This window comes from Enterobacter sp. Taxon_2 (assembly GCF_058355295.1).
On the sequence record NZ_CM178024.1, the window covers coordinates 3,088,969 to 3,319,654 of the forward strand.

The window sequence follows — 230,686 nt, forward strand, 5'->3', positions numbered from 1 at the left end:
GCACGTAAATTCTATTGCGAGGACCATCATGAGCATCAACAGCAGCCAGACCACCGCGCCGATCGCGAAGATCGCCCCGACACAGGATCTGCGCACCCGCACGCAGCCTCAGGAGAACGAGGTGGCGACCGCGCGCAGCGAAAAGCGTGACAACACTAACGTCACCCTGAGCGAACTGACCAAAAAGATCCAGACCGACGACAGCCGTGACGTGGACTACGCCCGCGTCGCCGAACTGCGCGCCGCGCTGTCGGCCGGAACCCTGCGCATCGAGCCGGAGAAAATTGCTCAGGCGATGGTACAGGACATGTTTTCGTTTTAACCGTTTACAGGCCCCCTATGGACAAGCTTTACCCGATACTGACGCAAATGAAGACCTCTCTGGACGAGCTGGAAGCGATCATGATTGAAGAGGTCAATCAGCTTAACCGTACCCAGATCAACCCGGTGTCGCTGCAGGTACTGGCGGATAACAAAAACCAGCTGCTGACGACCCTGCAGTACTACGACGATATGCGCCGCCAACAGGAGCAAACCTCCGGCACCGAAGCCCCCTACCCGGGGCTCGGCAAGCTGTTCGCCAGCTGGCAGCAGGTACATGAAAAAGTGCGCAGCACCAAAGCGCTGAATCAGCAGGTGGAATCCCTGCTGCAAAGCCATATGAAGAAAAACCAGCATATTCAGAAGGCGATCGACCACGTGGGCCACGCCAGCGCCCTGTACGGCCCGGCGGGCGAATCCAGCCAGCTGCCTTCAGGCCGTAAATACAACTTCAGCATCTGACCTTATCTGTCTGCGTTGTCCTCTTTTGCCCGCCTCTGGTGGGCTTTTTTTTGCCCGGCGGCGCTTCGCTTGCGCGGGCCTACGAAGGGTTTTGTAGGCCGGGTAAGCGCAGCGCCACCCGGCAATTTTTAGACGGCGGAGTAAGCTTTCGCCATCGTACGGCTTTTACGCATGCCGGAGAGCTCGGAGCTGATGGCGGTGAGACGCCCCTGAATGGCGCGCGTGAGAAGGGCATCGTGCTCCAGCAGGGTCGCCAGCCGGGCGCTGACCTGCGGCTTGTTGTGCTGCGCCAGCTGGGTTAAATCGATGTCACACAGTGTTTTCATCCCCATGGTGTAGGCCACGGACTCGTCAAAAAACGCCTCCCATTCGCCGTCGTCGGCGAGCTGCAGCAGCTTCGCGTTGCTGATATGCAGCTGTTCAATCAGTTCCAGCACGTCGTTATCCATGCTTCACCTGCTTCAGCTGTGGCGCGATGGCCTGCCAGGTTTCCAGCATCCCCGTCATCAGGGCGATGAGGTGCGGCAGTTTCTCGCCGGATTTGGTGAGATTGGCTTCCAGCAGCGTGCGCGAAATGTATTCGTACAGGCTCTCCAGCTCTTCGGCGATTTTCCCGCCCTTCTCGTGGTCAAGACCGGCGCGCAGGCCGTTGTCGATAATGTTGATGGCGCGGGAGATCATCTCCCCGCGACGGGCGACATTCCCGGACTGGAAGTAAATCTCCGCCCGCTTCATGGCGTTAATCGCCCCGTCGTACAGCAGGACGATCAGCTGGTGCGGCGTCGCGCCGCTAATCTGGCTGTCGAGTGAGACAGCGGTGTAGGCACTGTTGCCCGTTTTGGTGTACATCATCAAATCCTGCCGGGCAGCGGCCTGCCCGGAGTGGTAAAAATTAAATTAACCCTGCCAGCGACTGCTGCAGCCGGGAGCTCATGCTGTTCATATCGCTCATCGCTTTATCCAGACGCTGATACTCCTTTTCACTGCGCAGCAGGGCTTCGTCGATACGCTTTTGCACCGCCGTGATCTGCTTGCCAACGCGTTTTTCCTGCTCGCGCAGGGACTCAAGCGTGGTTTCAATCACGCCGTCCTTTTTCGCCACGGCGTCCTTATCGCCGAGGTAGGTGTTAAAGATGCCCTCCATGCGATCTTTAATCCCCTCTTTGCCCCCTTTGCCGAGGAACAGCGCCTCGACCTCTTTCGGGTTGTCCTTCAGGGCGGCATCGAGCTTTTTGCTGTCGATGGTCAGCGTACCCAGTGCGCCGGAGCGGTCATCGCCGGTTTTGCCGTCGAAGGTGACGGTGATGCCGAGCCGGCCAAGGGAGGTGATCACATCCCCGGCATCACGGTACTCGCCGCCCACGGTAGCCTTCAGCTGGCTGGTCAGGCGGCGCAGGTTGCCGTCGCTGAACAGCGCGCCGTTGCCGGAGTCAGGCAGCGGGATTTCGCCCTCTGCGAGCTTGTCGTGATCGGGGGCTGTGTATTTGGTGGCGCTGGCAACGGTGCTGAGGTAGCTGTTGTAGTTTTTGACAAACTCCTCGATAAGGGATTTCACCTTTGAGGTGTCTTCGGTGATGGTGAGCGATTCGGGTTTGTAGCTCTTTGGATCGGCTGGATCGAGTCCTGGTTCCTTCATTTCCGATACTTCGCGCAGCTCAAGCGTGACGCCGGTGATCAAATCTTTAATGGTATTTGAGCTGCGGGAAATGGTTTTTCCGTTCAGGATAACCTCCGCATTTTGCGGTGGTGTGTCATCCGTCGGTGTTGCAAGCTTACTCTGCAGATCGGTGTTTCCGCTCACCGTGATGTCCATTTTTCCCGCTTCACCCGTCTTTTTCGAGGTCAGCACCAGCCTGTGCTTATCGTCTTCAAGGGTGATGACCTCCGCAACCACATCTCCATTCTGGGCATTGATCTTTTTGGCAATCTGCTCGAGTGACGTTTCACTTTTATCTAAATCCACCTCCAGCGGTTTTTCCCCCTCTTCCAGGGTGATGGTGATCTTTGCTCCGCTATTACCGATGAGTTGATCGCGCTTTGTGTGTTCATATTCAAGCTGGTGCGCTTTCGCCAGCTGTTTGACCGAAACCGAATAGCTGTTCGGGATCGCCCCTTTCCCCGCCGTGGCCTTAAAGGTTTTGTTATCGCTGACGCTGACGCCATTAAACCCCTCATCCTCCAGCTTGCCGAGGTTATCCTTCAGGGTGCTCAGCGCGCTGGAAATAGAACCCCACGCGGAAATTTGTCCGTTATAAGTTTTCTGCTTCTGTAGATAGGGGTTGAGCTTAACCGAGCTGAGCTTACGCTCCTTTGCCAGCAGTTCGTCAAACGGCAGGCCCGAGCCCATGCCTAAAAAGTTGGTTGATACCATATGAATGCTTCCTGTTGTAAGGGAATGACCTTTATTGTTCTATCGGGGAATAAAGAAGGAAGTTTAATTTTTCATATATGCGCGAACAACGCGCAGGCGTGCGGATAACAGAGATGTGCGGTTATTGATTAATTGTTTTTTGTTATCCGGGTAATTAACGTCAAATTTGTAGCCATTTTCATTAATGACAAAAAAATCGAAAAAAATAATTTAGTGATTTTCATTCCCCCCGATGAATTCAGTATGCGATGCAATTAACGCATATCTCACATTTCGTTATTACTCAGAAGGATATAACAATGGCACAGGTCATTAATACCAACGCACTGAGCCTGATGGCGCAGAACAACCTGAACAAATCCCAGACCTCTCTCGGCACCGCCATTCAGCGTCTCTCTTCCGGTATGCGTATCAACAGCGCCAAGGACGATGCGGCAGGCCTGGCGATTTCCAACCGTTTCACCTCTTCTATCCGCGGTATGACCCAGGCGGCGCGTAACGCCAACGACGGTATCTCGCTGGCGCAGACCACCGAAGGCGCGCTGGAAGAAGTGACCGAAAACATGCAGCGTATCCGCGAGCTGACCGTACAGGCAAAAAACGGCACCAACTCCGCCAGCGACCTCGACTCCATCAAGAAAGAGATCGGTACCCGTCTGGAGGAAATCCAGCGTGTGGCGGAAACCACCAACTTCAACGGCGTGAAGGTCTTCGACGGCTCGAAAGATAAAATCACCATTCAGATTGGCGATAAAGACGACGACACCATCGACATCACCCTGAATAAGCTGGATATGCAGACCCTGGGTCTGGATAAGTTTATGGATGATTTCGCGGATATCGGGATTACAGTGAATGGCGCGGGAATTGCGAAAAGCAATTACGATGAAAAAGCCGTTAAGGCGGCCAATGATGCAGACACAGGTATTACATCTCCTGCTAATGGTGAATGGAAATATAGCACAGCAGAAGCCGCACTCTTCAAAACGGCGATTAAGGAGAAAACAGGTGCTGATCCGACAGGCAATGTTGAGGTTTACACGCTTAACGGAGAGGTATTCGCCCACGATGTCGCTGCTGATAAAATGTATAAAGTTGACGTTGCTAAAATAACGTTTGCTGAGCATGCCACTGAGACCACCCAAGCAAAAGTAACTGCTGTGGACAAAGATGGTCTGGAAGCACTCAGTGCTGAAGATACAGACATGCTGGTGAAAGGGCCAAGTGATCTGAAAGATCCAAAGGCACTGGCTGTGGGAGAGACACTGAATAAAACAGGTGGCACTTTCACCCTGGCTGACACTCACCTTGACGCTGTTGCGGCAAGCATGTTCGGCCCCGGTGCAAATGCGAAAGATTCGAAGCTTCAGATGTTCTCCGTGGATAACGGCGGTGTTACTGAATACTACGCTTATGGTAAAGATGCGACCACAAATGAAGTTAAAGTCAGTAAAATCGAGTTTGATAATGCTGAAGCCGTTACTCAAACTCCTGCACGTCCTGCTGACATGGAATTCATCCGTGAAGCAGCGGGTGATGCAACAGCCGACGGTCTGCTGGCCAAACTGTCCAGTGCAATTGATACCATCGCCGACTTCCGCGCCGACCTCGGTGCCGTTCAGAACCGCTTCAGCTCCATCATTGCGAACCTGAACACCAACATCATCAACACCACCGAAGCGCGCTCCCGTATTCAGGATGCCGACTTCTCCGTGGAAGTGTCTGCCATGAGCCGCGCGAACATCCTGCAGCAGGCCGGTGTCTCCGTACTGGCCCAGGCCAACCAGGTTCCGCAGAACGTGCTGTCCCTGCTGCGTTAATCTGCGTTACCACCTCAACTTATATTACGCGCGAGTTTCACGCGCGGTTGCCCTCCTCCCCGGAGGGCTTTTTTTATTATTTCGGGGTGGGGATTAAGACAAAAAGCCCCATTCGTGGCGCTATTTTTACCGATAACTAAAAAAACAGAAATAACCCTTCTGCGATTTTTATTTTCCCCGATGAAATAAGTATGCGCAGCAACTCACGCATATTTTCTTTTTAACTAGCAGAAGGATTTAACAATGGCCCAGGTCATTAATACCAACGCACTGAGCCTGATGGCGCAGAACAACCTGAACAAATCCCAGACCTCTCTCGGCACCGCCATTCAGCGTCTCTCTTCCGGTATGCGTATCAACAGCGCCAAGGACGATGCGGCAGGCCTGGCGATTTCTAACCGCTTCACCTCTTCCATCCGCGGCATGACCCAGGCGGCGCGTAACGCCAACGACGGTATCTCGCTGGCGCAGACCACCGAAGGCGCGCTGGAAGAAGTCACCGAAAACATGCAGCGTATCCGCGAGCTGACCGTACAGGCGAAAAACGGCACCAACTCCGCCAGCGACCTCGACTCCATCAAGAAAGAGATCGGCACCCGTCTGGAAGAGATCCAGCGCGTGGCGGAGACCACCAACTTCAACGGCGTGAAGGTCTTCGACGGCTCGAAAGATAAAATCACCATTCAGATTGGCGATAAAGACGACGATACCATTGACATCACCCTGAACAAGCTGGATATGCAGACCCTGGGTCTGGATAAGTTTATGGATGATTTCGCGGATATCGGGATTTTGGTTAATGGGGCGGGTACGCTTGAAAGCCAGTTTGACGACAAGGGTGTAGAGCTTAAAAAAGATGCGGTGCTTGTTGGCGAAAAGATTGGTCTCGCAAAAGGGCAAGATTTTACCGTAACGGATGCAGATCTTACTAAAATTAAAAATGCCGCAACGGATGTCGGCACAGCCGCTAAAGTACACACTTATGATGACGGTAACTCGATTCGCTTCTTTGTTGAAGGTGATGCCGGGAAGGTACAGGAAGTTAACGTAGAGTTCGAAATAGCGGGTGGCAATGCTGCCATTAAAGGAAATCCAACCAAAGGTGATCTGCTAAGCGCCCTGGACGCAGATGTACTCCTCTCCGGTAAAAATGAACTGACCGATCCAAAGCTCATCAAGCTGGGTGATAAAATGCACACAGGGGGTGCAGGGTTCGCCGGGGAAGTCGAACTGACGCAAGCTCGACTTGACGACATAAGTCAAACCTTATTTGCTGGTGATGATGCGGCCACTTCCGGTATCCAGATTTTCTATCCTGATAACAATCCAGGAGAGTTTTTCTATGCAATCGATAAAAACGGTACCGTTAAGACATTTGATTTAGATGACCCTGATGGTAAGCCAATCAATGTGGATGATGCCCGCCCAGCGGAAGCCGAATTTATCAAAAATGCCGCAAGCGGCGCGCTGGCCGACGGCCTGCTGGCCAAACTGTCCGGTGCAATTGATACCATCGCCGACTTCCGTGCCGACCTGGGTGCCGTTCAGAACCGCTTTAGCTCCATCATTGCGAACCTGAACACCAACATCATCAACACCACCGAAGCGCGCTCACGTATTCAGGATGCCGACTTCTCCGTGGAAGTGTCCGCCATGAGCCGCGCGAACATCCTCCAGCAGGCAGGTGTTTCCGTACTGGCCCAGGCCAACCAGGTTCCGCAGAACGTGCTGTCCCTGCTGCGTTAATCTGCGTTACCACCTCAACTTATTTCGCGCGTGCCTCACGCGCGGTTGCCCTCCTCCCCGGAGGGCTTTTTTATTTCACTTTCTGGCACTTAAAGGCCTGCCGCTGCCCACCCTTCACCTTCAGCAGCGACGTGTAACCGGGTTTGCCCATGTCGAACCGCAGTTGCCCCTCTGCTTCATTGCTAAAGGTCATCTGCGCAGGGTTATACGTCTCTCCCGTCGGCTCAACAAAATGATACGTTTTCCCGTCGAGCGTCACCGTTTCGGTTTTGGCAAACATTTTTGCCTGATAGCTTTCGCCGCGCTCATCCGTACAGGCCATGGTCAGAACGGAAAAATCCGCCTCTGATGGGGATGTATTCACCGTAGCATGTTCAGCACAACCCCCCAGCGCGAGCGCAGCCACTGTTCCATATAGCGCTTTCATATTGATTATCTTCTTCTTTAACGTTGTCTGTTTGAGGGTAGCATGAAAACAAAAACCCTCCACTCGGGAGGGTTCACCGTCTTGCCTGCCCGGAGGCGCTGCGCTTGCACGGGGCTGGGGGTTTCACCGCAAACGTAGGCCGGGTCAGGCGAAGCCGCCACCCGGCTTTTTTTTAAGCGCGCAGATAAGGTTCTTTCACAAACTCCGCCAGCAGAAACACCATGTCGTGCAGCAATCCGGTCAGCACCTCATTCATCCCCTGCGGCAGCGTATTCCCCAGCATCGCCTGCGCCAGCGTCCGGGCATAGGTGACCGGAACGATCGTCTCCTGCCAGCAGTGCGGCATGCACGACGGCGCGGCGTTACCGACAATCAGTTGCTCAATCAGATGCGGCGGCAGATCGTCGTCACACAGACGTTCCAGCGCCTCCAGCGCATGCAGCAAGCGCCCGCAGAGTGCATGGCGATCGCTTACGCTTTGTGTTTCGACCAGCGCGCTGGCAAACGCGGCGCAGAGTTCTGCCACCTCAAAAAGGTCGGCAGAGGCCGGAAGCGGTAAGGCGATGAGTTGTTCGGTAAAGCTAACGTGGGATGCGTCAGAGAGTGTGGACAGAAGAGTCATATGAAAGCCTCCGGGGAGATGAGAAATGAATCACAAAGGAGCCAACCCGCAGGTCGCTCCGGTATCGCCTTGTATCTTCAGGTTCTCACGCCCGGTTGCGGTGGTTGCCGCAACGCAGGCACTTTACGATGTGATGAAAACAAACAACAGGGTAAATCACGGATTACATAAGGTTACTTGTGGGATTGCGAGGCGCCTTCCAGATTTGCGCCGGGGTAGCTTCCCCTCACCCTGGCCCTCTCCCCAAAGGGGCGAACAAATTAATGCCTGCACAGACTACTCCCTCTCCCTTGAGGGAGAGGGCTGGGGTGAGGGGGAACATACGGCACTGGTGGTCATTCCGTTCACTTTATGTTCCTTGCTACTCTTTAACGACATGGCCTGTGAACGTGCCAGGGTGGCTCAGTCTGCACTGAACCCCATATCCTGGACACCAGATCATAAAATCTGGAGGTTCAGATGAGATATCCTTTTCACATTCGTCTTGCGGCTGTACAGCATTACATGACTGGTGAGTCGAGCATTAAAGAAACAGCACATCTGTTCAGTGTTGGCCGGACGCCTCTTACCCGCTGGATACGGGCTTACAGGCGTCAGGGAAAGGCCGGGCTGGAGGACCGTCCTGCACGGGCCTATACTTCAGCTTTCAGGCTCCGCGTAATCCGTTATGTTACTGAACACGGTTGCAGCTATGCGGAAGCTTCAGCGCGCTTTGCCATTCCAAATGAATCGCTCATTCTCGACTGGACAAGACGTTACCGGAAAGGAGGCGCACAGGCGCTTAATACAGCCAAACCCGGGCCCGCTATGTCACAGAAAAAGTTTATACCTGACTCCAGACCGCTCAGTGAGATGACTCCCTCAGAACTTCTGAGAGAGCTGGAATATCTGCGGGCGGAAAATGCATATTTAAAAAAGCTCAAAGCCCTGAGGGAGGAAAACGCTCTCAGGGAACAGCAGAAAAAACGCGAGTGATACAGAGTTTGCTTGCAGACCACCGACTTGTTTACCTGTTATGTGCCGCAGGGCTGGCGCGTAGCACGTATTATTACCAGCTCTCCAGACCTGTCACTCAGTCGGAGCGGTATGCATCTGCTGTCAGTGCTATGTCCACCATCAGTCAGAGAAATGCACAACGCTACGGCTACCGAAGAATGACGGTGGCGCTGCGTAATGAAGCCTTCATCCTGAACCATAAAACGGTTCGCATATTGATGAAAAAGTATGGCCTGACATGTCAGTTACGCCGAAGGAAATACCGTTCCTGTATGGCTGGAGGCGGACTGGCTTCAGATAATCTGCTTGCCCGTAACTTCACTGCTGCATGCAGTGGAATAAAGTGGTGCACAGACGTGACGGAGTTCCGTGCCGGTGGTCAAAAACTGTTCCTGTCAGCCCTTCAGGACCTGTTCAATAATGAAATAGTGGCCTGGCAAACATCAACCAGTCAGTCACAACCTCTGGTCTGCAGGATGCTAAAAAAAGCGCTTAAAGCATGCAGAAACAAAGAAGGCGCGATGCTACACAGCGATCAGGGCTGGGCTTACCGAACACCTGTATGGCGCAGAATGCTGGCTGAAGCGGGCATCACACAAAGTATGTCGCGTAAGGGTAACTGTCTGGATAATGCAGTGATGGAAAACTTCTTCAGTCATCTGAAAGTAGAGATGTATTACAGGAAAAAGTACAGTTCAGTGAAAGAACTGGAAAGCGATATTGGCAGATATATTCGCTATTACAACACCGAACGAATCAGTTTAAAAACGGGCGGGATGAGTCCGGTACAATACCGGACGCTGGCAGAGCAACAATGAAATCGCAGTGTCCAGGTTTAGGGGTTCAGTGCAGTCGCCACCACCCTGGCGACCCGGGCTCCCGGCGGTAAATCGCCGCTTCGCGGTACCCTCGGCTTATTCCTTCCGGCTTATCGGGGACGGGCGGAGGTAACGTCCCTGTAAAGCCCGCCCTCTCGGCGCATCCATGCGCCTCGCCCCGGCCTGCAGGAAACGCCTCAGCGATTTACAGCCGGACCAGGGCGTCGCTGTAAGTTATTCATTTCTCTGAAACAACGTTCATCGCTTCGGGTAATAAAATCAAACCTTAAACCGATTCACCACACTTTCCAGCTGTTGCGCCTGCTCCTCCATCGCCTTCGCCGCCGACGAGACTTCCGCCACCAGCGATGCATTTTGCTGGGTGGCGCCTTCCAGCTGGCACACCGCCACGTTCACCTGGGCGATACCGACGCTCTGCTCGCGGCTGGCGGTTTTCACCTCCTCCATCAGCGCAGACACCTCGCCCACGGCGGTCACCAGCGCGTTCATGGTCTCTCCCGCTTCCTGCACCAGGCTACTGCCTTCCTGCACGCCCGCGACCGCGTCGTTAATCAGCTCGCGGATTTCCCTTGCAGAGCTGGAGGCCCGCAGCGCCAGATTACGCACTTCCGTCGCCACCACGGCGAACCCGCGCCCCTGCTCGCCCGCGCGCGCCGCTTCCACCGCCGCGTTCAGCGCCAGAATGTTGGTCTGATAGGCAATCCCGTCGATCACGCCCACGATATCCGCCACCCGCAGGGAAGAGGATTCAATATGGCGCATTTTGTCCACCGCCGACGTCATCAGCCCGGCGCCGCGCTGCGCCACCGCCGCGGCGTCGGTCGCCAGCCGGTCAGCGTGTTCCGCGTTATCGGCGTTGTTCGCCACAATGCCCGCAATCTCCTCCATCGAGGCCGCCGTCTGGGTCAGGGAGGCTGACTGCTCTTCGGTCCTGGACGACAGCGACACGTTCCCCTCCGCAATCTGGTGCGAGGCGGCGGCAATGGTGCGGGTGCTGGCTGCCACCTGCTGTAACAGCCCCTGCAGATACCCCATAAAGGCGTTAACGTTGCGGGCGATGGCGTTCAGCTCCTGGCTGCTGTTCTCCGGCAACCGACGGGTCAAATCCGCGCCGCCAGCCGACAGGGTGGCCAGGCGATCGCTCACGGTATGCAGGTTACGCATCACCGCGCGGATGGTCAGCACCAGCACCACGCCCAGCAGCAGTAACAGCGGGATCTGCACCATCCCCAGACGCGTCAGGATATCGCGGGTCTGCTGGCTCAGCAGGCTGCTGCGGGTATCTGTCGCCACAAACCACGGGCTGCCCTTGATGGGATAAACAAAAATGGTGTGTTCCCCATCCTGTGCCTGATAGGTTCGCTCCAGCGGCGTCTCTTTCGCCTGCGCCAGCATCGCCTGAAGGATAGCGATTTCATGCCCCGGCAGTTCGCTGATATTTTTCAGCGGCGGCGTTTCGTCGGATGCCCGGCTGTAGCCGACAATTTTGCCATTGGCCTCCACAATCAACACGCCGCCTTCAATAGGTTCCGCCATCTTGCGGGCCAGCGTGTTAAAGAACCCCAGCGTCACGTCAAGCGTTGCCACGCCCCACAGCTGGCCGTGGCGATAAACCGGCATCGCGCAGTTGGTCCGCGGCTGCGGGCTGGCCGCGTCGATATAGGCCTCGGCCCACGCGCACTGGCCTTTTGCCGCGCGCGAACCGGCTTTGAACCACGGCTGCTCCCAGTAGGCCGGGGCACCGGGGTCGTTCCAGGTGGTGTTCAGGCGCAGCCGGTTCTCACGGTCCCGGGCAAAGAAGGTGCTGTGACGGTCGATACCCGCCGCGCGCATGCCGGGAAGCGGCCAGACGCCGCCGCCGAAAAGCGTGCTGTCGCCGTTCTGGTTAATCAGGGCTGGCAGCAGGTTGTCTATCTGCGCGCTATCCAGCAGGGAGACGGTCTCGGTGAGGCTTCGCTGCTGGGCCTGCACGCGCGACATTTGCGTGGTGATGGCCGCCGCCTGCTCGCCAATCTGAGAATGGACGCGCTGATACTCTGTTTTCAGCAGGGCCGGTGCCACCCGCCCCAGCACCACCCACACGGTGATGCCCGTCAGCAATAAAAAGAAAGCAGAAACCAGCAGAATGATTCTGCTCTGGGTTGATTTAAACATAATGATAAGCTCGAAAATGAGGGTTAACGTCGCGGCAAGGAAGTTAGCTCCGTACCCGCTGCATAAGGGTATTGGCTACGGTGTAGACCTCCTCAATCAGCACGCTGTTGTTTTGTGTCACCGACACAGCGCCGCTTTGCCCCTGCATCATCGCATCGTCGATCAGCGCCCGTAGCTCCTTCGAGGAGCGCGCGCAGCGGCTCGCCAGGTTGCGCGACTCCACGGCAAAAACCCCCTCTTCGTGATGCAGGGAGTAGCTGTAGGCACGGCTCGCCAGCTGAACCAGCGCCCCACTGCTGTCGGCTATCTGCAGGGCGGCGTCATGCAGCGACTTCATGGCCAGAATAGCCCCCGTGGCGCTGTCGCTCAGCGTCGCCAGCAGGTTGGCGCTGGCGTCCGGGACCTGCAGCAGCCGTTCGTTCTCCTGGGCAATGACGGTGGCCGCCCGGGCGATGGCGTTCACCTGCTCGCCCACCTCATGCATCAGCGGCGGCAGATGCGCCCCCTGCCCGGTTTGCAGTTGCGAGGGCAGCTCTTCATTGAGTCGGGAAAGGTGCAGGTTCAGGCTGCGGAGCAGCGTCAGGGTCGAGACCAGCAGCAGCGCGGCCAGCGGCCATGGCTTGTGCAGCAGAATGCCAGGGCGCTCGCCCATGCGGCGGGTAGGAACATCAATGGCCAGCAGCCACGGCGTGTCGGCGAGGGGAACCACCATCAGGGTGTGCTCGCCACTGGCGCTGCGAAAACGGGTGTGGCGCAGCCCTTCCCCGGACTGGGCCAGCAGGGCGCGCAGCGGGACCGCCATGGGGAGATCGGCATCGTTGAGCGATTGCACCGTGGGCGCACCGGCGGCATCGGCAATGATGCGCCCGGTGTTTTCCACAATCCAGGCCCGGCCGCCCAGCCGTTCTCCCGTCTCTTTCACCAGGGCATTGAAAAACTGACGGCTGTTGCCGGTCTCCTCCGGGAGATCGGTCTCCCCCGGCGCCGCTTTGTCGAGGGCAAAGCTTTTCAGGGTGACCACGCTTTCGGTCATCGAACGCTGCTGCGCTTCTACACGGTCGAGCTGTTCACGCAGCTGAATGGCCAGAGCATCCACCTGCGAGCGCAGGCGCTGCCCCTCCGTGCGGATAAACCACGGCATGACGCCCGCCTGCACCAGAATAATTAAGGTAATAAAAATAACGACCAGTATGACAATAAAAACCATGACAGCGCCTGTTCTTTTACATGGCAGCACAATGCTGCCTCTACAGGGCTATTTTATTATGCGGGGGGCTGGAAATATGCTCTTCAAACCGTTGATAACCGCGCACTTCTGTTATCGCTCAATAAAAACAATTCGCCGGACGTTATCCCAGCGCCGGACCAGCCAGCCGTCAAGGCTGCAGAAGGTTCCCCCCCATGTGATGGGCAGCAGGCAGAGCACGATATACAGCGTCTCGGGCAGATAAAACAGCCAGCTGAGCCATGCGATCAGGTTCAGCCCGCGTGGGATGGTATAGATGCCGATGGTGACCAGCGCCACGGTGCTGATGACCATCAGTACCAGCGCGCTCACGCGGCTGAATAACCCCAGCGTCAGCAGCAGGCCCATGCTGCATTCAAGAAAGGCCACCACCACGGCCATGACCTCCGGAAACGGGATCCCCGCGTCATACATGGTGTCCACCATCAGCAGCTGGTTCTCGGTGACAAATAACTTATTAAACCCTGCGGTAAAGAAAAATACCCCCAGCACCAGACGGCAAAGAAACACCGGAAACATGGCCGGCATATCGGTGGTATGCAATAAACGCTTCAGAGAGAACATCGATCATCCTTGTAAAGAAAATAAATACTGCGTAATAAATTCAATAACATCTGTTTACGCAGTATAAATTCGCCGGTCTCGTTCGCAACCGCTCCCGCCCCCTTCCCGACACAATTAATAAAAATATACAGATTAAAAAAGATTAATTCTGAATGATGACAGCGTCTCATTATCAACGCCCTGCAGCTGCCTCTTTCGGCAGAAAAAATGTAACCGATTGGTTTTAATATGATTAAAGTAAAATGCCATTAAACACCATGTTTAATGTGGTTAATCACATCCCGATTAATAACCTTAATCCCGTTAAGGCTGTTATTACGCGGTGGTTGCAAAAATATGACGTAAGACATAAAAAGCATGTCGCTCTGGCCTGCGGCTCGCAATAACATGCATTCATTACTATTAATTACAATAGCCAGAAGCGATACCCAATACACCAGAAGAATCAAATAACTATGCTAAATCCTATCGCGATTGGAGCGTCAGTGACGCTGGATTTACAGACCCGCACGCTTGCCAGGACGGATACGCAAGAGACGGTCACCCTTCCGCAAAGCGCGTGCCTGTGCCTTGCCGCCCTGGCTGAAGCCGGGGGTGAGGTGCTCTCTCAGGAACAGCTGATGGAGATCGGCTGGCGCAGCGCGGGCGTGGAAGTGACCGACAACAGCGTCCGGGTGATGATCACCAAGCTGCGTCGCGCGTTCGCCCAGTTGGATCTCCAGGAAGCCATCACGCTTATCGCCGTGACGCGCAGCGGCTATCGTCTGCTGGTACGGGAGGCCAGCAGCGAACTGCCGCCGCTGGCACAAACCGCCCCGCAGGATGATCCGCCAGCGCCCGCCGCCCCTGACGTGCCGCCAGCGGTCACGCCCGTACCTCTGCGTGCCCGCCACGCCGTCAAGCAGAAGATCTGCGCCATCCTGAGCGGCCTGCTGGTGGGGCTGGTGATTGCCCTGCTCCTGCGCGGGATCGTCGATTTCAGCCCGCAGCCGGTCCACTTTGTACGCTGGAATGGCCCCGGCGTGCCGCCCGGCACCCAGGTGATGGTGCAGCAGGACAAACAGACGCAGCGCGCCCTGATTGAGTCCACGCTGCAAACCTATACCCGCCACGTGCTGGATCGTCGACCAAACGAGAAACCGGCTGCGGTGCTTTACGTCACCACCGGCTCAGAAAAAATGAGTCAGTTCCAGGGACTGATTGCCTGCCAACAACCCTTTAAGGATTCAGGGAATGACTGCGAATCGTTCTATTTTCGCCTTTATTAAATCTCCGCTCACCCTGCTGTTTGTGGGCGGGATGGTTGTCGGACTGGGCGGCATGGCGCTGTACGGGCTTAAGACCTCACCGTATGCGACGCAGTGTATTGCCCCAACGTCCTACTACGTGATTGAGGATGACCACAACGCGACGCTGGCACGGGGTATCTACCGTTCCTACCGCGACGGCCTGTTCAGCGGGCATACGACCTATATCGGCAGCATCAGCCACTTTAAAGACGGCAAACGCGACGGGCTGCCGAAAGCCGTGAACCGGGAAGTGCGCTACGATGTGGAGCTGTCGGGCAAACGGATCCATCTGACCGTGACCAGCCAGCACCGCAAGCTCGGCGGTCAGACCACGGATGAGGATGTGACCGACTATATCTTCCCGCAAATTAAGCCGGGTGACGTGGCGACCAGCACCGTCTACCTGCTGGACGACAAAGTGCTGGCCTCCGGCACAGAAACCGTCGCCCGCATCGCCTGCATGAACTGACGGTTACACCAGCGCCTGAATCAACCCGGCCAGCAGGTCAAAGCCGGTGGCCATCAGGCGCTCAAAGAACGGGGCCAGCGTTTCGGCAATCAGGAACAGGGCCAGCATGCCGAACGTCAGCGTCAGCGGGAAGCCAATGACGAAGATGGAGAGCTGGGGCGTCAGGCGGTTTAACAGCCCGAGGATAAAGTTGATGCAGAGCAGCAGCGCAATGATCGGCAGCCCCAGCATCAGCCCCTGACTGAAGATGAGCCCGGTGTGGCTGACCAGATAGATAAACCCGCCCGCATGCAGCGGCGTGGCATCAACCGGCAGCGTCTGAAAGGTGTCGGCCAGCAGCGCCAGCAGCCAAAGATGACCATTAAAGACGAGGAACAGCAGGGTTACCAGCAGGTTGAGAAAACGCGAGATCACCGGGCTGTTTCCGGCCCCCGGATCAAAGAAGGTGGCAAACGACAGCCCCATCTGCATGCCGATGATTTCGCCGGACATGCGCACGGCGGCAAACAGCAGCTGCAGCGTCAGCCCCATCGCCGCACCGATAATCACCTGTTTGCCCAGCACCCATACCCCTTCCCAGGTGTAGAGTCCTACCTGAGCATCGGGCAGCGTACCGCCGATGAGGATTGCCGTCAGCAACGCCAGACCGGCGCGCAGACGGGCACTGACGGCCTTTTCGCTGAAGATCGGCGCGACCTGCAGCAGCGCCGCAATGCGTACCATAATGAAAACGTAGTGGCTGACCAGCCCGTAGAGCTGGTCGAGGGGAAGTCCAAAGGCCATCAGCCGATCACAAACGGGATGCTGGCGAACACCGCGCGGGTATATTCAATAAATATTTTCATCATCCACGGGCCCAGCGCCACCGCGACGCCGACAATCATCAGGATTTTCGGGATGAAGGTCATGGTCATCTCGTTGACCTGGGTGGCGGCCTGCAAAATACTGATGATAAGACCGGTGACCAGCGCAGCCACCAGCAGCGGGGCGGAGATCATCAGCCCGACCTTGATCGCCTGCATGCCGATTACCATTACGCTTTCAGGGGTCATCAACCTCTCCTAACTGTAAAAGCTCTGGGCCAGCGAACCCACCAGCAGTTGCCAGCCATCGACCAGGACAAACAGCATCAGCTTGAATGGCAGGGCAATGGTTGTCGGCGGCACCATCATCATCCCCAGCGCCATCAGAATGCTCGCCACCACCAGATCGATAATCAGGAACGGGATAAAAATGGTAAAACCGATCTGGAACGCGGTTTTCAGCTCGCTGGTAATAAATGCCGGGATCAGAATGCTGAGCGGCACCTCCTGCGGTGAGGCGACGTCCGGCGTTTTCGCGATGCGGGCAAACATGGCCAGATCGCTTTCACGGGTCTGGTCGAGCATGAACGCGCGCAGCGGCTTCACCCCTTCCGTCAGGGCCACTTCCATGGTGATTTTGTTTTCCTGCAGCGGCTGCCAGGCTTTTTCGTAGATCTGGCTGAACACCGGCGACATCACAAAGAAGGTCAAAAACAGCGACAGCCCCACCAGCACCTGGTTCGGCGGCGCGGTGGGCGTGCCCAGCGCGTTACGCATCAGTCCCAGCACAATGATGATGCGGGTAAACCCGGTCATCATCAGCAGTACTGCGGGAATGAAGGTAAACCCGCTCAGCAGCAGCAGGGTTTGCACCGGCAGCGTCCAGCCGCCTTCTCCCGAAGGCTGGCCCAGCGTGATATCGCCGTTGGCCGCCAGCGCACCGGCGGCCGGCAGCATCAGGCCCAGCGCCAGCAGCAGACGACGGCTCACTGTTCACCTCCCGGACGGTATTTCTGGCGCAGCTTCTCCAGCATCAGCGGGAACGTCGCCGCGGGCGCACTGGCCTGCGGGGCGTTTTCCGGGCGCGGCTGGGTGGTGAGGCAGGTAATCTGCGAGGCGGTGACGCCGAGCACCAGACGCTGCTCGCCGACGTCAACCAGCACCAGGCGCTCGCGCGGCCCCAGCGACTGCGTCGCCACCAGGGTCATCGTGCCCTGGGCGTCGTTAAGCCGACGGGCCAGGCCGCTGCGGCGGGCGGCCCAGGCCAGCACAACCAGCAGCAGGACGATCAGCGCCAGCGCGCCGCTGACCGTCATCAGTACGGACCCGGTAGCCGGAAGGGAATCGGTGGCGTTCATTAGCGGCTCAGACGATGCATGCGCTCGGACGGGGTAATGATGTCCGTAATGCGGATGCCGAACTTATCGGACACCACCACCACTTCTCCCTGCGCAATCAGGTAACCGTTAATCAGGATATCCAGCGGCTCTCCCGCCAGCCCGTCCAGCGACACCACCGAGCCCTGGCTTAAGCGCAGCAGCTCCTTGATGGTCATTTTGGTGCGACCCAGCTCCACGGTCATTTTTACCGGGATATCGAGGATCAGGTTCATCTCGTCAGAAAATTGTGGTGCAGCCATGGTGTCGGTAATTCCCGCCGCGTGCTGTTCGGTCATGGCCTCACCCCAAAGATTATCGATGGACTGATCGTCAGAACCCGATGAGGTGTTGATGTCGCTCATGGGGAAATTACTCCTTGTTTAATGAAAGTAATGAAGGCTGAATCATCTGCTCGACCTTCAGGGCATATTGATTGTTAACTGCGCCGTAGCGGGCCGTGAAGACCGGCACGCCGCCGACGCTGGCCTCGATAAACTCCTGTTTATCCAGCGCGATGATGTCGCCTTTTTTCATCTGCATCACGCGGGAGAGACGGGTACCGATATCCGCAAAGCGCGCCGTGAGCTCCAGCTCGGTTTCCCGCATCTGGCTTGCCAGCAGGCCGCGCCAGTGGGAGTCCTCGTGCCGGGAATTGTCCATCGGCGGGTTGCTCAGCAGCTCGCGCAGCGGCTCGATGGTGCTGAAGGGAATACAGATGTTGAACTCCCCGCGGTGCGAACCGATCTCCACTGAAAACGGCGTAGTCACCACTACGTCGTTTGGCGACGAGGTAATGTTGGTGAACTTCACCTGAATTTCAGAACGGATGTACTCCGTTTTGATTTTATATATCGAGCTCCAGGCGAATTCGTACGCCTCGCGCGCCATCGACAGCATGCGGTGGATCACGCGCTGCTCGGTGGGCGTGAACTCGCGGCCGTCGGCTTTGGTCGGGAAACGCCCGTCGCCGCCGAACAGGTTATCCACGGCCATAAACACCAGCCCCGGCGAGAACGCCATCAGCGAGGTGCCGCGCAGCGGGTTAAGGTGCAGCAGGTTCAGGTTTGTCGGCACCGGCAGGTTGCGGGCAAACTCGTGATACGGCTGGATCTTAATGTTCCCCGCCGTAATATCCGGGCTACGGCGCAGCAGGTTAAACAGCCCCATGCGGAACTGACGGGCAAAACGTTCGTTAATGATCTCCAGCGAATGCAGACGTTCGCGGATCACCCGACGCTGGGTATGCGGGTCGTAGGGTTTGATCCCCGGATCTGCCCCATTGTTCTGACGATCGCTGCTGCTCTCCACATCGGCATTGAGCAAACGGTCGATCTCATCCTGAGATAAAAAGCTGTCAGCCATAATAATTACCGCAGAATAAATTCGTTAATAAGCACGTCAGTGACGCGAATGGACTGGTTAAATGCCAGCGGTTTCGTCAGCTCGCGCTGAATATTACTCATCAGGCGACGTTTCCCTTCATCCGAGGATAATTCCTCATAGGTCTGATGAGTGAGCAACATAAATAAGCGGCTGCGATATTCCGGCAAATATTTTTCCAGGACGTTGAGCGACGGCTGATCGGCAAGACGAATAGAAAGCCCCAGATAGAGCACCCGATCTGATTCATTCGCCGTCGGCTTCAGGCTGACGGTGAAGGTATTCATCGAGGCGTACAGCGGCTCCACCGCGACCACCGCAGGCTCTACGTGGACGCCCTCTTGCGCGACGGCAACAGCCGGTTTGGCGAATTTCATTTCCCAGAACAGGTAGCCGGAAACTCCGCAGGCCGCAACGGCAGTCAAAAACATGAACATCATCAGAAGCGAGCGAGACCCTCCGCCACTGGCGACCTTTTTATTTTTATTACTCATTGAACGTACACCTGATAAATAAGAGAGGGCAGCGTGCTACCCTCGTGTCAATATGGCGGACATTGTAGTCCATTTAATCATCCTGATAATCAGGCGATAAAATTTCATTCCTGAAGCTAATTCGCCACTTCAGGCAAAGGTATTAATTCCGTAGATATTTCCGGGGGTGGTGGTTAATAACGTGGGCACACTCTCCTCCTCTGTGGCGTGCTCCTCCCCCTCCTGCGCGGCATGCTCGTCGCCCGCCGCGTGTTCGCCCTGCTCACCGGCGGCAAACGGCTGCCCTTCCGCGCTGACGCTGGACTGACCAAGCTGAATCCCCGATTCCGCCATCGCGGCGCGCAGCTGCGGCATCGCCTGCTCCATGACGTGGCGAATATGCGCATGCTCGCTGACGATATGGATCTGCGCCTGATCCTGCTGCACGCGCAGGGAAATCTGCAGCGACCCCAGCTCTTCCGGGTGCAGACGGATCTCCGCGCTGTGCAGCCCGTTGCGGCTAAAGACCGCAATATGCTGGCTGACCGACTGCTTCCACTCCGGCGTTTCCGGCGGATGGTTAACGGTGACCACCTGCTGCGGGGCATGGGCGACGCTGGTGCGTACGGCGGCAGGCAGCGCCACGGCGTTCACCGATGGCGTCGCGGAAACCTCGGTTGCGACCAGCGCCTCGCTGCTGACCGGTGCGGGCTGCGCCGTCAGCGGCGCGGCAGCGGCCGCCGGGGTTTTATCCCCGTTCATCATCAACGGTGCTGCGGTTTTGCCCTCCGGCGCCGCGTTTTTTTCGCCCGGTACGCCTTTCACCGGCACTTCCCCGGTGACGCTGCGTGTCACCAGCTGCTGCAGCTGCCACTGGGGGCTCTCGTCCCCTTCACCGTCGGTCAGCGCGATGCCCTGCAACGCCTCTGCCAGCGCGGGCATCGCCGTCAGCGGCCTCCCCTCGTCATCAAGGAGAGGTGCATCGTCAGCCAGCTTGCCCGGCAGTAACCCGGCGGGTAAGGCGGCCTCCGGCAGCGCGGCCAGCATCTGCGGGTCAAGACCCGGGAAAAGCTGCGCCAGCTCAGCCAGCTTGTCGTCCAGCGCCAGGCTGAAGGGTTCGTCAGCGAGCCCCCCGGCCTTCGGTTTGCCCGGAGCCCCGCTGCCCAACAGCAGGGCGGCAATATCAATGTTCATAGTCTTTCTCTCTTTTGTCCGGCACGCTGAGCAAATTCATCCATCAGCTTCTGTTCATGTCGGCTTTGAACCAGCGCCTGCGCCGTCTCCCGGCGGGCAATCAGGGTTTCAAAGGCGTTCAGGCGTTGCTTGTTCTGCACCCAGTTTTGCTTCACCGTGTCGACCGCCTGTTCGCAGGCGTTAACGTGGCCTTCCTGCTGCTTCACCACCTGCTTCAGTGACAAAATAAACGACTGATGATTAACCAGGTCCGCCACCGACATACCGTTCGCCATCATTCCCTGACGCAGGGACTGCTGGTACTCCTGCTCGTAGTGCTGCAGCTGTTCGTGCTGGGTCATCGCCTGCTGAAGCTGCTGCTGTGCGCCGCCCAGCGCGCGGGTGGTCTCCGTCAGCGTCTCTTGCGCCATATCGCGCAGCAGCGTCATGGGATTTTTTACCTTCATCGCGCCTCCGGATTAGTCCCTGATGTCCGGGAAGAGCCCGGACAGGGCGCTAACGGCGTCGTCGTAGCCGCTGCGTTCGTGGATAGCCTGGTGGAGAAACGCCTCCAGCGACGGGTATTTGTCGATAGCCTGGTCCAGCATCGCGTCGCTCCCTTTGACGTACGCCCCCACGCTGACCAGATCCCGGTTGCGCTGATACGCGGAGAGCAGCTGCTTAAAACGCTGCACCTTGCGGTACTGGGGATGCGGGATAAGTTCGGTCATGGCGCGGCTAATCGAAGCTTCGATATCGATAGCCGGATAATGCCCCGCCTCGGCCAGACGACGCGACAGCACGATGTGGCCGTCGAGGATCGCGCGCGCGGAGTCGGCTATCGGATCCTGCTGGTCGTCTCCTTCCGTCAGCACCGTATAGAAGGCGGTGATCGAGCCGCCCCCTTGCACGCCGTTACCGGTGCGCTCAACCAGAGCGGGCAGGCGGGCAAAGACCGACGGCGGATAGCCTTTGGTCGCGGGCGGTTCGCCAATCGCCAGCGCCACTTCACGCTGCGCCATGGCGTAGCGCGTCAGGGAGTCCATGATCAGCAGCACGTTGAGGCCACGCTCGCGAAAATCCTCCGCGATACGGGTGGCGTAAACGGCCCCCTGCATACGCAATATCGGCGAGACGTCTGCCGGGGCGGCAACCACCACCGCCCGGGCCAGCCCCTCCTCGCCGAGGATATTCTCGATAAAATCCTTCACCTCGCGACCGCGCTCGCCAATCAGCCCCACCACGATCACATCAGCGGTGGTAAAGCGAGCCATCATGCCGAGCAGCACGCTTTTCCCGACGCCGGAGCCGGCGAACAGCCCCATACGCTGCCCGCGACCTACCGTCAGCAGGCCGTTAATGGCGCGTACGCCCACGTCGAGGACGGTTTTGATCGGGTCGCGGTGCAGCGGATTAAGCGTTGGGGTGAAGAGGCCTGCGGCCGGTTTCCCTAGTGCAGGACGACCATCCAGCGGACGCCCCTGCGCATCCAGCACGCGTCCCAGCAGATGGGGGCCAACGGGAAGCTGTTTACCGGCGTGGCTGTAGCGTTGCAGGGCGTAGATGCGTGCCCCCGGCAGGATGCCGTCGACATGCTCCAGCGGCATCAGGAACAGCGTCTGGCCGTTGAAGCCCACCACCTCGCTCTCGACGGGGAGTATTCCCTGCTCCGTCTGGCGCTCTACGATACACAGCGCGCCGATCGGCAGCTTTAGCCCCACGGCCTCCATCACCAGCCCGGTGGCGCGCGTCAGTTTGCCGTACTGGCGGAAATCGGGCACCTGAGCGAGTTTTTCCTCCACCCGGTCGAGGGCGGAGAGCCATTTTTTTAACTGCTGGCTCATTGCGAGAGCTCCTCGCGCGCCAGCTGGCAGAGCGCCTGCCAGCGGGTTTCCATGCTGGCGTCCACCTCCACGTCCGGGGAGACAATCCGGCAGCCCCCGGCGGCCAGGCTGGCGTCGCGGTGCAACTCCCAGCCCATCGCGATAAGCGTTTCGCCCAGCGCCGCCTGCACTGGCGCAAACGCGTCCGGGCTGACATACAGCTGGATAGTGCCGTGCAGCAGCGTATCCTGCTGCATCAGGTTGCGGATCTGCGCGTTAAGCGCCTGGTTGTCCGTCACGCGGGCGGTGCCGTAAAGCTGCTGGACCGCGGTGAGCGACAGCTGCACCAGACGCGCGGGGACCAGCCCTTCGAGGTTTTCCAGCGCCAGCTTAAAGTTGCTGACCCAGACTTCGGCCTCGCGCAGCAGCGTCTGCTGTTCTACCCGCGCCTGCTCGACGCCCTGGGCAAATCCAGCCTCGCGGCCCTCTTTCAGCCCGGCCTCGTAGCCCTGCTTGCGCCCCTCTTCCTGGCCCTGCTGCTGCCCCTGGGCAAAGCCCTGCTGCTCCGCCTGCTTGCGAAGGCGCGCCAGTTCGGCTTTTAGCTGCGCCTCTGACTGGGCGTTATCCAGCGTCGGCAGCGGGGTTTCCTGCGGCTCACCCAGCAGGTTTTCAGGCTGCCAGGCTCGCCACTCACGAGCGTTGTTATCATCAAACGTAGGCATCGTCGCTGCCTCCAATCAGGATCTCGCCAGACTCCGCCAGGCGACGCACCACGTTGAGAATGGTCTTCTGTTCGGCTTCGACCTGCGACAAACGCACCGGGCCACGGGAGGCCAGATCGTCGGTCATCAGCTCGGCCTGACGACGGGACATGTTGCGGAAGAATTTCATGCGCAGCGGCTCGTCGGCCCCTTTCAGCGCTACGATCAGCGTATCGCTCTCGATCTCCTGCAACAGACGCTGGATGCTGCGGTCTTCCACATCCACCAGGTTTTCGAACAGGAACATCTCGTCGATAATCTTCTGCGCCAGTTCGCCGTCGAATTCGCGCACCGCCTCGATGGCCGCCTCCTCCTGCTGGGATTTCATCAGGTTGAGGATCTCGGCCGCCGGACGGACGCCGCCCATCTTGCTGCGCTTGAGGTTCTGACCGTGCAGCAGGTTGTTCAGCACTTCCGTCAGCTCCTGCAGCGCGGCAGGCTGTACGCCACCGAAAGTGGCGATACGTAGCATAATGTCGTTACGTTCACGGTCGTCGAATTTGCCCAGCACGTCCGCCGCCTGGTTACGTTTGAGGTGAACCAGGATGGTGGCGATGATCTGCGGATGCTCTTCGCGGATCAGATCAAACACCGCCTGCGGATCCATAAAGTTGAGCGTTTCGATGCCGTTGGTGCCCTGATGGGTGTCCAGCAGATCTTCCAGCAGCGAGGAGGCACGCTCTTCGCCCAGCGCCTTGACCAGCACGCTGCGCAGGTAGTCGTTGGTGTTGAGGCTGAGCGCCGCATATTCGCTGGAATCTTTCTTAAACTCCTCCAGCACCATGGCCATCTGGTCGTGAGTAAAGCCCGCCATGTTGACCATCGAGGCACTGATCTGCTTAACCTCGTGGGCGTTAAGGTGCTTGAACACCTCCGCCGCCAGGACATCTCCCAGCGTCAGCATGACGATGGCGCTTTTTTCTGAGGCATTCATTATTTCGGCTCCTTACTCATCCACTGGCGGATCACCAGGGCGATAACGCGCGGTTCCTGCTCTGCCAGTTCACGCAACTGTTGACCATTGAGTTCCGTATCCACCCGCTGCTGCGCTCGGTCGCGGTTGTTTTTCTCCGCTGCACGTTTTTTCGCGGCAATCTCTTCTTCCCGGGCCTCTTTTTCCATCTCCAGGCGACGAATCGTGGTCTCCTGGTGGCGGTTCCAGGCCGGCTGCACCAGCTTGCGCCACATGATCCAGGCGATAATGGCAATGACCAGATAACGGGCGATAGCCATCAGCAGCGCGTAGAAGCGATCCTGCTTCCAGAACGGCGGTACCGGTGTCTCCACCACGCCGTTAAACGCGGAGTTAAGTATGTTGACGCTGTCGCCGCGCGTAGCGTTGTAGCCGATGGCCTCTTTCACCAGGGCGTTAATGCGCGCCAGTTCGGCCTCGCTAATCGGCCCCGGCTTGCCCTCTTCCCCCTGCGGCAGGTGGTTAATCACCACCGCGACCGACAGGCGCTGGATGCGTCCGGCATTGGATTTGGTATGGGTCAGGGTGCGATCCACCTCGAAGTTGGTGGTCTCATCGCTGCGATTGTTATACGGCTGCGTCGTTTCACGGCCGGTGCTGCTGCCGGTGGTTTTCTCTTTTTTGTCATCCACGGGCGTGTTAAGCGGCTGGGTCAGCGGCGCGGTGGCCGGTGCCGGTGGGGTGTTGCTCAACGCACCGGGTACGCCGCTGGCGCCACGACGGTTGCCCTGCTCCGAGAGGCTGGCCTGACGGCTACGGATCGCCATTTTTTCCGGGTCGCTGTTCGGCTGGTACTGCTCCAGGGTCTGCTCCTGCTCGGTGAAATCCATCTGCGCGGTCACCTGGGCGCGGATGTTTTCATCCCCCACCAGCGGAGCCAGAATGCGCTGGATGCGCTGCTGGTAGTCGCTCTCAATTTCATTGGTGTACTTCAGGTGCGCCGTCTGCAAGCCGCGTAGCCCGCTCTGGGTGAGGAGGTTGCCGCGCTGATCGACAATGGTCACGCTCTCTGCCGCCAGCCCGGTTACCGCACTGGAGATCAGATGGGTGATCGCCACCACCTGGCTGTCGTCGAGGGTCCGGCCCTGCAACAGGTTAACGGTGACCGAAGCGGTCGGTTTTTTCTGTTCGCGGACAAACATCGACGGTTTCGGCGTGGCCAGATGCACGCGCGCGCTCTGGATCGGGCCGAGATTCTCAATGGTGCGCGCCAGCTCGCCTTCCAGCGCGCGCTGGTAGTTCACCTGCTCGGTGAACTGGCTGACGCCAAACTTCTCCTGATCGAGCAATTCAAAGCCCACCGAGCCGCCCTTCGGCAGCCCCTGCTGGGCGAGCTTCATGCGCACTTCATGCACCTGCGCTGCGGGTACCATGATGACGCCACCCGGCGTGTCGATACGATAAGGAACATTGAGCTGCGACAGCTGGGCAACAATCGCGCCCCCTTCTTCATCACTGATATTGCTGAACAGGACCCGGTAATCCGGCTCCTTTGCCCAGAACATCAGCGCGATGATGACGGATAGCGCCGCAGCGCCGCAAATCACCAGCAAAAGCTTCGGGCTGCCGCGAAGTGAGGACAGCATCGATTTAATTCGCTCAGCCGGATTGTTGGTTAACTCATTTAGTGTGGCACTCATGCCGGATTCCTGTATGAAATAGCACGCATCAGCGATGCGCGTCAGCTCACGAAATTCGCGAGAGTGATGTCGACGATTTCAAAAATATAAGAATTTTTCAGGCGGGCATTATCGTCTGAAAGGCGTTTTTTTTAAGGATAAATAAGCTCAAAGTTCTGTCGGCTTATTGGATTTTCTGAGGTTTTTAAACGCGTGTTAAGCTGTCGACGTTTAAAAGATGTGCAATAAGCAGTGGTTTTTATCCCATTTATCAGGAACTGAAAAATGTCAGCGACATTAATGCGTGGCGTACTCGATCAAATTCAGACCCAGGCGCAGCAGGTCAGCGGCCCATCTAACCGGCTACAGACCTCGCGCGGCGACGCCCCCTCTTTTTCTGACGTTTTATTTAACAGCATTAACGAAATAAATAAAACGCAGGTTGAGGCAAAGAGCAAAACCCAGCAGTGGATGTCAGGCAGTAGCGATATTGCCCTGAATGACGTGATGCTGGCGATGCAGAAATCCTCTATTTCATTCAGCTTTGGTATGCAGGCGCGAAATAAGATGATCAGCGCGTATCAGGAAATAATGAATACCCCGGTGTAAGGTCTGATCCCATTCTATGAGTGAAATTAACAGCACGCCTGCACGCTTATCCCTGAATACGCTTTCTCTGACTGACGGCGAATTACAGCGTGTCGGGAAATTAATCTATAAGCGCGCCGGCATTGTCGTCAACGCGCAAAAGCGAGAGATGATTTTCAATCGTCTCTCTCGTCGCGTGCGCACGCTGGGACTGGCCACGTTCAGCGAGTATATCGCCCTTCTGGAGTCGCACGCAGAGCACCCGGAATGGCAGAACTTTATCAACGCGCTGACCACCAACCTGACCTCCTTTTTCCGCGAGGCCTATCACTTCCCGATCCTCGCGGAACATGCCCGGCAGCGCGCGAATGGCTATCGCGTCTGGTGTACCGCCGCCTCAACGGGGGAAGAGCCCTGCTCTATCGCCATGACGCTGAACGAGCAACTGGGCCCGTCGGTGGCCGGGCCGCGCATCTGGGCGTCGGATATTGACACCGAGGTGCTGGCAAAAGCAGAAGCGGGCGTGTACCGGCTGAGCGATCTGGACGCCCTGACGCTGGCGCAGAAACGTCACTACTTTCTGCGGGGCGCAGGCGATAACAGCGAATGGGTGAAAGCCAGACGGGAACTGCTGTCGGCCATCCACTATCAGCAGTTGAATTTACTCGATGAAAAGTGGTCCGTTCCCGGGCCGTTCGATGCCATTTTCTGCCGCAACGTGATGATCTATTTCGATGCGCCAACGCAGCAGCGCCTGCTGCAGCGCTTTGCGCGTCTGCTTAAGCCGGGTGGCCTGCTGTTTGTTGGCCATTCGGAACACTTTAACCACGCACATATTCCGCTGCGCCTGCGGGGGCAGTCGGTGTATGAACTGACGGAGGCCACACGGTGAAGGCGATTCGTGTGCTGGCGGTCGATGATTCCGCGCTGATGCGAAACATGCTCAGTGCGGTGGTCAATCAGCAGCCTGATATGGAAATGGTTGGGACGGCGCCGGACGCGTTTATTGCGCGCGAGCTGATCAAACAGCTCAACCCGGACGTGCTGACGCTGGATATCGACATGCCACGTATGGATGGGCTGGAGTTTCTCTCCCGCCTGATGCGCCTGCGCCCGATGCCGGTGATTATGGTCTCCTCCCTGACCACCCGGGGGTCGAAAGCCACCCTCACAGCGCTGGAACACGGCGCGGTTGATTTTCTGCCCAAGCCGGAGCACCGCGGTGCAGAGAACATCGACAGCTGGAGCCAGCTGGTGGTGGAGAAGATCCGCGTCGCGGCCCGCGCGAAGCTGGCCCAGCACGCCCCCGAGGCAAGGCCGGTGCTCGCCGGTATTCCCGTGCGCCAGCAGAGCATCATCGCCATTGGCGCGTCCACGGGCGGCACGGAGGCGCTGCGCCGGGTGCTGATGCCGCTGCCGGTCAGCACGCCGGGGATTGTGATCGCCCAGCACATGCCTGCCGGTTTTACCCACTCTTTCGCCCAGCGACTCGATTCGCTGTGCCAGATTGCCGTGCGTGAAGCCCAGGATGGCGAACCGGTGCGGCCGGGTACCGCCCTGATTGCCCCGGGCGATCGCCACATGGAGGTCATCTGCCAGGACAACGGCTACCGGATCAGGCTCAGCGACGCCCCACCGGTTAACCGTCACCGGCCGTCGGTGGATGTGCTGTTTGACTCCGTGGCGCGCCAGGCCAGCAAACACGCCAGCGCCGCCCTGCTGACCGGCATGGGCGCGGACGGCGCGCGCGGTCTGCTGCACCTGCGCCAGACCGGTGCCTTTACCCTCGCGCAGAGCGAAGCCAGCTGCGTGGTATTCGGTATGCCGCGTGAAGCCATCGCGCTGGGCGCCGCGAAAAAGGTCGCCGACCTTGACGACATCAGCCAGTGCTTACTGGACAGTTTTCATAAACATCATTCATCCAAAACCGACTCACGACGTTCAGGAGATACCCCCCATGTCGGATAAAAATTTGCGTTTTCTGGTGGTGGACGACTTCGCCACCATGCGACGCATCGTACGAAACCTGCTGCAGGATCTGGGCTACAAGCACATTGACGAGGCCGAAGACGGTCAGGACGCGCTCAACAAGCTGCGCGCCAGCGACTTCGATTTCGTGGTCAGCGACTGGAACATGCCGAATGTCGACGGACTGGAGCTGCTGAAAACCATCCGCAGCGATGCGGCGATGGCAAAACTGCCGGTCCTGATGGTGACCGCAGAAGCGAAGAAAGAGAACATCATCGCCGCGGCTCAGGCGGGCGCCAATGGTTACATCGTTAAACCGTTCACCGCTGCCACGCTGGAAGAGAAGCTCGGCAAAATCTTTGAAAAACTCGGGTAACCCTTATGAACTCCCCGTTAAACATGCAGGCGGATAACGCCACTGAGATTTTCGTTCGCATCGGACAGTTGACCCGTCTGCTGCGCGACAGCATGGCCAACCTCGGTCTGGAACAGGCGATTATGGAAGTCGCGGACGCGTTTCCGAACACCCGCGACCGCCTGAACTATGTGGTGGGTAAGACCTCCCAGGCGGCTGACCGGGCGCTGACCAGCGTTGAGGTGGCGCGCCCCCTGCAGGAAGGGCTGAGCGATAGCGCCACCGCGCTGAGCGCCCGCTGGGATGCGTGGTTTGACAATCCGCAGCCGCTGGACGATGCCCGCGAGCTGGTCAAAGCCACCCGCGCCTTCCTGCACGACGTGCCGGAAAAGACCCAGCAGACCAACCGCCAGCTGACCGAAATCATGATGGCGCAGGACTTCCAGGATCTCACCGGCCAGGTGCTGCAAAGCCTGATGCACGTTATCGAGACCGTGGAGAAAGAGCTTATCAGCGTGCTGGTAGAGAACATGAACGAACGCGACGCCAGCGCCGCTGCCGGTGACGCGCACCTGAAGAACGGTCCGCAGATAGATACCCGCGCCGAGGGCATTGTGGCGTCTCAGGAGCAGGTGGACGATCTGCTGGAGTCACTCGGCTTCTAATCCCGCCGGGCGAATGTCATGTCAGAACAAAACGACAGCGAAAAAACAGAAGACCCCACCCCCCACCGAAAGCAAAAAGCGCGTGAAGAGGGACAGGTTCCCCGATCGCGCGAGTTAACGAGCGTCCTGATGCTGCTGGCAGGCTGGGGATTGCTGCTGGGAGCGGGCGGCTGGCTGGCAAAACAGCTGCAGCACCTGCTGCATAACGGTTTAACGTTTGACCGGCTGTTAGTCAGCGACCCGCAGCAGATGCTGCATCACGCCGGAGCGCTGCTGGGGATGGCGTTTCTGGCCCTGCTGCCGTTTGTCGGCGGCCTGTTTCTTACGGCCGTTGCCACCCCGTCACTGATTGGCGGACTGAATATGAGCGCCAAGGCCCTCAAATTTAACGCCAAAAAGCTTAATCCGATCAGCGGCATCAAGCGCCTGTTTTCCGCGCAGATGGTGTCGGAAATGGTCAAGAGCATTCTCAAGGTGACGCTGGCGGGCATCGGGGGTGGGCTGTTTTTATGGTTCAACAAAGGGAAGTTTATCAGCCTGATGTATGAACCGCTGCGCATGGCGCTGGGTGATATCAGCGCCCTGCTGATGGGCTGCATGCTGGTCATTATTTTATCGCTGATCCCGATGGTGGCATTCGACGTGGTTTACCAGCTCTGGAGCAACTTTAAAAAGCTGCGCATGAGCCTGAAGGAAATTAAGGACGAATTCAAAAATCAGGAAGGTGACCCGCTGATTAAAAGTAAGGTTCGCCAGCTGCAGCGTCAGATGGCGCAGCAGCGAATGATGACCGATGTTCCCACCGCCGACGTGGTGGTCAATAACCCGACTCACTATTCGGTGGCCCTGAAGTACCAGGAAGGCGCTATGGGTGCCCCGATGGTGGTCGCCAGCGGTAGCGGGCTGATTGCCCTGCGCATCCGCGAGCTGGCTGAAGAGAACCGGGTTCCCATGCTTGAGGCGCCGCCGCTGGCGCGCGCCCTGTATCGCCATTGTGACCCCGGCTCGCCGGTGCCCGCCGAGCTGTATAGCGCGGTCGCGGAAGTCCTGGCCTGGGTCTATGGCCTTAAGCGCTGGCGTAAGGGCTACGGCTTACGTCCGCTGACACCTAAAGATCTTCCCGTTCCGGCGGAGATGGATTTTGCACAAGAGAGTAGAGAGTGATGGCCAATATCGCCACCAAATTACGATTACCCAACATGCAGGAAACCCAGTGGCAGGTGCTGGCCGGTCCGGTGCTGATCATGACCATCCTGGCGATGATGATTCTGCCGCTGCCCACCTTTGTGCTGGACCTGCTGTTTACCTTCAATATCGTGCTGTCGATCATGATCCTGCTGGTCGCCATGTTTACCCAGAACACGCTGGAGTTTTCCGCGTTTCCGACAGTGCTGCTGTTCTCCACCCTGCTGCGTCTGGCGCTTAACGTCGCCTCCACGCGCGTGATCCTGATGAACGGTCATACCGGCTCGGAAGCGGCGGGTCAGGTGGTGGAAGCCTTCGGCCACTTCCTGGTAGGTGGGAATTTCGCCATCGGTATCATCGTGTTCATCATCCTGATCATCATTAACTTTATGGTTATCACCAAGGGTGCCGGACGTATTGCAGAAGTCGGCGCCCGCTTCTCTCTCGACGGGATGCCAGGCAAGCAGATGGCAATTGACGCGGATCTGAATGCTGGCCTGATCGGCGAAGAGGAAGCCAAGCGCCGCCGTAAAGAGGTGACGCAGGAGGCAGACTTCTACGGCTCGATGGACGGAGCGAGCAAGTTTGTGCGCGGCGATGCCATCGCCGGACTGCTGATTATGGCGATCAACATTATTGGCGGTCTGGTGATTGGCGTGATGCAGCACGACATGTCCGCGAGCGTGGCCGGTGAAACCTATACCCTGCTGACCATCGGTGATGGTCTGGTGGCGCAGATCCCGGGCCTGGTGATTTCCACCGCGGCCGGTGTGGTCGTGACCCGCGTGGCGAACGATCAGGATGTGGGTGAGCAGATGGTGGGTCAGCTGTTTACCTCTCCGCGCGTGATTGTGCTGGCGGCGGGCGTGATTGGTCTGCTGGGGCTGATCCCCGGCATGCCTAACTTTGTCTTCCTGCTGTTTACCGCCACGCTGCTGGGCGTCGCCTGGTGGCTGCGCGGCCGCGAAGGTGACGAGAAAAAAACGGGTGGCATACAGGCTGATGCCGACGCGGCGGATGCAGAAGTTGCACAGGTCAACGAAGCGACCTGGTCCGATGTGCAAATGGAAGATACCCTGGGTCTGGAGGTGGGCTATCGCCTGATCCCGATGGTGGATCACGAGCAGCAGGGCCAGTTATTGACCCGCGTGCGCGGCATTCGCAAGAAGTTTGCTCAGCAGATGGGCTTCCTCCCGCCCGCCGTTCATATTCGTGACAATCTGGACCTGGCTCCGACGCACTATCGCATCCTGCTCAAAGGGGTCATCATCGGTTCAGGTGACGTTCAGCCGGACCGCTGGATGGCGATCAACCCCGGTTGCGCAGAGGGTGAGGTTCCCGGTACGCCGTGCACCGAGCCCACCTTTGGTTTGCCAGCCCTGTGGATTGACGAAGTGCATCGCGAACTGGCGCAAACGCTGGGCTACACGGTGGTTGACCCGAGTTCGGTGGTCGCTACGCACCTCAACCATCTGATCGCCACCCATACCGAGGAGTTGTTTGGCCGCCAGGAGGCACAGCAGTTGCTCGACCAGATAACCAAACAGTCGCCTAAGCTGGTGGAAGATTTGATCCCGGCGGTCATCAGCCTGACCACGCTGCACAAGGTGCTGCAGAACCTGCTTGCCGAGCGCGTACCGATCCGCGATATGCGCACCATCATCGACACGCTGGCGGAGTTTGCCACCGCCCAAAGCGATGCCGATGAGCTGACCACTCGCGTGCGGGCCCGTCTTTCCAGAGCGATTACCCAGCAGTGGTTCCCGGGTGAGGACGATATTCAGCTGATTGGTCTGGATCTTTCTCTGGAGCAACTGCTTGTGCAGGCGACCCAGAGCGGGAGCGCAATTGAACCGGGCATTGCCGAAAATCTGATGAAGCAGACTGAACTGGCGCTGCAGCATCAGGAAGGCTTAGGTGCGCCGCCGGTGCTGCTGGTCAACCCGGCCCTGCGTCTGATGCTGTCGCGCTATCTTCGCCGCATCTTCCCGCAGCTGGCGGTGCTGTCCAGCCAGGAGATCAACACCCAGCGCAACGTGCGGATGACCTATCTGATTGGAGGTAAAGGATGAAACGGTGGGTGTCAGGCCTGCTTCTGATCTCGCCGCTTGCCATGGCGGCGGACGGTTCCTGGAGCAGCAGCAGCTTTGGCGGCACGCTGAGCCAGGGTCAGCAGGTGCTGAAGAGCAAACCAGTGCAAAGCCCCTCTCCCCTGCCCACAGGGGCCGCAGCGTCACGCGTACACTGGAAGATCGCGACGCATGGACTGACCCCGCCGGGGTTTCGCATCCGCCTGTGCAGCGCTACGCGCTGCATAATACTGCCCGGCTTTGCCGGAGAGCTGCCTCTGCCTGCCGGGATGCCGGCAGGCGGGCCGTTTCGTTTCGAGTATTATTCCGCGGCGGGCGGACGTCTTGATGCCCCGTTAACCGTGCTGAGCAATCAGCTCACGGTAAGCTACTGTTATCGCTAAGGCTTGCTGTCCACTGAAAATTAAAGCGCTGCGACGTTCAAATCCGATTGCGCCTGTAGCGATTTCCAGCGTAAAGGCGTAAACGCGGCGGCGCTGACTATCTTAACGACTTTATGTTCGTTCTTATTGATCAGGTATTTTGCATCCCGAACGGGATAGAGAATGTCGCCCGCAGAAAGCGATGCTGGGGTGGTGACGACGGCCACCAGCGTTAACTGGTCGGCACACAGAATAAGCGCGTAGCGTTGTAAGGTCGATAACTCAACGGCATCCGTAATCTGCCATTCCATAGCCTCTCCTGTAGTCCATGCTGACGCCTGTAAAAGAGATTACAGCGTGTAATCCTGTTATTTATTCAGAAGGCTGAATTGCGCTTTATCATGATATCAGTGAGTACATAATTCTTATCGGGTAATAACCTTAAATACCTTTCTATTATTTTCGCCTTCATCGACGGACATCCATGATTTATCACCCTATCATCTAAAATGCTTACAAATGTCATCGTTTATTAACGCCATAAACAATTGCATGTCAAAAACAGGCTGCCATAATAACGTTCCGGATAATATTAGTGGGAGAATAAACGTGCGCTATTTCGCTGTCGTGGTTTCATCAATTTTAATGTGTGGCTCTTCCATGGCCGCATCCGTGAATGCCGCCACCCTACCTGAGCTGGCGGAAGCACTAAACACACGATTCGAGGTAATGAAGGATGTGGCGGGCTATAAGGCTGCGAACCACCTTCCCGTTGAGGATCTCCCCCGAGAAAAAAACGTTCTCCTGAAGGCGCAGAGCGCTGCCCGTGACGCCATGCTGGATCCGCAGAGCATTGACGCGTTTGTCCAGACGCAGATGGCCGTCAGTAAAAGTATCCAGTATCGCTATCTCGATCGCTGGCGTTTACAGCCTGAAAAAGAGTGGCAGCCCCGCCCACTGGCAGACGTGAGAGCGCAAATTCTTGCACTGGATAATACGATCCTGAATCTGATTAGCCGTCAAATTCTGACGGGCGGTGGATTTGGCGACGCGCAGGACCGCACGCTGGGCCGATTACTGGACGATAAGCAGATATCAGCGCTGGAGAAGGCGCAACTGATCGATGCGCTCGGGAAGATTAAACGTCAGTGAACATCCGCCTGAGCCCATCACGTTCGCGACGGGCTCAGGGTTAAATTACTTATTTTTCAATGCACATTGTGCAACATCAGCCTTTAAGGCTTTAATTTCATTCTGCTGTTCACGTACGGCTTCAATCAGCGGGGCCACCAGCTTTTGATAATCGACCTGCTTTTTCCCGTCTTTCGTTTTAACCAGTTCCGGATAGACCTTTTCAACATTCTGCGCGATTAATCCGACATCCTGACTTTTATTCTCTTTCCAGGTATAAGAGACCCCTTCCAGCTTGAGAATTTTATCCAGGGAGCCCTCAAGAGGGCGAATATCTTCTTTCAGGCTTTCATCGCTGAAAGGACAGCATCTTGAGCCGACATCGGCCAGGGCAGAGGCGGAAAACATCAGAGGGATAATTATAAACGCGGATTTTTTTAACAACATAAACGCTCCATATATATGAGATACTGGATATTCAGGGTTGTGTATTTATAGATAGTATTATCAGCAATATATTCCCGCGCTGATGATTAAACGGTAGCAATAATTTCTTTTTCGCACCATAGGCGCTAACGGGCAATAAACGCGTATTATTGACAGCAATTATCGCTAATAATCCCCCGACTTTGTCTGCTCATTACCGTTCCCGGAGTGGGCCTGTTCCTGACGGGATTTACGCAGAATTTTGTCAATGGGATTGTTGTCACTGAAAGGAAACGGGATAAGTGCTTGAATAGCGACGGAGAGAGAAGGACTTACCCCTTCAACACCTTACCCCTGTTCCGTTTTTCGGCATCTCTCCGTTTTGTTATTGCCATCATGCCGGGTTGTTTGGCATGTTAACCCCCTGACCTTTCAATTTTGTTCAAGTGACGAGTTTGCGAGCAAAGCGATGATTAAGTGGCCCTGGAAATCAAATGACGCTGGTCAAAATGTGGCGCTGCCATGGGATGACGCACTGACGATCCCTGTTCTGGCTAATCTTAAACCGGATGAACAATCGAAACTGGTTCAGCTGGCGGATCGTTTTTTACAGCAAAAACGCCTGGTCCCACTGCAGGGTTTCGAACTCGATCCCCTGAAAAACGCCCGCATCGCCCTGCTTTTCTGTCTGCCGGTGCTTGAGCTCGGCATTGAGTGGCTGGACGGTTTCCACGAAGTGCTTATCTACCCCGCGCCGTTCGTGGTGGATGACGAATGGCAGGACGATATCGGGCTGGTGCACAACCAGCGCGTGGTGCAGTCCGGACAAAGCTGGCAGCAAGGGCCGATAATCCTCAACTGGCTCGACATTCAGGACTCGTTCGACGCCTCCGGTTTTAATCTGGTTATCCATGAGGTGGCGCACAAGCTGGATACCCGCAACGGCGATCGCGCCAGCGGCGTCCCGCTGATCCCGCTTCGCGAGGTGGCGGGCTGGGAGCACGACCTGCATGCGGCGATGGATAACATCCAGGATGAAATAGACCTGGTCGGCGAAAGCGCGGCCAGCATTGACGCCTATGCGGCAACCGACCCGGCCGAATGCTTCGCGGTGCTCTCGGAGTATTTCTTCAGCGCGCCCGAGCTTTTCGCGCCCCGTTTCCCGGCGCTGTGGCAGCGTTTCTGCCAGTTTTATCAGCAGGATCCCCTGCAGCGTCTGCGGCAACATGAGGAGTCTGGCGGCCATTCCTCCCGCCAGATCCATTAAGGTTTTTCAGCAGGGGGACGCTCGATTGACCGTACCCCTATGCTCAGGGCTAAAAACAGCACCGCCATTCCCCATGCGGCCACCGTTAAAGAGTGCTCCCCGTAAAAACGCGTCACCACAGGCACCAGCAGCGCGCTGACGCCGTAACCTAACGTGTGGCTTGTGGCGATGACGCCCGCCCCTTTCCCGGTGGTCAGCCTGTCGTTCAGCAGCAGCTGGTAGCCCGGCGTGGCCATCGCCGCCCCGAGTGACGTGATAACAATCCCTACGTAGAACAACGCTAAACCGGAGACAGACATCAGCCCAAGCCCGGCCACCATTAACACCGCCGCGATACAGAGCAACGTCACCGGGCTGAAATGCTGCGGGCGGACCACCAGAAACTGTGCCGCGAGCGTGGCCAGCGCGGCCAGGCTCAGCAGGAGCGCGACATGATGGCTGATCTCCCGGGCGTTACCGTCCAGCAACGGGCTAAGATGCGGTGACAGGCCAATCTGCATAAGGCTCACCAGCGCCGCCAGCAGCAGCGCCAGCAGCAGGAACGGCAGCATGGAGGCCTGCAGGCGGGTTGCCTGGTGGGCTACCGGCGGCAGCGGCGGGTCAGCGACTTCGCGAAGCACCAGCAGCAGAGCGATAAGCGGCGCAACCGCCATCAGCCAGAGCGGCGCAACCGGATTAACGCTGAGCATCAGCGCCGCCAGCGGTGGGCCGAGCAAACGCCCGCAGCTGAGGCCGGAGCTTATCGTCGCCAGCGCCGCCATTCTTTTCTCCAGTCCCGCACGCTGAATCGCCCACGTCTGGGCCGCAGGCACCAGCCCCGAGACCGTCAGTCCGTAGAGCAGGCGCGAGAAAATAAGCCCCGCCAGCCCCCAGACCGTATCCAGCCTTCCGGCCGCCATCGCCCAGACCACCAGCGCCATCACAACAAAACTGGCCAGATAGCCGCTTAGTGAGGCCAGCATGACAGACTTACACCCCTTCCGCTCACTCTGACGCCCCCACCAGGGTGATGCCGGTAAAAAGAGCATGGATCCAAACATCAACAGCCCGGCCCAGACCGAGAGTGACAGCCCGGTCAGGGTGACCAGCTGCGGGAGCATCACCAGCAAACCGTTTTGCCCGATGCCCAGTAAACCCGCAGATAGCGCCAGGGGCCAGTTAGCTTTTGAGGTGACGTTTTCGGTCAATATTTCAGAGTCAGTGCGCATGAGAATGTGAACATAGTGTCAATAAATGTGTGGAAATTATGAAATTTATGAAAACAAATATTGCAAAAATGGTTGCGACTGTAAACAGAATGAATATCATAACGAGAATTATTATCAATCATGGAATGAGGTACATCTATGCGTGCTCTGCTCCGCACCGCCGGTACAGACGTTGCAGCCCAGTGTTTTTTAAACGCCCTGTTGCGCGAAACGAAGGACTGGCGCTATCTCCCCGCTACCGCTGCGGATGCGCTATCTGAGATTCATATCCCGCTTTCCCAAACCCAGGCGCTTCGGGTGCCGGTACGCTATTTCTCTCCTACCCAGCATCATCAGTACCATTTCCCGGCAACGCTTATTCAGAGCAACAATGATAACGGTGACGCCGTCACATTCAGTCAACTGGTTGATTTAATTCTTGAAAAACCGTCCGTAAAAGGCTCGCTGGATGCCGATACGCTGGCGCGTTTTAAGCAGCGCGTTCTCGAAAGCCATGTCCACACCTGGCAGGCGATTGATTTACGCCACCGCTGGGCAACCCTGCGCGATAAGCCTCTGACGTTTGCCGACGCGGAACAGGCGCTGCTGGTCGGCCATGCGTTTCACCCGGCACCGAAATCGCACGAGCCGTTCAACGAAACCGAAGCGCGTCGCTATCTGCCCGATTTCGCCTCCCGCTTCCCGCTGCGCTGGTTTGCCGTTGAGAGCACGCTCGTTGCCGGCGACAGCCTGAACGTCTCCCTGCGTGAGCGTCTGCTGCGCTTCGCGGCCCAGAGCGCGCCCGAACTGCTCGGCCACTTCACGGACACCCGCTGGCTGCTGCCGATGCACCCGTGGCAGGCCGACTATCTGCTGGAGCAGGAGTGGTGCCAGCGTCTGGCGGAAAACGGTTCACTGCAGGACCTGGGTGAGGCGGGCGCACAGTGGCTGCCCACCAGCTCGTCACGCTCGCTTTACAGCGAGACCAACAGCGACATGATTAAGTTTTCCCTCAGCGTGCGTCTGACCAACTCCGTGCGCACGCTGTCGGTGAAAGAAGTTAAGCGCGGCATGCGCCTGGCGCGCCTGGCGAAAACGGAACGCTGGCAAAATTTGCAGGCGCGCTACCCGACCATGCGCGTGATGCAGGAAGACGGCTGGGCGGGACTGCGCGATGACAGTGGCGTCATTCAGGAAGAGAGCCTGATGGCCCTGCGCGTTAATCTGCTGTTCGATACGCCAGACACCCAGACCAACGTGCTGGTGAGCCTGACGCAGGCCGCGCCGGACGGCGGTGACAGCTTGCTTGCCGCGGCAGTGCGCCGTCTGAGTCAGCGTCTTGATTTACCGCTCGCCCAGGCCGCCCGCTGCTGGCTGGACGCCTACTGCGACCGCGTATTGCTTCCGCTGTTCAGCGCCGAGGCGGACTACGGTCTGGTCCTGCTGGCGCACCAGCAAAATATCCTTGTTGAGATGCAGCAGGATTTCCCGGTCGGGCTGATCTACCGCGACTGTCAGGGCAGCGCGTGGACCGAAGGGGCCGACGCGTGGCTACAGGAGGCGGGCGAAACTGAGGTGGAAAACCGCTTCGGTGAGAGCCAGCTGCTGCGCTACTTCCCTTACTACCTGCTGCTGAACTCTACCCTTGCCGTTACCGCCGCCCTTGCTGCCACCGGTTTTGACAGCGAGGAGAGCCTGATGTCCCGGGTGCGCGACGCGCTGGCGGAACTGCGCCGCACGGCGAAGCAGACCCGCTGCCTCGACTACGTGCTCGACAGCCCGACCTGGAACTGCAAAGGCAACTTCTTCTGCTATCTGCACGATCGCAATGAAAACACCATCGCCGATCCGGCGGTGATCTATTTCGACTTTAGCAACCCGTTCTACAAGGAGAAGGCGTGATGGCTATCGCGAATATCGTCCATTCCGGCTACGGCTTTCACTGCACCGCCACGGATCGCGCCCTGCCGCTGGCGTTGGGTCTCGACGGCAGCGCGGTGCTGGAGCGTTTGAAGGGGATCCCGGACGGCTGGCTGGTGGAAGCCCTTGATCAGCTGTTTGTGGCCGCCCCCGCGCTGACCGGCATTACGTTACCCTGGGCGGACTGGCAGGATGAACCCCAGGCGCAGGCGCTGTTTGGCCTGGCAAGCGGGGATTATCTGGCGCGTGAAACCTTCTGGCAGCTGCCGCTGTGGCTGAAAGGCGAACGGCATCAGGCCAGCAGCGGCATGCAGTTTGACGAGAGCCGTCAGCTGTACTTCCCGCTGCGCCCTTGCCGTCCGCAGGGCGAAGTGTACCGCCGTTACGATCCGCAAATTAAGCGCACCCTCAGCTTCCGCGTCGCCGACGTGGCGCTGGACAGCGAACGTTTTACCCGCTGGATGAACAACCCGCGAGTGAACGCCTTCTGGGAGATGGCGGGCCCGCAGGCCGAGCAGGAAAGCTACCTGCGTCGTCAGCTTGACTCGACCTACTGTTACCCGGTTATCGGCTGCTTCGACGACCAGCCGTTCGGCTATTTTGAGCTCTACTGGGCGGCGGAAGACCGCATTGGCCGCCACTACCGCTGGCAGCCGTTTGACCGCGGCCTGCACATGCTGGTGGGCGAAGAGAACTGGCGCGGCGCGCAGTATATCCGCAGCTGGCTGCGCGGCCTGAGCCACTACCTGTATCTCGATGAACCGCGCACCACGCGGATTGTCGCCGAGCCGCGCTTCGACAACCAGCGCCTGTTCCGCCATCTGGCCTCCGCCGGTTTCGACACGGTGAAAGAGTTCGACTTCCCGCATAAACGCTCGCGTCTCATTATGAGCCAGCGTCACCGCTTCTTCAGCGAGGTGGGCCTGTGAACACGCTCTGGGAAAAAGTGAACCGCGAGATGGTGGCGAAGATCCTCGCCGAGCTGGAATACGAACGCACCCTGCGCGCCGAGCCGCTTGCGTCTGACGGCTGGCGCATCACCATGGGCAACGAGTCCTGGCAGTTTCGCGCCGCGCGCGGGATCTGGGGCTGGCTGCATATCGACCCGGACAGCCTGACCACCGCCAGCGGTGCCGCCGTAGAGGCGGAAAGCGCGCTCCTGCAACTCGCAAAAGTGCTGGAGATGAGCGACGCGCAAACGGCAGAGCACATGGAAGATCTCTACGCCACGCTGCGCGGCGACATGCAGCTGCTGCATGCGCGTGAAGGGCAGGACGCGGACGCGCTGATCCACCTCGACCCGGACGAATTACAGTGTCTGATGCGCGGTCACCCGAAGTTTATTTTCAACAAAGGTCGCCGCGGCTGGGGCCTGGACGCGCTGCGTCAGTACGCGCCTGAGTATCGCGGACGTTTTCGTCTGCACTGGATTGCCGTTCAGCGGAAGCATCTGGTCTGGAGCAGCGACGGCGATTGCGATATCAGCACCCTGCTGGCTAGCGCCATGGACAACGTCGAGCGCGCCCGCTTTGACGCCCGCTGGCAGGCGCTGGGTCTCGACGACAGCTGGCTGCCCGTGCCGCTGCACCCGTGGCAGTGGCAGCAGAAGATCGCCATTCATTTCCTGGCGCAGCTGGCGCGCGGTGAGATGGTTGAGCTGGGCGAGTTTGGCGATGAGTACCTGGCGCAGCAGTCTCTGCGCACGCTCACCAACGCCAGCCGTCGCGCGCCGTTTGACATCAAGCTCCCGCTGACGATCTACAACACCTCCTGCTATCGCGGCATTCCGGGCAAATACATTGCCGCCGGACCGCTGGCCTCGCGCTGGCTGCAGCAGCAGTTCGCCAGCGACGCCACGCTTGCCCGCTCTGGCGCGCAGGTGCTTGGCGAACCCGCTGCCGGATACCTGTCGCATCCGGGCTATGCGGCGCTGCCGAAAGCGCCCTACCGCTACCAGGAGATGCTGGGCGTGATCTGGCGGGAAAACCCGTCCTGCTATCTGCAGGACGGCGAACAGGCGGTGCTGCTGGCGGCGCTAATGGAAACCGACAACGCCGGGTGTGCGCTGATCGACGCGTGGATCAACCGTTCCGGGTTAAGCGCCGACGCATGGCTGGAAAAACTGTTTGAGGCATCGGTCATCCCGTTCTATCACCTGCTCTGCCGCTACGGCGTGGCGCTGATCGCCCACGGCCAGAACGTGACGCTGGTGATGAAGGACTACGTCCCGCAGCGCATCCTGCTGAAAGATTTCCAGGGCGATATGCGCCTGGTGGATGAGGATTTCCCGCAGGCGCAGAGCCTGCCGGAGCAGGTGAAGGCCGTCACGGCGCGCCTGAGCGCGGATTACATTATTCACGACCTGCAAACCGGCAACTTTGTGACGGTGCTGCGCTTTATCTCGCGCCTCACGCTGCAAAGCGGCATCAGCGAAACGCGTTTCTATCAGATCCTCGCCGGAGTGCTGCACCGCTATATGGCCGCGCACCCCGAGCTTGCTGAGCGCTTCGCGACGTTCGACCTGTTTAAGCCGCAAATTATTCGCGTGATCCTCAACCCGGTCAAACTGACCTTCTCCGAACACGACGGCGGCAGCCGCATGCTGCCGAACTACGTCACCGACCTTGATAACCCTCTTTTTCTCGCCTCCCGGGAGTCAGCGCAATGAAAACCTATGATTTCATCGGCATTGGTATTGGCCCGTTTAACCTCAGCATCGCCGCGCTGGCGGAAGGGCTGGACGGCTTTAGTTCGCTGTTTCTTGAGCGTAAACCGCACTTCTCCTGGCACCCCGGCATGATGGTGCCGGACTGCCACATGCAGACCAGCTTCCTGAAGGATCTGGTCAGCGCCGTGGAGCCGACCAACCGCCACAGCTTCCTGAACTACCTGGTGCAGCGCAAAAAGTTCTATCGCTTCCTGACCACCGAGCAGCGCACCGTTTCCCGCGAGGAGTTTGCGGACTATCTGTGCTGGGCGGCGGAAAACCTCACTAACCTGTCCTTTAGCCAGCAGGTGCAGCAGGTGAGCTTTGATGAGAAAAACGGCCTGTTTGAGGTGGTGACCCAGCGCGACCGCTTCCTGGCGCGCCACGTCTGCGTGGGGATTGGCAAACAGATCAACCTGCCTGACTGCGTCACCGTGCAGGACGATACCTGCTTCCACGCCAGCGAGATGATGCTGCGCACGCCGGATCTTACGGGCAAGCGCGTCACCGTCGTCGGCGGCGGCCAGAGTGGCGCCGACCTGTTCCTGAATATTTTCCGCGGTGAATGGGGCCAGCCGCTGAGCCTGAACTGGGTCTCACGCCGCAACAACTACAACGCGCTGGATGAAGCCGCATTTGCCAACGAGTATTTCACGCCGGAGTACGTGGACAGCTTCTCCACGCTGGGGGAAGAGGCCCGTCGTCAGATGCTGCACGAGCAGAAGATGACCTCCGACGGCATCACCACCGAGTCCCTGCTGGCGATTTACCGCGCCATGTATCACCGCTTCGAAGTGCTGCGTGAAAAACCCTGGGCGCATCTCCTGCCGTCCCGCTCGGTGACGTCCCTGACGCGCCAGGAAAACGGGCATCGTCTGAGCATTCAGCACCACCTCGACGGCGGCCGCGAGCAGCTGGAGAGCGACGTGGCGATCTTCGCCACCGGCTACCGCGCCGTGCAGCCCGCGTTCCTGGCGCCGCTGTCTCACCGCCTGCATCTGGATTCGGACGAAGCCTTCTGCATCAACAACGATTTCACCCTCGAATGGGACGGTCCGCAGAGCAACCGCCTGTTCGCCGTGAATGCCGGGATGCACCGTCTCGGCATTGCCGAACCCCAGCTCAGCCTGATGGCCTGGCGCGCGGCGCGAATTCTGAATCGCGCGCACGCCGACGAGCCGTTTGAGCTGGCCACCACTCCTGGCGTTATCCACTGGCGAAGCACCACCAGCCCGGAGAACAGTCAGGTTTTTAAATCATTAGCAAAAACCACCGAGTACTGACACACACAATCAGGGTCAATATAACAATGAAACGTTCTCATCTTTGGGTTTTAAATCCTTGTTTGCTTGCAATGCTTTCTACCTCTGCGTGGGCGGAAGAACAAAAGGAAGAAAATATCGTTGTCTCCGCCAGCCGCGCGCACCGCAGCGTGGCGGAGATGGCGCAGACCACCTGGGTCATTGAGCGGGCTGAAATTGAGCAGCAGGTTCAGGGCGGGAAAGAGATTAAAGAAGTGCTGGCGCAGCTGATCCCGGGCATGGACGTCAGCAGCCAGGGACGTACCAATTACGGCATGAATCTGCGCGGCCGCTCCATGATGGTGATGGTGGACGGCGTGCGCCTGAACTCGTCCCGCAGCGACAGCCGCCAGCTCGACTCTATCGATCCGTTCAACATTGACCGTATCGAAGTCATCTCCGGTGCCACCTCACTCTACGGCGGCGGCAGCACCGGCGGCCTGGTGAACATCGTCACCAAAAAAGGCCAGCCGGAAACCGAAGTTGAGTTCCAGACCGGGACAAAGAGCGGGTTTAACAGCCACAACGACCACGATGAGAACGTGTCGGCAGCGGTCAGCGGCGGCAACGACAACGCTTCCGGTCGTCTGTCGGTGTCGTATCAGCGCTACGGCGGCTGGTATGACGGCAACGGCGACGAGGTGATCATTGATAACACCCAGACCGGCCTCCAGTATTCCGACCGTATCGATGTGATGGGCACAGGCACCATCAACATTGACGATCATCAGCAGCTGCAGCTGACGACGCAGTACTACAAGAGCGAGTCCGACGGCAAGCATGGGTTGTATCTCGGGAAGAACTTCTCGGCGGTAACGGGGGATGCGACCGCCTACAACAAAGGTAACCTCGATTCTGACCGCGTGCCGGGTACCGAGCGCCATCTGATTAACCTGCAGTACTCCAATACCGACTTCTGGGGCCAGGATCTGGTCGCGCAGATTTACTATCGTGACGAGAGCCTGACCTACTATCCGTTCCCGACCCTGACCAAAGGCGTGGTGAGCAGCATCGGCGCGTCGCAGCAGAAAACCGATTTCTACGGCGGCAAGCTGACGCTGAACAGCAAGCCGGTGGACGATTTAACGCTGACCTGGGGTATGGATGCCGACCACGAAACCTTCGACGCCAACCAGCAGTTCTTTAACCTGAGCAAAGCCGCGGCGAGCGGCGGCATGGAGCTGGATAACGCCTACAACGTGGGCCGCTACCCGGGCTACAGCATCACCAACCTCGCCCCGTTCCTGCAGGCCAGCTACGACATTGACGCCATCACCCTGAGCGGCGGCGTGCGCTACCAGTACACCGAGAACAAGGTGGACGACTTTGTCGGTTACACCCAGCAGCAGGCCATCGCCACCGGGAAAGCGACCTCCGCCGACGCGGTGCCGGGCGGGAAAACCGATTACAACAACTTCCTGTTTAACGCCGGGATCCTCGGTCGCCTGACCGAACAGCAGCAGGTGTGGTTTAACTTCTCCCAGGGCTTCGAAATTCCGGACCTGGCGAAGTACTACGGCTCGGGCACCTATCAACTCAGCAACGGTCACTACCGCCTGCTGAACAGCGTCAACGTGAACGACTCGAAGCTGGACGGTATCAAGGTCAACGCTTATGAGCTGGGCTGGCGCTACACCGGGGATAACCTACGCACGCAGGTTGCGGCGTATTATTCGCTCTCGGATAAGACCATCACCATCAACAAGACGGACATGACCATTAACCTGGAGGACGACAAGCGTCGTATCTACGGGGTGGAAGGTCAGGTGGACTATTTCTTCACCGACAGCGACTGGAGCACCGGGGCGAACTTTAACGCCATTAAGTCGGAAACCCGCGAAAACGGGAAATGGGAGAAGCTGACGGTCGACAGCGCCAGCCCGTCGAAAGCCAGCGCGTGGGTCAACTGGGCGCCGGGCGACTGGACCCTGCGCGTGCAGAGCACGCAGACCTTTGACGTGTCAGACTCCGACGGCAAGAAGATCGATGGCTATAACACGGTCGACTTCCTGGGCAGCTACGCCCTGCCGGTGGGTAAAGTCAGCTTCAGCGTGGAAAACCTGCTGGACAAAGACTACACCACCGCCTGGGGCCAGCGCGCGCCGGGGCTGTATAGCCCAACCTACGGTGCACCGGGTCTGTATACCTACAAAGGCCGTGGACGGACGTTTGGTCTGAACTACTCCGTTCTGTTCTGATCCTGCGCGCCGCCTGCGGGCGGCGCATTTTGTTGTGTAATTTCAACGCGAATTTGCTATAAAATCAGCGATTTGCTGAAATTGTCGGCAAACGAACGAAAAGTGCGTTTTCACCCTTTGACAAGGCGTACCGAGGTCGCTACTATGCGCCTCGTTCACACGATTCCTCTGTAGTTCAGTCGGTAGAACGGCGGACTGTTAATCCGTATGTCACTGGTTCGAGTCCAGTCAGAGGAGCCAAATTTGAAAAGCCTGCTTTTAAAGCAGGCTTTTTGCTTTTCTGCGCTCGGAAAATTTGCCGGGTGGCGGCTTCGCCTTACCCGGCCTACGGGACTGTAGGTACGGTAAGCGCAGCGCCACCGGACAATAAACCGCTGCTTTCATCAATTTACCTCTGTCTTATCATGACTCGTGGGCAGCCGGGCAATCACCTTAATCTCAAACTGGAATCCGTACAGCCACGTCACGCCGATCCCGGTCAGCGTCGGGTAAGGCGCTTCCCCCCAATATTCTGGCAGGATACTCCAGATAGCGTCGAGGTTTGACTCGGGATCGACGACAAAGAGGGTCACGTCAACCACGTCACTGAACGTGCAGCCCGCAGCCGTCAGAACAGCATTAAGGTTATCGAATGCCAGCCGGACCTGCGCGTTGAGATCCTCTTCAGGCGAACCATCCTCCCGGCTACCCACCTGCCCCGAAACAAACAGGAAGCCGTTAGATTTGATGGCGGGTGAATACCGATTGCGCTCATAGAGCGCCTGGCGTCCGAAGGGAAAAACGGCTTCGCGTGTTGTCATGTCTGTACCTTTGCAATGGGGCGAAATCTGCCCGGTGAATATAAAGCCACTTTACAGGTGCTGGATCGGGCGGATAAACAAGCGACTTTGTCCATCATTGTTTGTAATATCCAAACAATCGGTGAAAAGAGAGGACAAGGGATGGATCGTTTCGATGCGATGCGCGCCTTTGCTCGCGTGGTGGAAGCAGGCAGTTTCACAAAGGCTGCCCAAACGCTTCATATGAGCAAAACCACGGTGACGCAGCTTATTCAGCAACTGGAAGCGCGCCTGCGCGTCAAGCTGCTCCATCGCACCACCCGCAGGCTCGGCGTCACTCCTGATGGCGCGGTCTACTATGAGCGCGTCATCCGTCTGCTGGCGGACATGGAAGATGCTGAAAACAGCCTCTCCAGTGCGACGATGACCCCCAGGGGACGCCTGCGGATAGATGTGCCCACTCCTCTCGCCCGCTTTGTTCTGGTGCCCGCGCTACCGGCTTTTCATACACGCTACCCTGATATCCAGTTCGACATGGGCGTGAGCGACCGGGTGGTGGATCTAATCGGCGACAATGTGGATTGCGTCCTGCGGGGTGGCGAAATCAACGACCAGTCCCTGATCGCACGCCATGTTGGCGATTTGCAAATCGGTGTTTACGTCGCACCGAGTTATGTGGAACGCCTCGGCGCCCCTGCGCACCCGCGAGAGCTGGAAAACACCGACCATCGCATTGTGGGATTCTTATCTTCACGCACCGGTAAGGTTGATCCTCTGGTACTGCACGGTGCGAGTGAACATATTGAAATCACGGGCAACTATGTACTTGCCGTGGATGATGGCAATGCTTACCTCGAAGCTGGGTTAGCCGGGTTAGGCGTGATTGCGCTACCCGTCTATATGGCGGCAGCACATCAGGCTTGTGGCGCCTTGATTCCGCTATTCGAACAATGGCGGATTAACCCAATGCCCCTGTACCTGGCGTTTCCGCCGAACCGCCATGTCAACGCCAGACTGCGCGTTTTTATTGATTGGATCGTTGAATTGATGCAGCAGCATGTCCCTACATCCACCAGTAAGTAACGACATCTATTCGCTCATCACCGCCGATTGATGGTTATTTTTGCGGTTTTGAAGCTGCTTTTCGCTTTTCTGCCCTACAGCACAAACTCATAGTGCGAGCCATCTGGCAGCTCAACATCAAGCCGCAGCTTTCCGCCCGCAGCCTCAACGTAACGCTTGAGTGAAGAGAGTTTCAAATCGCGCCCGGGCTTTTCCATTACCGCAACGGTAGGCTGCCTGATACCCAGAGCCTGTGCCATCTCTACTTGCGTTTTTTGTACTTTCTCACGTAACTCAGCCAGATGAATATTGAGCAAAATATCCGTTGCTATTGCCTGAGCGCTGGCGACAACTTCAGGCTTTTCATCCGCTATAAGCTGCTCAAGGGTTCTTCCCATCGCGCTATTCCCTCTCTTTTAATGTATTCAGCCAGTGAGTGAATTCCCGATCAGCAACGAGAAGCATCTCATCGTAAAATCGCCTTTCATTACCGACCTTATTGCCAGCACAAAGCATGATGTCAGTACGGTTTGGGTCGAAGGCGAAAAACGCCCGCAATGGATCACCCTTACTTTGAATACGTAGTTCTTTCATGTTGCTGTGACGAGAGCCTTTAAGCGTATCAGCGTAGGGTCTCGATAAACCCGGCCCCTTCACTCGCAAAACAAGCAGTGCTGCAAGTACGCTGGCGCGATCCGTATCGTCAAGCGAAGTGAACCAGCGATCAAACCTGTCCGTCATGTTAATTGCCCACACAAGGCCTCCCATCAAATATAGATCAAAGACTATATACATGCAAAGCTATAGCAATGATTATGCAGAGATGGAAAAGAAGATTCTTGTGGGTTACGGGAATACTGAATGTGTGTAGGAGTAATTCTGTGTATCTCTTATCGGATATTCATTTTGTTACGAGCAGCATCGAAAAAACTCAGGATCCGGTCAACTGCTTCCAGGCCGCCACTTCCTCCTCCAGCCATGCCTTAAAGAGTGTCACCTCCGGCTTCGCCTCCGTTGGCTGCGCCGTTACCAACCAGTAAGGCCAGGGATATGGTGCGGTGATGGAGGTTAGCTGGACCAGCTCGCCCCGGGTGATGGCATCCTGAACCAGAGAGCGACGCTCCAGCGCGATACCTTTCCCGAGCCGAACGGCTTCGATAATGATATTGGAGTCGTTAATGCATAAACCGTCAGGCACGATCTCTTTCTCAAGACCCGCATTCATGCACCACGTTTTCCACGACTCCATAGAGAAAATAATATGACTCTTTGCAATCTCCTCTGGCGTAGCGGGCAGCACACCGTCGTTATAGCCCGGCGCGGCCACCACAATGAGTTCGTCGGAAAAAAGGTAATGGCTTTCACTCCCTTCCCAGTTCCCCTGCCCCATCCGTATCGCGATATCTATCCCTTCCTGCTGCAGGCTGGTGACCGTCAGGCTGGCCTGGATCCGCAGGGTGATAAGCGGATATTTCGACCGAAAACGAGCCAGACGCGGTAGTAACCAGTGGCATCCAAATGACGGCACCATCGCCAGCGTCAGCTCCTGCTTTCTCGGCTTCACCTGTACGAGTCGGGTAGCATCCGCGATGTGGTTCAATGCCTCGCGTACCTGTAAGGCATAGAGCCGCCCTTCTTCGTTGATCTGCACTCCTCGCCCCTGACGGATAAACAGCTTTACGCCCACCATCTCCTCCAGCACTTTGATCTGCTGACTGATAGCGGAATGGGTAACGTGGAGTTCTTTCGCCGCCAGCGTCACGCTGCCAAGACGGGCGACGGCTTCAAAGCTTCGCAAACTGGCAATGGGTGGAAAATCCGACATGAAAGCACTTCCTTCTCTGCGCTGGATATACAGCGGCAACCTGACCATATGTCAGTAATACTAACCCTTACGGTAAGATACTGAAGATATTCGCCATGCAAATTGTATTGTAATGTCTGGTCATCCTCTTCAATGACGCGTTATTTCACAAAGACAGGAAAACGGGAACGATGATTAAGCTTGTTGGCATGATGGATTCACCTTATGTACGGCGCGTGGCGATTTCCCTTGAGCTTTATGGCGTTGAGTTTGAAAGCCAGCCGCTGTCAGTCTTTAGCACCTTCGACGCGTTCTCCCGGATCAACCCCGCGGTAAAAGCCCCGACGCTGGTTCTGGATAACGGAATACGGCTGATGGACTCCTCGCTGATACTGAACTATTTTGATGCTCAGGCCGCCCCCGAGCGGAAACTCCTGCCCGTCGCGCCGGATGCGCTGGTAAAGGATCTTCAGGCGCTGGGCTTTATCCTCGCCGCCGCTGAAAAAGCGGTGCAAAATGTGTATGAACACAACCAGCGCCCGGTGGAAAAGCAGCACGCTATATGGGTCGAGCGCATTACAATTCAGCTGCTGGCGGCCTGCAGGGAATGGAATGCCTTACTGGAGACGCGTCCGGCAACCGCAACTCCCGATCAGGTTGCCGTCACGAGCACGGTTGTCTGGACGTTTATTCAGTCGATGATCCCGCACGTCGTTAACGCAGCGGATTTTAGAGAGATTCAGGCGTTTGCCGAATCATTCGAATCACAGGCAGTTTTTAAAAAATATCCGTTCAACTAAATGACGAGCCCGGTCAGCGCAGCGCTACCGGGCAAGCCAGCAGCTATATCTGATAATCAATCGCCACTTCTTCCGGCTCCATCACCTGGCGTTTAATCTCATCCACCGACAGCCCGGCATTGCACAGCTCGATAAAGCGCCACACATAGTTGCGCTGCAGCTGCCCGCGCTTCAGGCCAAGCCATACGGTATTGGCGTCAAACAGATGACGCGTATCAAGACGCACCAGGTTCCCGTCCTCGCGTTCTCCGCTGGACTGTTCCGCCACCAGGCCAATGCCCAGACCCAGCTCGACGTAGGTTTTAATCACATCAGAATCCTGCGCGCTCAGCACCACGTCCGGCGTTAGCCCTTTGCGGTTGAAGGCCTCGTCTATGCGCGAACGTCCCGTAATTCCCTGGCGGTATGTGATCAACGGCCATTTGGCAACGTCTTCCAGCGTCAGGGGAGAGACCTGATTCAGCGGATGATCGACCGGAAGTAATAAGCTGTGGTACCAGCGGAACCAGGGGAAAGCCACCAGCAGCGGGTCGTTGCTCAGGCGTTCGCTGGCGATGCCAATATCCGCCCCACCGTTTTGCAGCAGCACTTCGATTTCCTGCGGTGTGCCCTGGATGAGCTCCAGACGGACGTCAGGGAAAAGTTCGCGGAACGCTTTGATCACCGGCGGCAGGCTGTAGCGCGCCTGGGTGTGGGTGGTGGCGATGGTGAGTACGCCTGAGGCGTCATTGGTGAAGAGATCCGCCAGACGACGCACGTTGCTGGCCTCGTTGAGGATCCGCTCTGCAATAGTGAGCAAAGCCTTACCCGGCTCCGTCATGCCGAGCAGCCGCTTGCCGCGACGGATAAAGATCTCTATGCCCAGTTCCTCTTCCAGCTCGCGGATATGGCGGCTGACGCCGGACTGAGAGGTATAAAGCATATTGGCGACCTCGGTCAGGTTGTAGTCCCGCCTGGCCGCCTCACGGATAATTTTAAGTTGCTGGAAATTCACGATTCACTCCGGAGCATCTGACATAGCTCTATTGTTAGAGTCAGCCGAGCTGCAGAACAAATAATAAAAACCAGCATCTTATTCTTTTATGGAATATCAGCTCACGAGCTGGAGTTCACGGTTCTCAAGCGATGGCTTGCTGACCAGCGACATCAAAATCTCTTTTACCGCCTGCGCCTGTGGCGACAGCGAACCGCGTGCGGACATGTTCAGCGACAGCGGCAGGCTCATCGAAGGCGTGGTGATCCGCGCCATCCAGCCGTTTGCCGCACTGCACAGCGAGCGGGCTGCGGATTCCGGCAGAACGGTCACCCCCATGCCGCTGGCAATGGCTGCGGTCAGCGTGGAGATCGAGTCGATTTCGCCGATGATTTTGGCCGTCAGACGGCGCAGGGAGAACGCTTCATCCACGCGTACGCGCACGGCGCTGTAGTCGCGCGGCAGATAGAGGTTCATCTCTGCCACGGCGGCAAGGTCTACACTCTGGCCCGGACAGTCACGGGTCCCCACGAGGTAGAGATCTTCTTTCAGCAGCGGCTGGCTGGTGATGCCGGCGACCGGGGAGCGATCGTAAAGGACCGCCATATCCAGCTGGCCGCTGAGCAGTTTGTCATTCAGTACGGAACCGCTGTTTTCATGCAGGTATACCAGCACTTCAGGCAGCTCAGCGCGAACGGCCTGCAGCAACGGCATGGTAATTGAGGACGCGGCCGTTCCCGGCGCCAGGCCGATAGAAACGTGTCCGCTCAGGGTCTGACCCACGTTATTCACCGCCAGCTGCGCCTGTTCACACTGGCGAAGAATGGTGCGCGCATGGGTATACAGGATCTTACCGGCTTCCGTTGGCGTGACGCCGCGTTTGGTGCGGATCAACAATTGCTGATCCATCTCGCCTTCCAGAGTAGCCACCTGCTGGCTCAGCGCAGGCTGCGCGATATGCAGCACTTCTGCCGCTTGAGTCAGGCTGCCGATATCGACGATTTTTACGAAGTATTTCAGTCGTCTTAAGTTCATTTTGCCCCCTGTTCGAAATGCTGTGCCGGAACCGGCTGTCGTTGTTGAACAGGTTTTGCAATATGAATGCCACTTTTACCAGGCGGTCTGAATTGTTCGCTAAGCGTCTGAAAATAAGGAATCCTAATTACAGAGGGGGATTTAATTACCGAAACAGCAGTTTATGATCTGCCCCATTAGGGGTATACCCGCACCATGACGGTGCATTCCGCTGCCAAAAACATCACTTTGCCGATTTTGTCAGCAAACGATCGAAAGGCGGCGATCCACCCTTTGACAAGGTGAACGCAGGTCGATAATATGCGCCCCGTTCACACGATTCCTCTGTAGTTCAGTCGGTAGAACGGCGGACTGTTAATCCGTATGTCACTGGTTCGAGTCCAGTCAGAGGAGCCAAATTTGGAAAGCCTGCTTTTAAAGCAGGCTTTTTGCTTTTCTGCGCCGGGTAAAATTGTCGCCTTACCCGACCTACGGGACAGTAGGCCCGGTAAGCGCAGCGCCACCGGGCAACACAGTCTCAATAAGCAAGTTTCACCGGCATCCCTGACCGCCGTTCCAGTTCGGCTCCCGCCCCCTCGTTTATCAACTGCGTCCGCTGCGCAGCTGACATTGGCAGAGGCACTTTCCGGGTCGATTCAAATTCCGCACGGTTACGTGATAATGGCTCGTGAACCTCCACCCAGCGGCTGCCGTCCGGCTCCGTGGTCATTTTTACGGGCCGATCGATAAGCTGCACGCGGGTTCCTACGGGAACGTTATCGAAAAGGTATTTGATGTCGTTATTACGCAGACGAATACAGCCCTGGCTCACCCGCAGCCCGATGCCAAAATTCGAGTTTGTGCCGTGAATGGCATAGAGCCTGCCGATATAGATGGCATACAGCCCCATCGGGTTATCCGGCCCGGCGGGCACGAATGCCGGGAGCGTTTTCCCTTCTGCCGCATAGGCACGGCGCGTATTCGGCGTCGGAGACCAGGTTGGCCCCACCTGCTTACGCTCAACGGCCGTCACCCAGTTACGCGGGGTTTCTCGCCCGGCCTGGCCGATGCCGATGGGCAGCACTTCAACGGTATTGCTGCCGGGTGGATAATAGTAGAGGCGCATTTCCGCCACGTTAACGACAATCCCCTCGCGAACGGTGTCGGGCAAAATGAGCTGCTGGGGGATCACCAGCCGGGTGCCGGATTTGGGTAAAAAAGGATCCACCCCCGGGTTCGCTTCCAGCATATTGCTTAGCCCCTGCCCGTGCTGTGCGGCAAAGGCCTCAAGCGGTAATGTATTGTGCTCGGGAACGGTGATGATAATCGGGGTTCCCACCAGCCGACTGCCTTCCGGCGGTAGGGTATAGGTTACGGCAAACGCGCCGGGAACAGCGGCACACAGCGTAAGGACGAACCAGGTCAGTCGAATCATAGTTTCCTGTGCTCAAAAAAGAGAAAGCCTGGACTCAGGCAGGCTTTCTCAGTTTACGCTATCACGCCTCGGTTTTGCGCCATCTGCGCGTCAGCACTTTTTCCGCCTCGACAATCAGGAACATCACAAAACCAATCAGGAAGGTGATGACCCAGTAGCGGAACGGCAGCGCTTCGGTGCCGAACAGCATCTGCATGAAGGGGGCGTAAATGATAAGAAGCTGTAGCGCCAGCAGTACGCCGCTCACGATCCAAATCCCTTTGTTCGCCAGCAGGCCTTTGCTCAGCGAGAAGCCGTCATTCACGCGGCAGTTGAGCATGTAGAACCACTGCGCGGTCACCAGGGTTTGCAGCAGCACGGTGCGGATAAATTCCGCCGAATAACCGCGCGGCTGGAGCCAGGCTTCCAGCACGAAGGCGCTGATGGCAATCATCAGACCGACAAACACCACGCGCCAGATGGCATAGCCGTCCATCACATGGAGATTCGCCTTGCGCGGTGGCCGGTTCATGATGTCCTTCTCACCCGCTTCAAACGCCAGGCCAAACGACAGCGTTGCTGACGTCGCCATGTTCATCCACAGGATCAGGACCGGCGTCAGCGGGATCAGGTTCCCCGCCAGCAGCGCGATGATGATCAGCAGGGCCTGCGCGATGTTGCTGGGGATAACGAACAGAATGGTCTTTTTCAGGTTATCGTAAACCCGACGTCCCTCGTGTACCGCACTGGCAATGGTGGCAAAGTTATCATCCGTTAACACCATATCGGCGGCTTCCTTGGTGACTTCCGTCCCCTTAATCCCCATGGCGATACCCACATCCGCCCGCTTGAGCGCCGGGGCATCATTTACGCCATCCCCGGTCATGCCCACCACTTCCTGTTTACTTTGCAGGGCCTGCACAAGGCGGAATTTATCCTCCGGGCTGGTACGGGCGAAAATATCGTACTGCTGCGCGGCGTCGCTCAGCTGACGATCGTCCATCGCCTCCAGCTCACGTCCGGTGATAGCGCTTGCGGCGTTACCAATCCCCAACATTTGCCCAATGCTCATGGCCGTTTGCGGATGGTCGCCGGTGATCATTTTCACGCGGATCCCGGCCTGCAGACAGTCGGCAATGGCGGTAATGGCCTCCGGACGCGGCGGATCCATCATTCCGGCAATACCCAGCAGGATCACGCCATCATGGAGGTCCGGGTGGTCCAGCTCGCGTTGTCCCTCGCGGGCAGGTTTCCAGGCCGCAGCCACCATACGTAGCCCTTCCCGGGCATATTCTTCAATTTTACCTTCCCAGTATGGCTGATCGAATGGCTGCAGTCCGTCATTCGTCTGCTGGTACTGGCACAGGCGGAACAGGACGTCCGGCGCGCCGGTGATTAAAATCACCTCTTCATCGCCCAGCCGGTACAGCGTGGACATGTATTTATACTGCGAATCAAACGGGATTTTACTGCGCATCTCGGTATCGAGCGGTGGGAGCGGAATTTTCGCCGCCAGCACCTTCAGCGCGCCCTCGGTTGGACCGCCGGTGATTTTCCACAGCCCCTGCTCGTCTTTGATCAGCTGGCTGTCATTACAGAGGTCAATGGTGCGCAGGTAGCGTTCCAGCAGGGAGCCCTGCGTCACGCTGACGGGCGTCGGGTCATCTACGGGGTGAATATTCCCCACCGGTTCGTAGCTGTCGCCCTCCACGCGATAGGTCGTCTCAGCGGTAATCACCGCTTTGACCGTCATTTCATTCATCGTCAGGGTGCCGGTTTTATCCGAGCAGATGACCGTCATTGCGCCCAGGGTTTCCACCGTGGGCAACTTACGAATGATGGCCTTGCGACGCGCCATGGCCTGTACGCCAAGCGAAAGGATGATGGAAATGATGGCCGGCAGGCCTTCCGGCACGGCGGCAACGGCGAGGCTGATAAGCGACAGCACCAGTTCAGAAACCGGCATATCCCGGAACAAGAGGCTGAAAACAAACAGCGCCACCATCATGACCAGGATAGTAATGAAGATGGTTTTACCGAGCTTATCCATCTGCACCATCAGCGGCGTGCGGTGCTTTTCAATGTCGGACATCATCTGATTGATGTGGCCCAGCTCGGTCTCGCCCCCGGTAGCCACCACCACGCCTTTACCGCCGCCGGAGCTGACGGTGGTGCCTGAGTAGAGCAGATTATACCGGTCACCTAAAGGCAGTTCCCCGCTTAACGCATCGCTGTTTTTCTCAACAACGGTGGATTCGCCGGTCAGGATGGCCTCCTCCACGCGAAGATTATGCGCTTCAATCACGCGCAGGTCCGCAGGGATACGGTCCCCGGCACGGATCACCACGATATCGCCCGGGACCAGCGCCGTGGTGGGGATCGTTTCATGATTTCCCTGTCGTACCACCACGGCCTCGCTGGAGAGCATATTGCGAATACTCTGCAACGATTTTTCAGCATTGCTCTCCTGAACATGGCCAATCAGCGCGTTTATGATGGCAACGCCGAGGATCACAAACATGTCTACCCAGTGGCCCATAAAGAGCTTAAGCAACGCGGCCACCAGCAGAACGTAAATCAACACATCGTTAAAATGCGCCAGGAAGCGCAGCCAGGCGGGTTTACCCTTTTTTTGCGGCAAAGCATTCTCACCATGCTGCTGAAGTCGGGCTGATGCCTCAGTGCCGCTAAGTCCTTCCAGGGTGGAGTGGATATTCGACAGGGTTTCGTCAACGGTTTGTTGATAATACGGACGTTCAGGTTTTCCTGTTTTCATCGTTCCTTCCTCAGGTTCTATTCAGAAATCACCTTGCTTTCATGTAATTAACGAATAACGAAAACAGGAACATGGGCGTAACGGACAATACTTGCCGCCTCCGATCCTAACAAATGGGTTTGAATATTTGGATTTCGAGAGCCGACAATAATCGCGCCAGCAGCAAGTTCATCCGCCAGCTTAATAACCTCATCACGAACATTTCCGCTACGAACATGGAGATGAACCCGCTCTTCTGGCAGATTCAATTTTTTGACCAGGTCAGACAGTTTTTCTTTCGAATTATTAATCATATATTCATCCATCTTGCGCGCATCTGAAATAAAACCGCGCGTCAGTTCGGCTGAAAATTTGGGCATGACGTGCAGCAAATGAATGTCACCCGATGCGCTTTTCGCCAGAAACTGTGCATGTTGCAACGCTTTATCCGCCAGGCTTGTCTCGTAGACGTCCACCGGAACGAGAATGTTTTTATACATATCGAGCATCCTTTTTATAACCAACATGAGAGTGAATGAAGCATAAAAACGCATTAAATGCAGGGGGTTGCCCTTAATGCCAGTTACGATAAAAAGAGATGAATAATATTAAACGTAGCACAGGAATATCAGGTTTAGCGCTTCCCCACTGCTAATGGTTATTTAACATTTATCTTTTCGCCGACTATGCTCATAGTTAGCCACCGCTTCCGGCTCATGGAGGAATGTATGTATGGTATAAGCCTGATCCGACTGGGTATGTTTATTGCGCTTGCCATTATCGCCAGCACGGCGATTGGTTTATTTACCTATATGGTCGTCACTGTTCTGGCAGAATAGTGTCACCCCTGTCCAGGTTATGGAATAAATAAAACAGTTATTTATTAGGGGAATACAGTGAACCGCTACCTCTCTCTTTTATCGTTCGTTTTGTTAACGCTCACAGCGTGCGACCCGAAACCCAAAGACGTCTCCCCCCTGCCCAGAATGGTAAAAGTAGCGGAGGTGACGGTTCCCGGTAACGCCCAGCAGCGCGTTTTTCCCGCCCGCATTGAATCGGGCGATGCCACAGACCTTTCCTTCAAGCGCGCAGGTCAAATTGAAGCGCTCGATGTGCGTCAGGGCGCAGTCATCAAGCAGGGTCAACAGCTTGCAAGATTGAATGCCCGTGAAGCCCAGCAGCGGGTTAATGACAGACAAACGGCGGCGACGCTGGCCCAGAGGCAATTCGATCGCTTCCAGACGCTGGCGGGCCGCCAGGCGATTTCGAAAGCCGAAATGGACGTGCAGCGTGCGAACCGCGATTCGGCGAATGCGGCGCTACAAATAGCCCGAGAAGAGTTGAATCAAATGACGCTTGTCGCCCCCTTCAGCGGGACGGTGGCCAGCGTACATGTCCGAAACCATCAGGTGGTGTCTGCCGGTCAGCCCATCGCGACGTTAACCCGCACCGATCTGCTTGACGTGGTGTTCAGCATCCCTGAAAACCTGTTTAAGACCTTTGATATTCGCAACGCGCAGTATCGCCCGGTAGTGAGAATTAACGCCATTCCGGATCGGGAATTTACCGCCGTTTATAAAGAACACTCGGGCAGCAGCGACAGTAATACCCTGACCTGGCAGGTAATACTAACCATGCCGCGGCCAGATGATTTTCCCGCCGTCGGTGGCGTAAGCGGTACGGTGACCATTAATTTAACTAACCTCCCGGCTGGCGCGGGCACTCTGGCGCTGGTCGTACCGGTTGAGGCAGTCTTTAACCCGGACAACAGCCCGCGCAATGAGCCGCACGTCTGGGTTGTGGCAGGAGAAGGCGACACGCTCCATCTTGAAGACCGCAAGGTCAGCGTGGGGCAAGTGATTACCGAAGGGGTGGTGATCACCAGCGGGCTTAAGGCGGGCGAGCGCGTGGTAGCCGCAGGCGTTGGGGAGCTGCATGCTAACCAGCCGGTGCGTATCTGGACGCGTGAACGGGGACTGTAATGGATATCTCTCGTCAATTTATTAATAACCCTGTTCGCGTCTGGCTAACGATTCTGCTGCTGGGCATCGGGGGTATTTTCGCGCTGTTGAATATCGGCAGGCTGGAAGATCCCGCTTTTACCATCAAAACCGCAGTGGTGGTCACCCACTACCCCGGCGCATCCGCTCAGCAGGTCGAAGAAGAGGTGACGCTGCCGCTGGAGAATGCCCTTCAGCAGCTGCCTTATCTGAACAACGTGAGCTCCATCTCTTCAAACGGTTTGTCGCAAATCACCGTTAACATCGCTTCACGCTATCACTCAAATGAACTGCCGCAGATTTGGGATGAACTGCGCCGCCGCGTGGGCGACGCCTCGCGTCAGTTCCCGCCCGGCGTCGTTACGCCCTTTGTGAATGACGATTTCGGCGACGTGTTCGGCTTCTTCTTCGCCATTTCCGGGGATGAATTCAGTAATCCTGAACTGGTGAGATACGCGGAGCAGCTGCGCCGCGAGTTGATTCTGGTCCCCGGGGTCGCGAAGGTTGCCATCGGCGGAGCGATTAGCCAACAGGTCAATATCGATATTTCCCTGACCAAAATGGCCGCGCGCGGCATTACCCTGAACCAGCTTTCCGCCCTGCTCAGCAGGCTTAACGTCGTTTCCAGCGCCGGAGAAATCACCTCTGGCAGCGAATCCATTCGTCTGCACCCGACCGGTGAATTCGAGAATCTTGATGAACTGGCGGATCTCATCATCACGCCTTCCGGCACGGGGGCGGCGACGCGTCTGCGGGATATCGCCACGCTGTCGCGCGGGCTGAACGAATCGCCAGCCAGTATCTACCATGCCAACGGCAAAAAAGCCGTCACCATGGGCGTCTCGTTTATTCCCGGCGTGAACGTGATCGACGTGGGCCACGCGCTGGAGGCGAAGCTAAACCAGATGTCGGCGGAAAAACCGGCAGGCATACAGATAGACCTGTTTTACGATCAGGCAGCCGAAGTGGGCCATTCTGTTAACGGTTTTATTATTAACTTCCTGATGGCGCTGGCGATTGTCATCGGCGTGCTGCTGATCTTTATGGGCGTACGCAGCGGGATCATCATCGCGTTTTCCCTCGCGCTTAACGTGCTGGGCACGCTGCTGATTATGTATCTCTGGGGCATTGAGCTACAGCGCATCTCGCTTGGGGCGCTGATTATCGCCCTTAGCATGCTGGTGGATAACGCCATCGTCATTGTCGAAGGGGTGTTGATTGCCCGACAGCAGGGCGCCCCGCTATTAACCGCCGTTAACACTATCATCCGTCGCTCCGCCCTGCCGCTGCTGGGGGCGACGGTGATCGCTATCCTTGCGTTTGCGCCTATCGGACTGTCGCAGGATTCCACCGGGGAATACTGTAAATCCCTCTTCCAGGTGCTGCTGATTTCCCTGATGCTGAGCTGGTTCTCGGCGCTCACCCTCACCCCGGTGATGATTAAGTGGTGGTTGTTTAAAAACGACAACGCGCCGGAGACCACTGACGAGTCAGATCCTTACGACAAACGTCTCTACCGCCTCTATCAGCGCCTGCTTAACACGCTGCTGCACCATAAGGCACCGACGCTGGTAGTGATGGCCGCACTGCTGGCCGCTTCTGTCTGGGGGTTCGGCGCGGTGCGGCAAAACTTTTTCCCGTCGTCCAATACGCCGATTTTCTTTGTCGACCTGTGGTTACCCTACGGGACCGATATCAAATGGACCGAGAAAATGACCGGTGATATTGAGAAAACCATCAAGGACCAGCCCGGCGTGGAAACCACCGTCTCCACCATCGGTCAGGGGAGCATGCGGTTTATTCTGACCTACAGCGGACAGCGGCAGTACAGCAACTATGCGCAGATCATGGTGCGCATGGATGACCAGCGTAACATTTCCCCCTTGACCCGCCACGTTGACGAGTACATCGCGCGAAACTACCCGCAGGTGAACGCCAGCACGAAACGGGTGATGTTTGGCCCTTCCGGCGACAGCGCCATTGAAGTGCGCATTAAAGGCCCGGATCCTGACAGGCTGCGTCTGATTGCCAGCCAGGTGGACGATATTCTGGCGCGCGATCCGGCTACGGGGAGCGTCCGAAACGACTGGCAAAACCGCAGCAAAGTGATCCGCCCGCAGTACGTTGCCGCGCTGGGACGCGAGCTTGGCGTGGATAAACAGGACGTCGACAACGCGCTGGAGATAAATTTCTCCGGCAGCCGGGCGGGGTTGTATCGGGAAGGCAGCGACCTGCTGCCCGTGGTGGTGAGGCCCCCGGAAAGCGAAAGGCTGGATGCCAGCCACCTGAACAACGTGCTGGTGTGGAGCCAGGCGCGGCAGCAGTATATCCCGCTGAGTAACGTCGTCAGTCGCTTCTCTCTGGAATGGGAAGATCCGCTCATACTTCGACGCGACCGCTCGCGGGTATTGACGGTTCAGACGGACCCGGACCCGCTGACCCAGCAAACCTCCGGCGATATTCTCGCCCGCGTGAAGCCGCAGGTAGATGCCCTTCCCCTGCCACACGGCTACAGCATCGAGTGGGGGGGCGATGCGGAAAACTCCAGTGAAGCGCAGCAAGGGCTGTTCACAACGCTGCCTCTCGGGTATCTGGTGATGTTTGTCATTACGGTGCTGATGTTCAGCTCGGTAAAAAATGCCGTCGCAATCTGGCTGACCGTACCGCTGGCGTTGATTGGCGTCACACCAGGATTTTTAATTACCGGCATACCCTTTGGCTTTATGGCGCTGATTGGTCTGCTGAGCCTGAGCGGAATGCTCATCCGCAACGGCATCGTGCTGGTGGAAGAGATCGAACAGCAGAAAACGCAAAAGGATCAGCACAGCGCGATCGTTTATGCCGCCACCTCGCGCCTGCGCCCTATCCTGCTCACCGCGTTCACGACCGTACTTGGCCTGGCTCCGCTACTGCTGGATGTTTTCTTCCAGAGCATGGCCGTTGTGATTATGTTTGGACTGGGGTTTGCTACAATCCTGACGCTACTGGTACTCCCCGTGATCTATGCGTGTTTCCATCGTAAGGACGAAGCCAAACAACAATGAATGCGACAGGGCTGAACATTATCAAGACGCTGGGCTGTATGACGGCGGTGACCTTCTTCACCATCTACAATACCTGGGATCATTATGATTATGACTATCACTGGATCCTGGGGTTTTTAACCTTTATCTCGACGATCGCTACACCGCTGTTTTTTGTGGTGTCGGGCTATCTCGACGGACAATCCCGGCACGGCACGCGCTGGCAGCTGGGTAAAATTAAAAGTCTTGTGATTGTTTTTCTGTTCTGGATAACGATCTACTACCTGTGGGAGCCTTATCAGCGCGGATATTTAATCCAGCCCTGGTTCGTGTTCGCCTTTGTCGTGATTTACACCTTCCACCCGGCGGTAGAGTGGCTTAGCCAGCGGAGATCGCTGTTCTGCGGTGCGATTGCTGCCCTGCTGTTCTTTTCCTACGGATACGATCTGTTATCGGCGCTTTATCCTGAAACGCACGTCCTTTCTCTTTCACCGCAGTATCGGCTTTGGACGTGGCTGCTGTTTTATCTGACGGGGCAACTCTTCTGCGATCCTAAAATCGCCGAGTGGATAAGCCGCAAAAATGTAGTCCGGGCGGCGGTTATCGCCATCCCGTTTATCTATCTCTTCACCTGGTTTTACGAGCGCCACTTCTTTTTTGCCCTGTTTAAGGCCGACAGAAACGCCTTTATCCTCACCGGCTCGCAGATCTACATCCTGATTATTGCCCTGGTGATTGCGGCGAACGGCGTGCGCTTTCGCCGCAATGCTGAGTTTAAGGAGTCCATACTGGCCGCCATCAGCAAAACGATGACTGGCGTATATATTGTGCACTACTCGGTGTTTCATCTGCTGACGGCGCTGATACCGGTGACGTCACTCGGCATGAAGCTGGCGTTGATTGTACTTACGTTCGTCACCTCTGTTCTCTTCTCCATGCTGGTATTGTCTAACGCCGTGGCAAAAAAGGTGATCACCCTTTAAAAGCCTAAGCGCAGCCAGGCAAAGAGCACGTTGCCGTTGTTATAAGTCCCGGGAATATAGGTGAACTGGACGGTAACGCGCTGATAGCTGGCCGAAAAAAGCGGGAAGATGAACGGTAGCGGGACATAGTTCGCAAAATCATCTCGCGCCGTGATGCCTGCGGCGGCACCGAGCCCAAGGCGGAAATCTCTGGCATTATCCAGATACCAGCCCTTCTCCCAGCCATAGCCCATCGCGGGCTGCCATTCGTTGTGCGAGTCCTTGAACATCATCGCGAAAAGCGCGCTCCAGTTACCCTCTTCGTTATAGCGGGAAACGCCCAGCCCGCCTCCCCACGGCATTTCGTTGTACTTGTCGGTTTTTTCTTTGTCGTACATAAAGCGAGCGTGCCAGCTCAGAAACGGCAGGTACAGATCATAACGCTGAGGCTGCGCCCAGGTTTGCGAAATGTCTTCCGTCAACGCATTCCACCAGCCGCTGATGCGTTGCTCGCCATAGACGTTGGGCTCCGCCTGAAGCGGTGCGACGAATAAAAACAGAATCATCCAGAATGCCGAAAAGGTGCGTTGCATCGTTATTCCCTCAGCTTAACTCACGCGACGGTCACTATTACTGTAAACCATTCAGCACTTAACGAAGCCAGAAGAGGCAATTATCTCGCCGCAGGTGTGGATGAAATTTATTTATTCAGCACCTTCCGGAAAGATAAAAACGTTTTCTCAGGCGTTTTGTCGCGGTAGTCTCATAGGTTCCGTTTATATGACGGGCGCAATGTGAGTGACCTTTTCTTATACCAATAATTAAAAAATCAGTACGGACAGGACAACTATGGACTCCACCCTCATCTCCGATCGTCCCAACGAGGAGACCCCTTCGCTCAATCGTGCCCGCCGCGCCGCACTCAGCAGCTTCGCGGGTGCCGTCGTCGACTGGTATGATTTTCTGCTTTACGGCATTACCGCCGCGCTGGTGTTCAACCGCGAGTTTTTTCCCCAGGTCAGCCCCGCGATGGGCACGCTCGCCGCGTTTGCCACCTTCGGCGTCGGCTTTCTGTTTCGCCCGCTGGGCGGGGTGATCTTCGGCCACTTCGGCGACCGTCTTGGCCGCAAGCGCATGCTGATGCTCACCGTCTGGATGATGGGGATCGCCACCGCATTGATTGGCATTCTCCCGTCGTTTTCCGCCATTGGCTGGTGGGCCCCAGTGTTGCTGGTGACATTACGCGCCATTCAGGGCTTCGCCGTGGGTGGCGAATGGGGCGGCGCGGCGCTGTTATCCGTTGAGAGCGCGCCAAAAAACAAGAAAGCGTTTTACAGCAGCGGCGTGCAGGTCGGGTACGGCGTAGGGCTGCTGCTTTCCACAGGGCTGGTATCGTTAATTAGCCAGCTCACCACCGACGAGCAGTTCCTGAGCTGGGGCTGGCGCATTCCGTTCATCTTCAGCATCGTGCTGGTCATCGCCGCGCTGTGGATCCGTAACGGAATGGAGGAGTCGGCAGAGTTCGAAAAGCAGCAGGAAAAACCGGCCGTCAAAAAGCGACTGCCGGTGATGGAAGCCCTGATTCGGCACCCTGGCGCTTTTCTGAAAATTATCGCCCTGCGCCTGTGCGAGCTGCTGACGATGTATATCGTCACCGCCTTTGCCCTGAACTATTCGACGCAGAATCTCGGCCTGCCGCGCGAGCTGTTCCTGAATATCGGCCTGCTGGTCGGCGGGATCAGCTGCCTGACGATACCCTGCTTCGCCTGGCTGGCGGACCGGTTTGGCCGCCGTCGCGTCTACATCACCGGCGCGCTGATTGGGTGCCTCAGCGCCTGGCCATTCTTTATGGCGCTGGAGGCGCAGTCGATCTTCTGGATTGTCTTCTTTGCTATCATGCTCGCGAACATCGCTCACGATATGGTGGTCTGCGTACAGCAGCCGATGTTTACCGAACTGTTCGGCGCCAGCTACCGCTACAGCGGCGCGGGCGTGGGTTACCAGGTCGCAAGCGTGGTCGGCGGCGGGTTTACGCCGTTTATTGCCGCCGCGCTGGTAACCTTCTCGGGCGGCAACTGGCACAGCGTGGCGATTTATCTGCTGGCCGGCTGCCTGCTGTCGGCGGCAACGGCGCTACTGATGAAAGAGACGAGCCACCGCTGATCTCACTTTTGTTTCACAGGCGTGTGACATACTATCGGGTAGAGTCGCACACCTGTGGAACAAGGAGACAGAGATGAATAATAAGGGCTCCAGCCTGACCCCGGCTCAGGCGCTGGAAAAACTCGACGCGCTGTACGAACAGTCCGTCAACGCGCTGCGCAGCGCCATCAGCGAATATATTGAAACAGGGAAACTTCCCGACGAAAAGGCCAGAACCGAGGGCCTTTTTGTTTATCCATCGCTCTCTGTGACCTGGGACGGCCGCGCCAGCACGACACCGAAAACCCGCGCCTACGCCCGTTTTACCCACTCCGGCTGCTACAGTACCACCGTTACCCGCCCGGCACTGTTCCGCCCGTACCTCGAAGAACAACTTACGCTGCTGTATCAGGATTACGGCGCGCACATTCACGTTGAACCCTCGCAGCATGAAATCCCTTATCCGTACGTGATAGACGGCTCGGCGCTAACGCTGGATCGCTCAATGAGCGCGGGGCTGACCCGCCACTTCCCGACGACGGAGCTTTCACAGATTGGCGATGAGACGGCCGATGGGATCTATCACCCGGCAGAATTTTCTCCCCTGTCGCACTTTGATGCCCGTCGGGTCGATTTCTCCCTGGCGCGCCTGCGCCACTACACCGGCACGCCCGTCGAACATTTCCAGCCGTTCGTCCTCTTTACCAACTACACCCGCTACGTTGACGAGTTTGTCCGCTGGGGCTGCAGCCAGATCCTCGACCCGGAAAGCCCGTATATCGCGCTGTCCTGCGCGGGCGGGATCTGGATCACCGCGGAGACCGAAGCGCCCGAGCAGGCTATCTCCGACCTGGCATGGAAAAAGCACCAGATGCCCGCCTGGCACCTGATCACCGCCGACGGTCAGGGCATCACGCTGATTAACATTGGCGTGGGCCCGTCAAATGCCAAGACCATCTGCGACCATCTGGCGGTGCTGCGTCCGGACGTGTGGCTGATGATCGGCCACTGCGGCGGCCTGCGTGAAAGCCAGCTGATTGGCGACTACGTGCTCGCCCACGCCTATCTGCGTGATGACCACGTGCTGGATGCGGTGCTGCCGCCGGATATCCCAATCCCGAGCATCGCCGAAGTGCAGCGTGCGCTGTATGACGCGACCAAAGAGGTCAGCGGCATGCCGGGTGAAGAAGTTAAGCAGCGCCTGCGCACCGGTACGGTCGTCACGACAGATGATCGGAACTGGGAGCTGCGTTACTCCGCCTCCGCGCTGCGGTTCAACCTGAGCCGCGCGGTGGCCATTGATATGGAGAGCGCCACCATCGCCGCACAGGGGTATCGCTTCCGCGTCCCGTACGGCACGCTGCTGTGCGTCTCCGATAAGCCGCTGCACGGCGAAATTAAGCTGCCGGGGCAGGCCAACCGCTTCTATGAGGGGGCTATCTCAGAGCATCTGCAGATTGGTATTCGCGCCATTGACCTGCTGCGGGCGGAAGGTGACAGGCTCCATTCCCGCAAGCTGCGCACCTTCAACGAGCCGCCGTTCCGCTAATAACGATAAGGAATAACCATGTCCAGCACATCTCCGCTCTCTGCCCTGCGCCGCTGGCTCGAGGCCAGCCGTCTCGACGGGATGATCGTCCCGCGTGCGGATGCCTGGCAGAGCGAATACTGCGCGCCATACGACGAAAAGCTGGCCTGGCTGACGGGCTTTGACGGTTCGGCCGGCGTGGCGCTGGTGCTGAAAAACAAAGCGCTGCTGTTCGTCGACGGGCGCTATCAGGTTCAGGCTCGCGTTCAGGTCAATACGGATGAGGTTGAGATCCACCATCTGCACAACGAGCCGCTGGCAGAATGGCTGGCGGAAAACGTGGAGGCCGGGACGCGCATCGGTTTTGATCCGCTGCTGATGACCAACTCGGAGTTTGAGCAACTGTCTGCCACGCCGTGCGAGCTGGTTCCTCTGAAGGCCTCGCCGTTTGACGCCCTATGGACTGACCGCCCTGCCGCACCGGCGGGGCTTATCCGGGAAATGCCGGTTGAACACAGCGGTGAAAGCAGCGAGGACAAACGTCTGCGCGTCGCCGCCGTGCTGGCCGCAAACAATGCCGATTATCTCGCCGTTACGCTGCCGGATAACATTGCCTGGCTGCTGAACGTGCGTGGCGCGGATATCCCTTACAGCCCGGTACCGCTCTCCTTTGCTCTTCTGGGTCGTGACGGTCGCGTTGAGTGGTTTGTTAACGACAATAAGCTCAGCGCCCTGCCAGCAGAGGTGCGCAATGCGTTTACCATTGCGCCGCAGGACGCTTTTATCGAACGCTGTCAGCAGATTGCTGCGGGCAAACGGGTGATGATTGATGCCGATTCCGCGCCGGTGGCTCTGCGCTTCGCCATTGAGCCACGGGGAGAAATTGTCTGGCGGACTGACCCCATCACCCTGATAAAGGCCACCAAAAACCCGGTCGAGCTGGCAGGTTATCGCGAGTGTCATCACCAGGACGGTGCCGCCTGGGTCAACTTCCTGGCCTGGCTGAGCCGCGAAGTGCCGCTGCGCGAGGCGGCAGGGAATCCGCTAACAGAGCTGGAAGTTCAGGCGCAGCAGCTTGCGTTCCGTCAACAGCAGCCTGGGTTCATCGAGCAGAGTTTTGCAACCATCTCCGCCTCTTCGAGCAATGCAGCGATGTGCCACTATCATTCGAGCGAGGCCAGCAACAAGCCCATCGGCCACGATCATTTTTACCTGAATGATTCTGGCGGCCAGTATGTGAATGGCACCACCGACGCCACGCGCACGCTGGCATGGGGTAAGGTCGATCCGCAGCAGCGCCCTCACTACACCGCCGTGCTGAGAGGCTTCCTGTCGTTGATTACCCTGCAGTTCCCTTCCGGGACTCAGGGGCATCATTTGGATGCCTTCGCACGTCGCCCGCTGTGGGAAATGGGGCTGGATTACGATCACGGCACGGGACATGGCGTGGGACACCAGTTGCTGATCCATGAGAACCCGCATCGCATCGCCAAAAAGGTCAACCCGTGGCCGCTGGTGGCGGGCAATATCATGACGATTGAACCGGGCTACTATCTGGGCGACAGCCACGGTATTCGTATTGAAAACCAGGTGGAGATTGTGGAGAGCCGTCCGGGGTTCTGTAGATTTGCCTCGCTGACGCTGATCCCGATCGACTTAAGTCAGGTTGAGCTGCATCTGTTGAGCGATCAGGAAAAGCAGTGGCTGGATGCGTATCACCAGCAGGTACGCGAGGCGCTGTCACCTCTGGTGAACAGCGATGCGCGTCCGTGGCTGATTGAGGCGACGGCGCCGGTTAGTTTGTAATTTCGTGCGGTCTGGTGCCCTCACCCCAACCCTCTCCCACGGGAGAGGGTGCACACACTAAAAACGGCAACAAGGTTGCCGTTTTGCATTTACCCGGCGCAGAAAAGCAAAAAGCCTGCTTTAAAAGCAGGCTTTTCAAATTTGGCTCCTCTGACTGGACTCGAACCAGTGACATACGGATTAACAGTCCGCCGTTCTACCGACTGAACTACAGAGGAATCGTGTGAACGGGGCGCATATTATCGATGCCTCCCCGGGATGTCAAAGGCAGAATGCATATTTCCGATCGTTTGCCGAATTATTCTCCATTTCGCGCAATTGTCAGGCATTTTTTCGCGGATATTTCCACAGCCAGCGCCCGCTGACCATCCGCCAGTAGAACAGCGCGCCCCGCACGGCCCAGTCGAGGAACATCCCCAGCCAGACGCCGACCACTCCCCATCCGAGCATCACCCCGAGCGTATACCCCGCCACGACGCGACATCCCCACATGCCTAGCATCGACACCCACATCGCAAAGCGGGCGTCGCGCGCGCCCTTTAGCCCGGCGGGCAATACCCATGAGGCCGCCCAGATGGGCATAAAGGCCGCATTGAGCCAGATGAGGATCTTAACGACCTCTTTAACGTCGTCTTCGTGGGTATAGAACGAGGCCATCAGCCCGGCAAACGGGGCGGTTCCCCAGGCAATCACGGTCAGTCCAATGGTCGACAGCCAGAAGACGTGCCGCAGCTGTCGCTCCGCCTGGCCTATCTGCCCTTTCCCGAGCCGTTTCCCGGTGATGATGGTTGATGCAGAGCCCAGCGCGTTACCCGGCAGGTTAATCAGCGAGGCGATGGAGAAGGCGATGAAGTTACCGGCGATCACGTCGGTGCCCATCCCGGCGACAAACATCTGCGTCAGCAATTTCCCGCCGTTAAACAACACCGACTCAATGCTTGCAGGAATGCCGATCCCCATCACTTCCCAGATAATGGCGAAATTAAAGGGGCGGAAATAACTTTTCAGCGTCAGACGTAGCGAGGGAGTGATCCCCGCCATCAGCACCCCGACGATGGCAGCCGCACCGATATAGCGTGAAATGGTCAGCCCCAGTCCGGCGCCGACGAACCCCAGCCCGTCCCACGAGAACACACCGTAGATCAGCACGCTGCTGATAATGATATTCAGGATATTCATTCCGCCGTTGATCAGCAGCGGAATTTTGGTGTTGCCCGCCCCGCGCAGCGCACCGCTACCAATCAGGGCGATGGCCGCCGCCGGATAGCTGATGACGGTCATCTCAAGATAGGTCAGCGCCAGGTCTTTAACCTCATTCGTGGCCTCCCCGGCGACAAAGTCGATAATCTCTTTGCCGAAATAGTGGATTACCGCCGCCAGAACAATCGAAAAAATGGTCATGATCATCAGCGACTGGCGGGCCGCCTCGCGTGCACGTTTGGGGTCAAGCTTGCCGAGGCTAAAGGCCACCACCACCGTCGTCCCGAGGTCTATGGCGGCAAAGAACGAGATCACCACCATGTTAAAGCTGTCCGCCAGCCCCACCCCGGCCATCGCCTCTTTCCCCAGCCAGCTCACCAGGAAAGTGCTCAGGACCCCCATCAGCAAAACGCAGGTATTTTCCAGGAAGATAGGCACGGCAAGAGGGGTGATTTCACGCCAGAAGAGAACCCGATAGCTTTTACGTTTTGCATACCATGGCGTGCGCACGATCGCCTGGCGTAAGGAGGCAGTAACGTTCAAAATGGACCTTAGCGAGAAAAGTTGAAACTCCATTTCAAATGATGGGGGAGAAATGCTCATCCTGCAAAGTATTTTCCGGAAAAAGATGTGTGGAATTACAACAAACTGACGACAGAATCAGCAATCAGTCGATTTTCCCTAAGATCAGGTTTGACAAAACTTTTTTCGCCGCTAAGATAAGCCTCCACAACGATTCCTCTGTAGTTCAGTCGGTAGAACGGCGGACTGTTAATCCGTATGTCACTGGTTCGAGTCCAGTCAGAGGAGCCAAATTTGAAAAGCCTGCTTTTAAAGCAGGCTTTTTGCTTTGCGGATGAGGGAAAATGAACGCTCTGTTTGTCTACGGCACGCTGCGCCCGGGCCACTCAAATGCGCATATTCTTGAAAACATTGGCGGCGAATGGCTGACCGGTTCCGTATCCGGTACGTTTTACGAACGCGGCTGGGGCGCTGCGGCAGACTTCCCGGGGATCGTGCTCCACCCCGATGGCCCCCGCGTCGAAGGTTATCTGTTTATCTCTGATAGCCTTGCCGCACACTGGCCAATGCTGGATGAGTTTGAAGACGGCTACGATCGGGTTGAGGTCACGGTGACCACTGCTGAAGGCAAGCAGGTCCAGGCCTGGATTTATCAGCTACAGCCCCATTCTGCGTCATAAAAAAAGGCTCTCTGTCACCAGAGAGCCTTTTTCACTATTTGCTGCGATTACTCGCTTTTTGCTTCGCCGTTTTTGATTTCGCCCATCACTTTCAGCTTCTTGGAGATGTCGCGACGCTCTTTGGACAGCTCAGCGTTTTTGATGATGTAGTCATCAACACGGTCTTCATAGTCGCTCTTCATGCTGGCGATGATGCCCTGAATAGCTTCAACGCTCATGCCTGGCTTGATGTAGTCGCTCAGGTTGTCGAGCAGCAGAACACGTTTCTGGTTGTCACGGATCTTCTTCTCAACGTCCTGGATTTCACGCTGCAGTTTGTTTTTGCGGCGGAACAGGCGGACGAATTCCAGAACATCCTGGAACGAAGGCTTGGTAGTTTCCATTTTTACACCCCTGATAATGTGAGATTCGGATTCGTTAAGGCAACCGTTGTAACAATAACCTTACTGACAGCGGCTGCGAATGACAATGAGTATATCGTTTAAAGCTATCATAACCCCAATTGCTGCTGAATCGAAGCAGCAGCCGTCACATACGTCTTTTATTTGCGCAGCGCCCGGCAAATCAGGTGCGATAACAGCTCAAGCTGCCGCGCCAGTTCCATACTCAGCCAGACGTAGCCATGAATAGGCGTTTCCGCCACGTTATCGCTCTGGCGTTCATTGATTAACTGCTTCAGCTCCGCGACGATCTCGTTCAGTCGCTCGCTGTTGGCCAGTATCGGCTGCGGGTTCCCTTCATAGAGCGCATGAGCGATGGTCAACAGCGTTTGCTGCGTCATCTGCTGGGTCTCTTTGAGGGTCTGCGCGTTAAGCATCAACAGATGGCTGGGGCGCGTGGCCCAGTGGGCGTTGATTTGCAGCTCAAGCATGCAGACCAGATTGCGGCTTACCGTCTGGATAGCTTCGAAAATTGATTTCTGAATATGGGTTTCTTTGCTGGCGGGCGTGATCAGGCCTCGCATTTTGACCACGTCGTTAAGGATGGTCTGCAGGTGCTTTTCCAGGCGCGGGCGTTCAACCAGATTCGGGGAAAAACCGGCTTGATAGACGCGGTTAAACGCGGTGACGTAGCTGGCCATCTGAATACGCCAGTGCAGAAAAGCACGCTGCGGCCAGATACCGGTGAAGAGCATCGCCAGCAGTGAACCCAGGATGACATCCCCGCTTCGCCACAGCGCCGTGGTCATATCCCCGGCGGGCGCACCGACCACCACCGCGAGCGTAATACCGATCAGCAGCGCCTGATACGGCTTTTTACCCAACGCCAGCCAGCCGCACAGGAACATGGCGGCACCGCACCATGCCAGCATCACCGGAAACGAGATAAGCTCCAGCTTGAGGGCGATAAGCCCCAGAGCCGAACCTAACACGGTCCCGCCAATGCGCTCCAGGGCGCGCGGAACAACGTTCCCCCAAAACGAGATGGGCCCCATCACCACCACTAGCGTGATCAGCGGCCACGTCCCTTCCGGAACATCCAATAAACGCACCAGTACAAACGTCAGCACGAAAGCCAGCGCGATGCGGCATCCATGCACCACGCGGTAGTGTTTGTACAACCGAATTTCAAAAGGGGTTAATGATTTGTCGGGACGCACACCCGCTCTCCAGCTACACGGCAAATCACAATTGTACTGTGTTTTCAGCCGGGCGGATCGCTCCCGGCTGAAAAACCCTTCACTTAGCAGGCTTAAACCGTTTTATGCTCTACCGCGATATACATTTCGATATCCCAGTAACCGTCCGCATTGCCGTCATTGAGATAGCGTTCGAAGCAAGGTTTGAGCGCCATCTGGTACTTATTGTCCTGCAGCAGGGAATTGAAGAACTGATACCACGGCGTGGCGAAGTCGTAGTTTTCCACGCGCGCCGTCGCCACGGCATAATCCCCGGCCGCGATTTCCGTCATCATGACGCCTTCGCTGTTTTCCGGGATAACGAAATCATCCGGTACCGTAACGGCCGTATCACAGCGCAGTTTTTCTGGCGGGACTTCATCCGGGTTATCGTAGTAAACTGCAACCCACTCCAGCGGCTCAATGTGACGCCCATCGACCCACATCACCAGCTGTTCAAAGCCTTGTTTTACCGTTTGTTCCCACGGTCCGACCAAATGAAAACCGGCAATCTTACGTTTCTGTTGCTGCTTAATGCTGTAGTCCATGCTGCCTCCGCTTATTGCTGTATATTTATACACTATAAAACCGGATTACTATTATCAGCAAACGAGGAGTGTTTATTATGTGAGCAGACTCGCAACCCTGCCAGTCTGCTCATCTGCCGTTAGAGCGTGTGGTGCAGATAATCGCTCAGCCGAGAGAACAGGCCGCCTTTATCAACGGCTTCCAGCGTCACCAGCGGCCAGTGCGCCACCACTTTGTCGCGGTCGTAGAGCTGGATCTCCCCGACCCGCTGGTGCGCGGCGATCGGCGCTTCCAGCTCTTTTTTATCCAGTACGTATTTGGCTTTGATGTTAGGCACTTCCGCTTTCGGCAGGGCCAGCCAGAAGTCCTGGTCGGTGCCCAGTTTCACCTGCTCCTTATCGCCGTACCAGATCCGCTCTGTCCCCACTTTTTTACCGCTATGCAGGATCTGCACCGTATCGAAATTCTGCTGCCCCCAGTGCAGCAGTTTCCGGGCCTGGTCTTCGCGCCCTTTCGGACTGTCCGCCCCCATCACTACCGCGATTAACCGGCGCTGGCCGTCAACGGCAGACGCAATCAGGTTAAAACCCGCCCCCGAGGTATGCCCTGTTTTCAGCCCGTCCACGTTCATGGTTTTATCCCACAGCAGGCCGTTACGGTTTTGCTGGGTGATCCCGTTCCAGGTCAGGCTCTTTTCGCTGTACATATGATAAAACTCGGGCTCACCGTGGATGATGGCGCGGGAGAGTACGGCCAGGTCATAGGCCGAGCTGTGCTGGCCCGGCGCATCCAGCCCGTGGACGGTTTCAAAATGCGTATCGCGCAGGTTCAGCTTCTGCACGTAGTCGTTCATCATCTTCACAAACTGCGGCTGACCGCCCGCCACGTGATCGGCCAGCGCCACGCAGGCGTCGTTGCCAGAGTCGACAATCAGGCCGCGGCTTAAGTCGCGCACGGAGACGCGATCGCCTTCTTTCAGGAACATCAGCGATGAACCGTCAAACACCGGGTTCCCTTTTGCCCAGGCATCGCGCCCTACGGTGACGATGTCGTCCGGGGTAATGCGGTGGCTATCAATGGCCCGATCAACCACATACCCCGTCATCAGCTTGGTCAGGCTCGCCGGATTGCGTTGTTGATGTTCGTTGCCCGCCGTTAAGATCTGACCAGTCGTGTAATCCATCAGCACCCAGGAGCCAGCCTGAATGGCCGGAGGCTGCGGCGAAAAATCCAGTGGTTCGGCCGCAAAAGCAGATGAGACACTCGAAGCGAGTAAAGAAACAGCAATAAACAGACGGCGTTTCAACGGTATATCCTCAGGTCATTAAAAATCGATGACCTTTTTACGGGAGTTCTGATGTCGTTACCTGGCTTAATTGCAAAAAAATGTGACAGAACGCAGATTTTTCTCTGAAGCTGGCGCGCAAATCTGCAACGTGGAGGTGCTTTTTATTCGGTCTCGACCGCACGATCGTTTACCATAGTGACGTCATTTTTTAACAGGATGGTATTACTGGTGTCTGACTCTGCCGCTCGCCCGACTTTTTTATTTCATGACTATGAAACCTTTGGCACTCACCCGGCGCTGGACCGACCGGCGCAGTTTGCCGCCATCCGTACCGACGACGAATTCAACATCATTGGCGAGCCAGAGGTCTTTTACTGCAAGCCTGCGGATGACTACCTGCCGCAGCCCGGCGCGGTGATGGTCACCGGGATCACTCCTCAGGAAGCGCGGGAAAAAGGCGTTAACGAGGCAGAATTCGCCCGACGCATCCACGACCTGTTTACCGTCCCCAATACCTGCGTGGTCGGTTACAACAACATCCGCTTCGATGACGAAGTGACGCGCAATATCTTCTATCGTAACTTCTACGATCCCTATGCCTGGAGCTGGCAGAACCGCAATTCGCGCTGGGATTTGCTCGACATCATGCGCGCCTGCTACGCCCTGCGTCCCGAAGGCATTAACTGGCCGGAAAATGAGGAAGGGCTGACCAGCTTCCGGCTGGAACACCTGACCCGCGCCAACGGTATTGAGCACAGCAATGCCCACGACGCGATGGCGGACGTCTATGCCACCATTGCCATGGCGAAGCTGGTGAAAAGCGCGCAGCCACGACTGTTCGAGTATCTGCTGAGCCACCGCAGTAAACAGAAGTTGACCACGCTGATTGATGTGCCGCAGATGAAGCCGCTGGTGCATATTTCCGGCATGTTTGGCGCCTGGCGCGGTAATACCAGCTGGGTCGCCCCGCTGGCCTGGCATCCGGACAACCGCAATGCGGTGATCATGGTGGATTTGGCCGGCGATATTTCGCCGCTGCTGGAGCTTGACAGCGATACCCTGCGCGAACGGCTGTACACGCCGAAGAATGAACTCGGCGATCTGCCTGCGGTGCCGGTCAAACTGGTGCATATCAATAAATGTCCGGTCCTGGCGCAGGCCAATACGCTGCGCCCGGAAGATGCTGACAGGCTGGGCATTAACCGTCAGCACTGCCTGGATAATCTGAAAGTACTACGTGATAACCCGCAGGTACGAGAGAAGGTGGTCGCCATCTTTGCCGAGGCGGAGCCGTTCGTACCGTCAGAAAACGTAGATGCCCAGCTCTATAACGGTTTCTTCAGCGATGCCGATCGCGCGGCGATGAATATCGTTCTGCAAACCGAGCCGCGCAACTTGCCTGCGCTGGATATTACCTTCGCCGATAAACGCATCGAAAGGCTGATGTTTAATTACCGCGCGCGTAACTACCCGGGAACCCTGGATGAAGCAGAGCAGGAACGCTGGCTGCAGCACCGTCGCAACGTGTTTACGCCAGAGTATCTGCACAGCTACGCCCAGGAGCTGGAAATGCTTTATGGCCAGTATGAAGGGAATGCTGAGAAACAGGCACTGCTGAAATCCCTGTTCCAGTACGCGCAAGAGATAGTTTGATCGATGGGTATAAAAAAGCCGGAGGCGATGTCTCCGGCTTTTTTTTGCCCGGTGGCGCTTCGCTTACGCGGGCCTACGGGGTATGTAGGTCGGGTAAGGCGTAGCCGCCACCCGACACAGTCTTACGCGACGTCTTCGTACTGAGGAACCGGGTTACGGAAGCTCTTCGTGACGCAGGCCAGGTAAACCAGGCCGATACCCGCCCAAATCAGGCCAAGCACCATCGAGCTCTCTTCCAGGTTAACCCACAGCGCGCCCACGGTCAGGGCACCACACATCGGCAGGAACAGATACTGGAAGTGATCTTTCAGCGTCTTGTTACGCTTTTCACGGATCCAGAACTGAGAGATAACCGACAGGTTAACAAAGGTAAACGCCACCAGCGCACCGAAGTTAATCAGCGCCGTTGCCATCACCAGGTCAAAGTTAATAGCCAGAAGCGCGATCGCACCGACCAGGATAATGTTCATCGCCGGGGTACGCCATGTTGGATGCACGTAGCCGAAGAAGCTTTTCGGGAATACGCCATCGCGGCCCATCACGTACATAAGACGCGCAACGCCTGCATGCGCTGCCATACCGGACGCCAGTACGGTGATGGTGGAGAAGATCAGCGCGCCGACCTGGAACGCTTTACCCGCCACATACAACATGATTTCCGGCTGAGATGCATCCGGATCCTTGAAGCGAGAGATATCCGGGAAGTACAGCTGCAGGAAATAGGTCGAGAAAATAAAGATCAGACCGCCAATCAGCGCCGTCAGGAAGATGGCGCGCGGGATCACGCGCTCTGCATCTTTCGTTTCTTCAGACAGGTTGCTGATCCCGTCAAAACCGGTAAAGGAGAAGCACAGAATGGTTGCCCCGGTAATCATCGGGATCACATGCGCATCACCAGACCAGAACGGTTTGCTGCTCGCCAGCGTGCCAGCGCCTTCACCGTGGAACACGCCATAGATCACCATGCCAAGAATAACGGCAATCAGGACAACCTGAAGCACAACGATAACGGAGTTAAAGTTGGCAACGGACTTGATGCTGCGCAGGTTAAAGGCCGTCATAAAGGCCACCAGCGCCACGACGAACATCCAGGATGGAATCGACGGCACCAGCGCTTCAAAATAGATTTTTGCCAGCAGAATGTTGATCATCGGCGCGAACAGGTAGTCGAGCAGCGAAGACCAGCCCACCATAAAGCCAACCGTCGGGCTGATGGATTTCTGGGCATAGGTGTAGGCGGAACCCGCAGACGGATAGCGACGCACCAGCTTACCGTAGCTCAGCGCGGTAAAGAGGATCGCAATCAGCGCGAAGCCGTAAGCCGTCGGCACATGACCGTCGGTGAGGCCCGATACGATACCGAATGTATCGAACAGCGTCATTGGTTGCATATAGGCCAGGCCCATCATAACAACCGGAATCAACGTAAGTGTTTTACGTAATTCCACGCGAGAGGTGTTTGGAGTTGCATTATGCGACATAGTTATTCTCCTTTACGGTAATAACCGCCACGTAAGCGAAAAATTGCCCCATTTCTTTCTTCCTCAGCGACAACAACTGTCGGATTTTAGTAAATATCTATCCGGTACGAAGCCCGGCCTCTTGGTTTTTAGTTTCGTTTCGTACATGCAAAAAAAAATAACCGACGCCTTTTATATCGTCGATTATTCATTTGGTTGCAGCGGCCGCATTTTGCCCCACATCGGATACAAAAGGCAATACTTTGCAACGCAGCGAGTAATTTTCTTTTTCCTAACTGGCTGATTTCTCGACACTGCCCTGAGCATATACAGCGGCGATAGCACTATTTGCTAAAATTTCGTCCCGCCACCAGGCGCTGGCCAGCCCGGAGGTCTGTTCATTCCAGCCCACCCATACCGATTCATGGCTGTTTTGAGCAAGTACCTGTTTTTCAACAAGCGCACCGCTGTCAATGTACCGCTGTGCCAGATAGCGGGGTAAATAGCCGCAGCCCAGGCCGCTGATTTGCAGCTCCAGCTTGGTTTTAAAGTCGAAAACGGTGATGGCCTCCTGCTCGTCAAGCAGCTGCGAGGAAACCGCACATTCCGGACGAGAGCTGTCCCCCACCACAATCGCGCGGTAGCCTTTAATCACGCGGCGGTTAAGCGGCTCAGGCTCCTGAGCCAGCGGATGATGGGGCGCTACGGCGAACACCTGCTCCAGCACGCCCAGACGCGCAAAACCAAACTCGCTCAACTGGGGAGGCTCGTGGAGTGCACCGACAAAAATATCCGCCCTGCCCTGAGTTAAGGCATCCCAGGAGCCTCCCAGCACGCCGTTTATAAAAATGAGTCGGGTCACGCTGTGGTGTTGATAAAAGGCTTCAATCAGCGGCGTCAGGAGAGAAAAGGGAAAGGTATCATCCACGCCAATCACCAGCTCGTTTTCCCAGCCCTGGTGGAGTTTTACGGCCTGTTTTTCGAGTTCACGAACGGTGTGGAGGACTTCGCGTCCCTTTTCCAACAGCATTTGCCCGGTACGGGTAAAACGGGCTCGATGCCCGGAACGATCGAGGATCTGGATATTGAGATCGCTTTCCAGTTTTTGGACGGTATAGCTCAGGGCCGAAGGGGTTTTGTAGAGCTTTGCCGACGCAGCGGCAAAGCTCCCCTCTTTTTCCAGTGCATCCAGAATAATAAGAACATCCAGCAGCGGTTTCATGCTCGCCCCCTTCTGGTGTGCGATCGTCTCCGCTGCGGGACTTATTCCATGGGCATCACCAGCGGATCGGGATACTGATACTCAAACCCCAGCTCATGACAAATGCGATTGCCATCAACAATTTTGCCTTTACTGTCATCCTTTGCCTCACCAAAGACCGGCGGCGCCAGGCCCAGCTGACGTGCCATCAGCGGGTAAAACGTGCTGCGCGCCGGATGAGACGGTGCACATATATTATAGATGTGTCCACCTTTCGGAGCCTGTAAGAGTAGCTCAATCGCGGCAACAACATCGTCAAGATGCACAAGATTGACAACATGCTGGCCATCTGGCGCAGACTTCCCGGCGAAAAAGCGTCCCGGATGACGGCCAGGGCCCACCAGCCCCGCCAGACGTACGATATCAACCTGCGTGCCGGGAAGATTATGCAGCCAGTCTTCCAGCTCTTTCAGAACCTGACCGCTGGCCGTAACGGGACGGCGCTCGGAATTTTCTTTCACCACGCCCTCAACCTCACCATAGACCGAGGTCGAGCTGGTAAAAATGATGCGCGGAACATGATGCGCCAGCGCGCTGTCGACAATCTCCTGCATCGCCTGCAGATAAAACGACTCGCCCGGGCCACTGCGCCGTGCGGGGAGAGTGATCACCAGCGCATCGACGTTCATCAGCGTGTCCAGGTCGTCAGCATCACACACCAGTTCCGGTTCAAGACGCAGTTCAACGCCATCAATACCGCACATGCGCGCTGCCTCTACCCCATCCGCCGTGGTTTTGCTCCCGGTCACCTGCCAGCCTTTCGCGGCTAATGACATCGCCAGCGGCATTCCCAGCCATCCTAAACCGACAATCGCGACCTTTTTCATGCGAATTCTCCTGACTCTCACTCGTCTTTTATAAGGCTACGCCAGCCCGGCAGAACACACAATTCATAGCATCAATATGAAATGAATTAATGATCAAAAAAAGCCCTTGCAATATGTCGTACAACTGGTTTACGTTAAAAGACATCAAATGAATAAGCATTCATCGAGAATTTATATGACACGCGTTCAATTTAAACACCACCATCATCACCATCATCCTGACTAGTCTTTCAGGCGATGTGTGCTGGAAGACGTTTGGATCTTCCAGTGGTGCATGAACGCATGAGAAAGCCCCCGGAAGATCTTCTTCCGGGGGCTTTTTTTTGGACCGAATTCAGACAGGTTAAAACAGGTTAACGAGGAATAAAGAATGTTAGATAACTCACGTTTACGCATAGCTATTCAAAAATCAGGCCGTTTAAGTGATGATTCACGCGAACTGCTGGCCCGCTGCGGGATTAAAATTAACCTGCACACCCAGCGCCTGATTGCTCTGGCTGAAAACATGCCCATCGACATTCTGCGCGTGCGTGATGACGATATTCCCGGCCTGGTCATGGATGGCGTCGTTGACCTCGGCATCATCGGGGAAAACGTGCTGGAAGAAGAGCTGCTGACCCGCCGCGCGCAGGGCGAAGACCCGCGTTACTTCACCCTGCGTCGTCTGGACTTCGGCGGCTGCCGCCTGTCGCTGGCGACGCCGGTTGATGAAGCCTGGGACGGCCCGGCCGCGCTGAACGGCAAACGTATCGCCACCTCCTACCCTCACCTGTTAAAGCGTTATCTGGATCAGAAAGGCGTGCAGTTTAAATCCTGTCTGCTGAACGGCTCTGTTGAAGTGGCCCCGCGAGCGGGTCTGGCGGACGCCATCTGTGACCTCGTGTCTACCGGCGCGACGCTGGAAGCGAACGGTCTGCGCGAAGTGGAGGTGATCTACCGCTCCAAAGCGTGCCTGATTCAGCGTGACGGCGAGATGGCCGACGCTAAGCAGCAGCTGATCGACAAACTGCTGACCCGTATTCAGGGCGTGATTCAGGCGCGTGAATCCAAGTACATCATGATGCACGCCCCGACCGAACGTCTGGATGAAGTGATTGCTCTGCTGCCTGGCGCCGAGCGCCCAACCATCCTGCCGCTGGCGGGCGATCAGCAGCGCGTGGCGATGCACATGGTGAGCAGCGAAACCCTGTTCTGGGAAACCATGGAGAAACTGAAGGCGCTGGGCGCAAGCTCCATCCTGGTGCTGCCGATTGAGAAGATGATGGAGTAATGGCCATGAGCTTTAACACAATCATCGACTGGAATACCTGTAGCGACGCACAGCAGCGCGAGCTGCTGATGCGCCCGGCGATTTCCGCCTCAGAGAGCATCTCACGCACCGTGGCGGAGATCCTGGATAACGTCAAAGCCCGTGGCGATGACGCACTGCGGGAATACAGCGCAAAGTTTGATAAGACGGAAGTCGGCGCATTACGGGTAACCGAGCAGGAAATCATTGATGCCAGCAATCGTCTGGGCGACGACATCAAGCAGGCGATGGCCGTTGCGGTGAAAAATATTGATACCTTCCACACCGCGCAAAAGCTGCAGACCGTGGATGTCGAAACCCTGCCCGGCGTGCGTTGCCAGCAGGTAACCCGCCCGGTTGCGTCCGTCGGCCTCTATATTCCTGGCGGTTCTGCCCCGCTTTTCTCCACCGTACTGATGCTGGCGACTCCCGCACGCATTGCCGGGTGTCAGAAAGTGGTGCTTTGCTCACCGCCACCGATTGCCGACGAGATCCTGTACGCGGCGAAGCTGTGCGGCGTGCAGGCGGTCTATAAAGTGGGCGGCGCGCAGGCGATTTCCGCCCTGGCGTTCGGCACAGAATCCATTCCCAAGGTCGACAAAATCTTTGGCCCTGGCAATGCGTATGTGACCGAAGCTAAGCGCCAGGTCAGCCAGCGTCTGGACGGTGCGGCCATCGATATGCCTGCCGGCCCGTCTGAGGTACTGGTGATTGCCGACAGCGGCGCCACGCCGGACTTCGTGGCGTCCGACCTGCTTTCCCAGGCGGAACACGGCCCGGACTCGCAGGTCATCCTGCTGACGCCAGATGCCGATATGGCAAAACGCGTAGGCGAAGCCGTGGAGCGTCAGCTTGCCGATCTGCCCCGCGCCGACACGGCACGCCAGGCGTTAGCGGCCAGCCGCCTGATTGTGGCGCGCGACCTGGACCAGTGCATTGCCATTTCTAACCAGTACGGCCCGGAGCACCTGATTATTCAGACCCGCAATGCGCGCGATCTGGTCGACAGCATTACCAGCGCGGGCTCGGTGTTCCTCGGCGACTGGTCACCGGAGTCTGCGGGCGATTACGCCTCCGGCACCAACCACGTGCTGCCAACGTATGGCTATACCTCAACCTGTTCCAGCCTGGGCCTGGCGGATTTCCAGAAACGCATGACCGTGCAGGAACTCTCCCGCGAAGGGTTTGCGTCACTGGCGTCTACTATTGAAACCCTGGCCGCCGCCGAGCGCCTGACCGCCCACAAAAATGCCGTTACGCTGCGCGTTGCAGCCCTGAAGGAGCAAGCATGAACATTGAAGAATTAGCCCGCGAAAATGTCCGTCGCCTGACGCCCTATCAGTCTGCGCGTCGTCTGGGCGGTAAAGGGGATGTCTGGCTCAACGCCAACGAATATCCAACGGCGGTACAGTTTGAGCTGTCGCAGCAAACGCTGAACCGCTATCCGGAGTGTCAGCCAAAAGCGGTGATTGAAAACTACGCGCAGTACGCGGGCGTGAAGCCGGAGCAGGTGCTGGTCAGCCGCGGCGCGGATGAAGGCATTGAACTGCTGATCCGCGCCTTCTGCGAGCCGGGCAAAGATGCGGTGATGTACTGCCAGCCAACCTACGGCATGTACAGCGTCAGCGCGGAAACCTTCGGGGTGGCGTGCCGCAACGTGCTCTCACTGGAGAACTGGCAGCTGGATCTGCAGGGCATTGCCGACAATCTTGACGGCGTAAAGGTCGTGTTTGTCTGTAGCCCGAACAACCCCACCGGACAGATTATCAACCCGCAGGATATCCGAACCCTGCTGGAGATGACGCGCGGTAAAGCGCTGGTGGTGGCCGACGAAGCCTACATCGAGTTCTGCCCGCAGGCGACGCTGGCAGGCTGGCTGGAAGAGTATCCGCACCTGGTGGTGCTGCGTACACTGTCGAAGGCTTTCGCCCTCGCGGGCCTGCGCTGCGGCTTTACGCTGGCCAATAAAGAGGTCATCGACCTGCTGCTTAAAGTCATTGCCCCTTACCCGCTCTCCACGCCGGTTGCCGACATTGCCGCACAGGCGCTGGCGCCGCAGGGCATCAACGCCATGCGCGAGCGCGTGGCGCAAATTCTGGAAGAGCGTCAGTACCTGGTGACGGCCCTGAAAGATATCCCGTGCGTGGAGCAGGTGTTCGACTCAGAAACCAACTACATCCTGGTGCGCTTTACCGCTTCCAGCGCCGTATTTAAATCTTTATGGGATCAGGGCATTATCTTACGAGACCAGAATAAACAACCTTCTCTGAGCGGATGCCTGCGCATTACCGTCGGCACCCGTGCAGAGAGCCAGCGCGTGATTGACGCCCTGAAAGCGGAGAAAGTATGACCCAGAAGATCCTTTTCATCGATCGTGACGGCACCCTTATTTCGGAGCCACCAGCTGATTTTCAGGTCGACCGATTCGACAAGCTGGCGTTCGAACCTGACGTAATCCCGGTGCTGCTTAAGCTGCAAAAAGCCGGATACAAGCTGGTGATGATCACCAACCAGGACGGTCTGGGTACCGACAGCTTCCCGCAGGCAGACTTTGACGGCCCGCATAATCTGATGATGCAGGTTCTGACCTCTCAGGGTGTGGTTTTTGATGAGGTATTGATTTGCCCTCACATGCCGGCCGACGAGTGCGACTGCCGTAAGCCAAAGGTGAAGCTGGTCGAGCGCTATCTGGCGGCGGATGTGCTGGATAAGGCCAACAGCTATGTCATCGGCGATCGTATTACCGATATTACGCTCGCGGAAAACATGGGCATCGCGGGGCTTCGCTACGACCGCAACAACCTTAACTGGGCGATGATTGGCGAACAGCTGACAAAACGTGACCGCTTCTCGCACGTTGAACGCAACACCAAAGAGACGCAGATTGATGTGAAGGTCTGGCTGGACCGCGAAGGCGGCAGCAAGATCCACACCGGCGTCGGTTTCTTCGACCACATGCTGGACCAGATTGCCACCCACGGCGGTTTCCGCATGGAGATCACGGTAAAAGGCGACCTTTATATTGACGATCACCACACCGTGGAAGATACCGGCCTGGCGCTGGGCGAAGCTCTCAAGCTGGCACTCGGCGACAAGCGCGGTATAAACCGTTTTGGCTTTGTCCTGCCGATGGACGAGTGTCTGGCGCGCTGTGCAATGGATATTTCAGGTCGTCCGCACCTGGAATATAAAGCAGACTTCAATTACCAGCGCGTGGGCGATCTGAGCACCGAAATGGTGGAGCACTTCTTCCGTTCATTGTCCTACACCATGGGCCTGACGCTACACCTGAAGACCAAAGGCAAGAACGACCACCACCGCGTAGAGAGTCTCTTCAAGGCCTTCGGCCGCACGCTGCGTCAGGCAATTCGCGTGGAAGGTGACGCCCTGCCCTCATCAAAAGGAGTGCTGTAATGAACGTGGTGATTCTGGATACCGGATGCGCCAACCTGAACTCCGTAAAATCGGCCATTGCTCGCCACGGCTATGAGCCGGTGGTGAGCCGTGACCCGGACGTGGTGCTGCGCGCAGACAAACTCTTTTTACCGGGCGTTGGAACCGCGCAGGCCGCGATGGATCAGATTCGCGAACGCGAGCTGGTCGATCTGATCAAGGCCTGTACCCAGCCGGTGCTGGGCATTTGCCTGGGCATGCAGATCCTGGGCCGCCGCAGCGAAGAGAGCAACGGCGTTGACCTGCTGGGCATCATCGACGAAGACGTGCCGAAGATGACCGACCACGGTCTGCCTCTGCCGCATATGGGCTGGAACCGCGTGTACGCCAAAGCGGGCGACAGGCTTTTTCGCGGCATTGAAGACGGCGCGTATTTTTACTTCGTACACAGCTACGCCATGCCGGTGAACGTGAATACGATCGCCCAGTGCACTTACGGCGAAGCGTTTACGGCGGCCGTACAGAAAGACAATTTCTTCGGCGTGCAGTTTCACCCGGAGCGCTCTGGCGCCGCAGGCGCGCAGCTGCTGAAAAACTTCCTGGAGATGTGATGATTATTCCCGCTTTAGATTTAATTGATGGCACGGTTGTTCGTCTCCACCAGGGCGATTATGGCCAGCAGCGCGACTACGGAAACGACCCGCTGCCGCGTCTGCAGGATTATGCCGCCCAGGGTGCGCAGGTGCTGCATCTGGTGGATTTGACGGGCGCGAAAGACCCGGCGAAGCGCCAGATCCCCCTGCTGAAAAATCTGGTCGCCGGTGTTGATGTGCCGGTACAGGTCGGCGGCGGCGTGCGTACGGAAGATGACGTTGCGGCGCTGCTGGACGCGGGCGTAGCACGCGTGGTGGTCGGTTCAACCGCCGTGAAAGAGCCTGAGATCGTAAAAGGCTGGTTCCGCCGCTTTGGCGCCGACGCGCTGGTACTGGCGCTGGACGTGCGCATTGATGAACAGGGTAATAAGCAGGTGGCAGTCAGCGGCTGGCAGGAAAACTCCGGCGTGACGCTGGAAGCGCTGGTCGAGATGTATCTCCCCGTCGGCCTGAAGCACGTGTTATGCACGGACATCTCTCGCGACGGTACGCTGGCGGGCTCCAACGTCTCGCTGTATGAAGAGGTCTGCGCGCGTTATCCGCAGGTAGCCTTCCAGTCTTCGGGCGGAATTGGTGATTTAAACGATATTGCCGCGCTGCGCGGAACGGGCGTACAGGGCGTGATTGTAGGCCGAGCCCTGCTGGAAGGTAAATTTACTGTGACGGAGGCGATTCAATGCTGGCAAAACGGATAATCCCTTGCCTGGACGTACGCGATGGTCAGGTCGTGAAAGGCGTGCAGTTCCGCAACCACGAGATCATTGGCGACATCGTCCCGCTGGCAAAACGCTATGCCGATGAAGGCGCAGACGAGCTGGTATTTTATGATATCACCGCTTCCAGCGATGGCCGCGTGGTCGACAAAAGCTGGGTGGCTCGCGTGGCGGAAGTGATCGATATTCCGTTCTGCGTGGCGGGCGGGATTAAATCCGCAGACGACGCCGCCAAAATTCTCTCGTTTGGTGCCGACAAGATTTCCATCAATTCCCCTGCCCTGGCCGACCCGGAGCTGATCACCCGCCTGGCCGATCGTTTTGGCGTGCAGTGTATTGTGGTTGGGATCGACACCTGGTATGACGCCGCAACGGGTAAATATCACGTCAACCAGTACACGGGGGATGAAAGCCGCACCCGCGTGACGCAATGGGAAACGCTCGACTGGGTGCAGGAAGTGCAGAAGCGTGGCGCAGGTGAAATTGTCCTCAACATGATGAACCAGGATGGCGTGCGTAACGGGTATGACCTCGAGCAGCTGAAAAAAGTCCGTGCGGTCTGCCACGTTCCGCTGATCGCCTCCGGCGGCGCGGGCACCATGGAACACTTCCTCGAAGCCTTCCGCGATGCCAACGTGGACGGTGCGCTGGCCGCGTCCGTTTTCCACAAACAGATTATTAATATTGGTGAGTTAAAAACGTACCTGGCCGACCAGGGCGTGGAGATCAGGGTATGTTAACAGAGCAACAACAGGCGCAGCTGGACTGGAAAAAAACGGACGGATTACTGCCGGTAGTTGTCCAGCATGCCGTCTCAGGCGAAGTGCTGATGCTGGGGTATATGAACCGGGACGCGCTGGCAAAAACGATCGACAGCGGCAAAGTCACGTTTTTCTCGCGCACGAAACAACGTTTGTGGACCAAAGGGGAAACCTCGGGTCATTTCCTGAATGTGGTCAGCATAACGCCTGACTGCGATAACGATACCCTGCTGGTGCTGGCAAACCCAATCGGACCGACCTGCCATAAGGGCACCAGCAGCTGCTTCGGTGAGACGAGCCACCAGTGGCTGTTCCTGTATCAACTGGAACAGCTGCTGGCAGAGCGTAAAACGGCGGATCCCGAGAGTTCCTATACCGCGAAGCTGTACGCCAGCGGAACCAAGCGTATCGCACAGAAGGTAGGAGAAGAAGGCGTTGAGACCGCGCTGGCCGCGACGGTGCATGACCGCGAGGAACTGACGAATGAAGCGTCTGATTTGATGTATCACCTGCTGGTGCTGCTGCAGGATCAGGAGCTGGATTTGACAGCGGTGATTGAAAATCTTCGCAAACGTCATAAATAAAAAAACCGGGGATATTCCCCGGTTTTTTTAATCTGCAAATCAGGCTTTTGGTTTGTAGTTTCGTAAGGCGTTACGGCCAAGTACCACACCTGAACCAATCATTCCACCCAGCAGAACGGCAAGAACCAGAATCACGGCTTTTTTCGGGCTGTCACGGCGAACAGGAAGATCCGGCTTCATGACGTAACGGTAAACGTGGATTGTGTCCGGGTTTACGTTCAGATTCTGGATGTCCAGCAGGTTTCGTTTGGTCTGGTAATAGGCCGATGAGAAGACCAACGGACGAGAAGCCTCATTGTCAATCATCGACTTCAGACCTTCGCTTCCCAGCAGGAACAATGTTTCCTGCGTGACATCCTGGGTTTGCTGGAGCTGTGGAGAGGTAATTTTCGCGGCCTCAGCGTTCTTCAGCGCCTCAGCAATCTGTTTGATACGAAGATCTTTTTGTTCCTGCGCGACCTTCTCCTGGTTTTGCAGAGAATCATTCAGCGCCTTGATCTGCTCCTTGATGTTGTCTTTCAGGTCAACAGCAAGTTCTTTTGCCGTTTGCTCATCAACCTGCTGGATATACTGCGCCAATTGCTTTTGTGCGGCTTCTGCTGATGTGCTGGTATAGGAGACACTTAAGGGCAACGTTTCGCCTTTGACAGTAGGTCCAATCGTGAGTTTTTCTGGCACTTCCTGATTCTCTAATGCCTGCGATAACGCTGAAAAAGAGGAATTGAAACGACCAATCGCCCGCGTTTGAATGTCCAGCATGGAGGAAGCCGCGCTACCGTACAGAATGTTCAATGCATTTGAATAGGTCGCTATCTGGGCAGCATCAGGCTGCGCAATGATCGCACTGGAGGTCCATTTCTCCTTCGCGACAGAGAGATACCCAATTGCCAGGACGATAAAAGCAACAACAAAGGTTGCTATCATCCACTTCCCACGCCACAGCTGCAGCACTAAATCAAGTAAATCAATTTGCTCAGGGTCATTGCTTCGGCTGACCTGGCTATTGTTGTTTTGTGTCATACAATCCCTAACAGATGAAAAAGGGCAAACATAATGATGTCTGCATAGTTTATCTGTTACTGGCGATTTTTCTATAAGAATCCGATGAGTTAAATCGGAAAGATGGGTTATGTAACTTCACCCCTTCGCGCTATCATAGACACCATGTGATGCACTATGGCATCTGTAAGAAGATAGGTTTATGAGGGAAGAGATGAAATTTCTGGTAACGGGTGCAGCAGGTTTTATCGGTGCAAATGTCAGTAAACGCCTCCTTGAGGCTGGTCATCAAGTTGTCGGTATTGATAATCTGAATGACTACTACGATGTCAATCTGAAGCTGGCACGCCTGGAACTGTTAAATTCCGAGAGCTTCACCTTCCACAAGCTGGAGTTAGCCGACCGCGAAGGTATGGCCACGCTTTTCGCCGGTGAGAAGTTTGATCGTGTGATTCATCTGGCCGCTCAAGCGGGTGTGCGCTACTCCCTTGAAAACCCTCACGCGTACGCGGACGCCAACCTTATCGGCCATCTCAACGTGCTGGAAGGCTGCCGCCATAACAACGTTCAGCATCTGCTGTATGCTTCATCCAGCTCCGTATATGGCCTCAACCGCAAGCTGCCTTTCTCCACTGACGATTCCGTGGACCACCCGGTTTCACTCTATGCCGCGACCAAAAAAGCCAATGAACTGATGTCGCATACCTATTCGCATCTCTACAATCTGCCGACGACCGGCCTGCGCTTCTTCACAGTTTACGGTCCGTGGGGACGCCCGGACATGGCCCTGTTTAAGTTTACAAAGGCGATGATTGAGGGCAAAAGCATTGATGTCTATAACTACGGTAAGATGAAGCGCGACTTCACGTATATTGATGACATCGCTGAAGCGATTATTCGCCTGCAGGATGTTATTCCCCAGCCTGACTCAAACTGGACCGTTGAGACCGGGTCACCTGCAAGCAGCTCAGCGCCTTACCGGGTTTACAACATCGGTAACAGTTCACCGGTAGAACTGATGGATTACATCACCGCGCTGGAAGATGCTCTGGGTAAAAAAGCCGAGAAAAATATGCTGCCTCTTCAGCCAGGAGATGTTCTGGAAACCAGCGCCGATACCCGGCCACTTTATGATGCGATCGGATTTAAACCGCAAACCTCGGTTAAGGATGGGGTGAAGAACTTCGTTGACTGGTACCGCGATTTCTATAAGGTCTGAAAATAAAAAACCCGGCAAATCAGCCGGGTTTTTTACAGGGTAAAGCTGAGAATCAGTCGCTACCGAACAGATCGCGGGTATAAACCTTATCCGCCACGTCAGCCAGCTCTTCCGCCATGCGGTTTGAAATGATGACATCGGCTTCTTTCTTAAAGGCGTCCAGATCGCGGATCACCCGTGAATTGAAGAACTGATCGTCCGGCATGGCAGGTTCATAGATAATAACCTCAACGCCTTTAGCCTTGATACGCTTCATGATCCCCTGAATGGAAGAAGCACGGAAGTTATCGGAGCCACTCTTCATGATAAGACGGTATACGCCGACGACTTTCGGTTGACGCGCAAGGATGGAATCGGAGATGAAATCTTTACGTGTACGGTTAGCATCAACAATCGCTGAAATCAGGTTATTTGGCACAGCCTGATAGTTTGCCAGCAGTTGCTTAGTGTCTTTTGGCAGACAATAGCCACCGTAGCCAAATGAAGGGTTGTTGTAGTGATTACCAATACGCGGATCGAGACACACTCCTTCAATAATCTGACGGGTATTCAGTCCAAGACTCTCTGCGTAGCTGTCGAGCTCATTGAAATAAGCCACTCGCATTGCCAGATAGGTATTCGCGAAGAGCTTAATCGCCTCAGCTTCGGTGGAGTCGGTGAACAGCACCTGAATATCTTTCTTCACTGCGCCTTCCTGCAGCAGTGCGGCAAAACGTTCAGCGCGCTCAGAACGTTCGCCAATAACGATACGCGAAGGATGAAGGTTATCGTAAAGCGCTCTCCCCTCACGCAGGAATTCCGGCGAGAAGAAGATATTATCAATACCGAACTTTTCTTTAATGGATTTGGTAAAACCGACAGGAATGGTCGATTTAATGACCATTACCGCATCAGGGTTGATCGCGATAACGTCTTTGATCACCGCCTCTACCGTTGAGGTGTTGAAGTAGTTGGTTTTAGGATCGTAGTCAGTAGGCGTCGCAATGATGACGTAATCCGCATCGCGGTATGCATCTTCTTTATCTGTCGTGGCGCGGAAATTCAGCGGTTTATTGCTGAGATAGTCCTGGATTTCTTTATCCACAATCGGCGATTTTTTCTGATTAAGCATGTCCACTTTGGCCTGCACGATATCCAGCGCAACCACTTCATGATTTTGAGCAATCAGAATGCCGTTAGAGAGACCGACATACCCTGTTCCGGAAATTGTTATTTTCATTCGCTAATGACTTCTGTGAGTTAACTGTACTGATGGCCACCTGACCATCGCGATAAACATAACTGTTGGGCTTTGTACCTCCTGGCAAACAGAACTGTCAAGGCAAACCAGGAGTAATCACGACGAGCGGGGCGAGATTCAGACTACTTCGAATAACACGCGACATTTTTTGCATAAAAAAACCCGGAGACAAGCTCCGGGTTGCGATGACAGCGAGTGCGTTAACTCATTCCATCCATTCGGTATGGAATACGCCTTCTTTATCAGTACGCTTGTAGGTATGCGCGCCGAAGTAGTCACGCTGGGCCTGAATCAGGTTAGCAGGCAGAACGGCAGCACGGTAGCTGTCGTAGTAGGCTACTGCGGCAGAGAAGGTCGGAACCGGGATCCCGTTCTGGACAGCGTAGGCAACCACGTCACGCAGCGCCTGCTGATATTCATCCGCAATCTTTTTGAAGTACGGTGCCAGCAGCAGGTTGGCGATACCAGCGTTTTCAGCATAGGCATCGGTGATTTTCTGCAGGAACTGCGCGCGAATGATGCAACCCGCACGGAAGATCTTCGCGATTTCACCGTAGTTCAGATCCCAGTTGTTCTCGTCTGACGCCGCACGCAGCTGAGAGAAGCCCTGCGCGTAAGAAACGATTTTACCCAGATACAGGGCACGACGCACTTTTTCAACGAATTCGGCTTTATCACCTGCTGGTTTAGCCTGTGGGCCAGACAGCACTTTAGACGCCGCAACTCGCTGCTCTTTCAGAGAAGAGATGTAACGCGCGAAGACAGATTCGGTGATCAGAGACAGCGGTTCGCCCAGATCCAGAGAGCTCTGGCTGGTCCATTTACCGGTACCTTTGTTCGCTGCTTCATCCAAAATCACATCAACCAGGTATTTACCCTCTTCATCTTTTTTCGTGAAGATATCTTTGGTGATGTCAATCAGGTAGCTGTTAAGCTCGCCTTTGTTCCACTCGGTAAAGGTTTCAGCCAGCTCTTCGTTAGAGAGGTTCAGACCGCCTTTCAGCAATGAATAAGCTTCAGCGATCAGCTGCATGTCGCCGTATTCGATACCGTTGTGTACCATTTTCACATAGTGACCTGCGCCGTCCGCACCGATATAGGTTACGCAAGGCTCACCATCTTCAGCCACGGCTGCGATTTTGGTCAGGATAGGCGCAACCAGTTCGTATGCATCTTTCTGACCGCCAGGCATGATAGATGGGCCTTTCAGCGCGCCCTCTTCACCTCCGGAAACACCGGTACCGATGAAGTTGAAGCCTTCTGCGGACAGCTCACGGTTACGACGAATGGTGTCCTGGAAGAAGGTGTTACCGCCATCAATGATGATGTCACCTTTTTCGAGGTAAGGTTTCAGGGAGTCGATAGCTGCATCGGTACCTGCGCCCGCTTTCACCATTAACAGGATACGACGAGGCGTTTCCAGAGACTCAACGAACTCTTTCACCGTATAGAAAGGAACCAGTTTTTTGCCTGGGTTCTCGGCAATCACTTCTTCGGTCTTATCACGGGAGCGGTTGAAAACGGAGACGGTATAACCACGGCTTTCGATGTTGAGCGCCAGGTTGCGCCCCATCACTGCCATACCGACAACGCCGATCTGTTGCTTGGACATTACATACTCCTGTCAGGTGTGGTCACCGCGCGACGTATGCGCGGCTTGAATGTATTGAAGATGTTAACCCAACTTCTAGCCTTCAGGAAAGGTATATTCTATCTATACAATTAATTTCATCATATTCAACTTGAACTACCCACTAACATTATAAAACTCACTAACGTTTGAGTTAGTAGATGCTTTTCTCACGCCGTAGTCAGGGTAAACCGCTGGGTAGGTGTTATAATATTCATCACCAATAGCAGAAATGTTTGAAAATTTACTTTTACAAAAATAATCCAAAAGAGAACAACCTAAAAAATAGTTTGGCTCATTATTAATCTGCAACATCTGCAAAATAGTAGGGGCTAATGACAGACTATTCTTCCCTTGAGCATCTTTTTCGATGGGGGTGTTACCAGAATTATAGATAATTAAAGGTATCTGATCGACAAAGTAGTCTGCATTGATGCCAAATGACTTTTTAAATTCAGGGGTCGGTAATGTTGAATGATCTGCAGTAATAATAATTGTTGTGTTCTTTGAGAAGCTGCTCATATCAAAATAACGAATAAAATCACCCAACTGAGCATCATAATTGTAGAATTTATTATAGTAAATATTGCTTCCATCTTTATACTTTAAATCAGGGCTTTCACGCCCATGATGAGTACCCGAAGGATAGACGCCAATAAAGAAAGGCTCATCATTGCTTTTACGCTTTTCCAATATTTGCTTAAGGGCTGAAAACGTCTGTTTATCAGTCATTCTATCCTCTTGATAAGACTGAAAATCCCCCATTCCGTATACTTCCTTGAAGGACATACCTTTAAGCATGGCATTCAATGTACTATTTCTCTCTGTTGATGACAGAAAAATTGTTTCATATCCATGATTATTTAAAATTTCAGGTAACGAAACCAAACGGCTACTATAGGTTGAGGCTATAACTTCTGGTGCCATTTGCGCAAAGCCATCATTGTTAGAATTCCATCCATCTTTATATTGATATGCTGATGTTAACTGCCCTCTAAGTCCTCGGAAGGTTGCGGCTGTATGATTATAATAGTTAGAATAACTGACTGATCTTTTTTTAAGAAGTTCTAAATTTTGAGTTAAGTTTAAATTTTTGTTATTTACAAAATCCAGAACTCCGGAAGACATTCCTTCAGTAAAAATAACAATGATGTTTTTATTTTTTAATGTCAACTCCTTTTCACTTCTCTCATTGTCCCATAACGAAACTTTAAAATATTTATTGGCTATTTCTGGGTAATTATATGCTGGCTTGTAAGTAACCTGCTTATAGTATGATTTCAACGTTATAGCTAAAAAATGCAGTGGAAGCGGTAGAGAATAAATACAACCACCAATTATTATTAAAGAAATAACTCGTTTATTATTATTTTTATCTTGAGAGTGACTATTTTTTGTACTCAAAATCAAAAGAGATGCTAAAACATATAAAAGTACAATAATAACTAACTTTAGTACTCCACTTAAACCTAAAGCAGCAAATTCAGCAGCATTTGTTAAAGTCAACGGAATAATAAAAGACCCACTTGAAAAAATTGATGAGATCTGACCACCTAAAATTAGGCAATATAAAACCCAAAATATTAACCTTGTTTTCCAGTTAAATTGTAGTATCAGTATATAAACACATATGATTTCAGTACAGATCCAGACAAGCGCATCTGCTCGGTTAGAAGCCAAAACAAAAGAAACGGTTAATAATATGACAACCAACAATGAGAAAGAATATTTTAATATTGAAATTTTCATTATGTATATAATTAATAAATCACCAAATGAAATGAGAAATTAAATCTCAACTAAGAGTAAGAAATTAAATGTGTTTTAGATAGAGACTTTGGATTTTTTCTATCCTGACATCTATATCATGTGACAATAATATATTCTCTCTTGCAGCAGATCCCATGCTTTTTCTTATATCAGGATTATTAATTAATAGTTTTATCTTATTGTATAGCTCTTCAGCTCCACTTTCCAAATTAAATAACAACCCATCATGGTGATCATTTATAATATTATTATTACCAGATATGTCTGAAGCGACGCACGGGAGTGCACAACTTTTTGCCTCAAGTATAGCTAAAGGCATTCCTTCCCATAATGAAGGCAGAACAAAAATATCGAATACATTTAAAACATTGGGAGTATCATATCGCCAACCGAGTAACTTCACGCTATTATCTAATTTTTTGCGTCTAATAAAAGTCATCATTTCGTCATGTAGCTCACCATCACCGACGAAAAGGCATTTTACGTTATTATTTTCAGAAATTATTTTTTCTACTGCGTATAATAGACACATCGGATTTTTTTGAGGCCAAAGCCTACCAATCATACCAATGATAAGAGAATCGTCATCCGATTCAACAATTTTCTTTCGCAGCGATTTCTTTTTATCGGAGTCATATGGTGAAAATTTTTTAACATCAACGCCATTACCGATGATAAGTATATTATCATTACTGACCTTAACTATTTCCTTCGCAATCTTTGCATCATTTTCATGAAGACAGATTATTTTATCTCCACACAGAGAGCCAATTTTTTCCATACTCCAAAAGAGAAGATATTGCATTTTATTCTTAGCAATAGGAAATGAAAAGCCATGAACCGTATGAACAATAAATTTTGTTCGGTTCAACCAAGCGGCAACTCGACCTAATACGCCAGTCTTTGATGAATGCGTGTGAATAATATCAAAACGATTAAGACGAATTATTTTCCAAAGGTTGAATAATGCCTTCATATCATTTTTTAAGGATACGTTTCTAACCAGGCTTGGTATATAAAAGCACTTTATGCCATATTTCTGAGCTTCCTCTGTTAGAGGCCCTGGCTCCTTACAAATGAGATACTTTTCAAATTTACTATTATCCAAACGAATTAATTCATCCAAACAAACCCTTTGAACACCGCTTAGAAGTGGTAGCAACTGAATATGTGCAATTTTAATCATTTCAAATTTTTATATTTACAAGGGCCAAAGTTGCCTGCGACACCGTCTTTAAAAGCAAGAACGGTATATTTCAGGAATTTTTTCTTTTCAGAACTTGTTATAAAACCAATTACAGTTCTTAAACAGTTAAAAGTTATCTCACGTAGCTTATAACCAAGTGGCACGTATGTTAACCTTAACATTTTAAAACTATTCCTGATAAGGAAATAGCGTCTGAAAGGGCTATGGCACGATATCGTCCGTCCCATTATTGATATTCTCTTATCCCCAATGGTATGGGCCATTAAAGCTTTAGGTGTTATGAAAACTTTATATCCCAGTCTCTTTGCTCTTAAGGACCACTCAACATCTATATAGTCTATAAATAACTCATCAAGCATTTTTCCAACATTGTCTAATACTTCAAGTCGAATTAAACAACCAGATGCTATTAAAAAGGTAGCCTCAACTGCAGAGTTATGTACTTTTACACGTTTTATAAATGGTCCACAATAAATAGTCGCAGGATACATTTTGTTATTTTCTGGGTCATAAAAACTCGGGCCAATTGCACCGACTTTAACACCGTCACGAAGTAGTCGCTCTTCTTCCAGTATTAAATTACTCGTAAAATTTTGATTTATAATACTATCCTGATCAAACAATATAATATGATCAACAACCAAATTATCCTTTACGTATTTAATACCAAGATTTTGAGCCGACGCTAAGCCTATATTCTCGGTTTGTTTTATAAATATCAAATTTGTAGCAGAATGCGTAGCAATGTCATGGATATCTTCTGCATTTTTAGAACCATTATCAATTATTATGATTTTATTAACTTGTTCAGAAATACTATTAATAACTTTATTAAAGGTAGTCAAGTCTGGATTGAATGAAACAAGTATAGCTGCTATTGATGATATACCAGGTGTCACTGTTATTTCCTTTATTTCAGAATTTAAAAATTAATAATGGGGTTTACAAAGTAATATGCAATAAAACGATGTAAAGACATAATCATAAGAGTCAATAACAGCAATATTCTAAGATTAGCCAATTTCGTGTCTCTATATAATAGAATCATATTGTTAACTTGCCTCGAGTACAAACATGCTATAACTGCAAATGGGCTTAGCGACAAAAGTTCATATAGTCGGATAGATAAGACAGGCGAAAAAGACAAAGCTGATAATAAGACCAAACTAGATATAAATAAAAATGAAAATAAATTATATTTTTGAAATGTACTATTAATTTCGTTACGATACCGACTTAAAACGCTTCCAACAAAAAAATTAACCAGAAAAAAAATAAAAGCTAAAATTAATGTAAACGAGTATTTGTTGACCTCAGTCATGTCAGAGTTTTCAAGGTATAAATTAAATAGTGGATTCACACTCATCAAAAGCCCCGAGAACTTCTCCAGCAAAACTGGAAATACTGTAGCTATACCAGTAACAATTGCCAACCAAAAAATTTTATATGTCCTAATAATATTACCTACAAAATAAAGTGGTATGAATATTGCCGAAGAATAGTGAAAAGCAATAGCAACAGTAAAGCAAAGTAAACTGCCCACAATACTTCTAGCACGGAAACCGCAAAATCCGAGAGCTATAGCCATAGCAGCTCGAATTTGGGTTCCTTCATGTAACGCTAACAATGAAATGCTATATAATACATACAGCATAAACAATATTTTACAGTCTGGATTAAATGATTTTAAAACATGAAATTTTAATGCTAAAGAAATAATTGCAAAACAAAACCAATAATCACTAAGACTATTACTTAGGGATTTAAATAAGGTTACTGAGCTACGAAATCCAATCTCCATTCTCTCAAAGGAGGGATCATTAAAAGTATATTTAAAGAGATCTGTATATGCTTCATAATCATTAGAATATGGCATTATTTTAACAGCGAAAATGGTAGCAATGACGACCATTATGATATAAATAAAATCACTATTTCTTATTGACATTTTAGTCACTTATAAAAAGTCGAATATGTTAGATTGATTTCTTATAATGTCCCAAGATTAAATCTAAGAATTATAAATATTGCTATTCCCAAAATAATCAAAAACTCAATATATAACTATAAATAGACATTAAGATTCTCAGGGATATTACTTAGCTTACAGTAGACCTTGTTGGTTTTCATCTTGTTGAAATAGGTAGGATATTTTTATTTGAGTTAATTTACATTCCAACATTCTTGGTAATATTGGTTCTAATAGTTGCAAGTGTTTTATCATTAAATTCATAACACTCACTATCTTAATACTGTCTATGCAAGATTAGCATGAATGTATGGATATGTTACTCATCTAGAAAATGGGGCTAACTTCTACGTTTACTTTATACTATCAAAGTTCAAATTTTATTGAGGGAAAGAGATACTCCCTCTTTTCCCCAATAAAAAAACCCCAAACTAATAAACAAGCTACCATCATCCTCAGAAATGAAACAGCCTAAGCGGTAAATTTCAGAGTTATTATTTCATAATAAGGTAGGATAAGTTTAATTATTGATAGAACATACATCTACAGGCTCGCAAAGACTATGGTTTTACCATGCAATAAGACTAAAACTTAGATCCCTTTAGAGCGTAACTAAGTTTAGTAGAACTTATACAAGTTATATATCAACATAAAGAGCCAAAATATGATATTGCTGTTTTGCCGGTAAAAACCACATTGAGTTTAACATGCTTAACAAGACCATTTCCACAAGCAGTTATCAATATTAGTAGCGCTAATAAAACCTCAGTTAAGGAACTCATTAATTCATATAGTTACAATCGGAATTTTTAAAAATTTCCATCAAAAATGATTTAGATTGCTCAGTTAATGTTTGAAAATGAGCTAATACTTTATAATTATTCTCAACTTTCTCATGCAACTCAACAACACTTAATGGATTTTCTAATTGTTCAACTTTAATAAAAGAGTAACCAAGTGTATTAAAATCACCAATGTCTGGAGATTTGACAATAGGAACAACTCCACATTCTAGATATTCAATTAATTTCGTAGGACAAGCTACTTTATTTACTGCAATATCATCTCTTAGAACAAATCCTAAATGGCACCTTGACATTACACTAATTACTTCTTCTTTTGGTAAAGAATCAATTAAAATATCTTTTTCATCAAGTCGGGTGCCACATTTGTTCTTAAAGTTTGATATCAAATTTTGAGGGAAGAAGAAATTTAATTTTATATTTTCTGTATGTATAGCTTCACTTGCTTTGATCATTAAATCAATGTTTTGCCATGCTTGCATACCACCAGCATAAATAAATTCAAAAACCTCAGAATCCCACTTTTTGTTATTATGGCTAATTTCTGTTTTCTCGAAAATAGGCAATATAATTGATCTAGCATCTAAATTTAAATTATATTTTGTTTCATAAAAAGCCTTCATTGACGATGTAACATGTATTAGTTTATAACAGCCCTGGATTGCTTTTTTTTCGATTTTATTAAACACAAATGCTCTAAATTTCTTTCCTAGATACATCATCTCTTCAGGAACAATCCCATGTATATCAAGGATAACTTTTTCGTATGATGCAATAGGAAAAATTTTCAGCATATTATAAACTGAGTGAACATATATAATTGAAGCCTGATTTAGATAACTTCTAATTATTTTGTTGTGTATGAAATAATTCAAGTGTTCAACAGTACAATTATTGGAAACAGATACTTCCCTTCTAGTATTTTTCCTAAAAGATATATCCAGATAGACTCTATTCTCACTTTTAGCCAATGAGTCAATTGCAGAAATTCGTTGATACATGCCATCACGGATATTATCGACTGTAGGATAATCTGCTATAAACAAAATCATATGACACCATAAGTTATTTTTTAGTAAATTGATTTACGCTTGATAAGGAATTCATTTATATTACTGGATTAACATCAATTGTTAACTTTAGCTAAAATATCTACGATTCGCTCCGATGTTTTCCCATCCCCATATGGATTAGAAGCATTCGACATTTTGTCATACTCTTTTTTATCAGTAAGTAATAAGTTCAATTCACTAAATATTTTATTCTTATCGGTACCAACTAATCTAACAGTACCAGCCGCAACTGCTTCTGGGCGCTCCGTTGTGTCCCTTGTAACCAAAACGGGTTTACCTAAAGATGGAGCCTCTTCTTGTATCCCTCCAGAATCAGTTACAATGACGTATGCCTTATCCATTAAGTAAACAAATGGCAAGTATTCTAGTGGTTCGATTAAATATACATTGTTTATCCCACTTAAAATATCCTTGACAGGTTTTTGAACCAGAGGGTTTAGGTGTACCGGATATACAAATATATGATCTTTAAATTTTATTGCTGCATCACGAATAGCGGAACATATATTTTCAAAGCCACTGCCAAAATTTTCTCGTCGATGTCCTGTTATTAATATTATCTTACCCGCATCAACGTTGAATGGTAGGCTTCTCGCTATCTGTGTTTGCAATTCTGGTTGAACTCGAATTTTCCTAACTATTGTTAAGAGCGCATCGATAACGGTGTTCCCTACTGTATAAATACTTCCTTTTGATATATTTTCTTTTAACAGATTAGACTCCGAAGTCGCAGTCGGAGCAAAATGCATATTGGCGATACTTGCGGTAAGTTTACGGTTACCCTCTTCCGGCCAGGGTGAATATAAGTTTCCAGTGCGCAATCCGGCCTCAACATGCCCTACTTTAACTTGATTATAATATGCAGCAAGTGATGCTGCTAAAGTAGTTGTTGTATCACCATGAACAAGAATGATGTCAGGTTTGTCTATTGCAAAGATCTCATTCAATTTAAGTAAAATTGTGCTAGTGAGAGAAACAAGGGTCTGACCTGGCTTCATTACGTTTAGATCATAGTCAGGTTCAATTTGAAAAAGTTTCAGTACCTGATCCAGCATTTCACGGTGCTGACCCGTTACACATACTTTGTAGCAAAATCTTTTATCGCTCTTTAATTTGTCAATTAAAGGCGCCATTTTTATGGCTTCTGGGCGAGTCCCGAAGATCAAAAATATTTTTTTCATGTCAAATTTCTTTGTAAAAATGTTTATTTTTAACTTCTCTTATATTTTTTAGCAGTAATAGGCATAAGAGAAATTCTCCACTTGAAACTGCTATTGCAGCACCATATCCCTTAAAAATACCTGCCAGCAATAAAAGAAAAATCACTGTTGATATAGCAGAAAAAATGAAACTGCGGCTATACATTTTAGCATGACCAGACGCACTCAAGATTTGAATACCTAAAACATTATTCAGGACCCCAAGGCAAAGCCATGGTACAAGTAAAAAGGCATAAATTAGAGTTTCTTGTGCTAGATTTATTCTTGGGTATGCCAACCACCATGTGACAAGAAGGAGCAAACTTACAATTAGACTTAATATTACTAACGGACGTCCAGTACGAATCGCTGTCGACATACCGAGCTCAAATGATTCCTTAAATTTCCTACAATTATATGGATAAAGTGACTGGGTTATAGGTGAAAACAAGGAAACAATAGCTTTGACTATCCGCTCCACAATAGCATAAACACCTACAGTTGCGGGCGTATAGTATATCCCTAAAATAAAAACAGCACTATTAGTAAGCAATGTTGATGAAAGAGTTGCTAAAAAATAATCCCAACCATCCTTGATTGACTTCAGAATAAATATGACAGTAGGAAATTCCAGTCTTATATATTTTTTAATAAAAATAAATGCATTTGCATAGATAGCGCCTATAAGAACAGGAATTGCCTGTGCCAAGATAGCAATATTGATATCACCTTCACTGCGTACGAAATATATCACGCAAATGCATGCAAGCAATCGCGATACAATGTTAATTACTGCAACTACCTTTAGCCGCTCAATACCTTGAAAGAACCATAATGGGTACATTGAATTGGACAATGCCCATAAGAAGGAACTCAACAGTAGCGTAATGTATGCATTGTCCTTCGCAAGGACAATACAAACCAGATAGATCAGTATGAATAATATAACAGCTAGAGCAAGCTTTACGATATTAGTAGAAAAATATATTTGCGAGATTTTGCATATATCATCTCTACTTTGAGATATCGACCGACTGGAACTGAAAGCAAATCCATAATCAATGATTACCTGAAAGTAAGCCATCAGCACCAATGCAAAAGCATATTTACCAAACCCACTAATACCAAGAGTAGTTATAAGATGTCCCAATACAATAATTGGCGCTATATATGCAACACCTTGAGTACAGAGTAAATAGCCCGCATTATATATTACATTTTTATGTTCTTTATTTATCAACAAAAACCCCTTAAACAGCTTCTCTCATCTAAGCAAGAGTGGTTGCTTCAAATCTTTATCTGATAAAATGGGTCTGCCTGATAATGGCCAATTGATTCCTATATCTGGGTCATTCCAGGCCAATCCACGATCATAATTTGGAGCGTAGTAATTGGTTGTCTTATATAAGAACTCAGCCTCATCACTTAGCACCATAAACCCATGTGCAAATCCTTCAGGAATCCATAGCTGGCGTTTATTTTCAGCTGAAAGGTTTACACCAACCCATTTTCCAAAGGTTTCAGAATCTTTGCGAATATCAACTGCAACATCATATACCTCACCAACAACACAACGAACTAATTTTGCCTGAGCAAAGGGAGGCAATTGATAATGCAGCCCACGTAGCACACCTTTAGTTGATTTTGAGTGATTATCTTGCACAAACTCAACCTTACGTCCTACTGCCTTTTCAAATATCTGCTGGTTAAAACTTTCCATGAAAAAACCACGTTCATCACCGAAAACTTTTGGTTCGAAAATTAATACATCTGGTATATCTGTCTTGATTACATTCATTATTAGTAACCTTTAATCATTTTATTTAAATACTGCCCGTACGCATTTTTTGATAATGGGATAGCTAGCTTTTTAACTTGTTCTGCATTGATAAATCCCTTTCTAAATGCTATTTCTTCGGGGCAGGAAACTTTTAAACCCTGACGCTCTTCAATTGTCGCAATAAAATTACTTGCTTCTATCAGACTCTGATGAGTCCCCGTATCCAGCCAAGCGTAGCCACGCCCCATCATCGCAACAGACAGACGCCCCTGCTCAAGATAAATACGGTTAATATCTGTAATTTCTAACTCACCACGTGCAGATGGCTTCAGATTTTTTGCCATTTCTACCACGTCATTATCATAGAAATACAGCCCTGTAACGGCGTAATTACTCTTAGGTTCTAACGGCTTCTCTTCCAAACTAATTGCGGTGCCGCTCTTATCAAACTCCACCACACCATAGCGCTCAGGATCATTAACATGATAGGCAAATACTGTAGCACCATCATCTTTATTTACTGCAGCTTCGAGTTGCTTCGGCAGGTCATGTCCGTAGAAAATATTGTCACCCAGTACCAAAGCGCAGCTGTCATCGCCGATAAATTCTTCACCGATGATAAATGCCTGTGCCAGGCCATCTGGACTTGGCTGTACTTTATATTGCAGATTCAGTCCCCACTGGCTTCCATCACCCAGCAATTGTTCAAAACGTGGTGTGTCTTGTGGAGTGCTGATAATAAGAATATCTTTTATCCCTGCCAGCATGAGTGTTGACAGCGGGTAGTAAATCATTGGTTTGTCATAAATTGGCAGTAGTTGTTTACTCACCGCCATGGTCACAGGGTACAGACGAGTGCCAGAACCACCGGCCAGAATAATACCTTTACGCGTAGCCATCATTTTTCTCTATAAAAACCAAATGCCCATATAAGGGCATTTATCTCATTAAATTGATTGAGTCGTAAAAAGCTCAGTGAGCATCCGTTTTACGCCCATATCCCAGGAAGGCAGTACAAGACCAAAATTCGCCTGAAACTTCTCTGTGTTCAAGCGTGAATTATGCGGTCGACGGGCAGGAGTCGGGTAAGCCGATGTTGGAACAGCATTGAGTTTTTCAATAGCCAACTCAACACCCGCTTTTCTGGCCTCATCAAACACCAGGGCCGCATAGTCATACCAGGTTGTCGTATTCGACGCGACCAGATGGTAGAGACCAGCAACTTCAGGCTTCATCATTGCGACACGAATAGCATGCGCTGTACAGTCTGCTAACAACTCAGCGCCCGTTGGGGCACCAAATTGATCGTTGATTACGGAGAGTTCCTGACGCTCTTTTGCGAGCCGCAACATTGTTTTAGCGAAATTGTTGCCCTTCCCCGCATATACCCAACTGGTACGGAAAATAAGATGCTTAGGACAATGCGCCTGCAATGCTTTTTCGCCTTCGAGCTTTGTCTGACCGTATACATTCAGCGGAGCAGTCGAATCCGTTTCACGCCATGCCGTTTCGCCATCACCAGGGAAAACGTAGTCGGTAGAGTAGTGAATAACCCATGCGTCTATTTTTGCGGCTTCTTTGGCTATCGCTTCAACGCTTGTTGCATTGAGGAGTCTGGCAAAATCCGGCTCAGATTCAGCCTTATCGACTGCTGTATGTGCCGCCGCATTAACAATGACATCGGGTTTAATTGCACGAACGGTTTCAGCGATCCCTTCCGGATTGCTAAAGTCCCCGCAATACTGTTCTGAATGAACATCTACCGCAATCAAATTACCTAATGGAGCAAGCGCACGCTGGAGTTCCCACCCCACCTGCCCTGTTTTACCGAACAGAAGAATATTCATTATGAACGTTCCCCGTAGTTCTGTTCGATCCAACTTTTATAAGCACCACTTTTCACGTTGTTAACCCAGTTCTGATTGCTCAGATACCATTCCACCGTCTTACGAATTCCGCTTTCAAACGTCTCCTCAGGCTTCCAGCCCAGTTCAACGCCAATTTTATGCGCATCAATCGCATAGCGACGGTCATGCCCCGGACGGTCAGCCACATACGTAATCTGGTCGCGATAAGACCCCTCTTTAGGCACAATCTCATCAAGCAGATCGCAAATCGTATGCACTACGTCCAGGTTCTGCTTCTCGTTATGGCCGCCAATGTTGTACGTTTCACCCGGTTTCCCTTGAGTGACAACGGTGTAGAGTGCACGGGCATGATCTTCTACATACAGCCAGTCGCGGATTTGGTCGCCCTTCCCGTAAATAGGCAGAGCTTTACCGTCCAGCGCATTAAGGATGACCAGCGGGATCAGTTTTTCCGGGAAATGGTACGGGCCGTAGTTATTTGAACAGTTGGTGACAATGGTCGGGAAACCGTAGGTACGCAACCAGGCACGCACGAGATGGTCACTGGAGGCTTTCGACGCTGAATACGGGCTGCTTGGTGCATACGCGGTAGTTTCAGTGAAGAGTGGCAGCTCAGTTGATGCCGGATGCTCATCCGGATGCGGTAAATCACCATACACTTCGTCGGTAGAGATGTGATGGAAACGGAAGGCTTTCTTCGCCTGCTCATCCAACGTTGACCAGTACGCACGAGCGGCTTCCAGAAGCACATAAGTGCCGACGATATTAGTTTCGATAAACGCAGCCGGGCCGGTAATGGAACGATCAACGTGACTTTCAGCGGCCAGGTGCATCACTGCGTCAGGCTTATGCTTTGCGAAAATGCGATCCATGGCATCTTTGTCACAAATATCCGCATGTTCAAAAACATAGCGGTCGCTGTAGCTGACTTCACTAAGCGACTCAAGGTTGCCGGCATAGGTCAGCTTGTCCACGTTGACGACGTCGTCCTGGGTATTTTTAATAATATGTCGTACAACCGCTGAGCCGATAAAGCCGGCCCCGCCCGTCACAAGAATTTTCACGTTATCTGTTCCGTCTAGTGTATATGTCTGGATACTGGCGCTCTGAAAACTGAGAATTTATAACCAGTTTCAGAAATTGAGCACGCTACCGCCCCTGGCTTAACAGCTACCAGTGCACTGAGCGATATTTGGTTAAATGATTTTTCTTGTCTGGATACAGACAAAAAACTGGCGTTAATTGTCGTCCTAAACGACCTCAGAAACAAGCACAAATCGCTACAAAGCGGTCGAGATTTAAATCAGATAACCCTATGTAATCATTACATTAATAACAAAAAACGGCAGCCATCATTTTGGTTATAGATCAATACACCAAAATAATGACTGCCGCTTGTTCAATTTGTGGCAGGAATATCAGTCGTTAGCCAGCAATTTCTCAATCCGGTTTCTAAACTTCGCCCCTTCCTTCAGGTTACGCAGTCCATAGTTTACGAACGCCTGCATATAGCCCATTTTCTTACCGCAGTCATAGCTGTCGCCGGTCATCAGCATCGCGTCAACAGACTGTTTTTTCGCAAGTTCGGCAATCGCGTCGGTCAACTGAATACGGTCCCAGGCGCCTGGCTCGGTTTTTTCCAGTTCCGCCCAGATGTCGGCGTTCAGAACATAACGACCAACCGCCATCAGGTCTGAGTCCAGCGTCTGTGGCTGATCCGGTTTTTCGATGAACTCAACGATGCGGCTCACCTGCCCTTCCGTCTCCAGCGGCTCTTTCGTCTGAATTACGGAATACTCAGAGAGATCGCCTTTCATGCGTTTTGCCAGCACCTGGCTACGACCCGTTTCATTGAAACGTGCCACCATTGCCGCCAGGTTGTAACGCAGCGGATCGGCAGAAGCGGTATCGATAATAATGTCCGGAAGAACAACGATAAACGGATTGTCACCCACAACCGGACGGGCACACAGAATAGAGTGACCCAGACCCAGCGGCTGCGCCTGACGCACGTTCATGATGGTCACGCCAGGCGGACAAATAGACTGTACTTCCGCCAGCAGTTGGCGTTTGACGCGCTGCTCCAGCAACGCTTCGAGTTCGTAAGAGGTGTCGAAGTGGTTTTCTACCGCATTCTTAGAGGAGTGCGTAACCAGTACGATTTCTTTGATCCCTGCAGCAACAATCTCGTCAACAATGTATTGAATCATTGGCTTGTCGACGATCGGCAGCATCTCTTTAGGAATGGCTTTTGTGGCTGGCAGCATATGCATGCCCAGGCCTGCTACCGGAATGACTGCTTTCAAATTAATCATTATTTCTTCCACCTTAAAATGGTTGACGAATTATAGCTCTTAAACCTGTTTTCGCCAGCATGATTTGCCGTAATCCAGAGGCAATGTTACGCCTTCGCATCACCAATTTCTGTAGTTGTACTCTGATTCGATCACGTTTTTATGCCAGGAATAGTCTCAAAACTGACGATTGTCTATTATCTGTGCGGAAGCGCAAAGTTCAGCCTTTCCGCATTCACCACCTGCTGGTCGACTCGGTCAATATCCACCGAGCTCTGCCCCTTCTCATTGACTGCTTTAATGTTCGCCAGCGACAGCAGCGTCTCGTCTTTCGCCATAAATTTACCCCGCACATCCTTGCGCAGGTCGAAGTTGATCTTCAGGGCGGGCCCCACAGCGGCTTCCTGCATCACATTGATGTTGCGTAAAAAAAGATGTTGCGGCTTGTTGTGTAATTCAAGCGTAGCACGCTGCATATCCACGTTGGTTATCGCCACAAACGAGGTCGCGTTACCGGATGAAATCTGTATTCCGCGCAATTTATAGGCAAGCTGGCGGTTATCGAGGTGAATATTATTGAGCTTGAAGTTCTGCGGGATGGACAAATAATCACCTTTTATCACCCCATAGCCAATTAACATTCCGGCACTGTTCACCATATCGACATTATCAATAATGAAATTATCACAGCCATAAATGGCCACTGTGGCGTTGTCTATTCCTGCCTTTTTACTGAAGTCGGGAGTAATATTTTTGGCCTTAATATTGCGGATAACAAAGTGTTTCCCGTTTTCCACGTGCACCAGCTGGCGACAGTTGCTGCCGGTAATGTTGGCCACCACGAAGTTCTTGACGGTTTGCTTCTCCGGATAGTCATTATCGTAGGTGCTGCCGGCGAGGCCAATGCCAATGCCCCAGTTGATCTTGCCGTTGGTGCAGTTGATGTTGTCGATGACATGATCGGAGATCAGGATATTGCGATCGTTGATGGCGACGTTCCACTCGATCGCATCGCCCTGCAGGTGACTAAATTTGCTGTTGGTGATGCGCGCTCCGTCCACCTGGTTATGGAAACCCTGACGCAGGATGGCGTAGTTGGCCTGACTCACGCTGATGTTATCAATCAGCAAATTGCGCATCACGCTGGGTTTCTTGCCGCCGATGTAGATCTGCGTCACTGGGCCAAACCCGCTCATGGCCAGCCCTTTGATAACGCAGTCAGAGCCGCGAACGTCGAGCGTAATGTTCTCCGTGCGGCCCGCACCTTCACCTATCACTTTGCTGCCTTCCTGCAGCACAAAGCGGCCGCGCCCGTTACCGGTTAACGCCCCGCGGATCAGCAGCGTTTTACCGTCGGGAATGAAAATACCCGTGTTGATGTTTTCGCAGGTGAGCCCGGCAGGGACCACAACCGTGTCGCCGTCATTAAACGCCTGCTTAAAGGCGGCGATCCAGTCGTTGTTATTGTACTGATTAACAGAGACCGTTTTTCCAGCAGCCGCTCGCGCAATGCGTGACGACAGCAGCGGCGTGGCCGCCAGAACGGACAGAGAAGAGACAAAGGTGCGTCGGGTAATCTTTTTCAGCATACATCCTCGGCGTTACAACGTTTGCAACAGGCTCGCTAACTGGCGATTAATCACCTGCTGGTTAAAATCGGTTTCAACTTTTTCTCGGGCATTCTGGAGCACCGGCTCCAGCGCCTGCTGGTCGATGTCGCTGAAGGCAGCTAATCGGTCCGCAAGGGCCATGGCGTTATTCTCCGGCACCAGCCAGCCGGAATGGTCCGACTTAATCAGCTCCGGGATCCCGCTGTGCAGGGTCGATACCACCGGTATACCCACGGCCATCGCCTCCATCAGCGCCACCGGAATGCCTTCCATATCACCATCGGCACCCGTTACGGAGGGCAGCAGGAACACATCTGCCTCATCGAGCATGGCCTTGACCTCGTGGCTCGGCTTGAAGCCGGGCATCTCTACGACATCTTCCAGCTGATACTGTTCGATAAGCGTGCGCAGACGACGCTCCCACGGCCCAATGCCGAGAATGCGGTAGTGGAAATCCACCCCGCGCGCTTTCAGCTGGCGGCAGGCTTCAATCGCCACATGCAGCCCTTTCTTCTCGGTCAGACGCGCGACGGAGATGATCTGCAGCGGTGTTCCCGGCACCTTTACAGGACGACGCGTGAAGCGCGTTAAATCCACGCCCATTCGCGAAACGGCAATTTTCTCTCCCGGACAGCCCATGTTTTTCAGCCGTCCGGCCCACAGGTCGCTGATAGGCAGCATCATGTCGCCGCGTCGGAAAAGCTGCTGGTATTCCGGCGTGTAGTGGTTCAGCACTTCACGGCTGGAGATGTCGATACCGTGGAAGATGGTCGCAATTTTACCGTCAATCACCCCCAGTTCGCGCAGCTTCGCGGCGGTGACGCCCGCCGGGCCAAAGTGAGCGATAAACACGTCGGCACGATACGGCTGCGCCGTTTGCCCGCAGATGGCCGACAGGATCAGATTGCGTGACTCCGCCCCATAGCGGGAAACATTCAGCGCCCGCCACGTCGACGCGCGGTGGATCCCGCGTAATGTCTGGCTGGCCCGGTGGCGCAGCTTGCTCAGCTTCCCGGACGGCTCATCCTGCAGCCAGCGGGTTTTCGCCTCCAGCCCATACTGGGTATACGCCGCATGGGTGTTTTGGGTATCGCCCTTTTGCAGGGCGATAATCTCCACGTCATATCCCATATCGATAAACGCGGTGATTTGGTTCAGAACAAACGTTTCGGACGACAGTGGAAATTTCAGTAAGAAGAAACCAACCTTCATTTCCCCTCCCGTACGCGATCGAGTACCGATTTCACCATCCCAATGCCCTTCTCGCGCTCGGCTTTCACCGCCACCGCCAGACGTTCATTGATAGCAGGCAGTTGGCCGAGCGTGTCCCCGACCATCGCACCGAGCGATCCGTCCAGCAGATGACGAATATCCACCGCCATTTCCGGCATACCGAGCTGCTGCATAATCCCGGCGGACTTGTGCTCATAGTTAATGGCAATGGCCGGCGTGCCGAAGTTCATGGAGATAATGGCCGAGTGCAGACGGGTGCCCACCGTCAGGTCGCAGGCGGAGAGCAGCTTGCCCATCTCCAGGTCGTTCAGTTCATCCATCACCACGTGATAGCGGGACGGATCGTTCACCAGATTGCGCAGGTTCAGCGCCACCATACGGTCGTCTTTGTTGTAACTGTCGATACCGGTGCAGGTTGAGAGCGCCAGCACCTGGTATCCGCTGTCCAGCACGCGGTTCACCACGTCGGCGAAGGCTTTCTCGTACGCCGCCTGCGTCGTGCCTAAACGTTTATCGAATGGCGCCAGCTCGCGCAAGGTGATCGCGACGGTTTTCTGTTTCGCCGCCACGTCGAGCCAGTGCTGCACCGCGTAGCTCGGCTGGAAGCTGTCGTCCTGGTGATCCACCAGCCAGGCGGTGTCCACGCCGTGCTCAACTTTCGACGTGTCAATTTCGCTGCGCTTCATCATGTCGAGGCTGACCGACTCGCGCAGGATCAGCGCGTCGCAGTGGCCAAACACATAGTTCGCCAGCTGGTTAAACTGCGGATCCTGGAATGGCCCGACGCTGTGGCCGATCATAAACAGCGGCTTTTTCGCCATGAACGTGCACAGCGCATGCTCAAACTGCGGCACGCCGTAGAGATCGACGAAGAACGAACCGCCGACCTGGATAATGGCGTCATAGCCGGACAGCAGGCGAACAAAGTCGGTAAAGCCCTGCGCGATCGCGATGTTGCGTAGCTTGCCGGTATCGGTCACACGAGAGAGCAGCACCTGATGCTGATAGCGACGACGCAGCACTTTCTTCACGCGGCCCATCACTCCCGCGGCGTTGTTATGCTGTTTCATCTGGCTGTAGAGCGGGTCGCCCATCACCGGGCGATTCAGTAACCAGGATGAGCTGACCGGATAACGGCTCATCACGTCCACTTCGGTCTCAGGCTTAAGGGTGTTAATTGCATCCAGTAAACCGCGCAGGATGGCGCTGTCGCCACGGTTGCCGCAGGTGTGGTTGCCAAGAATTAATAATTTCATAATGGCCTCTTAAATAACTAGCCTGCGCGAAGCAGCGTTTTCATTTTTTCGTTACGGCAAAACTGGCGCTTCATCTCTACCACCAGCGCATTGCGAGAAAGTACGATCATCACGACGAAGGCCAGCGCCCCCGCGGCAACCTGCACCGCCAGCAGCGCGGCCAGCGGCAGATGGCCGCTGAGGATAATGCCCAGGCCGTAGCTCACCGCCAGGGTCGGCAATGAGAGATAGAACGGCAGCCACAGGCTCAGGATGTACTGACGGTAGCTGGAACCCAGCACCGGCTTGATCATGATGAAGTAGCTCAGAACGGTATTGACGATCTGCACCAGCAGGAAGCCCAGCGTCACGCCGATGGCGCCCGCCATATGCCCGCCAACGATAATCGCCGGAATAAACAGGAAGGTTTTGAACACGTTGAACTTAAAGCTGATGTCCACGCGCGCTTTTGCCATCAGCAGGGACCCAATCGGATTCCCCACGGAGCGCAGCAGCCCTACTACGCACAGCAGCTGCAGGATCGGAATGATGCCGTTCCACTTTTCACCAAACGCCAGCGGCACGAAATTGCTGGAAACCACCATCAGCCCCAGCAGCACCGGGAAGTTAATAATCCCCACCACGGAAAGCAGCTTGTAGAAGTTGACGCGCAGCTTCTCGGTGTCGTCCTGGATCTTGGCAAACGCCGGGAACAGGACGCGGGTGATAATCGGGTTCAGCTTCATCGGCGGCACCACCGCGACGTTGTAAGCCAGGTTGTAGCCCCCCGCCACGCTTGCGCCAAGAATACGCGCCAGCACCAGCGTCGAGAGGTTGGTGTTCACGTAGTTGATAATGCTGTCCGCCGTCAGCCATGCGCCAAAGCGCAAGTTGGACGAGACGGACGCCAGCGAGAAATGCAGTCCCGGACGGTAAATTTTACGTCCAAAGTAGCCGAACAGCAGCGTACGCACGGCCGAGTTAACCAGGTATCCCAGAATAGCGGTCATCGCCAGCGGCCAGAAATGGGCGCTCACCACGGTGAAGGTAAAGCCCGCCAGAACGGCGCTGGTCTCAATCATGCCGATCTTGTTGAACTCCAGCTCTTTCTGCATCAGCGCGCGAAACTGCTGTCCGTGCGGGATCACCACGAAAGCAAACGACAGCGTACGCATCAGCGGAGCGAGATCCGGGTTGTGCAGCACGCTGGCGATGGTATCGCTCAGCAGGAACACCAGCACAAACACGAAAATCCCCAGCCCCACGTTCAGCCAGTAGAGCGTGGTCAGCTCCAGATGGCTAATCTCTTTGCGCTGGATAATCGAGTTGGCGATACCAAAATCAGACAGCGTATCGGCCAGCGCGATAATCACCAGCGAGACGGTCAGCAGGCCGAACTGGTGATTATCAATAATGCGCGCCAGCACGGTCATCTGCACCAGACCGAGGCCAATGATGACGATGGTCGCCATCGCTGACCACTTCGCCCCGCTGATGGTTTTTTCACGTAAGCTCATCTTAGTACGCCGCTTTGTTCACGAAACCTTTGAAGATGGTCAGAAAAACGATCTTGATATCGAACCAGATACTCCATTCGCGGATGTACTCCAGATCGAATTCGATACGTTTTTCCATTTTTTCCAGCGTGTCGGTTTCGCCGCGCCAGCCGTTGATCTGCGCCCAACCGGTGATGCCCGGCTTCACCTTATGGCGCAGCATGTAGCCCTCAATCAGCGAGCGGTACTGCTCGTTGTGCGCCACCGCGTGCGGACGCGGGCCAACAATCGACATGCCGCCGGTAAAGACGTTGATAAACTGCGGCAGTTCATCCAGCGAGGTGCGGCGCAGGAAATTCCCCACGCGGGTGACGCGCGGATCGTTCTGCGTTGCCTGGGTCACCACCTTGTCGTTTTCCATCACCTTCATGGAGCGGAATTTCCACACCATAATCGGCTTACCATCCATACCGTAGCGGGTCTGGCGGAAGATAACCGGGCCGGGAGAGCTCAGCTTCACCGCCAGCGCAATGCAGCACAGAACAGGCGAAATCAGCAGCAGGATCAGTGAAGAGAGCACGATATCTTCCACACGCTTCAGCACGCGGTTAATGCCCGACAGCGGCGTGTCGTATAGCGGTACTACCGGCACGCCGTTCACCTCTTCAATACGGGAGTGAAGAATGTTGAAGGTAAACACGTCCGGGATCAGGATCACGGAGCAGGTGGTGTCCGCCAGCTCGCGCATCAGTTGCTTAATGCGGGATTCGTCTCTCATCTGCATGGCAATGTAGACGTTGTGAATTTTGCCGGCTTTCGCGTCTTCAATAAGCTGGTCGTAATTACCCGCCCAGTCCGCAGGGACACCGCCCGGCTTCGCGTCGTGATAAATCCCCACCACTTCAAATCCTAACCACGGCTCTTTGCGGAAGCTGTCGAGCAGCACCTTCCCGACCGGCAGATCGCCCGCCACGGCAACGAAGCGACGGTTATAACCCCGGTTACGCAGCCAGCCCGCACCAAAGCGGATCAGGGAACGGCACACCACCATGCCGACGCTGGTTAACAGATACCAGCAGAGATAGGTGACGAGGCGATTGTCAAAATCATGGCTGAATGCCACCAGGCCTGCGCTGAAGATCAGGCTCAAGGTCCAGTTCTGCAGCAGCAGCATCAGTTCGGTGGTCATTTTGACGCCGCGCCACGAGCGGTAGAAATCGGTCATTCCGCCGATCATTTGAAACACGACCAGCGCAATCAGGGCCATCAGCAGATGCATATATAAGAACGGCAGCCCGCTGATCCGACACACCGCCCACAATCCACCGACCATGATGGTGATATCAGAAAAACGCTGCACCATAGAGATTAACGATGCATTCGTTCTCGCTCGTTCGCGTTTTTTTAGATTCGTCATCGTTGTTCCTGTATTCGGTTCCCCCTCCCACCGGGAGGGGCAATTATTACTGATTCAACAGCGCCAGAATGTCCTTCGTTCGGGCTTCCATCAGCGCAGTGTCAGCACGGGACTCCACGTTCAGGCGCACCACCGGCTCGGTGTTGGACGAGCGCAGGTTAAAGCGCCACTGCGGGAACGCCATGCTGATGCCGTCCGTACGGTCAATTTCCAGCGCGTGAATCGCAAAGTGCTGCTCCACGCGGGCAATGGCCTCGGCCGGCTGCGCCAGCTTGCTGTTGATCTCCCCGCTCGCCGGGAACGCCGCCATGCGGTCGCGCACCAGCTCGCCCAGCGTCTGCCCCTTCAGGCACAGCAGCTCGGTGACCAGCAGCCACGGGATCATCCCGCTGTCGCAGTAGGCAAAGTCACGGAAGTAGTGGTGGGCGCTCATCTCGCCGCCGTAAATGGCGTCTTCTTCGCGCATGCGCTCTTTGATGAAGGCGTGGCCGGTTTTGGACATCACCGGCGTGCCGCCTGCCGCTGACACCACGTCGACGGTGTTCCATGACAGACGCGGGTCATGAATGATTTTCGCGCCCGGGTTTTTCTCAAGGAACGCTTCCGCCAGCAGGCCGACAATGTAGTAGCCCTCGATGAACTGCCCTTTCTCGTCGAACAGGAAGCAGCGGTCGAAATCACCGTCAAAGGCGATACCCATGTCCGCACCGTGCTCAATCACCGCGTTGCGGGTGTCGTCGCGGCACTCCGGCAGCAGCGGGTTAGGAATACCGTTCGGGAAGTTGCCGTCCGGGGTGTTATGCACTTTGACGAAGGTCACCGGCACGTTCAGTGCCTTAAAGCGCGCTTCCAGCGCATCCACCACCGGGCCAGCTGCGCCGTTACCGGAGTTGATCACCAGCTTCAGCGGCTTGAGGTTCGCCACGTTGATGTAGCCGAGCAGGTGGTCAATGTACTCTTTCTGCAGGTTGATTTTTTTGTAGCTGCCGCGCTTCGCCTCGTTCACCGGCGGGAAGTCATTGGCTTCCGCCAGACGCTGCACGTCGCGCAGGCCGGTGTCGCCGCTGATAGGGCGTGCGCCCTTGCGCACCAGCTTCATGCCGTTGTAGTCCATCGGGTTGTGGCTGGCCGTCACTTCGATACCGCCGTCCACGCCCAGGTGGAAGGTGGCAAAGTAAATCTCTTCGGTGCCGGAAAGACCGATGTCCAGCACGTCCACGCCCGCGTCCTGCAGCCCTTTCGCCAGGGCCAGCTTCAGGGATTCACTGGTCAGGCGCACGTCGCCGCCCAGCACGATGGTCTGCGGTTTTAAGTATTCGCCGTACGCGCGGCCAATGCGCCACGCAATGTCTTCATTCAGCTCTTCGCCCAGCTTGCCGCGAATATCGTAGGCTTTAAAACAGGTTAATTTTTCCATGATGACCCCTTTTTCAGGCAACAGTCGGCCCTGACCACTAAATGGCCAAATTAATTTTTTTGTCATTCGTAGGCCCGGTAAGCGCAGCGCCACCGGGCATAATGCAGAGTGCTACACCCGCCCGTAGCGGTCCTGGAAGCGCACGATATCGTCCTCTTCCAGATACGAGCCGGAACGCACCTCAATTAAGTCGAGAGGAATTTTCCCCGGGTTCTCCAGACAGTGCGTCGCCCCCAGCGGAATATAAATGGACTCGTTTTCACCCAGCAGTTTGATTTCACCGTCGATAGTGACTTTGGCGGTACCCGCCACCACCACCCAGTGCTCGGCGCGGTGATGGTGCATCTGCACCGACAGCCCCTCGCCCGGCTTCACGGTGATGCGTTTCACCTGATAGCGGTCACCGGAGTCAATGGAGTCATATTTCCCCCACGGACGGTACACTTCGCGGTGAATATGGTGCTCGTGGCGACCATCCGCCTTGATCTTCTCCACCACTTTTTTAACGTCCTGCACGGCGTTACGGTTGGCAATCAGCACGGCGTCCTTAGTCTGGACAACCACCAGATCTTTCACCCCGACCGTGGTGACCAGGCCGGACTCGGCGTAGACGTAGCTGTTTTCCGTTTTGTGGCTAATGACATCGCCATGATGGACGTTACCCTCCGGGGTATGGGCGCTGATCTCCCACAGGGAGGACCAGGAGCCCACATCGCTCCAGCCCGCATCCATCGGCACCACAACGGCATCTGCCGTGCGCTCCATCACTGCGTAGTCAATGGACTCTTCCGGGCAGGCGAGGAACGCCTCTTCATCCACGCGGATAAAGTCGAGATCCGGGTCCACCACCGCCATCGCTTTCTCGCAGGCGTTCAGAATATCCGGGCGGTATTTGCGCAGTTCTTCCAGATAGCGTCCGGCGCGGAACAGGAACATCCCGCTGTTCCAGTAATACTCACCGCTGGCAACGTAGGCCTGCGCGGTTTCCAGATTCGGTTTTTCGACAAACTGCGCCACGTCAAACGCCACGCTGTCGCCTTCACCCGGCGCCACGCTGCCGCGACGGATGTAGCCGTAGCCGGTTTCCGGCAGATCCGGCACGATGCCGAAGGTCACCAGCTTGCCGCTTTCGGCGTAAGGAATGGCCGCACGCACCGCGTCGCGGAATGCGTCTTCCTGCTGGATAACGTGGTCTGCCGCCAGAACCAGCATCAGCGGGTCACAGTCCGGGCTGCTGCGTTTTGCCGCCAGCGCCGCCAGGGCGATCGCAGGCGCGGTGTTACGACCGGCAGGCTCCAGAATGATGTTTTCAGTAAGTTTGTTCAGCTGGCGCAGCTGCTCAGCAACAATAAAGCGGTGCTGTTCGTTACAAATCACCACCGGGCTTTCACACTCCACGCCGTGCAGACGGTTTACCGTCGTCTGCAGCATGGTGAGATCCCCTTTCAGACAGAGGAACTGTTTTGGATAGAGCACGCGGGACAGCGGCCACAACCGGCTACCAGAGCCACCAGCCATCACAACCGGATACAAAGTGGTTTGACTCATGATTTATCCCCGTATATCTGCAATAAATTGGCTCAGCACGTTCTCTTTCTCGAGCATGCGTTCGGCATATTCACGTGCCACCGTGTTCACTTTTGGCATGGCAAGTGCCTGCTCAATTCCGGTGACCAGCGCCGGGACCGATTCCGGCTCCACGCACACGGCAATGCCCGGATAGCTGTCACACAGCTGGCCTAATTCTGTTTCGGCTTCTGCCGTAATCACCGCGTTGCCGCCCACTGCCAGAATGTTGGTCAGCTTGGACGGCAGCACCGCATCCGCGGCACCGCGTTTTTGCACCACCAGATGGCAGTCGCCCATCTTCAGCAGCGCAGGCAGTGCCTCGTAAGACTGAAGCGGGAAAAATTTCACGTTGGTCAGGCCGCGTTCGCCGACCATTTTTTCCAGCCGCGCTTTTCCACCACCCTGCCCGACAATCACAAACGTCCACGGATGTTGGTTCAGCCGTTGGGCTGCTTCAATCACGCTCTCCAGCCCCTGCTTTTCGCCGATGTTGCCTGAGTAAAGAATGATTTTTTGATCTTCAGGCAAACCAAGCTGCGCGCGCAGCGCCTGAGCGTCTTGCTCAGTCACGTCGCGAAAACGCGCCACTTCGGACCAGTTCGGGAAGAAGATCACCTTCTCCGCCGGGACGCCCTTCTCCTGCGCCTTGTTCATCATCGAGCGCGAAATCGTTGAGACGTAATCCACGTTGTGTAAGCCACTGCGCTCAAACGCGCTGGCGAGCTTAGCCACCTTGCCGCCTTTGCCTTTGCCTGCCATCCCCAGGCCCAGCATGGCGTCAACTTCATAATCCTGAATGTGCAGCAGGGTGCGCGCGCCGGAGAGTTTGCCCAGCAGGCGCATGCCCGGCGTGCAAAACAGCGTCGGCACCACGCCGATGATGCGATCCGGCTTCCAGCGACGCTGCGCCATCAGCGGGAAGAAACTACTCAGAGCAAAGCTGCCGAGATGAATCAACCGTTTAAGCGTTGAGGGCTGCTTAGGCACATACAGCGGGCAGCGCCAGACGGTCGCTGCACCCTCTTCGCGACGGTAGCGCCAGCTTGAGTAGCGCTCCCCCACTTTCCATTCCGGGTAGTACGGCGGCGCGGTAATGACCCGCACGTCATGTCCCTGGCTCGCCATCCACTCGACCATCTCGCCGGTGTACTTCCCGATGCCGGTTAGCTCCGGCGAGTAGTTGATTCCGTACACTAAAATTTTCATAAGCCCGGCACTCCGGACTGACGATCGGCCAGGAAATAGGCACGGCTGTTGTCGTGCACATTGTCGCTGGCCAGCAGCGCCTCTGGCGTCTGCCAGCGGTAGTCGTCATGCTGAGAATCAGGCAGACGCAGGTCTGCCTCACTCACCTTCAGGCGGAACCCCAGCACGATGTAGTGCGTGGTGAACCCGGTGCCTGAAAAGTTATCGTCATAGAAGTGCTGCCAGACCCCGTAAAACTGGCCCGCCGCCATCGGCAGCTGCAGGCCCAGTTCCGCCAGAGTGAGACGCTTAAACGCATCGCTCAACGTCTCATCCTTCTGCACGCGCCCGCCGGGCACGAACCAGAAGCCCTGTGCAGGACGGTTGGTTCGTTTCCCCAGCAAGAACTCGCCGCGTTCGTTCTCCACAATCAAATCAATTGAGATGAGCGGAGTGGAACGCACTACCGTGGCAAAATCTTCCTGACTTAAAAACATCGTTACCCCCGGAAGCGGTGCTGGTTTTCCAGGAACCACTGGTAGGTACTGGCCAGTCCCTGCTCCAGTGACACCTCGTGATACCAGCCCAGCTGATGCAGACGGGTCACGTCCAGCAGCTTGCGCGGCGTACCGTCCGGCTTGGTGGCGTCAAACACCACGCGACCTTTGTAACCCACTACCTGCGCGATGGTTTGCGCCAGCTCGCGAATGGTGCAGTCCACGCCGGTACCGACGTTGATATGCGACAGCATCGGCTCGGTGTTCTCCTGCCACACTTCGCGATCCAGCTCCATCACGTGAATGCTCGCGGCAGCCATGTCGTCCACGTGCAGGAATTCACGCATCGGCGTACCGCTGCCCCACACCACCACGTCCGGTGCGTTCTCGGCGGTCGCCTCGTGGAAGCGGCGCAGCAGCGCCGGGATCACGTGCGAGTTGCTCGGGTGGAAATTGTCGTGCGGTCCGTACAGGTTGGTCGGCATCACCGAACGATAGTCGCGGTTGTACTGACGGTTATAGGACTCGCACAGCTTGATCCCGGCAATTTTGGCAATCGCGTACGGCTCGTTGGTGGCTTCCAGCGTGCCCTGCAGCAGCTCGCTTTCGGCGATCGGCTGTTTCGCCATTTTCGGGTAAATACAGGATGAGCCGAGGAACAGCAGCTTGTTCACGTTGTGCAGATGCGCCGCGTGAATGATGTTGCTCTCGATCATCATGTTCTCGTAGATGAAATCCGCCGGGTAAGTGTTGTTGGCAACAATGCCGCCCACTTTCGCCGCCGCCAGATACACCTGGTCAATGCGTTCGTTAGCAAAGAAGTCCTGTACCGCACGGCTGTCGAGCAGGTTCAGCTCGTCGCGGGTGCGGACAATCACTTCTACGTCACCGCGCTGCTCGAGCTGGCGCACAATCGCGGAACCCACCATTCCGCGATGACCGGCGACAAAAATACGTTGTTTTGTCATTCTCAGGACTCCAGCGCGATGGCAACCTCGTAGCCATGAGACTTGAGCAGGGAGTGTTTTTTCGCTGCTTCAAGATCTTTGGCAACCATCTCGGAAACCATCTCCTGCAGAGTGATTTCTGGTTTCCAGCCCAGCTTCTCGTGCGCTTTGGTTGGGTCACCCAGCAGGGTTTCTACTTCAGCAGGACGGAAGTAGCGCGGGTCAACCTGCACAATCACGTCGCCTGGCTTCACGCCCGGTGCGTCGTGGCCGGTCACGGACACAACGATACCTTTCTCTTCCACGCCGGTACCTTCAAAGCGCAGTTTGATGCCCAGCTGTGCCGCGGCCATTTCAACGAACTGACGTACGGAGTACTGCACGCCGGTCGCAATTACGAAGTCTTCCGGCTGTTCCTGCTGCAGCATCATCCACTGCATTTTCACGTAGTCTTTGGCATGGCCCCAGTCACGCAGGGAATCCATGTTGCCGAGGTGCAGGCAAGACTCCAGACCCTGCGCGATGTTGGCGATAGCGCGGGTGATTTTGCGGGTCACGAAGGTTTCGCCACGACGTGGAGATTCGTGGTTGAACAGGATGCCGTTACAGGCGTACATGCCGTAGGATTCACGGTAGTTCACGGTGATCCAGTAGGCGTACAGTTTTGCTACCGCATACGGAGAGCGTGGGTAGAACGGCGTGGTCTCTTTCTGTGGGATTTCCTGCACCAGACCGTACAGCTCAGAGGTGGATGCCTGGTAGAAGCGAGTTTTCTTCTCAAGGCCGAGGAAGCGGATCGCTTCCAGCAGACGCAGCGTACCCATGGCATCAACGTCAGCGGTGTATTCCGGAGACTCGAAGGAGACCGCTACGTGGCTCATCGCGCCCAGGTTGTACACTTCATCCGGCTGCACTTCCTGCAGGATACGGGTCAGGTTGGAGGTATCGGTCAGGTCGCCGTAGTGCAGGTGGAATTTCGGGTTCGCCGCGTGAGGATCCTGATAGATATGATCCACACGTTCGGTGTTGAAAGAAGACGCACGACGTTTAATACCGTGCACTTCATAACCTTTTTCCAGCAGGAACTCTGCCAGGTAAGAACCATCCTGCCCGGTAACGCCGGTGATGAGAGCGACTTTAGACATGTTTATATTCCTCTACTTATGAATTTAATCAGTTTCAACGCGTTCGCGTATCACCACTGCGGGGTTGCCACGGCAAACTTTATTTGCCGGTAGCGATTTAAAAACGCTGCTGCGGGCACCGACTACCGTGCCATCGCCAACAGAAACACCTGGTGCAACAAAAACATCCGTTGCCAGCCAGCATTTTTCGCCAATCACAATAGGCGAAGCGGTAATATCAAAATGCTGACTCATAAAATCGTGGCTGCCGGTGCACAAATAACATTTCTGTGAAACCACCGAATTTGCGCCAATCGTAATCTCGCCCAGGGTATATAACACCGCGTCATCCCCTACCCAGGCGTAATCCCCAAGCGTTAATTTCCACGGATAGGTAATTTTTACCGAAGGTCGGATGACTACGTTTTTTCCTATTTTTGCGCCAAACAGGCGCAATAAAAATGCTCGCCAGCGGTAAAGTATTTGCGGTGACCAGGCAAACAAGGTGGCCTGAACGGCCCACCACAGCTGCACTTTAATACCGCCCGCGCCCCGAAAACCTTTCGGTACGGAGAAACCTTTCAGATCCTGCATTACGTTTCCTTATATTCAGGCTTTGTTATATAAGGCTTTCGTTTTACCCGTGGTGCGCACGCGTAATAAATAAGACAATTCCGCCCAGAATGCCGGCACGCGTAATATTTTACGCTGTACTTTTTTGGCATCCTGGCACAATTCCAGATTATTAGACGTTGACACGCCGCCCATTGAGAATTCAGATACCAGCCCTTTAATTCGACGGAACGGGTAACCTGATTTATACAGGCTGGCAGCCAGTGCATAATCCGAAGACACTTTATACTGCAAATCGTAAGGCTGTTTTTTCAGACCTTTTACCGGGAAGAAAATGGCCTGATGGCTGGCCGGTAAGCTGTGATAGATATACCAGCCTGGCTTCGCGCTGCGGCACACTTTATGTCCGTCGCCAAAATCGAGCAGCGCATCGCCAATATACATGGCATCCTCTTTCTGGCGCGCCAGTTGACGGGCAAAAAGCGCCACGTCATCATGGAAAATGTCGCCCGAATTCAGGAAGATGGCATAACGGCCTTGTGCCATGTTGATGCCTTTATTCATCGCATCGTAGATGCCTTTATCTTTCTCGCTGATGTAGCGTAAGTTGAACTCACCGTTGAGTTTTTCCAGAAACTCCGCCGTGCCATCGTTCGAGCCGCCGTCGACCACAATCCACTCAAAGGTGAGGCTTGGATCGCGCGCCAGGTTGCGCAGCGAGCGCCAGGTTTTTACCACCCCTTCGTAATTACGAAAAGCGACAGTAATGACGCTAAGAAACATAAATCACCTCATTTCGTCATACGCTCGTAATATTAAGCGCCTTGCGCAGAATAAACGGACAGACAATCAAGAAAGCATATTCCGGGCTAAATATTGACCCGGTAAAAAACAGCGACACCGGAGTAAAAAGATAAAGCTGAACGCGAAAGTTCTGGTTATCACCAAACGCGTTAATCATCATTTTGAAAACTTTAAACAGATACCACAGGGTCAACAGTACGGCGAACCACGAAAAATAAATAATTAACAGATACAGACCATTGTCTATGGTTTTACCAACATCCGCACCGTTAAAGATTCCGAATGATGCAACATATTCGTAAAGTGAGCCGAATCTTACTACCCCATCAATATGGGTTAAGGAATAACCCACCATCACCAGTGGCCCAATGATGCGATAATATGACGATGACCCTTCCGTTCCCAAATCACCCAGACGTTCTGAGATGTACGGGAAGGCAAATATCACGCCTACCATAAATACCGTCAGAGAGATAATCGCCAGCGGCAGTTTTTTCTTAATCGCATCTTTGTTCAGGTACTGGAACGCCCACTCCAGCAGGTAAAACAGGATAAATGTCATTACCCCTGAGAACGATCCAGACAGAACAATTCCTGCAAGAATCATAGCATCGGTCTTAGGCGTTTTGATACCAAACTGTTTGATGCTGAGCCAAATTGAGATTAACGCCAGAGCGAAAAACGCCGGTTCAAAATAGAGGGCTGTAGTACGCTTCCCGCCAAACTTGATGAAGTTCAATACATAGCTGTTACTGTAAATGAGATATTTCGAAATTATCTCCATCAGGCTGCTGCCACCGGTCAGAATAATTTGCGCCATCTCCAGTGCGGCAAGCATAACAATTAACGCAACGGCAATATAAAAGAACCTAAGGATTTTCCGATAATTGTGCGGAGAAATAGTTTTAAACCGAATACTCCAGACCATACCGATAATAATGACGATATAAACAAACAGCATGGTTGACGTGACGTATTTACTGGCATCCAGCGACTGGCCAAAGATGTAGTTAAACAGCGTCAGTCCCGTGCCCAGCCCTAAGGCAATCATCAGCTTCTTCAGGTTGATTTTATCGACATACAGCAGAAGCAGAACGGGCAAGAAGGTCACGATGGTTATCGGGAAGCTTTCGCCGAGCTGGGCAATTTTGACGTTGACCAGCAGGTAGATCAGCGGCAGCAGCAGATAACTACAGACTCTGATAGAACGAGACATATTCCTCCAGCATCTGTTGTCCACTGTAGGCCTTGCGGCTGCGGTTGCGGAACGATTCCAGATCAGTGCCAAAAACGATCTCAGCAATCTGCGCCTTCGGCAGCTGTACCAGGGGCAGGACCTCCTGCTCCGTGAAGGTTTTCCCGCCGGATTTTTCCAGCACTTCACGTGCCGCATCGCTGTGGGTGGCAATCACCGGCACGCCGATTGAGAGCGCTTCGCAGAGGATCAGCGGGTAGTTATCCACGCGGGAGCTGAACACCAGCGCGTCCATTTCATTCAGCGCGCTCATCAGCTTGCGCTTGTCGGTCTCAAACCCGTGGTTCACCACGTTGGCCCCTTCGAACGGTGAAAACTTGCCGAAGGTATGAAGCTCTATCTTGTCCCCCAGCGCCATCATGTCGCGCACCAGCTGCTGGTTGGTTTTACCGTCGTAGCGCAGGTCATGCGCAACGATAGCGATTTTCGGTTTGCCTGCGGTTTCCGCCACCGGGGTCAGCTCCGCAAGAATGGCTTCCGTCGCCACGTCGATGCCGTTGTTGATAATCTGACAGCGCCCTGCCCCGTACAGGCTGTTGAAGGCATCGGCCACGTGCTGGCTTGGAGAGATAAACGTACAGCCGAGCGAGAGCATGTCGCGGAACAGCTGACGCTTTCCGGCCACCAGCTGATGCGCGCGATCCACCTTCACCGGCGGATAGTTGCTTAACGTCGGGCACTTCTGGCAGTTATCTTTCCAGCCTTCGCAACCGTCGGTAAACGCGCAGCGCCCGGTTACGCTCCAGTGATCGTGCAGCGTCCAGACGAAACGGGTGTCAGGCTTGTGGGCCTGCACCTTCTGACAAAACGCCACCACCTCTTCCAGATTCAGCCAGTAGCTGTGCAGCACGTGAAAATGCAGCACAACCGGGCCGGTAGTGCGGGTCACCGTGCGGTAAAGCGTGTTCAGGTTGCCAAACAGATCGCGGTTAAACAGGCGGAACAGCGCGATGTTGGCAATCGAGGTCAGACGCGGCGTGTGCTTGTGCACCTGCGGGAAGTTATCGTGGCTGACGCTTTTCTTGCCGCCTTTGCCGTAGCCATAAATAAAACGCGACTGAAGTCCTTTTTGCAGCGCGCGCTGGTGTAGATCCAGGGCTACGCCTGCCGCTCCGCCTTCTGCGAGGCGTACGTTAAATTGCAGAATGTTCATTTAATCACCTTCACGCGGGCTTTTTCTCCCACCACCAGCGCGTTATCCGGAATGCTGTCCAGCACCACGCTGCCAGCACCAATCGTGACGTTATTACCAATCGTGATATCACCGATGATCACCACGTTCGCCCCCAGCTCGACGTTATTGCCGATGACCGGGCAGGCCAGGCTGTCAGGCCCACGGTTGCCAATGGTGACCGCATGACGAATGGTGAAATCATCCCCGGCGACCACGAACTTGTTGATCACCACCGCATAGCCGTGGTGGATGGTAAAGCGGCGGCCTATGGTGGCAGCGGCCTGGATTTCATAGCCAAAAAAGCATTCGGTGATGATGCGGTACAGCACCAGCACAGGTGCCGCCCAGATATTGTTCAGTACGTTTTTCTTACGCCACACCGAGCAAAAGTGCGCGATGCGGTACGCCAGAACCATGCAGCACGGACGCAGGCTCCAGCTGTTAGCGCGGCAATCTTCCAGAAACATTATTTCCCCCGAAGCCCGTCAGCCAGACGCTTGCCGTTACGCACGGAAAGCAGCGTCAGCAGCGTGCGCCAGTTCATGCGCTTATTGCGGATCTGATAGAGGGTAAAGAGCTGATATTTACGGCTGGCACGGTCAAACTTGTCCTTGTGCTTGCGGTAAAAATGGAAGTAGCCGGAGAACTTTTTCGGCGAGGAGGTGATTTGCATCTCCCCGTGGTTGATGTGCAGGATCTGCGTGGCCTCTTCCACTTTCCACGGTTCACCGTATTCCACCACCATGCGCAGGAAGATATCGTAATCCTGCGCGGCCTTGAGTTCGGTATCGAACAGGCACTCTTTGAAACGCCACGCCCAGGTGAAGACCTGGTTACCAATAATGTTGCGCTTGTAGAACAGGCGGCGAGAATAAGGTGATTTCGGATACAGCGGCAGACTGGCGGGCTGCGAATAAACTTCGCCCTGGCAGACATAGTCGTTGGCATACAGGAAAGCGTGCGTAACCAGCTGTTCTTTATGCGACAGGAAGATAGACAGGCGGTTCGGCGTCCATTCGTCATCGTCGTCGATACCGGTCAGATACTGCCCTTTGGCCTGCATAATCGCCTGATTACGCACCGCACATGCGCCGGAGTTAATGGCGTTATGCGTATAGACCACCCGCGGGTCGTTGAGGTCAGTGACAAACTTTTGCAGCTGCTCATACGAGGAAGAGCAGTCATCCACGATGATCAGCTCCCAGTTATCGTAGTCCTGACGTAACACCGACTTGATTGCGCGGATCGCCAGCTGCTGACGATTCCATGTCGGCATATAGATTGAAACTAAAGGGCGTTGTGTGGTCATTTTTTCCCCTCACCCCGGCCCTCTCCCAAAAGGGGAGAGGGTGAAAGGCAGCCAGTGGTTATCATTACGTTCGTCCCCCAAATCCAGCACCGAACAGTCCCCTCTCCCCTTTGGGGAGAGGGTTAGGGTGAGGGGTGTGGGGTGTGTTTTTTTATTTACTGTCAGACTTATATTCGTACTCGTAATACCCGTAATCCTGGTACCCGGTCGCGCGGCGGAAGATGGAGTTCAGGATCACCCCTTTCACCTCAATGCCGTTCTGCTCGAAGCGGCTCAGGCTGGTTTCCACCTCTTTCAGGGTGTTCACCGCGTAACGCGCTACCATCAGCGTGGTGCCCGCATGGCGGCCAACAACGGCCGCGTCGGTCACGGCCAGAATTGGCGGCGTATCGATCAGCACCAGGTCGTAGTTTTTGCTCGCCCACTCCACCAGCTCTGTGAAGCGTTCGCTCATCAGCAGCTCGGACGGGTTCGGCGGCACCTGACCACGCGGGATCAGGTCAAATTTCGGGATAGAGGTCGGTTTCGCGCTCTCGCTAATCTCCCCTTTGCCGAGCAGGATTTCCGACAGGCCGTTAACGTTGTTGGTGCCCAGCAGCTCGTGGGTGTAGCCCTTACGCATATCGCAGTCGATCAGCAGCACGCGCTTGTTGGTCTGGCTTACCACCGCCGCCAGGTTGGCACAGACGAAGGTTTTACCGATTGACGGGCTAACGCCGGTTAACATCAGGACGTTATTTTTGGCCTGCATCATGGCGAAGTGCAGACTGGTACGCAGGCTACGGATCGCTTCGATAGCGAGGTCGGTCGGGTTACCCACCGCCAGCAGCTGGCTCTGTTTGTAACGCTTAACGCCCTTGATGGTTTTGACGCTGTCACGGGATTTTTGCCACTCAGACAGCGGAATGCTGGCATAGACGTTGATACCGCTCTCTTCCAGCACCTGCGGGCTTTCGATACCTCGGTTGAACAGGGAACGCAACAGCACGCCCACGATGGAGAGCATCAGGCCGAGGATAATGCTGCCGAGAATGATCAGCGCTTTCTTCGGCTTCAGTACGCCAGGCTGGGTAATAGCCGGGTCGACGATGCGCACGTCACCCACGGTACTGGCTTCGGTGATTTTCAGCTCCTGCTGCTTGTTCAGCAGCTGCATGTAAACCTGCTGTCCGGACTCCACGTCGCGGGTCAGACGCACGATCTCCTGCTGCGTTTTCGGCATCGCGGTCACGCGGTCATTGAGCTTCGCTTTCTCTTCTTCCAGCGTACGGCGTTTCTCCAGCAGCGTGCGGTAGGCCGGGTGACGTTTGGTATAAAGCTTGGAAATCTCCGCCTCTTTGAAGGTCAGCTCGTTGAGCTGCGCATCAATGTTAACCATCGAATCGAGGACCGATTTCGCCTCCAGCGGCAGGTCAACGGAGTCTTTATCCTGACGGTAGGCGTTCAGCTTGTTCTCGGCATCATCCAGACGGCCGCGAACTTCCGGGAGCTGTTTCGCGAGGAAGGCCAGGCTTTTCGCCGCTTCAGCCGACTTACGCTCAACGTTCTGCTCAAGATAGTTGCGGGTAATGCTGTTCAGGATGTCGCGGATTTGATCCTTATCTTCACCGGTAAAGGTCATGCTCAGCACGCCGGTGTCCTTACCGTTTTCGGTGACGGTCAGGTTATTCTGCAGATTGTTGATCATCCCCAGCGTGGAGAATTTGGTGACGGTGAATTCACCGCCCTCCTGGGCGTTAATCGCGCTGACCATCATGCTGATGCCGTCTTTGGTCAGCATCTGCCCCACTTCACCGCGCGCGCTAAAGCCCGCGTCGCTGGTTAGCTGGTACTGTTTCGGACCAAGCACCGTCAGGGTAAACGTCTGATCGGCAGCCCCTTTCGGCAGCACGAAGTCAGTCACTTTCACCGTGTCGTTGCTTCGCCCCATCAGACGATCCCAGCCGGCACCAAAGACCGGGAAGGTATTTTTGGTGACGGAGATATCGAGCCCGAGGTCGTGAACCGTTTTACCCAGCACCAGACGTGACTGGATGAGCTGAATTTCGGCGTCGGATGCCGGCGGCTTGTTCGCCAGCGCGGAACCGATGTCCTGCACCAGCGAGTTGCCGGTATTCTGCTCGATCTGCACCAGCGCGTCGGCGCTGTAGATAGGGGTGGCGAACAGCGTGTAGACGACGGCCGCCGCGGCAAATACGGCGGTAATGCCAAGCACCCACCACTTTGCCTCTACAACAGTGCCGACCAGGCGCCCAATATCAATTTCATCACTGCCCGAAATCGGGGCGGCAGAAGGTCTTGTTTTTTCTGTCATTGTTATCCCTGCTGAACTTTCAGTGCCTGCGCCCACTGTTGGGCAGACTGGTCAAGTAAGGTGTAAACCGCCTCAAAGGCCTCATGGCTTTTGCGATACGGATCGGGGATTTCACGTTCATTGTCCCAGTGACCAAACAGCATCACCTTGCCGCGCATCTCCGGAGCGATATCGCACAGCGCATGAATATGGCGTTTTTCCATCGTCAGGATCAGGTCATACTCCCGGCACATGCGGCCAGTGACCTGGCGGGCCACGTGGCCATCGAGAGAGAGGTGATGATCCCGCGCCACGCTCGTAGCGCGCTCATCGGCACCTTTACCGACCAGTGCACCCAGCCCTGCCGAATCAACGGTCAGTTCGGGCTGGTAGTGTTTCAACAGCCGTTCAGCCGTGGGGGAACGGCAAATGTTCCCCACGCATACCACCAGAATTTTGTTAAACATCGCGGATTACCAGGTATGAATGTCGCGCGCCGTATCCGTCATGTAGCGAACGCCACTGATGGTTGGCAGCAACTGGTTGATCAGACGGTTCCAGCGGGCAACCGGCGCGGTGGTGACGTACACCACATCGTATGGCTGGAGACGGAACTCCGTCGCCATCACCAGAGAGGTCGCATCGGACATATCCAGCTGGTAGATGTTGGCAATCTTGCCTTTCGCACTGCCCTCACCTTTCAGCGGACGGATCACGAAGATACCGGTCGCGTTAGAGGTCGTCAGATCGATACCTTCAGCATTGCCCAGCGCTTCGGTCAGGGTCATACCGCTGAAGTCCATTTTGAGGGTGCTCTGTTTCTTCACTTCACCCATCACGAAGACTTTCAGATCGTCGTTGCGCGGCACGTAGAGAATGTCGCCCGGATAGAGCAGACGGTTCTGGGTCAGATCGCCGTTTTGCATCAGCGCCTGCAGCGAAATGCGCTGCTCCTTCCCATTGTGGGTGAGCACCACGTTGCGCCAGTCGGCGCCGTCGGTTAACCCGCCCGCGGCGTTAATGGCATCCAGTACGGTCAGGGGAACGTTGGTGATGGCCTGCTGGCCGGATTTGTTCACCTGGCCGGAGATATAGGCTTTTTGCGAGCGGAATGCGGCGATATTAACGTCCACCTGCGGATCGGCGATGTACTGCGCTAAGCGGCCGGTAATATCACTACGGATCTCGGCAAGCGTTTTCCCTGCAACATGGACTTTACCAATGTAGGGATAGAACATGGTGCCATCTGACTGCACCCAGTTACCGGTGTCGCTTGAGCTGCGGTACTGGCCCGCTGGGGTGGTCAGTTCCGGGTGGTCCCAGACGGTCACGTTGATCACGTCACCCGGCCCCACGCGGTACTGGTAGGATGCAATTTCCTGGTCCAGCGACATATTCGGCTGGGCAACATTCGGACGTGGACGTAATTGTTCGACCAGACGAGGCGTAAGTGGATAAACATTCACCATTTTGTCGAGATCAAAATCGGCATCCTGTTGCTTGATCACATCCTTACCCATTGTTGACATATTGCTGCCGGGAAAGACCGTGCAACCACTCATCAAGGTCACAGACACCAATAATGGCATCAATTTCATTTTGGATTTCATCATTGATTATTTATCACTTTGGCAGAGTAATTACCCTGTGCAATTTAAATAAGCTCGAGTCGTATTGGGTTTCAGCATGCAGTTAATCAAATAGAAATATAACTGGCATCAGTCCTAAAAAAAGCTTATTCATCCATTGGCTATTGACAGAATAATCGGGGCTGATTCACACGCTTTCAGGCACGCTACCGCCCTTGGCTTTCAGTTACCAATCCACTGACTAAACAATGTGTTATGGATAGACACCCTCTTGAGCAAGGTCTTCTGGAAATATATCAACCGCTTGAGAAACACGACGGATAATGAATAACCATCCCTGAAGACCGAACATTAATAGCAACACCGAGATTTAACATTTGATGCTGGGAGAATTGTTGCAGCTAACCTAATAGCAGGCAAGGAGACAACTGTCCTAATATCAGTTTTTAAGATTAATATTAAGAGCAAATTTTTGACCTTTTAGGAATTTCTTTATATTGACAACAAGAGACTAAAAACCATTATCTGCGATATATCCTAAAATGCTTTCTTTGTAATTAAATATACGTATTTCGCTTATTTACACCCTGTTGAGAATGCTCTCTTTTTTATCCCTCGTATTAAGAGAAATCTCAGCCCGGCATTGCAATTTCCCCCAGCTTTATCCATGATCGAAGTGTGACATTCGTCATATAACAGAAGGTATTGCTATTACTATGGAATGGATTGCCGATCCCTCAATCTGGGCCGGGCTGGTTACGCTGGTCGTCATCGAGTTAGTGCTCGGGATTGATAATCTGGTCTTTATCGCCATCCTCGCTGAAAAACTGCCCCCTTCCCAGCGCGACCGCGCGCGCGTGACGGGTCTGCTGCTGGCGATGGTGATGCGGTTGCTGCTGCTGGCCTCTATCTCCTGGCTGGTCACGCTCACTCAGCCACTGTTCTCCATTCACGGTCTGAGTTTTAGCGCCCGCGATCTGATCATGCTCTTCGGTGGGTTGTTCCTGCTGTTCAAAGCCACCGTGGAACTCAACGAGCGACTGGAAGGCAAAGACAGCGAGAACCCAACCCAGCGCCGCGGGGCGAAATTCTGGCCGGTGGTAGCGCAGATCGTGGTGCTGGATGCGGTCTTCTCCCTGGACTCGGTGATCACCGCCGTCGGGATGGTGGACCACCTTGCGGTGATGATGGCCGCGGTGATTATCGCCATCACCCTGATGGTGATGGCCAGCAAGGCGCTCACACGGTTTGTGAACAGTCACCCGACAATCGTCATCCTCTGTCTGAGCTTCCTGCTGATGATTGGCTTTAGCCTGGTGGCCGACGGTTTTGGCTTCCATATTCCGAAAGGCTACCTGTATGCCGCCATCGGGTTCTCCGTCATGATTGAAGCGCTTAACCAGCTGGCGATATTTAACCGCCGCCGCTTCCTGTCCGCGAATCAGACCCTGCGTCAGCGTACGGCCGACACGGTTATGCGCCTGTTAAGCGGTAAGAAAGAGGATGCGGAGCTGGACGCCGAATCCTCCGCCATGCTGGCCGACCACAGCGACGGGCTGATCTTTGATCCGCAGGAACGGCGGATGATCGAGCGGGTGCTCAATCTGAATCAGCGGACGGTCAGCAGCATCATGACCTCACGACATGACATTGAACATATCGACCTGACGGCACCCGAAGAGCACATTCGCGCCCTGCTGGATAAAAACCAGCACACCCGCGTGGTGGTGACCGGCGGTGAAGAGGAAGAGGAGCTGCTGGGCGTGGTGCACGTTATTGACCTGCTCCAGCAGCAGCTGCACGGCGAGGCGCTCAATCTGCGCGTGCTGGTACGCCAGCCGCTGGTTTTCCCTGAGGGGCTACCGCTGCTCTCCGCCCTTGAGCAATTCCGTAACGCGCGCACGCACTTTGCCTTTGTGGTGGATGAGTTTGGTTCGGTGGAAGGACTGGTCACGCTCAGCGACGTGATGGAAACCATCGCCGGTAATTTGCCTAACGAGGTGGATGAGATTGACGCCCGCCATGACATTCAGAAAAACGCAGACGGTTCGTGGACGGCTAACGGCCATATGCCGCTGGAAGACCTGGTGCAATATGTGCCGCTGCCGCTGGATGAAAAGCGGGAATATCACACCATTGCCGGTCTGCTGATGGAGTATTTGCAGCGTATCCCACAGCCGGGGGAAGAGGTTCAGGTGGGTGACTATCTGCTGAAAACCCTGCAGATTGAAAACCATCGCGTGCAGAAGGTTCAGCTCATTCCGCTGCGGGAGGAGGAAGAACTGGATTTTGAGGTATAAAAAAGCCGGGTGGCGCTTCGCTTACCCGGCCTACGATGTTCGGTTTTTGTAGGCCGGGTAAGGCGAAGCCGCCACCCGGCGCAACAGGCATCACAGCTTATCCAGCAGCTTTTTCACATCCTTGCCGTCCTGTGAATCTTTATTACGATCCGCCCAGCCGCTAAGCCGACGTTTCGCTTCATCCTGCAGATGCTTACGCAGGATCTGATCCACCTGCAGGCTGTAATTCAGGGCCTGCCATTTGCCATATACGGTCAGCGGGACCGGCGTCTCTTTCAGGAAGTCGATGAGCTTGCTCTCACCCTGCCAGCCGGAAAGTACCCGCACGTTAAAGCGCGTGTCCGCCGTCTCTTTCACCAGATCCAGCTTACCGTCACCCGTCATTGATAACAGTGAAGAGGTGCCCTGCATTCCGTCGAGAGAAAGTTGTCCGTTGTCCAGCGTCAGGTCCGCGGTGAAGCTGTCGAAGCGCGTGGCGCTGTCATAGTTATCCTGCGCTTTCACATCGCTGCTGCGCTCAACCGCCTGCTGCACCAACTGCTGGAAGTTAAGCCCTTCCATACGGGAGTTTTTCAGATCAAGATGCGCCTGCCCCTGCCACTCGCGGCGGAAAGCATCGGCATCAATTTTCGTGCCTGAGAAGTCACCTGCTAGCGTCAACTGACCCGTCAGGGATATCGGGTAGTTAAACGCTTTCAGGATGGTACCTATCTCAACGTTGTCGAGACGCGGCTGGAATTCGGCGCTGGCAACGTCTTTACGGACATCCAGCGTGCCGGGCAGCGAGAGGTTCCCTGCGCCCATCTTACCGCTCAGTTCGGAGATCACCAGCAAACCGTTATGGTTAAACATCTGGCTGCTCACGTCGGTAAAATCAATACCGCGCCAGCGCAGGCTATTGGCTTTCAGCAGAATATCCGCCGTGAATCCGCGCAGGGCGTTATAGTCAGGTTGATCAAGATTAGACGAGATAACCGGACGCGATACCGGTGCCTGGCTTTGCCCCGTCTGCGTGTCATCGCTGTCGGTGGCGCTGGCTGGCAGCGGCGGCAGCAGGTTTTCCAGATTGAGCTTGTCAAACTGCAGATTCAGCACCCACTTCGGCTTCTCTTCGAGCGTAACGCTCGCCTGCCCCTTCAGGCTACTGTCATTTGCCTGCAGGTTGAGATTATCCAGCTCCAGCTGCTTTTGTTCTTCGCGCCAGATGGCCTGCAGCGTTCCCTGCCCGGTGATCCCCTGGGTGGGAAGATCGGCCCCTGTCAGCTGCCAGTCCAGTTGCTGAATGTCGGCGGTGAGCTGGTGCGGATAGTCTGAGGCATTGACGCTGGCATTCAGCGAGAGGATCAAATCGCGCTGATCGCGATTCACGCGCCCGCTAAACGCCACCGACGCAAGATGGTGCGCATCCTGTTCCATCTGCAGGTTAATGTTGCGAACGGTCACCTGCTCCTGGTGCTCATGCTGGAAAACCAACACGCTATCGGCCACTTTCAGCTTGCCGATATCAAAGGACCAGCCTGTATCAGACGGCTCATCAGGCAGGGTATTTTCGCGCGGTGCAACCGGCGCATTTGCATCGCGCACGGCTTCGGATTGCGGGGTGAGCTGAATCACCGCGCCTTTCAGCATCACCTGTTTAACCTGCAGCTGATGGGAAATGAGCGGGAACAGCGCCACATCAAGGCGCATGTTGTCTGCGGACACCAGCGGCTGGGACGCCCCCGGTGCCGTAAGCGACATGCGGCCAGAGAGAATGCTGAGCTGCGGCCAGACGTGCCAGCGCAACGGCCCGTCAAGCTTCAGTTGATAACCACTGCGTGCCTCGACCTGCCGCACCATGTAAGCGCGGAAATCGTTGGGGTTAACCAGCAGAACCAACGCCGAAAGGCCGGCCACCAGCACCACCAGCAAAATCATCAGCGTTGTCAGAACTCTTCTCATGGCATCCTCAATGGGCTAACGATCAGTCTTTATCAATACGGCTGGCAACCGCGCCCTGCTGGTCGCGATATTTTGCGTCCTGCCGACGGTTATAAGGACGATCTGCCGGGCCTGACAGCGGTTCAAAGCTCAACGCGCCGATCATCATCCCCGGGCGCAGCGCCAGCGGCAATTTACCGGCATTGAAGAACTCCAGTACGATACGCCCCGACCAGCCTGGATCGATACGGTGCGCGGTCACGTGGACCATCAGTCCCAGTCGTGCCAGCGAAGAACGGCCATCAAGCCAGCCGACCAGGTCAGAAGGCAGGGTGACGGATTCAAACGTCACCGCCAGGGCCAGTTCACCAGGGTGCAGATAAAAGGCTTCGCCCTCGTCGATAACGATTTCGTCACTCATCACGCGATCGAGCGCGGCGCTGACTTCGTCCTTCGGCCCGCTAAGGTCAATGAACGGTGCGGTATGGCCGCTAAAGGTGCGGAATTTATTACCTAACCGTACATCAACGGTCACGCCATTGATACGCTCAACAGGTGGACGTGGGGTAATAGACAAACGGCCTTCATCCAGCCAGGCTTCTATATCGCGATCACAAAGACGCATGGCACTTTCTCCTTTCATGCATCGTACCCTGAAGCGGTAAGCGCTCAGGGTAAAACCAGGTTATCTCTGAACGGTACACAATTCACGCGGCTTATTCAAAAAACTGGCTGATTTTCGCTTTTAAGATATCAATAGCAATGCGGTTTTTACCCCCGCGCGGCACGATGATATCGGCGTATTGTTTGGATGGCTCAATAAACTGCAGGAACATCGGGCGGACCGTTTTCTGGTATTGCGCCATAACGGAGTCCATCGAACGGCCACGTTCATTCACGTCGCGCTTGATGCGGCGCATCAGGCAGATATCCAGCGGGGTATCAACGAAAATAGAGAAGTTCATGGATTCACGCAGGCGGGCGTCGGTCAGCAGCAGGATGCCTTCAAGGATAATGACCTTTTTCGGCTCGATGCGGATGGTTTCCTGGGTACGGGTGTGTTCTACGTAGCTGTAAACGGGCAGCTCAATCGCCTGGCCGCTCTTAAGCGCTTCTAAATGCTGGAACAGCAGGCTGTGATCCATCGCATTGGGGTGGTCATAGTTGGTTTTGACGCGTTCTTCCATCGACAGATGGGATTGATCTTTGTAATAGCTGTCTTCGGGAATGACGCCGATATGCTCATCACCTACTTGTTCACGCAGTTCGCGATAAAGCGTACTGGCAATTAGACTTTTACCTGAAGCCGATGCGCCGGCGATGCCTATAATGACGCACTGATGAGACTTATCAGTCATAAATTTAGCGACCTGATTAACCTGGATGTTAAGGAAGGACGACGCCGGAGCGTCAAACGCGGCAATTATAGGGATTTCGCGGGCGTGATACCAGTCGAATGCACAGGTTCTGCGAGACTGGCCGAAAAGTGACGTTTTATTCCCTGAGTGAAATTTAAATGAACGTTTTTTCAGCGTTTAATCGTTTTTTTTAACGGAGTAAGTATTTAATAAGTCTATGGTGTCAAATTCTGAGCGGTCACCATATGAATTGTAAATTGTTTGTACTAGCATAAACCAAATTATCAAATTCACGCGTTCGGACATCTTCCCTGACGGCATGGCGTCTCTGGATAAAGCGGTAATGAATAAACAATACCAGCGGGTTTTGGTTACCACCCCACATCCTCTAATACGACTTGTCTGTCTGGGCCTGGTCACCTTTATCTTTACCTTATTTTCGCTGGAGCTCACCCGCTTCGGTACCCTGCTGGCCCCGCTCTGGTTCCCCACCGCCATTATGATGGTGGCGTTTTACCGCCATGCGGGGAAAATGTGGCCGGGAATCGCCCTGGCCTGTTCGTTCGGCAATGTTCTGGCCTCGTGGATGCTGTTTTCATGGGGGTCGGTCAGCTTCATCTACCCTTCTATCAACGTCATTGAGGCCGCTATCGGCGCGCTGTTTCTGCGCAAATGGCTCCCGTGGTACAACCCGCTGCAGAATCTGAACGACTGGATCCGCGTGGCCATCGGCAGCGCGCTGGTTCCGCCGCTGGTGGGCGGTATTCTGGTGTCTCTGCTGGCACCCGGCCCTGAACCCCTGCGTAATTTCTTCGTCTGGGTGTTGTCAGAAGCCATTGGCGCGCTGGCGCTGGTGCCGCTGGGCCTGCTGTTTAAACCCCATTATCTGCTGCGCCACCGTGACCCGAGATTGCTGCTGGAAACGCTGACCACGCTGGCCGTAACGTTAGCCCTCAGTTGGGCAGCCATCACCTGGCTGCCGTGGCCTTTCACCTGCGTGATTGTTCTGCTGATGTGGAGCGCCGTGCGCCTGCCGCGGATGGAAGCGTTCATGGTGTTTCTGGTCACCGTAATGGTTGTGTCGCTGATGATTGCCCGTAACCCTCTGGCGCTGACCACGCAGCACGCCGGGCCGATGCTGAACGCCCCCTGGCTGCCGTTCCTGATGCTGCTCCTGCCTGCTAACGTGATGACCATGGTGATGTACGCCTTCCGCGCCGAGCGCAAACACATCACCGAAAGCGAGGAGCGCTTCCGCAATGCGATGGAGTATTCGGCCATCGGTATGGCGCTGGTCAGCATTGAGGGCAAATGGCTTCAGGCTAACAAGGCGCTGTGCAATTTCCTCGGCTACAGCCAGACGGAGCTCCAGTCGCTGACCTTCCAGCAGCTCACCTGGCCGGAAGATCTGCACACCGACCTGGAACAGCTTGAACAGCTGGTCAACGGCGACATCAATACCTATACACTCGAGAAGCGCTATTACACCCGCGACGGGGAAGTGGTCTGGGCGCTGCTGGCCGTCTCCGTTGTGCGTCATGCCGACGGCTCGCCGCTCTATTTTATCGCCCAGATTGAAGACATTAACGACCTGAAGCAGACCGAATGGGTCAATAAGCGCCTGATGGAGCGCATTACGCTTGCTAACGAAGCGGGCGGCATCGGCATCTGGGAGTGGGATCTGGAGCCAGACATTATCAGCTGGGACAAGCGGATGTTTGAGCTGTATGAAATCCCGCCGCACATCAAGCCCACCTGGCAGCTCTGGCATGACACGATGCTGCCGGAAGATCGCGCCCACGCAGAGAAGGTGCTGCGGGACTCTCTGATTTCCCGTCTGCCGTTTAAGCTGGAATTTCGCATTCGCGTGAAGGAAGGCGTGCGCCATATTCGCTCCCTGGCGAACCGGGTGCTTAATAAGCAGGGTGAGGTCGAACGGCTGCTCGGCATCAACATGGACATGACCGAGGTTAAGCAGCTCAACGAGGCCCTCTTCCAGGAAAAAGAGCGTCTGCACATCACCCTCGATTCCATCGGTGAAGCGGTGCTGTGTACCGATATCAACATGAACGTCACCTTTATGAACCCGGTGGCCGAGAAAATGAGCGGCTGGCTGCAGACCGAAGCTATCGGCCAGCCGATCCTGAAGGTGTTGCACATCACCTTTGGTGAAAAAGGGCCGCTGATGGAGAATATTCACAGCGGCGATATGTCCCGTTCCGATATCGATCAGGACGTGGTGCTGAATTGCCGTACCGGTGGAAATTTCGATATTCATTACAGCATTACGCCGCTCAGCACGCTGGATGGGCAGAGTATTGGCTCGGTTATCGTGATTCAGGACGTGACCGAGTCGCGCAAAATGCTGCGCCAGCTCAGCTATAGCGCCTCCCACGATGCCCTGACCCATCTGGCAAACCGGGTCAGCTTCGAAAATCATCTCAAACGCCTCCTGCAGACCGTTCGCGAAACGCGCCAGCGTCATGCCCTGGTCTTTATCGATCTCGATCGCTTCAAAGCCGTCAACGATACGGCAGGCCACGCGGCGGGCGATGCCCTGCTGCGGGAACTCTCTTCCCTGATGTTGACCATGCTCCGCTCCAGCGACGTGCTGGCGCGTCTGGGCGGGGACGAGTTCGGCTTACTGTTACCGGACTGCAATATTGAAAGCGCGCGCTATATTGCCGGTCGCCTGATCCACACGATCAATGACTATCACTTTATGTGGGAAGGCCGTCTGCACCGGATCGGCGCCAGCGCCGGCATCACGCTGATTGATGAAAATAACCATCAGGCGTCGGAGATCATGTCGCAAGCGGACATTGCCTGTTATGCCTCAAAAAACAGCGGGCGCGGCATGGTGACGGTTTATGAACCCCAGCAGGAGCGGGATCACCAAACGCGCAGCATGATGTCGCTTGATGAACAGTGGCACATGATTAAAGACAATCACCTGATGATGATTGCCCGCAGCGTCGCCTCCCCGCGCATCCCGGAAAGCAGTAATTTCTGGCTGCTGTCGTTACGCCTGTGGACCAGTCAGGGCGAAGTCCAGGAAGAGCATGCTTTCCGCTCGGGTCTGGCGGAGCCTGAGCTTTTGCACGCCCTCGACAGACGTATTTTTAGCGAATTTTTCCGCACCTATGCCGCCCAGATCGCCAGTAAAGGCATGGGTGTGGCACTGCCGCTTTCTGAGGCCGGTTTAGCCAGCGTGACGCTGGTCGATGAGCTTCTCGACCTGCTGGATAAAAGCCCCATGCCGGGTCGTCTGCTACATCTGGTTATCTCTGCCGATGTGGTGTGCAGCCCGGATAAGAACCTGCAACGGAGTCTGCAAAAGCTTCGCCAGGCGGGCTGCCGCGTGATCTTCAGCCAGGTGGGACGCGACATGAACGTCTTTACCCACCTGACCGCGAATATGGCCGACTATCTGATGCTGGACGCTGAGGTGGTAAGCAACGTGTATGGCAATCTGATGGATGAGATGATGGTGACCATTGTGCAGGGCCACGCCCAGCGTCTGGGAATGAAAACCATCGCGGGCCCCTGCAACCAGCCCATCATGATGGATACGCTCTCCGGCATCGGCATTGATTTTATCTTTGGTGACACCATCGCCGAGCCGCAGCCGCTGGATCTACTGCTCAACACCAGCTATTTCGCCATCAACTGACGGCGACCAGCCGTCGGTATACCAGATGTGCAGCAGCGCGTAAGAACGCCACGGCTGCCAGCGCTCGGCATAACGACGAATTTGCGCGGGCGTCATCCCGGCAAACCGTTGTTTAATCAGATAATCATCCGGCAGAAACACATCTTTCGCCTGCCAGCCGCGCAGGGCCAGATAATTTGCCGTCCAGCGCCCTATCCCCGGCCGCTGCTGTAGCGCCTTCATCCCTTCCTCTATGTTCGCGGGTGGGAAAAGCGGAAACGTCCCGTCGATGACCGACTGCGCCAGATGAATCAGCGACTCCGCGCGCTTTACCGGCATACCTAGCGCTTTCAGCGCCAGCGGATCCGCTGCCGCCAGCGCCTGCGGCGTGGGGAAGCAGAGATAGCCCGGGCAATCCGCCACGGGTTCGCCGCATAACGCCACCACGCGCGACGCCAGCTTCGCCGCCATCGCCACGCTCACCAGCTGTCCGAGAATTGCCCGAACGCCCTGCTCGTACGCATCCATCGCTCCCGGCAAACGTAAGCCTGGCCGGGCAGCACCGAGATCGCCCAGCGTCTCCGCGATGCGCTGCGGATTGCAGGCAAGATCGAACAGGCGTTCGATGCGTTCAAGGCACGTCTGCGCAACCGGAATTAACCCCGGGCTGAGGATCACGGTCAGCGTATGGGTGGCGATATCCGGCGTCACGCGGAAGATCCCCTGATGTCCTTCGCAGGCAAAACTGCGTTCGTAGTAGTCGTGCGTGACGGTTTCAATGCCCGTTACCGCACGCGCGCCAAGAAAGCCAAACATCCACTGCCAGTCATAAGGGGGAAGCCAGGTGAGGGTATACATCGTTACTCCTTTTTTAGTGTTATCAGCATAAACGGAAAGACCCTGTATTGCCTTGCTTTCATATTCCTGTTGTCGCCATGCAGACATTTCGTTAAAGTCTCGCCCCTTCTCACTGGCATGGGGATTCATCGTGTTTATTGGATTTGACTACGGTACGGCAAACTGCTCGGTTGCGATTATGCAAAACGGGCAGCCACGGCTCCTGAAAATGGAAAAAGAGAGCACGTTGCTGCCGTCTATGCTCTGCGCACCGACGCGTGAAGCGGTGAGCGAATGGCTGTTTCGTCACCATCAGGTTCCGGCCACGGCGGCGGAGACCCAGGCGCTGCTGCGCCGGGCGGTCAGCTTTAACCGCGAGGAAGACATCGACGTTACGCCGTCCAGCGTGCAGTTCGGTCTCTCTTCGCTCGGGCATTACATTGAAGACCCGGAAGAGGTCTACTTCGTTAAGTCACCAAAATCCTTCCTCGGTGCCAGCGGCCTGAAGCCGCAGCAGGTCGCGCTGTTCGAAGACCTGGTGTGCGCGATGATGCTGCATATTCGTCATCAGGCGCAGACGCAGGTCTCCGATGCGATTACCCAGGCGGTGATTGGCCGTCCGATCAACTTCCAGGGGCTGGGCGGCGACGAGGCCAACCAGCAGGCACAGGGGATCCTTGAACGCGCGGCGCACCGCGCAGGCTTCCGCGACGTGGTGTTTCAGTATGAGCCCGTTGCCGCGGGCCTGGACTTTGAAGCCACGTTGACGGAAGAGACGCGCGTATTAGTCGTGGACATCGGCGGGGGCACGACGGACTGCTCGCTGCTGCTAATGGGCCCGCAGTGGCATAACCGTCGCGATCGTGAAAACAGCCTGCTCGGGCATAGCGGCTGCCGCGTAGGCGGTAACGATCTCGATATCGCGCTGGCATTTAAGAGCCTGATGCCGCTGCTCGGCATGGGCGGCCAAACGGAAAAAGGCATCGCTCTGCCGATCCTGCCGTGGTGGAACGCGATTGCCATCAACGATGTGCCTGCGCAAAGTGATTTTTACAGCACCGCCAACGGCCGCTTCCTGAACGATCTGGTGCGTGATGCGCAGGACGGCGAAAAAGTCGCCCTGCTCTATAAAGTGTGGCGCCAGCGTCTGAGCTACCGCGTGGTGCGTACCGCGGAAGAGAGCAAAATCGCCCTTTCCGACCGTACTGAGCATGCAGTCTCCTTACCGTTTATCAGCAACGATCTGGCCACCGCGATTTCTCAGGACGGGCTGGAGGCGGCGCTCGCGCAGCCGCTGCAGCGCATTCTGGAACAGGTGCAGCTGGCGCTGGAGAATGGCAAAGAGAAGCCGGACGTTATCTACCTGACCGGGGGTAGCGCCCGTTCGCCGCTGATCAAGAAAGCGCTGGCGGAACAGCTGCCGGGTATTCCGATTGCGGGTGGAGATGACTTTGGCTCCGTTACCGCAGGGCTGGCACGCTGGGCGCAGGTGATGTTTAGCTAGTGTCGTTGCGGTGCGGTCTGGTGCCCTCACCCCGGCCCTCTCCCACAGGGAGAGGGAGAAAACACCCAAAACGGCAACGGATGTTGCCGTTTTGCGTTTACCTCCATTCAGACCATTCCTGACAGTCTTCCATATTTCCTCCATTTTTCCGCTGTGTTAGCTGACTAAACTAGTATCATTCCCCGAAGTCTTCAGGATGAGAACGTATAACGATGAAAGGCAGTAACAAATCCCGCTGGGCAATCGCCGCTGGCATCATTGTGGTGGTCCTTGGCGCCGCCTGGTACTGGCACAGTCAATCCGCGAATTCCGCCGCACCCGCTGATGCCACCAGCCAGGCACAGCGCCCGGCAGGCGGAGGGCGCCACGGTATGCGCGGCGGCGCGCTGGCGCCGGTCCAGGCGGCGACGGCGGTGAATAAAGCCGTTCCTCGCTATCTCACAGGTCTCGGGACCATTACCGCCGCCAACACAGCCACGGTACGCAGCCGCGTCGACGGCCAGCTGATGGCTATTCACTTCCAGGAAGGACAGCAGGTTAAAGCGGGCGATCTGCTGGCCGAAATCGACCCGAGCCAGTTTAAGGTCGCCCTCGCCCAGGCGCAGGGGCAGCTCGCGAAAGACAACGCGACCCTCGCCAACGCCCGTCGCGATCTGGCCCGCTACCAGCAGCTGGTGAAAACCAACCTCGTGTCTCGTCAGGAGCTGGATACCCAGCAGTCGCTGGTCAGCGAAACGCAGGGCACCATCAAAGCCGACGAAGCCGCGGTGGCCAGCGCCCAGCTGCAGTTGGACTGGAGCCGCATCACCGCGCCGATTGACGGACGCGTGGGCCTGAAACAGGTCGATATCGGCAACCAAATCTCCAGCGGCGACACCACGGGCATCGTGGTGATCACCCAGACCCACCCGATCGATTTAGTCTTTACCCTGCCGGAAAGCGACATTGCGACGGTAGTGCAGGCGCAAAAAGCCGGTAAAGGCCTGGTGGTGGAAGCCTGGGACCGCACCAACAAGCAGAAATTAAGTGAAGGGTCTCTGCTCAGTCTGGATAACCAGATCGACACCACCACCGGCACCATCAAGCTGAAGGCGCGCTTTAACAACCAGGACGATGCCCTCTTCCCGAACCAGTTCGTCAATGCGCGCATGCTGGTCGCGACTGAAGAAAACGCGGTGGTGATCCCCACCGCTGCGCTGCAGATGGGTAACGAAGGCAACTTCGTCTGGGTGCTTAACAGCGACAATAAGGTCAGCAAACACCTAGTGAAAACCGGTATTCAGGACAGCCAGACGGTGGTCATCAGCGCAGGCCTTTCCGCAGGCGACCGCGTAGTCACCGACGGCATTGACCGTCTGACCGAAGGGGCCAAAGTGGAAGTGGTTGAACCTGCGAAACAGGGAGCGACCTCCTGATGCAGGTTATGCCCCCAGGCTCTACAGGTGGGCCGTCACGCCTGTTTATCCTCCGTCCAGTCGCCACCACGCTGCTGATGGTGGCGATCCTGCTCGCCGGGATTATCGGCTATCGCTTCCTGCCCGTGTCGGCGCTGCCGGAGGTGGATTACCCCACCATTCAGGTTGTGACGCTGTATCCAGGCGCCAGCCCGGACGTGGTGACGTCCGCCATTACCGCCCCGCTGGAGCGCCAGTTCGGCCAGATGTCGGGGCTAAAACAGATGTCCTCCCAGAGTTCAGGCGGGGCGTCCGTCGTGACGCTGCAGTTCCAGCTGACGCTGTCGCTGGACGTCGCCGAGCAGGAGGTACAGGCCGCCATCAACGCCGCCACCAACCTGCTGCCGTCGGACCTGCCTAACCCGCCGGTCTACAGCAAGGTGAACCCGGCGGATCCGCCGATCATGACGCTTGCCGTCACCTCCTCCGCCATGCCGATGACCCAGGTCGAGGATATGGTCGAAACGCGCGTGGCGCAGAAGATTTCACAGGTCTCCGGCGTCGGCCTCGTCACCCTCGCGGGCGGCCAGCGCCCGGCGGTGCGCGTCAAGCTTAACGCGCAGGCCATCGCCGCGCTGGGACTCACCAGCGAAACCATCCGCAGCGCCATCAGCAATGCCAACGTCAACTCGGCGAAGGGCTCGCTGGACGGCCCAACCCGCGCCGTGACGCTTTCGGCGAACGACCAGATGCAGTCCGCCGATGAATACCGTCAGCTGATTATCGCCTACCAGAACGGTGCGCCGGTTCGTCTGGGCGACATCGCCACTGTAGAACAAGGTGCCGAAAACAGCTGGCTCGGCGCCTGGGCCAACAAACAGCAGGCGATCGTGATGAACGTGCAGCGCCAGCCGGGGGCGAACATTATCGAAACCGCCGACAGCATCCGCACCATGCTGCCGCAGCTGATCGAAAGCCTGCCGAAATCGGTCAGCGTGAAGGTGCTTTCCGACCGCACCACCAACATTCGTGCGTCGGTCACCGACACCCAGTTTGAGCTGATGCTGGCGATTGCGCTGGTGGTGATGATCATTTATCTGTTCCTGCGCAACGTTCCGGCAACCATTATTCCCGCCGTCGCCGTGCCGCTCTCGCTGGTCGGCACCTTTGCGGTGATGGTGTTCCTCGATTTTTCGATCAACAACCTGACGCTGATGGCGCTCACCATCGCCACCGGGTTCGTTGTGGACGACGCCATCGTCGTCATCGAGAACATCTCGCGCTATATCGAGAAAGGCGAAAAACCGCTGGCCGCCGCGCTGAAAGGCGCGGGCGAAATCGGCTTTACCATTATCTCGCTGACCTTCTCGCTGATTGCGGTGCTGATCCCGCTGCTGTTTATGGGCGATATCGTCGGGCGGCTGTTCCGCGAGTTTGCCGTGACGCTAGCGGTCGCCATTTTGATCTCCGCCGTGGTGTCGCTGACCCTGACGCCGATGATGTGCGCCCGCATGCTGAGCCACGAGTCCCTGCGCAAGCAAAACCGCTTCTCGCGCGCCTCCGAACGCGTGTTTGAGCGGATTATTGCCGCCTACGGTCGCGTGCTGGCGAAAGTCCTCAACCACCCGTGGGCCACGCTCGGCGTGGCGCTCGGCACGCTGGCGCTCAGCGTGATGCTGTGGATTTTCATTCCGAAAGGCTTCTTCCCGATCCAGGACAACGGCATTATTCAGGGCACGCTTCAGGCCCCGCAGTCGGTCTCCTTCGCCAATATGGCGCAGCGCCAGCAGCAGGTGTCTGAGATTGTTATGAAAGATCCGGCGGTCGAGAGCCTGACCTCCTACGTGGGCGTCGACGGTACTAACCCGTCGCTCAACAGCGCGCGTCTGCAGATCAACCTTAAGCCGCTGGATGAGCGCGACGATCGCGTCAACGCCGTCATTGCGCGGCTGCAAAACGCCGTGGCCCGCGTGCCGGGCGTTGAGCTTTACCTGCAGCCGATTCAGGATTTGACCATCGATACCCAGGTCAGCCGCACGCAGTACCAGTTCACGCTGCAGGCCACCACGCTGGATGCCCTCAGCACCTGGGTACCGCAACTGGTGAACAAGCTTAATACCCTGCCACAGCTCTCCGACGTCAGCAGCGACTGGCAGGACAAAGGGCTGGCGGCGTACGTGAACGTCAACCGCGATACCGCGAGCCGTCTGGGCATTACCATGTCGGATGTGGACAACGCCCTGTACAACGCCTTCGGTCAGCGCCTGATCTCCACCATCTACACCCAGGCCAACCAGTACCGCGTGGTGCTGGAGCACAACACGGAGAACACGCCCGGCCTGGCGGGGCTGGACTCGGTGCGCCTGACCAGCAAAGACGGCGGCATTGTGCCGCTGAGCGCTATCGCCACGGTGGAAGAGCGCTATACCCCGCTGTCGATCAACCATCTGGATCAGTTCCCGTCCACCACCATCTCCTTCAACGTGCCGGACAATTACTCTCTCGGTGAAGCGGTGGAAGCCATTCAGGCGGCTGAAAAAGAGCTCAGCTTCCCGTCCGACATTCAGACCCAGTTCCAGGGCAGCACCCTGGCGTTCCAGGCCGCGCTGGGCAACACCATCTGGCTGATCGTCGCGGCGGTTGTGGCGATGTACATCGTGCTCGGCGTGCTGTACGAAAGCTTTATCCACCCGATCACCATCCTCTCTACCCTGCCGACGGCGGGCGTGGGGGCACTGCTGGCATTAATGCTGGCGGGCAGCGAGCTGGACGTGATTGCCATCATCGGCATCATCCTGCTTATCGGTATCGTGAAGAAAAACGCCATCATGATGATCGACTTCGCCCTGGCCGCCGAGCGCGAGCAGGGCATGTCGCCGCGTGATGCGATTTTCCAGGCCTGCCTGCTGCGTTTTCGCCCTATCCTGATGACCACGCTGGCCGCCCTGCTGGGCGCACTGCCGCTGATGCTCAGCACCGGCGTCGGCGCGGAGCTGCGCCGTCCGCTGGGTATCGGCATGGTCGGCGGTCTGCTGGTGAGCCAGGTGCTGACGCTCTTTACTACGCCTGTGATCTACCTGCTGTTTGACCGCCTGGCGCTGTGGACCAAAAGCCGCTTCCCGAAACGTGAAGAGGAGGCATAAGTGAAGTTTTTCGCCCTCTTCATTTATCGCCCGGTGGCGACGATCTTAATCTCGCTCGCCATTACCCTCTGCGGCGTGCTGGGCTTCCGGCTGCTTCCGGTGGCGCCCCTGCCGCAGGTGGATTTCCCGGTGATCATGGTCAGCGCCTCGCTGCCGGGCGCCTCGCCGGAAACCATGGCCTCGTCCGTTGCCACGCCGCTGGAGCGTTCGCTCGGGCGGATTGCGGGGATCAACGAGATGACCTCCAGCAGCTCGCTGGGCAGCACGCGCATCATTCTGGAGTTCAGCTTCGACCGGGATATTAACGGTGCGGCGCGCGACGTGCAGGCGGCCATCAACGCCGCACAAAGCCTGCTGCCGAGCGGGATGCCGAGCCGCCCAACCTACCGCAAGGCCAACCCGTCCGACGCGCCGATCATGATCCTGACGCTGACCTCGGATACGTACTCGCAGGGGCAGCTGTACGACTTTGCGTCTACCCAGCTGGCGCAGACAATCTCACAAATTAACGGCGTCGGTGACGTGAGCGTCGGCGGGAGCTCCCTGCCCGCCGTGCGCATAGGGTTAAACCCGCAGGCGCTGTTCAACCAGGGCGTGTCGCTGGACGACGTGCGCTCCGCCATCAGCAACGCCAACGTGCGTAAACCGCAGGGGGCGATTGAGGACAACAGCCACCGCTGGCAGATCCACACTAACGACGAGCTGAAAACCGCGGCGGAATATCAGCCGCTCATTATTCACTACAACAACGGCGCGGCGGTGCGCTTAAGCGACGTGGCCAGCGTCACCGACTCGGTGCAGGACGTGCGCAACGCCGGGATGACCAACGCCAAACCGGCCATTCTGCTGATGATCCGCAAGCTGCCGGAAGCGAACATTATTGAGACGGTGAACAGCATTCGCGCCCGTCTTCCGGACCTGCAGCAGACCATCCCGGCAGCAATCGATCTGCAAATTGCCCAGGATCGCTCCCCGACCATTCGCGCCTCGCTGGAAGAGGTGGAGCAAACGCTGGTGATCTCCGTCGCGCTGGTGATCCTGGTGGTCTTCCTGTTCCTGCGATCCGGCCGCGCGACGCTGATCCCGGCGGTGGCCGTGCCGGTATCGCTGATCGGTACCTTTGCCGCCATGTATCTGTGCGGCTTTAGCCTCAACAACCTGTCGCTGATGGCCCTGACGATTGCCACCGGCTTCGTAGTGGATGACGCCATCGTGGTGCTGGAGAACATTTCCCGCCACCTGGAAGCGGGCGTGAAGCCGCTGCAGGCTGCCCTGCAGGGCACGCGCGAGGTGGGCTTTACGGTGCTCTCCATGAGCCTGTCGCTGGTGGCGGTATTCCTGCCGCTGCTGCTGATGGGCGGTCTGCCGGGCCGGCTACTGCGCGAGTTTGCCGTCACCCTCTCCATCGCCATCGGCATTTCGCTGGTTATCTCCTTAACGCTGACGCCAATGATGTGCGGCTGGATGCTCAAGCGCAGCAAACCGCACTCGCAGCCGCGCCGCAAAGGCTTTGGCCGTTTCCTGATGGCGATGCAGGAGGGCTATGGCAAATCGCTGAAGTGGGTGCTGAACCATACCCGACTGGTTGGCCTGGTGCTGATAGGCACCATCGTGCTCAACGTCTGGATGTACATCACCATCCCGAAAACCTTCTTCCCGGAGCAGGACACCGGCGTGCTGATGGGCGGGATTCAGGCGGACCAGAGCATTTCGTTCCAGGCCATGCGTGGCAAGCTCCAGGACTTTATGAAGATCATTCGTGAAGACAAAGCCGTGGATAACGTGACCGGCTTTACCGGCGGGTCACGCGTTAACAGCGGTATGATGTTTATTACCCTGAAACCGCGCGGTGAGCGCAACGAAACCGCCCAGCAGGTGATTGACCGCCTGCGGGTGAAGCTCGCCAAAGAGCCGGGGGCAAACCTGTTTTTGATGGCCGTTCAGGATATCCGCGTCGGCGGGCGACAGGCGAACGCCAGCTATCAGTATACGTTGCTCTCGGACGATTTAGCCGCCCTGCGCGAGTGGGAGCCGAAGATCCGCAAGGCGCTGGCCGCCCTGCCGGAGCTGGCGGACGTCAACTCCGATCAGCAGGACAACGGCGCCGAGATGGCCCTGACCTACGACCGTGAAACCATGTCGCGGCTGGGCATCAACGTTGAAGCCGCCAACAGCCTGCTGAACAACGCCTTCGGCCAGCGCGAGATCTCCACCATCTACCAGCCGATGAACCAGTACAAGGTGGTGATGGAAGTTGACCCTCGCTATACCCAGGACATCAGCGCCCTGGACAAGATGTTTGTGATTAACAACGACGGCAAGGCGATTCCGCTCTCCTATTTCGCCAGCTGGCAGCCTGCCAACGCGCCGCTGTCGGTGAACCATCAGGGGCTTTCGGCGGCGTCGACCATCTCGTTTAACCTGCCAGTTGGTTCGTCGCTTTCTGAAGCCAGCGACGCGATCAACCGCGCGATGACCCAGCTTGGCGTGCCGTCCACCGTGCGCGGCAGCTTTGCCGGGACCGCGCAGGTGTTCCAGGAGACGATGAACTCGCAGGTGATTTTGATTCTGGCCGCCATCGCAACGGTCTATATTGTGCTGGGCGTGCTGTATGAGAGCTACGTGCACCCGCTAACCATCCTTTCGACGCTGCCGTCGGCGGGCGTGGGGGCACTGCTGGCGCTGGAGCTGTTCGGCGCGCCGTTCAGCCTTATCGCGCTCATCGGGATCATGCTATTAATCGGCATCGTGAAGAAAAACGCCATCATGATGGTGGACTTCGCGCTGGATGCCCAGCGCAACGGCAACCTCTCGCCGGAAGAGGCGATCTTCCAGGCCTGCCTGCTGCGCTTCCGTCCGATTATGATGACCACCCTGGCGGCGCTGTTTGGCGCGCTGCCGCTGGTTATCTCGGGCGGCGACGGCTCGGAGCTGCGCCAGCCGCTGGGGATCACCATTGTCGGCGGCCTGGTCATGAGCCAGCTGCTGACGCTTTACACCACGCCGGTGGTCTATCTGTTCTTCGACCGCCTGCGGCTGCGCTTTTCGCGTAAAAACAGAACCACGGTGACTGAGTAGATGACCGATCTCCCCGCTAACGTTCGCTGGCAGTTATGGATAGTCGCCTTCGGCTTCTTTATGCAGTCGCTGGATACGACCATCGTCAACACCGCCCTCCCCTCCATGGCGAAAAGCCTGGGGGAGAGCCCGCTGCATATGCACATGGTGATTGTCTCCTACGTGCTGACGGTTGCCGTGATGCTGCCCGCCAGCGGCTGGCTGGCCGATAAGGTCGGCGTGCGGAATATCTTCTTTACCGCCATCGTGCTGTTTACCACCGGCTCGCTGTTTTGCGCCCAGGCCAATACCCTCGACCAGCTGGTGATGGCGCGCGTGCTGCAGGGCATCGGCGGGGCGATGATGGTCCCCGTCGGGCGGTTAACGGTGATGAAGATTGTGCCGCGTGAGCAGTACATGGCCGCGATGACCTTTGTCACCCTGCCCGGTCAGGTGGGGCCGCTGCTGGGCCCGGCGCTCGGCGGCATTCTAGTAGAGTACGCCTCCTGGCACTGGATCTTCTTAATCAATCTTCCTGTTGGCATCATCGGCGCCATCGCCACCCTGACGCTGATGCCGAACTACAAAATGCAGACGCGGCGCTTTGATTTCTTTGGCTTTATTCTGCTGGCTGCGGGCATGGCCACGCTTACCCTGGCGCTCGACGGGCAAAAAGGTCTGGGGATTTCGCCCCTGACGCTCGGGCTCCTGATCGCGCTCGGCGTTACCGCCATACTCTGGTACCTGTGGCATGCCAGAGGTAACGATAAGGCGCTGTTCAGCCTGAACCTGTTTAAAAACCCTACCTACCGCCTTGGCCTGTTCGGCAGCTTCGCCGGGCGCGTCGGCAGCGGCATGCTGCCGTTTATGACGCCCATTTTCCTGCAAATCGGCATGGGATTTTCGCCGTTCCACGCGGGCCTGATGATGATCCCGATGGTGCTCGGCAGCATGGGAATGAAGCGCATCGTGGTGCAGGTCGTGAACCGTTTTGGCTACCGTCACGTGCTGGTCACCGCCACGCTGGGGCTGTCGCTGGTGAGTCTGCTGTTTATGGCCGTAGCGCTGATGGGCTGGTACTACGTTCTGCCGCTGGTGCTGTTCTGCCAGGGGATCGTCAACTCCATGCGCTTCTCGTCGATGAATACCCTGACGCTGAAGGACCTGCCGGACGATCTGGCGAGCAGCGGCAACAGCCTGCTGTCGATGATCATGCAGCTCTCAATGAGCGTCGGGGTGACTATCGCGGGCTTACTGCTCGGCATGTACGGCCAGCACCACCTCAGCGTCGACACGCCGGTGGCGCATCAGGTCTTTTTGTATACCTATCTCAGCATGGCGGTCATCATCGCCCTGCCCGCTTTCATCTTCGCCAGAGTGCCGGATGATACCAGCAAGAACGTCGTCATCAGGCGCGGCAAAAGGAGTGGCTCATGAAATTCTGGCGTCCGGGCATTACCGGCAAGCTCTTTGTGGCGATATTTGCCACCTGTATCGTCCTGCTGATCACCATGCACTGGGCGGTGCGGATCAGCTTTGAGCGCGGTTTTATTGATTATATCAAGCATGGCAATGAACAGCGTTTACAGGGCTTAAGCGATGCGCTGAGTGAACAGTACGCCCAGCACGGCAACTGGCGTTTTCTGCGCAATAACGACCGCTTTATTTTCCAGGTCCTGCGCTCGCTGGAGCACGATACCGGTGACGATCGCCCGGGGCCAGGCATGCCGCCGCACGGCTGGCGCACCCAGTTCTGGGTGATTGACCAGGACATGCGCACGCTGGTGGGACCGCGCGCGCCGATACCGCCGGACGGCACCCGTCGTGCGATCAAAGTCAACAATGCGACAGTCGGCTGGGTTATCGCCTCTCCGGTGGAACGCCTGACGCGCAACACCGACATCAACTTTGACCGCCAGCAGCGTCGCACAAGCTGGCTGATTGTCGCCCTCTCCACCCTGCTCGCCGCGCTCGCCACCTTCCCGCTGGCGCGCGGTCTGCTCGCCCCGGTGAAACGCCTGGTGGAAGGCACGCACAAGCTCGCCGCCGGGGATTTCACCACCCGCGTCGATACCCGAAGCCAGGACGAACTGGGCAAGCTGGCGCAGGACTTTAACCAGCTCGCCAGCACGCTGGAGAAGAACCAGCAGATGCGCCGCGACTTTATGGCCGATATTTCCCACGAGCTGCGCACGCCGCTGGCGGTGCTGCGCGGCGAGCTGGAGGCCATTCAGGACGGCGTGCGCCAGTTTACGCCCGAATCGGTGGCCTCTCTGCAGGCAGAGGTGGGCACGCTCACCAAGCTGGTGGATGACCTCCACCAGCTCTCCATGTCCGACGAAGGCGCGCTGGCCTACCAGAAAGCGCCGGTGGATGTGATTAATATTCTGGAAGTGATCAGCGGCGCCTTCCGCGAGCGGTTTGCCAGCCGAGATCTGAAAATTGACCTCTCCCTGCCGGACAGCGCGGTGGTGTTTGGCGACAAGGACCGGCTGATGCAGCTGTTCAACAATCTGCTGGAAAACAGCCTGCGCTACACCGACGGCGGCGGCGGGCTGCATATCTCCGGCAGGCAGGAAAACGGGCGTTTTGCCCTCACCTTCGCCGATTCCGCCCCGGGCGTGCAGGACGCGCAGCTGGAAAAACTGTTTGAACGTTTCTACCGTACCGAAGGTTCCCGCAACCGCGCCAGCGGCGGTTCGGGTCTGGGGCTGGCGATTTGCGTTAACATCGTCGAGGCGCATAATGGCACGATCCGCGCCGCCCATTCGCCTTTTGGCGGGGTTAGCATTACAGTAGAGTTACCTCTGGAACGGGATTTATCGAGAGAAGTATGACCGAGTTACCGATTGACGAAAATACGCCGCGCATTTTGATTGTGGAAGACGAACCCAAGCTGGGACAGCTGCTGATCGACTATTTACGCGCGGCCAGCTATGCCCCGTCGCTGATCAGCCACGGCGACCAGGTGCTGCCGTACGTGCGCCAGACCCCGCCGGATCTGATCCTGCTGGATTTAATGCTGCCGGGCGTTGACGGACTGACCCTGTGCCGAGAAGTTCGCCGCTTCTCCGACGTGCCGATCGTCATGGTCACCGCCAAAATTGAAGAGATTGACCGCCTGCTGGGGCTCGAAATCGGCGCGGACGACTACATCTGCAAGCCCTACAGCCCGCGCGAGGTGGTCGCCCGCGTAAAAACCATTCTGCGCCGCTGCAGGCCGCAGCGCGAGCTTCAGGTGCTGGACGCCGAAAGCCCGCTGATTGTCGACGAAAGCCGCTTCCAGGCGAGCTGGCGCAGCAAGCTGCTGGACCTGACGCCTGCGGAGTTCCGCCTGCTGAAAACCCTCTCCCACGAGCCGGGAAAAGTCTTCTCCCGCGAACAGCTGCTGAACCACCTGTATGACGATTATCGCGTGGTGACCGACCGCACCATCGACAGCCATATCAAAAACCTGCGCCGCAAGCTGGAGGCGCTGGACGCCGAGCAGTCGTTTATTCGCGCGGTGTATGGCGTGGGGTATCGCTGGGAAGCGGATGCGTGCAGGATTGCGTGACCTTTCGACGAAGGAACCCGCCCTAAGGCGGGTTTTTCTTTTCTGGAATCAATTCAGGAATCAACCATACTCTTTTTACCGGTTCGCTTACTGATAACTGGTGCCTCTCATTTTACTTTCGATCAAGGAGTTCCTATGTCTGGTTGGTTCGAATTAAGTAAAAGCAGTGATGGTCAGTACAGGTTTGTGCTGAAAGCGGGTAACGGAGAGATCATTCTTACCAGCGAGCTTTACACCAGTAAAAGTGCCGCCGAAAACGGTATTGCCTCCGTACGCACGAACAGCCCCCTGGACGAGCGCTATGAGAAGAAAACAGCTTCTAACGGTAAGTTCCATTTCAATCTCAAGGCGGGCAATCATCAGGTGATTGGCAGCAGCCAGCTTTATGCAACGGAACAGTCGCGTGATAAGGGCATAGCCTCGGTCAAAACTAACGGGTCTACTCAGACGGTAAAAGACAACACCTGACAGCACGACGCGCGCCGGGAGAGCGGTGACGCGACCCGGCGCTTTACCTCCCCGCCCCGCAGCGCTACAATGCCCGCCCTTAAAGTGGGGGATCTCCCCTTACCGCTGCACCTGGTGCCGCGGATCTGACCTGTCATCAGAACGAGAACAAACATGTTTAAACCGGAACTCCTTTCCCCGGCGGGAACGCTGCAAAATATGCGTTACGCTTTCGCCTATGGCGCCGATGCTGTCTACGCGGGCCAGCCGCGCTACTCGCTGCGCGTACGTAACAACGAATTCAACCACGAGAACCTGCAGCTCGGCATCAACGAAGCGCATGCCCTGGGCAAGAAATTCTACGTGGTGGTCAACATCGCGCCGCACAACGCCAAGCTGAAAACGTTCATCCGTGACCTGAAGCCGGTGGTGGATATGGGGCCGGACGCGCTGATCATGTCGGACCCGGGTTTAATCATGCTGGTTCGGGAGAACTTCCCGGAGATGGATATTCACCTCTCCGTACAGGCTAACGCCGTCAACTGGGCGACGGTGAAGTTCTGGAAGCAGATGGGGCTGACCCGCGTCATTCTGTCTCGCGAATTGTCCCTTGAAGAGATCGAAGAGATCCGCACCCAGGTGCCGGATATGGAAATCGAAATCTTCGTCCACGGTGCGCTGTGCATGGCCTACTCTGGCCGCTGCCTGCTCTCCGGCTATATCAACAAGCGCGACCCGAACCAGGGCACCTGCACCAACGCCTGCCGCTGGGAATATAACGTCCAGGAAGGCAAAGAGGATGACATCGGCAACATCGTCCACAAGCATGAACCGATCCCGGTGACCAACGTTGAGCCGACGCTGGGCATCGGCGCGCCAACCGACAGCGTGTTTATGATTGAAGAAGCCAAACGTCCGGGCGAGTACATGACCGCCTTTGAAGACGAGCACGGCACCTACATCATGAACTCGAAAGATCTGCGCGCCATCGCCCACGTCGAGCGTCTGACCCAGATGGGCGTGCACTCCCTGAAGATTGAAGGCCGCACCAAATCCTATTACTACTGCGCGCGTACTGCGCAGGTATACCGCAAAGCCATCGACGATGCGGCAGCCGGTAAACCGTTCGATACCAGCCTGCTGGAAACTCTGGAAGGCCTGGCGCATCGCGGCTATACCGAAGGCTTCCTGCGCCGTCATACCCACGACGACTACCAGAACTACGAGCACGGCTACTCCGTTTCCGAGCGCCAGCAGTTTGTCGGTGACTTCACCGGCGAGCGCAAAGGCGCGCTGGCGGCCGTCGCGGTAAAAAACAAGTTCACCAAAGGCGACAGCCTGGAGCTGATGACCCCGCAGGGCAACATGAACTTCACGCTGGAACATCTGGAAAACGGTAAAGGTGAAATGATTGAGGTGGCACCGGGTGACGGTCATACCGTCTGGCTGCCGGTTCCTGAAGAGGTGGAGCTGAAATTCGCCCTGCTGATGCGTAACTTCAACGGTGAAAGCACCCGAAACCCACACGGCAAATAGTCAATCAGGGAAATTTTTTCGCGCTGGGATAATTCTTAGAATCGGATCACATACCGCTTCGTTCAATACGGGTATTATCCCCCCGCTGAAAAACATAACCCATAAATGCTAGCTGTACCAGGAACCACCTCCTTAGCCTGCGTAATCTCCCTTACGCGGGCTTATTTTTTGCCTTCTCTCTCCTCAATCCAGGCAATGAGTTCGTCGATTTGCTTCTCTGAGAACACGGCGATCCCATGCTCTGCGAGCAACGATGCCGCAACCCCCCTCCCCGCTTTATGTATTCCGCGAAACGATCCGTCATAAATAAACTCACTGCCGCACGTTGGGCTGCCATCGGTTAACAATGCTGCGCTACACCCCGACTCCTGAGCAGCGCGTAGCGCAAGCCAGGCTGCAAGCTGATACTGCTCAGTCACGTCCTGCCCGGTATTTTCAATAATTCTGGCTTGCCCGCGCATTACGTCTTTGCCATCAGCAGACATAATCTCTGCCGGAGGACGAGGTACAGGCAGCCCGGCAGCCAATTCAGGGCAGTGGATAACCAGTCGTTGTTCCTGCTGCCAGCGAGCGAGTCGCTCGTTCATTCTCGCTTTTTCACTTCCGTTATAACGAACCCTGAAGCCCATCAGGCACGCGCTTACCAAAATTTTATTCATCATCACTTTCCTGTGATTACGTTAATATCATCGCTGGAGTGTAACGCGCTTTCATGCCTATTTTTTCCCTTTCATCCTGTTCTTACCCGCTTTTTTCCTCTCTGCTATACACTCTTACTAACGCTAAAAAAGGGAGCAGCGCGGATGGCAACCTATCAAGACAGTTTATTGATTCTCAATGGCAAAAGTGCGGGCAACGATCTGCTGCGTCAGGCAATTCAAGGTTTGCGTGACGACGGCGCGCGCATCCACGTAAGGGTAACATGGGAAAAAGGCGACGCGGCACGCTATATCAATGAAGCCCTCGGGCTTGGCGTCAACACTATCATTTCCGGCGGCGGCGATGGCACCATCAATGAGATCGCGTCAGCGCTGATCGACCTGCCCCCGGCAAACCGCCCGGTGATGGGTATTTTACCGCTCGGTACCGCCAATGATTTTGCCACCAGCGCTGGGATCCCCGAGGAGTTAGAGAAGGCGCTTCAGCTGGCGATCCTCGGCAAGGCCACCGCTGTGGATATTGCGCAGGTGAATGATAAAACCTGCTTTATCAATATGGCGACCGGCGGGTTTGGCACACGCATCACCAGCGAAACGCCGGAAAAGCTGAAGGCGGCGCTGGGCGGCGTGTCGTATCTCATCCACGGTCTAATGCGCATGGACACCCTCAAGCCTGACCGCTGCGAAATTCGCGGCGAGGATTTTCAGTGGCAGGGTGACGCGCTGGTGATTGGCATTGGCAATGGTCGTCAGGCAGGCGGTGGGCAGCAGCTCTGCCCGGAGGCGCTGATCAATGACGGCCAGCTACAGCTGCGTATTTTTACGGGCGACGGCCTGCTGCCCGCGCTGTTTACCACGCTGACGCAGCCGGAAGAGAGTCCGAATATCATTGACGGTAAATCCGCATGGTTTGAAGTGAATGCGCCGCACGGGATGACGTTTAACCTCGACGGAGAGCCGCTGAGCGGAACACAGTTCCGCATTGAGGTGTTGCCCGGCGCGCTGCAGTGTCGGCTGCCGCCGGACTGTGTGCTTTTGCGCTGATGTTTCACACGGTGCGCGGTGATGCCCTCACCCCAACCCTCTCCCACAGGGAGAGGGAGATGGAGGCGTCAGGCAATCGTGACTTTACTGTCCAGATAGACGTCCTGCACCGCATTGATCAGCTTCACGCCGTCGGCCATCGATTTCTTAAACGCCTTACGGCCAAGGATCAGCCCCATGCCGCCCGCGCGTTTGTTGATAACCGCCGTACGCACCGCGTCTGACAGGTCGGTATCACCGCCCGCCGCGCCGCCGGAGTTAATCAGCCCCGCACGGCCCATGTAGCAGTTCGCCAGCTGGTAGCGCACCAGATCGATCGGGTTATCGCTGGTCAGCTTGCTGTATACGCGGTCATCGGTATAGCCAAAGTTCACCGCTTTGTATCCGCCGTTATTCTCGGCCATTTTCTGCTTCACAATATCTGCGCCGATGGTCGCCGCCAGGTGGTTCGCCTGCCCGGTCAGGTCGGCCGACACGTGGTAATCCACGCCGTCTTTCTTGAACGCATTGTTGCGCAGATACGCCCACAGTACGGTGACCATGCCCAGCTCGTGCGCGCGTTCAAAGGCCGCGGAGATCTCTTCAATCTGACGACGCGACTGCTCAGAACCGAAATAGATGGTCGCCCCTACCGCCATCGCCCCCATATTGAACGCCTGCTCGACGCTGGCGTAGAGGGTCTGGTCATATTCAGTAGGGTAGCTCAGAGTTTCGTTGTGGTTGAGCTTCACAAGGAACGGAATGCGGTGGGCATAGCGACGCGAAACCGAAGCCAGCACGCCGTAGGTGGAGGCTACACAGTTACAGCCCGCTTCAATCGCCAGCTCAACAATGTTCTTCGGATCGAAGTAGAGCGGATTCGCCGCAAAAGAGGCGCCCGCCGAGTGCTCGACGCCCTGGTCTACCGGCAGAATAGAGAGATACCCGGTGCCGCCGAGCCGCCCGGTGTTGTAGAGCGTCTGCATATTTCGCAGGACCGCAGGCGGACGGTTGTTATCGATCATCACGCGATCAACGTAGTCATGACCAGGCAGATACAGCTGGTCGGCTGGAATGGTCATACAACGATGCTGTAAAAGGCTGTCGGCGTCTTTGCCAAGCAACTGCGCAATATCAGTCATGTGATACTCCCGTAAGTCCGACGTCGTGTCGGTGTGTGTTTATCCAGTCCCATCTTTTATGGGCAGACTAAGCCTGGTACCGACTTAACAGATTTTCCACCCTTTGCATTTTTTTTCAGCACAATCTGCTGGCTCGATTCGTGTACAACAAAACTGTTACATTGATCAAACAATCGCCGCAAAGGTATTTAAAAGGTATTATTAAGTGGTATGTTAAAGGCGTACCCTCTCTGACATGCAGGATTAAAAAATGAAAACGAAAGTCCAACTGTCATTCATGATGTTTGTTGAATGGTTTATCTGGGGCGCGTGGTTTGTGCCGCTGTGGCTGTGGCTGAGCAAAAGCGGTTTTACCGCCGGGGAAATTGGCTGGTCTTACGCCTGTACCGCCATTGCCGCTATCCTCTCACCGATTCTGGTCGGCTCGCTGACGGACCGCTTCTTCGCCGCACAGAAAGTGCTGGCGGTACTGATGTTCGCCGGCGCCATTCTGATGTACTTCGCCGCACAGCAAACCCAGTTCAGCACCTTCTTCCCGCTGCTGCTGGTTTACTCCCTGACCTATATGCCGACCATCGCGCTGACCAACAGCATTGCCTTCGCCAACGTGGATGACGTCGAGGCCGATTTCCCGCGCATCCGCGTGATGGGCACCATCGGCTGGATCGCCTCCGGGCTGGCGTGCGGATTCCTGCCGCAGATGCTGGGCTACAGCGATATTTCCGATACCAATATTCCGCTGCTGATGACCGCAGCCAGCTCAGCCCTGCTCGGCGTGTTTGCCCTGTTCCTGCCGAACACCCCGCCGAAGAGCACCGGCAAGCTGGACTTCAAGGTGATGCTGGGGCTGGACGCGCTGATCCTGCTGCGCGACAAAAACTTCCTGGTGTTCTTCTTCTGCTCGTTCCTGTTCGCCATGCCGCTGGCCTTCTACTACATCTTCGCTAACGGCTATCTCACCGAAGTGGGGATGAAAAACGCCACCGGCTGGATGACGCTCGGCCAGTTCTCTGAAATCTTCTTTATGCTGGCGCTGCCGTTCTTTACCAAACGCTTTGGTATTAAGAAGGTCTTACTACTGGGCCTGATTACAGCCGCCATCCGCTACGGGTTCTTTGTTTACGGCGGAGCGGAACAGTACTTCACCTACGCCCTGCTGTTCCTCGGCATTCTGCTGCACGGCGTGAGCTACGACTTCTACTACGTCACCGCGTATATCTACGTGGATAAAAAAGCGCCGGTGCACATGCGTACCGCCGCACAGGGCCTGATTACGCTGTGCTGCCAGGGCTTTGGTAGCCTGCTGGGTTACCGCCTGGGTGGCGTGATGATGGAAAAAATGTTCGCTTACAAAGAGCCGGTGAACGGGCTGACCTTCAACTGGGCCGGAATGTGGACATTTGGTGCAATCATGATTGCCGTGATTGCCGTGCTGTTTATGCTGTTTTTCCGCGAATCGGATAAAGAGATCGCTGCAATTGCGGTGGTTGATGGCGATGCCGCGCTGACACAAGGGGAAGTTAAATGAAACAAGAACGTGTTCTCGGTGCTCTTTACGGGCAGGCGTTAGGGGATGCGATGGGCATGCCGTCGGAGCTGTGGCCGAGAAAGCGCGTCAAGGCGCACTTCGGCTGGATAGATCGTTTCTTACCCGGCCCGGCGGAGAATAATGCGGCCTGCTATTTCAACCAGGCAGAGTTCACCGACGATACCTCGATGGCGCTCTGTCTGGCGGATGCGATTATCGAGTGCGACGGGCAGATTAACCCGGACGTTATCGGCAAGCATATCCTGAAATGGGCGCTCGGATTCGACGCGTTCAATAAGAACGTGCTCGGCCCCACCTCCAAAATCGCGCTTAACGCGATTCGCGACGGCAAGCCGGTGAGCGAGCTGGAAAACAACGGCGTGACCAACGGGGCGGCGATGCGCGCCTCTCCGCTGGGCTGCCTGCTTCCGGCCACGCGTCTGGAACACTTTGTTGAGCAGGTGGCGCTGGCCTCCAGCCCGACCCATAAATCCGATCTCGCCATTGCCGGCGCGGTGGTGATTGCCTGGGCGGTTTCCCGCGCCGTCGACGGCGAAAGCTGGCAGAACATCGTTGATGCCCTGCCGGGGATCGCCCGCTATGCGCAGGAGGCGAAAACTACTACCTTCAGCGCGTCGCTGGCGGCGCGTATTGAGCTGGCGCTTAAAACCGTGCGGGAAGCCAACGGGATTGAGTCCGCCAGCGAGCAGGTGTACCAGCTCGTGGGGGCCGGAACCAGCACCATTGAGTCCGTTCCGGCAGCCATTGCGATGGTCGAACTGGCGGGAACCGACCCGAACCGCTGCGCCATTTTATGCGCCAATCTGGGCGGCGATACCGACACCATTGGCGCAATGGCGACGGCCATCTGCGGTGCGCTCCACGGCGTGCAGGCGATTGACCCGGCGCTCAAAGCCGAACTCGACGCCGTCAACCGGCTCGATTTCGGCCACTATTGCGAGAAGCTGCTGCACTTCAGGGAGCAAAGGGAGGGCGTATGAATGCATTTGCCCAACGTCTCGACAATCTGCACGCCACGCGCCCGGTGACGGTGCTGGGCGCAGCGGTGATTGACGTCATCGCCGACGCCTACGCCCTGCCCTGGCGCGGGTGCGATATCGAGCTCAAACAGCAGGGGGTGAATATCGGCGGCTGCGCGCTGAACATTGCCATCGCCCTGAAACGGCTCGGCATTACGGCGCAAAACGCCCTGCCCGTCGGCCACGGCGTGTGGGCGGATATTATCCGCAACGCCATGGCGAAGCAGGATCTGCAAAGCGCCATTGAGGCCGAAACTGGCGATAACGGCTGGTGCCTCGCGCTGGTGGAGCCAGACGGCGAGCGCACCTTTATGTCCTTTAGCGGCGTGGAGAACCAGTGGCAGCAGCGCTGGCTTGATGTGCTTAATATCCCGTCGAACAGCCTGGTCTATTTGTCCGGCTATCAGCTGGCATCGCCCAGCGGCGAGCTGCTGACACGCTGGCTGGAGAGGTTGTCGGACGTGACGGCCTTTATCGATTTCGGTCCCCGCATCGCGGATATTCCCGACGCGCTGATGGCGCGAATTATGGCCTGCAGGCCGATTGTGTCGCTTAATCGTCAGGAAGCGGAGATCGCAGCCGAGCGACTGGGTGTTGCGGCTGAAGATCTGGGTGCGGAGTGGCCGCTGCGTTTCGGTGCTGCGCTGATTGTGCGGCATGATAAAGACGGCGCCACGTGGTATGACGGTAAGACCTCGGGCGTTGTTCCGGCGTTCCCGGCGACGGTTGTGGACACCATTGGCGCTGGCGACAGCCACGCGGGCGGCACGCTTGCCGGGCTGGCGGCGGGATGGTCACTGGCAGATGCCGTTCTGCTGGGGAATGCCGTGGCGTCCTGGGTAGTCAGCCACCGAGGCGGAGACTGCGCCCCGACTCGCGACGAATTACTCCTCGCACACAAAGACGTATAGATCGCTGCGACAGTAGCTGATGCTGTACTCAATCGGCCGGTGCTGCTGGTCAAGCGCGACCTGCTTGATCACCAGCACCGGTATTTTTTCGTCCATCTTAATGTGCGCCTGAAACTCGCTGTCCGGCATGCGGGCGCTCACCCTTGAGCGGGTGCGCTGCGGGAAGATATTCTGGCTGCGGAAGTAGTCGTAGAGCGAAATGCCAATCGCATCCGGGTCGGGAATTAACCCGACCGGGACCCAGGACTCTTCAATGGACACCGCATCGTCATCCACATAGCGAATGCGCTTGAGCAAAAAGACCTCGCTGCCCGGGGAGATCGACAGGTGGTCCGCCACCTCTTCCGGGCACTTCACCACCCGCTTGTTGACCCATAGCGTATTGGGCTTTTGACCGCGAAGCACCACCTGCTGGGAAAAGCCGCGCGCCTCTTTAAGCGAATATTCAAAGATGTTGTTGATTTGCGTGCCATAGCCACGGGAACGCGTCACCACGCCCTCTTCCTCCAGCGCCTGCATCGCTTTTCGCACGGTAATGCGCGACACCCCGGTTAACTGGCTCAGATCGCGCTCGCCGGGCAAAATATTCCCGTGCTCCAGCATGCCGCTGCGCACCGCGTTTTTTACCGTTTCGGCAAATTTCAGGTACAACGGCGTGTTATCGGGCGCGGCGATCCGTTCATTCAGTTGAGCGATTAACCGGGTATGCGCTTGTTCCATCTCTGTTTTCTCAGGCGTGGTGTTTCCTGCCAGTATACTGGGTTACCACCATGCATGAAAATGATGAACCGGCCCAATACCGTGACCCACTTCCAGAGTATCGGCTTTCGCCAGCGCCGCCGAGAGCCAGGCTTTCGCTTCGCGCACCGTATCGGCCCAGCCGTCATGCCGTGGACGCAGCGCCGCCAGCGCGGCCGAAAGCGTACAGCCCGTGCCGTGGGTATTTTTGGTCTGCACGCGCGGCGCGGTAAAGCGCACTTCGCCCTCGCGGGTGAAGAGCCAGTCCGGGCTTTCCGCGTCATCCAGATGCCCGCCCTTCATCAGCACCGCCCCGCAGCCCATTGCCAGCAGCGCGTTCCCCTGCGCTTTCATCTCGCGTTCCGTTTGCGCGTGCGATGTGCCCAACAGCGCGGCGGCTTCTGGCAGATTGGGCGTGATGAGCGCCACCTGCGGCAGCAGCTTTTTACGCAGGGTTTCCACGGCAGAGGCGGAGAGCAGCGGGTCGCCGCTTTTTGCCAGCATGACGGTATCCAGCACCACGTTTTGCACCGCATAACGCTTAAGCCGCTCGGCCACCGCTTCAACAATGTCCGTCTCGGCCAGCATGCCGATTTTAGTGGTATCAATGCGCACGTCGCTGAATACCGAATCCAGCTGCGCGGCAACAAAATCCGGCTCGATACGGTAGACCGACTGCACACCGCGCGTGTTTTGCGCCACCAGCGCGGTGATGACGGAACAGCCGTATGCGCCAAGCGCGGAGAAGGTTTTCAGGTCAGCCTGGATACCCGCGCCGCCGCTGGGATCGGTACCGGCAATGGTCAGAGCGTTAATCCGCTTCATGCCTGCTCCTCCAGCGTGTAGAGCGCATCCAGGAACACGCTGGCAAAACTGCCCGGGCCACGAGACTGCGCAATAGCGAATGAGCCAGCTCGCTTCATCCATCCGCAGGCAGCAGCGATATTATCCAGCCGGTCGCCCGGCAGCGAGCAGCTCGCCGCGACGACGGCGGAGAGCGCGCACCCGGTGCCCACCACGCGCGTCATCAGCGGGTCACCGCCGGTTACCGTTCGGGTGCGTTGTCCGTCAGTGATGTAATCCACCTCACCGGTGACGACCACAACGGCATTGGTCTGGCGGGCCAGCGCCTGAGCAGCGGGCACCGCGCTGGCGGCGGTATCGGTCGTATCGACACCGCGCCCGCCTGCGCTCATTCCGGCAAGGGCAAGGATTTCAGAGGCATTGCCGCGAATGGCCGCCGGTTTCAGGGCAAGAATTTGATGGCAAAAACGGGTGCGGAACGCCAGGGCGCCAACGGCAACCGGGTCCAACGTCCAGGGTTTGCCTGCCGCCACCGCGCTTTCTATTGCCCGACGCATCGACTGGGCGCGCGGCGCGGTCAGCGTGCCAACGTTAACCAGCAGCGCATCGGCTATCGCGGAAAACTGCTCGGCCTCTTCGGCCTCGATCACCATCGCCGGTGATGCGCCAAGCGCCAGCAAAACGTTGGCCGTAAAGGTCTGTACGACATCGTTGGTCATACAATGGGTCAGCGGTGAACGGGTGCGGAAGTGGTGTAAAACGTGTAAATCGAGCAGGTCAGGCTGCATGGGTTCGCTCCTGCCTTGCGTGAAGAAGCGATGACCGGGAAGGCATCTGACTTCCCTACGCTGGCATTATCCAGATCAGGTGTTGCGGGTATTTCTCAGCCCATCAGTGATGGGGCACCCCGAGTCATGAAGATTAAATCTCTATACTTTTTTCCAGATTAGGGGAAGTTGCTCGCTGACGCAAGCGTGCCCTTGCGGTTGTCGCTTCTTCATTGGGATGTCCTCATGTGACTTATTAAGGCACTCCTAACATCGCGGCGTATTCATCAACTGGGAGGAGGTCATATTGTCGTCAGAATTCTGCAAGAGTTTTTAGGCTCTATATTAATGAATATTACAAAACAGCCATATTTAGTGCCGATTATTATCAAATGATTAACATTCCATTTATCACTAAAAATCTGGCTTGAGTATAAGAATTTTTAATCCCTTCAATGTGACTTTTAGAAGACAATAAACCCTATTTCACTCGAAACACAAAGTGTTCATTAAGTCATACACTTAATTTAGACATTTGCATCTATTTCAATAGTTTAAACACTGAGTTATAGTTAACCATTCAAAATATAAGGCAATGTATATATTGAAGAAAGTCTTCTTACACCCCCCCTGGACACTGTTGCATTTAGTGCTTTACGTGATCCAGATCAACATTGACTTATGTGCAATCCTGGATAGTTAATTCATCTTATAAAAAAAGAATCGCGCGAGAATTAACCTAATTTAGTACAGACTAATAGCAGGGTTAATCTCCATATCGGTTAGAAAGCTAAGCGCTTGCAAAAGCTTTTGACAATGAATTTAATCCTTATTTATTAGTGAGATATAAAATGAAACGTTCTATTCTGGCTGTTTTCGTGTTTGGTGCTGTATTCGCTGGTTCTATCAATGCTTCTCACGCTGTAGATTTTGCAAGTGATAACTCCGGCTCTACTCAATGGGCGCAAGGTGCGCAAAATAACATTGATACGCTTAATCTTGATGTTGACGATCTCAAGCAAGCTAACCGCCTTCAAGATGATGCAATTCAGACACAACATGATTTCAACAATACGCAGCAAGGCGAAATCATGCAAAACCGATCAGACATTAGCGGTTTGCAAGGTCAAGTTAATGGCTTGAATGTTCAATTAACACAATCTGTAGTAGATGAATCAAGCGCCCGTAGTTCTGCTGATGCTGCTTTAGGCGCTCAAATCCAGACAAATAGCAATGCTATTACAGCTATCCAGACTCAAGCCGCAAGCGGTGCATTTAATGGTAAAGATGGGGTAGATGGTAAAGATGGTGCTACAGGGGCGCAAGGCTTACAGGGTGTGCAAGGTGTAGCAGGTGCTAACGGTGCTGATGGTAAAGATGGGCGCGATGGTGTTGATGGTAAGAATGGCGTTGATGGTAAGAATGGCGTTGATGGGAAAGATGGTAGCAATGGTAAAGATGGTGTTACCACCACCATTAACAAAGTGCAAGTAGACACGGCTACACAAACTAAAGTAGCTGCTAACTCTGCAGCTATCGCTTCCACCTCTAGCCAGGCTGCTAGCGTAGCTCAAGATCTGCAAGCTGCAAAGCAGACTATGCAAGCTATGAATAACAATACTAACCAGCAATTTAAATCATTGCGCGATGAAGTAGATAATAATAAGAAGCAAGCTAACGCTGGTATCTCTGGAGCTATGGCTATGGCTGGCTTGCCTCAAGTGCAAACTAATCAGCGTGTAATGTTCTCTGCTGGTGGTGCTACTTACAACGGTGAAAGCGCTTTAGCGGTTGGTGGCTCAGTTAACTTTAATTCTCACGTTATCGCTAAAGTGAGTTTCTCTGATGATACCGCTAATAACATGGGTGCTTCTGTTGGTGTAGGTATCGGTTTTTAAGTAAACGATAAAGCCCCCAAGTGAACTCAATATACATATACCCCATAAAGGGGTTTCGACAAGCATAACCGCCGATTTTTGTATTGTTGATGTTTATAAATTCTTTACAGGTGATGCAAGTTATGGTTTATCGTTAGCCTGACAAACTAAGTATTTAACAGTTTTAAAACGGCCTCGTTTGTTTATCAAATATGAGATCAAACCAACAATACAGAAGTGCTAGTATATACCATGATGCATTGATACTTTTTTATAGTGAAGGCGTTTAATTTCCTGAGAAAGAACAATCAGAATGGTTCCTTAGGGTGAAATAGTGATGATAGCCATGATTAAACTAATTATATGCTCTGCTTTAGTATCGTTAGCTTTAGTAGCTACTGGCGTATTTATAGGTATTACTTACAGCCGTACCATTTTAAACATAGCTTATAGCTGTGATAACAGCTAGACAGACGTTACTATGGGTTATGCAAGTTCCTGTCTACGGAGTGTATTTATATAGACTTTTGTTCCTTCAGATGTTTTTCTTAAACAAGAGACAGGGATAGATCTATCACTTTGACGGCGCATTGCTAATACAATGCTGCTTATATTATTTTTTGTTGTTGTGATATACGAAAGGCAGAATTTAGGATTATGAAAAAAATGTTATTAGCTGTTCTGGTTATTGCATCTCTTCCTGCTCATGCTATTAATGCGCACTATCGGGAGCAATTAGAGCGTTCTGGATGTACTCAAGTAACTGATGGTCATGGTTGTGATATTCACAAAACCAAAGCACAAAACAAGAAAGCAATTTCGAGCCAACGAGATCGGATAGCTTTTGAAGCTGATGCTTACAGTGTGGTCGATAAACCTATCTCTGATGCTGCTGAAACCCTCCTTTCGAAAGGCTGGAAGCCTAATAACGGTGTGTGGAAGAAACAAGGCTACACTCTCAAACTGAAATTGAAAGATGAGAGTGTTGTTGATTTTGTTCTAACTCATTGAGGTTAAGATGACGCCTTACGTTTGCCCTATTTTTGGTACAGTGCATTAATCTAAAACAAGCCACTTTCATTAGGGGTTATACAGCAAAGTCAATTACAAATAGCTTGATGCAAGCCGTGTAGTTACACGGTTAACATAAAGTGTAAGTGAGATCCGTGTTGTCAGTCTTTAGTGTATTGCTAAAGCCGCCCTTAACAGATGGGCGTTTTTTTCAATTATTCTTGAGTATTATATGATGATTGATGCAAATGAAGCAGTAAAATAAGGGTTCGCTAAAATAAATCAGGCGACTGCGGTCGCCTTTTTTTATTTGCCGGTCTTACTCCATGCAAAGGTCAGGAATGCCATATGCCCTTTTATTCTAATTGCCAGGCCCCGCCATGGATAAGCGACGCTCCCCCCGCCCAGGCAAACAACGCCAGTTCGCGGCCTTCTGCATCAGGATAAATGCGGCTGCTGAGGCACGCTTCTCCCTCGTTAACAAACACTTCCACGGAAGAGAAGTCAAAGAACAGGCGCAGGCTAAGCGCGTCGTTGAGGTTAAGCGCGACGCTTCGGGTACCGCACAAGCCATACTGCGGATAGTGACGCTCCAGCACCAGGCGCTGCATCTGGGCATCAACATAGATGCGTAGCCCGTCGCCGAGACGAATGCCGTATTGCTCCGCGCTGCTGTTCGCGCAATCCCATTGCAGAGTGACCTCCATCGCATCGCAGTGTTCCACCAGCGTCATCTGCTGGTTATTAAGCGTACTTATCGGCCAGGGGAACCACGCCCCGCGCAGGGTTTCAACTTCTCTGGCTGGATGCATTTGCAGATGATTATCCGCACTCAGTGTCAGCTCGCGAGGTAAGGAGAGCATGCCTGCCCAGCCATCCTCCTGTTCCGGCAGAGGTGATTCCCACATGTCCAGCCAGCCGATGACGATGCGTCGTCCATCCGGCGTCAGGAAACTTTGCGGCGCATAGAAATCATGCCCGTAATCCATCTCCACAAATTCATCTTCACGCATAAAAGGCTGACCGGGCTGCCATTCACCTACCAGATAGCCGCTCTGGAAAAGATTACGATGTTTAAATCCGTCTGCGGTGAGTCCCTGAGGCGAAAACATCAGCACGCGTTTCCCACCGAGAGTGAAAAAGTCCGGGCATTCCCACATATAACCCATCTCTTTTTCAGCCACCGCGAGCACGCCCCTGTCCTGCCACTCGCGCAGATCGGCAGACCGGTACGTACGCACCTGGCCCGTATCACCCTCTCGCGCGCCAACGACCATGTACCACCACTCCCCTTCACGCCATACTTTCGGATCGCGGAAGTGATGCAGTCCAGGCGGTGTGTCAATGACGGTCCCGTGCCGCACAAAGTGGATGCCGTCACGGCTGGTTGCCAGGCACTGAACCTGGTAGAGATTAGCCTCATCGCCGGAATCGCCGTGGAATTTGTGGCCGGTGTAGATCAGCGCCAGCGTGTCGCCATCCACCACCGCTGAGCCAGAAAAACAGCCGTCCTTGTCGTCTGGTCCTTCCGGTGCCAGCGCAACCGGGAGGTGTTCCCAGTGAACTAAATCTTTGCTGCGCGCATGGCCCCAGTGCATCGGCCCCCACTGGGTCGAATACGGATGATGCTGATAAAAGGCGTGATACCAGCCGTCAAACCAGACCAGGCCATTCGGATCGTTCATCCAGCCGGCACGTGCGGCGAGGTGGTAACGCGGATACCAGCGCAGGTTAAGCCCTTCGCGTCCGGACTGCAGTTCCTGTTCTGCTTTTGTAATGGAATACGTCATTTCTCTACTCTTTAATCAGATAGTGGAAGGTTGCGGCATGAGCGGGTCAGAAGAGGACTTACCCGAGCGCAACAGGAAGATGGAGATAAACGTGGTGCTGAAAACTAACAACCCCATGATGAGATAGGACTGGGCAAAGCCGTATTTCTCATAGCTGTAGCCGGCCAGCGGCGACAGTACCGAGGCAATCACCGAGCTTGTACAGGCAAAGCCCACCAGATAGAGGGTGGAAGAGAGCCGCTTATCAAAATGCAGGCTGTTGTATTTAAAGATGGAGACCAGCAAAACGGGCAGTTCAACCGCGTGCAATAGCTTGGTAATGGAGATCAATACCGGCCCCTCAACCAGACCCGATGCCACCATACGCATCGCCATCACCATTCCGGCGAAAATCAGGCCGTTTTTCGCACCGAGGCGATTCACCAGCCACGGGGCGCAAAACATGCCCGCCGCCTCCAGGAAAACCTGGAAGGAGTTGAGATAGCCGTACATGGCGTTCCCTTCCTGCAGCGTCGGGAACTGGGAGGAGAAATAGACCGGGAACTGCTGGTCGTAGACGCCATAAATACAGGTGCCGATAACGAAAAACACCAGCGCCCAGAAGCGCGGCAGCGTCAGCAGGCGCAATGCATCCTCCAGCGTGACCTTACCGCCGGACACCGCTTCCTGCATGGCGTGCGGGGCGGAGGAGACCCTGAGGCGCGCCAGCAACACAAAAAACACCAGCCCGGCACAGCTCGCGACAGCAAAGTTCAGCTTCGGATTAATGTTGAACAGGAGCCCCGCAAAAAAGGTTGCCGCCGCCCAGCCAAGCGATCCCCACATCCTCGCCTTGCCAAACTCGAACTGGCTCTGGCGGGCCACGCGCTCGGTGTAGGACTCCAGAACCCCTATTCCACCGTTAAACGTCAGCCCGATATAAACCCCGCCGAAAATGCTGCCGAGTAATACGTTAATTTGCAGCAGATAACCAAACATCAGGAAGGCCGGACCGGAAAGAATGAGCAGGCTGGTCAGAAACCAGAGCAGGTTTTTGCGCAGACCGAGCTTGTCCTGAATGAATCCATAGCAGATTTGAGCAAAAAGCGCGGAGACGGAAAGCACGGCATAGATAACGCCGGTATCCCCCGCTTTTAGGCCCACTTCCTGATGAAGCCAGATGGAGAGTAACGAGCCGGAAGATGACCATGTGACAAAAAAGAAAAACAGTAATGCGCTTAATAAAGGGTAGCTGTGAGAGAGATGCGTTTTCATCATGACATTCTCATGTTGGAGTAATGACGCAATGGTAACGTTAACATTATTTCTTTCTCATGCCGTTTGGTAAAGATTTAAGATGTTAATCACGAAAGTTAACGTTAACATTAAGAGAGTGAGATCGCGATCAAATATTCATCACGGAGGTAAGCCTGACCAGCCCTGTGCATCAGCCTTCCTTTTACATCAGCAACTTAGTTGTATACCCTTTCACACAGTGCATTAACGGAGTAAGAAAATGGCTTCCCTGAAGGACGTCGCAAAGCTGGCTAACGTATCGCTGATGACGGTTTCCCGCGCGCTGAACAGCCCGGAGTGCCTTAAGCCGGAAACGCTGGCGCGCGTTCAGCTGGCTATCGAGCAGACCAGCTACGTGCCAGACCTGTCCGCCAAGAAAATTCGCGGCGCGCATGCCTCGCCGAAAACCATAGGCGTACTGGCGCTCGATACGGTGACGACGCCTTTCTCGGTGGAAATCACGCTGTCGATTGAAGAGACGGCCAGAATGCACGGCTGGAACAGCTTCGTGATGAATATGTTTACCGATGACAACCCGGACGCCATTGTCGACCTTCTCCTCTCTCATCGGCCTGACGGGATTATCTACACCACCATGGGGTTACGTCAGGTTCCTCTCCCGGCCAAACTCCTCACCCTTCCCTGCGTGCTGGCCAACTGCGAAAGTGACGGCGAAAAGGTCGCCAGCTATATTCCTGATGATGAACAGGGGCAGTATACCGCCGTACGGGCGTTACTCGCGGAGGGTTATCGACGCCCTCTCTGCCTGCATTTGCCTGAGGGGCATCTGGCCACAACCCGACGTCGTCAGGGGCTGGAACGTGCATGCCGTGAAGCGGGACTCGACCCGCACGGCCTGGCGCACAGCTATATGGCGCTCGGCGATGAGCACTATCGTGACATTCCGTCAGTATTGCTGGCGCACATGCAGAATGGCATTCCCCGGTTCGACTCCGTTATCTGCGGCAACGACCGTATCGCGTTTATGGTCTATCAGACGCTGCTGGCGCAAGGGCTTCGCATACCGGAAGATGTCGCGGTAATCGGCTATGACAATATGGTGGGTATTGGGGAGCTGTTCCTGCCTCCTCTCACGACGGTTCAACTGCCACACTATGAAATTGGTCGCCTGAGCGCCCTGCATATTATTAACGGTGAAGAGCATCAGAACACCACGCGCGTTGAAAGTCCTTTTTTGATGCGTGATTCTGTTGTGCATGCATCATGAGCACCGCTTTTTGCACATGACGCAGGAATAGAGACAGCCAGCCTCCTTTTTTGCCATTCGATGGCACGTTTTGTCACACTCTTTTCTGCGACTGTACACGCCAGACAAACAGCCTGTAACAGGCTGTTTTTATTTGGCATAAAATGCAATTTTCATTTTAAAAATGGGGATATTTTCTCCCCACAGCCCCGTGTCACAAAACAGTAAACAAATTAACCATTGAGCCCCGTGGCAAAAGGCTCTATATTGGCGGCGTTTTTTTCAGGCCCCCATCTGTTTTTTAACTTTTTATTCAATCGTGGCTCATAACGAAGCGGCGGTTGTAGGAGTGATATGATGACGGATAAAGTCCGTATTGACACCGTAGATGCCCACAAAAGCAACGAAACCTATCTGGCCCGTCAGGCCGAGTTTGAATCTAACGTCAGGAGTTATCCGCGCAAACTGCCTTTAGCCATCACTAAAGCAGAAGGCGTGTGGATCACCGATGCAGATAATAAAGAATACCTTGACTGTTTAGCAGGCGCAGGGACCCTTGCGCTTGGCCATAACCATCCTGATGTGCTGAAAAGCATCCAAAATGTCATTACCAGCGGCTTGCCGTTACATACTCTGGATCTGACGACGCCTCTGAAAGACGCGTTTTCTGAATACCTGCTCTCTCTGCTGCCTGGTCAGGGCAAAGAGTACTGCCTGCAGTTCACCGGTCCATCCGGTGCTGACGCCGTTGAAGCGGCGCTGAAGCTGGCGAAAAAAGTGACCGGTCGTAGCGGTATCATCAGCTTCTCTGGTGGTTACCACGGTATGACCCACGGCGCGCTGTCCGTGACCGGCAACCTGTCTCCGAAAGAAGCGGTTGACGGTATGATGCCAGAAGTCCAGTTCATGCCTTACCCGCACGAATACCGTTGCCCGCTGGGTATCGGTGGTGAAGCGGGCGTGAAAGCGCTGACGTACTACTTCGATAACCTGATCAACGACGTTGAAAGCGGCGTGCGTAAGCCTGCTGCGGTGATCCTGGAAGCGGTTCAGGGCGAAGGCGGCGTGAACCCGGCTCCGGCTGAGTGGCTGCAGCGCATCCGTAAAGTGACTCAGGAACACGGCATTCTGCTGATCCTCGACGAAGTGCAGGCTGGCTTTGCCCGTACCGGTAAATTCTTCGCCTTCGAACACGCTGGCATTGAGCCAGACATCATCGTGATGTCTAAAGCAGTGGGTGGCGGTCTGCCGCTGGCCGTACTCGGTATCAAAAAGCAGTTCGATGCATGGGCACCAGGTCACCACACCGGTACCTTCCGCGGCAACCAGCTGGCGATGGCAACCGGTCTGACGACGCTGAAAATCCTGAAAGACCAGAACATCGCAGGCAAAGTGGCTGCACAGGGCGAATGGCTGAAAGGCCAGCTGAAAGAGATGGCGAAACGCTATCCGGTCATCGGCCACGTTCGCGGTCTGGGCATGATGATCGGTATTGAGATCGTTAAGCCTAACGAAGCCGCTGACCACATGGGCTGCTTCCCTGGCGACGGCGAGCTGTCTGCACTGATTCAGAAGAAGTGCTTCGAAGCCGGTCTGATTCTGGAGCGCGGTGGCCGTAACGGTATCGTTCTGCGTCTGCTGCCGTCTCTGCTGATCAGCGATGAAGAGCTGAAAATCTTCCTGGATAAATTTGAGCAGGCACTGCTTGCTGCGGGCGTTCGCCCGGCGTAACCGGAGTTGTTGATTACGATGTCTGATTCAAACCCAATTTTGTTCTCCTCTGCGCAGAGCATTGAAGCTTACCAGCAGGCGATTGAACAAAGCACTCAGGCTGTGATGCAGTGGCTGAAACAGCCTGAGATGTACCAGGGCAAAACGGTCGCGGAACTGCGCGACCGTATTAAGCTGGATTTCAACCCGAAAGGGCTGGGCAACGAAGCGGCGATTGAACGCGCCGTGGAGTTCTTCCTGAAAGACAGCCTGTCCGTTCATCACCCGCAGTGTGTGGCGCACCTGCACTGCCCAAGCCTGGTCGTAAGCCAGGCGGCGGAAGTGCTGATCAACGCCACTAACCAGAGTATGGACTCCTGGGATCAAAGCCCGTCCGCAACCATTATTGAGATCAAACTGATCGAGTGGCTGCGTACCCGCGTGGGTTATCAGGCCGGCGACGCAGGTGTTTTCACCAGCGGCGGGACTCAGAGCAACCTGATGGGCCTGATGCTGGCTCGCGATGCGTTCTTCGCGCGTCAGGGTCACTCCGTTCAGCAGGACGGTCTGGTTGGCGATCTGCGCAAAATTCGCGTGCTGTGCTCCGAAAACGCGCACTTCTCCGTGCAGAAAAACATGGCGCTGATGGGCCTGGGCTACCAGTCCGTGGTGCAGGTGAAAACGGACGAATTCTCCCGCATGGATCTGACCGATCTGGCGGCGAAAATCGAACAGTGCAATGCGAATGGCGAGCAGATTCTGGCCATCGTCGCGACGGCAGGTACCACCGATGCCGGTGCTATCGACCCGCTGCGTGCGATTGCAGAGCTGGCCGCGAAGCAGAACATCTGGGTACACGTTGATGCGGCCTGGGGCGGCGCGCTGCTGATGTCTGAGCAGTATCGTCACTACCTGGACGGCATCGAGCTGGTGGATTCCGTGACCCTGGACTTCCACAAGCAGTTCTTCCAGACCATCAGCTGCGGCGCGTTCCTGCTGAAAGAAGCGCGCCACTATGAGCTGATGCGCTATCAGGCGGCTTACCTGAACTCTGAGTTCGACGAAGAGGCCGGCGTGCCTAACCTGGTTTCCAAATCTCTGCAGACCACCCGTCGTTTTGACGCGCTGAAGCTGTGGATGAGCCTGGAAGCGCTGGGTCAGGAGCAATACGCGGCGATCATCGATCACGGCGTGACCCTGGCACAGCAGGTTGCGGCCTACGTGAAAGCGCAGCCTGCGCTGGAGCTGGTTATGCAGCCGCAGTTGGCAAGCGTTCTGTTCCGCTTCCGCGGACAGGTGCAGACGGATGAAGCGGGTATCGCCCTGCTGAACCAGAAAATTGGTGACGCGCTGCTGGAATCCGGCCGTGCAAACGTCGGTGTGACCGAGCATAACGGCGTGACCTGCCTGAAGCTGACGCTGCTGAACCCAACCGTGACGCTGGAAGATATTAAAATCCTGCTGTCTCTGGTTGAGCGCACCGCGCAGGAAGTTCTGGCTAAGTAATACAACACCCCTCTTCCGCCGGGAGAGGGGTTATTTTTATACGCCTGCCCACCACATCCTTAATTTTAATCCCCAGTAGCTCGTCCAGCCCGTCGTGGTACTGACCACGTTCCCCTTCGACACAACCACCAGCGTTGGCGTGACGCTCACCTGCCACTGCTGCGACAAAGCACCGTTTGCATCGTTAATCACCGGCATTTTCAGCTGTTTCTTATCAACCCAGCGCTCAAGCTTTGCGTTGTCACCAGAACGCATGGCGATACTCACCACGTTCCCGCCCTCTTCTGCCAGTTGATTAACCGCAGGCGTCGTGTAGCGGCAAATGCTGCACCAGGTCGCCCAGACGTAGATCAGCAGCGGACGATCCTGGCTGAGCGCCGCAATATCGTGAACGTTGCCGTCGATGCTCGTCATCGGCGTTGCACTAAAACTGGCGGGGAGCGTCGGTTTTCGGTACTGATCAACACCCCATACTACGGCCAGCGTCAGCAGAACGAGTATGATCCCTTCCCGCGCCCAGCGGCGCAGTCGACTGATTTTGCGGTTATCCATTGTGACCTCATGTTTTAACGAAGGTCATCTTAACGGGCAATACGCCATCACGCTGTAAAGAAGTGTCGGGTCTGTAAGCTGGTAAAGATCGCGTCATCGATGAGGTATACCAAAAGGAAAACGATTATCAGGTAGGTTCATTTTTGTTACATTTTTTTTCGAACAAGCCATAGTCTGATATTTAAAATAGGCAGGTTGCCGTATTGTTGGCAGGCAAAATCAAACTTAAAAACCGTTCAACTGGAGAAAAAATGGCTAAGTGTAAATGGCTGCTTCTCGGGGTCGTGATGTCTCTGGCAAGCGCGGCGAATGCAGCACCACAAGCGGCATCCGGCATCAAGGCCTATGAAGAACAAGAGTTCATCGCTGACTTCACGAAATTCAAGATTGGCGACACGGCACCGGCGCAGTATCAAACGCCGGAGTACACCATCAAACAGTACCAGCTGCGTAACCTGCCGGCTCCGGATGCCGGAACCCACTGGACCTACATGGGCGAGAACTACGTGCTGATTGGCGATGCGGATGGCAAAATCTACAAAGCCTATAACGGAGATATTTTCTATCACCGCTAATACCATCCTGATCCGCCCCTGGCAGGAAAGCGATCGCCCTTTCCTGCGCACGCTCTTCCTCCACGCCCGGCGTGAGGCCTGGCCATGGCTGGACAGTTCAGACTGGCAGCTTGAAGACTTTGACGCGGCCACCCGTGACGAAGTGATTTGGGTTGCCACGCAGAACGGCCATCGTCTGGGTTTTGCCTCCGTCTGGACGAACGATAATTTCCTGCACAACCTGTTTGTCGACCCGCAGTATCAAAGCCATGGTGTCGGGCGTATGCTCCTGGAACAGGTTCAGAAGACGTTTACCAGTACGGGTTCGCTTAAGTGTCTGGTGAAGAATGCGCGGGCTGTCGCGTTTTACCAGCGGCACGGCTGGCACATTGAGGCGACGGGGGATTCTCCGGAGGGAGAGTATTATTTGATGCACTATCGGTTGGGTTAAAGTCGGGTGGCGGCTTCGCCTTACCCGACCTACGTGATGGTGCCACTTGTAGGCCGGGTAAGCGAAGCGCCACCCGGCAATTCTACGCTAAGGCGTTACACCGCGCGGAACGCGATTTCCCCAGGGATGACTTCGCCCTGCCAGTAGAGCTGCGCCGCAACGCGTCCCGCCAGCTGGCGATACATTTCTGCAAATTCGCTGTCCGGACGGCTGACCACCGTCGGCTTGCCGCTATCCAGATCTTCGCGCAGGGTAATGTGCAGCGGCATCTGTCCCAGCAGCTGGGTGTGATACTTCGCGGCCAGTTTTTCTGCGCCACCCGTGCCGAAGATAGGTTCGTGGTGACCGCAGTTGCTGCAGATGTGCATGCTCATGTTCTCAACGATACCGAGCACCGGCACTTCCACCTTCTCGAACATCACGATGCCTTTTTTGGCGTCGATCAGCGCAATATCCTGCGGCGTGGTCACCACAACGGCTCCCGTCACCGGAATGTTCTGCGCCAGCGTCAGCTGAATGTCACCGGTGCCCGGCGGCATGTCCAGCACCAGATAATCCAGATCCGGCCACATCGTCTCCTGCAGCATCTGCAGCAGCGCTTTGCTGGCCATCGGGCCGCGCCAGACCATGGCGTTATCGTCAGTCACCAGGTAACCGATGGAGTTGGTCGCCAGACCGTGCGCCATGATTGGTGCCATATGGGTGCCGTCCGGCGAGGTTGGGCGCTGGTTTTCCGCGCCCAGCATGTTCGGAATAGACGGACCGTAGATGTCGGCGTCCAGAATACCGACCTTTGCCCCTTCCGCTGCCAGCGCGAGCGCCAGGTTAACGGCGGTAGAGGATTTCCCCACCCCGCCTTTGCCCGAGCTGACGGCAATGATGTTTTTCACGCCGTTCACGCCAGGCTGGTTTTTCACGCGCTTCAGCGTGGCGATGCTGTGGCTCAGCTTCCAGTCGATCGCCTTCGCGCCGGTCATGCGCAGCAGCTCAGAGCTGGTCTGCTCTTTCAGCGCATCATAGGCGCTGGTCCAGACGAACGGCATCTGCAGCTCAATGTGCAGCGTGTCGTCCAGCCAGGCGACGTGGTGTAACGCTTTCAGCGTAGTGAGATTGTGCTTCAGGGTTGGATGCTGAAAGTTAGCCAGCGTCCCGGCGACCATTGCTCGTAAGGCTTCCGGTGATTTGGCCTGGGATTGAGAACTCATCCCGACTCCTTTGTTCTTGTGAATAAGACCTTAGATGAACAAGTTTACCTGAAAGGCCGTGGTTTGTGCTTACTTAATAATGCCCCTTTTGGTAATATCAAAAACCCTTTTCACAGTTAAAAGAAGTAATGCCTACTATGACTCAAGTCGCGAAGAAAATTCTGGTAACGTGCGCACTGCCGTACGCCAACGGCTCAATCCACCTCGGCCACATGCTGGAGCATATCCAGGCTGATGTCTGGGTCCGTTACCAGCGAATGCGCGGCCACGAGGTTAACTTCATCTGTGCGGACGATGCCCACGGCACGCCGATCATGCTGAAAGCGCAGCAGCTGGGGATTTCCCCGGAGCAGATGATTGCCGAAATGAGTCAGGAGCATCAGACTGATTTTGCTGGCTTTGACATCAGCTATGACAACTATCACTCCACGCACAGCGACGAAAACCGCGAGCTGTCGGAGCTGATCTACACCCGTCTGAAAGAGAACGGTTTTATTAAAAACCGCACCATCTCTCAGCTGTACGATCCGGAAAAAGGCATGTTCCTGCCGGACCGTTTTGTCAAAGGCACCTGTCCGAAATGTAAATCCCCGGACCAGTACGGCGATAACTGCGAAGTGTGCGGCGCGACCTACAGCCCGACCGAGCTTATCGAGCCGAAATCCGTGGTTTCCGGCGCCACGCCTGTGATGCGTGATTCCGAGCACTTCTTCTTCGACCTGCCGTCCTTCAGCGAAATGCTGCAGGCGTGGACCCGCAGCGGCGCGCTGCAGGAGCAGGTGGCGAATAAAATGCAAGAGTGGTTTGAATCTGGCCTGCAGCAGTGGGATATCTCCCGCGATGCGCCGTACTTCGGCTTTGAAATCCCGAACGCGCCGGGCAAATACTTCTACGTCTGGCTGGACGCGCCAATCGGCTACATGGGCTCCTTCAAGAACCTGTGCGACAAGCGTGGCGACACCGTCAGCTTCGACGAATACTGGAAGAAAGATTCCACTGCCGAGCTGTACCACTTCATCGGTAAAGACATCGTTTACTTCCACAGCCTGTTCTGGCCGGCGATGCTGGAAGGCAGCAACTTCCGCAAGCCAACCAACCTGTTCGTACACGGCTACGTAACGGTGAACGGCGCGAAGATGTCCAAGTCCCGCGGGACGTTCATCAAGGCCAGCACCTGGCTGAACCACTTCGACGCGGACAGCCTGCGCTACTACTACACCGCGAAGCTCTCTTCCCGCATCGACGATATCGACCTGAACCTGGAAGATTTCGTGCAGCGCGTGAACGCGGACATCGTCAACAAGGTCGTCAATCTGGCGTCCCGTAACGCGGGCTTTATCGCGAAGCGTTTTGACGGCGTGCTTTCTGCTGAACTGGCCGATCCTGAGCTGTATAAAACCTTCACCGATGCCGCCGCTGCGGTTGGTGAAGCCTGGGAAAGCCGTGAATTCGGTAAAGCGATTCGTGAAATCATGGCGCTGGCCGATGTTGCCAACCGCTATGTGGACGAGCAGGCCCCGTGGGTTGTCGCGAAACAGGAAGGCCGCGACGCTGACCTGCAGGCGATCTGCACCATGGGTCTGAACATGTTCCGCGTGCTGATGACCTGGCTGAAGCCGGTTCTGCCGCAGCTGGCAGCCCGTGCTGAAGCGTTCCTGAACACCGAACTGACCTGGGATGCAATCCAGCAGCCGCTGCTCGGCCACAAGGTGAACACCTTCAAGGCGCTGTACAACCGCATCGAGATGAAGCAAGTTGAAGCCCTGGTAGAAGCGTCTAAAGAAGAGGTGAAGGCGGCTGCGGCACCGGTTACCGGCCCGCTGGCAGACGATCCGATTCAGGAAACCATTACCTTTGATGATTTCGCCAAAGTCGACCTGCGCGTGGCGCTGATCGAGAACGCGGAGTTCGTGGACGGCTCTGACAAGCTGCTGCGCCTGACGCTGGATCTCGGCGGCGAGAAGCGCAACGTCTTCTCCGGCATCCGTTCTGCCTATCCGGACCCGCAGGTGCTGATCGGCCGTCAAACCGTGATGGTGGCGAACCTGGCGCCGCGCAAAATGCGCTTCGGCATCTCTGAGGGGATGGTGATGGCCGCAGGCCCTGGCGGGAAAGATATCTTCCTGTTAAGCCCAGACGAAGGCGCGAAGCCGGGTCAGCAGGTGAAATAACAAAAAAGCCGGAGATTATCTCCGGCTTTTTTTATGGCATTTTGTTTTCTCCCTCTCCCTGTGGGAGAGGGTCGGGGTGAGGGCATCAGGCCGCACCCATTCTGCAATCACGCCTTCGGGTGATGCACCCGGTGAGTTAACCCACGCAGGAAATTACGCAGAAACTGGTCGCCGCACTCGCGGTAGTTTTTATGATCCGGCGCGCGCATCATGGCGGTGACTTCCGGCACGGATACGCGGAATTTTTGCTCAGTCATGATCGCCACGATATCGTCCGTTTTCAGCGAGAAGGCGATGCGCAGCTTTTTCAGCACCGTGTTGTTGTTCACCCGACGCTCCAGCGCCAGCTCTGGCGCGGCCGGATCTTTGCCACGCTTATCGTAAATCAGGCCGTTCAGGAAACCCGACAGAATGATGTCAGGGCAGCGGACAAATCCCTCTTCGTCTTCTTTGGTCATCCACGTGTCAAAACTCGCAGACGTGGATTCCATGTCGGACAGCGCAAGAATGCGCACCATGTCGTTATTGTTCGCTTTCAGGGTGTAGCGCAGGCTACGAAGAATATCGTTACTTAGCATAGAGCCTTCGAATGTCGATGATGCAATGGCGCGCAGTGTACCAGCTTTACAGCCCAATCGCCTCTTTCAAACTCTTCAGGTAGCGACGGCTGACGGGTACCGTTTGTCCGGCACGCAGCACCAGCTCGGCCTGGCCGTTATCTTCCAGGCGGATCTCCTTCAGGTGCGCCATGTTCACCAGATACTGGCGATGGCAGCGGATAAGCGGCGTGCGGCTCTCCAGCGTGCGCAGGGTCAGCTCGGTAAACCCTTCATTCCCTTCCGCGCTGGTGACAAACACCCCGCTCAGGCGGCTGCTGACAAAGGCCACATCATCCATCTGAAGAAGATAGATCCGGCTGTGCCCGGTGCAGGGGATGAACTTCAGCGGCTGCTGGTTTTCCGGCAACAGCGTGACGTCCTGTACGGTGCGCTCCTGACGTAAACGGGTGAGCGTTTTTTCCAGCCGCTTCTCTTCAATCGGCTTGAGCAGATAGTCAAACGCGTGCTCCTCAAAGGCCTTAACGGCATATTCATCAAACGCCGTCAGAAACACGATGTAGGGACGATGTTCCGGGTCGAGCATGCCGACCATCTCCAACCCGCTGATGCGGGGCATCTGAATATCGAGGAACAGCACGTCCGGGCGCAGTTTGTGCACCGCGCCGATGGCCTCAATGGCGTTCGCGCACTCCCCCACAATCTCAATATCCGGCTGCTCCTGCAGCAGAACGCGCAGGTTTTCCCGTGCCAGCGGCTCGTCATCCACAATCAGCACTCTTAACATGCGTTTTCCTCCAGCGGCAGTCGTACGGTAATACGGGTAAATCGGTCTGGCTCACAGGCGACGGTAATGCCACAGTCGTCGCCAAAATGGGCGCGCAGGCGTTTATCCACCAGACTCATCCCCAGACCGCCGGAGGCGGAAGGCTGGTAAAGCCCGGCATTGTCTTCAATATCCAGCACCAGATGGTGGTTAAAACGGCTCGCGGCAATGGTTATCTCCCCCGTTCCCAGCAACTGCGACGTGCCGTGCTTAATGGCGTTTTCCACAATCGGCTGCAGGGTAAAGGCCGGAAGATGCTGATACGCCAGCTCATCCGGCACGGAGAGCGACACCTGCAGGCGCGACTGGAAACGCGCCTGCTCAATCTGCAGATAGGCATTCACGTGCTCAATCTCATCGGCGAGGGTCACAATCTCAGACGGCCGTTTCAGGTTTTTGCGAAAGAAGGTCGACAGAAACTGCACCAGCTGCGCGGCCTGATCGCTGTCGCGGCGGATCACCGCTTTGAGCGTGTTGAGGGCGTTGAACAGGAAATGCGGATTGACCTGGGCATGCAGCAGCTTAATTTCGGACTGCGTCAGGAGCGCTTTCTGCCGTTCATACTGCCCGGCCAGAATTTGCGCGGACAGCAGCTGGGCGATCCCCTCCCCCAGCGTGCGGTTGATGGAGCTGAACAGACGGTTTTTCGCCTCATACAGCTTGATGGTGCCCATCACCCGCTGATTCTCGCCGCGCAGCGGAATCACCAGCGTGGAGCCCAGCTTGCACTGCGGATGCAGCGAACAGCGATAAGGCACCTCGTTACCGTCGGCGTACACCACCTCACCGGTTTCAATGGCGCGCAGCGTGTAGGCTGAGGAGATGGGTTTCCCCGGCAGATGGTGATCGTCCCCGGTGCCGGTAAAGGCCAGCAGCCGCTCGCGGTCGGTGATAGCCACCGCGCCGATATCCAGCTCCTTGTAGAGCACCTGGGCGACCTTCATGCTGTTCTCTTCGTTGAACCCCTGGCGCAGGATCCCTTCGGTCGAGGCGGCGACCTTCAGCGCCGTGGCGGAAAAGGCCGAGGTGTACTTCTCAAACATGGCGCGCTTGTCGAGCAGAATGCGCATAAACAGCGCCGCACCCACGGTGTTGGTTACCATCATCGGGGCGGCAATACTGCTGACCAGGTGCAGCGCATCCTCAAACGGACGGGCAATGAGCAGAATGATCGCCATCTGCGCCATTTCGGCTACAAAGGTAATGGCACCGGCGGTGAGCGGGCTAAAGACTTTATCCGGGCGGCCGCGTTTGATCATGTAGCTGTGCACGAGCCCGCCGAGCAGACCTTCCACGATCGTGGAGATCATGCAGCTGAGCGCCGTCATCCCGCCCATGGAATAGCGATGCAACCCCCCGGTTAAACCGACAAGGCCACCGACGACGGGACCGCCCAGCAGTCCGCCCATCACCGCGCCGATAGCGCGCGTATTGGCAATAGAGTCTTCGATATGGAGACCAAAATAAGTCCCCATGATGCAGAAAATAGAGAAGGTGACGTAGCAGAGCAGCTTATGCGGCAGACGTACGGTGACCTGCATCAGCGGGATAAACAGGCGCGTTTTGCTCATCAGCCAGGCAATGACAAGAAACACGCACATCTGCTGAAGCAACAGCAGCACCAGATTAAACTCGTACATACTCACTCAAAACCGCACACGCTAAAAACGCGTAACATACACGGATGCGGATTAACTTTCTTTGAAGCATCCCATAAAAGCGCAAAATCGTGTCCGTTATCACACCTTTTTCTGAATATCGCGCATGCTTCGCATTGTTTGTTCAAAAATCAATCAATCTTTCCTGGTTCGCCAAAGTGAGTCTACAGTTAAGCTGGGGACGCGTAAGCCAGGGGGCGAATATGGCGCTTTACACAATAGGTGAAGTGGCACTCCTTTGTGATATCAATCCCGTTACCCTACGGGCGTGGCAGCGACGGTATGGATTACTCAAACCGCAGAGGACCGACGGTGGGCATCGCCTTTTCAATGAAGCCGACATCGACCGCATTCGCGAAATCAAAAGCTGGATCGACAACGGGGTGCAGGTCGGCAAGGTGAAGTCCCTGCTGAGCCACGACGACCCGGACACGCAACACCTCTGGCGCGAACAACAGGAAACCCTGCTGCGACTCCTGCAGGCGGGCAACCTTCAGCGCCTGCGCGCATGGATAAAAGAGCAAGGCCGCGATTACCCGGCACAGACGCTGATCAACCATCTTTTCATTCCGCTCCGTCGACGCCTGCAGTGTCAGCAGTCCACCCTGCAGGCGCTGCTCAGCATGCTCGACGGGGTGCTGATCAACTACATCGCCGTCTGCCTTGCCTCGGCGAAGAACAAAGCCGGAAAAGATGCGCTGGTGGTCGGCTGGAACGTGCACGATACCACCCGCCTGTGGCTGGAAGCGTGGATTGCCACCCAGAAGGGCTGGCGCGTGGATGTCCTGGCGCATTCGCTGGCGCAGCTTAAGCCTGAGTTTTTTGAGGGCCAGACCCTGCTGGTCTGGTGTGGCGAAGTGCCGTCCGCCACGCAGCAACAGCTGCTGACGGAATGGCGAGAGAATGGTTACCCGGTTTATTCCCTTGGCCCGGATGAGCCATAACGGCATTTAATGGTTCATTAACAGCTGCGCTTCACCGTATAATTGTTCCGTTAACAACAGGAGCACATGATGAAGGCAACCAAACTGGCCATTATTACCCTTTTTGTCCTGATGGCCGTAAGCGGTATCGGCGGCGTGATGCTGGCAGGATACTCGTTTATTGTTCGCGGCGGTGTCGGCTGAGGTAGCGCGCGAGCCGCTCAAAAAGGCGATCGACGACGATTGCCGCCAGTGCGACCAGCACCGCTCCCTGCACTATATAAGCCGTATTAAACCCGCTCAGGCCGATAATAATCGGCGTTCCCAGCGTATTGGCACCAACCGTAGACGCAATGGTCGCCGTCCCGATGTTAATGATGACCGACGTGCGGATCCCGGCAATGATAACCGGTGCCGCAAGCGGCAGTTCAACCTTGCGCAGCCGCTGGCCGCGACTCATCCCCATCCCTTCAGCCACGCTCAGCACCGACGCCGGTACCGCCGCGAGGCCCGCCAGCGTGCCCTGCAGAACCGGCAGTACGCCGTATAAAATCAGCGCAATAATGGCAGGCTGCTGGCCAAAGCCCATCACCGGAACCGCTATCGCAAGCACCGCCACCGGCGGAAACGTCTGTCCAATGGCCGCTATCGTCTCTACCAGCGGACGAAACTCACGGCCCGCAGGACGCGTGACCGCGATGCCTGCCCCTACCCCCAGCACAACCGCGATGGCGCTTGAGAGCGCCACCAGCCAGAGATGCGCCAGGGCGAGATTAATAAAGCTCTCCTGCTGATAGACCGGCCGCGGCAGCCCGGGAAAAAGGGCGTTAAACAGCGCCGCGCTGTGAGGCATCAGAAACAGCAAGGCGACAAAGAGCGCTACCAGCCAGAGGAGCGGATCACGCAGTGCCTTCACGCGTCACCTCCCCTGCCAGCAGATCGCGGAAATGTAAGGTTCCGCACGGCGTCCCGCGAGCGTCCGAGACGGGCAATACCTCGCACTGGCGCGCGACAAACGCGGAGAGGGCATCCCGCAGGCTCATCTGCGCCTGCAGCGGTTCGCCGCTTAGCGATGTCTCCTCCCGACGCATATAGTCGCTGACCGTCCGCAGGGAGAGCAGCCTCACGCCCAGCTCGCTGCGGCCAAAAAACTCGCGCACAAAGTCGTTCTTCGGCCAGGTTAACAGCTCAAGCGGCGAGCCCTGCTGCACCACTTCGCCATGATCCATCAGCACCAGATGGTCGGCCAGGCGCAGGGCTTCATCAATATCGTGCGTCACGAGAACGATCGTGCGTCCGAGAATGCGGTGAATACGAGTCATCTCCGCCTGCAGCGCCCCGCGTGTGACCGGATCCAGCGCGCCGAAGGGTTCATCCATCAGCAGTACCTGCGGATTGGCCGCCAGCGCGCGCGCCACGCCCACGCGCTGCTGCTGGCCTCCGGAAAGCTGGTGCGGATAGCGATCGCGCAGCGCGGGCTCGAGCCCCAGCAAAGACATCAGCTCATCCACCCGGTCAGCAATTTTTGCCCGCGACCATTTTTCCAGCTGCAGCACGGTGGCGATGTTCTGCGCCACCGTCCAGTGCGGAAACAGGCCGATAGACTGAATGGCATAGCCCATCCGGCGACGCAGCTCCAGCACCGGCAGGCTGCGGATCTCTTCTCCGGCAAAGCGGATCAGCCCGCTGTCGTGCTCAACCAGACGGTTGATCATCTTCAGGGTGGTGGATTTTCCCGAGCCTGAGGTGCCAATCAGCACGGAAAACGCCCCCTCGGCAAAGTTCAGGTTCAGGTGGCTCGCCGCCGGGCGACCGGCAAACGTTTTACTGACATCGTGAAATTCAATCATTGGCTCTTCTCCTGAGCAGCGCGAGCCATAAGGCAAACAGCGCGTCAACGACAACCGCCAGCGCAATCGTCGGAACCACGCCCAATAACACCAGATCGAGCGCACTGCTTAGCAGCCCCTGGAACACCAGGGCGCCAAAGCCGCCCGCACCAATCAGCGCCGCAATCACCGCCATGCCGACGGTCTGTACCGTTACCACCCGCAGGCTGCGCAGCAGCAGGGGCAGCGCCAGCGGGAGCTGAATTTTCCAGAAACACTGCCGCGCGCTCATGCCCATCGCATGGGCGCTTTCCAGCACGTCAGGTGCGACCTGGCCCAGGCCCGCGACCACGCCGCGCACCAGCGGCAACAGCGCATACAGCACCAGCGCGATAAGGGCGGGCGTTAACCCCGTTCCGGCTATGCCGAGCGTTCCCAGCACCGGAAATGACTTCACCAGCCCGGCCAGCGGCGCAATCAGCAGGCCAAACAGCGCAACGGAAGGAATGGTCTGGATCACGTTGAGCACGGCAAAGACACCGCCCTGGCGTGATGGATGGCGATAGCACCACATGCCGAGAGGTATCCCGAGCAGCAGCGCCGGAAAGAGCGTGCCGAAGAGGATCGTCAGGTGTTGCGCCAGGGCATCATCAAACACCTCCTGGCGGTTGGCGTACTCTTTTAACAGCGAGAGATTGTTCAGTTCCCCGCTGAACAGCAGGAACAAGGGAATGCACCATATCTGCGCGTTGAGCACCCAGCGCCAGACGGCGCTGGCGATGAGTCGACGAATGGCATCGCTGCTGACCAGCAGACAGAGCGCCAGCCACAGCCAGAGGCCGCTGCCCACCGTGGTTCTCGCCAGCGGACTTTCTGCCGACGCCATGTGCGTCGCCGCCAGCCCGCCACTCCAGAACAGAATGATGAACAGCCCTTCAGCGAGGAGCAGCGTCAGCCACTGCGCCGTGCGCCCTTGCCAGAACGATAGCGCAACCCACGCGGCCAGCGCCGCCGCCAGCCACCCCGGCGTGAAAGACCAGACCTGCCAGAGCGCTTTGCCCTCCCCCGACATCAGACGGTTTGGGGCTACGTTGACAAACGGCAGCGCGACCGCCGCGATGGCCACGCAGGCCAGCAGCAGCAGGACGCGGTTATGACATTTTATTGGCACAGCCCTTTCCCGTTACTTCACAAGCCCTTGTTGTTTCAGGAAGTCGGCGGCCACTTTTTTGGCATCCAGCCCCTCGACGGCAATGCTGGCATTCAGCTGTTGCAGCGTTTTTTCATCCAGTTTTTCGAAGACCGGTTTGAGCCAGTCGGCAATCTCCGGATAGGCTTTCAGCACCGCCTCACGCACGACCGGGGTCGGGGCGTAAATCGGCTGTACGCCTTTAGGATCGGTCAGGGTTTGCAGGCCGAGCGCCGCCACCGGGCCGTCGGTGCCGTAGGCCATGGCCGCGTTAACGCCAGAGGTTTGCTGCGCCGCCGCTTTGATGGTCACCGCAGTATCCCCGCCCGCCAGAGAGAGCAGCTGCGCCTGGTCGAGCTTGAAACCGTAGGCTTTTTCGAACGCCGGGAGCGCATCAGGACGCTCGATAAACTCCGCAGAGGCCGCGAGCTTGAAATCGCCCTTCTCTTTCAGGTAGCGGCTGAGATCCGCAAGCGAGGTGAGCTTGCCTTTCTCCGCCACGTCCTTGCGCACGGCGATAGTCCAGGTGTTGTTGGCCGGGGCTGGGGTCAGCCAGACCAGTTTGTTCTGTTCCGCGTCGAGCTTTTTGACTTTCTCATACCCGGCGTTAGCGTTTTTCCATGCCGGATCGTTTTCTTGTTTGAAGAAGAACGCGCCGTTGCCGGTGTATTCCGGGTAGATATCCAGCTCGCCGGAGGTGATCGCGCCGCGCACGACGGGCGTGGTGCCGAGCTGAACTTTATTGACGGTTTTCACGCCGTGGCTGTCCAGCACCTGCAAAATAATATTGCCGAGCAGCGCCCCTTCGGTATCGATCTTTGAGCCCACTTTTACCGGCTCCGCCGCCTGTAGCGGCAGACTTAGCGCCGCCAGCAGCACCGCAGATCCCAACATCCCCTTTGCAATCGTCATTCTACTATCCTCATTTATTTTGCTGCCTTTTTCAGAGGCTTGAGAGAAAAGCGTAGCTTAAAACGGCAGAATTAACCGTCAAAATGCCTTTTTAGCATAAGGTAAGACGCCTCCCCCGCAGGACGGGGGGAGGCAAAGGAGGGACAGGTTACAGCAGTTCGAACTCGCCTTTATTCACGCGGGCGGAGTCCACGCCGATAAAGACGTTAAACTTGCCCGGTTCCGCGTCATATTTCATCTGCTGGTTCCAGAACTTCAGCGCATCCACGTCGATCGGGAAGCTGATAGTTTGGGTTTCGCCTGGCTTCAGGTTGATCTTCTCAAAGCCGCGCAGCTGCTTCACGGGACGGCTCATCGACGCGGTGACATCCTGAACGTACATCTGAATCACCGTTGCCCCTTCGCGCTTGCCGGTGTTGGTCACCTCAACGCTGGCGGTGACTTTGCCGTCACGCTTCATCGTAGGCGCTGACATTTTCACGTCAGAGACCTTGAAGGTGGTGTAGCTCAGGCCGTAACCAAACGGATACAGCGGGCCGTTAGCTTCGTCGAAGTAACGAGACGTGTACTTGTTCGGCTTGTCGGCGTTGTACGGGCGACCGGTGTTCAGGTGGCTGTAGTAGACCGGGATTTGCCCGACGGAGCGCGGGAAGGACATCGGCAGCTTGCCCGACGGGTTGTAATCGCCAAACAGCACGTCGGCGATGGCGTTACCGCCTTCGGTACCGGCGAACCAGGTTTCCAGAATGGCGTCAGCCTGCTGGTCTTCTTTCACCAGCGCCAGCGGACGACCGTTCATCAGCACCAGCACCAGCGGCTTGCCGGTGGCTTTCAGGGCGGCGATCAGATCGCGCTGGCTCTGCGGAATGGTGATATCGGTACGGCTGGAGGCCTCGTGCGCCATACCCTGCGCTTCGCCCACGACAGCGACAACGACGTCAGACTGCTTCGCGGCGTTCACCGCCTCGTCAATCATCTCCTTCGGCGTGCGCGGATCGACCTTCACCGCTTCCTCGTACTGGTTGAGGAAGGTGACGATATCTTTATCGTTGGTGACGTTCGCCCCTTTGGCGTAGACCACCTTGGCGTTATCACCCACGGCACTCTTGATACCGGTCAGCACGGTCACCGACTGGTCAGCCACGCCTGCGGCAGACCAGCTGCCCATCACGTCGCGCTTGCTGTCGGCCAGCGGGCCCACCACGGCAATGGTGCCGGATTTTTTCAGCGGCAACGTGTCGAGGCGGTTTTTCAGCAGCACCAGGCTTTCGCGCGCCACGTCACGCGCTTCTTTGCGGTGCAGACGGCTTTCGGCGTTGGTATCTGCCGGGTCAGACTCTTTCGGGCCCAGGTGGCTGTACGGATCGTTAAACAGCCCCATGTCGTATTTCACGTTCAGCACGTGGCGCGCGGCATCGTCCAGCTCCGCCATCGTTACCTTGCCGCTCTTCACCAGCCCCGGCAGGTATTTGCTGTAATACTCATCGCTCATGCTCATGTTGATGCCGGACTTGAGCGCCACGCGCACCGCGTCTTCCGGATCGGAGGCGGTACCGTGCTTGATCAGCTCTTTAATCGCGCCGTGGTCAGAAACGGTGATGCCTTTAAAGCCCCACTGGTCGCGCAGCACGTCTTTCAGCAGCCAGGAATCGGACGTCGCCGGCGTGCCGTTCAGGGAGTTCAGCGCCACCATCACCGCGCCGCTGCCCGCATCCAGCCCTGCCTTGTACGGCGGCATATAGTCGTTAAACAGGCGCTGCGGGCTCATGTCGACGGTGTTGTACTCTTTACCGCCTTCCACTGCGCCATAGGCTGCGAAGTGTTTGACGCTGGTCATCACCGAGTAGCGGTCCGCCGGGCTTTTGCCCTGCATCGCTTCCACCATGGTTTTGCCCATCGTGGAGGTTAAATACGTATCTTCACCAAAGCCTTCCGAGCCGCGGCCCCAGCGCGGATCGCGCGAGACGTCCACCATAGGTGCCCAGGTCATGTTCAGGCCGTCGTCCGCCGCTTCATAAGCCGACACGCGCCCGACGGTTTTCACCGCGTCGAGGTTAAAGGAAGACGCTAAGCCGAGGCTAATCGGGAAGACGGTACGCTGGCCGTGCACCACGTCATAGGCAAAGAACAGAGGAATTTTCAGGCGGCTGAGATCCATCACCTGGTCCTGCATCTTGCGGATATCCTGGCGGGTGACGGTATTAAAGATGGCCCCTACCTGCCCGTCTTTGATCATCGCTCGGATGGCCTCTTTCGGGTTATCCGGGCCGACGCTGATAAGACGCAGCTGGCCGATTTTCTCATCGACCGTCATTTTCTTGAGCAATTCCGTGACAAACGCATCCCGTGCTTCAGGCGTGAGCGGGTGATTGCCAAACAAATCCTCTGCCAGCGCAGGTTGCAGCGCCAGGCTTACGGCGACACCTACAGAACATAGCCATTTCATGTCGTTTTACTCTCTCATCAATAACCGCCGGACGATCTCGGCCATACCGTGCGAAAAGCGCAGTGTGCCACAAACCCTCAGAACGTTGCAGGGTTATTCTCTGATTTTTCTCGTGAATACTCGACCGCTTAACAGTTAATCGCGCTATGCTTTACAGCGAGAAATTTGCCCCACCACAAGGAGTGGAAGATGTCTTCTGTTCGAACAAACGATAACACGGCTTTTATTAACGAACTGTCGCGCCTGGTTGGCTCCTCTCACCTGCTTACCGACCCGGCCAAAACCGCCCGCTACCGTAAGGGTTTCCGCTCCGGCCAGGGCGAGGCGCTGGCGGTGGTCTTCCCCGGCACGCTGCTGGAGCTGTGGCGCGTGCTGAGCGCCTGCGTCGCCGCCGACAAGATCATTTTAATGCAGGCCGCCAATACCGGCCTGACCGAAGGCTCCACGCCGAACGGCAACGATTACGATCGCGACATCGTGATTATCAGCACCCTGCGCCTCGACAAGCTGCACCTGCTGGACAAAGGCGAGCAGGTGCTCGCGTTCCCCGGCACCACGCTCTATTCCCTCGAAAAAGCGCTTAAGCCGCTGGGTCGTGAGCCGCACTCGGTGATTGGCTCCTCCTGTATTGGCGCCTCGGTGGTCGGTGGGATCTGCAACAACTCCGGCGGCTCGCTGGTGCAGCGCGGCCCGGCCTATACCGAGATGTCGCTGTTTGCCCGTATTGACGAAAATGGCAAGCTGACGCTGGTCAACCATCTGGGGATCGATCTCGGCGTGACGCCGGAGCAGATCCTCAGCAAGCTCGACGACGATCGCGTGAAGGATGAAGATGTGCAGCACGACGGCCGCCACGCGCACGATCACGACTACGTGACCCGCGTGCGGGATATTGACGCCGATACGCCGGCGCGCTACAACGCCGACCCGGACCGCCTGTTTGAATCCTCCGGCTGCGCCGGGAAGCTTGCCGTTTTTGCCGTGCGCCTGGATACCTTCCCGGCAGAGAAAAAGCAGCAGGTATTTTACATTGGTACCAATCAGCCTGAGGTTCTGACCGAGATCCGCCGTCATATTCTGGGTGAATTCACCCACCTGCCGGTCGCGGGCGAGTACATGCACCGGGACATTTACGACATCGCCGAGCGTTACGGCAAAGATACGTTCCTGATGATCGACAAGCTGGGCACCGACAAAATGCCGTTCTTCTTCACCATGAAGGGCCGCACCGACGCGATGCTGGAGAAAGTGTCGCTGTTCAAACCCCACTTCACCGACCGCTTTATGCAGAAACTGGGCAACGTTTTCCCGGCGCATTTACCGGAGAGGATGAAAACCTGGCGCGACAGGTACGAGCATCACCTGCTGCTGAAAATGGCCGGAGACGGGATCGCCGAAGCGCAGGCCTGGCTGACCGAGTTCTTCAAAACCGCCGAAGGGGATTTCTTTGCCTGTACACCTGAAGAGGGCAGCAAAGCCTTCCTGCACCGCTTCGCTGCTGCGGGTGCCGCCATCCGTTACCAGGCGGTGCATTCCGAAGAGGTGGAAGATATTCTGGCGCTGGATATCGCTCTGCGGCGTAACGATACCGAGTGGTTTGAACACCTGCCGCCGGAAATCGACAGCAAGCTGGTGCATAAGCTCTATTACGGCCACTTTATGTGTTATGTCTTCCATCAGGATTACATCGTCAAAAAAGGGGTCGATGCACACGAACTGAAGGAGCAGATGCTCGCCCTTCTGCGTGAACGTGGCGCACAATATCCTGCGGAACATAACGTCGGACATCTTTATAAAGCTCCCGACGCACTTAAGCAGTTTTATCGCGAGAATGACCCTACAAACAGCATGAATCCCGGCATCGGTAAAACAACGCGGAAGAAATACTGGAAAGAAAGCGCGGACGCGGAGCAGCGCATAACGCAAGCGTCTGATTAATTCCTACAGCCAAATTTGAGAGATTGTTAAGCGCTCCTTAATCGTAATAGAGTAACTGTCTGACGCCGGAGAAACGTTTCTCCGGCTTTCTATAACGAGGAGCAGGCTCATCATGTCGGCTATTGATGTTTTATCCGAGACCGAACTGGAAGTGCGCGATGCCCTTCCCGATGATGTGCATGCCATCGCCGCGATCTATGCCTGGCATGTGCTTCACGGGCGCGCGTCATTTGAAGAAGTCCCCCCCACTATCGACGAAATGCGTCATCGAATGAAAAGCGTGGCTGAGAACGGTTTACCGTGGCTTATCGCACTGTATCGCGGCATCGTGGTGGGCTACTGCTACGCCACGCCTTACCGTCCGCGACACGCCTACCGCTATACCCTGGAAGAGTCGATTTACGTGGATGCCAGCATCACCGGGCGCGGTTTTGGCACGGCGTTAATGTCTGCGCTGATTGAACGCTGCGAACAAGGCCCGTGGCGGCAGATGATTGCCGTGGTGGGAGATGGCAATAATAATGCCGGTTCGTTACGCCTGCATAAAAAGCACGGCTTCGTGATTGTCGGTCAGCTGCGCAGCGTGGGCTATAAGAAAGGCGACTGGCGGGATACGGTAATTATGCAGCGCCCGCTCAACGATGGTGACTGGACGCTGCCGGAATAAACGCAAAACGGTAACCTGGGTTACCGTTTTTAGTGTTTTCTCCCTCTCACTGTGGGAGAGGGTCGAGGCGAGGGCATCAGCGCGTGCAGGCTTTGTAGGCCGGGTAAGGCGAAGCCGCCACCCGGCGCTGACAGACGGCTCAGTCGTTCTGCGCCGTCGCCATCTGCTCCGCTTTCTGCTTTTTATACGTCAATGCGGCGGCCGGAACGGGCTGCACTTTTCCTGTTTCAATCCAGGTACGCAGGCGGCTCGCGTCCGCAAAGTGCGTGTATTTGCCGAAGGCATCCATTACCACCAGCGCCACCGGCTTACCGTTAAACACCGTGCGCATCACCAGACAGTGCCCTGCCGCGTTGGTAAAACCGGTTTTCGTTAACTGAATATTCCAGTTATCACGGTAAACCAGATGGTTAGTATTGCGGAACGGCAGCGTATAGGCCGGGTTCGCAAAGGTCGCCATCTCTTCACGGGTGGTACTGAGCTGACCAATCAGCGGGTACTGTTTGCTGGCAATCAGCAGTTTCGTCAGATCGCGGGCGGTGGAGACGTTGCTGATCGACAGACCCGTCGGTTCAACATAATGCGTATTGTTCATCCCCAGCGATTTGGCTTTGGCGTTCATCGCGTGGATAAACGCGTCGTAGCCGCCCGGATAGTGGTGCGCCAGGCTCGCCGCCGCGCGGTTTTCAGACGACATCAGCGCCAGCAGCAGCATATTTTTACGGCTGATTTCACTGTTCAGCCGCACGCGGGAGTAGATCCCTTTCATCTCCGGCGTGTGGCTGATATCCACTTTCAGCTTTTCGTCCAGCGGCAGGTGGGCATCAAGCACCACCATCGCGGTCATTAATTTGGTAATCGAGGCGATCGGGCGCACCAGGTCCGGATGGCTGGCGTAGATCACCTTATTGGTGTTGAGATCGACAATCATCGCGCTGCCTGAAGCAATTTGCGGTTGGGCAGCGGCAGCGGTCACCGCGGGCGTTTTGGCGACGGCCGGCACGGCAGCGGACGCACCCAGCAACAGCGCCAGGCTAAGTAAAGAGACTCGGAATTTCAGCATGGTGAGACTTCTGATAATTATTCACGCACGTCATGACGTACACCGCCTGTATCAACGGATAAACACAGGCTGGCTTCGGCATCATAGCCGTCAGCGGGCGTTGTCGCCAGAGGATAATCGTGAACAGATGCTGCATTGCTGGCATTTACGCCAGCAATGCAGTGAACTCAGAAGAGACGGTATCCATAACCCCAAAGGATCACCGTCAGCGCCAATAGCGCCTCCAGCACCAGCACCCCGATAGCGAGTGTTGAACTGGAAAAACTCAGGCCTTCTTCTTTATTGATATTCAGGAAGGTTGGAACCCCCAGATACAGCAGATACCCGGTGTAAAAGAGGGCAATGGTACCGATCAGCGCGCACAGCCAGACCAGTGGATAGAGCGCAACAATACCGCTTAAGAACAGCGGGGTCGCGACATATCCGGCAAAGACCATACAGTGCGCCAGCGATGGACGTTGTGGGTAGTTACGCGCCATCCAGTGAATGACTCGCCCCATGACCGCCACACCCGCCAGCATCAGACCATAAAAGACGATGGCCAGATAGAGTCCGGTAAACCAGGAAAGCTGAACCACGGTGCCGTCACCGAAGTTCCAGCCGATTTGTGTCGTTCCGATAAAAGCGCATATTACCGGCACCGCAGCCATCAGCAGCACGTGATGCGTGTAATGATGCGAGACCGTTTCGTTCTCACTTTTAATGACATGCATTTCACGATCGGGATGGGAGAAAAGTCCCCAGACATGGTTCATAGCGCCCCCTTGTTGTCGGCCCGTCAGCGATACCTTAAGTATAATGCAGGCTTTAGATTATTTTATGTACAGTGGGAAATTTCCGTTGATTTCCCCGCTGTTGATTCATGGGGTATATGATTAAACGAGGTACGCAGAGGGAGATAACAGTTACGTAATGGATATTAACGCACTCATTGAACAATATGGCTATGCCGCGCTGGTCATCGGTAGCGTGGCAGAAGGTGAAACCATCACCCTGTTAGGCGGCGTCGCCGCGCATCAGGGATTGCTGAAATTCCCGCTGGTCGTCGCCGCGGTCGCGCTGGGCGGGATGATTGGCGATCAACTGCTCTACTTTCTCGGGCTGCGCTTCGGGCCAACGCTGCTTAAGCGTTTCACAAAGCATCAGAAGAAAATTCGCCGCGCTCAGCGGCTCATTCAACGCCACCCCTATCTGTTCGTCATTGGCACGCGCTTTATGTATGGCTTTCGCATTATCGGGCCGATACTCATTGGTGCCAGCCATCTGCCGCCAAAAATTTTCCTGCCGCTCAATATTGTGGGTGCGATTGCCTGGGCGCTGATCTTTACGACGCTCGGTTATGTGGGGGGCGAAGTGATTGCGCCCTGGCTGCATAATCTCGACCAGCATCTCAAGCACTGGGCGTGGCTGATTCTGGTGGTCGTGGCGGTGATTGGGGTCAGGCTGTGGCTGAAACACCGGGAAAAGAGGCGGGATGAGGAGTAGCCGGGTGCGGCCTGATTCCCTCACCCTAACCCTCTCCCACAGGGAGAGGGAACTAAAAACACCCTCTCTCACAGGGAGAGGTGAACCTACCCCTCCGGCTTAAACTGCGGGTTCGCCAGCATAAAGCCCCCATCGACGATAAACGATTGCCCCGTTGTATAGCTGGCGTCGCTGTCGCACAGCCACGCGACCAGGCTGGCAATCTCTTTGGTATGGCCCGGCCTTGCCAGCGGTATTTCCGGCATTGAACCGTCCTTCACTTCGCTGTCGTCCATGTCATTCATCGGCGTGGCAATGGCACCCGGTGCGACGGCGTTCACCAGAATATTGTGCTTAACCAGCTCCATCGCCATGGATTTGGTTAACCCGCCGAGCGCGTGTTTCGCCGCCGTATAGGCGCTGGCCTCCGGAAGCGGCGTGTGCTCATGCACCGAGGTGATGTTCACAATCCGCCCCCCTTTACCCTGCCTCACCATCTGCCTTGCGGCAATTTGTGAACAGAGAAACGCGCCGTCCACGTCGACGGTGAAAATATTCCGCCACTCGTCAAACGGCATCTCGAGGAACGGCGCTTTGGTCATCGCCCCTGCATTATTGACCAGCACGTCCAGCCGACCAAAACGCGCAATCAGCGTTTCAATAGCCTCAGCGCCTTCCGGCAGCGTGCTTAAATCAAGATGGATAGCCTCCGCGCGCTGCCCCTGCGCTTCGACTTCGCGGCAGGTTTCCAGCGCCCCTTTCTCATCCGAGTGCCAGGTGACGCCAATATCAAACCCGCGCTCAGCCAGCATCAGGGCCGTGGTTTTCCCAATCCCGGAATCCGATGCGGTAACAATCGCTACTCTGGTCATACTCACCTCCTGAGAAACTGCAAAGAGGTAAGTATAGATAATGGCCTTTTTTAGCCATGATGATAGCCACCGCCCAGCGCCGAGGTCAGCTGCAGGGTAGCGTCGACATATTGCCCCTTCAGCAGCACGCCTTCGAGGTGCTCTTTGAGGGCCGGTATTCTGGCTTCACTGACACGGGAGCCCGCAATAATGCCCGCGCTGAAACGCGCCTGTGCCAGCGCCACAACCCGTGCCGCATCTTTTTCAACCTGCTGCTGTTGGCTGTTCTTCGCCATCAGCGTTTCGACTTCGCTGGCGGTGCGTGCCACCTGATTGACGGCCTCCACCACCGCTTTGTTGTAGTTGGCTACCGAAAGGTTGTTCTGCGCCTGAGCGATATCCAGGCTGGCGTTCAGCCTGCCGCTGTCAAAAATTGGCAGCGTCAGCCCGGCGGTGACGCCCATCTGCTGCGCGGATGAACGGAACAGATCGCTCAGATGGAGGGCATCCTGCTGTAAGAACGCCATCAGGTTCACGTCAGGATAGAACGCCGCTCTGGCGGCCTCTACCTCGCTCATGGAGGCTTCGATATACCAGTGCGCCTCCTGAAGATCCGGACGGCGTGCCAACAGTTCATATCCGAGCGTCGACGGTAACGAGGCTTCCACCGTCGGCAAGGCGTGCCGCGTTAGCTTCACGGAGGAGGAGTTCGTCAGCGCGACCAGACGCGCCTCTATGGCTTTCATCTTTCCGTTGACCTCGGCCAGCTGCTCTTCGGTTTTGCTGGCGTTGATATCCGTTTCGACACCCTCCACGGAGGAGGTGATGCCGTGCTGATACAGCTCGCGATCGGCACCGATAATATTGTCCTGCTCATGTTTGATCTGCGCGAGAACCTCCCCCGCGGCGGCCTGAGTTTGCCACTCCCAGTAGAGCCGCGCCACGCTGCCGGCCAGCAGCTGACGGGTCTGTTCCAGCTCCGCTTTTTGCGCATTCACTTTGCCAATCCGGGCTTCGACCTGCGCGCGATTTTTACCCCACAGATCGAGATCCCAGCCTGCGGTCAGGCCAAAGGTGCCGTTGGTGTACCACGGCCCGGTTGTCCCTGCCGCCGGGTCGGTAATGGCAAAGGGCCCCATCAGCCCTTCGGCGGACATTTTCTGGCGTTCAGCATCGGCGGAAAAATCAATTTGCGGACCGTCGGCAGCCATAGTGGCTTTTGCCTGGGCTTCGGCAAGCGTAATCCGCTGACGGGCAATCTGCATATCCGGCGCATCGCTTAATGCTTTCGCAATAAGCCCGTTAAGCTGGGGATCGTTATACGCCTTCCACCACGCATTTTTCGGCCAGTCGGTATAATGCAATGAGGTATTCACAGACTCGGCGGCCGATTGTGTATTTAGCGGAGAGACGGTGGCATGTTCAGGTGCGCAGGCTGCCAGAATTAAAGCAAAGGGGACACTCAGAGATAAAATAAGAGAACGTTTCATTACGCCATATACTCAAAAAATAAAGGCGAAAAATACGCTTGATACTATTTATTTTTTTAGTAATGCGTGGCAATCCGTAAATTGTTATACATTTACATAATCAGAAAATTATTCACCAAATGAATAAATTACTTTGACTGAATCACCCGCGCAATATCAGCCGACGTCTGTAAAGTACGAATCTCCTGAAATAACCCCAGCGCTTCATCGTACTCTTTGCGTAAATAACTCAGCCACTGCTTAATTCGCGCGACGTGATACAAACCGGTGTCGCCCTGCTTTTCCAGACGGCTGTATTTTTGCAGCAGCGTGACGACGTCTGCCCACGGCATACGCGGTTCGTTATATTTCACCACCCGGCTGAGGTTAGGGACGTTCAGCGCGCCGCGGCCGATCATTACCGCATCGCAGCCGGTGGCCTGCAGACAGGCCTGCGCGCTCTCGTAGTCCCAGATTTCGCCGTTGGCGATCACCGGAATGGTGAGGCGTTTGCGGATCTCACCGATCGCCTGCCAGTTAATGCGATCGGCTTTGTAGCCATCTTCTTTGGTACGGCCATGCACCACCAGCTCGGTGGCGCCGGCCTGCTGTACCGCATCGGCGATTTCAAACTGCCGCGCATCGCTGTCCCACCCGAGGCGCACCTTAACCGTCACCGGCAAATGCGCGGGTACCGCCTCGCGCATGGCTTTCGCGCCGCGGTAAATCAGTTCAGGATCTTTCAGCAACGTCGCTCCGCCGCCGCTGCCGTTCACCAGCTTAGACGGACAGCCGCAGTTGAGATCTACCCCGTAAGAGCCCAGCTCAACCGCGCGGGCTGCGTTTTCCGCCAGCCATTCCGGATACTGGCCGAGCAGTTGAATACGCACCAGCGTGCCGGAAGAGGTCCGGCTCTGGTTGTGCAGCTCGGGACACAGTCGGAAGAAGGATTTTACCGGCAACAGCATATCGACCACGCGCAGAAACTCCGTCACGCAGAGATCGTAATCGTTCACCTCGGTCAGAAGCTCGCGCACGAGGGAGTCGAGCACGCCTTCCATTGGGGCCAGTAAAACACGCATAGCAGTACCTGTGAAAAAAGACGCGCTATAGTAGCCGCTCTCTATATCGCTGGGAAGCGCTTCTGTTCAGGGAAAAAGTCAGCTGGCGTTGCCCCGACAATGGCGCGAAACGCCGCAGCAAATGCCGCCGGGCCAGAAAATCCCAGCATCCAGGCCACCTGCTTAGCCGGGTATCCGTTTGCGAGCAGGTCCAGCGAGGCACAAATCCTTGCGCGCTGTCGCCAGGCCCGGAAGCTAAAGCCGGTATCTTTGATAAACGCGCGTGAAAATGTGCGTTCAGACATCGCGGCCTGTTCCGCCAGCCTTTCCATAGATACGTCCCAGAGATTGTTGGCAATGATGTCACAGGCAACGCGATGTAAGCGCTCATCAACGGGCATCGGTAATTCGGCCGAAATCTGCTGCGTCTCACTGAGAATGTCGAGCAGCAAAACGGCCATGCTGCGCTGGCTTGCCGGCCGGTATTCCGCGCTGAACAGCCCGGCAATCAGCTCTTTGAACAACGATGTCGCCATAATCACGTGAACCTCTTCTTTCCGCTTAAAAGGCTCGCATTGCGCTATCAGCGCCGGGCTAAACCAGACCGCGCGCAGCTCCGTTGTGGATAACACGCTGTAGGTGTGTTCCTGAAACGGAGGGATCCATAGCGCGCGCTGTGGCGGTATGACCCAGCGTTTGCTGCCGGTTTCGACCAGCATCACCCCTTTGATGGCAAACAAAAGTTGTCCCTGCGAATGCCGATGAGGCGGATCCACTTCACCGCGCGTATAGCGAATTGCCCCTCTTGACCATCCGATAGCATCGTCGTGAATTGGCGTTTTATCGATAACGGTTGGCATTTCACATTTCCCCCTTCCTCTTATGATGCTGCTTGTACACGTAACCAGAGAGAGACGCAATGCACATCCATTTTATTATTCATGAACATTTCGAGGCACCTGGCGCCTATGAAATCTGGGGGAAAAGTCGCGGCTGCAGTCTGAGCTACACCAGAGTGTATCAGGGCGATTCGTTACCCGAGGCGCTGGGGCACACAGATCTGCTTATCATCATGGGAGGCCCGCAGTCACCCGCCACCACGCGTGAGGAATGCCCTTGGTTTGATGCGCAGGCGGAAAAGGCACTCATCAGCCGCGCGATAGAGGCAGGTAAACGGTGATAGGCGTTTGTCTGGGCTCGCAGCTTATCGGTGAAGCGCTGGGCGCAGCGTTTTGTCATAGCCCGGAAAAAGAGATCGGCAAATTTCCCGTCAGGCTCACAGATGCAGGCAAGGCGAACCCGCTGTTTGAGGACTTTGGCAGCGTGCTGAACGTCGGTCACTGGCATAACGACATGCCAGGGTTGACGCCGCAGGCTAAGGTTCTCGCTTACAGCGAGGGCTGTCCCCGCCAGATTGTGCAATACAGCGAACGGGTTTACGGTTTCCAGTGCCATATGGAGCTAACGCCGGAGCTGGTAGAGTTGCTGATTGAGCATTCGCAGAGTGACCTCCGCCGCGCGGGTGAATTCCGTTTTGTCGAAACGGCAGAAAAACTCCGCTCGCATGATTATTGCGAAATGAACCAGGTGCTGTTTTCTTTTCTCGATAAACTGACCGCCTGACGCTGATGCCTTCTCTGGCACGCCGTTTCGCCAGCGCAATCCCTTTCCTCTAAACTGTAGCCTGCACCGGTAAGGTGATACCGGACGTTCCATTCCGGAATGTCTGGTATGCTCAAAATTCATGATGTGATCCATGGCACATTTTTAGGTTTAATTGTATGATGAATGCGTTTCAGCAAGGACTATCACCATGAGCAAATCATTGAACATTATCTGGCAATATCTGCGCGCATTCGTCCTGATTTACGCCTGTCTGTATGCCGGGATTTTCATCGCGTCGCTGCTGCCCATCACCATCCCCGGCAGCATTATCGGCATGCTGATCCTCTTCGTTTTGCTGGCGCTGCAAATCCTGCCTGCAAAATGGGTCAACCCCGGCTGCTTCGTCCTCATTCGCTATATGGCGCTGCTTTTCGTGCCTATCGGCGTTGGGGTCATGCAGTATTTTGATTTGCTCAAGGCCCAGTTCGGCCCGATCGTGGTCTCCTGCGCGGTCAGTACGCTGGTGGTTTTCCTGGTGGTGAGCTGGAGTTCACATCTGGTGCATGGCGAACGTAACGTGATTGGGGAGAAAACAAAAAAATGATGGCCAATATCTGGTGGTCCCTGCCGCTCACCCTGGCAGTGTTCTTCGCCGCGCGCAAGCTTGCCGCACGTTTCAAAATGCCGTTGCTGAACCCGCTGCTGGTGGCAATGGTGGTGATTATCCCGTTCCTGCTGCTCACCGGTATTCCTTACGAACGCTACTTTGCCGGCAGCAAAATTTTAAACGACCTGCTGCAGCCCGCTGTCGTTGCGCTCGCCTTTCCTTTATACGAGCAGCTGCACCAGATCCGCGCCCGCTGGAAATCCATCATTACCATCTGTTTTGTCGGCAGCCTGGTGGCGATGATCACCGGTACGTCGGTGGCGCTGTTGATGGGGGCCTCGCCGCAAATTGCCGCCTCTATTCTGCCTAAATCGGTGACCACGCCTATCGCGATGGCGGTTGGGGGCAGCCTCGGCGGTATTCCGGCCATCAGCGCGATGTGCGTCATTTTCGTCGGTATTCTCGGCGCGGTGTTTGGCCACACCCTGCTGAACGCGATGCGTATTCATACTAAAGCGGCACGGGGGCTCTCGATGGGCACCGCCTCCCACGCCCTGGGCACGGCCCGCTGCGCGGAGCTGGATTATCAGGAAGGAGCGTTTAGCTCCCTGGCGCTGGTGATCTGCGGGATTATCACCTCCCTGCTGGCCCCGTTCATTTTCCCGCTTATTCTGGCGGTGATGGGCTAAAATTTGCGATGCGTCGCGCAAATTTTATTTTGATTTCATAAGTTGCATACATAATGAGATGTGGATCACATATAAAGCCCTGACGGCTCCGTAAACTACCGATCCATTAACCTTTATGAGGCAAACGCCATGCACCCACGTTTTCAAGCTGCTTTCGCCCAGCTTGCTGAGAATTTGCAGTCAGCCCTTGCTCCCGTTCTGGCAGATGCACACTTCCCCGCCCTGCTGACCGCGGAGCAGGTCACGATGCTGAAACAGGCAACGGGACTGGATGAAGACGCGCTGGCTTTCGCACTGCTTCCTCTGGCTGCTGCCTGCGCGCGGGCCGATCTCTCCCACTTCAACGTCGGGGCCATTGCGCGCGGCGTCAGCGGCACCTGGTACTTCGGCGGCAACATGGAGTTCCTGGGCGCAACCATGCAGCAGACCGTTCACGCCGAGCAGAGCGCCATCAGCCACGCCTGGCTGCGCGGTGAAAAAGCCCTGAGCGCCATTACCGTTAACTACACCCCCTGCGGCCACTGCCGTCAGTTCATGAACGAGCTGAACAGCGGGCTGCAGCTGCGCATCAACCTGCCAGGCCGCGCGCCGCACACGCTGGCGGATTATCTGCCTGACGCGTTTGGCCCGAAAGATCTGGAGATCAAAACCCTGCTGATGGACGAGCAGAACCACGGTTTCGCCCTGTCCGGCGATGATCTGAGCCAGGCGGCGATTACCGCCGCCAACAAGAGCCACACGCCGTACAGCAAGTCCCCGAGCGGCGTGGCGCTGCAGTGCCGCGATGGCCGAATCTTCACCGGCAGCTATGCGGAAAACGCAGCGTTTAACCCAACGCTGCCGCCGCTGCAGGGCGCACTTAACCTGCTGAGCCTGAACGGCTATGACTATCCGGACATTCAGCGCGCCATTCTGGCCGAGATTGCCGATGCGCCGCTGATTCAGTGGGATGCCACCGCCGCAACGCTCAAAGCATTAGGCTGTACGACAATTGACCGCGTACTGCTGGCGTAATCCTTCCGGCGGGCAGAAATGCCCGCCAGTTTGCTGAAAAACCCCTCAGTTGAGTCGCTGTTTCTTGCGCTAACCAGGCGGGTAAAGTAGCCTGAGTTAAATTTCATCCACGCACGAGCCATCTGCATGTTAAAGCGCGTTTTTTACAGCCTGTCTGTCCTGGTCGGCATACTGCTGTTGATCGTGCTCGGTCTCGACCGCTGGATGAGCTGGAAAACCGCCCCCTACATCTTTGACGACCTGCAGGACCTGCCCTATCGTCAGGTTGGCGTGGTGCTCGGCACCGCCAAGTATTACCGCACCGGCGTCATCAACCAGTATTACCGTTACCGCATTCAGGGCGCGCTGAACGCCTACAACAGCGGCAAGGTGAACTACCTGCTGCTGAGCGGCGATAATGCGCTGCAAAGCTACAATGAACCGGTGACGATGCGTAAGGACCTGATTGCCGCGGGCGTGGATCCTGCCGATATCGTGCTCGACTACGCCGGGTTCCGCACCCTGGACTCCATCGTGCGCACGCGCAAAGTCTTCGACACCAACGACTTCATCATCATCACCCAGCGTTTCCACTGCGAGCGCGCGCTGTTTATCGCGCTGCATATGGGCATTCAGGCACAGTGCTATGCAGTGCCGTCGCCAAAAGATATGCTGAGCGTGCGCGTCCGCGAGTTCGGTGCCCGCTTTGGTGCCCTGGCCGATCTGTATATCTTTAAGCGCGAACCGCGCTTTTTAGGCCCGCTGGTGCCGATTCCGGCGATGCATGAAGTGCCGGAAGACGCGCAGGGTTACCCGGCCGTCACGCCCGAGCAGCTGCTCGATATGCAGAAAAAAGAGAAATAACAGCACCGCCTTTATACTTTCTTTACGCCGGGTCTGACGCTTTTTATCTCCCCTTTACGTCGGCTCTTTTAAGCTGAGTTCACTGCCGCTACGGCTTCATTGAAGAATGACTATGAACTCGATAATGAATGCGTTTTTCCTCAAAAGTCTCCGTCCGTATTTTAACCTTCCCGGTTTATCACTTCCTGGCGCACTCAATTCCGGTCTCTGGCTTGATGAAAAAATTGACGCCCTGCAGCACAACATTTCAGTGGAAGTAGCCGATTACCTGGAACGTTACCCGCAGACGAAACATGTAGACGTTTACCTGAACGATATCAACGGCACGATGCGTGGCAAGCGTCTGTCGGTGGAGAGCATGCTGAGTCTGGAAAAAGGCTGTTACTTTCCCCTTTCGGTCTACTCGATGGATCAGAAAGGAAAAATCGCCGCCCCGCTTTATGATGAACCGGACCGGCTGTGCGTTCCGGTCGCCGGCTCTTTGCGTCCCTGTCCGCAGGATCCGCAGCACAACGCGCAGATCCTGCTGACGATGAAAGACAGCGACGATAGCCCCTGCCCGCTTGAGCCGCGCGTGATACTGCAGAACGTGCTGGCCCGCTTCCACCGGCACGGCCTTTTCCCGGTGATTGCCCCGGAAATCGAGTTCTATCTGACGGGACATGACGATCGGGATCCGCAAAATCAGGGCTGTTTTCATATGGATGCCTCGTCAGCGCATGCCGCGCTGTTTGACGAGCTGGAACAGCTGGCGCACCTGCAGCACATCCCGCTGTCAGGGGTCGTAGCGGAAGCCGAGTCCGGTCAGTACGAATTAAACCTGAAGCACAGCCATCGCGTCGTTGAAGTCTGCGATAACGTGCTGGCGCTGCGTCGCCTGACCCGATACGTTGCCGAAAAGCACGGCCTGCAGGCCAACTTTATGGCCAAGCCCTTCAGCGAACTTTCCGGCAGCGGCTTGCACTTCCATTTCAGCCTCAACGACAGCCGCGGCGAAAACGTCTTTGCTTCCCCGGTTAACGCGCTGAACAGCATGGTGCGTTTGTGCATCGCGGGCCAACTGGCGCTGATGCCCGCCTCTATCGCCATTCTTGCGCCGGGCGTCAACGCGTTTCGTCGCCTGCGTAAAAACCTGACGGAACCCGTATTTAACTCCTGGGGCTATAACACCCGCTCCGCCGCCTTGCGTATTCCCTGCTCGGATGACCACAACCGTCGTATCGAGTACCGGCTGGCCGGGGCTGACGCCAATCCGTATCTGGTGGCTGCTACTATCCTGACCGGCATGCTGTACGGGCTGGAAAATATCGACGAGGAGGAGTTGCCCGAACCGCAGCACGATCAACCTGAACTGCCGCTGTTTCAGCAGGAGGCGATTGAGACCTTTGCCCGCTGTCAGTACCTCACCGACAGCCTGGGCGACGCCTTTTCCGAACAGTGGATCGCCTGCAAGCTTTCTGAACTCGACTGGTTTGAACGCATTGTGACCCGAGAGGAGTCACAGCTGGCATAAGGCATAAAAAAAGCCCGCTCGGTGAGCGGGCCGGGTATCGCGAGAGACGATTATTTCTTACGCGCGTACTTCAGTGAATCCAGCGCAACCGCGAAGATAATGATGGCGCCTTTGATGATGTACTGCCAGTACGGGTTCACGCCGATATAGGTCAACCCGTAGTTGATGACGGTGAAGATGATCACACCGGTCACCACGCCGAGTACGGTACCCACACCGCCGCTGAAGGAGACGCCGCCCACCACGCAGGCTGCAATCGCATCCAGCTCGTACATGAAGCCAAGGTTGTTGGTTGCAGAGCCGATACGGCCCGCTTCCAGCATCCCGCCGAAGGCATAGAACACGCCTGACAGTGCGTAGATGATGAGCAGGTTCAGGGCAACGTTTACGCCGGACACTTTCGCCGCTTCCGGGTTACCGCCGATGGCGAAGATGTTTTTGCCAAAGCGCGTTTTGTTCCACAGGATCCAGACGAAGGCGACCGCAATCAGCGCATAGAAGGTGATATACGACAGGCGGAAGCTGCCCAGCGCAATAAACCCTTGCGTAAAGGTCGAGAAGCCGCTGTCAAAGCCCGAGATGGGTGAAGCACCGACAAAGTCGTAATACAGGGAGTTGATACCGTAAACGATGATCATCGTACCCAGGGTGGTGATAAATGGCGTCACGTTCAGGTAGGCGATGATAATACCGTTGATCAGACCAATCACCGCACCGATGGCGCAGACAATCAGGATCACCACGAAAATCGGCATAGTGGCCATTTCCGGGAAGACCTTGTTGGCGTTTTCCATCGACTGCAGCAGGGTTGCCGCGATAACCGCCGCCAGACCCACCTGACGACCGGCAGAAAGGTCCGTCCCCTGGGTCACGATCAGGCCCGCTACGCCCAGCGCAATGATAATACGCACGGAGGACTGGGTCAGAATGTTACTCAGGTTCAGCAGGCTTAAGAACGTAGGGTCCTGGAAAATAATGATAGCCAGCAGTACTAAAAGAACAACGTAAATACCGCCTTCTTTCAGGTAAGTGAGAAAACTTTTTTTATTTAACGCACTCATGAGGAGCCCCTGATCTTAAAGGTGCAAAGACGCAAGACGCAAAATTTCGTTTTGCGTTGTCGTTTTGGTGTCAACAATACCGGCGACGAGACCATTGCTCATAACCAGAATACGGTCTGTGATCCCTAACAATTCCGGCATTTCGGAAGAAATAATAATGATCCCTTTATTCTTTTTCGCCAGCTCGGCAATCAGCTGATAAATTTCAAACTTCGCGCCGACGTCAATACCGCGGGTCGGTTCATCCAGCATCAGAATTTCTGGCTGGGTTAATAACCAGCGGCCGATAATGACTTTTTGCTGGTTACCGCCTGACAGCGAACCAATCTGGGTGCGGTGGCCTGGCGTTTTCACGCGCATGGAGTCAATCACCCATTGGGTATCGCTCTTCATGCGGGAGTTATCCAGCAGCCCGACTTTGTTTTTGTAATTGCGAATGTTAGAAATTAACGAGTTAAAGTTAATATCCAGATAGGCATAAATACCGGTCGAACGACGCTCTTCCGTCACCAGCGCAAAACCATTATTAATGGCTTCGTTGGCGTTGTGGTTATTGATTTTCTTACCGTGCAGCGTAATGGTGCCTTCGGCTTTCTCACGAATGCCAAACAGGGTTTCCACGATATCGGTACGCTTTGCCCCCACCAGCCCGGCAATCCCCAGGATCTCTCCCTTGTGCAGGTCGAAGGAGACATCGCGGATAGACGGCTGACGCAATGAGGTCAGATTGCGCACTTCCAGAATCACTTCACCCGGCTTGTTTTCTTTGTCCGGGAAGCGCTGGTTCAGGGAGCGGCCGACCATCATGGCGATGATCTTGTCCATGTCCAGCCCTTCCAGCGGCTGCGTGGCAATCCACTGGCCGTCGCGCAGGATGGTGATCTCATCGCACAGCTGGAAGATCTCTTCCATTTTGTGGGAGATATACACAATGCCGCAGCCGCGCTCTTTCAGCTTGCGAATAATGGTAAAAAGGTGATTAACCTCTTTTTCCGTTAATGACGATGTCGGTTCGTCCATGATGACGATTTTCGCGTCATAGGAGAACGCTTTGGCGATTTCGATCATCTGCATCTGGGAGACGGATAATGTTCCCACGCGGGCGCGCGGATCGATATCAATATCCAGCTCGTCGAAAATCGCTTTGGTGTCACGATACATTTTGTCCTGATCGACAAAGACACCTTTGGTGGGATAACGCCCCAACCACATGTTATCCATGACTGAACGCTGCAGCACCAGGTTTAATTCCTGGTGAACCATCGAGATACCGTTTTCCAGTGCTTCTTTCGCTGAATGGAAATCGATCTCTTTCCCCTGAAAAAGAATGCTGCCAGAATCTTTTTGATAGATCCCAAAAAGACATTTTAATAATGTTGATTTACCCGCACCGTTCTCACCCATTAAAGCGTGAATAGAGTGAGGACGAACTTTTAAATTAACATTATCGAGTGCCTTAACGCCGGGAAATGACTTGTTGATACCGCTCATTTCCAACAGGTATTCACCGGATGACTGAGTAGTTGTGCTGACCATAATTATACCTTGTTGGCCTCGCATATCGCGTTATAAAAGGGCGCAACGAATTGCGCCCAGTGGAGACAGTACCGCTAACTTATTTACCGATAAACTCAGCCAGGTTGGACTGGTCTACGCCCACGTAAGGTACGCGAACGATTTTGTTTTCAATTTTCCAGTTGGTGCCATCTGCCGCGCCTTTGCCATCGGCCAGGTTTTTCGCCAGATCGAAGGTCGCTTTCGCCTGGTTGTTGGCATCGTTCAGCACGGTACCGGCCATCGCACCGGATTTAACCAGCGCCAGCGCTTCTGGCAGCGCATCCACACCGAATACCGGGATGGACGATTTGTTGTGCGCTTTCAGCGCTTCTACCGCACCCATTGCCATCGCATCGTTGTTGGCGATAACCACTTCGATTTTGTTCGCGTTAGGGCCGGACAGCCACGCGTCCATCTTATCTTTCGCCTGAGCGGTATCCCACATCGCGGTATCTAACGCCAGCTGCTGGGTTTTCAGGCCCTTGTCGTTCAGCTCTTTGATAACGTAGGTGGTACGCGCTTCAGCATCCGGGTGGCCAGGTTCGCCTTTCAGCAACACGAACTGAATCTGACCGTCTTTGTTCAGGTCCCAGTTCGGGTTCGCCGCCCAGTGTTTGGCGATCAGATCGCCCTGAATAATACCGGACTCTTTGGAGTCGGTACCGACGTAATACGCTTTATCGTAGCTATCCAGCGCCTTACGGGAAGGTTCTTTGTTGAAGAAGACGATCGGCACGTTCTGGCCGCGCGCTTTTTCAATAACCGTGCCTGCTGCAGCCGGGTCAACCAGGTTGATGGCCAGGGCTTTCACGCCTTTCGCCAGCAGAACGTCGATCTGGTCGTTCTGTTTGGACTGGTCATTCTGGGAGTCGTTCATCAGCAGCTGAACGTCTGGCGCTGCTTTCGCATCTTTCTCAATCGCTTTACGCACAACAGACATGAAGTTGTCGTCGTATTTATAGATGGTCACACCAATACGGGTATCCGCAGCGTGCGCTGCTGCACCAAAAAGCATGCTTGCCATTACAGCAGACAGGGTCAACACCTTCTTATTCATGGTATCTCCGGTTTTTTTATGCAGGGTAGTTCTTGTGAATAACGATCGGCGGGCAGGTGTTAATAAAACGTTACTGACAGCCGAAGTTCACTTATAAAATTTCTATCTTCCGTGTTCGGTAACGCTCCAGAAATGCGTTTTATTCGTTGTTTGCGGCACGTTGGCTATAGTGAAAGTGAATAATCACCGTTACATAGCGTTTCAGCTCCTAAAACGCTGACATCATAGTCAGCGCCTTGTTAAGATACTGTGAATTTACTCACATATTGAAAACGGTTACATCACCTCATGTAATCAGTTAGTGATCGGAACCACAGTTTGCCTGGCCGCGACGGAGTGGCGACGCACTAAAGTCGGCATGAAACAGTGCGTTGCGCCCGGATCCAGCAGCCCTGCCGCCCCCTGTAACGCCAGCTCAGTCGCCAGTTTCGCCATAGAGGCAATGGGGTAGCGCACCGTTGTCAGCTGCGGGTCGGTGTAACGGGCAATCGGAATATCATCAAAGCCAATGAGTGATAAATGCTGTGGCACCGCAATGCCGTTGTCTTTCAGCGCCGTCAGGGCCCCTGCCGCCATGCTGTCGTTATAGGCAAACACCGCAGACAGCTGCAGGTTGCGGCCCAGCAGTTCCACCATCGCCGCTTCACCGCCCTGCATGTCCGGCGTGCCGGTCCCCACCCAGCTTTCGGAAGGCGTAATGCCGTGCTCTTTCAGGGCGTTTTGCCACCCCTCGCGCCGCAGGTCGTCATCTTCAATCTGATGGCTGGAGGCCAGATAGCCAATCCGCTGATGCCCGTTGTTAATGAGCATTTTCGTGGCCATCATGGCGCCGCTGACGTTATCCAGCCCGACGCAGCGATGGGCATAGCCGGGGACGATACGGTTAATCAGCACCATGCCCGGGATCTGATCCATAAAGCCGGTTAGCTCTTCATCGCTCAAGGCTTTTGAGTGGACAATCAAGGCATTACAGCGCTGGCGAATCAGCACTTCGATGGCATGGCGCTCTTTTTCCGCCTCATGATAGCTATTGCCGATCAGGACGTATTTCTGATGCTGCTGGGCGACCACGTCGACCGCTTTCACCAGCGCGCCGAAAAAGGCATCTGATACATCCATCACCACCACGCCGATGGTGTCGCTGACCTGCGTCGCAAGCGCCTGCGCATTGGCATTTGGCCGGTACCCGAGCTGGGTCACGGCTTTCATTACGGTTTCACGGGTTTCAGGGCTGACCAGCGCGCTGTTGTTCAGCACGCGCGAGACGGTGGCCACAGAAACGCCCGCCTGACGGGCGACGTCACGAATGGTGATCATATTCACCATCCTTCAAAGGATTGCAGCAACTCACAGACACCCCCTGTGTTTAGCAAGGTGGCTATTTTGGCAGCGAGAGAAAGGGGACTACGTGAAGAAGCTCACACTCATGAAAACGCTTACATCCGTTTTGTTAATGATTGTGATCCAGATCGTTATCTGGATGTGTTTTTCAATGATACCCCTGAAGCATGTGCGGTTAACTGACGCCACACCCACTCCAGCGGTCCCTGGCGGAAATAACGTAGCCAGAGAACAGAAAACGCCAGGTTAACCACCCAGACCGGGATAACAAACGCCAGCAGCGTGAGGCGGTCGAATTTCATAAACAGGCCAAAGCGATAGAAAAGCGTGGTGCAGAGAAGCGTTTGCAGGAGGTAGTTGCTCAACGCCATACGGCCCACGCAGGCGATAGCGCTGACGATCCACAGGCGGGAAAGCGTTGGCCAGAAGCCATAGATCAGCGCCGCGTAGCCGATGGTCTGGAACGGTGCGCTCAGTTCGCGCGGCACCTGGAGCAGGAACGCGCACCAGCGGTAATCCCAGTGGATGTGCCACTGCGTAATGACCGCCGGGAGGTTAATCAGCACGCCGAGCAGCACCAGCCCCACACCCGTTCGCCGATAGTGACGCAGGCTGAATTCGCCTTTCAGCCAGCCGGTGCGCATCAGTGACGCGCCCATCAGCATCATGCCCGCCAGCTGCCAGCCGTATTGCGCCCCCAGCGCAAGGAGGTTGTCCCCCAGCATATCCGCGCGGTTGCTTATCGCTTCCGTACCGCCTTTCAGCTTCCAGAACTGCTCGTACTGCAGGTTAGCGGCATCCGGGATCCAGGCACGGTTAGTCGCCTCGCCGGAGATCATCCCCAGCAGCAGCAATACGGCAAGCCCCATGACATAGAGCATCACGCCGGTGTTAAACAGGCTTTTAACGCTGTGCGCATCGCGAATCAGACGCCAGCAGATGAGCCCGACTAACCCATACGCGAGAAGAATATCGCCGTCCCAGAAGAACAGGCCGTGAATAAAGCCGAGGATAACCAGCAGCGTCAGGCGCGACTGGATCCAGCGCGTACCGCGTTTGAGGAGAAGCTGCAGGCCTGCGCCAAACAGCAAGGCAAAGAGCGTGAGGAATTTGACCTGCGCGAAGAGGTCGAGGATCGCCCACGTCCAGGCATCACTGCGCGTGATGTCGCCATACCAGGCAGGATTGAGATAAGCCGCCTTCGGCAAACCGAAGGCGGTGATATTAAGCAGCAGGATACCGAGAATGGCGACGCCGCGAACAAAATCGAGCGTGACGTTTCGCTCCATGGTCCCTGCCCTGTAAGACTTAGTTGTGGTGACGTACGGCGCGCAGGAACTCCTGGCGGGTATTCTGGCTCGATTTAAACAGACCGCCCAGCGAGGTAGTGGTGGTCGCACTGGTGGCATCGCGCACGCCACGCGCTTTCACGCAGTAGTGAACCGCATCGATAGAGACGGCCACGTTATTGGTGCCCAGCAGCGTTTGCAGCGCGGTCAGGATCTGCTGGGTCAGGCGCTCCTGCACCTGCGGACGCTGAGCAAAGAACTGCACGATGCGGTTGATCTTCGACAGGCCAATCACCGTATCTTTGGGGATATACGCCACAGTCGCTTTACCGTCGATGGTCACGAAATGGTGTTCGCAGGTGCTGGTCAGCGTGATATCGCGGACCGTCACCATCTCATCCACTTTCATCTTGTTTTCAATGACGGTGATTTTCGGGAAGTTGGCGTAATCCAGACCCGAGAAAATTTCGTCGACGTACATTTTCGCGATGCGGTGCGGCGTCTCCATCAGACTGTCGTCACTCAGATCGAGATTCAGCAGCTCCATGATATCGGTCATATGACCGGCAATCAGACGCTTGCGGGTTTCATTGTCCAAATCCTGTACGGGCGGACGCAGTGGCGTTTCAAGACCGCGCGCAACCAGGGCTTCGTGGACCAGGGCAGCTTCTTTACTGAGTGATGACATTTTGTTCTCCTGCAGGTGTGGCGTCTTTTGCCCTCGTTGTGGCAAAAGTATGCGCTCATTGTGCGTGAGGCGGCGCACATAATCCAGTATTCACGACGATAATTATTGCAATTGCTGTTGCCTTTCAGCGTGACGATTCCAGACCAGGGCTCCGCCGACGAACAGCGCCACGCCCGCCAGCCCCAGCGCAGGCTCCAGTCGGTGGGTAAGCCAGGTTGATAACGCCGAGGTCATCGGGCCAATCAATTGCCCTATCGCATACCCGGTGGTGAGCAGGCCGGCCATATAGCGGGTGTGGTTTGGCGCCAGCTCGCGACCGTATAAAAGAGAAAGCTGCACGGCACACAAAAAGCCGCCTCCCACCAGCAGCCCGCCCGTCAGCAAACCGCCAATCCCCGGCAGCAGCCAGGCCGCCAGCACGCCCGCCCCCTGTAACCACAGCACGATAGCCAGCCTGCGGTTAGCCGTTGAGGTGTGGCGTAAAAGAATACTGAGCGCAATCCCCACCACGGCGGCGAGACCAAAAATCGGCCAGACAAACTGGGCAAACAGGCTGCCGGGAAAACGCACCGCCGCCATTTGCGACAGGAAAGTCGCCGGGAGGATATAGCCAAACCCGGCCAGGCTGTAGCTCCAGACCAGGCGCTTTAAATCCGCCGTCAGCAGCAGCGGCTCCGGCGCGGTGCCGGGTCGATGGAGCTGCCCGGATCGCGGCAGGTAGCGCGCCACCAGTGCAATCAGTACCAGCGCCAGCACGCCGTAGATTTGCCATGCCGCCCCGGCCGACAGGGATTTCGCCTGGATATAGACGGCGAGCAGCCCGCTCAGGGCGATGCCCGCCCCCGGTCCGGCAAACACCGCAGCGCTCAGGCCCGGTTTACCGAGCTGCCCCAGCCGTTCGTTAGTCCAGGCGGCAATGAGTACCATCGACCAGCCGCTCATGCAGCCGATGACAAAACGCAGCAGGCCGTGCACGACGGCGTTATCCGCCGCCGCGGAGAGCAGCGTCAGCGCCACCGCGCCGGTGATGCCAAGCCAGAGGCGCGTTTCCACAAAGCGGTGCGCACGCATGGCATCCCATGCGCCCACCAGATAGCCCAGGTAATTCATCGCCGCCACCAGACCCGCGCTGGTCAGCGTAAGCTGCCCGGCAGCAATCATCAGTGGCACCTGGGGCGTGAAGGCAAAGCGCCCTATCCCCATCGCCACCACCAGCACGACAAACCCACTGAGCGCAATACGCAGCGCCATGACCGCTCCAAATGTTAAAGAAAAGTAAATTTATGATGCAGCATCTCGCCCTCTGGCGAAAGTGAAAGTTACTCACAGGTCAATGAAAAGGCTGTATTATGGTTTTTATGAATACGCATTCTCATTAAGGAGCCCTGCATGGAACTGCTCGAAGAGCACCGTTGTTTTGAAGGTCGACAGCAGCGCTGGCGGCATGACTCCACCGTCCTGAACTGTGCGATGACGTTCAGCATTTTCCTGCCCCCGACGGAAAATCCGCCGGTTCTGTTCTGGCTGTCAGGTCTGACCTGCAATGACGAAAACTTCACCACCAAAGCGGGCGCGCAGCGTATTGCCGCCGAGCTGGGCATTGCGCTGGTGATGCCAGACACCAGCCCGCGTGGCGATGATGTGGCCGACGATGCCGGATACGACCTGGGCAAAGGCGCTGGGTTTTATCTCAATGCGACCGAGCAGCCCTGGGCGCGCCACTACCGCATGTATGATTACCTTCGCGATGAACTTCCTGCTCTGGTGCAGTCGCAGTTTGCGGTCGGCGAGCGCTGCGCGATCAGCGGCCACTCCATGGGCGGACACGGCGCGCTCATCATAGCGCTGAAAAATCCGGGGAAATACGTCAGCGTGTCGGCATTTGCGCCCATTGTGAACCCAACGCAGGTGCCTTGGGGGCAGAAAGCCTTCGCGAACTATCTGGGGGAAGATGAAGCGAATTGGCAGGAATGGGACAGCTGTGCGCTAATGCTGGCCAGCAGCTCAGCAAAGGCGATCCCGATGCTTATCGATCAGGGTGATGCGGATCAGTTCCTCGCCGGACAGCTGCAGCCTGCGGTGTTTGCCGAAGCCGCGCGCCAGAAGGACTGGCCGCTGACGCTGCGCATTCAGCCGGGATACGATCACAGCTATTACTTCATTGCGTCCTTTATTGAGGATCATCTCCGCTTCCATGCGGAGCATTTATTTGCATAAGCGCTGCCTGTTTTGCCCGGTGGCGCTTCGCTTACCGGGCCTACGGACATGTGCCCTTATGTAGGCCGGGTAAGGCGCAGCCGCCACCCGGCACATGGTTACATCAGAACTTATAATCCACACCGACAAAGTAGCGACGGCCATCTTCCGTGTAGCTGTAATCGTCGCGGCTCAGATCTTTGTCCAGCAGGTTCTGCACGCCCGCACGCAGCTTCACGCTTTTCGTCGCCTGCCACGCGGCGCCGGTATTCCAGATGACATAGCCACCCGGCGTTGGAGCACTGCTGGTCAGCGCACGTTTTTCACCGGTGTAGTTGCCCTGAACATAGAACGACCAGTCCTGCGTCGCCTTCCAGTCAACTGTACCGTTGGCGGTGTGGAACGGTAGATCGGACAGCGGCTTGTTGCCGCCGTTGCTAATATCACGACCGTCGTTGTACGTGTAGTTAAGGGTCACTTTCCAGTCTTCCGCCAGCGGGAATTTCAGCTCGGTCTCCACCCCGCGGATGCGCGCCTTGTTGACGTTGTAGTAGCGGAATATCGGTTCACCGTCCGCATTCAGGCCAACGTAGTTAGGGTAGCTCTGCGCCTGCTTCGCATTGGCCGTACGGCTGATGCTGATGCGGTCATCGACATTATTCTGGAAGGTGGTCACGCTGGCCTGCACGCCCTCTAACCAGCCCTCTTCCCCGCTGTAGTACAGACCGAACTCGAAGCTCTCGCTGGTCTCTGGTTTCAGATCCGGGTTACCGACAATCTCACAGGCACCGCGGCACGAGCCGGTGACCCAGTCCGGGCTCAGCTGCAGCAGTGACGGCGCTTTAAATGCGGTCGCCCAGCCCCCTTTCACCGTTACGGTATCGGTCGCGTTGTAGACCAGATAGGCGCGCGGGCTCCAGTGGTCGCCGTAGGTATCATGGTCATCCATACGGATGCCGGTGGTCAGCGCCAGAGGTTCAAAGATACGCCACTCATCTTCAAGGAACAGGGCATACTGGCTTGTCGACGTACTGCTGCTTGAACCGCCCGTCAGGTTGACCGGATCCTTCAGCTTATCGTGACGCCATTCGCCGCCGAAGGTCATCAGCTGGTTGATGTCGCCCAGCGGCAGCACGTATTTCCCGTCCACCGCGTTGCTCTCGGAGGTGATCGTATTGCTGTTGCCCGGGTTTTTGTTATCCACCTTCTCGCCGTACACCTTCAGCTCGCTGTTGCCGACGCCCCAGCGGCCGTTGTGGCTGAGCGAGTAGTTCTGACGCTCAAGGCGGTTTTTGTCGAGGGAATCCGAGTCACGATCCTGACGATCGAAACCGTAGCCCGCCGTAAAGTCATGATTTTCAGACGGCGTCCAGGCGAACTCCACATTCGCATCGCGGCTGGTAAAGCCCTCAATGCGCGGCGTTTCACCGCTCGCCGTGGTAGAGGACTTCTGCTGCCCGTCTTTCTCACGCTTTGCGAGGCTACCGTAGGCTTTCAGCCCCAGCAGACCGTCCACCAGCGGACCGCTGGTATAGAATTGACCGTTGTAGGTGTCTCCACGGTCGCGATGTTCCTGAATTGTGGAATCGGCGCTCAGGGTACCCGTCCATTTCTGGCCGATTTTTTTGGTGATAATGTTTACCACGCCGCCCAGCGCATCGGAGCCGTAAAGAGAAGACATCGGTCCGCGCACCACTTCGATGCGTTCGATGGCGTCAACCGGCACCCAGTTGAGGTCGAAATCATTATGGCGGAACACCGCGTTACGGGAATTGACGCGCTTGCCGTCGATCAGGATCAGCGTATAGCTGCTGTCCAGTCCGCGAATACTTACCCCTTTACGGTTGTCCCCTTCGCTCGTGAGCTGCACGCCCGGCACATCCCGTAACACATCTTTCAGATTCTGAACGGGTTTGCGCTGCAAATCTTCCTGGGTGATGACGCTGATGCTTGCCGGTGCGTCTTTCAGGTTTTGCTCGGTCGCGGAGGCCGTGACAACCATTGTGTCGTCGGATTCCGCTGCGATAACTGGCAGGGCCAGGGACATTGCGGACGCGCAAAGTCCTCCCCTGACGAAGGGATTCAACCTAAACATTCCATATCTCCATGAGGTAAATACAACTCAATCAAATCATCATTGCTCACAGCGTCTTCCTGGCCGCCCACATCTCCGGTGGGTCGGTGACACGCTTATTTTTGATAACGATAAAGCAAACGATAATTATTATCAATTAAATTGTTAAGAAATATATCTTTGTTTCAGGGGGCGGGAATAAAAAAGCCCGCTCAAACGAGCGGGCTAATAGAGAGGAAGTGCGGTTATTGTTTAAATCGTTCCGGGAATTCCATTTCACTGTAGCGAACGAAGTGTGTTCCTTTCGTCAGCTTGTAACCAAACCAGATGACGAGGAACAGCGGAATGCCAATGTAGGTTGCCGTGACGGCGCCCCAGTCAATGGTGTCCGCCAGGAACGCTTCATAGTTCTGTCCCAGCGTAATGATCAGGCACAGAATGAAGGCGAAAATGGGACCCAGCGGGAAGAAGCCGGAGCGATACGGCAGCTGGTTAACGTCATAACCCTGTTTGACGTAGCCACGGCGGAAACGATAGTGGCTAATGGCAATCCCCAGCCAGGCAATAAAGCCCGTCATCCCGGAGGTGTTAAGCAGCCACAGGTACACCGTCTGGTTGCCAAACATAGAGGTCAGGAAGCACAGACCGGCGATCACCGTAGTGGCGTACAGCGCGTTACGCGGTACGCCGCCACGGGACAGCTTCGCGAAAATACGCGGTGCTTTACCGTCGCATGCCAGCGTGTAGAGCATACGGGTGGACGCGTACATCCCGGAGTTACCGGCTGACAGTACAGCGGTCAGGATAACGGCGTTCATCACTGCTGCGGCAGAAAGCAGACCGGCATGCTGGAAGACCAGCGTGAACGGGCTAACGCTAATGTCTTTAACGTCATTACGCAGCAGGCTTGGATCGGTGTACGGAATAATCAGGCTGATAATCAGGATCGCGAACACATAGAACAGCAGGATACGCCAGAAGACCTGACGAACCGCGCGCGGAATATTCTTCTCCGGGTTCTCTGACTCACCGGCGGCGATACCAATCAGCTCGGTCCCCTGGAAGGAGAAGCCGACAATCATCGCCACGCCAATCATCGCCGACAGTCCACCGGCAAACGGCGCATCGCCTGTTGTCCAGTTACTCCAGCCCGCAGGTTCTGCGCCTTTGAAAATACCAACGATCATCGCCACACCGACGACGATAAAGATGATGACGGTTGCCACTTTGATCAAAGAGAACCAGTATTCCGCTTCGCCGAAACCGCGCACGGAGATGTAGTTCAGCAGGAAGATGACGGCCAGGAACAGGGCGCTCCAGATCCAGCCCGGCGTATCGGGGAACCACCAGTTCATCACCAGCTGCGCGGCGACAAGGTCAACGGCGATAGTGACCGCCCAGTTGTACCAGTAGTTCCAGCCCAGCGCGAAGCCAAAGCCTTCTTCAACGTATTTTTGACCGTAGGTCGAAAACGAACCGGATACCGGCATGTACGCGGCCAGTTCGCCGAGACTGGTCATCAGGAAGTACACCATCAGGCCAATCAGGATATAAGAGAAAAGTGCCCCACCCGGGCCGGCTGCCGAAATCGTTGCGCCAGAGGCAACGAAAAGACCTGTACCGATTGAGCCTCCAATGGCGATCATCGTCAGGTGACGCGCCTTGAGTTCACGACGTAGCGTGGGCGCTTCTGTGGTTTTAATTTCTGAAACCATATGAAAATGCTGTCCATTTAATAAATGAGGCGCGATTGTAGCAGACGATCCGCGTTCCTTCCGGCAGAAATACTCAGTTATAAGAGAGCTTCATGACTCGGCCAGGATTATAAGTAAAGCATAATTTTTCCCTCTCCCCTTTGGGGAGAGGGTCAGGATGAGGGGAAGATTACATCTCGCAGTAGCGCAGAAAACGCTGCAGCGAGCTGGAAAGGTGTTTCTGACGATGATGAATGCACCACAGCGTGCGCACCAGCTTCGGCAATGGAACCGGGATTTCAACCAGCGACCCCGTTTCAAGCTGTTCGGCAATGACGCGCCGGGAAAGACAGCTGATCCCCAGGCCATGACGCACCGCGTGCTTGATGGCCTCAGAGTTCCCTAGCTCCATCCCTAACTGGAAATGCGGCAGATGGGAAAGCAGCAGATAATCGACAATTTCACGCGTGCCGGAGCCCTGTTCACGCAGGATCCACTGCGCCTGCGCCAGGCGCTCCAGCGTCACCTCGCCCTGCAATAACGACGAGGCCGGGGACGCAAACACCACCAGCTCATCTTCCAGCCAGGGCTCGGCAATGATATCGACGTTATGGCAGGGTCCTTCGATGAGACCAATATCCACGCGGAAATCGATCACCGCGTTGATGACGTCCTGGCTATTGCCCACGCTCATCTCCAGCGGCAGAGTCGGGAAATCCCGGCGGTAGCGGGCAATCACTTCCGGCAGGATGTAGTTCCCGATGGTGCTGCTGGCATAGACGCGGATCGCACCGTTGTCTTCGCGGAACAGCTGCTCGATTTCGATAGCCTGCTCCAGCAGCGCCAGCGCGCGCGGATAAAGAAGACGGCCGTGCTCGTTCACCACAAGCCGCTTCCCTACCCTGTCGAAAAGCTGAACGCCCAGTTGTCCTTCAAGATCGGTCAATGCCGCGCTGACCGCAGACTGCGAGAGCGCCAGCATTTGTGACGCCTGGGTCGTCGAGCCGCTTTTCAGCACCTCGGCAAACACTTCCAGCTGACGCAATGTAATGTGCATGGTTGCTTACCACTTATATAGATTGATTATAAGTATATAATCAATTTTATTTTTAAGCCAGAGCGCCGTAACCTTTAGCCAGACAAAGGAGAAGGTTATGTCAGAAATCACCTTACAACATCATCGTACAGTGTGGCACTTCGTGCCGGGTCTTGCGCTCAGCGCCGCAGTGACCGCCGTCGCGCTATGGGGCGGCAGCATCCCGGCTATCGCAGGCGCAGGTTTTAGCGCGTTAACGCTGGCCATTTTGCTGGGCATGGTCGTGGGAAATACCGTTTACCCACATATCTGGAAATCCTGCGACGGCGGCGTGATCTTTGCCAAACAGCACCTGCTGCGTCTCGGGATCATCCTTTACGGCTTCCGTCTCACCTTTTCGCAGATTGCGGATGTGGGCGTGAGCGGAATCGCCATCGACGTCCTGACCCTGACCAGCACCTTTTTGCTGGCCTGCTTTATCGGCCAGAAAGTCTTTGGCCTGGATAAGCAAACCAGCTGGCTGATCGGTGCGGGGAGCAGTATCTGTGGAGCCGCGGCGGTGCTGGCAACAGAGCCCGTCGTTAAAGCCGAAGCCAGCAAGGTGACCGTGGCGGTAGCGACGGTGGTGATCTTCGGTACGCTGGCGATTTTCCTCTACCCGGCCATGTATCCGCTGGTTGCCCACTGGTTTAGCCCGGAAACCTACGGCATCTATATCGGTTCGACCATGCACGAAGTGGCCCAGGTGGTCGCGGCAGGACACGCCATTAACCCGGACGCCGAAAACGCAGCGGTGATTGCCAAAATGCTGCGCGTGATGATGCTGGCCCCGTTCCTGATTTTCCTGGCCGCTCGGGTTAAGCAGCTGGCACCGGCAGACAGTAACCAGAAGAGCAAAATCACCGTTCCGTGGTTTGCGATCCTGTTTATCGTGGTGGCGATTTTCAACTCCTTCCACCTGCTACCGAAAGCCGTTGTCGATATGCTGGTAACGCTGGATACGGTACTGCTGGCGATGGCCATGGCGGCGCTGGGTGTCACCACACACGTCAGCGCGCTGAAAAAAGCCGGTGCCAAACCGCTGCTGATGGCGCTGGTGCTCTTCATCTGGCTGATTGTCGGCGGCGGTGCCATTAACCTCGCGGTGCACAGCCTGATGGCATAAACCATCTCGTCCTTCTCCTGTTAACCCGTTATCATAGACGTTTCGGGTTAGCAGGAGTTTTTATATGAAATATGTTGGAGCGCACGTCAGCGCTGCAGGTGGCCTTGCAAATGCCGCCATTCGCGCCGCCGAAATCGAGGCGACCGCTTTCGCCCTGTTCACCAAAAACCAGCGCCAGTGGCGCGCCGCAGCGCTCACCGCTGAAGTGATTGATGATTTCAAGGCTGCCTGTGAGAAGTACCACTACGGGCCAGGCCAAATCCTTCCCCACGACAGCTACCTGATCAACCTCGGTCACCCGGTTGAAGAGGCGCTGGAAAAATCCCGCGAGGCGTTTCTTGATGAAGTACAGCGCTGCGAACAGCTGGGGCTGACGCTGCTGAACTTCCATCCGGGCAGCCATCTGATGCAGATCGACGAAGATGCCTGCCTGGCGCGCATTGCCGAGTCCATCAACATCACCCTGGACAAGACCAAAGGCGTCACCGCGGTGATTGAGAATACCGCCGGTCAGGGCAGCAACCTCGGCTTCAGGTTCGAACATCTGGCGGCGATTATCGACGGCGTGGAGGATAAATCCCGCGTTGGCGTGTGCATTGATACCTGCCACGCGTTTGCCGCCGGCTATGACCTGCGCACAACCGAGGCAACGAAAAACACGTTTGATGAGTTCGAGCGCATTGTGGGCTTTAAGTACCTGCGCGGCATGCACTTAAACGATGCGAAAAGCGCCTTTGGCAGCCGCGTTGACCGCCACCACAGCCTCGGCGAAGGCAACATCGGCCACGATGCGTTTCGCTTTATTATGCAGGACGCCCGCTTCGACGGTATTCCGATGGTGCTGGAAACCATCAATCCGGATATCTGGGCAGAAGAGATTGCCTGGTTGAAGGCACAGCAAACCGCTGAACAGGCGGCATAAAAAAAGCCGGGTGCGTAATGCAACCCGGCTTTTTTGTTGTTTATCGCTTACGCTGCTTTTGCCACGACTTCCGCTTCCGGACGTTTCAGCACTGCGTAAGAGAGACCCGCCACCAGCGTACCGGCAACAATCGCCAGCAGGTAGCCCAGCACCGGCGTGATAGCGCCAGGGATCAGCAGCACGAACAGACCGCCGTGTGGTGCCATCAGCTTCGCACCAATCGCCATGGAGATTGCCCCCGTTACCGCGCCACCCGCGATACAGCAAGGCAGTACACGCATTGGGTCACGGGCCGCGAACGGAATTGCCCCTTCGGTGATGAAGCACAGACCCAGCACCAGCGCCGCTTTGCCGCCTTCCTGCTGCGCTTTATCGAACTTACGACGGGCAATAATCGTCGCCAGGCCGAGCGCCAGAGGAGGCACCATACCTGCCGCCATGATGGCTGCCATTGGTGCGTAAGTCTGGGTACTCAGCAGGCCAACACCAAAGGCGTACGCCGCTTTGTTCACCGGACCACCCATGTCGGTACACATCATGCCGCCGAGGATTGCACCCAGCAGAACCGCGTTCGCGGTACCCATGGTTTGCAGCCAGTGGGTCAGACCCGCCAGGATGCCCGCAACCGGCTTACCAATCAGGTAAATCATCGCCAGACCGACCACCAGGCTGGAAATCAGCGGGATGATCAGAATCGGTTTCAGCGCTTCCATACTCTGCGGCAGCTTGAGCTTCGAGCTGATCAGCTTCGCGACGTAACCGGCCAGGAAGCCCGCGATAATCCCGCCGATAAAGCCAGAACCCGTGCTCACGGCCAGCATACCGCCGATAAGGCCCGGCGTCAGGCCAGGACGGTCAGCGATGGAGAAGGCAATAAAGCCCGCCAGTACCGGCACCATCAGAGCGAAGGCTGAGCCACCGCCAATCTGCATCAGCGCAGCCGCCAGCGTCCCTTGTTCTTTAAACGCGGTGATACCAAACGCGAACGAGAGAGCGATACACAGACCACCCGCCACCACCATCGGCAGCATGTAAGACACGCCGGTCAGCAGATGGCGATAGGCGCCCGCAGACTCTTTCTTACCTTCCGTCGCGGTTTGACGCGCGCCGGTTGCCTGATACGGCTTCGCTTCCACCAGCGCTTTATCAAACTCCTGCGCGGTCTTTTTCAGCGCCAGGCCGGTAGATGTACGGTACATTGGCTTACCGGCAAATTTCGCCAGGTCCACTTCGATATCCGCCGCCACGATCACCAGATCGGCCTCAGCCACTTCTTCTGGGGTGATAGCGTTGCCGGCACCGACGGAGCCACGCGTTTCAACTTTTACCCACCAGCCGCGTTTTTTCGCTTCGGTTTCAATGGCTTCAGCAGCCATAAAGGTGTGAGCCACCCCCGTCGGGCAGGCCGTCACCGCAACAATGCGTTTTGGACCTGTGGCCGCAGCCGGTGCCGTCGCGACAGGCGCGCTGTAGACAGACGCATGACCTTTCGCTTCGCTCAGGAACAGTTCCGGGTGTGCCACCGCGCGATTAATATCGCCCAGCCACACTTTTTTGCCGTTCAGCGCACTGTCAGCCGGGATTTTGTCGCCCAGTACAATGGCCAGTTCTGCATCGCCTGGATTATCGATAATCTCCAGATGTGCTTTTTGTGCCGCCGCGCCCAGCAAGGTCTTCGCCATATAGGCGCGAGCCTGTCCGAGACCGGAGTCAATGATCAGCAGCGTTTTCATTATTCCTCTCCTGCTGTTAGTTAAAAGGTTTTAAGTCAACGCGCGCCATCATCGCGGCTAACTGGGTACGATCGGTAATACCGACATTGCTCTGGCTGACGGCCAGGGCAGCAACGGCAGTGGCAAGACGTAAAGTATGTTCACTGGATTCACGCATCAGCAGACCATAAATCAGGCCGCCAACCATGGAATCCCCTGCGCCAACGGTACTCACAACTTCCATTGACGGCGGTTTGGCGATCCATTCGCCAGACGCGTTAACCCACAACGCGCCTTCTGCACCAAGCGAGATCACCACGTGAGCGATACCCTGCTCGCGCAGCGCATGGGCAGCGTCAATTACATCTTTTAATTCTGGCAGCTTACGACCCGCCCAGATCTCCAGCTCGCGGCGATTCGGCTTCACCAGCCACGGCGAGGCTTTCAGGCCCGCAACCAGCGCATCGCGGCTGCTGTCAAAAATGATGCACGGGCACTGGCTGCGCAGGCGCGTCATCCAGTCGGTAAACGCTTCCGGGCTCACGCCGGACGGCAGGCTGCCGCTGACGCAGACCATGTCAAACTGACCGAGCCATGTCAGAGAATCGTTAACAAAACGCTCCCAGTCTGACGGCGTCACTTCGAAGCCAGAGAAGTTCAGGTCGGTCACTTCACCGTCTTTCTCCGTCAGCTTAACGTTGATGCGAGTACGGCCCTGAACAATCTGAAAACGGTTGGCAATGCCCAGCTCGCTGAACAACTGCTGAAAACCATCCTGGTTATCTTTACCGAGGAATCCACCCACGGTGACGTCGATACCGAGATCCTTGAGCACTTTCGCGACGTTAATCCCCTTACCCGCAGCATGCAGGCCAGTGGTACGCACGAGGTTGACTTCGCCGCGCTCAATTTCCGGGCAAAATCCTACCAGGTCATAAGCCGGGTTCAGCGTAATAGTCGCAACACGTCTGCTCATTATGCGCCCTCCCCCAGACCCGCCGCGATGGCATCGCCAATCGCTTTCAGCGCCTGTTCAGCATCAGCCCCCTGCGCGGTGAAACGCAGACGGTGTCCTTTCTTCACGCCCAGCGCGACAACTTTCATCAGACTACGGCCGTTGGCCGGTTTGCCCGTGCCATCAAGATTTGCCACGGTGATCTCACTCTCGAATTGTTTAATGGTATTCACCAGCATGGTGCCTGGACGGGCATGCAGGCCGTGCTCGTTACGTACCACGAACTCAGCGGTCTGCACGTCTTCAGTCGGCGCATCATCACTGGTCAGCAGTGCCAGCACGGTGGAGGCATCAGCGTTCAGCAGTTTTTCAGCTTTGTTGTTCAGCAGCAGATCGCCCAGACGCTTCAGCACGGAAACCGGCTGTTCATCGTTCATCGCCACGGTCACCAGCATGGCTGCAGGCTCGCCTTCTACGTCAAACGCATTGGCCGCGCGGCTCACGGCGATAGCGCTGCGAAGGTTGCCTTCAGCACTGTCGTTCAGCCAGATACCCTGACCCAGATTCAACGGCTTATCGTTAATCACGCGCGTCACAAACGTGGCATCCGCCGCGCCGGCTTCTTTCAGACGGCCCGCGTTCAGCGCCTGCAGCGTCACCAGATCGGAGGCAACCACATCCAGCGTCAGCGTTTCATTATCCAGTTTCAGCGCTTCGCTCTGTTTTTCGCCCATCAGCAACGCACGCAGCTCTTCAGCTGTGGTTGCGGACTTGAGCTGTTCAGCCACATCGTCATCGCTCAGGACATGCGTCAGCTGACGCAGCAGACCTAAGTGTTCATCGCTGCTGGCCGCGATACCGATGGCCACATAGGCTACCTGACCGTCGCCCCAGAGCACGCCCTGTGGGAACTGATAAACCTTAACGCCGGTTTTCAACACCTGATCGCGGGTATCGGTTGTGCCGTGCGGAATGGCAATGCCATTGCCGAGGAAGGTTGAGGTCTGCTGCTCGCGCGCCAGCATGCCGTTGACATAGCCGTCCGCGACGTTACCCGCCTGCACAAGCGCAGCGGCAACCTGGCGAATAGCCTCTTCTTTATCCCCGGCCTGAGCGCCCGGGTGGATATCCTGAACAGATAACTGGAACATGGTTCTCCACTCCTGCTGAACTTGAATCGTTTCAGCTTTAATGAGAAAAAATGCGCTAGCCTGCTCCGTTTGTTAAAACAAGATAGCGCTGAAACGTTTCAAAAAGTCTTGCGCTTTCTGCAATGTCTTGCAAGTAAACTCGTATTTCCGATCTCAGAATTTAGAGATACAGCACATTTCTTCTTCCTTCAGCTGAATTTTGCTGAAGTTCAGCAAGACAGTTTCAGCTAAGGTCAGCCCGGTGAAGTGTAAGTTGAAATGCCATTTTGATTTTTCGTGGCATCATTGACCGCACCCACTGTTTATTTTTTAGCTGACGGCGTAAACTCCGCCCCTCTCTGCTACTCGCTAATTATAAAACATGCATAACACCCCTGCGGCGGTCTCGCCGAAGCCCTTTGATTTGACCTCTGCGGCATTCCTGGTTGTTGCCTTCTTCACGGGCATTGCCGGTGCGTTACAGACGCCGACATTGAGCTTATTCCTGACAAATGAGGTTCACGTCCGTCCGGCGATGGTAGGCTTCTTTTTTACCGGAAGCGCCATCATCGGCATCCTGGTCAGTCAGTTTCTGGCGGGGCGATCCGACAGAAAAGGCGATCGTAAAAGCCTGATCGTTTTCTGCTGTCTGCTGGGGGTCATGGCCTGCGTTCTGTTTGCCTGGAACCGCAACTATTTCATTCTGCTCTTCGTCGGGGTATTTCTGAGCAGCTTTGGCTCGACGGCAAACCCGCAGCTGTTCGCCCTTGCCCGCGAACACGCCGACCATACCGGCCGTGAAGCGGTGATGTTCAGCTCTGTCCTGCGTGCTCAGGTGTCGCTGGCATGGGTGATTGGCCCGCCGCTGGCCTACGCGCTGGCGATGGGTTTTGGCTTTACGGTGATGTACCTGAGTGCGGCCGTTGCATTTGTGGCATGCGGCGCGCTGGTGTGGTTCTTCCTGCCGTCCATGCGCAAAGAGCCCAAAGTGGCAACGGGCGTGCTGGAAGCGCCGCGCCGTAACCGCCGCGATGCCCTGCTCCTGTTTGTTATCTGCACGCTGATGTGGGGCACCAACAGCCTGTATATCATCAATATGCCGCTGTTTATTATTGATGAACTGCACCTGTCGGAGAAGCTGGCGGGCATCATGATGGGCACCGCGGCCGGGCTTGAGATCCCGACGATGCTCATCGCGGGCTATTACGCTAAGCGCTTCGGAAAGCGTTTTTTAATGCGCATCGCCGCTGTCGCCGGTCTGCTGTTTTATATCGGTATGCTGACGGTACATACGCCGGGGCTGTTGCTGGCGTTACAGCTGCTGAACGCCATCTACATTGGCATTCTCGCCGGGATAGGCATGCTCTATTTCCAGGATCTGATGCCGGGTCAGGCAGGCTCAGCCACCACCCTTTATACTAATACCACCCGCGTGGGCTGGATTATCGCGGGCTCAATGGCCGGTGTCGTGGCCGAAATCTGGAACTATCACACGGTGTTCTGGATTGCGCTGGTGATGTGTACGCTGACGATGGGCTGCCTGGCGAGAATTAAAGACGTTTAAGGCGCGGTGAGCGTTTCAAGTTCAAGAAGGTACGTCATCGCCTGCTCTCGCGTGCTGCCGCACATTTCGGCAGCGGGCTGAAGCCCGGAGCAGACTTTCGGGCGCAACGGTGAGCCAAAGATCATGCACAGGTTGGTTTCCGAGAGCTGAACGCAGCGGGTATTGGCAGGCTTGCCCTCGGGCATTCCTGGAATGGGGCTTGAAATGGACGGTGCAGTACAGCACGCGCCACAATCGGGACGGCAATCCATAAATGCTCTCTTTCGCTGACGATCGCCCGCGAGGTCGGGCATCGCGCGCACAGTAACACCTTTTGCGTATTGATAGCAAAAGCCACGAATTCCTCTTGCCTGAAAGGCCGCGCGCGAGTAATTTGGCGCGATATTTTTTACCTCCCGTAAACAGGATTACTGCAATGCCAAGAGCGAACGAAATTAAGAAAGGTATGGTGCTGAATTACAACGGCAAACTGCTGATTGTGAAAGATATCGACATTCAGGCCCCGAGCGCCCGTGGTGCAGCAACGCTGTACAAAATGCGTTTCGCCGATGTGCGTACCGGCCTGAAAGTGGAAGAGCGCTTTAAAGGTGACGATATCGTCGATACCGTGACCCTGACCCGTCGCTATGTTGATTTCTCCTACATCGACGGCAACGAATACGTGTTCATGGATAAAGAAGATTACACCCCGTACATCTTCACCAAAGATCAGATTGAAGAAGAGCTGTTGTTCATCCCTGAAGGCGGCATGCCTGACATGCAGGTTCTGACCTGGGACGGCGTACTGCTGGCGCTGGAACTGCCTCAGACCGTCGATCTGGAAATCGTTGAAACGGCGCCTGGCATCAAAGGCGCATCCGCCAGTGCCCGCAACAAACCGGCTACCCTGACGACCGGCCTGGTTGTGCAGGTACCGGAATACCTCTCCGCTGGCGAGAAAATCCGCATCCATATCGAAGAAAAACGCTATATGGGTCGCGCTGACTGATTGCGGCGTTTGTCGGGTGGCGCTACGCTTACCCGACCCACGAAAAAAACCGGCCCTGAAGCCGGTTTTTGTGTTTTTGTAGGCCGGGTAAGGCGAAGCCGCCACCCGGCAACTCCGGTTACAGAAGTTCCGGATACTTCGTCATTTTCAGCGCCAACTCAACGCCGCGCACTTCCGCCATGCCTTTAAGACGGCCAATCGCCGAATAGCCCGGGTTGGTTTTCTTACGCAGATCGTCCAGCATCTGGTGACCGTGGTCAGGGCGGAACGGAATAGGACGCACATCGCCCGCCTGCTTACGACGCGCCTCTTCCGCCAGAATGGCGTCTACCACCGCCACCATATTCACATCGCCGCCCAGGTGCGCCGCCTCGTGGAAGGTTTTTGGATTCTCTTCGCGGCAGGTCGCGCGCAGATGCGTGAAGTGGATACGATCGCCGAAGGTTTCAATCATCCGCACCAGGTCGTTATCCGCACGCACGCCGTAGGAGCCGGTACACATGGTAAAACCGTTGTAAATGCTGTTTACCGTCTCTTTCAGCCACTGCATATCTTCAATCGTAGACACGATACGCGGCAGGCCGAGGATTGGACGCGGTGGATCGTCCGGATGTACGGCCAGGCGAACCCCTACTTCTTCCGCAACCGGCACGATAGCGCGCAGGAAATACGCCATGTTTTCACGCAGCTGCTGCTTATCAATATCGCCGTATTCCGCCAGGCGGGCGCGGAACTGATCCAGCGTATACCCTTCTTCAGCCCCAGGCAGGCCCGCAATAATATTACGGGTCAACTTTTCGATGTCCGCGTCACTGGCAGCGTTAAACCACGCGCGCGCCTGCTGCTGCTCTTCCGCGGTGTAATCCGCTTCGGCGCCAGGGCGCTTCAGAATGTGCAGCTCGAATGCCGCAAAAGCAATCTGATCGAAACGCAGCGCTTTCGAGCCGTCCGGCATCTGATATTCAAGGTCGGTTCGCGTCCAGTCGAGGATAGGCATGAAGTTATAGCAGACCGTATCAATGCCGCAGGTCGCCAGGTTGCGAATGCTCTGCTGATAGTTAGCAATCCAGGTCTGGTATTCCCCTGAATGGGTTTTAATGTCTTCATGAACCGGGATGCTTTCCACCACAGACCAGGTTAACCCCTTCTCCGCCAGCAGCGCCTGACGCTGTTGAATTTCCTCTACCGGCCAGACCTGACCGTTTGGAATATGATGCAGCGCCGTGACGACACCCGTTGCGCCAGCCTGGCGCACATCATCAAGAGAAACCGGATCGTTCGGCCCGTACCAACGCCAGGTTTGTTCCATTGCCTCACCCTCTTAAGTTGTTATACCAATATGCGTTACTGCAATGACGACTACCATACATGTTTGCCGCTAAGGGTCAACATACCGCCACACATTGATTGATCAAACTCACAGAACGGGGATATTTACGGCTCACCAATTTTATTTGCTGTCATATAACTTTACACTGGCATTGTTAATTAATGGTTAATCAGGTGTGTATTTCATGAAGACAATTGCCTCCACCGCCCTTCCTGCCCGGGTGCAGCAACCGCGCTACGATCGCACGCAATTACGCTCCCGCATCGTCCACTTTGGCTTTGGCGCGTTTCACCGTGCGCACCAGGCATTGTTAACAAATCGGGTGCTGAATGAAAAAGGCGGCGACTGGGGGATGTGTGAGATTAGCCTCTTCAGCGGCGACGTGCTGATGAGCCAGCTGCGCGCGCAGGATCACCTGTTCACCGTGCTGGAGAAAGGTGCAGAAGGCAATGAGGCGATTATCGTCGGTGCCGTCCATGAATGCCTGAACGCAAAGCTGGACTCTCTGCCCGCCATTATTGAGAAATTTTGTGAGCCTCAGGTCGCGATTGTATCGCTCACCATCACGGAAAAAGGCTACTGCATCGATCCCGCGACCGGGAAACTCGATCTGAATAACCCCCGGATCGTCCACGACCTTGAAAACCCCTCCGAGCCACATTCGGCCCCAGGGATCCTGGTCGAAGCCCTCCACCGCCGCCGCGAGCGCGGCTTGCCAGCGTTTACCGTGCTGTCCTGCGACAATATCCCTGACAACGGGCACGTGGTGAAAAACGCGGTGCTGGGCATGGCGCAAAAACGTTCCGCAGGGTTATCTGAATGGATTGATAGCCACGTGAGTTTCCCGGGGACGATGGTCGACAGGATTGTGCCCGCCGCAACGGAGGCCTCGCTGGCGGAAATCACCGACGCGCTCGGCGTGGAAGATCCGTGCGCCATCAGCTGCGAGCCGTTCATTCAGTGGGTCGTAGAAGATAATTTTGTCGCCGGGCGTCCCGAGTGGGAAGTGGCGGGTGTCCAGATGGTGCAGGATGTGCTGCCGTGGGAGCAGATGAAATTACGCATGCTCAACGGCAGCCACTCTTTCCTGGCGTATCTGGGGTACCTCGCGGGCTACGCCCATATAAATGAATGCATGGAGGACGCGGCGTTCCGTGAAGCCGCCCGTCGGCTCATGCTGGACGAGCAGGCCCCTACATTACGTATTAAGGATGTCGACCTCACCGCCTACGCCGATAACCTGCTGGAGCGCTTTGCCAACCCGGCCCTCCAGCACCGGACCTGGCAAATCGCGATGGACGGTAGCCAGAAGCTTCCGCAAAGAATGCTGGACGGGATCCGCGTTCACCTTGAGCGAAAAACACCGTGGTCGCTGCTGGCCCTGGGCGTGGCTGGCTGGATACGCTACGTCAGCGGCACAGACGATCATGGCAACGCGATTGACGTGCGCGATCCCCTCAACGATAAAATCCGCAAGATTGTTAACGCCAGCAGCGACGCTGACCGCGTTAACGCCCTGCTGGGGCTGAGCGAGGTCTTTGGTCACGATCTCGCGCAAAACAGCGTGTTTGCGAAGGCTGTCAGCCAGGCCTATGAGCGCATTACCCGCCACGGCGCGCGTCAGGCTGTTATCGAAACGTTAAATCTTTAACGATTATTGCGTTTAATGCGAACGGATGAGGCCTCCGTTCACCCTTCCCCTTCTCACAGGGCACATTTTTCGCCAGGATAGAGAATAGTGTTATAGCATCACCATTCTCATCCGGAGCGCACGTGACCAAAACCAACCTCATCACCGGTTTTCTCGGCAGCGGTAAAACCACCTCAATTCTCCATCTGCTGGCAAATAAAGATCCGGCCGAGAAATGGGCCGTGCTGGTCAATGAATTTGGCGAGGTGGGCATTGACGGTGCGCTGCTGTCATCCAGCGGCGCAATGATTAAAGAGATCCCCGGCGGGTGCATGTGCTGCGTCAATGGCCTGCCGATGCAGGTCGGGCTCAATACCCTGCTGCGTCAGGGCAAACCTGATCGCCTGCTGATTGAACCCACCGGGCTGGGTCACCCGAAGCAGATCCTCGATTTACTGACCGCCCCGGTTTACGAGCCGTGGATCGATCTGCGCGCCACCCTGTGCCTGCTCGATCCGCGTCAGCTTCTGGATGACAAGTCGCTGGCCAATGAGAACTTCCGCGATCAGCTCGCCTCGGCTGACGTTATTGTCGCGAATAAAGCCGATCGCGCCACGGCTGAAAGCCAGGCCGCGCTGGAGTCGTGGTGGCAGCATTTCGGCGGCAATCGTACACGAGTGCAGGCCACCCAGGGGAATATTGATAGCGCCCTGCTTGACCTTCCACGTCTGAACCTCACCGCGTTGCCCGCCAGCGCGGAGCATGCGCACAGTCATCCGGTTAAGCAGGGTCTGGCAGCCCTGAGTCTGCCGGAGCACCAGCGCTGGCGCCGTAACCTGAACAGCGGTCAGGGATATCAGGCCTGCGGGTGGATTTTTGATGCTGAAACCGTTTTCGACACCATCGGGATCCTCGAGTGGGCCCGACTTGCGCCCGTCGATCGCGTGAAAGGGATCATGCGCACGCCAGACGGGCTGGTGCGAATCAACCGTCAGGGCGACGATTTCTTTATTGAAACGCAAAATGTGGCGCCTCCTGACAGCCGTATAGAGTTAATTAGTGCGGTTAACGCCGACTGGAATGCCCTCCAGTCCAGCCTGTTGAGGATTCGTTTAAGTTCAGGCGGCTAACGTTGCCCCTGTTTTCACACTATACAGAACGTTATGACAACTCGATTTCCCCTGATATTACTGCTTAATGTCGCCGGTCTGGCGCTTTTCTTCTCCTGGTATATCCCGGCGGATCATGGTTTCTGGTTCCCGCTGGATTCTGCCATTTTCCACTTCTTCAACCAGGAGCTGGTGAAGAGCAACGCGTTCCTGTGGCTGGTAGCAATTACCAACAACCGCGCCTTCGACGGCTTCTCGCTGCTGGCGATGGGCTGCCTGATGCTCTCTTTCTGGCTGAAAGAGGACAAAGCCGGGCGTCGGCGTATTCTGATTATCGGTCTGGTGATGCTGCTGTTTGCCGTCGTCATTAACCAGCTGGCAACCGCGATTATTCCGGTTAAGCGTTCCAGCCCAACGCTCTTTTTCACCGATATTTATCGCGTGAGTGAACTGCTGCATATTCCAACAAAAGATGCGTCGAAGGACAGTTTCCCCGGCGATCACGGCATGATGCTGCTTATTTTTTCCGCAATTATGCTTCGCTATTTCGGCAGAAAAGCGTTTGCCATAGCCCTGATTATTTTTGTGGTTTTTGCCTTCCCGCGCGTAATGATTGGCGCTCACTGGTTCACCGATATTGCCGTCGGTTCGCTCTCCGTTGCGCTGATTGCGCTGCCGTGGTGTTTGATGACCCCACTGAGCGACAGGATAATAGCGCTGTTCGATCGTTACCTTCCCGGTAAAACGCAACAATAATTGAACAAATAACTAACCTAAATTAACGTGAGCTATCAGGGATCAACATGATCCCTGATAGCCTTCCCGCCACGATCTTTTCCCAGTGTCATATTCTTGTCATCACATTCATGATAAAAATGAAGCAATTGCGCGATAAAGCCTCGGATCTGACCGCAATTTAAGCAATTACGGATTTTTACTTTCTGTATCACATTTTCTTATAAAAAAAAGGCTTTTTTTACTCGCAATACCCCTGGCAATCGGTTAATCTCGAACTCGTTTTGCCCCATAGGGATAATTATTTCGATGGTGAATAATTTTGTGCGCTATGCCACAAATGTGACCAGAAAGAATTGTCTCAATGTGAACAGATAATTAGTCTCGTCACGTTTGGCATTTTTATAACGATATTTGTCGTTAAGGACTTCAAGGGATAATAAACAAAATGGTCAAATCTCAACCGTTTCTGAGATATATCTTACGGGGGATCCCGGCGATAGCAGTCGCGGTACTGTTATCTGCATGTAGTACATCGAACACCGCAAAGAATATGCATCCTGAGACGCGTGTTGTGGGAATGGAAGATTCCTCGTCACTGCAAGCCTCTCAGGATGAATTTGAAAATATGGTACGTAATCTGGACGTGAAGTCCCGCATTATGGACCAGTATGCTGACTGGAAAGGCGTGCGCTATCGTCTTGGCGGCAGCACAAAAACAGGTATTGATTGTTCCGGTTTTGTACAGCGTACGTTCCGTGAGCAATTTGGGTTAGATCTTCCGCGTTCAACCTATGAACAGCAGGAGATGGGCAAGTCGATTTCACGTACCAAACTGCGCACCGGTGATTTAGTCCTGTTCCGTGCCGGTTCTACAGGTCGACATGTTGGCATCTACATTGGTAACGACCAGTTCGTACATGCCTCCACCAGCAGCGGTGTGACCATTTCCAGCATGAATGAACCGTACTGGAAGAAGCGCTACAACGAAGCACGCCGCGTACTGACCCGCAGTTAATATGACTATTGTATCGTTGGTTATCCCTTGGCTGACGATATGATGAAAAAAAGCACTGCTTCGGCAGTGTTTTTTTTTGCCCATTACACTGAATACATCCAGCGGCATTTCAGGAATCACGACGTCTATGTTCACCCGCTACTTCTCCAGCAATCGCAAGATATTAATCCTCAGCATTATCACAGGCCTGATCGCCGCCCTGCTCCTGGGTTCATTGCAATTTTTCTGGAGCTACCACAAGCGGGAAGTCAAATTCGACACCCTGATCCGCGATGTGAGCATCTATATGGAGAGCTATTTCGATGAGTTAAAAAACGCTGTCGACACCCTCCAGCCGCTCACGTTAAACAGCTGTCACGACGTCAATCAGGAACTCACCTCGCGCGCGGCCTTTAGCATTAACGTTCGCGCGTTCCTGCTGGTCAGAGACAAAATGGCGTTCTGTTCTTCCGCCACAGGCCCGATGAATTTCCCGATGGAGGAGCTGATACCCGAGCTGCACATCGATAAGCAGATTGATATGGCATTGCTTCCAGGCACCCCTATGTTGCCCAATAAGCCTGCCATTGCCATCTGGTACCGTAACCCCTTAGTGAAGGACGGTGGTGTATTCACCTCGGTGAATATCAATCTGACGCCTTACCTGCTCTACACCGCGCGCCAGGACGAATTCACCGGTATAGCCATCATCATTGGCGATCATGCGCTGTCAACGCGGTCCAGCACGCTGGTCAACGCGAGCGATCTGCATGAAATCCCGGTCCGGGCCGCGACGCTGAAAGGCATCCCCCTGACCATCAACCTGTATGCGGACGCATGGACCAGCGATGAAATTCTCTACGCCGTATTCTTCGGGCTGGTATGCGGCATTTGTGCCGGTTCGCTCAACTACTACATCCTCAGCATTCGCCTTAATCCGGGTAAAGAGATTTTAAGCGCCATTAAGCGCGGTCAGTTTTACGTGGTTTATCAACCCGTCGTTGATGCCAAATCGCTCAAAATGACCGGGCTTGAAGTGCTGATGCGCTGGAAGCACCCGACAATGGGGGAAATTCCGCCTGACGCGTTTATCAATTTTGCCGAAGCGCAGAAGCTGATTGTCCCGCTGACGCTGCATCTCTTTGACCTTATCATTCACGATGCTCCCGTATTACAAACGCTGTTACCCCCGGGTGCCAAGGTGGGCATTAACATTGCGCCGGGGCATCTGCATGCGGAAAGCTTCAAGGACGATATGCGCACCTTCAAAGCGCTACTGCCGCCGGATTATTTCCAGATCGTGCTGGAAATTACCGAGCGCGATATGCTGAATCATCGGGAAGCCAACAGTCTCTTCGAATGGCTGCATAACGAAGGG

At 55.4% G+C, this 230,686-nt stretch carries 204 protein-coding genes, 4 tRNA genes, 2 pseudogenes, 1 riboswitch and 1 other annotated feature (1 of these 212 cut by a window edge); of the genes and pseudogenes, 89 read left to right on the plus strand and 121 right to left on the minus strand.

Annotated elements, in window-relative coordinates:
• Positions 1–28: 28 nt before the first annotated feature.
• Both flgM and AC4IC4_RS14735 read left to right on the plus strand, forming a co-directional pair.
• Positions 29–322 (plus strand): flagellar biosynthesis anti-sigma factor FlgM, encoded by a 294-nt coding sequence (gene flgM / locus AC4IC4_RS14730; RefSeq protein ID WP_491471395.1) that lies wholly within the window; start codon positions 29–31, stop codon positions 320–322.
• A 17-nt stretch (positions 323–339) separates the two neighbouring features.
• A complete protein-coding gene (locus AC4IC4_RS14735) occupies positions 340–783 on the plus strand; it encodes a flagella synthesis protein FlgN (protein WP_491471396.1) in 444 nt (147 codons plus the stop codon).
• A gap of 128 nt (positions 784–911) precedes the next feature.
• On the opposite strand, the gene fliT is transcribed toward AC4IC4_RS14735, so the two are convergent.
• The 3 genes from fliT to fliD are packed head-to-tail and all read right to left on the minus strand — an operon-like array spanning position 912 to position 3,154.
• The gene (fliT, locus tag AC4IC4_RS14740; RefSeq protein WP_491471397.1) at positions 912–1,232 is read right to left on the minus strand and encodes a flagellar protein FliT; all 321 of its coding nucleotides are present in this window, start codon (positions 1,230–1,232) and stop codon (positions 912–914) included.
• Entirely contained in the window at positions 1,225–1,632 is a 408-nt protein-coding gene (gene fliS, locus AC4IC4_RS14745) for a flagellar export chaperone FliS (RefSeq protein ID WP_491472830.1), read from the minus strand. The genes fliT and fliS overlap by 8 nt, the downstream gene beginning before the upstream one ends.
• 43 nt (positions 1,633–1,675) lie before the next feature.
• Positions 1,676–3,154, minus strand: coding sequence for a flagellar filament capping protein FliD (gene fliD / locus AC4IC4_RS14750; RefSeq protein WP_491471398.1), 1,479 nt, complete (start codon positions 3,152–3,154; stop codon positions 1,676–1,678).
• A 299-nt stretch (positions 3,155–3,453) separates the two neighbouring features.
• Between fliD and AC4IC4_RS14755 the strand changes: the two genes are divergently transcribed.
• Complete coding sequence (locus AC4IC4_RS14755; RefSeq protein WP_491471399.1) at positions 3,454–4,974, plus strand: flagellin N-terminal helical domain-containing protein; 1,521 nt, start codon at positions 3,454–3,456, stop codon at positions 4,972–4,974.
• Positions 4,975–5,217: 243 nt separating this feature from the next.
• Positions 5,218–6,720, plus strand: coding sequence for a FliC/FljB family flagellin (locus AC4IC4_RS14760; RefSeq protein ID WP_491471400.1), 1,503 nt, complete (start codon positions 5,218–5,220; stop codon positions 6,718–6,720).
• A gap of 70 nt (positions 6,721–6,790) precedes the next feature.
• Here AC4IC4_RS14760 and AC4IC4_RS14765 read toward each other — a convergent pair whose 3' ends face one another.
• Both AC4IC4_RS14765 and AC4IC4_RS14770 read right to left on the minus strand, forming a co-directional pair.
• On the minus strand, positions 6,791–7,147 hold the full coding sequence (locus AC4IC4_RS14765; RefSeq protein ID WP_491471401.1) for a hypothetical protein: 357 nt from the start codon (positions 7,145–7,147) through the stop codon (positions 6,791–6,793).
• Between the two features lie 172 nt (positions 7,148–7,319).
• Complete coding sequence (locus tag AC4IC4_RS14770; RefSeq protein WP_491471402.1) at positions 7,320–7,769, minus strand: hypothetical protein; 450 nt, start codon at positions 7,767–7,769, stop codon at positions 7,320–7,322.
• Between the two features lie 459 nt (positions 7,770–8,228).
• On the opposite strand from AC4IC4_RS14770, the gene AC4IC4_RS14775 reads away from it, so the two are divergent.
• Positions 8,229–9,583, plus strand: a protein-coding gene (locus AC4IC4_RS14775) for an IS3 family transposase (RefSeq protein ID WP_491471184.1) whose coding sequence is annotated in 2 segments (ribosomal slippage) — positions 8,229–8,679 and positions 8,679–9,583 — 1,356 coding nt in all. Because the reading frame shifts where the segments join, the coding sequence is not laid out codon by codon here.
• Between the two features lie 279 nt (positions 9,584–9,862).
• On the opposite strand, the gene AC4IC4_RS14780 is transcribed toward AC4IC4_RS14775, so the two are convergent.
• From AC4IC4_RS14780 to AC4IC4_RS14790, 3 genes are all read right to left on the minus strand, one after another.
• Complete coding sequence (locus AC4IC4_RS14780; RefSeq protein WP_491471403.1) at positions 9,863–11,758, minus strand: methyl-accepting chemotaxis protein; 1,896 nt, start codon at positions 11,756–11,758, stop codon at positions 9,863–9,865.
• A gap of 43 nt (positions 11,759–11,801) precedes the next feature.
• Positions 11,802–12,965: a methyl-accepting chemotaxis protein gene (locus AC4IC4_RS14785; RefSeq protein ID WP_491471404.1), complete on the minus strand. Its 1,164-nt coding sequence runs from the start codon at positions 12,963–12,965 to the stop codon at positions 11,802–11,804.
• A gap of 111 nt (positions 12,966–13,076) precedes the next feature.
• Positions 13,077–13,568, minus strand: coding sequence for a DoxX family protein (locus tag AC4IC4_RS14790; protein WP_491471405.1), 492 nt, complete (start codon positions 13,566–13,568; stop codon positions 13,077–13,079).
• Positions 13,569–14,023: 455 nt separating this feature from the next.
• Between AC4IC4_RS14790 and AC4IC4_RS14795 the strand changes: the two genes are divergently transcribed.
• Positions 14,024–14,836, plus strand: a complete 813-nt coding sequence (locus AC4IC4_RS14795; RefSeq protein WP_491471406.1) for a winged helix-turn-helix domain-containing protein — start codon at positions 14,024–14,026, stop codon at positions 14,834–14,836.
• Positions 14,802–15,326, plus strand: coding sequence for a hypothetical protein (locus AC4IC4_RS14800; protein WP_491471407.1), 525 nt, complete (start codon positions 14,802–14,804; stop codon positions 15,324–15,326). The genes AC4IC4_RS14795 and AC4IC4_RS14800 overlap by 35 nt, the downstream gene beginning before the upstream one ends.
• Positions 15,327–15,329: 3 nt before the next feature.
• Here AC4IC4_RS14800 and fliR read toward each other — a convergent pair whose 3' ends face one another.
• The 13 genes from fliR to fliF form a co-directional block, all read right to left on the minus strand.
• Positions 15,330–16,109 carry a flagellar biosynthetic protein FliR gene (gene fliR, locus AC4IC4_RS14805; protein ID WP_491471408.1) on the minus strand — a complete coding sequence of 260 codons (780 nt, stop codon included), beginning with the start codon at positions 16,107–16,109 and terminating at the stop codon, positions 15,330–15,332.
• Positions 16,109–16,378 carry a flagellar biosynthesis protein FliQ gene (gene fliQ / locus AC4IC4_RS14810; protein WP_059385143.1) on the minus strand — a complete coding sequence of 90 codons (270 nt, stop codon included), beginning with the start codon at positions 16,376–16,378 and terminating at the stop codon, positions 16,109–16,111. Before fliQ ends, fliR begins: the two co-directional genes overlap by 1 nt.
• Positions 16,379–16,387: 9 nt before the next feature.
• A complete protein-coding gene (fliP, locus tag AC4IC4_RS14815; RefSeq protein ID WP_491472831.1) occupies positions 16,388–17,086 on the minus strand; it encodes a flagellar type III secretion system pore protein FliP in 699 nt (232 codons plus the stop codon).
• 29 nt (positions 17,087–17,115) lie between these two features.
• On the minus strand, positions 17,116–17,487 hold the full coding sequence (gene fliO, locus AC4IC4_RS14820) for a flagellar biosynthetic protein FliO (protein WP_237844294.1): 372 nt from the start codon (positions 17,485–17,487) through the stop codon (positions 17,116–17,118).
• Positions 17,487–17,870 carry a flagellar motor switch protein FliN gene (gene fliN, locus AC4IC4_RS14825; RefSeq protein ID WP_491471409.1) on the minus strand — a complete coding sequence of 128 codons (384 nt, stop codon included), beginning with the start codon at positions 17,868–17,870 and terminating at the stop codon, positions 17,487–17,489. The genes fliO and fliN overlap by 1 nt, the downstream gene beginning before the upstream one ends.
• Before the next feature lie 7 nt (positions 17,871–17,877).
• Positions 17,878–18,870, minus strand: coding sequence for a flagellar motor switch protein FliM (gene fliM, locus AC4IC4_RS14830; protein WP_491471410.1), 993 nt, complete (start codon positions 18,868–18,870; stop codon positions 17,878–17,880).
• A gap of 5 nt (positions 18,871–18,875) precedes the next feature.
• Positions 18,876–19,382: a flagellar basal body-associated FliL family protein gene (locus AC4IC4_RS14835; protein ID WP_491471411.1), complete on the minus strand. Its 507-nt coding sequence runs from the start codon at positions 19,380–19,382 to the stop codon at positions 18,876–18,878.
• Between the two features lie 129 nt (positions 19,383–19,511).
• Positions 19,512–20,555 (minus strand): flagellar hook-length control protein FliK, encoded by a 1,044-nt coding sequence (locus tag AC4IC4_RS14840; RefSeq protein ID WP_491471412.1) that lies wholly within the window; start codon positions 20,553–20,555, stop codon positions 19,512–19,514.
• Complete coding sequence (fliJ, locus tag AC4IC4_RS14845) at positions 20,552–21,001, minus strand: flagellar export protein FliJ (RefSeq protein WP_491471413.1); 450 nt, start codon at positions 20,999–21,001, stop codon at positions 20,552–20,554. Before fliJ ends, AC4IC4_RS14840 begins: the two co-directional genes overlap by 4 nt.
• 12 nt (positions 21,002–21,013) lie before the next feature.
• Positions 21,014–22,378 carry a flagellar protein export ATPase FliI gene (gene fliI, locus AC4IC4_RS14850; protein WP_491471414.1) on the minus strand — a complete coding sequence of 455 codons (1,365 nt, stop codon included), beginning with the start codon at positions 22,376–22,378 and terminating at the stop codon, positions 21,014–21,016.
• On the minus strand, positions 22,375–23,079 hold the full coding sequence (locus AC4IC4_RS14855; protein WP_491471415.1) for a flagellar assembly protein FliH: 705 nt from the start codon (positions 23,077–23,079) through the stop codon (positions 22,375–22,377). The genes fliI and AC4IC4_RS14855 overlap by 4 nt, the downstream gene beginning before the upstream one ends.
• Positions 23,066–24,052, minus strand: a complete 987-nt coding sequence (gene fliG / locus AC4IC4_RS14860) for a flagellar motor switch protein FliG (RefSeq protein WP_491471416.1) — start codon at positions 24,050–24,052, stop codon at positions 23,066–23,068. Before fliG ends, AC4IC4_RS14855 begins: the two co-directional genes overlap by 14 nt.
• Entirely contained in the window at positions 24,052–25,731 is a 1,680-nt protein-coding gene (fliF, locus tag AC4IC4_RS14865; RefSeq protein ID WP_491471417.1) for a flagellar basal-body MS-ring/collar protein FliF, read from the minus strand. Before fliF ends, fliG begins: the two co-directional genes overlap by 1 nt.
• A 264-nt stretch (positions 25,732–25,995) precedes the next feature.
• Between fliF and fliE the strand changes: the two genes are divergently transcribed.
• Genes fliE through AC4IC4_RS14905 form a run of 8 tightly spaced genes read left to right on the plus strand, consistent with a single transcriptional unit; the run spans position 25,996 to position 32,944 of the window.
• The gene (gene fliE / locus AC4IC4_RS14870) at positions 25,996–26,319 is read left to right on the plus strand and encodes a flagellar hook-basal body complex protein FliE (RefSeq protein WP_491471418.1); all 324 of its coding nucleotides are present in this window, start codon (positions 25,996–25,998) and stop codon (positions 26,317–26,319) included.
• A gap of 16 nt (positions 26,320–26,335) precedes the next feature.
• Positions 26,336–27,190, plus strand: coding sequence for a CheR family methyltransferase (locus AC4IC4_RS14875; protein ID WP_491471419.1), 855 nt, complete (start codon positions 26,336–26,338; stop codon positions 27,188–27,190).
• Complete coding sequence (locus AC4IC4_RS14880; protein WP_491471420.1) at positions 27,187–28,266, plus strand: protein-glutamate methylesterase/protein-glutamine glutaminase; 1,080 nt, start codon at positions 27,187–27,189, stop codon at positions 28,264–28,266. The genes AC4IC4_RS14875 and AC4IC4_RS14880 overlap by 4 nt, the downstream gene beginning before the upstream one ends.
• Positions 28,256–28,642 (plus strand): chemotaxis response regulator CheY, encoded by a 387-nt coding sequence (gene cheY, locus AC4IC4_RS14885; protein WP_059385156.1) that lies wholly within the window; start codon positions 28,256–28,258, stop codon positions 28,640–28,642. The genes AC4IC4_RS14880 and cheY overlap by 11 nt, the downstream gene beginning before the upstream one ends.
• Positions 28,643–28,647: 5 nt before the next feature.
• Positions 28,648–29,286 (plus strand): protein phosphatase CheZ, encoded by a 639-nt coding sequence (cheZ, locus tag AC4IC4_RS14890; protein WP_491471421.1) that lies wholly within the window; start codon positions 28,648–28,650, stop codon positions 29,284–29,286.
• An 18-nt stretch (positions 29,287–29,304) separates the two neighbouring features.
• Positions 29,305–30,450 carry a flagellar biosynthesis protein FlhB gene (gene flhB / locus AC4IC4_RS14895; protein ID WP_491471422.1) on the plus strand — a complete coding sequence of 382 codons (1,146 nt, stop codon included), beginning with the start codon at positions 29,305–29,307 and terminating at the stop codon, positions 30,448–30,450.
• Positions 30,450–32,543, plus strand: a complete 2,094-nt coding sequence (gene flhA / locus AC4IC4_RS14900; protein WP_491471423.1) for a flagellar biosynthesis protein FlhA — start codon at positions 30,450–30,452, stop codon at positions 32,541–32,543. The genes flhB and flhA overlap by 1 nt, the downstream gene beginning before the upstream one ends.
• Positions 32,540–32,944, plus strand: coding sequence for a flagellar protein FlhE (locus AC4IC4_RS14905; protein ID WP_491471424.1), 405 nt, complete (start codon positions 32,540–32,542; stop codon positions 32,942–32,944). Before flhA ends, AC4IC4_RS14905 begins: the two co-directional genes overlap by 4 nt.
• Positions 32,945–32,964: 20 nt before the next feature.
• On the opposite strand, the gene AC4IC4_RS14910 is transcribed toward AC4IC4_RS14905, so the two are convergent.
• Positions 32,965–33,234, minus strand: a complete 270-nt coding sequence (locus tag AC4IC4_RS14910; protein WP_491471425.1) for a hypothetical protein — start codon at positions 33,232–33,234, stop codon at positions 32,965–32,967.
• A gap of 349 nt (positions 33,235–33,583) precedes the next feature.
• Here AC4IC4_RS14910 and aroQ point away from each other — a divergent pair, with 349 nt between their 5' ends.
• Complete coding sequence (gene aroQ, locus AC4IC4_RS14915) at positions 33,584–34,075, plus strand: gamma subclass chorismate mutase AroQ (protein ID WP_491471426.1); 492 nt, start codon at positions 33,584–33,586, stop codon at positions 34,073–34,075.
• Between the two features lie 45 nt (positions 34,076–34,120).
• Here the strand turns inward: aroQ and AC4IC4_RS14920 are convergent, their stop codons facing one another.
• Positions 34,121–34,501, minus strand: a complete 381-nt coding sequence (locus AC4IC4_RS14920) for a tail fiber domain-containing protein (protein ID WP_491471427.1) — start codon at positions 34,499–34,501, stop codon at positions 34,121–34,123.
• Between the two features lie 448 nt (positions 34,502–34,949).
• Between AC4IC4_RS14920 and mtfA the strand changes: the two genes are divergently transcribed.
• The gene (mtfA, locus tag AC4IC4_RS14925) at positions 34,950–35,747 is read left to right on the plus strand and encodes a DgsA anti-repressor MtfA (RefSeq protein WP_491471428.1); all 798 of its coding nucleotides are present in this window, start codon (positions 34,950–34,952) and stop codon (positions 35,745–35,747) included.
• Here the strand turns inward: mtfA and AC4IC4_RS14930 are convergent.
• Positions 35,744–36,955 (minus strand): MFS transporter, encoded by a 1,212-nt coding sequence (locus AC4IC4_RS14930; RefSeq protein WP_491471429.1) that lies wholly within the window; start codon positions 36,953–36,955, stop codon positions 35,744–35,746. The two genes, mtfA and AC4IC4_RS14930, sit on opposite strands and share 4 nt — an antisense overlap.
• Positions 36,956–37,093: 138 nt before the next feature.
• Here AC4IC4_RS14930 and AC4IC4_RS14935 point away from each other — a divergent pair, with 138 nt between their 5' ends.
• The 6 genes from AC4IC4_RS14935 to AC4IC4_RS14960 all read left to right on the plus strand — a co-directional run bounded on the left by AC4IC4_RS14935 (position 37,094) and on the right by AC4IC4_RS14960 (position 45,300).
• Positions 37,094–38,836, plus strand: a complete 1,743-nt coding sequence (locus AC4IC4_RS14935) for an IucA/IucC family protein (protein ID WP_491471430.1) — start codon at positions 37,094–37,096, stop codon at positions 38,834–38,836.
• Positions 38,836–39,783 (plus strand): GNAT family N-acetyltransferase, encoded by a 948-nt coding sequence (locus tag AC4IC4_RS14940; RefSeq protein ID WP_491471431.1) that lies wholly within the window; start codon positions 38,836–38,838, stop codon positions 39,781–39,783. Before AC4IC4_RS14935 ends, AC4IC4_RS14940 begins: the two co-directional genes overlap by 1 nt.
• Positions 39,780–41,522: an aerobactin synthase IucC gene (gene iucC, locus AC4IC4_RS14945; protein WP_491471432.1), complete on the plus strand. Its 1,743-nt coding sequence runs from the start codon at positions 39,780–39,782 to the stop codon at positions 41,520–41,522. Before AC4IC4_RS14940 ends, iucC begins: the two co-directional genes overlap by 4 nt.
• Positions 41,519–42,844 (plus strand): lysine N(6)-hydroxylase/L-ornithine N(5)-oxygenase family protein, encoded by a 1,326-nt coding sequence (locus AC4IC4_RS14950; protein WP_491471433.1) that lies wholly within the window; start codon positions 41,519–41,521, stop codon positions 42,842–42,844. The genes iucC and AC4IC4_RS14950 overlap by 4 nt, the downstream gene beginning before the upstream one ends.
• A 26-nt stretch (positions 42,845–42,870) precedes the next feature.
• On the plus strand, positions 42,871–45,060 hold the full coding sequence (locus AC4IC4_RS14955) for a TonB-dependent siderophore receptor (protein WP_032646415.1): 2,190 nt from the start codon (positions 42,871–42,873) through the stop codon (positions 45,058–45,060).
• A 164-nt stretch (positions 45,061–45,224) separates the two neighbouring features.
• Positions 45,225–45,300, plus strand: a tRNA-Asn gene (locus tag AC4IC4_RS14960).
• A 143-nt stretch (positions 45,301–45,443) separates the two neighbouring features.
• Here the strand turns inward: AC4IC4_RS14960 and AC4IC4_RS14965 are convergent.
• Positions 45,444–45,860: a RidA family protein gene (locus AC4IC4_RS14965; protein WP_267215041.1), complete on the minus strand. Its 417-nt coding sequence runs from the start codon at positions 45,858–45,860 to the stop codon at positions 45,444–45,446.
• Positions 45,861–46,001: 141 nt separating this feature from the next.
• On the opposite strand from AC4IC4_RS14965, the gene AC4IC4_RS14970 reads away from it, so the two are divergent.
• The gene (locus AC4IC4_RS14970) at positions 46,002–46,922 is read left to right on the plus strand and encodes a LysR family transcriptional regulator (protein ID WP_491471434.1); all 921 of its coding nucleotides are present in this window, start codon (positions 46,002–46,004) and stop codon (positions 46,920–46,922) included.
• Between the two features lie 74 nt (positions 46,923–46,996).
• Here the strand turns inward: AC4IC4_RS14970 and proR are convergent, their stop codons facing one another.
• From proR to AC4IC4_RS14985, 3 genes are all read right to left on the minus strand, one after another.
• On the minus strand, positions 46,997–47,299 hold the full coding sequence (proR, locus tag AC4IC4_RS14975; RefSeq protein ID WP_029741460.1) for a transcriptional regulator ProR: 303 nt from the start codon (positions 47,297–47,299) through the stop codon (positions 46,997–46,999).
• 4 nt (positions 47,300–47,303) lie between these two features.
• The gene (locus tag AC4IC4_RS14980; protein ID WP_491471435.1) at positions 47,304–47,657 is read right to left on the minus strand and encodes a type II toxin-antitoxin system RelE/ParE family toxin; all 354 of its coding nucleotides are present in this window, start codon (positions 47,655–47,657) and stop codon (positions 47,304–47,306) included.
• A gap of 175 nt (positions 47,658–47,832) precedes the next feature.
• The gene (locus AC4IC4_RS14985; protein WP_491471436.1) at positions 47,833–48,726 is read right to left on the minus strand and encodes a LysR substrate-binding domain-containing protein; all 894 of its coding nucleotides are present in this window, start codon (positions 48,724–48,726) and stop codon (positions 47,833–47,835) included.
• Positions 48,727–48,896: 170 nt separating this feature from the next.
• On the opposite strand from AC4IC4_RS14985, the gene AC4IC4_RS14990 reads away from it, so the two are divergent.
• Entirely contained in the window at positions 48,897–49,505 is a 609-nt protein-coding gene (locus AC4IC4_RS14990) for a glutathione S-transferase family protein (RefSeq protein WP_491471437.1), read from the plus strand.
• A gap of 43 nt (positions 49,506–49,548) precedes the next feature.
• Here AC4IC4_RS14990 and cbl read toward each other — a convergent pair whose 3' ends face one another.
• Both cbl and nac read right to left on the minus strand, forming a co-directional pair.
• Complete coding sequence (gene cbl / locus AC4IC4_RS14995; protein ID WP_023336219.1) at positions 49,549–50,499, minus strand: HTH-type transcriptional regulator Cbl; 951 nt, start codon at positions 50,497–50,499, stop codon at positions 49,549–49,551.
• 96 nt (positions 50,500–50,595) lie between these two features.
• Positions 50,596–51,513 carry a nitrogen assimilation transcriptional regulator NAC gene (gene nac, locus AC4IC4_RS15000; protein WP_024908060.1) on the minus strand — a complete coding sequence of 306 codons (918 nt, stop codon included), beginning with the start codon at positions 51,511–51,513 and terminating at the stop codon, positions 50,596–50,598.
• A gap of 320 nt (positions 51,514–51,833) precedes the next feature.
• Between nac and AC4IC4_RS15005 the strand changes: the two genes are divergently transcribed.
• A tRNA-Asn gene (locus tag AC4IC4_RS15005) sits at positions 51,834–51,909 on the plus strand.
• Between the two features lie 121 nt (positions 51,910–52,030).
• On the opposite strand, the gene ldtA is transcribed toward AC4IC4_RS15005, so the two are convergent.
• The 3 genes from ldtA to AC4IC4_RS15020 all read right to left on the minus strand — a co-directional run bounded on the left by ldtA (position 52,031) and on the right by AC4IC4_RS15020 (position 56,161).
• On the minus strand, positions 52,031–52,927 hold the full coding sequence (gene ldtA, locus AC4IC4_RS15010; protein WP_032646426.1) for a L,D-transpeptidase: 897 nt from the start codon (positions 52,925–52,927) through the stop codon (positions 52,031–52,033).
• 61 nt (positions 52,928–52,988) lie between these two features.
• Positions 52,989–55,682, minus strand: coding sequence for a cation-transporting P-type ATPase (locus AC4IC4_RS15015; RefSeq protein ID WP_491471438.1), 2,694 nt, complete (start codon positions 55,680–55,682; stop codon positions 52,989–52,991).
• Positions 55,683–55,729: 47 nt separating this feature from the next.
• Entirely contained in the window at positions 55,730–56,161 is a 432-nt protein-coding gene (locus tag AC4IC4_RS15020) for a universal stress protein (protein ID WP_491471439.1), read from the minus strand.
• A 396-nt stretch (positions 56,162–56,557) separates the two neighbouring features.
• Between AC4IC4_RS15020 and AC4IC4_RS15025 the strand changes: the two genes are divergently transcribed.
• From AC4IC4_RS15025 to AC4IC4_RS15035, 3 genes are read left to right on the plus strand one after another with little or no spacing between them, the layout of a single operon-like run.
• A complete protein-coding gene (locus AC4IC4_RS15025) occupies positions 56,558–57,643 on the plus strand; it encodes an efflux RND transporter periplasmic adaptor subunit (protein ID WP_491471440.1) in 1,086 nt (361 codons plus the stop codon).
• Positions 57,643–60,705 (plus strand): efflux RND transporter permease subunit, encoded by a 3,063-nt coding sequence (locus AC4IC4_RS15030; RefSeq protein ID WP_491471441.1) that lies wholly within the window; start codon positions 57,643–57,645, stop codon positions 60,703–60,705. The genes AC4IC4_RS15025 and AC4IC4_RS15030 overlap by 1 nt, the downstream gene beginning before the upstream one ends.
• Positions 60,702–61,667, plus strand: coding sequence for an acyltransferase (locus AC4IC4_RS15035; protein WP_048029361.1), 966 nt, complete (start codon positions 60,702–60,704; stop codon positions 61,665–61,667). The genes AC4IC4_RS15030 and AC4IC4_RS15035 overlap by 4 nt, the downstream gene beginning before the upstream one ends.
• Here AC4IC4_RS15035 and pagP read toward each other — a convergent pair.
• Positions 61,664–62,239, minus strand: coding sequence for a lipid IV(A) palmitoyltransferase PagP (gene pagP, locus AC4IC4_RS15040; RefSeq protein ID WP_045908122.1), 576 nt, complete (start codon positions 62,237–62,239; stop codon positions 61,664–61,666). The genes AC4IC4_RS15035 and pagP overlap by 4 nt on opposite strands.
• A gap of 256 nt (positions 62,240–62,495) precedes the next feature.
• Here pagP and shiA point away from each other — a divergent pair, with 256 nt between their 5' ends.
• From shiA to AC4IC4_RS15055, 3 genes are all read left to right on the plus strand, one after another.
• On the plus strand, positions 62,496–63,809 hold the full coding sequence (shiA, locus tag AC4IC4_RS15045; protein ID WP_491471442.1) for a shikimate transporter: 1,314 nt from the start codon (positions 62,496–62,498) through the stop codon (positions 63,807–63,809).
• Positions 63,810–63,882: 73 nt separating this feature from the next.
• Positions 63,883–65,337 carry an AMP nucleosidase gene (locus AC4IC4_RS15050; protein ID WP_491471443.1) on the plus strand — a complete coding sequence of 485 codons (1,455 nt, stop codon included), beginning with the start codon at positions 63,883–63,885 and terminating at the stop codon, positions 65,335–65,337.
• A gap of 18 nt (positions 65,338–65,355) precedes the next feature.
• A complete protein-coding gene (locus AC4IC4_RS15055) occupies positions 65,356–67,122 on the plus strand; it encodes an aminopeptidase P family protein (RefSeq protein ID WP_491471444.1) in 1,767 nt (588 codons plus the stop codon).
• Between the two features lie 142 nt (positions 67,123–67,264).
• Here the strand turns inward: AC4IC4_RS15055 and AC4IC4_RS15060 are convergent.
• Together AC4IC4_RS15060 and emmdR are read right to left on the minus strand one after the other, a co-directional pair.
• Positions 67,265–67,340: transfer RNA gene (locus AC4IC4_RS15060), tRNA-Asn, on the minus strand.
• Positions 67,341–67,443: 103 nt separating this feature from the next.
• Positions 67,444–68,898, minus strand: a complete 1,455-nt coding sequence (gene emmdR / locus AC4IC4_RS15065; RefSeq protein ID WP_491472832.1) for a multidrug efflux MATE transporter EmmdR — start codon at positions 68,896–68,898, stop codon at positions 67,444–67,446.
• 161 nt (positions 68,899–69,059) lie between these two features.
• Between emmdR and AC4IC4_RS15070 the strand changes: the two genes are divergently transcribed.
• Together AC4IC4_RS15070 and AC4IC4_RS15075 are read left to right on the plus strand one after the other, a co-directional pair.
• Positions 69,060–69,135: transfer RNA gene (locus tag AC4IC4_RS15070), tRNA-Asn, on the plus strand.
• A gap of 53 nt (positions 69,136–69,188) precedes the next feature.
• The gene (locus AC4IC4_RS15075; RefSeq protein ID WP_491471445.1) at positions 69,189–69,524 is read left to right on the plus strand and encodes a gamma-glutamylcyclotransferase family protein; all 336 of its coding nucleotides are present in this window, start codon (positions 69,189–69,191) and stop codon (positions 69,522–69,524) included.
• Between the two features lie 47 nt (positions 69,525–69,571).
• Here the strand turns inward: AC4IC4_RS15075 and AC4IC4_RS15080 are convergent, their stop codons facing one another.
• The 4 genes from AC4IC4_RS15080 to dacD all read right to left on the minus strand — a co-directional run bounded on the left by AC4IC4_RS15080 (position 69,572) and on the right by dacD (position 72,976).
• Positions 69,572–69,907: a DUF496 family protein gene (locus AC4IC4_RS15080; protein ID WP_008499467.1), complete on the minus strand. Its 336-nt coding sequence runs from the start codon at positions 69,905–69,907 to the stop codon at positions 69,572–69,574.
• A gap of 158 nt (positions 69,908–70,065) precedes the next feature.
• Positions 70,066–71,124, minus strand: a complete 1,059-nt coding sequence (locus tag AC4IC4_RS15085; RefSeq protein ID WP_024908067.1) for an FUSC family protein — start codon at positions 71,122–71,124, stop codon at positions 70,066–70,068.
• Positions 71,125–71,216: 92 nt separating this feature from the next.
• On the minus strand, positions 71,217–71,690 hold the full coding sequence (gene sbmC, locus AC4IC4_RS15090) for a DNA gyrase inhibitor SbmC (protein WP_024908068.1): 474 nt from the start codon (positions 71,688–71,690) through the stop codon (positions 71,217–71,219).
• 119 nt (positions 71,691–71,809) lie between these two features.
• On the minus strand, positions 71,810–72,976 hold the full coding sequence (gene dacD, locus AC4IC4_RS15095; protein WP_032646438.1) for a serine-type D-Ala-D-Ala carboxypeptidase DacD: 1,167 nt from the start codon (positions 72,974–72,976) through the stop codon (positions 71,810–71,812).
• Between the two features lie 198 nt (positions 72,977–73,174).
• Here dacD and sbcB point away from each other — a divergent pair, with 198 nt between their 5' ends.
• The gene (gene sbcB / locus AC4IC4_RS15100) at positions 73,175–74,611 is read left to right on the plus strand and encodes an exodeoxyribonuclease I (protein WP_491472833.1); all 1,437 of its coding nucleotides are present in this window, start codon (positions 73,175–73,177) and stop codon (positions 74,609–74,611) included.
• 122 nt (positions 74,612–74,733) lie between these two features.
• On the opposite strand, the gene plaP is transcribed toward sbcB, so the two are convergent.
• The 4 genes from plaP to AC4IC4_RS15120 all read right to left on the minus strand — a co-directional run bounded on the left by plaP (position 74,734) and on the right by AC4IC4_RS15120 (position 78,159).
• Entirely contained in the window at positions 74,734–76,092 is a 1,359-nt protein-coding gene (gene plaP, locus AC4IC4_RS15105; protein ID WP_008499462.1) for a putrescine/proton symporter PlaP, read from the minus strand.
• Entirely contained in the window at positions 76,082–76,144 is a 63-nt protein-coding gene (gene yoeI / locus AC4IC4_RS15110; RefSeq protein WP_099458931.1) for a membrane protein YoeI, read from the minus strand. The genes plaP and yoeI overlap by 11 nt, the downstream gene beginning before the upstream one ends.
• A gap of 219 nt (positions 76,145–76,363) precedes the next feature.
• Positions 76,364–77,293 (minus strand): LysR substrate-binding domain-containing protein, encoded by a 930-nt coding sequence (locus AC4IC4_RS15115; RefSeq protein ID WP_024908071.1) that lies wholly within the window; start codon positions 77,291–77,293, stop codon positions 76,364–76,366.
• Between the two features lie 41 nt (positions 77,294–77,334).
• Positions 77,335–78,159: an SDR family oxidoreductase gene (locus tag AC4IC4_RS15120; protein WP_032646443.1), complete on the minus strand. Its 825-nt coding sequence runs from the start codon at positions 78,157–78,159 to the stop codon at positions 77,335–77,337.
• A 175-nt stretch (positions 78,160–78,334) separates the two neighbouring features.
• Between AC4IC4_RS15120 and hisL the strand changes: the two genes are divergently transcribed.
• From hisL to hisIE, 9 genes are all read left to right on the plus strand, one after another.
• Positions 78,335–78,385 carry a his operon leader peptide gene (gene hisL / locus AC4IC4_RS15125; RefSeq protein ID WP_001364200.1) on the plus strand — a complete coding sequence of 17 codons (51 nt, stop codon included), beginning with the start codon at positions 78,335–78,337 and terminating at the stop codon, positions 78,383–78,385.
• Positions 78,361–78,484 (plus strand) — a sequence feature (His leader region). Its footprint overlaps the gene before it by 25 nt.
• A 45-nt stretch (positions 78,485–78,529) precedes the next feature.
• Positions 78,530–79,429 (plus strand): ATP phosphoribosyltransferase, encoded by a 900-nt coding sequence (hisG, locus tag AC4IC4_RS15130; RefSeq protein WP_000886595.1) that lies wholly within the window; start codon positions 78,530–78,532, stop codon positions 79,427–79,429.
• A gap of 5 nt (positions 79,430–79,434) precedes the next feature.
• Positions 79,435–80,739, plus strand: coding sequence for a histidinol dehydrogenase (gene hisD / locus AC4IC4_RS15135; RefSeq protein WP_047061175.1), 1,305 nt, complete (start codon positions 79,435–79,437; stop codon positions 80,737–80,739).
• Positions 80,736–81,797 carry a histidinol-phosphate transaminase gene (gene hisC / locus AC4IC4_RS15140; protein WP_148769860.1) on the plus strand — a complete coding sequence of 354 codons (1,062 nt, stop codon included), beginning with the start codon at positions 80,736–80,738 and terminating at the stop codon, positions 81,795–81,797. The genes hisD and hisC overlap by 4 nt, the downstream gene beginning before the upstream one ends.
• Positions 81,794–82,861: a bifunctional histidinol-phosphatase/imidazoleglycerol-phosphate dehydratase HisB gene (hisB, locus tag AC4IC4_RS15145; RefSeq protein WP_024908075.1), complete on the plus strand. Its 1,068-nt coding sequence runs from the start codon at positions 81,794–81,796 to the stop codon at positions 82,859–82,861. Before hisC ends, hisB begins: the two co-directional genes overlap by 4 nt.
• Positions 82,861–83,451 (plus strand): imidazole glycerol phosphate synthase subunit HisH, encoded by a 591-nt coding sequence (hisH, locus tag AC4IC4_RS15150; RefSeq protein ID WP_032646447.1) that lies wholly within the window; start codon positions 82,861–82,863, stop codon positions 83,449–83,451. Before hisB ends, hisH begins: the two co-directional genes overlap by 1 nt.
• The gene (hisA, locus tag AC4IC4_RS15155) at positions 83,451–84,188 is read left to right on the plus strand and encodes a 1-(5-phosphoribosyl)-5-[(5-phosphoribosylamino)methylideneamino]imidazole-4-carboxamide isomerase (RefSeq protein WP_257260741.1); all 738 of its coding nucleotides are present in this window, start codon (positions 83,451–83,453) and stop codon (positions 84,186–84,188) included. The genes hisH and hisA overlap by 1 nt, the downstream gene beginning before the upstream one ends.
• Positions 84,170–84,946, plus strand: a complete 777-nt coding sequence (gene hisF, locus AC4IC4_RS15160; RefSeq protein ID WP_023330862.1) for an imidazole glycerol phosphate synthase subunit HisF — start codon at positions 84,170–84,172, stop codon at positions 84,944–84,946. Before hisA ends, hisF begins: the two co-directional genes overlap by 19 nt.
• Entirely contained in the window at positions 84,940–85,551 is a 612-nt protein-coding gene (hisIE, locus tag AC4IC4_RS15165; protein ID WP_491471446.1) for a bifunctional phosphoribosyl-AMP cyclohydrolase/phosphoribosyl-ATP diphosphatase HisIE, read from the plus strand. Before hisF ends, hisIE begins: the two co-directional genes overlap by 7 nt.
• A gap of 39 nt (positions 85,552–85,590) precedes the next feature.
• On the opposite strand, the gene wzzB is transcribed toward hisIE, so the two are convergent.
• Positions 85,591–86,571 (minus strand): LPS O-antigen chain length determinant protein WzzB, encoded by a 981-nt coding sequence (wzzB, locus tag AC4IC4_RS15170; protein WP_491471447.1) that lies wholly within the window; start codon positions 86,569–86,571, stop codon positions 85,591–85,593.
• A 193-nt stretch (positions 86,572–86,764) separates the two neighbouring features.
• Between wzzB and AC4IC4_RS15175 the strand changes: the two genes are divergently transcribed.
• The gene (locus AC4IC4_RS15175; protein ID WP_491471448.1) at positions 86,765–87,769 is read left to right on the plus strand and encodes an NAD-dependent epimerase; all 1,005 of its coding nucleotides are present in this window, start codon (positions 86,765–86,767) and stop codon (positions 87,767–87,769) included.
• Between the two features lie 52 nt (positions 87,770–87,821).
• Here AC4IC4_RS15175 and ugd read toward each other — a convergent pair whose 3' ends face one another.
• The 34 genes from ugd to AC4IC4_RS15345 form a co-directional block, all read right to left on the minus strand.
• Positions 87,822–88,988, minus strand: coding sequence for a UDP-glucose 6-dehydrogenase (gene ugd / locus AC4IC4_RS15180; protein ID WP_301508597.1), 1,167 nt, complete (start codon positions 88,986–88,988; stop codon positions 87,822–87,824).
• A gap of 226 nt (positions 88,989–89,214) precedes the next feature.
• Positions 89,215–90,621 (minus strand): NADP-dependent phosphogluconate dehydrogenase, encoded by a 1,407-nt coding sequence (gene gnd / locus AC4IC4_RS15185; protein WP_024908082.1) that lies wholly within the window; start codon positions 90,619–90,621, stop codon positions 89,215–89,217.
• A 135-nt stretch (positions 90,622–90,756) separates the two neighbouring features.
• A complete protein-coding gene (locus AC4IC4_RS15190) occupies positions 90,757–92,388 on the minus strand; it encodes an LTA synthase family protein (RefSeq protein ID WP_491471449.1) in 1,632 nt (543 codons plus the stop codon).
• Positions 92,389–92,452: 64 nt separating this feature from the next.
• Complete coding sequence (locus AC4IC4_RS15195; protein WP_491471450.1) at positions 92,453–93,595, minus strand: glycosyltransferase family 4 protein; 1,143 nt, start codon at positions 93,593–93,595, stop codon at positions 92,453–92,455.
• Positions 93,592–94,515, minus strand: coding sequence for a rhamnosyltransferase (locus AC4IC4_RS15200; protein ID WP_491471451.1), 924 nt, complete (start codon positions 94,513–94,515; stop codon positions 93,592–93,594). Before AC4IC4_RS15200 ends, AC4IC4_RS15195 begins: the two co-directional genes overlap by 4 nt.
• Positions 94,516–94,538: 23 nt before the next feature.
• Complete coding sequence (locus tag AC4IC4_RS15205; protein ID WP_491471452.1) at positions 94,539–95,564, minus strand: EpsG family protein; 1,026 nt, start codon at positions 95,562–95,564, stop codon at positions 94,539–94,541.
• An 802-nt stretch (positions 95,565–96,366) separates the two neighbouring features.
• Entirely contained in the window at positions 96,367–97,440 is a 1,074-nt protein-coding gene (locus AC4IC4_RS15210) for a glycosyltransferase family protein (RefSeq protein ID WP_491471453.1), read from the minus strand.
• Between the two features lie 74 nt (positions 97,441–97,514).
• The gene (gene wecB / locus AC4IC4_RS15215) at positions 97,515–98,642 is read right to left on the minus strand and encodes a non-hydrolyzing UDP-N-acetylglucosamine 2-epimerase (RefSeq protein ID WP_491471454.1); all 1,128 of its coding nucleotides are present in this window, start codon (positions 98,640–98,642) and stop codon (positions 97,515–97,517) included.
• 1 nt (position 98,643) lies between these two features.
• Positions 98,644–99,900 carry an oligosaccharide flippase family protein gene (locus tag AC4IC4_RS15220; RefSeq protein WP_491471455.1) on the minus strand — a complete coding sequence of 419 codons (1,257 nt, stop codon included), beginning with the start codon at positions 99,898–99,900 and terminating at the stop codon, positions 98,644–98,646.
• Between the two features lie 24 nt (positions 99,901–99,924).
• Positions 99,925–100,458 carry a dTDP-4-dehydrorhamnose 3,5-epimerase gene (rfbC, locus tag AC4IC4_RS15225; RefSeq protein ID WP_491471456.1) on the minus strand — a complete coding sequence of 178 codons (534 nt, stop codon included), beginning with the start codon at positions 100,456–100,458 and terminating at the stop codon, positions 99,925–99,927.
• Positions 100,459–100,460: 2 nt separating this feature from the next.
• Positions 100,461–101,339, minus strand: coding sequence for a glucose-1-phosphate thymidylyltransferase RfbA (gene rfbA / locus AC4IC4_RS15230; RefSeq protein WP_491472834.1), 879 nt, complete (start codon positions 101,337–101,339; stop codon positions 100,461–100,463).
• A 48-nt stretch (positions 101,340–101,387) separates the two neighbouring features.
• Entirely contained in the window at positions 101,388–102,287 is a 900-nt protein-coding gene (rfbD, locus tag AC4IC4_RS15235) for a dTDP-4-dehydrorhamnose reductase (RefSeq protein WP_491471457.1), read from the minus strand.
• Complete coding sequence (gene rfbB, locus AC4IC4_RS15240) at positions 102,287–103,372, minus strand: dTDP-glucose 4,6-dehydratase (RefSeq protein ID WP_491471458.1); 1,086 nt, start codon at positions 103,370–103,372, stop codon at positions 102,287–102,289. Before rfbB ends, rfbD begins: the two co-directional genes overlap by 1 nt.
• A gap of 354 nt (positions 103,373–103,726) precedes the next feature.
• Positions 103,727–104,623: a GalU regulator GalF gene (gene galF, locus AC4IC4_RS15245; protein ID WP_032646468.1), complete on the minus strand. Its 897-nt coding sequence runs from the start codon at positions 104,621–104,623 to the stop codon at positions 103,727–103,729.
• 176 nt (positions 104,624–104,799) lie between these two features.
• Positions 104,800–106,191, minus strand: a complete 1,392-nt coding sequence (wcaM, locus tag AC4IC4_RS15250) for a colanic acid biosynthesis protein WcaM (protein ID WP_491471459.1) — start codon at positions 106,189–106,191, stop codon at positions 104,800–104,802.
• Between the two features lie 12 nt (positions 106,192–106,203).
• The gene (gene wcaL / locus AC4IC4_RS15255) at positions 106,204–107,424 is read right to left on the minus strand and encodes a colanic acid biosynthesis glycosyltransferase WcaL (protein WP_148769851.1); all 1,221 of its coding nucleotides are present in this window, start codon (positions 107,422–107,424) and stop codon (positions 106,204–106,206) included.
• Positions 107,421–108,701, minus strand: coding sequence for a colanic acid biosynthesis pyruvyl transferase WcaK (gene wcaK / locus AC4IC4_RS15260; protein ID WP_032658813.1), 1,281 nt, complete (start codon positions 108,699–108,701; stop codon positions 107,421–107,423). Before wcaK ends, wcaL begins: the two co-directional genes overlap by 4 nt.
• Before the next feature lie 17 nt (positions 108,702–108,718).
• A complete protein-coding gene (gene wzxC / locus AC4IC4_RS15265; RefSeq protein ID WP_491471460.1) occupies positions 108,719–110,197 on the minus strand; it encodes a colanic acid undecaprenyl disphosphate flippase WzxC in 1,479 nt (492 codons plus the stop codon).
• A 1-nt stretch (position 110,198) separates the two neighbouring features.
• On the minus strand, positions 110,199–111,593 hold the full coding sequence (wcaJ, locus tag AC4IC4_RS15270) for an undecaprenyl-phosphate glucose phosphotransferase (protein ID WP_032646472.1): 1,395 nt from the start codon (positions 111,591–111,593) through the stop codon (positions 110,199–110,201).
• 46 nt (positions 111,594–111,639) lie between these two features.
• Entirely contained in the window at positions 111,640–113,010 is a 1,371-nt protein-coding gene (cpsG, locus tag AC4IC4_RS15275; RefSeq protein WP_029742028.1) for a colanic acid biosynthesis phosphomannomutase CpsG, read from the minus strand.
• A 111-nt stretch (positions 113,011–113,121) separates the two neighbouring features.
• Positions 113,122–114,558, minus strand: a complete 1,437-nt coding sequence (gene cpsB, locus AC4IC4_RS15280; RefSeq protein WP_491471461.1) for a mannose-1-phosphate guanyltransferase — start codon at positions 114,556–114,558, stop codon at positions 113,122–113,124.
• Positions 114,559–114,561: 3 nt separating this feature from the next.
• Positions 114,562–115,785 carry a colanic acid biosynthesis fucosyltransferase WcaI gene (gene wcaI / locus AC4IC4_RS15285; RefSeq protein WP_491471462.1) on the minus strand — a complete coding sequence of 408 codons (1,224 nt, stop codon included), beginning with the start codon at positions 115,783–115,785 and terminating at the stop codon, positions 114,562–114,564.
• Complete coding sequence (locus AC4IC4_RS15290) at positions 115,782–116,261, minus strand: GDP-mannose mannosyl hydrolase (protein ID WP_473721566.1); 480 nt, start codon at positions 116,259–116,261, stop codon at positions 115,782–115,784. Before AC4IC4_RS15290 ends, wcaI begins: the two co-directional genes overlap by 4 nt.
• 2 nt (positions 116,262–116,263) lie before the next feature.
• Positions 116,264–117,229: a GDP-L-fucose synthase gene (gene fcl, locus AC4IC4_RS15295; protein WP_024908102.1), complete on the minus strand. Its 966-nt coding sequence runs from the start codon at positions 117,227–117,229 to the stop codon at positions 116,264–116,266.
• 2 nt (positions 117,230–117,231) lie between these two features.
• Entirely contained in the window at positions 117,232–118,353 is a 1,122-nt protein-coding gene (gene gmd / locus AC4IC4_RS15300; protein WP_014884502.1) for a GDP-mannose 4,6-dehydratase, read from the minus strand.
• A gap of 24 nt (positions 118,354–118,377) precedes the next feature.
• Entirely contained in the window at positions 118,378–118,926 is a 549-nt protein-coding gene (gene wcaF / locus AC4IC4_RS15305; protein ID WP_048224018.1) for a colanic acid biosynthesis acetyltransferase WcaF, read from the minus strand.
• Positions 118,927–118,941: 15 nt separating this feature from the next.
• Complete coding sequence (gene wcaE / locus AC4IC4_RS15310; RefSeq protein ID WP_290093374.1) at positions 118,942–119,688, minus strand: colanic acid biosynthesis glycosyltransferase WcaE; 747 nt, start codon at positions 119,686–119,688, stop codon at positions 118,942–118,944.
• Between the two features lie 16 nt (positions 119,689–119,704).
• The gene (gene wcaD, locus AC4IC4_RS15315; protein ID WP_370883469.1) at positions 119,705–120,925 is read right to left on the minus strand and encodes a colanic acid polymerase WcaD; all 1,221 of its coding nucleotides are present in this window, start codon (positions 120,923–120,925) and stop codon (positions 119,705–119,707) included.
• Positions 120,900–122,117: a colanic acid biosynthesis glycosyltransferase WcaC gene (wcaC, locus tag AC4IC4_RS15320; RefSeq protein ID WP_024908106.1), complete on the minus strand. Its 1,218-nt coding sequence runs from the start codon at positions 122,115–122,117 to the stop codon at positions 120,900–120,902. Before wcaC ends, wcaD begins: the two co-directional genes overlap by 26 nt.
• Positions 122,114–122,605, minus strand: a complete 492-nt coding sequence (wcaB, locus tag AC4IC4_RS15325; protein WP_023312402.1) for a colanic acid biosynthesis acetyltransferase WcaB — start codon at positions 122,603–122,605, stop codon at positions 122,114–122,116. Before wcaB ends, wcaC begins: the two co-directional genes overlap by 4 nt.
• Entirely contained in the window at positions 122,605–123,447 is an 843-nt protein-coding gene (wcaA, locus tag AC4IC4_RS15330) for a colanic acid biosynthesis glycosyltransferase WcaA (protein ID WP_023312403.1), read from the minus strand. The genes wcaB and wcaA overlap by 1 nt, the downstream gene beginning before the upstream one ends.
• A gap of 151 nt (positions 123,448–123,598) precedes the next feature.
• Complete coding sequence (gene wzc, locus AC4IC4_RS15335) at positions 123,599–125,761, minus strand: tyrosine-protein kinase Wzc (RefSeq protein ID WP_491471463.1); 2,163 nt, start codon at positions 125,759–125,761, stop codon at positions 123,599–123,601.
• Positions 125,762–125,763: 2 nt separating this feature from the next.
• Positions 125,764–126,207: a low molecular weight protein-tyrosine-phosphatase Wzb gene (wzb, locus tag AC4IC4_RS15340; protein WP_023312405.1), complete on the minus strand. Its 444-nt coding sequence runs from the start codon at positions 126,205–126,207 to the stop codon at positions 125,764–125,766.
• 6 nt (positions 126,208–126,213) lie between these two features.
• Positions 126,214–127,353, minus strand: coding sequence for a polysaccharide export protein (locus AC4IC4_RS15345; RefSeq protein WP_014170829.1), 1,140 nt, complete (start codon positions 127,351–127,353; stop codon positions 126,214–126,216).
• Between the two features lie 692 nt (positions 127,354–128,045).
• Between AC4IC4_RS15345 and AC4IC4_RS15350 the strand changes: the two genes are divergently transcribed.
• The gene (locus AC4IC4_RS15350; protein WP_157189440.1) at positions 128,046–129,629 is read left to right on the plus strand and encodes a TerC family protein; all 1,584 of its coding nucleotides are present in this window, start codon (positions 128,046–128,048) and stop codon (positions 129,627–129,629) included.
• Between the two features lie 90 nt (positions 129,630–129,719).
• Here AC4IC4_RS15350 and asmA read toward each other — a convergent pair whose 3' ends face one another.
• The 3 genes from asmA to udk all read right to left on the minus strand — a co-directional run bounded on the left by asmA (position 129,720) and on the right by udk (position 132,907).
• Positions 129,720–131,570, minus strand: a complete 1,851-nt coding sequence (asmA, locus tag AC4IC4_RS15355; protein WP_491471464.1) for an outer membrane assembly protein AsmA — start codon at positions 131,568–131,570, stop codon at positions 129,720–129,722.
• Between the two features lie 22 nt (positions 131,571–131,592).
• Positions 131,593–132,174, minus strand: coding sequence for a dCTP deaminase (dcd, locus tag AC4IC4_RS15360; RefSeq protein WP_032646484.1), 582 nt, complete (start codon positions 132,172–132,174; stop codon positions 131,593–131,595).
• Between the two features lie 91 nt (positions 132,175–132,265).
• Entirely contained in the window at positions 132,266–132,907 is a 642-nt protein-coding gene (udk, locus tag AC4IC4_RS15365; RefSeq protein WP_008500855.1) for a uridine kinase, read from the minus strand.
• A 343-nt stretch (positions 132,908–133,250) separates the two neighbouring features.
• Here udk and AC4IC4_RS15370 point away from each other — a divergent pair, with 343 nt between their 5' ends.
• Entirely contained in the window at positions 133,251–136,580 is a 3,330-nt protein-coding gene (locus AC4IC4_RS15370; protein ID WP_491471465.1) for a diguanylate cyclase, read from the plus strand.
• Here AC4IC4_RS15370 and alkA read toward each other — a convergent pair.
• Positions 136,545–137,417, minus strand: a complete 873-nt coding sequence (gene alkA, locus AC4IC4_RS15375) for a DNA-3-methyladenine glycosylase 2 (RefSeq protein ID WP_248165191.1) — start codon at positions 137,415–137,417, stop codon at positions 136,545–136,547. The two genes, AC4IC4_RS15370 and alkA, sit on opposite strands and share 36 nt — an antisense overlap.
• A 130-nt stretch (positions 137,418–137,547) precedes the next feature.
• Between alkA and yegD the strand changes: the two genes are divergently transcribed.
• The 9 genes from yegD to trhP all read left to right on the plus strand — a co-directional run bounded on the left by yegD (position 137,548) and on the right by trhP (position 152,033).
• Entirely contained in the window at positions 137,548–138,900 is a 1,353-nt protein-coding gene (yegD, locus tag AC4IC4_RS15380) for a molecular chaperone (RefSeq protein WP_491471466.1), read from the plus strand.
• Between the two features lie 212 nt (positions 138,901–139,112).
• A complete protein-coding gene (locus tag AC4IC4_RS15385; protein WP_491471467.1) occupies positions 139,113–140,315 on the plus strand; it encodes an MdtA/MuxA family multidrug efflux RND transporter periplasmic adaptor subunit in 1,203 nt (400 codons plus the stop codon).
• On the plus strand, positions 140,315–143,437 hold the full coding sequence (locus tag AC4IC4_RS15390; protein WP_491471468.1) for an MdtB/MuxB family multidrug efflux RND transporter permease subunit: 3,123 nt from the start codon (positions 140,315–140,317) through the stop codon (positions 143,435–143,437). Before AC4IC4_RS15385 ends, AC4IC4_RS15390 begins: the two co-directional genes overlap by 1 nt.
• Positions 143,438–146,515: a multidrug efflux RND transporter permease subunit MdtC gene (gene mdtC / locus AC4IC4_RS15395; RefSeq protein WP_491471469.1), complete on the plus strand. Its 3,078-nt coding sequence runs from the start codon at positions 143,438–143,440 to the stop codon at positions 146,513–146,515.
• Positions 146,516–147,931: an MFS transporter gene (locus AC4IC4_RS15400; protein WP_491471470.1), complete on the plus strand. Its 1,416-nt coding sequence runs from the start codon at positions 146,516–146,518 to the stop codon at positions 147,929–147,931.
• Positions 147,928–149,331: an envelope stress sensor histidine kinase BaeS gene (gene baeS / locus AC4IC4_RS15405; RefSeq protein ID WP_491471471.1), complete on the plus strand. Its 1,404-nt coding sequence runs from the start codon at positions 147,928–147,930 to the stop codon at positions 149,329–149,331. The genes AC4IC4_RS15400 and baeS overlap by 4 nt, the downstream gene beginning before the upstream one ends.
• On the plus strand, positions 149,328–150,050 hold the full coding sequence (gene baeR / locus AC4IC4_RS15410; protein ID WP_491471472.1) for an envelope stress response regulator BaeR: 723 nt from the start codon (positions 149,328–149,330) through the stop codon (positions 150,048–150,050). Before baeS ends, baeR begins: the two co-directional genes overlap by 4 nt.
• 135 nt (positions 150,051–150,185) lie before the next feature.
• On the plus strand, positions 150,186–150,518 hold the full coding sequence (locus tag AC4IC4_RS15415) for a YegP family protein (protein ID WP_032646510.1): 333 nt from the start codon (positions 150,186–150,188) through the stop codon (positions 150,516–150,518).
• Positions 150,519–150,671: 153 nt separating this feature from the next.
• On the plus strand, positions 150,672–152,033 hold the full coding sequence (trhP, locus tag AC4IC4_RS15420; protein ID WP_024908121.1) for a prephenate-dependent tRNA uridine(34) hydroxylase TrhP: 1,362 nt from the start codon (positions 150,672–150,674) through the stop codon (positions 152,031–152,033).
• 161 nt (positions 152,034–152,194) lie between these two features.
• Here the strand turns inward: trhP and AC4IC4_RS15425 are convergent, their stop codons facing one another.
• Positions 152,195–152,695, minus strand: coding sequence for a 2-thiouracil desulfurase family protein (locus tag AC4IC4_RS15425; RefSeq protein WP_032646511.1), 501 nt, complete (start codon positions 152,693–152,695; stop codon positions 152,195–152,197).
• Between the two features lie 141 nt (positions 152,696–152,836).
• Between AC4IC4_RS15425 and yegS the strand changes: the two genes are divergently transcribed.
• Positions 152,837–153,736, plus strand: a complete 900-nt coding sequence (yegS, locus tag AC4IC4_RS15430; RefSeq protein WP_032646512.1) for a lipid kinase YegS — start codon at positions 152,837–152,839, stop codon at positions 153,734–153,736.
• 68 nt (positions 153,737–153,804) lie between these two features.
• Here the strand turns inward: yegS and fbaB are convergent, their stop codons facing one another.
• Positions 153,805–154,857 carry a class I fructose-bisphosphate aldolase gene (gene fbaB, locus AC4IC4_RS15435; protein ID WP_311392086.1) on the minus strand — a complete coding sequence of 351 codons (1,053 nt, stop codon included), beginning with the start codon at positions 154,855–154,857 and terminating at the stop codon, positions 153,805–153,807.
• A gap of 250 nt (positions 154,858–155,107) precedes the next feature.
• Between fbaB and AC4IC4_RS15440 the strand changes: the two genes are divergently transcribed.
• The 3 genes from AC4IC4_RS15440 to AC4IC4_RS15450 are packed head-to-tail and all read left to right on the plus strand — an operon-like array spanning position 155,108 to position 158,336.
• A complete protein-coding gene (locus tag AC4IC4_RS15440; protein ID WP_150146821.1) occupies positions 155,108–156,385 on the plus strand; it encodes a nucleoside permease in 1,278 nt (425 codons plus the stop codon).
• Positions 156,382–157,386: an ADP-ribosylglycohydrolase family protein gene (locus AC4IC4_RS15445; protein ID WP_491471473.1), complete on the plus strand. Its 1,005-nt coding sequence runs from the start codon at positions 156,382–156,384 to the stop codon at positions 157,384–157,386. The genes AC4IC4_RS15440 and AC4IC4_RS15445 overlap by 4 nt, the downstream gene beginning before the upstream one ends.
• Complete coding sequence (locus tag AC4IC4_RS15450; RefSeq protein ID WP_248165202.1) at positions 157,383–158,336, plus strand: PfkB family carbohydrate kinase; 954 nt, start codon at positions 157,383–157,385, stop codon at positions 158,334–158,336. Before AC4IC4_RS15445 ends, AC4IC4_RS15450 begins: the two co-directional genes overlap by 4 nt.
• Here AC4IC4_RS15450 and AC4IC4_RS15455 read toward each other — a convergent pair.
• Genes AC4IC4_RS15455 through thiM form a run of 3 tightly spaced genes read right to left on the minus strand, consistent with a single transcriptional unit; the run spans position 158,310 to position 160,666 of the window.
• Entirely contained in the window at positions 158,310–159,056 is a 747-nt protein-coding gene (locus tag AC4IC4_RS15455) for a GntR family transcriptional regulator (RefSeq protein WP_491471474.1), read from the minus strand. The two genes, AC4IC4_RS15450 and AC4IC4_RS15455, sit on opposite strands and share 27 nt — an antisense overlap.
• A gap of 42 nt (positions 159,057–159,098) precedes the next feature.
• Entirely contained in the window at positions 159,099–159,899 is an 801-nt protein-coding gene (thiD, locus tag AC4IC4_RS15460; protein ID WP_032646521.1) for a bifunctional hydroxymethylpyrimidine kinase/phosphomethylpyrimidine kinase, read from the minus strand.
• The gene (gene thiM, locus AC4IC4_RS15465; RefSeq protein ID WP_248165204.1) at positions 159,896–160,666 is read right to left on the minus strand and encodes a hydroxyethylthiazole kinase; all 771 of its coding nucleotides are present in this window, start codon (positions 160,664–160,666) and stop codon (positions 159,896–159,898) included. The genes thiD and thiM overlap by 4 nt, the downstream gene beginning before the upstream one ends.
• Positions 160,667–160,701: 35 nt before the next feature.
• Positions 160,702–160,798: riboswitch (TPP riboswitch) on the minus strand.
• 698 nt (positions 160,799–161,496) lie between these two features.
• Between thiM and AC4IC4_RS15470 the strand changes: the two genes are divergently transcribed.
• Together AC4IC4_RS15470 and AC4IC4_RS15475 are read left to right on the plus strand one after the other, a co-directional pair.
• A complete protein-coding gene (locus AC4IC4_RS15470; protein WP_248165214.1) occupies positions 161,497–162,543 on the plus strand; it encodes a YadA C-terminal domain-containing protein in 1,047 nt (348 codons plus the stop codon).
• Between the two features lie 636 nt (positions 162,544–163,179).
• A pseudogene (locus AC4IC4_RS15475) lies at positions 163,180–163,338 on the plus strand (hypothetical protein); the annotation flags it as partial.
• Positions 163,339–163,889: 551 nt separating this feature from the next.
• Here AC4IC4_RS15475 and AC4IC4_RS15480 read toward each other — a convergent pair.
• Together AC4IC4_RS15480 and AC4IC4_RS15485 are read right to left on the minus strand one after the other, a co-directional pair.
• Complete coding sequence (locus AC4IC4_RS15480) at positions 163,890–165,323, minus strand: glycoside hydrolase family 32 protein (protein WP_267216912.1); 1,434 nt, start codon at positions 165,321–165,323, stop codon at positions 163,890–163,892.
• Between the two features lie 15 nt (positions 165,324–165,338).
• Entirely contained in the window at positions 165,339–166,580 is a 1,242-nt protein-coding gene (locus AC4IC4_RS15485; protein ID WP_267216910.1) for an MFS transporter, read from the minus strand.
• A gap of 238 nt (positions 166,581–166,818) precedes the next feature.
• Here AC4IC4_RS15485 and AC4IC4_RS15490 point away from each other — a divergent pair, with 238 nt between their 5' ends.
• The 3 genes from AC4IC4_RS15490 to AC4IC4_RS15500 all read left to right on the plus strand — a co-directional run bounded on the left by AC4IC4_RS15490 (position 166,819) and on the right by AC4IC4_RS15500 (position 171,021).
• Positions 166,819–167,826, plus strand: a complete 1,008-nt coding sequence (locus tag AC4IC4_RS15490) for a LacI family DNA-binding transcriptional regulator (RefSeq protein ID WP_491471475.1) — start codon at positions 166,819–166,821, stop codon at positions 167,824–167,826.
• Positions 167,827–168,159: 333 nt separating this feature from the next.
• Positions 168,160–169,536 carry a diaminobutyrate--2-oxoglutarate transaminase gene (locus tag AC4IC4_RS15495; protein WP_024908137.1) on the plus strand — a complete coding sequence of 459 codons (1,377 nt, stop codon included), beginning with the start codon at positions 168,160–168,162 and terminating at the stop codon, positions 169,534–169,536.
• Between the two features lie 18 nt (positions 169,537–169,554).
• Positions 169,555–171,021, plus strand: a complete 1,467-nt coding sequence (locus AC4IC4_RS15500) for a pyridoxal phosphate-dependent decarboxylase family protein (RefSeq protein ID WP_024908138.1) — start codon at positions 169,555–169,557, stop codon at positions 171,019–171,021.
• A gap of 36 nt (positions 171,022–171,057) precedes the next feature.
• Here AC4IC4_RS15500 and AC4IC4_RS15505 read toward each other — a convergent pair whose 3' ends face one another.
• Positions 171,058–171,573, minus strand: a complete 516-nt coding sequence (locus AC4IC4_RS15505) for a protein disulfide oxidoreductase (protein ID WP_157189458.1) — start codon at positions 171,571–171,573, stop codon at positions 171,058–171,060.
• A gap of 251 nt (positions 171,574–171,824) precedes the next feature.
• Here AC4IC4_RS15505 and AC4IC4_RS15510 point away from each other — a divergent pair, with 251 nt between their 5' ends.
• Both AC4IC4_RS15510 and AC4IC4_RS15515 read left to right on the plus strand, forming a co-directional pair.
• Entirely contained in the window at positions 171,825–172,148 is a 324-nt protein-coding gene (locus tag AC4IC4_RS15510) for an RcnB family protein (protein ID WP_048992494.1), read from the plus strand.
• The gene (locus AC4IC4_RS15515; RefSeq protein WP_032646533.1) at positions 172,099–172,578 is read left to right on the plus strand and encodes a GNAT family N-acetyltransferase; all 480 of its coding nucleotides are present in this window, start codon (positions 172,099–172,101) and stop codon (positions 172,576–172,578) included. Before AC4IC4_RS15510 ends, AC4IC4_RS15515 begins: the two co-directional genes overlap by 50 nt.
• A gap of 95 nt (positions 172,579–172,673) precedes the next feature.
• On the opposite strand, the gene apbC is transcribed toward AC4IC4_RS15515, so the two are convergent.
• Positions 172,674–173,783, minus strand: a complete 1,110-nt coding sequence (gene apbC, locus AC4IC4_RS15520) for an iron-sulfur cluster carrier protein ApbC (RefSeq protein ID WP_491471476.1) — start codon at positions 173,781–173,783, stop codon at positions 172,674–172,676.
• Between the two features lie 137 nt (positions 173,784–173,920).
• Between apbC and metG the strand changes: the two genes are divergently transcribed.
• Entirely contained in the window at positions 173,921–175,954 is a 2,034-nt protein-coding gene (gene metG / locus AC4IC4_RS15525; RefSeq protein WP_032663202.1) for a methionine--tRNA ligase, read from the plus strand.
• Positions 175,955–176,061: 107 nt separating this feature from the next.
• On the opposite strand, the gene AC4IC4_RS15530 is transcribed toward metG, so the two are convergent.
• Genes AC4IC4_RS15530 through AC4IC4_RS15540 form a run of 3 tightly spaced genes read right to left on the minus strand, consistent with a single transcriptional unit; the run spans position 176,062 to position 178,977 of the window.
• A complete protein-coding gene (locus AC4IC4_RS15530; protein WP_008500891.1) occupies positions 176,062–176,532 on the minus strand; it encodes a YehS family protein in 471 nt (156 codons plus the stop codon).
• A 46-nt stretch (positions 176,533–176,578) separates the two neighbouring features.
• Complete coding sequence (btsR, locus tag AC4IC4_RS15535) at positions 176,579–177,298, minus strand: two-component system response regulator BtsR (protein WP_024908144.1); 720 nt, start codon at positions 177,296–177,298, stop codon at positions 176,579–176,581.
• Positions 177,292–178,977 (minus strand): sensor histidine kinase, encoded by a 1,686-nt coding sequence (locus AC4IC4_RS15540; protein WP_024908145.1) that lies wholly within the window; start codon positions 178,975–178,977, stop codon positions 177,292–177,294. Before AC4IC4_RS15540 ends, btsR begins: the two co-directional genes overlap by 7 nt.
• A 221-nt stretch (positions 178,978–179,198) precedes the next feature.
• On the opposite strand from AC4IC4_RS15540, the gene mlrA reads away from it, so the two are divergent.
• Positions 179,199–179,939, plus strand: a complete 741-nt coding sequence (mlrA, locus tag AC4IC4_RS15545; protein WP_024908146.1) for an HTH-type transcriptional regulator MlrA — start codon at positions 179,199–179,201, stop codon at positions 179,937–179,939.
• Positions 179,940–180,008: 69 nt separating this feature from the next.
• Positions 180,009–180,122, plus strand: coding sequence for a protein YohO (locus AC4IC4_RS15550; protein WP_008500895.1), 114 nt, complete (start codon positions 180,009–180,011; stop codon positions 180,120–180,122).
• Here the strand turns inward: AC4IC4_RS15550 and AC4IC4_RS15555 are convergent.
• From AC4IC4_RS15555 to bglX, 5 genes are all read right to left on the minus strand, one after another.
• Positions 180,097–180,834 carry an ABC transporter permease gene (locus tag AC4IC4_RS15555; RefSeq protein ID WP_491471477.1) on the minus strand — a complete coding sequence of 246 codons (738 nt, stop codon included), beginning with the start codon at positions 180,832–180,834 and terminating at the stop codon, positions 180,097–180,099. The genes AC4IC4_RS15550 and AC4IC4_RS15555 overlap by 26 nt on opposite strands.
• On the minus strand, positions 180,818–181,768 hold the full coding sequence (locus tag AC4IC4_RS15560) for an ABC transporter ATP-binding protein (protein ID WP_032646538.1): 951 nt from the start codon (positions 181,766–181,768) through the stop codon (positions 180,818–180,820). Before AC4IC4_RS15560 ends, AC4IC4_RS15555 begins: the two co-directional genes overlap by 17 nt.
• Positions 181,761–182,918 carry an ABC transporter permease gene (locus AC4IC4_RS15565; RefSeq protein ID WP_407858798.1) on the minus strand — a complete coding sequence of 386 codons (1,158 nt, stop codon included), beginning with the start codon at positions 182,916–182,918 and terminating at the stop codon, positions 181,761–181,763. Before AC4IC4_RS15565 ends, AC4IC4_RS15560 begins: the two co-directional genes overlap by 8 nt.
• A gap of 12 nt (positions 182,919–182,930) precedes the next feature.
• Positions 182,931–183,848, minus strand: coding sequence for a glycine betaine ABC transporter substrate-binding protein OsmF (osmF, locus tag AC4IC4_RS15570; protein ID WP_061714765.1), 918 nt, complete (start codon positions 183,846–183,848; stop codon positions 182,931–182,933).
• A gap of 148 nt (positions 183,849–183,996) precedes the next feature.
• On the minus strand, positions 183,997–186,294 hold the full coding sequence (gene bglX, locus AC4IC4_RS15575) for a beta-glucosidase BglX (RefSeq protein ID WP_491471478.1): 2,298 nt from the start codon (positions 186,292–186,294) through the stop codon (positions 183,997–183,999).
• Between the two features lie 189 nt (positions 186,295–186,483).
• Between bglX and dld the strand changes: the two genes are divergently transcribed.
• A complete protein-coding gene (gene dld, locus AC4IC4_RS15580; RefSeq protein WP_491471479.1) occupies positions 186,484–188,232 on the plus strand; it encodes a D-lactate dehydrogenase in 1,749 nt (582 codons plus the stop codon).
• A gap of 112 nt (positions 188,233–188,344) precedes the next feature.
• On the plus strand, positions 188,345–188,899 hold the full coding sequence (locus AC4IC4_RS15585) for a GNAT family N-acetyltransferase (RefSeq protein WP_024908153.1): 555 nt from the start codon (positions 188,345–188,347) through the stop codon (positions 188,897–188,899).
• Positions 188,900–189,038: 139 nt separating this feature from the next.
• Here AC4IC4_RS15585 and pbpG read toward each other — a convergent pair whose 3' ends face one another.
• Together pbpG and AC4IC4_RS15595 are read right to left on the minus strand one after the other, a co-directional pair.
• The gene (pbpG, locus tag AC4IC4_RS15590; protein ID WP_491471480.1) at positions 189,039–189,962 is read right to left on the minus strand and encodes a D-alanyl-D-alanine endopeptidase; all 924 of its coding nucleotides are present in this window, start codon (positions 189,960–189,962) and stop codon (positions 189,039–189,041) included.
• Between the two features lie 167 nt (positions 189,963–190,129).
• Positions 190,130–190,717, minus strand: coding sequence for a Yip1 family protein (locus AC4IC4_RS15595; protein ID WP_023312454.1), 588 nt, complete (start codon positions 190,715–190,717; stop codon positions 190,130–190,132).
• Positions 190,718–190,874: 157 nt separating this feature from the next.
• Between AC4IC4_RS15595 and AC4IC4_RS15600 the strand changes: the two genes are divergently transcribed.
• Positions 190,875–191,447, plus strand: a complete 573-nt coding sequence (locus AC4IC4_RS15600; protein WP_024908155.1) for a DedA family protein — start codon at positions 190,875–190,877, stop codon at positions 191,445–191,447.
• 86 nt (positions 191,448–191,533) lie between these two features.
• Here AC4IC4_RS15600 and AC4IC4_RS15605 read toward each other — a convergent pair whose 3' ends face one another.
• The 4 genes from AC4IC4_RS15605 to AC4IC4_RS15620 all read right to left on the minus strand — a co-directional run bounded on the left by AC4IC4_RS15605 (position 191,534) and on the right by AC4IC4_RS15620 (position 195,667).
• Positions 191,534–192,298 carry an SDR family oxidoreductase gene (locus AC4IC4_RS15605; protein ID WP_491471481.1) on the minus strand — a complete coding sequence of 255 codons (765 nt, stop codon included), beginning with the start codon at positions 192,296–192,298 and terminating at the stop codon, positions 191,534–191,536.
• A 50-nt stretch (positions 192,299–192,348) separates the two neighbouring features.
• Positions 192,349–193,767: a multidrug resistance outer membrane protein MdtQ gene (gene mdtQ, locus AC4IC4_RS15610; RefSeq protein WP_491471482.1), complete on the minus strand. Its 1,419-nt coding sequence runs from the start codon at positions 193,765–193,767 to the stop codon at positions 192,349–192,351.
• Between the two features lie 128 nt (positions 193,768–193,895).
• Complete coding sequence (dusC, locus tag AC4IC4_RS15615; RefSeq protein ID WP_048028228.1) at positions 193,896–194,828, minus strand: tRNA dihydrouridine(16) synthase DusC; 933 nt, start codon at positions 194,826–194,828, stop codon at positions 193,896–193,898.
• Positions 194,829–194,869: 41 nt separating this feature from the next.
• Positions 194,870–195,667: an AraC family transcriptional regulator gene (locus AC4IC4_RS15620; RefSeq protein WP_491471483.1), complete on the minus strand. Its 798-nt coding sequence runs from the start codon at positions 195,665–195,667 to the stop codon at positions 194,870–194,872.
• A 59-nt stretch (positions 195,668–195,726) separates the two neighbouring features.
• On the opposite strand from AC4IC4_RS15620, the pseudogene AC4IC4_RS15625 reads away from it, so the two are divergent.
• The 6 genes and pseudogenes from AC4IC4_RS15625 to AC4IC4_RS15650 all read left to right on the plus strand — a co-directional run bounded on the left by AC4IC4_RS15625 (position 195,727) and on the right by AC4IC4_RS15650 (position 201,078).
• Positions 195,727–196,430 (plus strand): annotated as a pseudogene (locus AC4IC4_RS15625) (type 1 glutamine amidotransferase).
• Between the two features lie 190 nt (positions 196,431–196,620).
• Positions 196,621–197,016: a CidA/LrgA family protein gene (locus tag AC4IC4_RS15630; RefSeq protein WP_014884558.1), complete on the plus strand. Its 396-nt coding sequence runs from the start codon at positions 196,621–196,623 to the stop codon at positions 197,014–197,016.
• Entirely contained in the window at positions 197,013–197,708 is a 696-nt protein-coding gene (locus AC4IC4_RS15635) for a CidB/LrgB family autolysis modulator (RefSeq protein ID WP_024908161.1), read from the plus strand. The genes AC4IC4_RS15630 and AC4IC4_RS15635 overlap by 4 nt, the downstream gene beginning before the upstream one ends.
• 129 nt (positions 197,709–197,837) lie before the next feature.
• Complete coding sequence (gene cdd, locus AC4IC4_RS15640) at positions 197,838–198,722, plus strand: cytidine deaminase (RefSeq protein ID WP_023616716.1); 885 nt, start codon at positions 197,838–197,840, stop codon at positions 198,720–198,722.
• 126 nt (positions 198,723–198,848) lie between these two features.
• Positions 198,849–199,565, plus strand: a complete 717-nt coding sequence (sanA, locus tag AC4IC4_RS15645; RefSeq protein WP_008500918.1) for an outer membrane permeability protein SanA — start codon at positions 198,849–198,851, stop codon at positions 199,563–199,565.
• Between the two features lie 124 nt (positions 199,566–199,689).
• Positions 199,690–201,078, plus strand: coding sequence for a glutamine synthetase family protein (locus AC4IC4_RS15650; protein ID WP_491472835.1), 1,389 nt, complete (start codon positions 199,690–199,692; stop codon positions 201,076–201,078).
• A 50-nt stretch (positions 201,079–201,128) separates the two neighbouring features.
• Here AC4IC4_RS15650 and mglC read toward each other — a convergent pair whose 3' ends face one another.
• The 7 genes from mglC to AC4IC4_RS15685 all read right to left on the minus strand — a co-directional run bounded on the left by mglC (position 201,129) and on the right by AC4IC4_RS15685 (position 209,322).
• Positions 201,129–202,139: a galactose/methyl galactoside ABC transporter permease MglC gene (gene mglC, locus AC4IC4_RS15655; RefSeq protein WP_008500921.1), complete on the minus strand. Its 1,011-nt coding sequence runs from the start codon at positions 202,137–202,139 to the stop codon at positions 201,129–201,131.
• A gap of 15 nt (positions 202,140–202,154) precedes the next feature.
• Positions 202,155–203,675, minus strand: coding sequence for a galactose/methyl galactoside ABC transporter ATP-binding protein MglA (mglA, locus tag AC4IC4_RS15660; protein ID WP_032646557.1), 1,521 nt, complete (start codon positions 203,673–203,675; stop codon positions 202,155–202,157).
• A 79-nt stretch (positions 203,676–203,754) separates the two neighbouring features.
• Positions 203,755–204,753: a galactose/glucose ABC transporter substrate-binding protein MglB gene (gene mglB / locus AC4IC4_RS15665; RefSeq protein ID WP_024908164.1), complete on the minus strand. Its 999-nt coding sequence runs from the start codon at positions 204,751–204,753 to the stop codon at positions 203,755–203,757.
• Positions 204,754–205,047: 294 nt separating this feature from the next.
• Entirely contained in the window at positions 205,048–206,070 is a 1,023-nt protein-coding gene (gene galS, locus AC4IC4_RS15670; protein ID WP_248165239.1) for an HTH-type transcriptional regulator GalS, read from the minus strand.
• A gap of 155 nt (positions 206,071–206,225) precedes the next feature.
• Positions 206,226–207,383 carry a DUF418 domain-containing protein YeiB gene (gene yeiB / locus AC4IC4_RS15675; RefSeq protein ID WP_048992530.1) on the minus strand — a complete coding sequence of 386 codons (1,158 nt, stop codon included), beginning with the start codon at positions 207,381–207,383 and terminating at the stop codon, positions 206,226–206,228.
• A 19-nt stretch (positions 207,384–207,402) separates the two neighbouring features.
• The gene (gene folE / locus AC4IC4_RS15680; protein ID WP_008500927.1) at positions 207,403–208,071 is read right to left on the minus strand and encodes a GTP cyclohydrolase I FolE; all 669 of its coding nucleotides are present in this window, start codon (positions 208,069–208,071) and stop codon (positions 207,403–207,405) included.
• A 102-nt stretch (positions 208,072–208,173) separates the two neighbouring features.
• Positions 208,174–209,322, minus strand: a complete 1,149-nt coding sequence (locus AC4IC4_RS15685) for a YbfB/YjiJ family MFS transporter (RefSeq protein WP_024908167.1) — start codon at positions 209,320–209,322, stop codon at positions 208,174–208,176.
• Positions 209,323–209,460: 138 nt separating this feature from the next.
• Between AC4IC4_RS15685 and fghA the strand changes: the two genes are divergently transcribed.
• Positions 209,461–210,288, plus strand: coding sequence for an S-formylglutathione hydrolase (fghA, locus tag AC4IC4_RS15690; protein ID WP_491471484.1), 828 nt, complete (start codon positions 209,461–209,463; stop codon positions 210,286–210,288).
• A 103-nt stretch (positions 210,289–210,391) separates the two neighbouring features.
• Here the strand turns inward: fghA and cirA are convergent, their stop codons facing one another.
• The 3 genes from cirA to yieE form a co-directional block, all read right to left on the minus strand.
• Positions 210,392–212,362, minus strand: coding sequence for a catecholate siderophore receptor CirA (gene cirA, locus AC4IC4_RS15695; protein ID WP_491471485.1), 1,971 nt, complete (start codon positions 212,360–212,362; stop codon positions 210,392–210,394).
• A gap of 224 nt (positions 212,363–212,586) precedes the next feature.
• Positions 212,587–214,056, minus strand: a complete 1,470-nt coding sequence (locus AC4IC4_RS15700) for an amino acid permease (protein WP_104950506.1) — start codon at positions 214,054–214,056, stop codon at positions 212,587–212,589.
• 169 nt (positions 214,057–214,225) lie between these two features.
• The gene (gene yieE, locus AC4IC4_RS15705) at positions 214,226–215,092 is read right to left on the minus strand and encodes a DNA-binding transcriptional regulator YeiE (protein WP_024908171.1); all 867 of its coding nucleotides are present in this window, start codon (positions 215,090–215,092) and stop codon (positions 214,226–214,228) included.
• Positions 215,093–215,189: 97 nt separating this feature from the next.
• Here yieE and AC4IC4_RS15710 point away from each other — a divergent pair, with 97 nt between their 5' ends.
• Together AC4IC4_RS15710 and nfo are read left to right on the plus strand one after the other, a co-directional pair.
• Positions 215,190–216,236, plus strand: a complete 1,047-nt coding sequence (locus tag AC4IC4_RS15710) for a YeiH family protein (protein WP_032646563.1) — start codon at positions 215,190–215,192, stop codon at positions 216,234–216,236.
• A gap of 64 nt (positions 216,237–216,300) precedes the next feature.
• A complete protein-coding gene (nfo, locus tag AC4IC4_RS15715) occupies positions 216,301–217,158 on the plus strand; it encodes a deoxyribonuclease IV (protein ID WP_024908173.1) in 858 nt (285 codons plus the stop codon).
• A 47-nt stretch (positions 217,159–217,205) separates the two neighbouring features.
• Here the strand turns inward: nfo and fruA are convergent, their stop codons facing one another.
• From fruA to fruB, 3 genes are read right to left on the minus strand one after another with little or no spacing between them, the layout of a single operon-like run.
• On the minus strand, positions 217,206–218,891 hold the full coding sequence (gene fruA, locus AC4IC4_RS15720) for a PTS fructose transporter subunit IIBC (RefSeq protein WP_267216893.1): 1,686 nt from the start codon (positions 218,889–218,891) through the stop codon (positions 217,206–217,208).
• Positions 218,892–218,907: 16 nt separating this feature from the next.
• On the minus strand, positions 218,908–219,846 hold the full coding sequence (fruK, locus tag AC4IC4_RS15725) for a 1-phosphofructokinase (RefSeq protein WP_023312480.1): 939 nt from the start codon (positions 219,844–219,846) through the stop codon (positions 218,908–218,910).
• Positions 219,846–220,976 (minus strand): fused PTS fructose transporter subunit IIA/HPr protein, encoded by a 1,131-nt coding sequence (fruB, locus tag AC4IC4_RS15730; RefSeq protein WP_032646567.1) that lies wholly within the window; start codon positions 220,974–220,976, stop codon positions 219,846–219,848. Before fruB ends, fruK begins: the two co-directional genes overlap by 1 nt.
• A gap of 361 nt (positions 220,977–221,337) precedes the next feature.
• On the opposite strand from fruB, the gene setB reads away from it, so the two are divergent.
• Positions 221,338–222,519: a sugar efflux transporter SetB gene (setB, locus tag AC4IC4_RS15735; RefSeq protein WP_157189479.1), complete on the plus strand. Its 1,182-nt coding sequence runs from the start codon at positions 221,338–221,340 to the stop codon at positions 222,517–222,519.
• On the opposite strand, the gene AC4IC4_RS15740 is transcribed toward setB, so the two are convergent.
• On the minus strand, positions 222,516–222,770 hold the full coding sequence (locus AC4IC4_RS15740) for a YkgJ family cysteine cluster protein (protein WP_032645293.1): 255 nt from the start codon (positions 222,768–222,770) through the stop codon (positions 222,516–222,518). The genes setB and AC4IC4_RS15740 overlap by 4 nt on opposite strands.
• Before the next feature lie 164 nt (positions 222,771–222,934).
• Here AC4IC4_RS15740 and yeiP point away from each other — a divergent pair, with 164 nt between their 5' ends.
• Complete coding sequence (yeiP, locus tag AC4IC4_RS15745) at positions 222,935–223,507, plus strand: elongation factor P-like protein YeiP (protein WP_008500940.1); 573 nt, start codon at positions 222,935–222,937, stop codon at positions 223,505–223,507.
• Positions 223,508–223,625: 118 nt separating this feature from the next.
• Here the strand turns inward: yeiP and uxuA are convergent, their stop codons facing one another.
• Complete coding sequence (uxuA, locus tag AC4IC4_RS15750; protein ID WP_032646571.1) at positions 223,626–224,816, minus strand: mannonate dehydratase; 1,191 nt, start codon at positions 224,814–224,816, stop codon at positions 223,626–223,628.
• A 205-nt stretch (positions 224,817–225,021) separates the two neighbouring features.
• On the opposite strand from uxuA, the gene AC4IC4_RS15755 reads away from it, so the two are divergent.
• The 5 genes from AC4IC4_RS15755 to AC4IC4_RS15775 all read left to right on the plus strand — a co-directional run.
• The gene (locus AC4IC4_RS15755; RefSeq protein WP_491471486.1) at positions 225,022–226,488 is read left to right on the plus strand and encodes a mannitol dehydrogenase family protein; all 1,467 of its coding nucleotides are present in this window, start codon (positions 225,022–225,024) and stop codon (positions 226,486–226,488) included.
• Between the two features lie 122 nt (positions 226,489–226,610).
• Positions 226,611–227,597, plus strand: coding sequence for a CobW family GTP-binding protein (locus AC4IC4_RS15760; RefSeq protein WP_024908179.1), 987 nt, complete (start codon positions 226,611–226,613; stop codon positions 227,595–227,597).
• Between the two features lie 33 nt (positions 227,598–227,630).
• A complete protein-coding gene (locus AC4IC4_RS15765; protein WP_032645294.1) occupies positions 227,631–228,332 on the plus strand; it encodes a phosphatase PAP2 family protein in 702 nt (233 codons plus the stop codon).
• Positions 228,333–228,759: 427 nt separating this feature from the next.
• The gene (gene mepS / locus AC4IC4_RS15770) at positions 228,760–229,329 is read left to right on the plus strand and encodes a bifunctional murein DD-endopeptidase/murein LD-carboxypeptidase (RefSeq protein ID WP_008500946.1); all 570 of its coding nucleotides are present in this window, start codon (positions 228,760–228,762) and stop codon (positions 229,327–229,329) included.
• Positions 229,330–229,456: 127 nt separating this feature from the next.
• Positions 229,457–230,686, plus strand: the 5' portion of a protein-coding gene (locus AC4IC4_RS15775) for a cyclic di-GMP phosphodiesterase (RefSeq protein WP_491471487.1). It continues 327 nt past the right edge of the window; 1,230 of the gene's 1,557 nt are visible here — the first part of the coding sequence; it begins with the start codon at positions 229,457–229,459; the stop codon falls past the right edge of the window.

Excerpts from the sequence above, each read along its gene's own strand:
- AC4IC4_RS15445 (WP_491471473.1), top strand. The coding sequence starts at position 156,382 with ATGAAACAAGAACGTGTTCTCGGTGCTCTTTACGGGCAGGCGTTAGGG.
- alkA (WP_248165191.1), bottom strand. The coding sequence starts at position 137,417 with ATGTATACCCTCACCTGGCTTCCCCCTTATGACTGGCAGTGGATGTTT.
- AC4IC4_RS15400 (WP_491471470.1), top strand. The coding sequence starts at position 146,516 with ATGACCGATCTCCCCGCTAACGTTCGCTGGCAGTTATGGATAGTCGCC.
- shiA (WP_491471442.1), top strand. The coding sequence starts at position 62,496 with ATGGACTCCACCCTCATCTCCGATCGTCCCAACGAGGAGACCCCTTCG.
- fliJ (WP_491471413.1), bottom strand. The coding sequence starts at position 21,001 with ATGAAGGTAAAAAATCCCATGACGCTGCTGCGCGATATGGCGCAAGAG.
- fliE (WP_491471418.1), top strand. The coding sequence starts at position 25,996 with ATGTCAGCGACATTAATGCGTGGCGTACTCGATCAAATTCAGACCCAG.
- flhB (WP_491471422.1), top strand. The coding sequence starts at position 29,305 with ATGTCAGAACAAAACGACAGCGAAAAAACAGAAGACCCCACCCCCCAC.
- cpsG (WP_029742028.1), bottom strand. The coding sequence starts at position 113,010 with ATGGAAAAATTAACCTGTTTTAAAGCCTACGATATTCGCGGCAAGCTG.
- rfbD (WP_491471457.1), bottom strand. The coding sequence starts at position 102,287 with ATGAATATTCTTCTGTTCGGTAAAACAGGGCAGGTGGGGTGGGAACTC.
- dusC (WP_048028228.1), bottom strand. The coding sequence starts at position 194,828 with ATGCGTGTTTTACTGGCCCCAATGGAAGGCGTGCTCGACTCCCTCGTG.
- AC4IC4_RS14965 (WP_267215041.1), bottom strand. The coding sequence starts at position 45,860 with ATGACAACACGCGAAGCCGTTTTTCCCTTCGGACGCCAGGCGCTCTAT.
- AC4IC4_RS15455 (WP_491471474.1), bottom strand. The coding sequence starts at position 159,056 with ATGGAACAAGCGCATACCCGGTTAATCGCTCAACTGAATGAACGGATC.
- AC4IC4_RS15605 (WP_491471481.1), bottom strand. The coding sequence starts at position 192,298 with ATGACCAGAGTAGCGATTGTTACCGCATCGGATTCCGGGATTGGGAAA.
- hisD (WP_047061175.1), top strand. The coding sequence starts at position 79,435 with ATGAGCTTTAACACAATCATCGACTGGAATACCTGTAGCGACGCACAG.
- AC4IC4_RS14930 (WP_491471429.1), bottom strand. The coding sequence starts at position 36,955 with ATGCGCACTGACTCTGAAATATTGACCGAAAACGTCACCTCAAAAGCT.
- AC4IC4_RS15015 (WP_491471438.1), bottom strand. The coding sequence starts at position 55,682 with ATGAAAACAGGAAAACCTGAACGTCCGTATTATCAACAAACCGTTGAC.
- AC4IC4_RS14985 (WP_491471436.1), bottom strand. The coding sequence starts at position 48,726 with ATGTCGGATTTTCCACCCATTGCCAGTTTGCGAAGCTTTGAAGCCGTC.
- plaP (WP_008499462.1), bottom strand. The coding sequence starts at position 76,092 with ATGTCGCATAATGCAACTCCAAACACCTCTCGCGTGGAATTACGTAAA.
- rfbA (WP_491472834.1), bottom strand. The coding sequence starts at position 101,339 with ATGGCTACGCGTAAAGGTATTATTCTGGCCGGTGGTTCTGGCACTCGT.
- gmd (WP_014884502.1), bottom strand. The coding sequence starts at position 118,353 with ATGTCTAAAGTCGCTCTCATCACCGGCGTTACCGGGCAGGATGGTTCT.
- AC4IC4_RS15700 (WP_104950506.1), bottom strand. The coding sequence starts at position 214,056 with ATGGTTTCAGAAATTAAAACCACAGAAGCGCCCACGCTACGTCGTGAA.
- AC4IC4_RS14790 (WP_491471405.1), bottom strand. The coding sequence starts at position 13,568 with ATGTTCTCTCTGAAGCGTTTATTGCATACCACCGATATGCCGGCCATG.
- AC4IC4_RS15710 (WP_032646563.1), top strand. The coding sequence starts at position 215,190 with ATGTCAGAAATCACCTTACAACATCATCGTACAGTGTGGCACTTCGTG.
- AC4IC4_RS15480 (WP_267216912.1), bottom strand. The coding sequence starts at position 165,323 with ATGACGTATTCCATTACAAAAGCAGAACAGGAACTGCAGTCCGGACGC.
- hisA (WP_257260741.1), top strand. The coding sequence starts at position 83,451 with ATGATTATTCCCGCTTTAGATTTAATTGATGGCACGGTTGTTCGTCTC.
- AC4IC4_RS15370 (WP_491471465.1), top strand. The coding sequence starts at position 133,251 with ATGAATAAACAATACCAGCGGGTTTTGGTTACCACCCCACATCCTCTA.
- fliM (WP_491471410.1), bottom strand. The coding sequence starts at position 18,870 with ATGGCTGACAGCTTTTTATCTCAGGATGAGATCGACCGTTTGCTCAAT.
- wcaB (WP_023312402.1), bottom strand. The coding sequence starts at position 122,605 with ATGTTTCTGGAAGATTGCCGCGCTAACAGCTGGAGCCTGCGTCCGTGC.
- fliF (WP_491471417.1), bottom strand. The coding sequence starts at position 25,731 with ATGAGTGCCACACTAAATGAGTTAACCAACAATCCGGCTGAGCGAATT.
- wcaI (WP_491471462.1), bottom strand. The coding sequence starts at position 115,785 with ATGAAAATTTTAGTGTACGGAATCAACTACTCGCCGGAGCTAACCGGC.
- fliI (WP_491471414.1), bottom strand. The coding sequence starts at position 22,378 with ATGAGCCAGCAGTTAAAAAAATGGCTCTCCGCCCTCGACCGGGTGGAG.
- sanA (WP_008500918.1), top strand. The coding sequence starts at position 198,849 with ATGTTAAAGCGCGTTTTTTACAGCCTGTCTGTCCTGGTCGGCATACTG.
- AC4IC4_RS15080 (WP_008499467.1), bottom strand. The coding sequence starts at position 69,907 with ATGGAAACTACCAAGCCTTCGTTCCAGGATGTTCTGGAATTCGTCCGC.
- fliS (WP_491472830.1), bottom strand. The coding sequence starts at position 1,632 with ATGTACACCAAAACGGGCAACAGTGCCTACACCGCTGTCTCACTCGAC.
- AC4IC4_RS15540 (WP_024908145.1), bottom strand. The coding sequence starts at position 178,977 with ATGTACGAGTTTAATCTGGTGCTGCTGTTGCTTCAGCAGATGTGCGTG.
- AC4IC4_RS15485 (WP_267216910.1), bottom strand. The coding sequence starts at position 166,580 with ATGATGAAAACGCATCTCTCTCACAGCTACCCTTTATTAAGCGCATTA.
- AC4IC4_RS15415 (WP_032646510.1), top strand. The coding sequence starts at position 150,186 with ATGTCTGGTTGGTTCGAATTAAGTAAAAGCAGTGATGGTCAGTACAGG.
- setB (WP_157189479.1), top strand. The coding sequence starts at position 221,338 with ATGCATAACACCCCTGCGGCGGTCTCGCCGAAGCCCTTTGATTTGACC.
- AC4IC4_RS15350 (WP_157189440.1), top strand. The coding sequence starts at position 128,046 with ATGGAATGGATTGCCGATCCCTCAATCTGGGCCGGGCTGGTTACGCTG.
- wzc (WP_491471463.1), bottom strand. The coding sequence starts at position 125,761 with ATGACAGAAAAAACAAGACCTTCTGCCGCCCCGATTTCGGGCAGTGAT.
- AC4IC4_RS15650 (WP_491472835.1), top strand. The coding sequence starts at position 199,690 with ATGAATGCGTTTTTCCTCAAAAGTCTCCGTCCGTATTTTAACCTTCCC.
- wcaA (WP_023312403.1), bottom strand. The coding sequence starts at position 123,447 with ATGACCACACAACGCCCTTTAGTTTCAATCTATATGCCGACATGGAAT.
- AC4IC4_RS15470 (WP_248165214.1), top strand. The coding sequence starts at position 161,497 with ATGAAACGTTCTATTCTGGCTGTTTTCGTGTTTGGTGCTGTATTCGCT.
- hisG (WP_000886595.1), top strand. The coding sequence starts at position 78,530 with ATGTTAGATAACTCACGTTTACGCATAGCTATTCAAAAATCAGGCCGT.
- AC4IC4_RS15515 (WP_032646533.1), top strand. The coding sequence starts at position 172,099 with ATGGCAAAATCTACAAAGCCTATAACGGAGATATTTTCTATCACCGCT.
- ugd (WP_301508597.1), bottom strand. The coding sequence starts at position 88,988 with ATGAAAATAACAATTTCCGGAACAGGGTATGTCGGTCTCTCTAACGGC.
- gnd (WP_024908082.1), bottom strand. The coding sequence starts at position 90,621 with ATGTCCAAGCAACAGATCGGCGTTGTCGGTATGGCAGTGATGGGGCGC.
- AC4IC4_RS15210 (WP_491471453.1), bottom strand. The coding sequence starts at position 97,440 with ATGATTTTGTTTATAGCAGATTATCCTACAGTCGATAATATCCGTGAT.
- AC4IC4_RS14935 (WP_491471430.1), top strand. The coding sequence starts at position 37,094 with ATGCGTGCTCTGCTCCGCACCGCCGGTACAGACGTTGCAGCCCAGTGT.
- hisB (WP_024908075.1), top strand. The coding sequence starts at position 81,794 with ATGACCCAGAAGATCCTTTTCATCGATCGTGACGGCACCCTTATTTCG.
- AC4IC4_RS14780 (WP_491471403.1), bottom strand. The coding sequence starts at position 11,758 with ATGTTTAAATCAACCCAGAGCAGAATCATTCTGCTGGTTTCTGCTTTC.
- AC4IC4_RS15585 (WP_024908153.1), top strand. The coding sequence starts at position 188,345 with ATGTCGGCTATTGATGTTTTATCCGAGACCGAACTGGAAGTGCGCGAT.
- rfbC (WP_491471456.1), bottom strand. The coding sequence starts at position 100,458 with ATGAATGTAATCAAGACAGATATACCAGATGTATTAATTTTCGAACCA.
- AC4IC4_RS15290 (WP_473721566.1), bottom strand. The coding sequence starts at position 116,261 with ATGTTTTTAAGTCAGGAAGATTTTGCCACGGTAGTGCGTTCCACTCCG.
- wcaJ (WP_032646472.1), bottom strand. The coding sequence starts at position 111,593 with ATGACGAATCTAAAAAAACGCGAACGAGCGAGAACGAATGCATCGTTA.
- hisH (WP_032646447.1), top strand. The coding sequence starts at position 82,861 with ATGAACGTGGTGATTCTGGATACCGGATGCGCCAACCTGAACTCCGTA.
- fcl (WP_024908102.1), bottom strand. The coding sequence starts at position 117,229 with ATGACAAAACAACGTATTTTTGTCGCCGGTCATCGCGGAATGGTGGGT.
- AC4IC4_RS15195 (WP_491471450.1), bottom strand. The coding sequence starts at position 93,595 with ATGATTAAAATTGCACATATTCAGTTGCTACCACTTCTAAGCGGTGTT.
- AC4IC4_RS14910 (WP_491471425.1), bottom strand. The coding sequence starts at position 33,234 with ATGGAATGGCAGATTACGGATGCCGTTGAGTTATCGACCTTACAACGC.
- AC4IC4_RS15120 (WP_032646443.1), bottom strand. The coding sequence starts at position 78,159 with ATGAAAAAGGTCGCGATTGTCGGTTTAGGATGGCTGGGAATGCCGCTG.
- galS (WP_248165239.1), bottom strand. The coding sequence starts at position 206,070 with ATGATCACCATTCGTGACGTCGCCCGTCAGGCGGGCGTTTCTGTGGCC.
- wcaC (WP_024908106.1), bottom strand. The coding sequence starts at position 122,117 with ATGAACATTCTGCAATTTAACGTACGCCTCGCAGAAGGCGGAGCGGCA.
- AC4IC4_RS14795 (WP_491471406.1), top strand. The coding sequence starts at position 14,024 with ATGCTAAATCCTATCGCGATTGGAGCGTCAGTGACGCTGGATTTACAG.
- wcaK (WP_032658813.1), bottom strand. The coding sequence starts at position 108,701 with ATGAAATTATTAATTCTTGGCAACCACACCTGCGGCAACCGTGGCGAC.
- cpsB (WP_491471461.1), bottom strand. The coding sequence starts at position 114,558 with ATGAGTCAAACCACTTTGTATCCGGTTGTGATGGCTGGTGGCTCTGGT.
- AC4IC4_RS15190 (WP_491471449.1), bottom strand. The coding sequence starts at position 92,388 with ATGAAAATTTCAATATTAAAATATTCTTTCTCATTGTTGGTTGTCATA.
- AC4IC4_RS14940 (WP_491471431.1), top strand. The coding sequence starts at position 38,836 with ATGGCTATCGCGAATATCGTCCATTCCGGCTACGGCTTTCACTGCACC.
- AC4IC4_RS15450 (WP_248165202.1), top strand. The coding sequence starts at position 157,383 with ATGAATGCATTTGCCCAACGTCTCGACAATCTGCACGCCACGCGCCCG.
- metG (WP_032663202.1), top strand. The coding sequence starts at position 173,921 with ATGACTCAAGTCGCGAAGAAAATTCTGGTAACGTGCGCACTGCCGTAC.
- cirA (WP_491471485.1), bottom strand. The coding sequence starts at position 212,362 with ATGTTTAGGTTGAATCCCTTCGTCAGGGGAGGACTTTGCGCGTCCGCA.
- mtfA (WP_491471428.1), top strand. The coding sequence starts at position 34,950 with ATGATTAAGTGGCCCTGGAAATCAAATGACGCTGGTCAAAATGTGGCG.
- flgM (WP_491471395.1), top strand. The coding sequence starts at position 29 with ATGAGCATCAACAGCAGCCAGACCACCGCGCCGATCGCGAAGATCGCC.
- trhP (WP_024908121.1), top strand. The coding sequence starts at position 150,672 with ATGTTTAAACCGGAACTCCTTTCCCCGGCGGGAACGCTGCAAAATATG.
- AC4IC4_RS14905 (WP_491471424.1), top strand. The coding sequence starts at position 32,540 with ATGAAACGGTGGGTGTCAGGCCTGCTTCTGATCTCGCCGCTTGCCATG.
- hisIE (WP_491471446.1), top strand. The coding sequence starts at position 84,940 with ATGTTAACAGAGCAACAACAGGCGCAGCTGGACTGGAAAAAAACGGAC.
- btsR (WP_024908144.1), bottom strand. The coding sequence starts at position 177,298 with ATGTTAAGAGTGCTGATTGTGGATGACGAGCCGCTGGCACGGGAAAAC.
- fruB (WP_032646567.1), bottom strand. The coding sequence starts at position 220,976 with ATGTTCCAGTTATCTGTTCAGGATATCCACCCGGGCGCTCAGGCCGGG.
- mglC (WP_008500921.1), bottom strand. The coding sequence starts at position 202,139 with ATGAGTGCGTTAAATAAAAAAAGTTTTCTCACTTACCTGAAAGAAGGC.
- AC4IC4_RS15505 (WP_157189458.1), bottom strand. The coding sequence starts at position 171,573 with ATGGATAACCGCAAAATCAGTCGACTGCGCCGCTGGGCGCGGGAAGGG.
- yeiP (WP_008500940.1), top strand. The coding sequence starts at position 222,935 with ATGCCAAGAGCGAACGAAATTAAGAAAGGTATGGTGCTGAATTACAAC.
- AC4IC4_RS14770 (WP_491471402.1), bottom strand. The coding sequence starts at position 7,769 with ATGACTCTTCTGTCCACACTCTCTGACGCATCCCACGTTAGCTTTACC.
- AC4IC4_RS15020 (WP_491471439.1), bottom strand. The coding sequence starts at position 56,161 with ATGTATAAAAACATTCTCGTTCCGGTGGACGTCTACGAGACAAGCCTG.
- AC4IC4_RS15635 (WP_024908161.1), top strand. The coding sequence starts at position 197,013 with ATGATGGCCAATATCTGGTGGTCCCTGCCGCTCACCCTGGCAGTGTTC.
- fliN (WP_491471409.1), bottom strand. The coding sequence starts at position 17,870 with ATGAGCGACATCAACACCTCATCGGGTTCTGACGATCAGTCCATCGAT.
- cheY (WP_059385156.1), top strand. The coding sequence starts at position 28,256 with ATGTCGGATAAAAATTTGCGTTTTCTGGTGGTGGACGACTTCGCCACC.
- pbpG (WP_491471480.1), bottom strand. The coding sequence starts at position 189,962 with ATGCTGAAATTCCGAGTCTCTTTACTTAGCCTGGCGCTGTTGCTGGGT.
- flhA (WP_491471423.1), top strand. The coding sequence starts at position 30,450 with ATGGCCAATATCGCCACCAAATTACGATTACCCAACATGCAGGAAACC.
- yegS (WP_032646512.1), top strand. The coding sequence starts at position 152,837 with ATGGCAACCTATCAAGACAGTTTATTGATTCTCAATGGCAAAAGTGCG.
- AC4IC4_RS14875 (WP_491471419.1), top strand. The coding sequence starts at position 26,336 with ATGAGTGAAATTAACAGCACGCCTGCACGCTTATCCCTGAATACGCTT.
- AC4IC4_RS15030 (WP_491471441.1), top strand. The coding sequence starts at position 57,643 with ATGGATATCTCTCGTCAATTTATTAATAACCCTGTTCGCGTCTGGCTA.
- AC4IC4_RS15530 (WP_008500891.1), bottom strand. The coding sequence starts at position 176,532 with ATGCTAAGTAACGATATTCTTCGTAGCCTGCGCTACACCCTGAAAGCG.
- mepS (WP_008500946.1), top strand. The coding sequence starts at position 228,760 with ATGGTCAAATCTCAACCGTTTCTGAGATATATCTTACGGGGGATCCCG.
- cdd (WP_023616716.1), top strand. The coding sequence starts at position 197,838 with ATGCACCCACGTTTTCAAGCTGCTTTCGCCCAGCTTGCTGAGAATTTG.
- dld (WP_491471479.1), top strand. The coding sequence starts at position 186,484 with ATGTCTTCTGTTCGAACAAACGATAACACGGCTTTTATTAACGAACTG.
- ldtA (WP_032646426.1), bottom strand. The coding sequence starts at position 52,927 with ATGATTCGACTGACCTGGTTCGTCCTTACGCTGTGTGCCGCTGTTCCC.
- AC4IC4_RS15385 (WP_491471467.1), top strand. The coding sequence starts at position 139,113 with ATGAAAGGCAGTAACAAATCCCGCTGGGCAATCGCCGCTGGCATCATT.
- AC4IC4_RS15765 (WP_032645294.1), top strand. The coding sequence starts at position 227,631 with ATGACAACTCGATTTCCCCTGATATTACTGCTTAATGTCGCCGGTCTG.
- dcd (WP_032646484.1), bottom strand. The coding sequence starts at position 132,174 with ATGCGTCTTTGTGATCGCGATATAGAAGCCTGGCTGGATGAAGGCCGT.
- AC4IC4_RS15440 (WP_150146821.1), top strand. The coding sequence starts at position 155,108 with ATGAAAACGAAAGTCCAACTGTCATTCATGATGTTTGTTGAATGGTTT.
- thiM (WP_248165204.1), bottom strand. The coding sequence starts at position 160,666 with ATGCAGCCTGACCTGCTCGATTTACACGTTTTACACCACTTCCGCACC.
- AC4IC4_RS15620 (WP_491471483.1), bottom strand. The coding sequence starts at position 195,667 with ATGCCAACCGTTATCGATAAAACGCCAATTCACGACGATGCTATCGGA.
- wecB (WP_491471454.1), bottom strand. The coding sequence starts at position 98,642 with ATGAAAAAAATATTTTTGATCTTCGGGACTCGCCCAGAAGCCATAAAA.
- AC4IC4_RS14835 (WP_491471411.1), bottom strand. The coding sequence starts at position 19,382 with ATGAGTAATAAAAATAAAAAGGTCGCCAGTGGCGGAGGGTCTCGCTCG.
- AC4IC4_RS15550 (WP_008500895.1), top strand. The coding sequence starts at position 180,009 with ATGAAGGCAACCAAACTGGCCATTATTACCCTTTTTGTCCTGATGGCC.
- AC4IC4_RS15560 (WP_032646538.1), bottom strand. The coding sequence starts at position 181,768 with ATGATTGAATTTCACGATGTCAGTAAAACGTTTGCCGGTCGCCCGGCG.
- mlrA (WP_024908146.1), top strand. The coding sequence starts at position 179,199 with ATGGCGCTTTACACAATAGGTGAAGTGGCACTCCTTTGTGATATCAAT.
- AC4IC4_RS14765 (WP_491471401.1), bottom strand. The coding sequence starts at position 7,147 with ATGAAAGCGCTATATGGAACAGTGGCTGCGCTCGCGCTGGGGGGTTGT.
- fliT (WP_491471397.1), bottom strand. The coding sequence starts at position 1,232 with ATGGATAACGACGTGCTGGAACTGATTGAACAGCTGCATATCAGCAAC.
- hisC (WP_148769860.1), top strand. The coding sequence starts at position 80,736 with ATGAACATTGAAGAATTAGCCCGCGAAAATGTCCGTCGCCTGACGCCC.
- fbaB (WP_311392086.1), bottom strand. The coding sequence starts at position 154,857 with ATGACTGATATTGCGCAGTTGCTTGGCAAAGACGCCGACAGCCTTTTA.
- AC4IC4_RS14950 (WP_491471433.1), top strand. The coding sequence starts at position 41,519 with ATGAAAACCTATGATTTCATCGGCATTGGTATTGGCCCGTTTAACCTC.
- AC4IC4_RS15595 (WP_023312454.1), bottom strand. The coding sequence starts at position 190,717 with ATGAACCATGTCTGGGGACTTTTCTCCCATCCCGATCGTGAAATGCAT.
- wzzB (WP_491471447.1), bottom strand. The coding sequence starts at position 86,571 with ATGACACAAAACAACAATAGCCAGGTCAGCCGAAGCAATGACCCTGAG.
- AC4IC4_RS14755 (WP_491471399.1), top strand. The coding sequence starts at position 3,454 with ATGGCACAGGTCATTAATACCAACGCACTGAGCCTGATGGCGCAGAAC.
- fliR (WP_491471408.1), bottom strand. The coding sequence starts at position 16,109 with ATGGCCTTTGGACTTCCCCTCGACCAGCTCTACGGGCTGGTCAGCCAC.
- AC4IC4_RS15175 (WP_491471448.1), top strand. The coding sequence starts at position 86,765 with ATGAAATTTCTGGTAACGGGTGCAGCAGGTTTTATCGGTGCAAATGTC.
- fliP (WP_491472831.1), bottom strand. The coding sequence starts at position 17,086 with ATGCTGCCGGCCGCCGGTGCGCTGGCGGCCAACGGCGATATCACGCTG.
- apbC (WP_491471476.1), bottom strand. The coding sequence starts at position 173,783 with ATGAGTTCTCAATCCCAGGCCAAATCACCGGAAGCCTTACGAGCAATG.
- uxuA (WP_032646571.1), bottom strand. The coding sequence starts at position 224,816 with ATGGAACAAACCTGGCGTTGGTACGGGCCGAACGATCCGGTTTCTCTT.
- wzb (WP_023312405.1), bottom strand. The coding sequence starts at position 126,207 with ATGTTTAACAAAATTCTGGTGGTATGCGTGGGGAACATTTGCCGTTCC.
- thiD (WP_032646521.1), bottom strand. The coding sequence starts at position 159,899 with ATGAAGCGGATTAACGCTCTGACCATTGCCGGTACCGATCCCAGCGGC.
- wcaD (WP_370883469.1), bottom strand. The coding sequence starts at position 120,925 with ATGTCTCGTTCTATCAGAGTCTGTAGTTATCTGCTGCTGCCGCTGATC.
- fliD (WP_491471398.1), bottom strand. The coding sequence starts at position 3,154 with ATGGTATCAACCAACTTTTTAGGCATGGGCTCGGGCCTGCCGTTTGAC.
- AC4IC4_RS15390 (WP_491471468.1), top strand. The coding sequence starts at position 140,315 with ATGCAGGTTATGCCCCCAGGCTCTACAGGTGGGCCGTCACGCCTGTTT.
- AC4IC4_RS14735 (WP_491471396.1), top strand. The coding sequence starts at position 340 with ATGGACAAGCTTTACCCGATACTGACGCAAATGAAGACCTCTCTGGAC.
- mdtQ (WP_491471482.1), bottom strand. The coding sequence starts at position 193,767 with ATGAAACGTTCTCTTATTTTATCTCTGAGTGTCCCCTTTGCTTTAATT.
- proR (WP_029741460.1), bottom strand. The coding sequence starts at position 47,299 with ATGGGAAGAACCCTTGAGCAGCTTATAGCGGATGAAAAGCCTGAAGTT.
- bglX (WP_491471478.1), bottom strand. The coding sequence starts at position 186,294 with ATGAAATGGCTATGTTCTGTAGGTGTCGCCGTAAGCCTGGCGCTGCAA.
- mglA (WP_032646557.1), bottom strand. The coding sequence starts at position 203,675 with ATGGTCAGCACAACTACTCAGTCATCCGGTGAATACCTGTTGGAAATG.
- fliG (WP_491471416.1), bottom strand. The coding sequence starts at position 24,052 with ATGAATGCCTCAGAAAAAAGCGCCATCGTCATGCTGACGCTGGGAGAT.
- wcaL (WP_148769851.1), bottom strand. The coding sequence starts at position 107,424 with ATGAAGGTTGGTTTCTTCTTACTGAAATTTCCACTGTCGTCCGAAACG.
- AC4IC4_RS15425 (WP_032646511.1), bottom strand. The coding sequence starts at position 152,695 with ATGATGAATAAAATTTTGGTAAGCGCGTGCCTGATGGGCTTCAGGGTT.
- wzxC (WP_491471460.1), bottom strand. The coding sequence starts at position 110,197 with ATGAGCTTACGTGAAAAAACCATCAGCGGGGCGAAGTGGTCAGCGATG.
- AC4IC4_RS15510 (WP_048992494.1), top strand. The coding sequence starts at position 171,825 with ATGGCTAAGTGTAAATGGCTGCTTCTCGGGGTCGTGATGTCTCTGGCA.
- AC4IC4_RS15115 (WP_024908071.1), bottom strand. The coding sequence starts at position 77,293 with ATGAAACCGCTGCTGGATGTTCTTATTATTCTGGATGCACTGGAAAAA.
- hisF (WP_023330862.1), top strand. The coding sequence starts at position 84,170 with ATGCTGGCAAAACGGATAATCCCTTGCCTGGACGTACGCGATGGTCAG.
- AC4IC4_RS15035 (WP_048029361.1), top strand. The coding sequence starts at position 60,702 with ATGAATGCGACAGGGCTGAACATTATCAAGACGCTGGGCTGTATGACG.
- mglB (WP_024908164.1), bottom strand. The coding sequence starts at position 204,753 with ATGAATAAGAAGGTGTTGACCCTGTCTGCTGTAATGGCAAGCATGCTT.
- AC4IC4_RS14920 (WP_491471427.1), bottom strand. The coding sequence starts at position 34,501 with ATGTTGTTAAAAAAATCCGCGTTTATAATTATCCCTCTGATGTTTTCC.
- AC4IC4_RS15050 (WP_491471443.1), top strand. The coding sequence starts at position 63,883 with ATGAATAATAAGGGCTCCAGCCTGACCCCGGCTCAGGCGCTGGAAAAA.
- wcaE (WP_290093374.1), bottom strand. The coding sequence starts at position 119,688 with ATGTTTCTTAGCGTCATTACTGTCGCTTTTCGTAATTACGAAGGGGTG.
- folE (WP_008500927.1), bottom strand. The coding sequence starts at position 208,071 with ATGTCATCACTCAGTAAAGAAGCTGCCCTGGTCCACGAAGCCCTGGTT.
- AC4IC4_RS15205 (WP_491471452.1), bottom strand. The coding sequence starts at position 95,564 with ATGTCAATAAGAAATAGTGATTTTATTTATATCATAATGGTCGTCATT.
- fruA (WP_267216893.1), bottom strand. The coding sequence starts at position 218,891 with ATGAAAACGCTGCTGATCATTGACTCCGGTCTCGGACAGGCTCGCGCC.
- fghA (WP_491471484.1), top strand. The coding sequence starts at position 209,461 with ATGGAACTGCTCGAAGAGCACCGTTGTTTTGAAGGTCGACAGCAGCGC.
- sbmC (WP_024908068.1), bottom strand. The coding sequence starts at position 71,690 with ATGGACTACAGCATTAAGCAGCAACAGAAACGTAAGATTGCCGGTTTT.
- AC4IC4_RS15495 (WP_024908137.1), top strand. The coding sequence starts at position 168,160 with ATGATGACGGATAAAGTCCGTATTGACACCGTAGATGCCCACAAAAGC.
- wcaM (WP_491471459.1), bottom strand. The coding sequence starts at position 106,191 with ATGCTGAAAAAGATTACCCGACGCACCTTTGTCTCTTCTCTGTCCGTT.
- AC4IC4_RS14785 (WP_491471404.1), bottom strand. The coding sequence starts at position 12,965 with ATGGTTTTTATTGTCATACTGGTCGTTATTTTTATTACCTTAATTATT.
- AC4IC4_RS14840 (WP_491471412.1), bottom strand. The coding sequence starts at position 20,555 with ATGAACATTGATATTGCCGCCCTGCTGTTGGGCAGCGGGGCTCCGGGC.
- baeR (WP_491471472.1), top strand. The coding sequence starts at position 149,328 with ATGACCGAGTTACCGATTGACGAAAATACGCCGCGCATTTTGATTGTG.
- fruK (WP_023312480.1), bottom strand. The coding sequence starts at position 219,846 with ATGAGCAGACGTGTTGCGACTATTACGCTGAACCCGGCTTATGACCTG.
- AC4IC4_RS15685 (WP_024908167.1), bottom strand. The coding sequence starts at position 209,322 with ATGGCGCTGCGTATTGCGCTCAGTGGGTTTGTCGTGCTGGTGGTGGCG.
- nac (WP_024908060.1), bottom strand. The coding sequence starts at position 51,513 with ATGAACTTAAGACGACTGAAATACTTCGTAAAAATCGTCGATATCGGC.
- AC4IC4_RS15740 (WP_032645293.1), bottom strand. The coding sequence starts at position 222,770 with ATGGATTGCCGTCCCGATTGTGGCGCGTGCTGTACTGCACCGTCCATT.
- fliO (WP_237844294.1), bottom strand. The coding sequence starts at position 17,487 with ATGAACGCCACCGATTCCCTTCCGGCTACCGGGTCCGTACTGATGACG.
- galF (WP_032646468.1), bottom strand. The coding sequence starts at position 104,623 with ATGATTAATTTGAAAGCAGTCATTCCGGTAGCAGGCCTGGGCATGCAT.
- udk (WP_008500855.1), bottom strand. The coding sequence starts at position 132,907 with ATGACTGATAAGTCTCATCAGTGCGTCATTATAGGCATCGCCGGCGCA.
- AC4IC4_RS15075 (WP_491471445.1), top strand. The coding sequence starts at position 69,189 with ATGAACGCTCTGTTTGTCTACGGCACGCTGCGCCCGGGCCACTCAAAT.
- AC4IC4_RS14990 (WP_491471437.1), top strand. The coding sequence starts at position 48,897 with ATGATTAAGCTTGTTGGCATGATGGATTCACCTTATGTACGGCGCGTG.
- AC4IC4_RS15490 (WP_491471475.1), top strand. The coding sequence starts at position 166,819 with ATGGCTTCCCTGAAGGACGTCGCAAAGCTGGCTAACGTATCGCTGATG.
- AC4IC4_RS15600 (WP_024908155.1), top strand. The coding sequence starts at position 190,875 with ATGGATATTAACGCACTCATTGAACAATATGGCTATGCCGCGCTGGTC.
- AC4IC4_RS14800 (WP_491471407.1), top strand. The coding sequence starts at position 14,802 with ATGACTGCGAATCGTTCTATTTTCGCCTTTATTAAATCTCCGCTCACC.
- yeiB (WP_048992530.1), bottom strand. The coding sequence starts at position 207,383 with ATGGAGCGAAACGTCACGCTCGATTTTGTTCGCGGCGTCGCCATTCTC.
- baeS (WP_491471471.1), top strand. The coding sequence starts at position 147,928 with ATGAAATTCTGGCGTCCGGGCATTACCGGCAAGCTCTTTGTGGCGATA.
- AC4IC4_RS14760 (WP_491471400.1), top strand. The coding sequence starts at position 5,218 with ATGGCCCAGGTCATTAATACCAACGCACTGAGCCTGATGGCGCAGAAC.
- AC4IC4_RS14970 (WP_491471434.1), top strand. The coding sequence starts at position 46,002 with ATGGATCGTTTCGATGCGATGCGCGCCTTTGCTCGCGTGGTGGAAGCA.
- AC4IC4_RS15630 (WP_014884558.1), top strand. The coding sequence starts at position 196,621 with ATGAGCAAATCATTGAACATTATCTGGCAATATCTGCGCGCATTCGTC.
- AC4IC4_RS15755 (WP_491471486.1), top strand. The coding sequence starts at position 225,022 with ATGAAGACAATTGCCTCCACCGCCCTTCCTGCCCGGGTGCAGCAACCG.
- fliQ (WP_059385143.1), bottom strand. The coding sequence starts at position 16,378 with ATGACCCCTGAAAGCGTAATGGTAATCGGCATGCAGGCGATCAAGGTC.
- AC4IC4_RS15500 (WP_024908138.1), top strand. The coding sequence starts at position 169,555 with ATGTCTGATTCAAACCCAATTTTGTTCTCCTCTGCGCAGAGCATTGAA.
- AC4IC4_RS14955 (WP_032646415.1), top strand. The coding sequence starts at position 42,871 with ATGAAACGTTCTCATCTTTGGGTTTTAAATCCTTGTTTGCTTGCAATG.
- cheZ (WP_491471421.1), top strand. The coding sequence starts at position 28,648 with ATGAACTCCCCGTTAAACATGCAGGCGGATAACGCCACTGAGATTTTC.
- nfo (WP_024908173.1), top strand. The coding sequence starts at position 216,301 with ATGAAATATGTTGGAGCGCACGTCAGCGCTGCAGGTGGCCTTGCAAAT.
- AC4IC4_RS15055 (WP_491471444.1), top strand. The coding sequence starts at position 65,356 with ATGTCCAGCACATCTCCGCTCTCTGCCCTGCGCCGCTGGCTCGAGGCC.
- osmF (WP_061714765.1), bottom strand. The coding sequence starts at position 183,848 with ATGACGATTGCAAAGGGGATGTTGGGATCTGCGGTGCTGCTGGCGGCG.
- sbcB (WP_491472833.1), top strand. The coding sequence starts at position 73,175 with ATGGTATTACTGGTGTCTGACTCTGCCGCTCGCCCGACTTTTTTATTT.
- pagP (WP_045908122.1), bottom strand. The coding sequence starts at position 62,239 with ATGCAACGCACCTTTTCGGCATTCTGGATGATTCTGTTTTTATTCGTC.
- aroQ (WP_491471426.1), top strand. The coding sequence starts at position 33,584 with ATGGCCGCATCCGTGAATGCCGCCACCCTACCTGAGCTGGCGGAAGCA.
- wcaF (WP_048224018.1), bottom strand. The coding sequence starts at position 118,926 with ATGCAGGATCTGAAAGGTTTCTCCGTACCGAAAGGTTTTCGGGGCGCG.
- AC4IC4_RS15345 (WP_014170829.1), bottom strand. The coding sequence starts at position 127,353 with ATGATGAAATCCAAAATGAAATTGATGCCATTATTGGTGTCTGTGACC.
- yieE (WP_024908171.1), bottom strand. The coding sequence starts at position 215,092 with ATGCACATTACATTGCGTCAGCTGGAAGTGTTTGCCGAGGTGCTGAAA.
- AC4IC4_RS14855 (WP_491471415.1), bottom strand. The coding sequence starts at position 23,079 with ATGCCTACGTTTGATGATAACAACGCTCGTGAGTGGCGAGCCTGGCAG.
- emmdR (WP_491472832.1), bottom strand. The coding sequence starts at position 68,898 with ATGGAGTTTCAACTTTTCTCGCTAAGGTCCATTTTGAACGTTACTGCC.
- asmA (WP_491471464.1), bottom strand. The coding sequence starts at position 131,570 with ATGAGAAGAGTTCTGACAACGCTGATGATTTTGCTGGTGGTGCTGGTG.